Source organism: Neisseria sp. 20925_1_37 (assembly GCF_041433255.1).
Taxonomy (GTDB): domain Bacteria; phylum Pseudomonadota; class Gammaproteobacteria; order Burkholderiales; family Neisseriaceae; genus Neisseria; species Neisseria flavescens_D.
Genome location: NZ_JAPWBC010000003.1, coordinates 1 through 230686, shown reverse-complemented (window position 1 = coordinate 230686; position 230686 = coordinate 1). Strand labels below are relative to the sequence as shown.

At 49.0% G+C, this 230686-nt stretch carries 222 protein-coding genes, 7 tRNA genes, 1 other RNA gene, 1 pseudogene and 2 riboswitches (1 of these 233 cut by a window edge); of the genes and pseudogenes, 102 read left to right on the top strand and 129 right to left on the bottom strand.

All coding sequences use genetic code 11. From position 1 onward, the window contains the following. From ccsB to rarD, 3 genes are all read left to right on the top strand, one after another. Positions 1-316 carry the final stretch of a c-type cytochrome biogenesis protein CcsB gene (gene ccsB, locus O3661_RS03945; RefSeq protein WP_371492360.1) on the top strand. The gene continues 872 nt to the left of window position 1, outside the view, so the window shows 316 of its 1188 coding nt (coding positions 873-1188); the start codon falls outside the window, past its left edge; it ends in the stop codon at positions 314-316. A 99-nt stretch (positions 317-415) separates the two neighbouring features. Beyond that, positions 416-1486, top strand: coding sequence for a tRNA (adenosine(37)-N6)-threonylcarbamoyltransferase complex transferase subunit TsaD (gene tsaD, locus O3661_RS03940; protein ID WP_371492358.1), 1071 nt, complete (start codon positions 416-418; stop codon positions 1484-1486). Between the two features lie 176 nt (positions 1487-1662). Beyond that, on the top strand, positions 1663-2565 hold the full coding sequence (gene rarD / locus O3661_RS03935) for an EamA family transporter RarD (RefSeq protein ID WP_371492357.1): 903 nt from the start codon (positions 1663-1665) through the stop codon (positions 2563-2565). Between the two features lie 93 nt (positions 2566-2658). On the opposite strand, the gene murU is transcribed toward rarD, so the two are convergent. The 29 genes from murU to O3661_RS03790 all read right to left on the bottom strand — a co-directional run bounded on the left by murU (position 2659) and on the right by O3661_RS03790 (position 31694). Then, positions 2659-3354, bottom strand: coding sequence for an N-acetylmuramate alpha-1-phosphate uridylyltransferase MurU (gene murU, locus O3661_RS03930; RefSeq protein WP_371492356.1), 696 nt, complete (start codon positions 3352-3354; stop codon positions 2659-2661). Positions 3355-3440: 86 nt separating this feature from the next. Next, the gene (gene hpaC, locus O3661_RS03925) at positions 3441-3941 is read right to left on the bottom strand and encodes a 4-hydroxyphenylacetate 3-monooxygenase, reductase component (protein ID WP_049322621.1); all 501 of its coding nucleotides are present in this window, start codon (positions 3939-3941) and stop codon (positions 3441-3443) included. A 10-nt stretch (positions 3942-3951) separates the two neighbouring features. After that, positions 3952-4389 (bottom strand): homoprotocatechuate degradation operon regulator HpaR, encoded by a 438-nt coding sequence (gene hpaR, locus O3661_RS03920; RefSeq protein ID WP_004520883.1) that lies wholly within the window; start codon positions 4387-4389, stop codon positions 3952-3954. 338 nt (positions 4390-4727) lie between these two features. Next, a complete protein-coding gene (locus O3661_RS03915; RefSeq protein ID WP_371492355.1) occupies positions 4728-5237 on the bottom strand; it encodes a protein disulfide oxidoreductase in 510 nt (169 codons plus the stop codon). 84 nt (positions 5238-5321) lie between these two features. Beyond that, complete coding sequence (rpsI, locus tag O3661_RS03910; protein WP_003681515.1) at positions 5322-5714, bottom strand: 30S ribosomal protein S9; 393 nt, start codon at positions 5712-5714, stop codon at positions 5322-5324. Between the two features lie 12 nt (positions 5715-5726). Continuing rightward, positions 5727-6158, bottom strand: a complete 432-nt coding sequence (gene rplM, locus O3661_RS03905) for a 50S ribosomal protein L13 (protein ID WP_003684605.1) — start codon at positions 6156-6158, stop codon at positions 5727-5729. Positions 6159-6336: 178 nt separating this feature from the next. After that, positions 6337-6517, bottom strand: a non-coding RNA gene (gene ssrS, locus O3661_RS03900) — 6S RNA. Positions 6518-6525: 8 nt separating this feature from the next. After that, positions 6526-6828, bottom strand: a complete 303-nt coding sequence (locus O3661_RS03895; RefSeq protein WP_188213433.1) for a cell division protein ZapA — start codon at positions 6826-6828, stop codon at positions 6526-6528. A gap of 11 nt (positions 6829-6839) precedes the next feature. Beyond that, positions 6840-7163: a hypothetical protein gene (locus tag O3661_RS03890; RefSeq protein ID WP_036494022.1), complete on the bottom strand. Its 324-nt coding sequence runs from the start codon at positions 7161-7163 to the stop codon at positions 6840-6842. A 74-nt stretch (positions 7164-7237) separates the two neighbouring features. Next, complete coding sequence (locus O3661_RS03885; RefSeq protein WP_107810433.1) at positions 7238-8227, bottom strand: NAD(P)H-dependent glycerol-3-phosphate dehydrogenase; 990 nt, start codon at positions 8225-8227, stop codon at positions 7238-7240. Between the two features lie 135 nt (positions 8228-8362). Further along, on the bottom strand, positions 8363-10522 hold the full coding sequence (locus O3661_RS03880; protein WP_371492354.1) for a polysaccharide biosynthesis tyrosine autokinase: 2160 nt from the start codon (positions 10520-10522) through the stop codon (positions 8363-8365). A 26-nt stretch (positions 10523-10548) separates the two neighbouring features. Beyond that, a complete protein-coding gene (locus tag O3661_RS03875; protein WP_107724022.1) occupies positions 10549-10998 on the bottom strand; it encodes a low molecular weight protein-tyrosine-phosphatase in 450 nt (149 codons plus the stop codon). Positions 10999-11168: 170 nt separating this feature from the next. Then, positions 11169-12296, bottom strand: coding sequence for a polysaccharide export protein (locus tag O3661_RS03870; protein WP_107724023.1), 1128 nt, complete (start codon positions 12294-12296; stop codon positions 11169-11171). Between the two features lie 43 nt (positions 12297-12339). Continuing rightward, a complete protein-coding gene (locus O3661_RS03865; protein ID WP_107724024.1) occupies positions 12340-14241 on the bottom strand; it encodes a nucleoside-diphosphate sugar epimerase/dehydratase in 1902 nt (633 codons plus the stop codon). A gap of 111 nt (positions 14242-14352) precedes the next feature. Next, a complete protein-coding gene (locus O3661_RS03860; RefSeq protein ID WP_107724025.1) occupies positions 14353-15528 on the bottom strand; it encodes a DegT/DnrJ/EryC1/StrS aminotransferase family protein in 1176 nt (391 codons plus the stop codon). Further along, positions 15521-16300, bottom strand: coding sequence for a methionyl-tRNA formyltransferase (locus tag O3661_RS03855; protein WP_371492352.1), 780 nt, complete (start codon positions 16298-16300; stop codon positions 15521-15523). The genes O3661_RS03860 and O3661_RS03855 overlap by 8 nt, the downstream gene beginning before the upstream one ends. 13 nt (positions 16301-16313) lie before the next feature. Next, entirely contained in the window at positions 16314-17006 is a 693-nt protein-coding gene (locus O3661_RS03850; protein ID WP_371492351.1) for an HAD family hydrolase, read from the bottom strand. Next, positions 16999-17973 (bottom strand): ATP-grasp domain-containing protein, encoded by a 975-nt coding sequence (locus O3661_RS03845; protein WP_371492350.1) that lies wholly within the window; start codon positions 17971-17973, stop codon positions 16999-17001. The genes O3661_RS03850 and O3661_RS03845 overlap by 8 nt, the downstream gene beginning before the upstream one ends. After that, positions 17960-18577, bottom strand: coding sequence for a sugar transferase (locus tag O3661_RS03840; RefSeq protein WP_049333552.1), 618 nt, complete (start codon positions 18575-18577; stop codon positions 17960-17962). Before O3661_RS03840 ends, O3661_RS03845 begins: the two co-directional genes overlap by 14 nt. Continuing rightward, positions 18570-19742: a glycosyltransferase gene (locus tag O3661_RS03835; RefSeq protein WP_371492348.1), complete on the bottom strand. Its 1173-nt coding sequence runs from the start codon at positions 19740-19742 to the stop codon at positions 18570-18572. Before O3661_RS03835 ends, O3661_RS03840 begins: the two co-directional genes overlap by 8 nt. Positions 19743-19755: 13 nt before the next feature. Continuing rightward, positions 19756-20826, bottom strand: a complete 1071-nt coding sequence (locus O3661_RS03830) for a glycosyltransferase family 4 protein (protein WP_254347044.1) — start codon at positions 20824-20826, stop codon at positions 19756-19758. Continuing rightward, entirely contained in the window at positions 20823-22133 is a 1311-nt protein-coding gene (locus O3661_RS03825) for an O-antigen ligase (RefSeq protein WP_293199123.1), read from the bottom strand. The genes O3661_RS03830 and O3661_RS03825 overlap by 4 nt, the downstream gene beginning before the upstream one ends. A 42-nt stretch (positions 22134-22175) precedes the next feature. Beyond that, on the bottom strand, positions 22176-23603 hold the full coding sequence (locus O3661_RS03820; protein ID WP_371492346.1) for an oligosaccharide flippase family protein: 1428 nt from the start codon (positions 23601-23603) through the stop codon (positions 22176-22178). Positions 23604-23771: 168 nt separating this feature from the next. Beyond that, positions 23772-25079 (bottom strand): nucleotide sugar dehydrogenase, encoded by a 1308-nt coding sequence (locus O3661_RS03815; RefSeq protein ID WP_004520865.1) that lies wholly within the window; start codon positions 25077-25079, stop codon positions 23772-23774. A gap of 574 nt (positions 25080-25653) precedes the next feature. After that, positions 25654-26757, bottom strand: coding sequence for a bifunctional diaminohydroxyphosphoribosylaminopyrimidine deaminase/5-amino-6-(5-phosphoribosylamino)uracil reductase RibD (ribD, locus tag O3661_RS03810; RefSeq protein WP_371492345.1), 1104 nt, complete (start codon positions 26755-26757; stop codon positions 25654-25656). A gap of 14 nt (positions 26758-26771) precedes the next feature. Continuing rightward, positions 26772-27224, bottom strand: coding sequence for a transcriptional regulator NrdR (gene nrdR / locus O3661_RS03805; RefSeq protein WP_003748978.1), 453 nt, complete (start codon positions 27222-27224; stop codon positions 26772-26774). Between the two features lie 198 nt (positions 27225-27422). Beyond that, the gene (locus tag O3661_RS03800) at positions 27423-28265 is read right to left on the bottom strand and encodes a class II glutamine amidotransferase (RefSeq protein ID WP_371492344.1); all 843 of its coding nucleotides are present in this window, start codon (positions 28263-28265) and stop codon (positions 27423-27425) included. Positions 28266-28400: 135 nt separating this feature from the next. Beyond that, positions 28401-29237, bottom strand: a complete 837-nt coding sequence (locus O3661_RS03795; protein ID WP_371492343.1) for a PHP domain-containing protein — start codon at positions 29235-29237, stop codon at positions 28401-28403. Positions 29238-29297: 60 nt separating this feature from the next. Continuing rightward, positions 29298-31694, bottom strand: a complete 2397-nt coding sequence (locus tag O3661_RS03790) for a penicillin-binding protein 1A (protein ID WP_371492373.1) — start codon at positions 31692-31694, stop codon at positions 29298-29300. A gap of 152 nt (positions 31695-31846) precedes the next feature. Between O3661_RS03790 and pilM the strand changes: the two genes are divergently transcribed. From pilM to aroB, 7 genes are all read left to right on the top strand, one after another. Then, the gene (gene pilM, locus O3661_RS03785; protein WP_371492342.1) at positions 31847-32938 is read left to right on the top strand and encodes a type IV pilus assembly protein PilM; all 1092 of its coding nucleotides are present in this window, start codon (positions 31847-31849) and stop codon (positions 32936-32938) included. Positions 32939-32942: 4 nt separating this feature from the next. After that, a complete protein-coding gene (locus O3661_RS03780; protein ID WP_371492340.1) occupies positions 32943-33566 on the top strand; it encodes a PilN domain-containing protein in 624 nt (207 codons plus the stop codon). After that, positions 33566-34237 carry a type 4a pilus biogenesis protein PilO gene (locus O3661_RS03775; protein WP_371492339.1) on the top strand — a complete coding sequence of 224 codons (672 nt, stop codon included), beginning with the start codon at positions 33566-33568 and terminating at the stop codon, positions 34235-34237. Before O3661_RS03780 ends, O3661_RS03775 begins: the two co-directional genes overlap by 1 nt. Positions 34238-34252: 15 nt before the next feature. Beyond that, on the top strand, positions 34253-34795 hold the full coding sequence (locus O3661_RS03770; protein ID WP_371492338.1) for a pilus assembly protein PilP: 543 nt from the start codon (positions 34253-34255) through the stop codon (positions 34793-34795). A gap of 20 nt (positions 34796-34815) precedes the next feature. Next, positions 34816-36948 carry a type IV pilus secretin PilQ gene (gene pilQ, locus O3661_RS03765; protein WP_371492337.1) on the top strand — a complete coding sequence of 711 codons (2133 nt, stop codon included), beginning with the start codon at positions 34816-34818 and terminating at the stop codon, positions 36946-36948. Between the two features lie 123 nt (positions 36949-37071). Further along, positions 37072-37593 carry a shikimate kinase gene (locus O3661_RS03760; RefSeq protein WP_371492335.1) on the top strand — a complete coding sequence of 174 codons (522 nt, stop codon included), beginning with the start codon at positions 37072-37074 and terminating at the stop codon, positions 37591-37593. Positions 37594-37614: 21 nt separating this feature from the next. Continuing rightward, complete coding sequence (aroB, locus tag O3661_RS03755; RefSeq protein ID WP_371492334.1) at positions 37615-38694, top strand: 3-dehydroquinate synthase; 1080 nt, start codon at positions 37615-37617, stop codon at positions 38692-38694. A gap of 129 nt (positions 38695-38823) precedes the next feature. On the opposite strand, the gene O3661_RS03750 is transcribed toward aroB, so the two are convergent. From O3661_RS03750 to O3661_RS03740, 3 genes are all read right to left on the bottom strand, one after another. Then, positions 38824-40137 (bottom strand): sensor histidine kinase, encoded by a 1314-nt coding sequence (locus tag O3661_RS03750; RefSeq protein ID WP_371492372.1) that lies wholly within the window; start codon positions 40135-40137, stop codon positions 38824-38826. Between the two features lie 29 nt (positions 40138-40166). Further along, positions 40167-40844 (bottom strand): response regulator, encoded by a 678-nt coding sequence (locus O3661_RS03745; protein WP_371492333.1) that lies wholly within the window; start codon positions 40842-40844, stop codon positions 40167-40169. A 136-nt stretch (positions 40845-40980) separates the two neighbouring features. Further along, positions 40981-41547: an NADPH-dependent FMN reductase gene (locus O3661_RS03740; RefSeq protein WP_049328898.1), complete on the bottom strand. Its 567-nt coding sequence runs from the start codon at positions 41545-41547 to the stop codon at positions 40981-40983. Between the two features lie 135 nt (positions 41548-41682). Here O3661_RS03740 and O3661_RS03735 point away from each other — a divergent pair, with 135 nt between their 5' ends. Further along, positions 41683-43110 carry an MFS transporter gene (locus O3661_RS03735; RefSeq protein WP_371492332.1) on the top strand — a complete coding sequence of 476 codons (1428 nt, stop codon included), beginning with the start codon at positions 41683-41685 and terminating at the stop codon, positions 43108-43110. Positions 43111-43180: 70 nt separating this feature from the next. Next, entirely contained in the window at positions 43181-44593 is a 1413-nt protein-coding gene (dacB, locus tag O3661_RS03730) for a D-alanyl-D-alanine carboxypeptidase/D-alanyl-D-alanine-endopeptidase (RefSeq protein ID WP_371492331.1), read from the top strand. A gap of 290 nt (positions 44594-44883) precedes the next feature. Here dacB and O3661_RS03725 read toward each other — a convergent pair. The 20 genes and pseudogenes from O3661_RS03725 to O3661_RS03630 form a co-directional block, all read right to left on the bottom strand. Then, a tRNA-Asp gene (locus O3661_RS03725) sits at positions 44884-44960 on the bottom strand. A gap of 32 nt (positions 44961-44992) precedes the next feature. Continuing rightward, a tRNA-Val gene (locus O3661_RS03720) sits at positions 44993-45068 on the bottom strand. 39 nt (positions 45069-45107) lie between these two features. Beyond that, positions 45108-45184 (bottom strand) — tRNA-Asp (locus O3661_RS03715). A gap of 33 nt (positions 45185-45217) precedes the next feature. Next, positions 45218-45293: transfer RNA gene (locus tag O3661_RS03710), tRNA-Val, on the bottom strand. Positions 45294-45362: 69 nt separating this feature from the next. Continuing rightward, the gene (locus O3661_RS03705; protein ID WP_371492330.1) at positions 45363-47345 is read right to left on the bottom strand and encodes a cation:proton antiporter; all 1983 of its coding nucleotides are present in this window, start codon (positions 47343-47345) and stop codon (positions 45363-45365) included. Positions 47346-47613: 268 nt separating this feature from the next. After that, positions 47614-48360: a 3-oxoacyl-ACP reductase FabG gene (gene fabG / locus O3661_RS03700; RefSeq protein ID WP_371492329.1), complete on the bottom strand. Its 747-nt coding sequence runs from the start codon at positions 48358-48360 to the stop codon at positions 47614-47616. 278 nt (positions 48361-48638) lie between these two features. Continuing rightward, positions 48639-49361, bottom strand: coding sequence for a hypothetical protein (locus O3661_RS03695; RefSeq protein ID WP_371492328.1), 723 nt, complete (start codon positions 49359-49361; stop codon positions 48639-48641). A gap of 327 nt (positions 49362-49688) precedes the next feature. After that, positions 49689-50699 carry a hypothetical protein gene (locus tag O3661_RS03690; RefSeq protein WP_371492327.1) on the bottom strand — a complete coding sequence of 337 codons (1011 nt, stop codon included), beginning with the start codon at positions 50697-50699 and terminating at the stop codon, positions 49689-49691. Between the two features lie 214 nt (positions 50700-50913). Beyond that, positions 50914-51254 (bottom strand): annotated as a pseudogene (locus O3661_RS03685) (glycine--tRNA ligase subunit beta); the annotation flags it as partial. Positions 51255-51501: 247 nt separating this feature from the next. Then, complete coding sequence (locus O3661_RS03680) at positions 51502-53007, bottom strand: glycosyltransferase (RefSeq protein ID WP_371492325.1); 1506 nt, start codon at positions 53005-53007, stop codon at positions 51502-51504. Positions 53008-53059: 52 nt separating this feature from the next. Continuing rightward, on the bottom strand, positions 53060-53809 hold the full coding sequence (locus O3661_RS03675; RefSeq protein WP_371492324.1) for a glycosyltransferase: 750 nt from the start codon (positions 53807-53809) through the stop codon (positions 53060-53062). 65 nt (positions 53810-53874) lie between these two features. After that, the gene (locus O3661_RS03670; RefSeq protein ID WP_371492323.1) at positions 53875-54687 is read right to left on the bottom strand and encodes a glycosyltransferase family 2 protein; all 813 of its coding nucleotides are present in this window, start codon (positions 54685-54687) and stop codon (positions 53875-53877) included. Between the two features lie 59 nt (positions 54688-54746). Further along, positions 54747-56597: a lipid A export permease/ATP-binding protein MsbA gene (gene msbA / locus O3661_RS03665; protein ID WP_371492322.1), complete on the bottom strand. Its 1851-nt coding sequence runs from the start codon at positions 56595-56597 to the stop codon at positions 54747-54749. Positions 56598-56897: 300 nt separating this feature from the next. After that, on the bottom strand, positions 56898-57824 hold the full coding sequence (fabD, locus tag O3661_RS03660; protein WP_371492321.1) for an ACP S-malonyltransferase: 927 nt from the start codon (positions 57822-57824) through the stop codon (positions 56898-56900). Between the two features lie 9 nt (positions 57825-57833). Next, the gene (locus O3661_RS03655; RefSeq protein WP_371492320.1) at positions 57834-58181 is read right to left on the bottom strand and encodes a DUF1294 domain-containing protein; all 348 of its coding nucleotides are present in this window, start codon (positions 58179-58181) and stop codon (positions 57834-57836) included. A 51-nt stretch (positions 58182-58232) separates the two neighbouring features. Further along, positions 58233-59195: a beta-ketoacyl-ACP synthase III gene (locus tag O3661_RS03650; protein WP_371492319.1), complete on the bottom strand. Its 963-nt coding sequence runs from the start codon at positions 59193-59195 to the stop codon at positions 58233-58235. A gap of 153 nt (positions 59196-59348) precedes the next feature. Next, complete coding sequence (plsX, locus tag O3661_RS03645) at positions 59349-60419, bottom strand: phosphate acyltransferase PlsX (RefSeq protein WP_371492318.1); 1071 nt, start codon at positions 60417-60419, stop codon at positions 59349-59351. A 122-nt stretch (positions 60420-60541) separates the two neighbouring features. Continuing rightward, positions 60542-61066: a phosphoribosyltransferase gene (locus tag O3661_RS03640; RefSeq protein WP_004520417.1), complete on the bottom strand. Its 525-nt coding sequence runs from the start codon at positions 61064-61066 to the stop codon at positions 60542-60544. A 92-nt stretch (positions 61067-61158) separates the two neighbouring features. Next, positions 61159-61338 (bottom strand): 50S ribosomal protein L32, encoded by a 180-nt coding sequence (rpmF, locus tag O3661_RS03635; RefSeq protein ID WP_002240035.1) that lies wholly within the window; start codon positions 61336-61338, stop codon positions 61159-61161. A 33-nt stretch (positions 61339-61371) separates the two neighbouring features. Continuing rightward, positions 61372-61875, bottom strand: a complete 504-nt coding sequence (locus O3661_RS03630; RefSeq protein ID WP_004520416.1) for a DUF177 domain-containing protein — start codon at positions 61873-61875, stop codon at positions 61372-61374. A 55-nt stretch (positions 61876-61930) separates the two neighbouring features. On the opposite strand from O3661_RS03630, the gene O3661_RS03625 reads away from it, so the two are divergent. Together O3661_RS03625 and O3661_RS03620 are read left to right on the top strand one after the other, a co-directional pair. Beyond that, positions 61931-62521: a nucleoside triphosphate pyrophosphatase gene (locus tag O3661_RS03625; RefSeq protein ID WP_371492317.1), complete on the top strand. Its 591-nt coding sequence runs from the start codon at positions 61931-61933 to the stop codon at positions 62519-62521. A gap of 53 nt (positions 62522-62574) precedes the next feature. Next, complete coding sequence (locus O3661_RS03620; RefSeq protein WP_049328886.1) at positions 62575-63285, top strand: SAM-dependent methyltransferase; 711 nt, start codon at positions 62575-62577, stop codon at positions 63283-63285. 95 nt (positions 63286-63380) lie between these two features. On the opposite strand, the gene yidC is transcribed toward O3661_RS03620, so the two are convergent. From yidC to rpmH, 4 genes are all read right to left on the bottom strand, one after another. Further along, complete coding sequence (gene yidC, locus O3661_RS03615; RefSeq protein ID WP_371492316.1) at positions 63381-65027, bottom strand: membrane protein insertase YidC; 1647 nt, start codon at positions 65025-65027, stop codon at positions 63381-63383. A 118-nt stretch (positions 65028-65145) separates the two neighbouring features. Next, entirely contained in the window at positions 65146-65367 is a 222-nt protein-coding gene (gene yidD, locus O3661_RS03610) for a membrane protein insertion efficiency factor YidD (RefSeq protein WP_063069052.1), read from the bottom strand. Continuing rightward, positions 65364-65705 carry a ribonuclease P protein component gene (rnpA, locus tag O3661_RS03605; protein ID WP_003748912.1) on the bottom strand — a complete coding sequence of 114 codons (342 nt, stop codon included), beginning with the start codon at positions 65703-65705 and terminating at the stop codon, positions 65364-65366. Before rnpA ends, yidD begins: the two co-directional genes overlap by 4 nt. Positions 65706-65707: 2 nt before the next feature. After that, a complete protein-coding gene (rpmH, locus tag O3661_RS03600) occupies positions 65708-65842 on the bottom strand; it encodes a 50S ribosomal protein L34 (RefSeq protein ID WP_002214728.1) in 135 nt (44 codons plus the stop codon). A gap of 319 nt (positions 65843-66161) precedes the next feature. On the opposite strand from rpmH, the gene dnaA reads away from it, so the two are divergent. Further along, positions 66162-67730 (top strand): chromosomal replication initiator protein DnaA, encoded by a 1569-nt coding sequence (dnaA, locus tag O3661_RS03595; protein ID WP_371492315.1) that lies wholly within the window; start codon positions 66162-66164, stop codon positions 67728-67730. Between the two features lie 105 nt (positions 67731-67835). After that, the gene (dnaN, locus tag O3661_RS03590) at positions 67836-68939 is read left to right on the top strand and encodes a DNA polymerase III subunit beta (protein WP_003748908.1); all 1104 of its coding nucleotides are present in this window, start codon (positions 67836-67838) and stop codon (positions 68937-68939) included. Between the two features lie 136 nt (positions 68940-69075). On the opposite strand, the gene O3661_RS03585 is transcribed toward dnaN, so the two are convergent. The 6 genes from O3661_RS03585 to orn all read right to left on the bottom strand — a co-directional run bounded on the left by O3661_RS03585 (position 69076) and on the right by orn (position 73887). Continuing rightward, positions 69076-69438: an adhesin gene (locus O3661_RS03585; RefSeq protein ID WP_371492314.1), complete on the bottom strand. Its 363-nt coding sequence runs from the start codon at positions 69436-69438 to the stop codon at positions 69076-69078. A gap of 297 nt (positions 69439-69735) precedes the next feature. Beyond that, complete coding sequence (locus tag O3661_RS03580; protein WP_371492313.1) at positions 69736-71322, bottom strand: L-lactate permease; 1587 nt, start codon at positions 71320-71322, stop codon at positions 69736-69738. Positions 71323-71654: 332 nt separating this feature from the next. Continuing rightward, positions 71655-72290, bottom strand: coding sequence for a 7-carboxy-7-deazaguanine synthase QueE (locus O3661_RS03575; protein ID WP_371492312.1), 636 nt, complete (start codon positions 72288-72290; stop codon positions 71655-71657). Positions 72291-72398: 108 nt separating this feature from the next. Further along, positions 72399-72770, bottom strand: coding sequence for a DUF1304 domain-containing protein (locus O3661_RS03570; protein ID WP_371492311.1), 372 nt, complete (start codon positions 72768-72770; stop codon positions 72399-72401). A gap of 73 nt (positions 72771-72843) precedes the next feature. Then, positions 72844-73266 carry a 6-carboxytetrahydropterin synthase QueD gene (queD, locus tag O3661_RS03565; protein ID WP_003748900.1) on the bottom strand — a complete coding sequence of 141 codons (423 nt, stop codon included), beginning with the start codon at positions 73264-73266 and terminating at the stop codon, positions 72844-72846. Positions 73267-73329: 63 nt separating this feature from the next. Then, a complete protein-coding gene (gene orn, locus O3661_RS03560; protein ID WP_371492310.1) occupies positions 73330-73887 on the bottom strand; it encodes an oligoribonuclease in 558 nt (185 codons plus the stop codon). A 133-nt stretch (positions 73888-74020) separates the two neighbouring features. On the opposite strand from orn, the gene dxs reads away from it, so the two are divergent. Genes dxs through O3661_RS03545 form a run of 3 tightly spaced genes read left to right on the top strand, consistent with a single transcriptional unit; the run spans position 74021 to position 78393 of the window. Then, positions 74021-75910 carry a 1-deoxy-D-xylulose-5-phosphate synthase gene (gene dxs / locus O3661_RS03555; RefSeq protein WP_371492309.1) on the top strand — a complete coding sequence of 630 codons (1890 nt, stop codon included), beginning with the start codon at positions 74021-74023 and terminating at the stop codon, positions 75908-75910. 36 nt (positions 75911-75946) lie between these two features. Continuing rightward, positions 75947-76957: a glycosyltransferase family 2 protein gene (locus tag O3661_RS03550; protein WP_371492308.1), complete on the top strand. Its 1011-nt coding sequence runs from the start codon at positions 75947-75949 to the stop codon at positions 76955-76957. 35 nt (positions 76958-76992) lie between these two features. Then, positions 76993-78393 (top strand): L-serine ammonia-lyase, encoded by a 1401-nt coding sequence (locus tag O3661_RS03545; protein WP_371492307.1) that lies wholly within the window; start codon positions 76993-76995, stop codon positions 78391-78393. 80 nt (positions 78394-78473) lie between these two features. Here the strand turns inward: O3661_RS03545 and O3661_RS03540 are convergent, their stop codons facing one another. Together O3661_RS03540 and O3661_RS03535 are read right to left on the bottom strand one after the other, a co-directional pair. Next, positions 78474-78695, bottom strand: coding sequence for a hypothetical protein (locus O3661_RS03540; RefSeq protein WP_004519529.1), 222 nt, complete (start codon positions 78693-78695; stop codon positions 78474-78476). An 8-nt stretch (positions 78696-78703) separates the two neighbouring features. Then, complete coding sequence (locus O3661_RS03535; protein ID WP_039862067.1) at positions 78704-79333, bottom strand: C40 family peptidase; 630 nt, start codon at positions 79331-79333, stop codon at positions 78704-78706. A 260-nt stretch (positions 79334-79593) separates the two neighbouring features. Here O3661_RS03535 and hslO point away from each other — a divergent pair, with 260 nt between their 5' ends. Further along, the gene (gene hslO / locus O3661_RS03530; protein ID WP_371492306.1) at positions 79594-80490 is read left to right on the top strand and encodes an Hsp33 family molecular chaperone HslO; all 897 of its coding nucleotides are present in this window, start codon (positions 79594-79596) and stop codon (positions 80488-80490) included. A gap of 172 nt (positions 80491-80662) precedes the next feature. Here hslO and tyrS read toward each other — a convergent pair whose 3' ends face one another. From tyrS to ppc, 4 genes are all read right to left on the bottom strand, one after another. After that, positions 80663-81958 (bottom strand): tyrosine--tRNA ligase, encoded by a 1296-nt coding sequence (tyrS, locus tag O3661_RS03525; RefSeq protein WP_371492305.1) that lies wholly within the window; start codon positions 81956-81958, stop codon positions 80663-80665. A 75-nt stretch (positions 81959-82033) separates the two neighbouring features. Then, positions 82034-83893, bottom strand: a complete 1860-nt coding sequence (locus tag O3661_RS03520; protein WP_371492304.1) for an acyltransferase family protein — start codon at positions 83891-83893, stop codon at positions 82034-82036. 484 nt (positions 83894-84377) lie between these two features. Beyond that, positions 84378-85469: a redox-regulated ATPase YchF gene (gene ychF / locus O3661_RS03515; RefSeq protein ID WP_254347019.1), complete on the bottom strand. Its 1092-nt coding sequence runs from the start codon at positions 85467-85469 to the stop codon at positions 84378-84380. Between the two features lie 140 nt (positions 85470-85609). Next, entirely contained in the window at positions 85610-88312 is a 2703-nt protein-coding gene (gene ppc / locus O3661_RS03510; RefSeq protein WP_371492303.1) for a phosphoenolpyruvate carboxylase, read from the bottom strand. A gap of 187 nt (positions 88313-88499) precedes the next feature. Here ppc and O3661_RS03505 point away from each other — a divergent pair, with 187 nt between their 5' ends. The 6 genes from O3661_RS03505 (at position 88500) to O3661_RS03480 (ending at position 93701) form a co-directional block, all read left to right on the top strand. Continuing rightward, complete coding sequence (locus O3661_RS03505; RefSeq protein ID WP_049336400.1) at positions 88500-88964, top strand: cyclic pyranopterin monophosphate synthase MoaC; 465 nt, start codon at positions 88500-88502, stop codon at positions 88962-88964. A gap of 49 nt (positions 88965-89013) precedes the next feature. Next, positions 89014-89760 carry a ThiF family adenylyltransferase gene (locus O3661_RS03500; RefSeq protein ID WP_371492371.1) on the top strand — a complete coding sequence of 249 codons (747 nt, stop codon included), beginning with the start codon at positions 89014-89016 and terminating at the stop codon, positions 89758-89760. Positions 89761-89943: 183 nt separating this feature from the next. Beyond that, the gene (locus O3661_RS03495) at positions 89944-90288 is read left to right on the top strand and encodes a CidA/LrgA family protein (RefSeq protein WP_049322516.1); all 345 of its coding nucleotides are present in this window, start codon (positions 89944-89946) and stop codon (positions 90286-90288) included. After that, complete coding sequence (locus O3661_RS03490) at positions 90288-90989, top strand: LrgB family protein (protein ID WP_371492302.1); 702 nt, start codon at positions 90288-90290, stop codon at positions 90987-90989. The genes O3661_RS03495 and O3661_RS03490 overlap by 1 nt, the downstream gene beginning before the upstream one ends. Before the next feature lie 43 nt (positions 90990-91032). Then, entirely contained in the window at positions 91033-92253 is a 1221-nt protein-coding gene (gene argJ / locus O3661_RS03485; protein ID WP_371492301.1) for a bifunctional glutamate N-acetyltransferase/amino-acid acetyltransferase ArgJ, read from the top strand. Between the two features lie 77 nt (positions 92254-92330). Then, positions 92331-93701, top strand: coding sequence for a chloride channel protein (locus tag O3661_RS03480; protein WP_371492369.1), 1371 nt, complete (start codon positions 92331-92333; stop codon positions 93699-93701). Between the two features lie 75 nt (positions 93702-93776). Here O3661_RS03480 and ubiB read toward each other — a convergent pair whose 3' ends face one another. Next, a complete protein-coding gene (ubiB, locus tag O3661_RS03475) occupies positions 93777-95288 on the bottom strand; it encodes a ubiquinone biosynthesis regulatory protein kinase UbiB (RefSeq protein ID WP_371492300.1) in 1512 nt (503 codons plus the stop codon). Between the two features lie 206 nt (positions 95289-95494). After that, positions 95495-95592: riboswitch (glycine riboswitch) on the top strand. 210 nt (positions 95593-95802) lie between these two features. Between ubiB and gcvT the strand changes: the two genes are divergently transcribed. The 16 genes from gcvT (at position 95803) to O3661_RS03395 (ending at position 111877) form a co-directional block, all read left to right on the top strand. Next, positions 95803-96903 (top strand): glycine cleavage system aminomethyltransferase GcvT, encoded by a 1101-nt coding sequence (gcvT, locus tag O3661_RS03470; RefSeq protein WP_254323262.1) that lies wholly within the window; start codon positions 95803-95805, stop codon positions 96901-96903. 162 nt (positions 96904-97065) lie between these two features. Then, positions 97066-97452, top strand: coding sequence for a glycine cleavage system protein GcvH (gene gcvH, locus O3661_RS03465; RefSeq protein ID WP_100066423.1), 387 nt, complete (start codon positions 97066-97068; stop codon positions 97450-97452). Between the two features lie 107 nt (positions 97453-97559). Then, positions 97560-98111 (top strand): DNA-3-methyladenine glycosylase I, encoded by a 552-nt coding sequence (locus tag O3661_RS03460; RefSeq protein WP_371492299.1) that lies wholly within the window; start codon positions 97560-97562, stop codon positions 98109-98111. A 79-nt stretch (positions 98112-98190) separates the two neighbouring features. After that, positions 98191-98418 carry a hypothetical protein gene (locus O3661_RS03455; protein WP_371492298.1) on the top strand — a complete coding sequence of 76 codons (228 nt, stop codon included), beginning with the start codon at positions 98191-98193 and terminating at the stop codon, positions 98416-98418. 275 nt (positions 98419-98693) lie between these two features. Further along, positions 98694-101546 carry an aminomethyl-transferring glycine dehydrogenase gene (gcvP, locus tag O3661_RS03450; protein WP_371492297.1) on the top strand — a complete coding sequence of 951 codons (2853 nt, stop codon included), beginning with the start codon at positions 98694-98696 and terminating at the stop codon, positions 101544-101546. Between the two features lie 225 nt (positions 101547-101771). Further along, positions 101772-102581, top strand: coding sequence for a bifunctional hydroxymethylpyrimidine kinase/phosphomethylpyrimidine kinase (gene thiD / locus O3661_RS03445; RefSeq protein WP_371492296.1), 810 nt, complete (start codon positions 101772-101774; stop codon positions 102579-102581). Positions 102582-102692: 111 nt separating this feature from the next. Further along, a complete protein-coding gene (locus O3661_RS03440) occupies positions 102693-103112 on the top strand; it encodes an OsmC family protein (RefSeq protein ID WP_049348121.1) in 420 nt (139 codons plus the stop codon). 260 nt (positions 103113-103372) lie between these two features. Then, positions 103373-104086 carry a GntR family transcriptional regulator gene (locus O3661_RS03435; protein WP_003748847.1) on the top strand — a complete coding sequence of 238 codons (714 nt, stop codon included), beginning with the start codon at positions 103373-103375 and terminating at the stop codon, positions 104084-104086. A gap of 72 nt (positions 104087-104158) precedes the next feature. Continuing rightward, positions 104159-104938: a DeoR/GlpR family DNA-binding transcription regulator gene (locus O3661_RS03430; protein WP_371492295.1), complete on the top strand. Its 780-nt coding sequence runs from the start codon at positions 104159-104161 to the stop codon at positions 104936-104938. A gap of 105 nt (positions 104939-105043) precedes the next feature. Continuing rightward, positions 105044-106732 carry a glutamine--tRNA ligase/YqeY domain fusion protein gene (locus O3661_RS03425; protein ID WP_371492294.1) on the top strand — a complete coding sequence of 563 codons (1689 nt, stop codon included), beginning with the start codon at positions 105044-105046 and terminating at the stop codon, positions 106730-106732. Between the two features lie 82 nt (positions 106733-106814). Beyond that, entirely contained in the window at positions 106815-107717 is a 903-nt protein-coding gene (locus O3661_RS03420; RefSeq protein WP_371492293.1) for a DMT family transporter, read from the top strand. A gap of 244 nt (positions 107718-107961) precedes the next feature. Beyond that, on the top strand, positions 107962-109221 hold the full coding sequence (gene rho, locus O3661_RS03415; RefSeq protein WP_003680905.1) for a transcription termination factor Rho: 1260 nt from the start codon (positions 107962-107964) through the stop codon (positions 109219-109221). Between the two features lie 56 nt (positions 109222-109277). Continuing rightward, entirely contained in the window at positions 109278-110636 is a 1359-nt protein-coding gene (locus tag O3661_RS03410; RefSeq protein ID WP_371492292.1) for a deoxyguanosinetriphosphate triphosphohydrolase, read from the top strand. Between the two features lie 132 nt (positions 110637-110768). Continuing rightward, positions 110769-110845, top strand: a tRNA-Arg gene (locus tag O3661_RS03405). 12 nt (positions 110846-110857) lie between these two features. Continuing rightward, a tRNA-Glu gene (locus tag O3661_RS03400) sits at positions 110858-110932 on the top strand. 393 nt (positions 110933-111325) lie between these two features. Beyond that, entirely contained in the window at positions 111326-111877 is a 552-nt protein-coding gene (locus tag O3661_RS03395; RefSeq protein ID WP_371492291.1) for a hypothetical protein, read from the top strand. Between the two features lie 83 nt (positions 111878-111960). On the opposite strand, the gene O3661_RS03390 is transcribed toward O3661_RS03395, so the two are convergent. The 3 genes from O3661_RS03390 to O3661_RS03380 all read right to left on the bottom strand — a co-directional run bounded on the left by O3661_RS03390 (position 111961) and on the right by O3661_RS03380 (position 115292). Further along, a complete protein-coding gene (locus tag O3661_RS03390; RefSeq protein ID WP_107848901.1) occupies positions 111961-113271 on the bottom strand; it encodes an NCS2 family permease in 1311 nt (436 codons plus the stop codon). A gap of 229 nt (positions 113272-113500) precedes the next feature. After that, the gene (miaB, locus tag O3661_RS03385) at positions 113501-114823 is read right to left on the bottom strand and encodes a tRNA (N6-isopentenyl adenosine(37)-C2)-methylthiotransferase MiaB (protein ID WP_004519557.1); all 1323 of its coding nucleotides are present in this window, start codon (positions 114821-114823) and stop codon (positions 113501-113503) included. A gap of 73 nt (positions 114824-114896) precedes the next feature. Then, positions 114897-115292 (bottom strand): hypothetical protein, encoded by a 396-nt coding sequence (locus O3661_RS03380; protein WP_049333912.1) that lies wholly within the window; start codon positions 115290-115292, stop codon positions 114897-114899. 198 nt (positions 115293-115490) lie between these two features. On the opposite strand from O3661_RS03380, the gene hemL reads away from it, so the two are divergent. After that, complete coding sequence (gene hemL / locus O3661_RS03375) at positions 115491-116774, top strand: glutamate-1-semialdehyde 2,1-aminomutase (protein ID WP_371492290.1); 1284 nt, start codon at positions 115491-115493, stop codon at positions 116772-116774. A gap of 78 nt (positions 116775-116852) precedes the next feature. Here the strand turns inward: hemL and O3661_RS03370 are convergent, their stop codons facing one another. Continuing rightward, complete coding sequence (locus tag O3661_RS03370; RefSeq protein ID WP_049333908.1) at positions 116853-117317, bottom strand: universal stress protein; 465 nt, start codon at positions 117315-117317, stop codon at positions 116853-116855. A gap of 186 nt (positions 117318-117503) precedes the next feature. On the opposite strand from O3661_RS03370, the gene O3661_RS03365 reads away from it, so the two are divergent. The 6 genes from O3661_RS03365 to rpmG all read left to right on the top strand — a co-directional run bounded on the left by O3661_RS03365 (position 117504) and on the right by rpmG (position 121748). Then, positions 117504-118280 (top strand): ThiF family adenylyltransferase, encoded by a 777-nt coding sequence (locus O3661_RS03365; protein ID WP_371492289.1) that lies wholly within the window; start codon positions 117504-117506, stop codon positions 118278-118280. 10 nt (positions 118281-118290) lie between these two features. Then, complete coding sequence (locus O3661_RS03360; RefSeq protein ID WP_371459816.1) at positions 118291-118758, top strand: hypothetical protein; 468 nt, start codon at positions 118291-118293, stop codon at positions 118756-118758. Between the two features lie 92 nt (positions 118759-118850). Then, positions 118851-119753: a ScpA family protein gene (locus O3661_RS03355; RefSeq protein ID WP_371492288.1), complete on the top strand. Its 903-nt coding sequence runs from the start codon at positions 118851-118853 to the stop codon at positions 119751-119753. Then, entirely contained in the window at positions 119750-121078 is a 1329-nt protein-coding gene (gene brnQ, locus O3661_RS03350; protein ID WP_371492287.1) for a branched-chain amino acid transport system II carrier protein, read from the top strand. Before O3661_RS03355 ends, brnQ begins: the two co-directional genes overlap by 4 nt. Before the next feature lie 250 nt (positions 121079-121328). Then, positions 121329-121562 (top strand): 50S ribosomal protein L28, encoded by a 234-nt coding sequence (gene rpmB / locus O3661_RS03345; protein WP_002216391.1) that lies wholly within the window; start codon positions 121329-121331, stop codon positions 121560-121562. A 30-nt stretch (positions 121563-121592) separates the two neighbouring features. Continuing rightward, entirely contained in the window at positions 121593-121748 is a 156-nt protein-coding gene (rpmG, locus tag O3661_RS03340; RefSeq protein WP_003684373.1) for a 50S ribosomal protein L33, read from the top strand. A gap of 231 nt (positions 121749-121979) precedes the next feature. Here rpmG and nqrM read toward each other — a convergent pair whose 3' ends face one another. The 18 genes from nqrM to O3661_RS03250 all read right to left on the bottom strand — a co-directional run bounded on the left by nqrM (position 121980) and on the right by O3661_RS03250 (position 140816). Beyond that, on the bottom strand, positions 121980-122201 hold the full coding sequence (gene nqrM, locus O3661_RS03335) for a (Na+)-NQR maturation NqrM (protein ID WP_371492286.1): 222 nt from the start codon (positions 122199-122201) through the stop codon (positions 121980-121982). Positions 122202-122218: 17 nt separating this feature from the next. Then, a complete protein-coding gene (locus O3661_RS03330; protein ID WP_371492285.1) occupies positions 122219-123286 on the bottom strand; it encodes an FAD:protein FMN transferase in 1068 nt (355 codons plus the stop codon). A gap of 132 nt (positions 123287-123418) precedes the next feature. Beyond that, positions 123419-124636, bottom strand: coding sequence for an NADH:ubiquinone reductase (Na(+)-transporting) subunit F (gene nqrF, locus O3661_RS03325; RefSeq protein ID WP_049352532.1), 1218 nt, complete (start codon positions 124634-124636; stop codon positions 123419-123421). A gap of 13 nt (positions 124637-124649) precedes the next feature. Then, positions 124650-125243 carry an NADH:ubiquinone reductase (Na(+)-transporting) subunit E gene (nqrE, locus tag O3661_RS03320; protein WP_137040100.1) on the bottom strand — a complete coding sequence of 198 codons (594 nt, stop codon included), beginning with the start codon at positions 125241-125243 and terminating at the stop codon, positions 124650-124652. Between the two features lie 3 nt (positions 125244-125246). Further along, complete coding sequence (locus O3661_RS03315; RefSeq protein WP_003684313.1) at positions 125247-125873, bottom strand: NADH:ubiquinone reductase (Na(+)-transporting) subunit D; 627 nt, start codon at positions 125871-125873, stop codon at positions 125247-125249. Continuing rightward, a complete protein-coding gene (locus O3661_RS03310) occupies positions 125873-126649 on the bottom strand; it encodes a Na(+)-translocating NADH-quinone reductase subunit C (protein ID WP_070765262.1) in 777 nt (258 codons plus the stop codon). The genes O3661_RS03315 and O3661_RS03310 overlap by 1 nt, the downstream gene beginning before the upstream one ends. Next, positions 126642-127874, bottom strand: coding sequence for an NADH:ubiquinone reductase (Na(+)-transporting) subunit B (locus O3661_RS03305; protein WP_254323982.1), 1233 nt, complete (start codon positions 127872-127874; stop codon positions 126642-126644). Before O3661_RS03305 ends, O3661_RS03310 begins: the two co-directional genes overlap by 8 nt. 2 nt (positions 127875-127876) lie before the next feature. Beyond that, positions 127877-129220 carry a Na(+)-translocating NADH-quinone reductase subunit A gene (locus O3661_RS03300; RefSeq protein ID WP_371492284.1) on the bottom strand — a complete coding sequence of 448 codons (1344 nt, stop codon included), beginning with the start codon at positions 129218-129220 and terminating at the stop codon, positions 127877-127879. Positions 129221-129558: 338 nt separating this feature from the next. Then, on the bottom strand, positions 129559-130977 hold the full coding sequence (locus O3661_RS03295) for a sodium:proton antiporter (protein WP_371492283.1): 1419 nt from the start codon (positions 130975-130977) through the stop codon (positions 129559-129561). Positions 130978-131420: 443 nt separating this feature from the next. Beyond that, positions 131421-131780: a YbaN family protein gene (locus O3661_RS03290; RefSeq protein WP_371492282.1), complete on the bottom strand. Its 360-nt coding sequence runs from the start codon at positions 131778-131780 to the stop codon at positions 131421-131423. A gap of 14 nt (positions 131781-131794) precedes the next feature. Continuing rightward, positions 131795-132391: a DUF1415 domain-containing protein gene (locus tag O3661_RS03285; RefSeq protein ID WP_049329016.1), complete on the bottom strand. Its 597-nt coding sequence runs from the start codon at positions 132389-132391 to the stop codon at positions 131795-131797. Between the two features lie 117 nt (positions 132392-132508). Continuing rightward, positions 132509-132991, bottom strand: coding sequence for an Lrp/AsnC family transcriptional regulator (locus O3661_RS03280; RefSeq protein WP_003684427.1), 483 nt, complete (start codon positions 132989-132991; stop codon positions 132509-132511). Between the two features lie 404 nt (positions 132992-133395). Beyond that, complete coding sequence (locus O3661_RS03275) at positions 133396-133869, bottom strand: pilin (RefSeq protein ID WP_371492281.1); 474 nt, start codon at positions 133867-133869, stop codon at positions 133396-133398. 106 nt (positions 133870-133975) lie between these two features. After that, positions 133976-134443 (bottom strand): pilin, encoded by a 468-nt coding sequence (locus O3661_RS03270; RefSeq protein ID WP_371492280.1) that lies wholly within the window; start codon positions 134441-134443, stop codon positions 133976-133978. 791 nt (positions 134444-135234) lie between these two features. After that, positions 135235-137793: a [protein-PII] uridylyltransferase gene (gene glnD / locus O3661_RS03265; RefSeq protein ID WP_371492279.1), complete on the bottom strand. Its 2559-nt coding sequence runs from the start codon at positions 137791-137793 to the stop codon at positions 135235-135237. A 19-nt stretch (positions 137794-137812) separates the two neighbouring features. After that, complete coding sequence (locus O3661_RS03260; RefSeq protein WP_371492278.1) at positions 137813-138109, bottom strand: helix-turn-helix domain-containing protein; 297 nt, start codon at positions 138107-138109, stop codon at positions 137813-137815. Between the two features lie 436 nt (positions 138110-138545). Continuing rightward, positions 138546-138986, bottom strand: coding sequence for a TIGR01244 family sulfur transferase (locus O3661_RS03255; protein WP_371492277.1), 441 nt, complete (start codon positions 138984-138986; stop codon positions 138546-138548). Positions 138987-139064: 78 nt separating this feature from the next. Continuing rightward, positions 139065-140816, bottom strand: coding sequence for a M61 family metallopeptidase (locus O3661_RS03250; protein WP_371492276.1), 1752 nt, complete (start codon positions 140814-140816; stop codon positions 139065-139067). A gap of 332 nt (positions 140817-141148) precedes the next feature. On the opposite strand from O3661_RS03250, the gene ccoN reads away from it, so the two are divergent. The 4 genes from ccoN to ccoP are packed head-to-tail and all read left to right on the top strand — an operon-like array spanning position 141149 to position 144766. Continuing rightward, complete coding sequence (gene ccoN, locus O3661_RS03245; protein ID WP_003748780.1) at positions 141149-142582, top strand: cytochrome-c oxidase, cbb3-type subunit I; 1434 nt, start codon at positions 141149-141151, stop codon at positions 142580-142582. A gap of 24 nt (positions 142583-142606) precedes the next feature. Beyond that, on the top strand, positions 142607-143218 hold the full coding sequence (ccoO, locus tag O3661_RS03240) for a cytochrome-c oxidase, cbb3-type subunit II (protein ID WP_003748778.1): 612 nt from the start codon (positions 142607-142609) through the stop codon (positions 143216-143218). A 4-nt stretch (positions 143219-143222) separates the two neighbouring features. Further along, positions 143223-143420 carry a CcoQ/FixQ family Cbb3-type cytochrome c oxidase assembly chaperone gene (locus O3661_RS03235; protein WP_003748776.1) on the top strand — a complete coding sequence of 66 codons (198 nt, stop codon included), beginning with the start codon at positions 143223-143225 and terminating at the stop codon, positions 143418-143420. After that, the gene (gene ccoP, locus O3661_RS03230; RefSeq protein WP_371492275.1) at positions 143420-144766 is read left to right on the top strand and encodes a cytochrome-c oxidase, cbb3-type subunit III; all 1347 of its coding nucleotides are present in this window, start codon (positions 143420-143422) and stop codon (positions 144764-144766) included. The genes O3661_RS03235 and ccoP overlap by 1 nt, the downstream gene beginning before the upstream one ends. A gap of 150 nt (positions 144767-144916) precedes the next feature. On the opposite strand, the gene O3661_RS03225 is transcribed toward ccoP, so the two are convergent. The 10 genes from O3661_RS03225 to O3661_RS03180 all read right to left on the bottom strand — a co-directional run bounded on the left by O3661_RS03225 (position 144917) and on the right by O3661_RS03180 (position 154493). Beyond that, positions 144917-145363, bottom strand: a complete 447-nt coding sequence (locus tag O3661_RS03225; RefSeq protein WP_371492274.1) for an SCP2 domain-containing protein — start codon at positions 145361-145363, stop codon at positions 144917-144919. Next, on the bottom strand, positions 145350-146267 hold the full coding sequence (locus O3661_RS03220; RefSeq protein WP_371492273.1) for a U32 family peptidase: 918 nt from the start codon (positions 146265-146267) through the stop codon (positions 145350-145352). The genes O3661_RS03225 and O3661_RS03220 overlap by 14 nt, the downstream gene beginning before the upstream one ends. 10 nt (positions 146268-146277) lie before the next feature. Continuing rightward, a complete protein-coding gene (locus tag O3661_RS03215; protein ID WP_314592442.1) occupies positions 146278-147285 on the bottom strand; it encodes a peptidase U32 family protein in 1008 nt (335 codons plus the stop codon). Between the two features lie 335 nt (positions 147286-147620). Continuing rightward, a complete protein-coding gene (locus O3661_RS03210; RefSeq protein WP_371492272.1) occupies positions 147621-148241 on the bottom strand; it encodes a DUF2238 domain-containing protein in 621 nt (206 codons plus the stop codon). Positions 148242-148349: 108 nt separating this feature from the next. Beyond that, positions 148350-149339, bottom strand: coding sequence for a phosphatidate cytidylyltransferase (locus O3661_RS03205; RefSeq protein ID WP_371492271.1), 990 nt, complete (start codon positions 149337-149339; stop codon positions 148350-148352). Next, a complete protein-coding gene (locus O3661_RS03200; protein ID WP_371492270.1) occupies positions 149336-150043 on the bottom strand; it encodes a lysophospholipid acyltransferase family protein in 708 nt (235 codons plus the stop codon). The genes O3661_RS03205 and O3661_RS03200 overlap by 4 nt, the downstream gene beginning before the upstream one ends. Positions 150044-150105: 62 nt before the next feature. Then, on the bottom strand, positions 150106-150480 hold the full coding sequence (locus O3661_RS03195) for a hypothetical protein (protein ID WP_371492269.1): 375 nt from the start codon (positions 150478-150480) through the stop codon (positions 150106-150108). A 2-nt stretch (positions 150481-150482) separates the two neighbouring features. Then, on the bottom strand, positions 150483-151769 hold the full coding sequence (locus tag O3661_RS03190; protein WP_371492268.1) for a phosphatase PAP2/dual specificity phosphatase family protein: 1287 nt from the start codon (positions 151767-151769) through the stop codon (positions 150483-150485). 4 nt (positions 151770-151773) lie between these two features. Beyond that, complete coding sequence (locus O3661_RS03185) at positions 151774-152361, bottom strand: hypothetical protein (protein ID WP_063069125.1); 588 nt, start codon at positions 152359-152361, stop codon at positions 151774-151776. A gap of 389 nt (positions 152362-152750) precedes the next feature. Next, a complete protein-coding gene (locus O3661_RS03180; RefSeq protein WP_371492267.1) occupies positions 152751-154493 on the bottom strand; it encodes a bifunctional alpha/beta hydrolase/class I SAM-dependent methyltransferase in 1743 nt (580 codons plus the stop codon). A 442-nt stretch (positions 154494-154935) separates the two neighbouring features. On the opposite strand from O3661_RS03180, the gene O3661_RS03175 reads away from it, so the two are divergent. Then, positions 154936-155220, top strand: a complete 285-nt coding sequence (locus tag O3661_RS03175; RefSeq protein WP_003684382.1) for a PepSY domain-containing protein — start codon at positions 154936-154938, stop codon at positions 155218-155220. Between the two features lie 207 nt (positions 155221-155427). Further along, positions 155428-157248, top strand: a complete 1821-nt coding sequence (locus tag O3661_RS03170; RefSeq protein ID WP_371492368.1) for a Pycsar system effector family protein — start codon at positions 155428-155430, stop codon at positions 157246-157248. 140 nt (positions 157249-157388) lie between these two features. On the opposite strand, the gene O3661_RS03165 is transcribed toward O3661_RS03170, so the two are convergent. Next, positions 157389-157988 carry a CDP-alcohol phosphatidyltransferase family protein gene (locus O3661_RS03165; RefSeq protein ID WP_371492266.1) on the bottom strand — a complete coding sequence of 200 codons (600 nt, stop codon included), beginning with the start codon at positions 157986-157988 and terminating at the stop codon, positions 157389-157391. 71 nt (positions 157989-158059) lie between these two features. After that, positions 158060-158105: riboswitch (PreQ1 riboswitch) on the top strand. A gap of 3 nt (positions 158106-158108) precedes the next feature. Between O3661_RS03165 and queC the strand changes: the two genes are divergently transcribed. Beyond that, positions 158109-158768: a 7-cyano-7-deazaguanine synthase QueC gene (gene queC / locus O3661_RS03160; protein WP_293207047.1), complete on the top strand. Its 660-nt coding sequence runs from the start codon at positions 158109-158111 to the stop codon at positions 158766-158768. A gap of 95 nt (positions 158769-158863) precedes the next feature. On the opposite strand, the gene O3661_RS03155 is transcribed toward queC, so the two are convergent. Beyond that, positions 158864-159925, bottom strand: coding sequence for a L,D-transpeptidase (locus O3661_RS03155; protein ID WP_293207044.1), 1062 nt, complete (start codon positions 159923-159925; stop codon positions 158864-158866). Between the two features lie 139 nt (positions 159926-160064). Between O3661_RS03155 and rlmD the strand changes: the two genes are divergently transcribed. From rlmD to O3661_RS03110, 9 genes are all read left to right on the top strand, one after another. Continuing rightward, positions 160065-161390 (top strand): 23S rRNA (uracil(1939)-C(5))-methyltransferase RlmD, encoded by a 1326-nt coding sequence (gene rlmD, locus O3661_RS03150; protein ID WP_371492265.1) that lies wholly within the window; start codon positions 160065-160067, stop codon positions 161388-161390. A 124-nt stretch (positions 161391-161514) separates the two neighbouring features. Beyond that, entirely contained in the window at positions 161515-162990 is a 1476-nt protein-coding gene (locus tag O3661_RS03145; protein ID WP_371492264.1) for a 23S rRNA methyltransferase, read from the top strand. A gap of 23 nt (positions 162991-163013) precedes the next feature. Continuing rightward, a complete protein-coding gene (locus O3661_RS03140) occupies positions 163014-164117 on the top strand; it encodes a response regulator (protein WP_371492263.1) in 1104 nt (367 codons plus the stop codon). Between the two features lie 10 nt (positions 164118-164127). Next, positions 164128-164664: an ATP/GTP-binding protein gene (locus O3661_RS03135; RefSeq protein ID WP_003748733.1), complete on the top strand. Its 537-nt coding sequence runs from the start codon at positions 164128-164130 to the stop codon at positions 164662-164664. A gap of 1 nt (position 164665) precedes the next feature. Further along, entirely contained in the window at positions 164666-165307 is a 642-nt protein-coding gene (locus O3661_RS03130; protein WP_003679679.1) for a hypothetical protein, read from the top strand. 39 nt (positions 165308-165346) lie between these two features. Further along, the gene (locus O3661_RS03125) at positions 165347-165706 is read left to right on the top strand and encodes a roadblock/LC7 domain-containing protein (protein ID WP_070587466.1); all 360 of its coding nucleotides are present in this window, start codon (positions 165347-165349) and stop codon (positions 165704-165706) included. 98 nt (positions 165707-165804) lie between these two features. Next, positions 165805-165880 (top strand) — tRNA-Asn (locus O3661_RS03120). Between the two features lie 199 nt (positions 165881-166079). After that, the gene (locus O3661_RS03115; protein WP_371492262.1) at positions 166080-166871 is read left to right on the top strand and encodes a fimb protein; all 792 of its coding nucleotides are present in this window, start codon (positions 166080-166082) and stop codon (positions 166869-166871) included. Positions 166872-167133: 262 nt separating this feature from the next. After that, the gene (locus tag O3661_RS03110; protein ID WP_250590611.1) at positions 167134-168693 is read left to right on the top strand and encodes a TerC family protein; all 1560 of its coding nucleotides are present in this window, start codon (positions 167134-167136) and stop codon (positions 168691-168693) included. A 62-nt stretch (positions 168694-168755) separates the two neighbouring features. On the opposite strand, the gene O3661_RS03105 is transcribed toward O3661_RS03110, so the two are convergent. Beyond that, complete coding sequence (locus O3661_RS03105) at positions 168756-169859, bottom strand: anhydro-N-acetylmuramic acid kinase (RefSeq protein ID WP_371492261.1); 1104 nt, start codon at positions 169857-169859, stop codon at positions 168756-168758. 153 nt (positions 169860-170012) lie between these two features. On the opposite strand from O3661_RS03105, the gene O3661_RS03100 reads away from it, so the two are divergent. Next, complete coding sequence (locus tag O3661_RS03100) at positions 170013-171587, top strand: inorganic phosphate transporter (protein WP_070584891.1); 1575 nt, start codon at positions 170013-170015, stop codon at positions 171585-171587. Positions 171588-171933: 346 nt separating this feature from the next. Here the strand turns inward: O3661_RS03100 and O3661_RS03095 are convergent, their stop codons facing one another. The 3 genes from O3661_RS03095 to secA form a co-directional block, all read right to left on the bottom strand. After that, entirely contained in the window at positions 171934-172371 is a 438-nt protein-coding gene (locus O3661_RS03095; RefSeq protein WP_063075611.1) for a ProQ/FINO family protein, read from the bottom strand. 117 nt (positions 172372-172488) lie between these two features. Continuing rightward, the gene (gene aroC, locus O3661_RS03090) at positions 172489-173589 is read right to left on the bottom strand and encodes a chorismate synthase (protein WP_371492260.1); all 1101 of its coding nucleotides are present in this window, start codon (positions 173587-173589) and stop codon (positions 172489-172491) included. Positions 173590-173721: 132 nt separating this feature from the next. Continuing rightward, positions 173722-176475, bottom strand: a complete 2754-nt coding sequence (secA, locus tag O3661_RS03085) for a preprotein translocase subunit SecA (protein ID WP_371492259.1) — start codon at positions 176473-176475, stop codon at positions 173722-173724. Positions 176476-176629: 154 nt separating this feature from the next. Between secA and O3661_RS03080 the strand changes: the two genes are divergently transcribed. From O3661_RS03080 to argF, 8 genes are all read left to right on the top strand, one after another. Further along, entirely contained in the window at positions 176630-177052 is a 423-nt protein-coding gene (locus O3661_RS03080) for a DciA family protein (RefSeq protein WP_371492258.1), read from the top strand. 291 nt (positions 177053-177343) lie between these two features. Then, the gene (gene azu / locus O3661_RS03075; protein ID WP_003748712.1) at positions 177344-177922 is read left to right on the top strand and encodes an azurin; all 579 of its coding nucleotides are present in this window, start codon (positions 177344-177346) and stop codon (positions 177920-177922) included. Positions 177923-178014: 92 nt separating this feature from the next. Further along, positions 178015-178524: a hemerythrin domain-containing protein gene (locus O3661_RS03070; protein WP_371492257.1), complete on the top strand. Its 510-nt coding sequence runs from the start codon at positions 178015-178017 to the stop codon at positions 178522-178524. Positions 178525-178558: 34 nt separating this feature from the next. Beyond that, a complete protein-coding gene (locus O3661_RS03065; RefSeq protein ID WP_049348245.1) occupies positions 178559-179179 on the top strand; it encodes a glucose-6-phosphate 1-dehydrogenase family protein in 621 nt (206 codons plus the stop codon). Between the two features lie 111 nt (positions 179180-179290). Continuing rightward, the gene (gene dapE / locus O3661_RS03060; RefSeq protein ID WP_314460116.1) at positions 179291-180424 is read left to right on the top strand and encodes a succinyl-diaminopimelate desuccinylase; all 1134 of its coding nucleotides are present in this window, start codon (positions 179291-179293) and stop codon (positions 180422-180424) included. A 107-nt stretch (positions 180425-180531) separates the two neighbouring features. Further along, positions 180532-181017: a hypothetical protein gene (locus O3661_RS03055; protein WP_314460114.1), complete on the top strand. Its 486-nt coding sequence runs from the start codon at positions 180532-180534 to the stop codon at positions 181015-181017. Positions 181018-181189: 172 nt separating this feature from the next. After that, complete coding sequence (locus O3661_RS03050; RefSeq protein ID WP_314460210.1) at positions 181190-181945, top strand: methylated-DNA--[protein]-cysteine S-methyltransferase; 756 nt, start codon at positions 181190-181192, stop codon at positions 181943-181945. 128 nt (positions 181946-182073) lie between these two features. Beyond that, positions 182074-183069, top strand: coding sequence for an ornithine carbamoyltransferase (gene argF / locus O3661_RS03045; RefSeq protein WP_371492256.1), 996 nt, complete (start codon positions 182074-182076; stop codon positions 183067-183069). Positions 183070-183167: 98 nt separating this feature from the next. On the opposite strand, the gene O3661_RS03040 is transcribed toward argF, so the two are convergent. The 4 genes from O3661_RS03040 to hemN all read right to left on the bottom strand — a co-directional run bounded on the left by O3661_RS03040 (position 183168) and on the right by hemN (position 186941). Next, positions 183168-184154 (bottom strand): TraB/GumN family protein, encoded by a 987-nt coding sequence (locus tag O3661_RS03040; protein ID WP_371492255.1) that lies wholly within the window; start codon positions 184152-184154, stop codon positions 183168-183170. Between the two features lie 38 nt (positions 184155-184192). Continuing rightward, the gene (locus tag O3661_RS03035) at positions 184193-184438 is read right to left on the bottom strand and encodes a DUF1289 domain-containing protein (RefSeq protein WP_039863519.1); all 246 of its coding nucleotides are present in this window, start codon (positions 184436-184438) and stop codon (positions 184193-184195) included. A 617-nt stretch (positions 184439-185055) separates the two neighbouring features. After that, entirely contained in the window at positions 185056-185388 is a 333-nt protein-coding gene (locus O3661_RS03030; protein ID WP_070646679.1) for a hypothetical protein, read from the bottom strand. Positions 185389-185519: 131 nt separating this feature from the next. Then, entirely contained in the window at positions 185520-186941 is a 1422-nt protein-coding gene (hemN, locus tag O3661_RS03025) for an oxygen-independent coproporphyrinogen III oxidase (protein WP_371492254.1), read from the bottom strand. Between the two features lie 162 nt (positions 186942-187103). On the opposite strand from hemN, the gene fnr reads away from it, so the two are divergent. Beyond that, entirely contained in the window at positions 187104-187838 is a 735-nt protein-coding gene (fnr, locus tag O3661_RS03020) for a fumarate/nitrate reduction transcriptional regulator Fnr (protein WP_308881779.1), read from the top strand. A gap of 86 nt (positions 187839-187924) precedes the next feature. Here fnr and O3661_RS03015 read toward each other — a convergent pair whose 3' ends face one another. After that, entirely contained in the window at positions 187925-188875 is a 951-nt protein-coding gene (locus O3661_RS03015) for a CysB family HTH-type transcriptional regulator (protein WP_371492367.1), read from the bottom strand. Positions 188876-189317: 442 nt separating this feature from the next. On the opposite strand from O3661_RS03015, the gene O3661_RS03010 reads away from it, so the two are divergent. After that, a complete protein-coding gene (locus O3661_RS03010; protein ID WP_070587458.1) occupies positions 189318-190079 on the top strand; it encodes an OmpA family protein in 762 nt (253 codons plus the stop codon). Positions 190080-190218: 139 nt separating this feature from the next. Here the strand turns inward: O3661_RS03010 and O3661_RS03005 are convergent, their stop codons facing one another. Both O3661_RS03005 and greA read right to left on the bottom strand, forming a co-directional pair. Beyond that, positions 190219-190647 carry a DUF4149 domain-containing protein gene (locus tag O3661_RS03005; RefSeq protein ID WP_371492253.1) on the bottom strand — a complete coding sequence of 143 codons (429 nt, stop codon included), beginning with the start codon at positions 190645-190647 and terminating at the stop codon, positions 190219-190221. Positions 190648-190744: 97 nt separating this feature from the next. Beyond that, positions 190745-191221, bottom strand: coding sequence for a transcription elongation factor GreA (gene greA / locus O3661_RS03000; RefSeq protein WP_003684304.1), 477 nt, complete (start codon positions 191219-191221; stop codon positions 190745-190747). A gap of 345 nt (positions 191222-191566) precedes the next feature. Here greA and O3661_RS02995 point away from each other — a divergent pair, with 345 nt between their 5' ends. Next, positions 191567-192976 (top strand): PepSY-associated TM helix domain-containing protein, encoded by a 1410-nt coding sequence (locus O3661_RS02995; RefSeq protein ID WP_371492252.1) that lies wholly within the window; start codon positions 191567-191569, stop codon positions 192974-192976. A gap of 211 nt (positions 192977-193187) precedes the next feature. Here O3661_RS02995 and rplS read toward each other — a convergent pair whose 3' ends face one another. The 9 genes from rplS to O3661_RS02950 all read right to left on the bottom strand — a co-directional run bounded on the left by rplS (position 193188) and on the right by O3661_RS02950 (position 202094). Further along, positions 193188-193553, bottom strand: coding sequence for a 50S ribosomal protein L19 (rplS, locus tag O3661_RS02990; protein ID WP_003679470.1), 366 nt, complete (start codon positions 193551-193553; stop codon positions 193188-193190). Between the two features lie 14 nt (positions 193554-193567). After that, complete coding sequence (gene trmD / locus O3661_RS02985) at positions 193568-194317, bottom strand: tRNA (guanosine(37)-N1)-methyltransferase TrmD (protein ID WP_371492251.1); 750 nt, start codon at positions 194315-194317, stop codon at positions 193568-193570. Further along, positions 194317-194826, bottom strand: coding sequence for a ribosome maturation factor RimM (rimM, locus tag O3661_RS02980; protein WP_371492250.1), 510 nt, complete (start codon positions 194824-194826; stop codon positions 194317-194319). The genes trmD and rimM overlap by 1 nt, the downstream gene beginning before the upstream one ends. 15 nt (positions 194827-194841) lie before the next feature. Then, the gene (gene rpsP / locus O3661_RS02975) at positions 194842-195090 is read right to left on the bottom strand and encodes a 30S ribosomal protein S16 (protein ID WP_003684452.1); all 249 of its coding nucleotides are present in this window, start codon (positions 195088-195090) and stop codon (positions 194842-194844) included. Positions 195091-195165: 75 nt separating this feature from the next. After that, positions 195166-197556 carry a GNAT family N-acetyltransferase gene (locus O3661_RS02970; RefSeq protein WP_371492249.1) on the bottom strand — a complete coding sequence of 797 codons (2391 nt, stop codon included), beginning with the start codon at positions 197554-197556 and terminating at the stop codon, positions 195166-195168. A 55-nt stretch (positions 197557-197611) separates the two neighbouring features. Then, entirely contained in the window at positions 197612-199009 is a 1398-nt protein-coding gene (locus tag O3661_RS02965; protein WP_371492248.1) for an ATP-binding protein, read from the bottom strand. 15 nt (positions 199010-199024) lie between these two features. Beyond that, the gene (misR, locus tag O3661_RS02960; RefSeq protein ID WP_070632537.1) at positions 199025-199702 is read right to left on the bottom strand and encodes a two-component system response regulator MisR; all 678 of its coding nucleotides are present in this window, start codon (positions 199700-199702) and stop codon (positions 199025-199027) included. Positions 199703-199908: 206 nt separating this feature from the next. Next, a complete protein-coding gene (locus O3661_RS02955; RefSeq protein WP_371492247.1) occupies positions 199909-201741 on the bottom strand; it encodes a Wzy polymerase domain-containing protein in 1833 nt (610 codons plus the stop codon). Next, positions 201738-202094: a DUF2069 domain-containing protein gene (locus tag O3661_RS02950; protein WP_070632531.1), complete on the bottom strand. Its 357-nt coding sequence runs from the start codon at positions 202092-202094 to the stop codon at positions 201738-201740. The genes O3661_RS02955 and O3661_RS02950 overlap by 4 nt, the downstream gene beginning before the upstream one ends. 216 nt (positions 202095-202310) lie before the next feature. Here O3661_RS02950 and hisC point away from each other — a divergent pair, with 216 nt between their 5' ends. From hisC to O3661_RS02875, 15 genes are all read left to right on the top strand, one after another. Then, the gene (gene hisC / locus O3661_RS02945) at positions 202311-203396 is read left to right on the top strand and encodes a histidinol-phosphate transaminase (RefSeq protein ID WP_371492246.1); all 1086 of its coding nucleotides are present in this window, start codon (positions 202311-202313) and stop codon (positions 203394-203396) included. 19 nt (positions 203397-203415) lie between these two features. After that, positions 203416-204372 (top strand): imidazoleglycerol-phosphate dehydratase HisB, encoded by a 957-nt coding sequence (gene hisB, locus O3661_RS02940; RefSeq protein ID WP_371492245.1) that lies wholly within the window; start codon positions 203416-203418, stop codon positions 204370-204372. 168 nt (positions 204373-204540) lie between these two features. After that, complete coding sequence (gene hisH, locus O3661_RS02935; protein ID WP_371492244.1) at positions 204541-205185, top strand: imidazole glycerol phosphate synthase subunit HisH; 645 nt, start codon at positions 204541-204543, stop codon at positions 205183-205185. Between the two features lie 73 nt (positions 205186-205258). Then, entirely contained in the window at positions 205259-205996 is a 738-nt protein-coding gene (hisA, locus tag O3661_RS02930) for a 1-(5-phosphoribosyl)-5-[(5-phosphoribosylamino)methylideneamino]imidazole-4-carboxamide isomerase (RefSeq protein WP_371492243.1), read from the top strand. Between the two features lie 164 nt (positions 205997-206160). Then, positions 206161-206478 carry a hypothetical protein gene (locus tag O3661_RS02925; protein ID WP_063069197.1) on the top strand — a complete coding sequence of 106 codons (318 nt, stop codon included), beginning with the start codon at positions 206161-206163 and terminating at the stop codon, positions 206476-206478. A 40-nt stretch (positions 206479-206518) separates the two neighbouring features. Further along, entirely contained in the window at positions 206519-207286 is a 768-nt protein-coding gene (gene hisF, locus O3661_RS02920; protein WP_371492242.1) for an imidazole glycerol phosphate synthase subunit HisF, read from the top strand. Between the two features lie 44 nt (positions 207287-207330). Continuing rightward, on the top strand, positions 207331-207738 hold the full coding sequence (gene hisI, locus O3661_RS02915; protein WP_371492241.1) for a phosphoribosyl-AMP cyclohydrolase: 408 nt from the start codon (positions 207331-207333) through the stop codon (positions 207736-207738). Positions 207739-207770: 32 nt separating this feature from the next. Further along, positions 207771-208094 (top strand): phosphoribosyl-ATP diphosphatase, encoded by a 324-nt coding sequence (locus tag O3661_RS02910; RefSeq protein WP_003679440.1) that lies wholly within the window; start codon positions 207771-207773, stop codon positions 208092-208094. Between the two features lie 117 nt (positions 208095-208211). Continuing rightward, entirely contained in the window at positions 208212-208535 is a 324-nt protein-coding gene (locus O3661_RS02905; protein ID WP_049329536.1) for a histidine triad nucleotide-binding protein, read from the top strand. A gap of 41 nt (positions 208536-208576) precedes the next feature. Further along, complete coding sequence (gene tatA, locus O3661_RS02900) at positions 208577-208780, top strand: Sec-independent protein translocase subunit TatA (RefSeq protein WP_003679438.1); 204 nt, start codon at positions 208577-208579, stop codon at positions 208778-208780. Positions 208781-208783: 3 nt separating this feature from the next. Continuing rightward, positions 208784-209446, top strand: a complete 663-nt coding sequence (tatB, locus tag O3661_RS02895) for a Sec-independent protein translocase protein TatB (protein WP_263337853.1) — start codon at positions 208784-208786, stop codon at positions 209444-209446. 15 nt (positions 209447-209461) lie between these two features. Next, on the top strand, positions 209462-210238 hold the full coding sequence (tatC, locus tag O3661_RS02890) for a twin-arginine translocase subunit TatC (RefSeq protein WP_371492240.1): 777 nt from the start codon (positions 209462-209464) through the stop codon (positions 210236-210238). 72 nt (positions 210239-210310) lie between these two features. Continuing rightward, entirely contained in the window at positions 210311-210964 is a 654-nt protein-coding gene (gene nfsB / locus O3661_RS02885; RefSeq protein WP_371492239.1) for an oxygen-insensitive NAD(P)H nitroreductase, read from the top strand. A gap of 292 nt (positions 210965-211256) precedes the next feature. Continuing rightward, positions 211257-212642, top strand: coding sequence for a GntP family permease (locus O3661_RS02880; protein ID WP_371492238.1), 1386 nt, complete (start codon positions 211257-211259; stop codon positions 212640-212642). Between the two features lie 91 nt (positions 212643-212733). After that, positions 212734-213252 carry a gluconokinase, GntK/IdnK-type gene (locus O3661_RS02875; protein WP_049336727.1) on the top strand — a complete coding sequence of 173 codons (519 nt, stop codon included), beginning with the start codon at positions 212734-212736 and terminating at the stop codon, positions 213250-213252. 60 nt (positions 213253-213312) lie between these two features. Here O3661_RS02875 and dtd read toward each other — a convergent pair whose 3' ends face one another. The 6 genes from dtd to O3661_RS02845 form a co-directional block, all read right to left on the bottom strand. Further along, entirely contained in the window at positions 213313-213774 is a 462-nt protein-coding gene (gene dtd / locus O3661_RS02870) for a D-aminoacyl-tRNA deacylase (RefSeq protein WP_003748635.1), read from the bottom strand. A 97-nt stretch (positions 213775-213871) separates the two neighbouring features. Continuing rightward, entirely contained in the window at positions 213872-214636 is a 765-nt protein-coding gene (locus O3661_RS02865) for a peptidyl-prolyl cis-trans isomerase (RefSeq protein ID WP_371492237.1), read from the bottom strand. A 44-nt stretch (positions 214637-214680) separates the two neighbouring features. Next, positions 214681-215553, bottom strand: a complete 873-nt coding sequence (locus tag O3661_RS02860) for a peptidylprolyl isomerase (protein WP_371492236.1) — start codon at positions 215551-215553, stop codon at positions 214681-214683. 51 nt (positions 215554-215604) lie between these two features. After that, entirely contained in the window at positions 215605-215877 is a 273-nt protein-coding gene (locus O3661_RS02855) for a BolA family protein (protein WP_371492235.1), read from the bottom strand. Next, positions 215874-216164, bottom strand: coding sequence for a YciI family protein (locus O3661_RS02850; RefSeq protein ID WP_004519663.1), 291 nt, complete (start codon positions 216162-216164; stop codon positions 215874-215876). Before O3661_RS02850 ends, O3661_RS02855 begins: the two co-directional genes overlap by 4 nt. After that, positions 216164-216697: a septation protein A gene (locus tag O3661_RS02845; RefSeq protein WP_036493186.1), complete on the bottom strand. Its 534-nt coding sequence runs from the start codon at positions 216695-216697 to the stop codon at positions 216164-216166. Before O3661_RS02845 ends, O3661_RS02850 begins: the two co-directional genes overlap by 1 nt. A gap of 353 nt (positions 216698-217050) precedes the next feature. Here O3661_RS02845 and O3661_RS02840 point away from each other — a divergent pair, with 353 nt between their 5' ends. The 10 genes from O3661_RS02840 to O3661_RS02795 form a co-directional block, all read left to right on the top strand. After that, positions 217051-219018: a FimV/HubP family polar landmark protein gene (locus O3661_RS02840; protein WP_371492234.1), complete on the top strand. Its 1968-nt coding sequence runs from the start codon at positions 217051-217053 to the stop codon at positions 219016-219018. A 226-nt stretch (positions 219019-219244) separates the two neighbouring features. Then, complete coding sequence (truA, locus tag O3661_RS02835; RefSeq protein WP_371492233.1) at positions 219245-220090, top strand: tRNA pseudouridine(38-40) synthase TruA; 846 nt, start codon at positions 219245-219247, stop codon at positions 220088-220090. Positions 220091-220404: 314 nt separating this feature from the next. After that, positions 220405-221478 carry a trimeric porin PorB gene (gene porB / locus O3661_RS02830; protein ID WP_371492232.1) on the top strand — a complete coding sequence of 358 codons (1074 nt, stop codon included), beginning with the start codon at positions 220405-220407 and terminating at the stop codon, positions 221476-221478. A 488-nt stretch (positions 221479-221966) separates the two neighbouring features. Next, entirely contained in the window at positions 221967-224240 is a 2274-nt protein-coding gene (locus O3661_RS02825) for a 4Fe-4S binding protein (RefSeq protein WP_371492231.1), read from the top strand. A gap of 109 nt (positions 224241-224349) precedes the next feature. Continuing rightward, the gene (gene nosZ, locus O3661_RS02820) at positions 224350-226317 is read left to right on the top strand and encodes a TAT-dependent nitrous-oxide reductase (RefSeq protein ID WP_036493194.1); all 1968 of its coding nucleotides are present in this window, start codon (positions 224350-224352) and stop codon (positions 226315-226317) included. 198 nt (positions 226318-226515) lie between these two features. Then, on the top strand, positions 226516-227895 hold the full coding sequence (locus O3661_RS02815; RefSeq protein ID WP_371492230.1) for a nitrous oxide reductase family maturation protein NosD: 1380 nt from the start codon (positions 226516-226518) through the stop codon (positions 227893-227895). A 56-nt stretch (positions 227896-227951) separates the two neighbouring features. Then, complete coding sequence (locus tag O3661_RS02810; RefSeq protein ID WP_371492229.1) at positions 227952-228851, top strand: ABC transporter ATP-binding protein; 900 nt, start codon at positions 227952-227954, stop codon at positions 228849-228851. Next, the gene (locus O3661_RS02805) at positions 228848-229678 is read left to right on the top strand and encodes an ABC transporter permease (protein ID WP_371492228.1); all 831 of its coding nucleotides are present in this window, start codon (positions 228848-228850) and stop codon (positions 229676-229678) included. The genes O3661_RS02810 and O3661_RS02805 overlap by 4 nt, the downstream gene beginning before the upstream one ends. Then, the gene (locus O3661_RS02800; protein ID WP_371492227.1) at positions 229675-230169 is read left to right on the top strand and encodes a nitrous oxide reductase accessory protein NosL; all 495 of its coding nucleotides are present in this window, start codon (positions 229675-229677) and stop codon (positions 230167-230169) included. Before O3661_RS02805 ends, O3661_RS02800 begins: the two co-directional genes overlap by 4 nt. Positions 230170-230287: 118 nt before the next feature. Next, positions 230288-230686: FAD:protein FMN transferase (locus O3661_RS02795; RefSeq protein WP_371492226.1), on the top strand; the 399-nt coding region annotated here is incomplete at its 3' end.

Sequence of the window (230686 nt, the reverse complement as noted above, 5' to 3'; positions counted from 1 at the left end):
GCCGCACTCGCAAGTCATTGAAGAAGTTATGTACAAAGCGATTGCTGTCGGTTTCTTATTCTTCACGATTGCCACTATTCTCGGCGCATTGTGGGCAGCCTCTGCGTGGGGTCGCTATTGGAGCTGGGACCCGAAAGAAACTTGGGCATTCATCGTTTGGCTGAATTACGCTGTTTGGTTGCATTTGCGGCTGGTGGCAGGCTGGCGCGGCAGGGTGTTGGCTTGGTGGGCAGTCATCGGCCTGGTCATTACCGCCTTTGCCTTTATCGGCGTGAATATGTTCTTGAGCGGTCTGCATTCTTACGGCACTTTGTAAACCGCTTATTCCGCACTTTATTTCAGACGGCCTTTTTCCGTTTTTGGAGAAAACGCCGTCTGAATCGTTTTTAATCATTTTTTCAGACGGCCTCAAACCATGTTGGTATTAGGAATTGAATCATCTTGCGACGAAACCGGCGTTGCGCTCTACGATACTGAGCGCGGCCTGTTGGCGCATCATTTGCACACACAAATGGCGATGCACGCCGAATACGGCGGCGTTGTCCCCGAATTGGCCAGCCGCGACCATATCCGCCGTGTCGTGCCGTTGACGCAAGGTTGCTTGAAGGAAGCAAGCGTAGGCTATGCCGACATTGACGCGGTTGCCTTTACGCAAGGCCCGGGCTTGGGCGGTGCATTGCTGGCCGGTTCAGGCTTTGCTAATGCGTTGGCATTTGCCATCGGCAAGCCCGTTATCCCCGTTCACCATCTTGAAGGCCATTTGCTCTCGCCCTTGTTGGCAGACGACAAGCCTGAATTTCCATTTGTTGCTTTGCTGGTGTCGGGCGGACATACGCAATTTATGGCTGTACGCGGTATCGGCGATTACACCTTGCTGGGTGAAAGTGTGGATGATGCGGCAGGCGAGGCATTTGATAAAACGGCCAAGCTCTTGGGCCTGCCTTATCCCGGCGGTGCCAAATTATCCGAGCTGGCCAAACTCGGTACGTCTGATGCCTTCACATTCCCACGTCCTATGCTCCATTCGCACGATTTGCAGATGAGCTTTTCCGGTTTGAAAACAGCCGTTTTGACCGCTGTCGAAAAAGTCCGCGCCGAAACCGGCAGCGATGAAATTCCCGAACAGACGCGTAACGATATTTGCCGCGCTTTCCAAGATGCGGTGGTTGACGTATTGGCGGCCAAAGCCAAAAAAGCGTTGTTGGATACCGGCTTCAGAACTTTGGTGGTTGCCGGCGGCGTGGGTGCAAACTGGAAACTGCGTGATGAATTCTCGCGCTTAACCGTTAAAATGCCGTCTGAAAAAGGCAAACCCAAACCTCAGGAAGAAAAAATCAACGTCTATTTCCCGCCGATGGCATACTGTACCGACAACGGCGCAATGATTGCCTTTGCCGGCGCGATGCGTCTTGCCGAGCGTCAGGCTGTCGGCGCATTCAATGTCAAGCCGCGCTGGCCGCTGTCGGATATTGTGAAGCAGGGCTGATGTATTAGACTGCTTCGATGCAATGAAAGGCCGTCTGAAAACCTGAAGACAGGGTTTTCAGACGGCCTTTAATGAAACGGATGTTTGCGGTAAAACTTCATTCAAAAAGATGAGTAATTTTTTCATCCGTTTTTTCTACAATATTAACTTTGATTGATTGCAAAAGGCCGTCTGAAATGACGAATTTATCCAAAGGTTTGCTGGCCGCGATAGCGTCCAATTTGTTGTTTTCCATGATGTTTCTGTACAGTATGTGGATGCGGCCGATGACGGGGACGGAGGTGTTTGCCTGGCGCATGGTCGCCATGCTGTCGGCTTTGTGCGTGCTGATGACGATGGTCAACGGTTGGCAGGCGGCAACGCGTTTTGCTTATGGCGTCGGCCGGGATTGGAAACGATGGCTGCTGATTGTATTGCCGACGCCGATATTTGCCAGCCAGTTGTGGCTGTTTGTCTGGGGGCCGGTCAATGGGGAAGGGGTAAACATTGCCATGGGTTATTTCCTGTTTCCTTTGGCGATGATGCTGGGTGGACGGATTTGGTTTAAAGAGCGTTTAAACCGATTACAGACGGTTGCCGTTGCGTTGGCATGTGCAGGCGTGGCATGTGAATTGGTGCGGTCGGGCGCGTTTTCGTGGACGACTGTATGGGTGTTCGGTACTTATCCGTTTTATTATCTGCTGCGCCGCAAGCTGGGCGTGCCTTCCTTAATTGGGCTGACCTTTGATTTGTTGATGATTACGCCGTTTGCGTTGGCGTATATTGTGCTGGCAACGGATACGCCGGCGATGATTGCGGCCAAACCGGTTTTAATCTTTTTTATTGTGTTGCTGGGTTTTAATAGTGCAATATCCATGCATTTGAATTTAAAGGCAAATCAGTTGCTGCCGGTGGCGGTGTTCGGTATGTTGAGCTATTTGGAGCCTGTATTGCTTTTTATTGTGTCGATTGTATGGCTGGGCGAGCCGGTGCAAAAAGGCGCATTGATCGGCTACGGACTGATTTGGTCGGGATTGTGCGTGATGATTGTCAATGGCTTGTTGGGAATGAAGAAAGAAAAGAAATTGGCTAAAGCTTGATGATAGATTGAGGCCGTCTGAAAAATGGGTTGACCAATATTTTCAGACGGCCTTTGATATTGAAAGGGACGTATCGGATACGCCTCTTTTGTTTTACCAGCTTTGGGCGATACGGTCGGCTTCTTGCAGGCGTTCGACTGTGCCGACGTCCAACCAAAGGCCGTTGTGGTGTTCGCCGCTGATTTGGTTTTGGCTCATTGCTTGACGCAACAGAGGGGCAAGCTTGGCAGCCTGGTGTGCCGGGGTATCTTTGAAAAGCGCGGGATGATAAACGCCCACGCCGCTGAAAGTCAGGGCTTGGCCGTCTTTTGATGAGGCGGATACCAAGCCGTCTGAAAGCAGGCCGAAGTCGCCTTCGGGATGATGGGGCGGATTGTCCACCAGCCACAAATGGGCGAGAAGGTTGTGTTCCTGTATGCGCTGGGCAGCCAGTCGTGCAGCTTGGAAATCAATGTCGGTCAATACGTCGCCATTGACGACCAAAAACGGCTCGTTGCCCAAAAGAGGCAGGGCAGTGGTAATGCCACCCGCGGTTTCCAGGCCTCCGGTACGTTCGGGAGAATAGGCAATGCGCACGCCGTAGGTTGAACCATCTTTCAAGGTGTCTTCGATTTGCTGGCCAAGCCAGGCATGGTTGATGACGATTTCAGTAAAACCGGCCTGCTGCAGGCGGCGCAAGTGCCAGCCGATAAGCGGTGTACCTGCTACTTCGAGTAAGGGTTTGGGCGTGTGGTCGGTCAGCGGGCGCATGCGTTCGCCGCGACCGGCGGCCAGTATCATTGCTTTCATGGGTGTGCCTATAATGTGTGAAACAGAAAAAGTCTCAGGCTGTCTGAAAAATGAAACCGATGTTTCAGACGGCCTGAGACCTTTATTTATGCCAAAGATTTGAATTGTCGACGGAAATACAGCAATGCCGGCGCTTGCGCGTCGGTATTGCGGATTTCGTTGATCTGAACGAAAAAGACGTAATGCGTGCCGATTTCGCGTTGATCGACAATGCTGCCGTGCAGGTGCGCCAGCGCTCCTTCGACTTCGAGCTGTCCGGTTTGCCCCCTATGCCAAATATGGTATTCGAAGCGTTCTTCAGGTGAGAGGTCGGTCAGTCCGGCAAAGTGTTCGGCAACATCCTGCTGGCTGTCGTTGAGTGTGTTGATGCACAAATCACGGTTGCCTTGCAGAATGGGAATGATGGCGGATTGGCGGTTGATGCACAGCATGACCGTCGGTGGCTCGTCGGTAACGGCAGTTACGGCAGTCATAGTAATGCCATAGCGTCCCGCTTCGCCGTCTGTCGTGATAACGTGCACGCCGGCGGCACAGGAGGCCATGGCATCTCGGAAGGATCTCTTGAGTGTGTGTGTTGAATCTGTCATCCGGCTCGCTTTATTTTAATGCCTGTTCGATTTTTGCCAGCTCTGCCAAGAGTTCTTTGAGTTGTGCCATTTTTTCTTTGGTAAGGACTTTTTCAATTGCGTCATAGCGCTCGTCAACCAATGCGCCGGTGGACTCATAGAGTTTCTCGCCTTCGGGCGTCAGTTTCAGGTAAACACGGCGTTGGTCGTTGGAAGGCTTCAGGCGCACGGCCAAACCTGCTTTTTCCAAGCGGGTCAGAATGCCGGTCAGGCTGGGACGGAGGATGCAGGCCTGATTGGCCAAGTCTTGGAAGTCGAGAGTGCCGTTTTCCGCTAAGAGCCGGATGATACGCCATTGCTGGTCAGTAATATTGGCTTGGTTCAGAATAGGGCGGAATTGGGTCATCAATGCTTCCCGTGCCTGAATTAGACCGATATTGATAGATGCATGTTTAGATTGGTTAGGCATTACTAAGTCTCCGGTGTTATCAAAAATCAAACCGTTGAAGCGTGAGGTAGGTTGATAAAGGCGATATTGCTGTTTTAAGGCTGCCGTCGGCAGCCGAGTCATGGGAACAAAAGCATCACTGCCACAATATTAGATGAAGATCTCTAACAGTTTGTTTTGATAATAATGTTTCCAATTGTTCTTATGGTTATATCTTAGTCTATTTTCTTTATAATCTCAACAAAATCATATGTTATTGGGAAAGAGATAGTTCATTTATTTATGAAATCGAATTGGTTGAATATATTCAGGTGAAATTATTCTTTAGATTCTCTATTTTTAGTGGATTTTCAATGAATTTAGCTGAAGATATTTGCCAAGTAAATTCTGATTTTTAAGCCGATATAACTGGAAAGTCCGGATGTGTGATGAATCATTTTGCCATCTTTTAATATGATAATGGTTGGAGTGACGGCTATGTTCCATTTTTGAGCCATTAGGCCGTCTGAATCATTGAAGTTTGGAAAGGATAGATTGTTTTGTTGCATATGGTGGGCAATGTCCGCGTCACTTCCGGAGCGCAAGGCTATGCCCAGTGTTGGGATATTGTCTTGGTGCAGCTTTTCTATGGTCGGCGATGTGTATGAACAAATACGACACCAGCTACCCCAAAAGTAAACAACAGCAACACGGTTCTGGCTGAAGGATTGAAGGGAAGTGGTTTGCCCATCGGTTAAAGTGATGGTTTGTGCTGCCGACTGCAAGGGTTGCTCAGGCTTGCGCACCCAGTCGACAATCAGGGATAAGAAGATGAAGATAATCACAGCCTGAAGCAATGATTTGGCGTAGTGGAGCAGGGTTTTCATCATATATTGCGGGGGATATTGAATTATCGTTTTATAAATGAAAAAAGCCTTGCAGAGCAAGGCTTTTGATTCGATCCTGGAAACGTATTAACGTTTGGAGAATTGTTTTGCGCGACGTGCTTTGCGCAAACCAGGTTTTTTACGTTCAACTTCACGAGCATCGCGAGTAACGAAGCCTGCTTGAGACAGAGCTGGTTTCAGGGCTGCGTCGAAGTCGATCAGGGCGCGGGTGATGCCGTGACGGATGGCACCGGATTGACCGGTTTCGCCACCACCGGTTACGTTAACTTTAATGTCGAAAGATTCGGCATTTTCAGTCAGAACCAGAGGTTGACGTACAACCATGCGGCTGGTTTCACGTGCGAAGAATTCGTCAACGGGACGGCCGTTTACGATGATTTGGCCGGTACCTTTAGTCAAGAATACACGAGCCACTGAACTTTTGCGGCGGCCTGTGCCGTAGTAGTATTTACCGTTCATGTCGTGTCCTTATTATTTCAGTTCCAAAACTTTAGGTTGTTGTGCAGCGTGGCCGTGTTCGGCGCCGGCGTACACTTTCAGTTTTTTGATCATGGCGTAGCCCAGAGGACCTTTAGGCAACATACCTTTTACGGCTTGTTCCAAAGCGCGGCCTGGGAATTGCTCTTGCATTTCGCGGAAAGTACGCTCGTAGATGCCGCCTGGGAAACCAGAGTGACGGAAGTATTTTTTGTCTTCGAATTTAGCACCGGTCACGCGCAGTTTGTCTGCGTTGATGACGATGATGTAGTCGCCGGTATCAACGTGAGGGGTGTATTCGGGTTTGTGTTTGCCGCGCAGACGGTGTGCGACTTCGGCTGCGACACGACCCAGAACTTTGTCTTCTGCGTCAATGACGAACCATTCGCGCTTCACCTCGTGGGGTTTTGCAGAGAAGGTTTTCATGGTTGGAATCCAGATATATATAGAAAGTTATGGATTTTAAAGAGGAGATTGGTTTTTGTCAATCTTAATCGAACGTGTTTGATGCATGAATATGCGGTTTTTTCAGACGGCCGGAAATCTTTACGAAAGTCTTTACTTAGAAAGGGGAAAGCCACACCTGTCGGTATGGCTTTTTTAGGGAATCCCCACGAGTGCCGTTTAGGCTGAATCCGCTTGAACCTTGCTGACAAGGCGGTCACCTCGGGTAGTTTCGGGTGCGTCCGATAAACGGACGCTCGCGCCCACTACAACTCCCGGCAACCTAAAGCGAACGTATTGGTTCAAAGGAATATATGCCTTCGCGAACACCGCAGGGAAAAGGGGGAAATCAGTTTTGCTCCAAGCGCGCCAGTGCTTTTTGGCACGCGTTGTTCATGTCGGTTATTTTACGCTCAAATTCACCGATTGCCAAATCGTCATTGAGGGTGGTTTTCAAGAGGTCGTGTACGACGTTGAGGGCTGCCATGACGATAATTTTGTCTGTGCCGACGATGCGGCCGCTTTCTTTAATCGCATCGCTTTTCTTGTTGAGCATTTCAACGGCTTGCAGGAGGGTGGCTTTTTCTTCACTCGGTGTGTTGATGGTGAAGTTGACATTCATGATGTCGAGATTGACTTGTTCGATACTCACGGGGCGTCCTTTTATTGTTGTGTTTCTTGGGGCAATCGGGCAATGAGGCTGCGGATTTGGTCTGCACTTTGTGCCAGCGCGTTGCGGTAGTTTTCTTTTTCGGCAGTCAGGTTGTCAATTTTGCTTTGCAGGTCTTCTTTGAGTTTGCCGACTTGAACCAGCAAGGCTTCGCTGAGTTCGTCAATGGCCGCGTCGTGTTGGCGTTTTTGTTGCTCTTGCTCGAGTTTGAGTCTGTCGATTTCTTCGTTGAGACGGCGGTTTTCTGAAACCAGCGTTTCAAATTTTTGGACAAGTTGGTAAACGTTGATTTCCAGATTGTTCAGTGATTGGTTCATGTGTTTCCCTTCAGACGGCCTTATGGCCGTCATGTCGTGCTTCAGGCCGTCTGAATGGCAGACGGCGCGACCGTTTATTCGAAGCGAGCGCTTCGTTCCATCAGGCGTTCAACGACTTGCTGCGGTGTCATTTCTTTGCGGATGAGTTGCAGCAGGGTTTGAGTGATGGGCATATCGATTTGGTATTTAGCGGCGGTGTTGAAGACTTCTTCAATGGTGCTGACGCCTTCGGAAACGTGGCCGATTTCGACAAGCACTTGATGCAACTCTTTGCCTTCTGCGAGGCCGAGGCCGACGCGGCGGTTGCGCGAGAGTGCGCCGGTACAGGTCAGGATAAGGTCGCCGATGCCTGCCAAACCCATCATGGTTTTGGGTTGAGCGCCCATGGCGATGGCAAGGCGGGTGATTTCGGCAAGGCCGCGTGTTACTAAGGCTGCGCGTGCGTTGAGGCCGTATTCGAGGCCGTCTGAAAGGCCGGTGGCAATTGCCATGACGTTTTTAACGGCACCGCCCACTGCGACACCGATGACGTCGGTGCTGCCGTACAGGCGCATTACGTTGGTGTTCAGTTGGGCAGTGGTTTCTTCCACCCAGTCTTTGTTTTCGGAAGCAAGAACGACGGCGCAAGGCAGTTGGGCGGCCAGTTCTTGGGCAAAGCTCGGGCCTGAGAGAACGCCGATTTTTTTATTGTTAGGCAGGACTTCTTTCAGTACTTGGAAAGTCAGGAGGCCGGTATCTTGTTCAAAACCTTTGCAGGCGGCGAGAACGGGAATATCGGCGGCGTTATGCTGTTTGAGCAGTTCGGCGCTGCTTCTGAGGCCGGCTACGGAGGTAACGATCAGGGCAAGTTGGCTGTCTTTCAGCGCTTCGCCCAAATCGGCGTGAACGGTCAGGGACTCAGGGAAAGGGAAGCCGGGCAGGCCGCGTTTGTTTTCGCGATCTGCTTGCAGGGTGCGGATTTGGTCGGGATTGCGTGTCCAAAGGGCAACTTCATTGTTGTGGTGCGCAAAGTGCAACGCGAGAGCTGTACCCCACGAACCTGCGCCGATGACGGTAATTTTCATGTTTCTCTTCCATATGGGAACGGGGCTTACTTTAAAACAAACGGCTTTGGGGTGCAAGGGCGGAGTTTGTGAAAAATATTTTGTGCCGTTTAAAAAGCCTTAGGCCGTCTGAAAGTTCAGACGGCCTGCTTCGGTTTATGATTTATTGTTACCGGAATGGTAGGCATCGTAGGCGTAGTAGTCGTAGCTGTTGTTGGCTTCGCGCTTCATGCCGTTGAGGACGACACCTTTGATGTTGATGTGATTTTGTTTGAGGCGTTCGACGCTGGCCTCAAGCTCTCGTGCACGCGTGTGCGCATAACGGCTGATCATCAGGACGGTGCCTGCATGTTGGCCGATGATGACGGCGTCGGTCACGGCCAATACGGGCGGCGTGTCCAAGATGACGTAATCGTAGCGTTGGCGCGCGTGGGCGAGCAACTCGTTGAAACGGTTGTCCATCAAAAGCTCGGACGGATTGCTAGGATAGCTGCCGTTGCTGATGAGGTGGAGGTTCTCAATGCCGGTCTCTTGTACGGCTTTGGCCGGAGCCGCTTTGCCGTTGAGGATATCAGACAAGCCGAACTCGGGGGTAAGGCCGAAGAGTCGGTCGAGGTAGCCTTTGCGCATATCGGTATCGATGAGCAGAATACGTTTGCCTGACTGCGCCATTACGGTGGCGAGGTTGGCGGAGATAAAGGATTTGCCTGCTTCAGGCGCGGCACCGGTAATCATGAGGACGTTGTTAGGCGCATCCAGCATGGAGAAGTAGATATTGGTGCGCAGGGCGCGGATGGCTTCGACGGCCGTGTCGGCGCGGTCTTCGCTGGCCAGCAGATAGTTGGAACGGCCGCCGGTTTTTTTGAATTTGTTTTTGAAGAAGTCGCGTTTTTGCTGGGTTTTGGAATGCGGAACAAGAGCGACGACTTCCAAATTGAGGTTTTCGATTTCTTCGGATGAAGTAATGCCGTTTTTCATGCGGTTGCGAATCATCAGCCACAAAGCGGTCAATGAACCTGCGGCAAGTGCGCTCAAGAGTGTGATGACGGCTTTACGCGGTGCAACGGGGTTTTCAGGGACATAGGCATAATCGACGATGCGGACATTACCTTGCGCGCTGGCTTTCATGATGTTGAGTTCTTGTTGTTTGCTCAACAGTTGGACGTAGGTAGCCTGGTTGGTTTCTACGTCGCGGGTCAGGCGGATAACTTCTTGTTGGGTATTCGGCAACTCGGCGATTTGTTGGTTGATTTTGTTTTTAGCGCGCTCGAGAACGGAGAGTTTGTCCAATACGGCTTTATAGGAAGGGTGTTCCGGCGTGTACAGCTCGGCCAAGCCTGCTTCTTCGGTTTTGAGCAGGGTAATTTGGGTTTCGATGCCGGTCAGGCTTTCCAATGCGCCTTTGGACTCGAGCGGAATGTCGAGGGAGCCTGATTGTTGGCGGTAGGCATTGAGTTTGTTTTCAGCGTCTTGCAAGGTTTCTTTCAAGCGTGGCAATTCTTCGCTGATGAAGGCCAAACCGCTGGATGCAACTTGGACGTCGCGTTCGCGGTTTTGCGCAACGTAGTTGTCGGCAATGCTGTTGAGGATGACGCTGGTACGTTTAGGGTCGGTGCCGGTAAAGGCAAGGTTGATGATGGGGCTGGTTTTACCTTTGCTGATGACCGCCAGTTTGTTTTGGATGTTTTCGATGGCACTGATGCGGGAGAACTTGGTCAACGCAAATTCTTGACCCGGATTGGCCAGTATTTGATCGATTTTGAGGGTGGTGTGATTGTTGATTTTCAGAGGCACGCCGACCTTGCCTTCGACGACGCGTTTGTCAGGCAGGGTAAGGGTATAGGCTTTGTTGCTCTTGGCGGTCAGCGTGAAGGTTTTGTTGAACCATTCGTCTTGTACGGTAAAGCTGCCGACGGTCAGTTTGGGATCGGGGTCGCCGCTGATGTTGTGCATCAGGCTGCCGATAACGGGTGTGTATTTGGCTTTGACTTCTTGGTCAAGCTGAAGGTCGTCAACGGTTTTACCCAGCACCAGGCGTGATTGAACCAACTCGACTTCTGCTTCAGACGGCGTGGTTTGGTTGTTGAAGATGCTGTTGATTTCAGTCAGGATTTGGTTTTGTCGCGTTTCAATTTCCAGCATGGCGTCGGCACGGTATTGCGGAGTGGATGCCAGGCTGAAGGCTGCGCCAAGAATACCGCCTGCAAGCAGGGCGGCGAGGATTTTGTATTTATTTGTCCAAATTACTCGCAGCTGTTGGCCGAAGTCGATTTCGTCGTTGTCTGCGCTGTAAGGTGTGTAGGTCGTTTTTTTCATTGCTTGCTTTCTTGTTCATGCCGGTTTTATACCGGTTGAGTTTTTCCGTGTAGTTTGGTTTTCCAAGTGTCTGCGGCAGTATTGAGCTGTTCAAAAACGGCTTCAAACATTTCACTGCTTTGTTTGTATGGGTCAGGTACGGTTTTTTTAGGCAACCATTGGGCAAACAGCATGGTTTTGCTGCGTGCCGGCGGATGGATGTCGGCCACCATGTCGATTTGACAGGGCTCCATGACGAGAATCAAATCGGCCTGTTCGCACATTGGGGCGGTCAGTTGGCGTGCCGTATGGCCTGCAACGATAACGCCGTGTTTGAGTGCGGTTTTGATGGCTTGGAAATCGGCATCCTTACCTGCCAGTGCTTTTATGCCGGCGCTGCTGATGCGGCGGCCGGGTAGTTTTTTCTGCATGATCCGCTCTGCGGTGGGGGAGCGGCAGATGTTGCCTAGGCAGACGATGAGTATGTTGTGGTACATGATATTGTTTCGGTTTATGGTCTGAAAAAAGCGTGAGTCAGACTATAAGGTACTACTTTTCCGTTTGTGCGGTGTGTACGGCTTTTATATGCCGTTTATGTAATTTGGTCGGATTGTGCGTGATTTTGTATCCTGCTGTCAAACAAGGGTCTGACAGCAGGAATCACTGCTTATTTAAACGTATTGTCGAGGGTGTTGACGTTGCTGATGGAGTTTGTAATTTGTGACATTACGCGGTTCCAGCGGGTAACCGGGGCGGCGGTAACGTAAACGGTGTCTTCCGAACGCAGTTTGAATTCGCTGCCCAGTGCGTAAGAGGTCGCATCTTTCAGGTTGAGCTGGTAGATGTGGATAGGTTTGGCCGCATCTTCAGGTACGCGGCGGATCACGAATACGCCGGTTGCATCCGCATAGGCTTGGTTCATGCCGCCCACTTCGCCGAGCGCTTGGGTCAGGTTGAGGCCGTGATTGCCGATCGGCAGGGTGGCTTGTTTGCCGACTTCGCCCATGATGTAGATTTTGTTGTTGCTGCTGTTAGGAACGTAAACGATGTCGCCATGGCTGAGGAGATGGTTTTGCGACATATCGCCGTATTGCAGCATGTCTTGCAGGGAAATGGTGCGGTCGACGCCGTTGTGCGTCCATTTGATGTGTTGGGTGTCGGCACTTTGGGTGACACCGCCTGCTTGGTTGATGGCATCCAAAATGGTCATCGGAATATTGGTAATCGGTAGTTGACCTGCTTGGTTGATGGCACCGGATACAGAAATACGTTGCGAACGGAATTCGGTAACGTTGATGGCTACTTGAGGGTTTTTGATGTAGCGTTTCAGAAGGCTGGCCAGGGTATTTTGCAATTCGTCCAAAGTTTTGCCTTTAGCTTGAATTTTGCCTGCCAACGGGTAAGTGATATAACCGCCCTCATCTACCCAGGCGCCGCGGCTGACTTGGTTGGTTTGCGGGTTGCTTTGCTGGATGGGGGAATTAAGGTCGGAGTGCGCCCAAACCATGATATTGAGGACATCGCCACTGCCGATGCGGTAGCGGTAAGCGCTTTTGCTTTGCTCCAAGCCTTGGTTGGCTTGGGAAAGTACGGGTGGCGTACGCATTTTTTCAATCAGGTTGGGCGTGATGGGGTAAACGGCAACACGGCTGTCGAGGTTGGTATCGGCTGCGGTGTCGGTATCGGTGTAAACAATGGTTTTGGTTCTGGTTTTGATGGTTGAACCAGGAATGACTGTTGTGCTGTTGCAGGCAGTCAGTGCGAATAGAGTAAGCAGGGAGAGCGTTTTTTTCATGTAGTAGTCCTTGCGGGATAGTGTCCGGACCGTCTGAAAATGTTCAGACGGCCTTATTGTTTTGTTGCCAAACCAAGTCGCAGATATCGTCTTTAGGTACGAAGCCTGTCGGTGCGCGCAGCAGAAGCTGGCGCAGGCTGTTTTGGTCGCTTTGGAGACAAGCGGTTTGGAGTTCCGACAGTATGTCAGATAATTGCGTCCATGGAAGCATTACTTCACTGGCGGTCATAATACGGGGATGAGTGGTTTTTTGCACCTCGTCGCCGATGAGCAGTTCTTCATAAAGTTTCTCACCCGGGCGCAGGCCGGTAATCTTGATTTCGATGTCGCCGTGCGGGTGTTGCTCGTCTTTGACTTTGAGACCGCTGAGGACAATCATTTGACGGGCAAGGTCGATGATTTTGACAGATTCGCCCATGTCGAGGACGAATACGTCGCCGCCTTTACCCATTGCGCCGGCTTGGATAACCAGTTGCGCCGCTTCGGGAATGGTCATGAAGTAGCGGGTAATGTCTTGGTGGGTCAGGGTAATCGGGCCACCTTCGGCAATTTGTTTTTCAAATACCGGGACAACGGAGCCGGACGAACCCAATACATTGCCGAAACGCACCATGCAGAAGCGTGTTTTTTGTTCTGGCTCGGCGGCAAGCGCTTGCAGGCAGAGTTCGGCCATGCGTTTGCTGGCGCCCATGGTGTTGGTCGGACGGACGGCTTTGTCGGTGGAAATCAAAACAAAGGTGGAAACGCCAGCATCTACGGCAGCCTGCGCGCAGCAGAGTGTGCCGAACACGTTGTTTTGAATGCCTTCGATGGTGTTGAACTCTACCATAGGGACGTGTTTGTAGGCTGCGGCATGGTAGACGGTGTCGACGTGATAGGCTTGCATAATGCTGCTGAGGCGGTCTTTGTTTTGAACCGAACCCAAAAGCGGTACGACTTCGACTTGGCTGCCTTGCGCGGCTTGGGTTTCGCGCAATTCTTTGTCTATGCTGTATAGGGCAAATTCGGATAATTCAAACAACAGCAGTTTGGTCGGACGGCAGTTGAGAATCTGACGGCAAAGTTCGGAGCCGATAGAGCCGCCTGCGCCGGTCACCATCACGACTTTGTCGCTGATGTCGGCACTCATTAATTCAGGGCGCGGTGCCACAGGGGCGCGGCCGAGCAAATCGACCACAGAGATTTTTTTCAATGAGCTGACGTTGATTTTGCCGTCCACCAAATCTTTCATGCCCGGAATGGTCAGGACTTCGCATTTGTATGCTTCGAGGCGGCGGATGATGTCTTTGCGTTCTTCCGGCGTAGAACTTGGAATCGCCAGCAGAATTTTGCGTACGCCGTAGCGGCTGATCAGCATCGGGATTTCGTTGGGGTTGTAGACGGCAAGGTCATAGATGACGGTACGTTGGATTTTCGGGTTGTCATCGACAAAGGCGATGGCCGAGTATTCGTTAACCTGTTTGATGGCTTCCAACAACTGGCGGCCGGATTGGCCTGCACCGTAGATGATGACGGGGGTCATTTGTTTGCGGTGATGATCGGTCAGAATCGCACGCAGGATCATACGCGAGCTGGTCACGCCGACCACCAAGACCAAGAAATAGACGATGGGCAGGGCAAGGTGCAGTTTTTGCTCAAAAACCAGGGTGGTCAGGCAGAACAAGACCGCTGAAATAATGCTGCCGAATGCGGCGGCGGTCAGGACGCGGACGCTGACGAAGCGCGTAACGGCGCGGTAGAGGCCGATACGGATGAAAAGGATGATGGTCAGCAACGCAGTGCTGCCGAAAGCTAGCCAGTTGGCGATACTCAACCATTCGTCGGAGTATTGCACTTTGAGGCTTTGGGCAAACCAAAACGCCACGAATATCATCAAGATATCGTGAATGACGAAGAAGGTTTTTTTTAGATTGCGCGGCAGAGCCAGCAGGGTTTCCAAGTTCATTTTATTTTTTACGTGTGTCTGAGTGTTGTAATGTGGCTTGGTACGGATTGTTTGAAGCAGGCTGTTTTGCTTTTTTCAGACGGCCTGAAGTTGCAGGCCGTCTGAAAATGATTATGCCGTGGCTTCAGTCAATACGGCTTCTATGTTTTCTTTGCAGAACGCAATTTCTTCATCGGTCAGGGTTGGGTGCACCAAGAACATCAGGCTGGTGTCGCCCAACTCGACAGCGTTTTTCAAACGCTCTTTCGGACGCCAAGGCGTGTTGTCAAAGGCTTTTTCCAAATACACTTCGGAGCAACTGCCTTGATAGCATGGCACTTTGCGCGCGTTCAGTTCGTTGACGATGCGGTCGCGTGTCCAGCCTTCTTTCAGGTGTTCGGGTTTGACGAAAACGTAGAACTTGTATTGCGCGTGTTCGATGTAGTCGGCCACTTCAACCAAACGGATGCTGGCAAATTTGCCCAAGCTTTCAGCCAGTTTGGCAGCGTGCGCTTGACGGCGGGCAGTCCATTCAGGCATGCGTTTGAGCTGGATGCGGCCGATGACCGCCTGCATTTCCATCATGCGCCAGTTGGTGCCGAAGCTTTCGTGCAACCAGCGGAAACCGGGTGCGTGTTCGCGGTGGTACACGGCATCGTAGCTTTTGCCGTGGTCTTTGTACGACCACATTTTGCTCCACAGCTCTTTGTCGTTGGTAGTAACCATGCCGCCTTCGCCGCCGGTGGTCATGACTTTGTCTTGGCAGAACGACCAAGCACCGACGTGACCGATAGAGCCGACGGATTTGCCTTTGTATTTCGCACCGTGCGCTTGGGCGCAGTCTTCGATAACCCACAAGTTATGTTCTTTTGCCAAAGCCATGATGTCGTCCATTTCGGCAGGCATACCGGCAAGGTGAACCACGATGATGGCTTTGGTGTTTGGCGTCAAAGCGGCTTTGATGGTTTCGGCGCTGATGTTTTGGCTGTTCAAATCGACATCGGCAAACACCGGATTTGCGCCGGCGGTCACGATGCAGGACGCTGAAGCCAAGAAAGTACGCGAAGTGACAATCACATCATCGCCTTGGCCGATACCCATTGCTTTGAGGGCTACGTCCAAAGCCAACGTACCGTTGGAAAGGGCGACGGCGTATTGCGTGCCGACAAAGGCAGCAAATTCTTTTTCAAATTCGCGACATTCCGTACCTGTCCAGTAGTTGACTTTGTTGGACAGCAGGACTTTGGAAACGGCATCGGCTTCTTCTTGAGTAAAGCTTGGCCATGGGGAGAGTGATGTATTAAGCATTTGTTTTTCCTGCAAAAAGACTGGTTGAGCCTTTAGGGGCGATTTCTTCCAGCAGTTGGCGGTTGATCAGGGTGTATTTTTGACCGTTGATTTCGACGTATGCGCCGTCGTAAGGCGGGAACCAGAAGGCGCGGATTTTCTTCTCGATATTGTCGCCGTCGCGGATTTGCTTCATGGCTTCCATTTCGTCACGGCTGATGTAGCGGCCACCGATGTTTGGCGTGGTCAGCAATTTGGTTTTCGACTCGATGGCGAGGATGATGATGCGTCGTGCGAAATCTTCCAATGCCTGCATGGTTTTGCGTTCGAGCGATTGTGCGGTTTCTGTTTCGGCGTCGATGGGGAAGCGGTCCACTTCGATGATTTCGCCGGTGTCGATGGAGGCATCGACGTAGTGGGCGGTATTGCCCCATTCGTTCAACTCGTCCATGATGGCCAGGTTGTAGCCGCCTGTGCCTTTGTATTCGGGCAACAGCGCAGGGTGGAAGTTGATCGTGCCTAAAGTCGGAATGCTCAGGAATTCATCACGCAGCTTGCGCCAGTAAAGGACGGACAAGCCCAAATCGTATTTCAGACGGCCTTCTCGCATTGCTTCCAAAGCCGTATCGAAGGTGTACAGGGGCAAGCCCAATTCCTGCGCGGCAGCCGTGGTCGGCGAGCCTTGCAGATGGCTGTCGGTCAAGACACCGACGATTTCGATATGGTCTTGTTTGGTCAAAAAACGAAGCAGGTTGGCGGAAACCTGTTTACGACCCATAAATAAGATTTTCATGGAGAAATGTCCCTTATGCATTTGCTTTTTCGGTGGCGGAAGTTGTCAGTGTAGTCAGTTCTTCCAGGGTGTTTATCCAAAGGGTGGGCTGGTATTCACGACCGTATTGCTCGGGCTCGGCTTGATGAATATTGTGCAGCTTAGGCATGATGCCTATGGAGAGCCAACCCAGTTTGTTGGGTGCGACAAAATCTTTTTTGATGTTGTCGCCGATGTAGATGAAACGTTTTGCAGCCGGATATTTGTTTTGCAGGAAGACAAAACGTTTGTCGTCGGGTTTTTCCGATTGCATGGCTTCCGAAATCAAAATGTCGTCAAACAAATCGGTCAAACCCAAGGCCTGTATTTTCAAACGCTGTGTCAGACTGCGGCCGTCTGTAATCAGGGCGCATGCGGCAAAAGGGCGCATCAGCTTCCGTAAAAAAGACGGTTCAACATAGGGTCGGATAACAGGCCTATGTAGTCGATATTGCCACAAAAGTGATTGTTTCTCTAGTTCGTTTAATTTGCAATGATGACACAAATTGGCGAGCCAGTCTTTACTTTTATTGTCTGCAATTTCATTTAGTACGTCGGCATCGTATTGAGGGTAAAGCGACGTAATTATCCCTACAACTGCCTGTATTCCAGAGCATTTGTAGTCGTACTCAGAGTAAAGCGTATCGTCAAGATCGAAGACGATGACGGATTCTTCCGGCTTAATCATGTTCTCTTACCAAAACCTTAGCATCGTAACGAAGCATGATTAAATTGTTTTCCCAGTCGTCGGAGAAAGGGACGTCTTGGCCGCCGATGTATTCTTGAATCAGCCAGCCCGGATAGTTGCCGCCTGCGGCGTAAGTCAACGGGAAACCGCCGCCGAAACGCGGGTTGATTTCTACGCCGTAGGTTGTGCTGTCGGTTTTGCTGACGAAGAATTGCGCGGTAATGCAGCCGCGTGCGCCTTCCAATACGGCTATTTTTTCAACCAGCTCGTTATATAGGGCATTGCGTCGGGTTGCGCCTTTGCTGACTTCGCCGGTGCGCACTTCTAAACGCTCGCGAGGAATGGCGCATTTCAGACGGCCTTGACGGTCGTAATACATATCGACGGTAAACTCGGAGAAAGTATTCTCAATATCGATGTATTGGGCGAACATCATTTTCGGGTCTTCGGTAATGTCGACAGTCAAATCAGCCGGTGTGTTGATTTTTTTCGCACCGATGGCTCGGCTGCCGTCATAAGGCTTGGCAAAACATGGGAAAACCAAGCGGTCACGTTCGTAAATTTCAGGCGAACGGATGCCGTATTGTGCAAACAGGCCTGCGGTCAGGCGCTTGTCGCGGCACAGGGTAATCAGCTTTGCATCAGAAATGACAATATGTATTCCTTCAGCTTCAAAACGGTCACGTGCTTCGGCCAGTTTGAGCAGCTCGGTATCAATGGTTGGCACGATCAGACCGATGTCGTGTTGTTTGGCCAGCTCGAAAATGCTGTCAATGTATTCGGCTGCATCGATGCGCGGCACGCTGAAAGCGCGGTCGGCAACATGGCAGGCAGAAGACATGTGGGGGTTGAGGTCAGTGGCAAAAACGCCGATGCCGTCTGAAAAACGTGCGGCTTCGGTTTGGAAGTCCTGCACCAATTCGACACGGCGACCTGCCGACAGAATCAGTATGTTATTTTTTTTCATCAGTTTTATTACCCGTGAAATAAGGCATGGTGGCTTCTCCTTCGGCTGAGATGCCTTCTTTGACGAAGACTTTTTTAACCGTCAGGAACAAAATTTTGATATCCAGCCAAAAGCTGAAGTTGTCGATGTACCAAACATCGTGGGCGAATTTTTCATCCCATGAAATGGCGTTGCGGCCATTGACTTGCGCCCAACCGGTCACGCCCGGTTTCATTTCGTGACGGCGGTTTTGGAAGTCGTTGTACAACGGCAGGTAGTGCATCAGCAGCGGACGAGGGCCAACTAGACTCATCTCGCCTTTTAAGACATTCCATAATTCAGGAAGTTCGTCCAAACTGGTAGCACGTAATTTTTTGCCGAAATCGGTCAGGCGTTCGCTGTCCGGTAGCGGGTTGCCGTCTTTATCGATTGCATCGCGCATGGAGCGGAATTTAATCATTTTAAACGGCTTGCCATCCTTGCCCGGCCGCTCTTGGATGAAGAACACAGGCGAGCCTAAGTTTTTGCGGATGAGGTACACCAAAATCAAAAACACAGGCGACAGGATAATCAGCCCTGAAGCGGAGGCAACAATGTCAAACAGGCGTTTGAAAAATTTATTCATGAGCTAATCTTTCAATCAGGTTGACGATTTTTTGATAGGCAACGTCGCGCTTGAAGCGGCGGACGATTTCTTCGGACTGAACAGGATCGTCTTTGCGCTTCAAAATATCTTTGGCAGCTTTAACGAAGCTGTCCACATCTCCGGAACGGTAGTTCGCATGCGGCAGCAGGGTAAGGACTTCGGCAACTTCGTCGTTAACCTGGCTGTTCAGAATCGGTTTTTGCAAAGCCATATAGTCGGAAAGTTTGTTGGTAATCGACTGCATGGCGTAAGAGTGGATGGCGTTGACGGAAATGTCGCAGCCTTTGGCGACCGACATCATTTCGGCGTAAGGAATGTAGCCGTAGAACTTGATGCCGTCGCAGGCATATTGTTTGAGCCTGTCCAAATCGGGGCCACCGCCCATGATGTGCAACTCGACGTTTTCGCCGGCATCCAACAGTTTGCGAACGCCTTTGCACACGGTTTCCACGTCATAGCTGTAACTGAGCGTGCCCAAGTAGAAAAAGCGGGTTTTGTCGTCGCCAAAATCTTTGGCAGGCGCGGCATCGAGTTTGGGAAAATCCGCGCCGATATAAACGACTTCGCCAGGTACGTTCGGATTGGCTTCTTTGGCGCGGTTGAGATAAGTCTGCGATACGGCAACCAGTGCGTCGGCGTAGCGGTAGGCTTGATTGGCGCGTGAAGCAAAGGGCAGTAGGTTGTGCGGTACTTTTTTCAAAAACGGTATGACCGAGGAGAAAGACTCCGGCCATACATCCTGCACATCGACAATCAGTTTGTAGCCCAAACGCGCTTTGTGTTTGCCCAACAGTAGGTTGGTGGCAATCAGCGGATAGGCGGAAAAGACGACGTCTTGTTCGCCCGGACGGCAGTTTTCCAACCATTTTTCAAAATGTTTGATGAAGCGGTGATGGCTGGTCACGCGTCCCAAAGACACGTTTTTGCTGTATCCGCTTTCTTCCAATAGCATGACTTTCAGACGGCCTTGTGAGGCGGCCTCGGCATCTTCAGGCCGTCTGAAAGATTTGTCGTAGTGCTTGAAGTTGCTGGTAATCAGCAACACGTCATGCGACTGCGACAACAGCTCGGCAAGATACCAGAAGCGGTTGAAATGCGGCTCGGACGGCAGCGAGCAATAAGGGGCGACGATGGTAATGTTCATGTTTCAGACGGCCTTACATTTCGTACGCAGCCATGGTGGTGCGGTAGATTTCGTCGTCGGAGCATAAGGTCTCAACGTGTTTGTGCAGGGCTTTGCCCATTTGACTGCGCAACTCAGGATGCTTGATGAGTGTATCGACGGCTTCGATAAACGCTTCGTCATCGCCGAAAGGAATGCAGTAGCCGGTTTGGCCGGTGATGACCATTTCGGAAATGCCCGCCATGTTGTAGGTCACGACAGGCGTGTCGTAAAGGCCGGCTTCCAAAATATTGTTGCCGACACCTGCGCCGTGGTCGCCCACGCAATGCGGCGTGTTCACCAAAATATCGACTTCTTTGAAGTAGCCGGTCAAGTCGCGGACACCGCCGAGGAAGGTGACTTTGTCTTCAATGCCCAAACGTTTGGCTTGGGCTTTGAGGTTGTCCATTTCTTCGCCGATACCTGCAACGTTGAGGCGTACAGGCATGCCGCGGTCAACCATTTTCTTCAAAATATCCAACATCAGATGCACGGCGCGGACGGTGTCCAAACGGGAAAGCGTGCCCAGTTGGACATAGTCTTTGACCGTTTTTTCAGGAACGAAATCTGCTTTGTGCAGGGCGTTGTAAGTGTAGGTGATACGGTTGGCAGGGAAACCGTAACGGATGAGTTTTTCGCGTTCGTGTTTGCAGTTGCCGATGATGTACACGCCCAGCTTGTCGAAAAGCTTGGCAATTTTCGGATAAGTTTCCGGATCAAGGCCGCGCGCGTGGTAGAACACTTTGGTTTTCGGCGAAGCGAACTTGGCTGCAATGGCGCAGGCCGGAACGATACGCGCCATTTGACAGTGAATCACATCAGGTTTTTCTTTTTTCAGCAGTTTCATATAGGCAAACATGCCTTTGACGTAACCCAATAATCCGCCTTGGTAAAAATCGATCGGCTGCCAACGGATGCCCAATGCTTGCGCTTCCTGAATCAAAGGGCCGTCTGAAGAGGCTAATACGATATCGTGTCCGCGTTGTTTGAGCAGGCGGCCGAGGCGGAAAGTGGCGTTTTCAGTGCCACCGAGGCCGGACATGGAGGTAGTCAGGATGATTTTCATGATGGTTTCTTCGTATCGTATAGTGTTTCGTTGTATGCGTAAGCGGCCATATCTTTCAGCTTGGGCGCAACAAATACGCTGTAAATAAAAATCAGCAGGCAGGGCAGCCAGATAAACGGCATACGCAAAATGGTGGACGGAATAAAACCGGCCAGCAGGAAAATGCCCAAGGCAACCCAAGCCAAAACGCGCGATTTGCCGGTTACTGCTCGGTTTGAGGCGGTGTAGAGGAAATAACACGCCACAAAAGCAATAAAGCCGAGCAAGGAAATCATGCCGAAACCCAAATACAGCTCGATGATGAAGCTGTGTGGGTTTTCAAAGCCCAAGCTGCCGCTCAAATGGCCGCCGAAATATTCGCGGAAGTTTTTAGGACCGTAGCCGGTCAGCAGCAGGGGCGGATTGTTCCAGAAGTAGTTGTAAATCTCCTGACGGTAGGACACGGAGTTGTCGCTGCCTAAGTCGTACAGGAAGAGGTACACGCGGCTGGAAAAGCGTTCCAAAAACTGGTTGCCGTTGAGCGATAGCAAAAATTCCGCAATCGCGCGTGACGGAATCATCGACAACACCAATGCCAGCAAACCAGCGACGCCGACCGTAATAAAACCGTTTTTGCGATAGGCTGTATAAACCAACAAAATCAATAGATAACAGCCGATGGCGGTACGCGATACGCTGGCGAAAATGGCCATGCCCAACAGCAGGAACAAACCCCAGCCAAGTAGTTTTTCTTTGTGTTTCCGTCCTTGGAGTTGGAAGAAAAACAAAATGGCAGGCGCAAGGCAGACTGCAGTGGCGGCAAGGTTGTTCGGGTTAAAGAACAAGCCTTTGAGCGAGCCTTCATCAATAGCCAACTCATCGCTGGCACTCACAAACTGAATACCGGTGGCCAGTTCTGCAAACGGCGGCACGGCGATAAACAGCGTAAATACGATGAGGAACTTCTGAATCGTTCCCAAAGGGTCGTCGGCGCGCTTCAATACTTGGTAAAACAAGTAGAAGAAAGCCGGAACCGCCATAAAAAATAAAATATCCATGTACTGTGTCGGTGTCAGCGACGTAATGCCCATGTGGATGGCAGGCCAGATGCACATGGCGGTCAGTGCGCAGAGCATGGCAAAAATCTTGCGCGGAATATGCTTGCTTTCCAGAAAAAATACGACAAAACCAAGCAGTACAAATATCAGGGTCAGCGGGTTGTCGATACGCGGTACGCCGACCTTAAAGGACAGCGCAGGCCCCAGCATATAGGCTGCGAGCATGATGTATAGGATGTAAGTGTATAAGTTCAGACGTTTTATTTTCATAGTCGTGCTGTTGTTATCGTAGAGACGTGAATCTCAGGTTGGCTATTTTGCCGAACGGTTTAATTTGGCTTTGATTTTTTCGGTCGCGGCAAATAGTGCGTGTTTGTATTTTAGGAACAGGAAACCCAGTCCGACTGCCCATGCCAGCGCAAACCAAATGTAGTTGTCGCGCGTACCCAGCCAAGTGTAGGCAAGGCAGATTATCAGGCAGAGCGTTGAGTTGGTATAAATCTTCAGGCGCGGCAAAGGCTGCCACAGGTGTGAAGAGAATTCGGTTTTCAAGATGAAAAACAGCCAAAAAGCCGTTGCGCTGGCCATAGCCGCACCTTTTGCACCGAATTTCGGCACCAGCAGATAGAGCAGGGCGGTATTGGCGATAAAGGCAACGATGTTGATGACGGTAATCAGCCAAGTCGAGCGGACGACGTTCAAACCGATGCCGCTGACTTCGGTCAGCGTGTAAAACAGGGGAAAGAGCATACACGAGAGCAGGATAAATTGAACCTGCGTGTATTTTTCCGGCAGTATCCAGGTCGCCATCGGAGAGAAAATCCCGATGAGGCAAATCATTGCGCTAATGAGGACGGTCATGGAAAGCGTGATGTCGCCGATTTTGTCCAGATTGGTTTTTTCTTCTACCCATTTAAACACCAAAGGTGCCCAAATGGTGGAGAACACGCTTTGGAAAATCAGGGCGACGGCGCCAAAGCTGACCGCCATTGAATAAATACCCAACTCGTCCAAGCCCGAGATATTCTTGAGGACAAAACGGTCAATCGAAGTTAAACCCCAATAGGCCAAGTTGCCGAATGCCAGCGGCAGGCCGTAGCGCAGGCCGTCCCGATGCAACTCAGGCGACCATTTCGCATGGGAAACGGCTTGCAGGTCTCGGCGCAGCTGATATATCAATAGCACAACGGTCAGCACTTGGGCGGCAGTGTAGGCAAAAACCAGCGAAGTGGTATTGGCAGGCAAGCCGGAAGCAATCACGGCAAAAACCAACACCAAAATCAAGAATTTCGGCGCAAGCTGGCTGACGGAAAAAGCCAATGCCTGTTCTTTCATCCGCAAAATCAGGGCTAAAAAACGGGTAATCAGCGTGGTGGCCAAGAAAATCAGAAAGAGAATCCCCAAATTTGCACTGGGGATGTCAAAAATGATTTCAGACGGCCATGATGCGTTTATCAGTAACACTAAAACCACAACCGCCACAGTCAGAATCAATGGCGATAAAAAAACGGATTTGAACAGCGCGGCCTTGTCTTTAACGGCGTAATAGTCGCGAATATAGGATTGGTCCAGCCCCAAGCCCAAGAGCAGAATGCTCAGTCCGGCAATGGTCTGCAAGAGTACGATACGGCCGATGTCTTCCGCAGGGAAGTACCATGAGATGAGTGGCAGGGAAAGCAGGCCGAAGGCGGCGCTTCCTACCGGGCCCAATGCGTAGCCGAGGATTTTTTTCGCGTTCATATTATTTGTTTTCAGACGGCCAGAAGTTCGAGCTGAGCGTTTTTCGTAAGAGATGCGTTGTTACCGTTGCCGGTTTGCCAAGGCCGTCTGAAAAACAAATGGCCTTGGGAAACCGGCCGCCGTCCCAGTTGGGGAAACCGGAGGCAGCCGGATGCGTCTGAAGCAAGATTATGCTTTGATGACTTTAGGATTTTTCACTGGGAATTTGCCGCGTGTATCGACAATCAGCTTGGCATGTTCGGTGATCATGTCATAGTCGAATTTGTCGTGATCGGTGGTCAGAACCACGCAATCGTATTGAGCAACAGTTTCAGGAGTCAGCGCTTCGCTCTTCAGGTCGAAGTAGTGGTGGCCGGGGATGTGTGGGAACTCTGGAACGTGTGGGTCAGAGTAGGAAACCACTGCGCCCAGTTTGTGCAGGCGGTCCATAACTTCCACAGACGGGCTTTCACGCATATCGTCCACGTTTTTCTTGTAGGCGATACCCAATACCAAGATTTTGCTGTCTTTGATAGAACGGTTATGGTCATTCAAAGCCAGGCCGACTTTTTCGATAACGTAGTCGGGCATATGGGAGTTTACTTCACCGGCCAATTCGATGAAACGGGTGTTTACACCGTATTCGCGTGCTTTCCAAGTCAGGTAGAACGGGTCGATAGGGATACAGTGGCCGCCCAAGCCTGGACCTGGGTAATAAGCGACGAAGCCGAATGGTTTGGTTGCAGCGGCATTGATGACTTCGTGAATGTCGATGCCCATTTTGTCGGCAACGATTTTCATCTCGTTCACCAAGCCGATGTTTACGGCGCGGTGGATGTTTTCCAGAAGTTTGGTCAGCTCGGCAGCTTTGGTGGAGCTTACTGGAACAACTTTATCGATGGCAGGTTGGTACAGCGCCAGGCCGACTTCCAAACAGGCAGGGGTATGGCCGCCGATGACTTTTGGAATGGTACGAGTTTCAAAGTTAGGGTTACCCGGGTCTTCACGCTCAGGAGAGTAAACCAAGAATACGTCTTGACCGACTTTCAAGCCGCCTTCTTCCATGCGCGGCAGCAACTCTTCTTCGGTAGTGCCGGGGTAGGTAGTAGATTCCAAAGACAGCACTTGACCGGCGCGCAGGTAAGGTTTTACCGCATCGGTAGTGTCAATCACAAAGCTCATGTCCGGCTCGCGGTATTTGTTCAGCGGAGTCGGTACGCACAAAATGACGGCTTCTACTTCGCCGATGCGGGAGAAGTCGGTCGTTGCTTCAAACAGGCTGTTGGAAGCAGCGGCAATTTTGTCGGAAGGGATATGCTCGATGTAGCTTTCGCCTTTGTTGAGCTTGTCGACTTTGTTGGTGTCAATGTCGAAACCCAAAACTTGGTAACCGATATCCACATAGCGCAACATCAGTGGTAAACCGACGTAGCCTAAGCCAACGATGCCGATTTTTGCGGTCTTATCGGCAAATTTTTGTATCGTAATGTTTTTCATGATGTCTTTCGTGTAATGAATGAGTAAATCGGGAGAGTTCGCCCGATGCCTGAGTTGTTTGCTGCAACCGCATAGCCATAGCCGGCTGCCGTATCGTGTGAAGCCTTAAAACCATACTTATAATTACATTAGACAAAATCATAAGCACTTATCTGATTCGTCTCAATCAAAAAAGTTTAACGGTCGTTCAGACGGCCTATAAGGCATGAAAACGGTATTCTTGAATACTTAATTTTCAGAAGTTACGTTCAACTACATGTTTTGATTTTAGATATTGTTTTGTCAAATTTATGGTTCATGAAATGAAACTACCGTTTATGCCGTTTAAAACCCTTCTAGAATAAAAACTTTTAATAAATTTTCGTGGCTTAACTTATCTTAATAATCCATTATTTCGTGATGAAAAAAAGGAAAATTTGTCGACAATCAGCTTGAGGATAGTTAACTTAAGTCAAAGTTTTAAATTGGAATACGCTAAAGTCATTATAATATATTGACGAAAAAATTACATTTATTGCTATGTAAATGATAGATATATTCTATTTGCAATGGTTTAATTATTAAATTGAGGCAATTAGACGGATTTTTTTCGGAGAACCCATTTAATGTCCTGTCCGATGATTTCTACCGATTGACTTTGCCAAGGGCCGTCTGAAAGTAGGGCGGTCGGATTTTCAGGGAGGGAGAATAGAGGTTTGCCTGCGCCCAATAGTTTCGGCGCTTGGTAGAGGACGATTTCATCCACCAAGTCATCCTTCAGGAAGGCTGAGGCAAGTGTTGAGCCGGCTTCTACCAGAACTTCGCCAAAGCCAAGCTCTGCCAGTCGCGGCATGAGGGAAAGAAGATTGATGCGGTCGTTGATGTGTTCAGACGGCCTGATGATGCGGATATGTTCAAATGCACTTAGAGCCTGCAAACGTTGTTCGTCTGAGGAAAGGGTAACGATAACGGTCGGGCTTTCGGTATCGGTCACGAGGTGGCAGTCCAAAGGGATTTGCAGCCGGCTGTCCAAGACGATACGCGCAGGTTGGCGTAGGGTGGGGAAGCTGCGGACGTTGAGTTTCGGGTTGTCGGCAAGTACGGTACCGATACCGGTCAAAACGGCGCAACTTTCGGCACGGAGAATTTGTACGTCTTCGCGTGCTGCTTCGCCGGTAATCCAAAAGCTGCGGCCGTCTGAAAGGGCGGTTTTACCGTCCAAGCTGGCGGCGCATTTGAGGCGGACGAACGGTCTGCCGCGTTCGATACGAGACAGGAAACCGCGGTTGAGTTCGCGCGCCTGAGCTTCCAACAAACCGCTTTCGGTACGGATTCCGGCGGCTTCCAACATAGACAAGCCTTTGCCTGCGACCAACGGGTTAGGGTCGGTCATGGCGGCGACCACGCGCGTTACGCCGGAATGAACCAGCGCTTCGGCGCATGGCGGTGTGCGGCCGTAATGGCTGCAAGGCTCCAGCGTAACATAGGCTGTTGCGCCTTTTGCCGCCGCTCCGGCTTGCCTTAAGGCATGAACTTCAGCGTGCGGCTCGCCTGCTTTGACGTGGAAACCTTGTCCGACGATTTGTGCGCCGTGTGCAATCATGCAACCGACGCGGGGATTGGGGGAAGTAGAAAACCGCCCAAGCTTGGCCAGCTCGAGGGCGGTTTGCATCATTTGGGTATCAAGTGCGGAAAACATGGTTTCAGACGGCCTTATTTGGCTTTACATTCGGCGATGACTTGGGTGAATTCGGAAACGTCTTTAAAGCTTTTATAGACAGACGCGAAGCGGACATAAGCGACTTGGTCGATTTTTGCCAGCTCTTCCATCGCCATTTCGCCGACGATGCGCGAAGCGACTTCTTTTTTGCCCAAACGGTAGAGGCGTTGCTCGATAAGGGCAACGGTTTCATCGATTTGTTCTTGTGTGACAGGACGTTTGTGCAGCGCACGCTCAAGGCTGGTCTGCAGTTTGTGCGGATTGAAGGGAACCCGTGTGCCGTTGGATTTGATGACTTGCGGCATCCGCATTTCAACGGTTTCAAAAGTGCTGAAGCGTTGTCCGCATTCCAAGCATTTGCGACGGCGACGGATGCTGTTGGTGTCTTCCAGCCATCGCGAGTCGGTTACTTGTGTGTTGGGGTGTTGGCAAAACGGGCACTTCATCGGGTTTCCTTGTCATACGCTCGGCAAGGTCGCTAAGCAATTGAATTTATTGTTTGTGAACTATTATTGTAGCGGATTGCGTTATTTTCGTATAGTAAAGGCTTTTCGCTGGATTAAGTATAAAAAGGCCGTCTGAAAGGGCAACTTGAGCGAAGTTGAGCCTTTCAGACGGCCTTGAGTTTTTCAGCCAATCAACCGTTAAACCGATACGCCGACGGCACGGGCGATTTCCAAACCTTCTTCCGCACTCATATAAACCGGATTTTCGGGGCGGTCGCTGCGGACAATGTCGCCGTCTTGAAACATCACCAATTCATTGACTGCCAATTGCGACCAGGTTTCATCTCGCGTCAGGGGCAGGGTGGCGATGACGGAAACTTTATCGTTCGGGGTGGTCACTTCTGAAAAATCGACCATGACATCATCGTCCAGCAAACGCGCTTTGCCAAACGGGGCTTTGCGCACGATGTAGTGCAGTAAGGTGCTGGCGTGGGCAAATAGGCAGTCGCCGTTGGACATCACAAAGTTGAACAAGCCGTAGCGGCGGATTTCATGGGTCAGGCCGGCGATGGCATCAAACAAAACTTCAGGTTCGGGCTTGGTGGCAAAGCGGCTGCGCAGGCGGTTGAGAATAAAGCAGAACGCGCGTTCGGAATCGGTCGTGCCAACGGCATGGTAGTACTCGCCCTGCTCGGGGTAAAAATCAATCAAATGGCCGTTGTGGGCAAACAGCCAATATTCGCCCCACATCTCGCGCATGAAGGGATGAGTGTTCGCCAATGAGGTTTGGCCTTGTGAGGCCTTGCGGATATGGGCGATAACGTTTTCAGATTTGATTTGGTAGGCGCGCACCAAGTCAGCAACGGGCGAGTTGGCGCTGGGTTTGTCGTCGTGAAACAAGCGCACGCCTTTGCCTTCGAAAAAGCCGATACCGAAGCCGTCGGCGTGGTGGTCGGTAATGCCGCCGCGACGGCGGAAGCCTTCAAAAGAAAACATGATGTCTGTGGGCGTGTTGCAATTCATGCCGAGCAGTTGGCACATGGCGTTAACCTTTATTTTTGGGGTATTTATAGGGTTATTATGGTGTATCGGGCAGGCAGTTTCAATATGTAGAGTGTGATATGTTTATAACTGTCTCATACTTGGCGGGCCGTCTGAAAAATTGCTGTCAAAAATTCAGACGGCCTTAAAGTGTTTCCAGACCGGGTGGCATTGTTCGGGTAAGTCGGGGCAGGCGCCGAGTATACCGCCGCTGAAGTCGTTGGGGCGGTGGAAGTCGCTGCCTGCGCTGGCGAGAAAGTCGAAGCGGTCGGCAAGCAGGGCATAGTTGAGGCGGTCGTTTTTGCAGCAGTTGCCGCTGTGTACTTCAATCCCTGCGCCACCGAGATTTTTAAATTCTTGAAACAGGTTTCGTTTGGCGGTGGCAGATAATTCATAGCGCATCGGGTGGGCAATAATGGCCATGCCACCCGCGCCTGTAATCGCGGTTACGCAGTCTTCCAGTGTGGCCCATTCGTGTCTGACGGAACAGGATTTGTCGTCGCCCAGGTATTTGGTAAATGCCTGCTGTTTGTTTTTAACATGGCCTGCGCGGATGAGGAATTCAGCAATGTGGGTGCGGCTGGCCATTTCTTTGTTGGCGGCTAATGCCAGCGCGCCTTCATACGCGCCTGTGATGCCTTTTTTTTCCAGTTTGGCCGCGATGGCTTCCAATCGTTTCAGACGGCCTTTGCGGACTTCGGCAAGAAGGTTTTGCAGGGTTTCGTTGTGTTCGTCAAAGTCCAAGCCGACAATGTGGATGGTGCGGCCGCGCCAAGTGACGGATATTTCTACGCCGTTGACGAAGGGGAGGCCGAGGGTATCGGCTTCGGCACGAGCTTCGGCCAGTCCGCCTGTGTGGTCGTGGTCGGTCAGGGCGAGCAGGGTGCAACCGTTTTGACGGGCGAGTCGGACGACTTCGGTTGGGGACAGCATGCCGTCTGAAACGGTCGAATGGCAGTGTAAATCAATCATGGTTTTGCTTTGAATTTTCTCAAAAAAGGCCGTCTGAACGTTTCAGACGGCCTTGATTTGTTAGAACAGAGAGTCCAGTTGTTGTTTGTTATTGTTGCCGGTATTGCTTGGCAGAACTGGGGTTTCGTCTAATTCTTCACGGGCTGGCGCATTGCCGCTCTCGGTGCGGCGGCGGTTTTCATTCGGAACCGCGCGACGGGCAGGTTGAGCGGGGCGCGGTGCAACGCCGCTGTTGTCCAAGGCCAGGTCGGAGCTGGTGGTCATGCGTTCGCGCATATACACTTCGCCACCATTTGCAACCACGCCTTCAGGCGCTTTCATCGGTTTGACGCTGGTGCCTTTCAGGGCAAAGCGCATGTATTCTACCCATACCGGTACGGCGATTGTACCACCGTAACCTGCACGACCCATGCTGCGCGGTTTATCAAAGCCGATATAGACGGCAGTCACAACGCTAGGGTTGAAGCCGACAAACCATGCGTCTTTGTTGTCGTTGGTGGTACCGGTTTTACCGGCGATGTCGGCGCGGCCGAGTGCGGCTGCACCACGTGCGGTACCGACACGGACAACGTCTTGCATGATTTTGTACATGATGTAGGCGTTGCGTGGGTCAATGGCCTGAGGCGCGTTCTCACCGGCTACCAAAGGTTGCATTTGCGCTCTCAGACGGCCTTGGCTGTCGTAGATTTTGTCGATGACGTGGGCAGATACTTTGTAACCGCCGTTGGCAAAGACGCTGTAACCTTCTGCAATACGCAACGGCGTGGTTTCGCCTGTACCCAAAGCCATAGACAGGCTGGCAGGAATTTCAGACGGCTTGAAGCCGAAGCGTTGGATGTATTGTTGTGCGTAACCGATACCGATAGACATCAGAATGCGGATGGACACCATGTTTTTCGAAGCGGTCAAAGCCTGGCGCAGCGTGATGTAACCGGAATAGCGGCCGTCTGAATTTTTCGGGTTCCACGCTTTGCCGTTTGCACCTTTGCCCGGTAGGGAAATCGGCGCATCGTTAATCATGGTAGAGGCAGTCATGCCTTTTGCCAAAGCGGCAGAATAAACGAACGGTTTGAACGTCGAACCGGGTTGGCGCATGGCTTGAGTTGCGCGGTTGAAGGTTTTGCTGTGGTAGTCATAGCCGCCGACCAATGCACGGACTGCACCGGTTTTTGCATCTAAAGACACCAATGCGCCTTGCAACAAAGGCTCTTGAACGACGGTAAAGGTATCGCCGCTGCCTTTAACACGAATGACGGAGCCGCGGCGGATGCGGTCTTCGCCCATTTTTTCGTTGTTGACTGCACGGGCGGCAAAGCCTAAAGCGTGGCTGTTCAGCGTGACTTTACGGCCGCTCGGCAACTGAATCTGTACACCTTTGCGTGAAGCTTCCAATACAACCGCCGGAATCATTTTATCGACGGTGTAAAGTGTAGAAAGGTATTGGCTGACGGTTTCTTCTACGTTGTCGCTTTTGCTTAGGTCAATGTAGTTTTCTGCACCGCGGTAGCTGCTGCCGCGGTCGAAGTTGCGCAGAACTTTACGCAGGGCTTCGGTGGCCACGCGCTGGTGTGCGGTGTCGACGGTGGTATATACCTTGAAGCCTTGAGTGTAGGCATCTTCGCCGTATTTCTCAAATAGCTCTTGACGTACCATTTCGGCAACGTACAGGGCGCTTTGATCGATGTTTTGTACAAAACGCTCGTAATGCAACTCTTCTTTCAAAGCCTGATCGCGTTGCTGCAGGGTAATCATGCCTTCTTCCAGCATATTGTTCAGAATATAAGCCTGACGCAGTTTGGCACGCTCAGGGTTCACAATCGGATTGTAGGCGGAAGGGGCTTTGGGCAAGCCGGCCAGCATGGCGGCTTCGGCCAATGTTAATTCATTAACATTTTTATTGAAATAAATTTGGGCTGCAGATGCAAAACCATAAGCGCGTTGACCTAAATAGATTTGGTTGAAGTACAGCTCCAAAATCTTGTCTTTGCTCAAAGACTGCTCGATTTTATAGGCCAACAGGGCTTCGTTGAATTTACGGGTGAATGAACGCTCGCTGCTCAGGTAGAAGTTTTTGGCAACCTGTTGCGTAATCGTACTGGCACCGGATTGAACGCCGCCGGCCATGACGTTGCCGATCGCGGCACGCGCTACGCCCCAAACGTCCACACCCCAGTGGTCATAGAAGCGTTTGTCTTCGGCGGCAATCACGGCGTCTTTCAAAATTTTCGGGAAGTCGCCGATTTTGGTAAATTCACGCCGTTGTTCGCCGTAAACGCCAATGACTTGGCCGTCTGAAGAATAAATCGTCAGCGGCATTTTTGGTTTGTAGTGTTGTAAAGTGTCCAAAGACGGCAGCTTCGGATAGGTGACCAAAATTGCAATTGCAATCAGCCCCACACCGAAAAGAGCCAGTCCCAATAAGAGACCCAGGCAGGTCGTTATAATCTTTTTAATCATGACTAAGTAATAATTTGCCATTAATGGCGATAAATAAAGTAAAATGGGAAACGATTTCTATCAGCCACAGTCAATACTGTGTAAAGAATAAGAAGTCCTTTACGGATAACGAAACAGTTACTCACTCCTAAATGATACAGGGAAGTCAAATCATGCGCTTATTTAAAAGCACGAAAGATACCAAAACAGGCAAGGCTTCTAGTGGATTGAACAACCGCTCTGCCATCGGCGTCGACATCAGCCAACATGCCATTAAGATGGTACAACTGACAGGCCGTAGTTTAAACCAAATTCAGCTGGAAAAATACGTTATTACCAAATTGCCTAAAAATATTGTCAAAGGCAACAAAATTCAAGACTACGATCAGCTTGCTACTTACATCCAACATACTTACACACAATTACGCAGTTCTTGCAAAAATATTGTTGCGGCTGTGCCACAAAATTTGGCAACAGTCGAGCAAATTATTTACAACCCGCGTGATACCGATCTGGACTTGGAAGAGTTTGTCGAAGCGGAAGTCGGCCAATTTGCGCCTATTGAAGAAATGAACTACGACTTTCAAGCCGAAGAAGTCGGTTCAGGCCAGCATGTTTTAGCTGTTGCCGCCAAAAAAGACGATGTCGAGCCACGCATTGAAATGTTTGAAAATGCCGGTCTGCCTTTGTCCGCTTTGGACTTGGACTTGCTGGCGCAACGCAATGCCTTCGTCTATTGGATGAATACACATGCTCCCGAAATGGCAGAGGAAAAAGTTGCCGTGTTCGGCATTCATGCGACGCAAATGTATGCCCTGATTCTGCAAAACGGCCGTATTCTTTACAAACAAGAAACGCCGGTCAGCACTGAGCAGCTCAATCAGCTGATTCAGCGGACTTATCAGGTAACGGAAGAAAAAGCCGCGCAAATGATGGCTTCTCAAAACAAGCCTTCCGACTACCAGTCTCAGATTGCCGACCGTTTTAACGTACAGGTTGCACAGGAAGTTCAGCGTGTTTTGCAATTTTACTATACCACGCAAGCCACTGATTCTTTCTCCAATATCAAACACATCCTGCTGACCGGCTTTACCGCGCAGCAGGCAGGTTTGGCGGAAAGCATTTTCTCGCAAACCAATACGGCAACAGAATATCTGCATCCGATTTCATATGTGGAACGCAGTGCAAAAGTAGAATTGCCGCAGCTTCAAATTGATGCGCCGTCACTGACCTTGGCGTTCGGATTGGCATTAAGGGGACTTTGAGAACATGATTGAATTAACCAAAATCAACCTTCTCCCGTATCGGGAAGAGATTAAACAGCGCAAGCAGCAGCAATTCAAAGTATTGATGCTTGGCGCTTTTGCAGTGGGTTTGGGCTTGGTGGCCGCAACCTATCTCGGTATTGACAACGCCATCAGTAATCAAGAAGGACGCAACAACTTCCTGCAAACCGAAATCGACAGACTCGATAGGGAATTGGGCGAAATCGATAAACTTCAGCAAGAAAAAGAAGCCTTCTTGGCTAAAAAGCTGAAAGTGGAAGAATTGCAGGAAAAACGCTATCAAGCGGCCTATATCCTTGATTCTTTGAATACGCTTACGCCCGATAATACTTATTTGACCGCGTTGGAAGCAGAAAGCCCGACCAGCTATAAAATCAGCGGTCGTGCCATCAGCGACAATAAAATCGCCGTTATGATGCGCTCCCTGCCGAGTACAGGTATTTTCTTGCAGCCTGAATTGTTGAGCATTAAAAAAGTAGATAATTACCAAGAATTTACTTTGAAATCTTCAATCAACCAGGTGAATACGCCGGCTCCCGCACCGACTGCCCAAAGCAGTGGTGAAATGGCCGAACCTGTGGCAGAACCTGCTCCGGAGGCTCAATAATGGCATCTAAAAACCTAAAACAATTGGACGTACAAAACCTGTACCTGCTCAATATGCCTTCAAAATTTTTGCTGGCAGGTTTATTGATTGTCGGCATGTTGGCTTTGGGCTATGTCGGCGTCTTTAAAGATCAGATTGAAACCTTGAATACGCAGGAAGCCAAAGAAGATGAGCTGAAGGAAACCTTTACGCGTAAAAGCATTCAGGCGGCAAGCTTGAATAATCTGAAGGCCGAATTGGCTTCGATCCGTTCTGCATTTGACGTTTTGTTGAAACAATTGCCGACCGACGCGGAAATTCCGAACCTGATTCAAGAGCTGCATCAGGCAGGTTCAACCAACGGATTGCGTTTGGACAGCGTTGCACCGCTCCAACCTGAAAACGATGGTCCGATTCAAAAACTGCCGTATCAGATTTCCATTACAGGCAAATACTCACAGATCAGCCAATTTACCCGTGATGTAGGCGATTTGTCGCGCATTATTACTTTAGATTCTTTGAAACTCGTGAACGCAGGCGAGGATAAAGAAGGCAAAGGCAATAAAGGCGAATTGACATTGAGCGCGATTGCGACGACTTATAAAGCACGTCCGGCCGAAGAGATTGCTGCCGAATTGGCTGCGCAACAGGCACAAGAAGAAGGCAAATCTGCCGAGAATGAACAAAAATAAAAGAATAGGGAAATCATGAAAAAAATCATCTTACTCTTAAGTCTTCTTCCCTTGGCAGCCTGTACGCAAAGCTATGAAGATTTGACTCAATGGATGGCGCAAACCCGTCAGGAAGCAAAATCCAAGATTATTCCGTTTGAAGAGCCGACGGTTACATTGCCTAAGCCGTATAGCCCGCCGAACTTTAAAGGCATGAATGCGTTTGATTCGCGCCGTTTGGACACCGCCCCTAAAGGCGGCAATGCGCCGGATGTGAACCGTCCGAAAGAAACATTGGAAGCCTTCAGTTTGGAAAACATGGCCTTTGTCGGAACACTGCAAAGCAGCGGCAAAGTTTCCGGATTTATCAAGGTCAACGACCATGTTTATACCGTTTATCCCGGAAACTACATCGGTCAGAATTACGGCAGAATCCAAAGTATTACCGAAGATAAAATTATCTTGACCGAGCAAGTTGAGGACAGCTACGGCAACTGGGTGTACCGGAAGGCAGAATTGCCATTGAGCAGTAAAGAGGCGGATTCTTCCAATAGCTCAGATAGTTCGAATTCAAATTAATTTAGGGGTCTCACTCAATTATGAAAACCAAGCACATGACAAAATTATTTGCCGGCTTCAGCGTTGCCCTCGCTGTTCAGACGGCCTTTGCAGGCAATATTACCGATATCAACGTTTCCACTTTGCCTGACAACCAAAAAATCATCAAAATCCGTTTTGACAAAGACGTCACTACACCTCATGGTTTTGTAACATCTACTCCGGCGCGTATCGCATTGGATTTTGCCAACACCAATATCCGTTTGCCTCAGCCTGTTTTGGAATATGCCGATCCATTGCTGAATCAAATTACTGCGGCACAAAACAATGACCGCGCACGCGTGGTTTTGGGTTTGAACAAAATCAGCCAATACAATACTGAGATTCGCGGCAACGAAGTTTGGGTATTTGTAAACGAATCTACTGACCAAACCAATGCGGCTGTTGCAAATGAACGTGCGGCTACGCCGTCTACCGCGCGCGCTGCTCAGACTTATCAAGCTGTTTCAGCAGCCAATATCGATTTCCGCAAAGGTACACGCAATTCCGGCATTATTGAATTGTCTGCCCCTGGTTTCAGCGGACAGCCGGACGTTAAACAGCAGCGCGACCGCGTCGTTGTAACCTTGAAAAACCATACGCTGCCGACACAAGCGCAACGCAGTTTGGATGTGGCTGACTTCAATACGCCTGTACAAAACGTTACGCTCAAACGTATCGGCAATTCTACCCAGCTCATTATCCGCAACAATAATGCGAATTGGGACATCAATACCAAAGCCTCTTCCGGCCGGTTTGTATTTGAAGTATCTCCTAAAGCCGCCAATACCGAATCCGGCGGCTTGAACCACAATGCGAACAAATCGTTCAAAGGCCGTAAAATTTCTTTGGATTTCCAAGATGTAGAAGTTCGTACCATCTTGCAGATTTTGGCGAAAGAATCCGGCGTGAATATTGTTGCCAGCGATACCGTCAAAGGCACCATGACTTTGTCCCTGAAAGATGTACCTTGGGATCAGGCTTTGGATTTGGTTATGCAGGCGCGCAATTTGGATATGCGCCGTCAAGGCAACATTATCAATATCGCACCTCGCGATGAATTGTTGGCAAAAGATAAAGCCTTCTTGCAGGCTGAAAAAGAGATTGCCGAATTGGGTCCGCTGTATTCTCAAACCTTCCAGTTGAAATACAAAAACGTGGAAGAATTCCGCAAAATTCTGCGTTTGGAGGAATACGACAGCAATAATTCCAATACTCGCAACACTCTGTTGAGCAACCGAGGCAGTGCCTTAATCGATCCGGCTACCAATACACTGATCGTAACAGACAACCGCGGCGTGATTGAGAAATTCCGCAAACTGATTGATGAATTGGACGTTCCAACCCGTCAAGTGATGGTGGAAGCGCGCATTGTGGAAGCAGAAGATACCTTCTTCCGCAACTTGGGCGTTAAATTCGGTTCCGGTGGTGCGAGTGGCCGTACGGCATGGGGTAGCAACTGGAGCAATGCACAAACCAACTACAATACCAATGCTTCATTTAACCGTGGCGACGTAGGCTACCGCACATGGACTTTGGATCCGAACGTCAGTCTGCCGACCGCAGCCGCAGTCAACAGCATTGCGCTGGTGCGTGCGTTCTCGTCCGGCGCATTGGGCTTGGAAATCAGCGCATCTGAAGAACAAGGTAAGAGCAAAACCATTTCCAATCCGCGCGTGCTGACGCAAGACCGCAAAGAAGCCAAAATTGAATCCGGTACGGAAATTCCTTACCAAGAGGCTTCTTCCAGCGGTGCAACTTCGATTACCTTCAAGAAAGCCGTTTTGGGCTTGACCGTAACGCCGAACATTACGCCTGACGGTCAAATTATCATGACTGTGAAGATTAATCGCGATACGCCGATCGACTGTACCGTGGATTCTCTGACGACCAAGTGTATCAACACCAAACACTTGAATACCCAAGCCATGGTTGAAGATGGCGGCACGCTGATTGTCGGCGGTATTTACGAAGAAGAAAGCACCAATGCAGTGAACAAAGTACCTGTTTTGGGCGATATTCCTGTTGTCGGCAATCTGTTCAAATCACGCGGCAAACGTGAAAACCGCCGTGAGCTGTTGATCTTCATCACACCGCGCATTATGGACAATGTGGGTAACAATCTGCGTTACTAATCTTTAGAATGACAAACAGGCATATCTGCAAAGGTATGCCTGTTTTGGTTTTCAGACGGCCTGAGATGAAAAGGCCGTCTGAAAAACGACGAACTTTTCCACAAAACCACCATATCGTATAAAATGACCCTCATGGAAAAAATCAACGGTAATTTAATCTTAATCGGTCTGATGGGCGCGGGCAAAACCACTTTGGGTAAGCAGCTTGCCCAAATGTTTGAATGCCCGTTTTACGACAGCGACTACGAAATCTGCGCTTCTTCGGGCGTATCCATTCCGACCATTTTTGAGATGGAAGGGGAGGAGGGCTTCCGTAACCGCGAAACCAATGTGCTGAAGAAGCTCGCTTCCCGGCGCAACATCGTTTTATCGACCGGTGGCGGCTCCGTATTGCGCAGTGAAAACAGACAGATTTTGCGCCAAAACGGCACGGTTGTTTATCTGCATGCCAGCCCCGAAACCTTGCTGGAGCGTACCCGTTACGACAGCAACCGGCCGCTGTTGCAAGTTGCCAATCCTTTGGGCAAACTGCAAGAGCTGTATGACCAACGCGATACGCTGTACCGTCATACCGCCCATTTCGTCATCGAATCCGACAGCTGCCACAAAACGCTCAAACGGCTGATTGAAATATTGAGCGAATAACACGCTTTACAAAGGAACACCATGAGCACCCTGACTGTCCAAACCCCGTCCCATCAATACCCCATCTTTATCGGGCATAAACTGATCGAGCAGGCCGATACGCTGCTTCAGCCCTATTTAGGCAAAAAAGCGGCTATCATTACCAACGAAACCGTTGCGCCGCTTTATCTCAAGCAACTTCAGACGGCCTTAGACAGACTGGGTGTGCCGCATTTCAGTATCATCCTTCCCGACGGCGAAGAATATAAAAACTGGCAGACGCTCAACCTGATTTACGATGGCTTGATGCAAAACCGTGCCGAGCGCAAAACCACTTTAATCGCTTTGGGCGGCGGCGTGATAGGCGATATGGTCGGTTTTGCCGCAGCGACTTATCAGCGTGGCGCACCTTTTATCCAAGTACCGACCACATTGCTCAGCCAGGTTGATTCCTCGGTCGGCGGTAAAACCGCCATCAACCATCCGCTCGGTAAAAACATGATTGGCGCGTTTTACCAGCCGCAGGCCGTTTTGGCCGATTTGACCGCCTTGCAAACGCTGCCGCAACGCGAACTTTCCGCAGGCATGGCCGAAGTCATCAAATACGGCGCATTGGGTGATGCCGAATTTTTTGCCTGGTTGGAAGAAAATATGGCCGACCTGATGGCGCAACATCAAGAAAAAATGGCAGAAGCCGTTTACCATTGCTGCAAAATGAAGGCCGATATTGTTGCCCAAGACGAAACCGAGCAGGGCATCCGCGCATGGCTTAATCTCGGCCACACTTTCGGTCATGCCATCGAAGCCGAAATGGGCTACGGCGTATGGCTGCATGGTGAAGCCGTTGCCGCCGGTTGCGTCCTTGCTTCCCGTTTGTCGCAAATTTTGGACAAAACCCAACAAGCCGATACCGACCGCATTGCCGCTTTAATGGAAGCCGCCTCCCTCCCGTCTGTGCCGCCTGTTTTCTCATTTGAAAAATGGATTGAACACATGAGCCACGACAAAAAAGTCAGCAGCGGCATCATGCGTTTTGTCGGCTTGGAATACTTGGGTAAAGCCAATATCACCGAAATTACCGATATGGAAATCCTCCGTCAAACCTTGCAGCCGTATTTGTGAGGAATGAATGAGGGTTGCTTTAAAATATAAAAAGGCCGTCTGAAAGGTATTTTCAGACGGCCTTTGGTTTTAAAACGTTTTCATTTATCGGATTAAAGCTAGATAGACCAATTTGGGCGGGTCGATTATTTAAAGTGTCTTTTTATCCAACTCGGCAATAATCAACAAGCCGCTGTCAAAGCGTTGGCTGTCGGCCAGTTTCAGACGGCCTTGATGGCGTTTGACAATGGTGTTTGCGATGGAAAGCCCCAGGCCGGTGCCTTGTTGTTCGGTGCCGAGAATACGGTAGAAGGGGTCGATAACGCGTTGGCGTTCGCTTGGGGGAATGCCGGGGCCGTCGTCTTCCACCCAGATGTTGAGGTATTCGGCGGTTTCGTCAAAGCCCAAATCGATGCGGCCGCCTTTGGGGGTGTAGCGGATGGCGTTGTCGGTAAAGGTTTTGATGAGGGTGTAGATTTCGGTATCGTCGGCGTGGATTTGGCAGTCGTTTTCAACGGCGACGCCGATGTCTTGACCTTTGGCCAGCGCCAGCGGCATGAGTTCCTGCAAGACGCGGCGGAACTGGTTTTGCAGGCTGATCAGGGTTTTAGGACGTTGGGTTTCGGGTGCTTGGGCGCGTGCGAGGGAAAGGAGTTGCTCGAGCAGGTGGCGGTTGCGCTGTATGCTTTGTTGCAACAGGGCGGACTGCTCGCGCGCTTCGGCGGACAGCTGCATATTGTTGAGCCGCTCTGCCTGAAGGGAAAGGGCGGTCATGGGGCTGCGCAATTCGTGTGCGGCATCGGCGATAAAGCGTTGCTGTTGGCGGACGTTTTCGTCGGTACGCTGCAACAGGTTGTTGATGGCGACGACAAAGCCTTGGATTTCACTGGGAATGTTTTGCGTGTCCATCGGTGAGAGGTCGTTGATTTGGCGCTGTTCTAAATCGTTGGACAGGGTTTTGACGGAACGCATGGCGCGATGGGTAATCCAGACGGTGAGCAGGATAATCAGGGGCAGGGCGAGAAGCATGGGAAGGATGCTCTGTACGGCGGCCATTTCGGCCAGCTCTTCGCGGTAGTCGCTTTCCTGCATGACGGCGATGCGGCCTTGCTTGGTGTCGCGGGTATAAACGCGGTAGTAATCGTCGTCGTCATCGGCCTGAATGGTGTGCAGGCCGTCTGAAATCTTCTCAGGCAGGCTGACAATGGGGTTGGGCGTATTGGGAAATTGAACGGAAATCTTGTTGTCGTTGTCGAGCGAGTGATTCTCGTCATCGGCATCGCTCGGGTCGAGATAGTTCGCAACTTGGCGCAACAGGTCGTCTTGAACCTCTTGGGTTTCGTGATAAGTATCGTAATATGAAAATATGCCTGCAAGAATGGAGAGGGGCAAGAGCATACAGATCAGGGCAAGGCTGATCTTAACTTGCAGGGATTGTTTGATGGTGTGGATAAGGCGTTGCATGGTTTGTGTGTTGATATTGTTGTGGTTTTTCATACGGCCTGGTTGTTTTGTGGAACCAGCCAGCCAACCCCGCGGACGTTTTGAATCGCTTCTTTGCCGAGTTTTTTGCGTAAGGCATGAATCAGGAAGTCAACGGCGTTGCTTTCAACTTCTTCACCCCAGCCGTAGATTTTGTCTTCCAAATCGCTGCGCGACAGAATCATGCCCGGACGCAGCAGCAGGGCTTGGAGGACGGCAAATTCTTTGTTGCTGAGCATGATGGCCTGTTCCTGCCCGACTACTTCTGCCTGATGGGTGGAAGGGTTGAGCGTGATGATGCCGTTGGTTAGTAGCGTTTGCGCCTGTCCGCCGTGTCGGCGCAATACGGCGCGCATACGGGCTTGCAGTTCCGCCATGTCGAAGGGTTTGACGATGTAGTCGTCTGCGCCGCCGTCCAGGCCGTTGAGGCGGCTGTGCAAATCGTCGCGTGCAGTCACGATTAAGACAGGGACGGTACAGCCGCCGCTGCGGATTTGCGCCAATACGTCCAAACCGTCTTTGCCGGGCAAACCCAAATCCAAGAGCAGCAAATCGTATGCTTGCGCCGCCACTGCTGCGGCAACTTCCGAACCGCGGCTGACCCAATCGACAGCGTAGCCGGTGTCTTTCAGGTTGGCACTGACGGCTTGGGCAATCATGGCATCGTCTTCAACCAATAATACGCGCATGGAAGTTCTCCGTGAGGATGGGCGGATAGTGATTATAACCGCACTCAATTAGTAAAAATTTAGGAACTGTCGAAAAACAAAAGATGAGGCCGTCTGAAATTTCGTTTTTCAGACGGCCTGTATGCTTCAATCCCGATTATTTAGGGTTTTTCTCAATCAAGGCAACCAATTGGTCGATATAGCCTTGAACAAAGCCGCGCGCAGATTCGATGAGTTGGCCGTTGTCGTCAAACAGAGTAGGCGAGTTGCCGAGGAACACTTCCGGTTGGCCGGTCAGCGGCATATCGAAATACGAAAGGGCAAGGCGCAGATTTTTTTGCGCGCTATAACCGCCCATTTTGCCGACAGAATGGCTGATGATGCCGGCCGGTGTTTTTTTCCAGGCAACATCGGCATTGGGTTTGGAGCCGATGTCGATGGCGTTTTTCAGGCAGGCAGGGACGGTACGGTTGTTCTCAGAAGTCACGAACAATACGCCGGCAGAGGCTTTGATGGTTTCGCGGAACTCGGTATAGCTGGACGGAGTAGGGAAGTCGGTAACGGCAGGATCGTCGTAGTCGAAGTTGTATAAAGGCAAATGGCCGATTTCGACGATTTGCGCTTCGTAGCCTTCGGGGAACATGGAAATGACGTTTTGTGCGATTTTTCGTGCAAACGAGCCTTTACGCAGACTGCCGACCAAGATGCTGACTTTCTTTGACATGTTTTTCTCCTGTTTAATAATAAAATGAAAACGATTCTAAATTTTAATGTTGTCTGGGGAAGCGGTCAAGGTTTCAGACGGCCTGTCAAAATGGTTTATGCTAAAATAACGGTTTCGCTGATATTTCAAATTATTATGCACGCTTCTGATTCGCAAGAGGACGCAACGGCACACGAATACTATGCCGACAATCCCGACTTTCCAGCTAAAACCATTGTCGCCACCTTATTCATCGGCGCATTTTTCGGCTATCTCAACGACACGCTGCTGAATGTCGCGCTTACGCCGATTATGAAAGATTTTGGTGTCGATAAGACTACGGTTCAATGGCTGACGACGGGCTTTTTGCTGGTCATGGGCGCGTTTACGCCGATTACGGCAGGCGTGATTCAATGGTTTGAAACGCGCAAAATGGTGCTGTTTACGCAGGCAACGTTTTTGGCCGGTTCGATGATTTGCGCGTTTGCGCCGACTTTCGGAATTCTGGTGGTGGGGCGGATGGTGCAGGCAGTGTCTGCCGCATTTTTCGTTCCGCTCCTGTTTAACGGCATTTTGTCGATTTACCCGCCCAATAAGCGCGGAACGGCGATGGGCGTGATTACCATGATGTTCACCGCCGCGCCCGCGATGGGGCCGACGCTGTCGGGCATCATCATCGACCACACGCATTGGCGCGTGCTGTTCGGCTTTACCGCGCCGTTTATGTTGGCGGCGATGCTGTTGGTGGGCAAATATTTGACGGTCAATTTGAGCAACATCAGCCGTCCGAAGATTGATGTGTTGTCGGCCGTTTTGTCGGTCGTGGGTTTCGGCGGGCTGGTGTATGCGAGCAGTAATTTCGCCCATCTGCCGCTGGTGGAATTTATCCTGCTCTTTGCCGCTTCCGTTTTACTGGTGGGTTGGTTTGCGCACCGTCAGTTCCGTTTGGCTACGCCTTTGTTGAACCTTCGGGCGTTTGAATACAAACAGTTCAGATATTGCGTTGTGATTTTGGCTGGTGCGGTATTCCTGTTCTTGGGCTTGGAACTGATGGTGCCGATGTACACGCAGCAAGTGTTGATGCTGACCGGTACGGCAACCGGCTTGATTCTGATGCCTGCCAGTATTGCCCAAGCAGTTGCCGCGCCTTTGTTCGGCAAATTGTTGGACAAAAAGGGCGGCCGCTTTGTTGTCTTGCCGGCCACGGTGATGCTGGTGGTGTCGTTGGCGGTATTGTGGTTGTTTTTGCGGATTGACACGCAAGTGATGATGCTGACGGCAATGTTTACGTTGTTAGCGGTATCCGTGTCTGCCTGCGTAACCGGTGAAACCCATGGTCTGAATTCATTGCCGAAAACGCTCAATCCGCACGGCGCAGCAATTTTGACCACCATCAATCCGATTGCCGGTGCCATCGGCGCGGCGTTTTTCGTCGGTGCAACCAATATCGGTGAGAAGCTCTCCGGTGCAAATATGCCGCAACAGGCAATGCTGGACGGTATCCATTTGGCGATGGGTTGCGCTTTGGTTGTCGGTGTCGGTGTCGTTATGTTTGCTTTGCGTTTGAAAGCGCATCAGAAATAAATAACAGGCCGTCTGAAACGTTCAGACGGCCTCAGTACCTCGTACAGATGTATTAATTTTTTGTAACACAATGAAGTTAAAAGATATTTTATTAATCAGCCTGATGGTGGCGGCGTGTCCGTCATGGGCTTTGGATTTCGGCCGTATTCCTGAAAATGAGATTTCCGTTTATGTGCAGGAACTGGACAGCGGCAAAGTGATTGTGGAACACCGTGCCGATGAGTTGCGCAATCCTGCTTCAACCATGAAGCTGGTAACTGCGTTTACCGCGTTTCGTATGCTGGGCGGCGATTATCGTTGGAAAACCGAGTTTAAAACCAACGGCCCAATCAAAGGCGATACGTTGAAAGGCAATGTGTATTGGGTGGGGAGTGGCGATCCTGTGTTTGACCAGCATGATTTGGTGCAAATGCAGCAACAGATGCGCGATAAGGGCATACGCCATATTGACGGACATCTGATACTCGACCGCAGTCTGTGGGGCGATGTGAAGAATCCGGATGATTTTGCTTCCGATTCTGCCGAAAGCTTTATGACGCCGCCCGATCCTAATATGTTGGCGTATAAAACCGTTGCACTCCGTGCTGAAAAAGAAGAAGACGGAAGCTTGGTCATCCGTACCAATCCGCCGCTGCCGAATCTGAACATTCAAAACAAATTGACGCTTGAGAATAAAGAAGGGAAGTGCAGTGTTTTAAAAAACCACATGAAAACTTCCTATAAAAACAATACGCTGACCGTATCGGGCAAGCTGCCGGAAAGCTGCTTGGGCAAAGAGCTGTATCTGAATATGTACAGCATGAAAGAATTTGTCGGCAAAAGTTTTGTCAACCAATGGCGTCAACAAGACGGTACGGTTTCAGATGGCCTGACGACAGGTGCGGCGCCTCATGATGCGCATGTTTTGGCCAGCCATCTCTCCAAACCGCTTACCGATATTCTCACCGATATGAACAAGCATTCCAATAATCTGATTGCCCGTTCAGTTTTCCTTAAATTTGCCGGAAACATGTCTGATTACAAGCTGGCGCAGACTAAGGCTGCCTCTATCGTAAAAAGCGAGTTGGCGGTTGCCGGTATCAATACGGAAGGATTGGTGTTGGAAAACGGCTCAGGTCTGTCCCGCGTTGAACGGCTCAATGCGCGAATGATGGCGCAAATGTTGGAAAAAGCCTACTTCAGCCCGTTTAAAAACGAGTTTATCAGTACGCTGCCGATTGCCGGTAAAGACGGCACGCTTAAAACACGCTTGAAGCAGCCAGGTGAAAACCTGCGCCTTAAAACCGGTACGCTTAAAGATGTCCGCGCATTGGCAGGGTATTGGTTGGGCGAAAAGCCGTTGCTGGTTGTCGTCATTATTAACAGCCAAAAATCAACCGATTATTTACGCGACTTGGATAAGCTGGTGTCTAAAATTGTTCAGCCCGGTGGCGAACATTGGATTGATGCTAAGGCTTCCTGCATGATTAGGTATCAGGCTTGATAAGCTAAAAAAGGCCGTCTGAAAATGTATTGACATTTTCAGACGGCCTTTGTGTAAGAAGAGGAGGCAAGTATCTATGTCTATTTTGAAAGATGATTTAGGGATTTGATGAATAAGCGTTTGGTGTGAATCAGCTTGAGGCGGATGGTCTTTCAGGATTTAAACCGTATGTCTGCTTTATTGTGCTGTCCTGTTTATACTATCTAAAAAGCTCGATTTTTTATAAAAAGGCATAGTGTACAGACGAAAAAAATACCGGTAAAAACCATTATTTTTAATTTTTAACTTGATGGCGCGGCGGACGGGGCTCGAACCCGCGACCCCCGGCGTGACAGGCCGGTACTCTAACCAACTGAGCTACCACCGCGCATTCATTGTCAGGGACAATGAAAAGGAAAGTGGTGGGTGATGACGGAGTCGAACCGCCGACATTCTGCTTGTAAGGCAGACGCTCTACCAACTGAGCTAATCACCCGAAAAAGGGAAATACTGAAAAATCAGTATTTTTAAATAATGGCGCGGCGGACGGGGCTTGAACCCGCGACCCCCGGCGTGACAGGCCGGTACTCTAACCAACTGAGCTACCACCGCGCATCCACTGTCAAAGACAATGAAAAGGAAACTTGGTGGGTGATGACGGAGTCGAACCGCCGACATTCTGCTTGTAAGGCAGACGCTCTACCAACTGAGCTAATCACCCATGCGCAAAATTGCGAAGACGCTATTAAACCAAAAAATCCTGATGCGCGCAAGATTTATTTGCCGATAATTAGATATCTCCCTGCAAGCACCAGTTTTCAAAGGAAATAATTTCTTCCTGCTTGCCTGCGACAACCAAAATATCGCCGGTTTCTAGAACGAAATCAGGGTCAAGGTCTTGGATTTTTCCGGTATTGCGGCGGATAAACAATAGTTTCAGATAATGCGCTGCTAATGGCAATTCACGGATGGTTTTGCCGATGGCGTGTGCTTCGCCTTGTAATGGGAAGGCATGGCGGCAGACGGCCTTGCTGTCTTCGTCGGAGAAGCTGTCATCATCACTGCCGACAAACAAGTCTTGTAAAGATGCATAGCGGCTGTGACGGATGTGGGTTATGGTTTGATAAACATGGTTGTAGGAGAGGCCGTGGCCCAACATGGCATAGCTTGCCAGAACCAGGCTGGTTTCTTTGGTATCGGAGACGGTTTCTTCCGCACCCATTTCGGTAAAGGTTTTGACGTAATCGTCATTGGTGGCGCGAACATAAACCGGCATACTCGGATGCATGGACATGATGTTGCCGAGAACATGTTGGGTCTCGTGCATATTGTTCAGCGTGATGACCACCATTTTGGCGCGTCCCAAGCCAGCGGCTTCCAATACTTCACGGCGTTTGGCATCGCCAAAGGAAACCGGTTCGCCTGCGTTGCGTGCCACTTGTACGCGGGCAATGTCCAAGTCAAGGGCAAAGTAGGGGATACCTTCTTGCGCCAATACACGGGCAACCGATTGGCCGCCGCGTCCGAAACCGATAATCAGGACGTGTTCGGATTTGCTCATGGTTTCCACCAGCATGGAGTGCAAGTCCAAGGCTTTCATATCCCAGTCGGATTTGACGAAGCGGCTGACGATGGCATCGCTGCTGCCCAAAATGAATGGTGCGGCAATCATGGAGAGCAAGACGGCTGCAGTGGCTGCTTGTTCCAATTCGGGCGAAACCATATTGATTTTGCTGGAAATAGCCAGCATCACGAAACCGAACTCGCCGCCTTGCGCCAAATAAAGCGCACTTTTGAGGCTGTCGCTCGTAGGGTTTTTCATGCGCAAAGCGATGATGAAGACGACCAGTGCTTTCAAAATCAACAGGATTGCCAACAAAATCAGGATTTGCTGCCAGTTGCCGATCAGCGCCTGAATATCGAGTTTCATACCGACGGTAATGAAGAAGAAGCCTAGCAGGATATCGCGGAATGGACGGATGTCGTCTTCCACCTGAATGCGGTATTCGGTTTCGGAAAGCAGCATACCGGCGACGAATGCGCCCAATGCCATAGACAGGCCTTCAAGCTCTGTCAGATAAGCTACGCCCAAAGTAACCAGCAAAACGTTGATCATGAAGAGTTCGGACGATTTGCGTTTGGCAACCAGTCTGAACCAGCGTGACATCACACGGCTGCCGACAACAAACAAAATGCCCAAGGTCAGCAACATTTTCAAACCGGCCAAGCCCAGCTCTACCCATAAGTTGCCTTCGCTGCCGCCAGCAAGTGCCGGAATCAGAATCATCAGCGGTACAACGGCAATATCTTGCATCAGCAAAACGCCCATGGCCATTTGACCATGCGGCTGACCCAGTTCGGTTTTCTCCGACAGAATGCGGCTGACGATGGCTGTGGACGACATGGTCAGTGCGCCCGCAGTGGCAAACGCCCAGTTAAACGGCGTGCCCATTATCATCAAAATGCCCATAATCGAGAGCATGGTAATGATGACTTGCAAACCGCCCAAGCCGAATACGAGGCGGCGCATGGCTTTGAGTTTGGGCAGGGAGAATTCGAGACCGATGCTGAACATCAAGAACACAATGCCGATTTCGCCCAAATAGTCGGTGGCGTGGCTTTGCGGAATCAGTTTGAACATACCCGGACCGGCAATAAAACCGACCAAAAGATAACCGAGCATGGAAGGAATGTTGAATTTGCGACAGCAGATAACCGTAATGACGGAAACCAACAGGACAATGACAATGGGACCGAGGGAGAATTCGTGCATAGAGTGGGCGGCCTTTCGTTAAAAGTAGCTATTGTTATATAGGCCGTCTGAAACACGTCGAAGACCGACAGCAAATCCAAATAAAAACGCACAGAATGAACTTCATTTCTGCGATTTGATTTCCCGTATCATGCTTATTTGGACTTACTGTTTCGAGCGTTATCTAACGGATTATTAAGATTATATCAAGATAGAATGTAAAGTAGTGTTTTGATTGACAAAAAGGGCCGTCTGAAATATTCAGACGGCCTTTAAATAGACAAACGGTTTACGGCATCAACATGCCGCCGTTGACATGAAGTGTCTGACCGGTAATGTATTTTGCCTGATCAGAAGCCAAGAACAAGACTGCATCGGCAATATCTTGCGCTTCACCGAATTTGCCCAAAGAAGTTTGCGCTTCAAAGGTTTTGCGGGTTTCTTCCGGCAGGGCGCGGGTCATATCGGTGTCGATAAAGCCCGGGGCGACGCAGTTGACGGTAATGCCGCGGCTGCCGACTTCACGCGCCATAGATTTGGAGAAGCCGATTAAGCCTGCTTTTGCCGCTGCATAGTTGGTTTGGCCGGCATTGCCCATCACGCCGACAACAGATGTGATGTTGATGATGCGGCCAGTACGCTGTTTCATCATGCCGCGCAATACGGCTTTGGAGGCGCGGAAGACGGATTTGAGGTTAACCTGCATGATGTCGTCCCATTCTTCCTCTTTCATGCGCATTAGGAGGTTGTCGCGGGTAATGCCGGCGTTGTTGACCAGAATATCCAGTTTGCCGAATTCTTTTTCGATGTCGGCAATCAGGTTTTCGATGGTTTCAGGTTCGGCAGAATTCAATGCACGGCCTTCGCCATCCCATTGTGCCAAGCGTTCACCGATTGCAGCGGCGCCGCTCTCACTGGTGGCTGTACCGATAACTTTTGCACCGGCCGCAGCCAAAGTATCGGCAATCGCCGCACCAATACCGCGCGATGCGCCGGTTACCAAAGCGATTTTGCCGCTCAAATCTTGTGTACTCATATTTTGCTTCCTTGTTTTGAAGAATGGAGTCTGTTTATTTCAGACGACCTTATAGCATAAATAGTGTGATGAATCTAATTTTTGAGGTCGTCTGAAATAAAATAAGAAGCCTCCGTATTGTCATTCCCGCGCAGGTGGGAATCCCGATCTTAATCTTTCAGAGATGTTTAGAGATTACCGTAATCTCAAATCTCTGGATTCCCGCCTGCGCGGGAATGACGGTACGGGCATTGCCTATTTTATCTGCTATATCGGCAAATTTCAGACGACCTTTCCGTTTATTCGGGCAGGGTGATTTTTTGATGGGACGGTATGTCCAGAATATAGCGCAACCAGTTGCCGAAGCTGTATTTTTGGTAGATTTCAGGCGGCAGCTCGCGATAGGGTTTGGCGACAAATTCTGCCAAATCGTCCAAACTCTTACCGTCCCAAACGAAGATATTGTTGGGGTGATAAAAATCGTATTTTTTGATTTCGGTGTTGGTGGTAATTAATTTTTTGCGGTAGCCGAGGGCTTCGAAGGGGCGGAGAGAGAGGCCGTTGTGAACGGGCGTTTTGAAATCTATCAGGATTTTTGCCTGTTTGGCGGCTTCGAGGTTGTCTGCGAAACTTCTGACACCGATGAAGATTTTTATGTTTTCCGTAGGATAAAAACGGCGGAGGGTATCGACGTCGGTATTTATACTGCCGATATTGAAGTCAAGTTTCCAGCCCAACGTTTCAGCTGCTTTGCCAAAAGCAGAAATAATCGGGGCGCGGTCAGGTATATGCCAACCGATAAAATAGAAATCGTTGGGTGGGTTTTCGGGCAGGTTGACGTCGTGGTCGAAATAGAAATTGGTGGCTGGCAGGAAAGGATGTTTCGGATTTCGCATATCGGCGGGATCAAAAACGTAAATGCGGTCGAACCGGTCGGCGCAATCCCAAATAGCAGGGAAACGGTCGATGCCGTCCCATTGGTAGTTGATCATATTACCATGACGAGTATGGCGTTTAATCATATCTAAAAATTCAAGTGAAAAAACATCACCTCGAATAAACAAAGCGTAATCTGCTTTACTATGCATTATCAGTTTGTTTTTGACATCTCGCATTAACTGAGTGGATATAAGCTTCTTTTTTGCGTTTTTATCTCTCAGCACTAGTTGCCTGAATTTGACATTCAAACGATCAGAAAGGGAAGGATAGCGGAAATTCAGATTATCCATGATGACGCTGATGACGTTGAAGCCGTGATGATTCAGAGCAGCTTCAATAACACGGTAAATTTGGTTGTCAGCGGGCATGCCCAGGATAATTGTTTTTTGTTCTGTCGGCATAGTATCTGTTTATACTTCGTCTGATATGTCGAGGATTCGACGGACCCAGTTGCCGAAGGCGTATTTGGCTTTTATTTCTTCGGGAAGCGGATGGTAAGGCCGTCTGAAAAAGTCTTTCAATCCGTCAAGGCTTTCTCCGTCCCAAATGAAGATATTGTTGGGATGGTAGAAGTCGCATTCCGCTACTGCCTTATTGGTGGTAATCAGTTTTTTGTCGAAACACAGGGCATCGAATACACGGAAAGACAAGCCGTAATTTTCAAATTGGACAAAATCGACGACTGCCAGGCAGTTTTTGACTTTTTGCAGGTTTTGCTCGAAGCTCAGGATGCTTTGTCTATTCAAATAGGTAATGCCGTTGTTGCCAAAAATTTTGCTTGCACGGTCGTCTTTGCAGTAGATGTAGAAATCCAAAGGCAGCCCCAATCTGCGTGCTTCATCAAGAAAAATGGAGGTTTGATGTTCTCTGCCTGCTTCGTAGCCGCCTAAAAAATAAAGGCCTTCCGTTTTTCCCTCTCCCTCAATCGGAAAATCGAAATAGAAATTGGTGGTCGCTTTGAAACGGTGTTGGGGATATTTCTCCACATCGTTTTTATTGAACACCCGGCAGTGGTCAAAATAGGGCAGATATTCGATGATGTCAGGGAAACGGTCGATACCGTCCCATTGGTAGTTGACACATACTTTGCTGTATTTGCGGATAGAGGAAATAATTTCTTTGGGATAAATATTGGCGCGGATGCAGAGAGCGTAGTCTGCTTTGCCATCTCCCAAGGAAGCCATTTTTTCAGCTATCTGCTTGCAGTAGCGGGAATATTTCAGTTTTTTCTTATAATTGCCATCTTTTTTAATGTATTTATGATACAAACCGAGAATACGGCAGCCTATGTGCGGATAGTATGAGTCCCTGTCGTCGTAACAGAGATTGATGACATTGAAGCCGTGGTAGCGCAGGTTTTTTTCTATGCACTTGTCCAACCCGTACATATAGGGGACAGCAAGGATGATGGTTTTACTCATATGGAAATACTAAATGTGGAAAATTCATAGTCAGGTAAACGGATTATGTCGAAATATTATTTTTTTGGTATGTAGTTAAATGTGTGCCATATGTTTTAACAGGGAATTTTATAGATTCTGGAGTCAAAACGGGATAAAGCATTTAACTACATGATACTGTTTTTATTGATAATAATCGGCTCTCTGCCTCCTTAATATCTGCTATTGCATTCATCTACTCCGCCAAACTGTTCAGTAGGTTTAAGTGTTTTCGTTTTACAGCGGGATCTTCAGCTATTATTATCATGCCGTCGAAGAGGGTATCGACATGCGGTTTGACGGAATAAGGTAGCTAAAAATCGCCTTTAGCAATAGCAGTGGCGATTTTTAGCTACAAACGCTGTTTTTCTTCATCTTGTTGTGACAGGCTTTCATTAACTTCACCCAACTCGGTATCGGCTTTTTTTCAGCAGGTTTTGCACACGTTTGTTAGTGGCGGCGAGCGGCGGCTTTGGTCAGTTGTTTGAACAAGGTGACAGCTTGTAGTTTGGTGGTTAAGTCGTCCAAATGACACGGAGGGGGAGGCGGTGTATTCGGCCGCACCGTCATCAGTTACGCTTCTTCCAAGACTCTTCGGCAACGAAGACAGTGAAGTAGTTGCCGAGATTATCGAGGGTTTTGGGTGGAGTTCTTCGGTGAGTAGTTCGATTAAAAGGGTTTGGGTCATTGTTTGCTTTCTGTTTCGGCTGTTCATCGATGTTAGAACGGCTTTTCGGGGGGATGCCGTCTGAAAAGTAAGTCGGTGGCGAGTTGTCCGGTATTCTCAGGTTTTCGAAGGTTTGGATAATATTCTGAAGTCTTTATAACAGGTTTGGTATGATTCCCGCGTCTGTGTCGGGAAATAACCGTCTACGGATTCGAGTACCTTGATAAACCCGTTCCAACTGTGGCGAGTTTCCAAAATCTCACGACTGTGCTGCCATGAGCTTTTCAATAGTGTTTTATTATGCAGAATGTTTTTTATTTTAAACAGATTTTTTTCAAAAGCGGCATCGTCGGAAAGTAGGGCATTTTGATGAATCAGTTCGCCGATTCCGCCTACATCGTATGAAATCACAGGCAGTCCGTTGGATATAGCTTCAATCAATACATTCGGTAGACCGTCATACTGCGAAGTATAAAGGAAAGCGGCATATTGCTGCTGGGTAGCAACTTGGGCAAAAGAATCATACTTACCAAAATATTTGACATTCGGTAATACCTTCAGTTGTTCCAATTCTTTGCGGCAGGCACGTTCCGATTCGCCGTAAATATGAAATTCTTGTTCAGGCATTGCTTTTGCAATCTGATAAAGCAGTTCAGGACGTTTCTGCTTGGCAATGCGGCTTGCCCATAGTATCGGCGCAGATTTTTTATCGGAAGCGGAGTAGGTGTTCAGCTTACCTAAAAATGGGAAGTAAACGGTTTTCATCAAACTACCCAATCCGGACAGTCGGTTTTGCTCTTCAGGGTACCATCGGGTATCACAAAATACGTTTGTCAAAGAGCGGAATGTCTCCGGCAGATAAGAGGCATAACCAAAGTAAATACCGGGTTCGAATTCATCTTCACAAAATACGCTGGCAAAGATTTTTTTGTTCATGGCTTTCAACTGGTGGCCGTATCGTTTGAATACGTCCCAACCTAAAGAGGAATTGATGTTGTGAATGCTTTGTGCGGGAATTTGCAGTAATACGCGTCCCAATAATTCCGATGCTTTGTATGTATTGAGTTTTTTAGTAAAGAAAGCAATGTCCAAGTGTACGGCCGATTCAGGCAGGCGGTTAATCCATGGGGACTCGGCATTTTCGGTAGTAATCAATAGGATTTTCATGCCTTTTTCGTGTTGGGCATTGATGTGGTGCAATAGCCCTAAGTCAGCTCCGCCACGTTTCAGCCACGGTGCAAGGAACACGACATCGAAATCAAGATTTTTCAGATGACGTAACAACAAACCGTAGGTTTCTCCGTAACTGTTGTTTTCTAGACCGGTTAAAGGATTGTAACTGTGTTGGGAAAGCTGGTTCAGAAAATCTTTGCTCGGTTGCAAAGCAGGTTCGATTGTGCCTAACACCCGCAGTTCTTCAAGTAAGAATGCGTTGAGGTTGTGGGAAAGGGTATTTTTAGGAGGTTTCGGCCACCATTCGCGCCGTTCTATTTTACCGCCCGCTTTCATCAGCCTTTGTTTTAGAGGGCGGTCGGGCAGGGTTTTGACTAAAGGTTTGAATAAGATTTTCCATATTGCCCGTATGATGGATTTAATCATAGATTTGATGGGATTTTTTTTCATTTTTGTCATCTAAATGGTGGTTTAATCGAGAAAATAGGTTGCCGGTGTTATATTACAGACCCAAAGTCAGGAAAAAGTCAGAAGGCGGAATCAATGAGTTAAACTGTAAATGCTCTTGCAGGATGGAATTGTCGCGCCGACGGTAAAACAGATAGGTTTGTGGTACGGGTTCGATGTCGGTACCCGAAGCAATGCAGCGTAAGTTGAAATCCCAGTCCTCAAAAGCAAATTTTGCTTGTCTGCCCACTGTTTCGTTATAGGGATGCCGTCTGAAAATATCGGTTCGGGAAAATGAGGAAGATACCCAGTAATGGGTATTTATCATTTGGGCTTTGGGGATTTCACGGCTGGAAACGATGGGTTGGATACCGATATGCCGCCCGAAACTAACAACATGTTCCGGCATACATAAAGTAGGTGTTTTCGCATTGGTTTGTAATTTAACGGCTTCGTTAACCCAGTTGGCACTGAAAAAATCATCGCCATCAAGAAAGCCTGCAAATTCTGTTTTTACATGGTCGATGCCTATGTTCCGTGATGCTGAAGGAGAACCGTTGCCAGTTTCAATGATTTGATCGGTACTGTTGCCGTGCCGATGCAGGTAGTTTTTGACTGTTTGTGTGGTAAATATTTCGGCACAATCTAAAATGCAAATCAAATTTACGCGATTTCCCTGTGCGGCAGAATATTCTCTGATGCGTTGGAATCCGAGCAGGCTTTTATGTGCGTAAACGCCTTCTCCGTGAAAAGTCATAATGATGGTGGAAGGCGGTAAAGGAGCAAGTGTTTCGACGGTGTTCATTATTCAGTCCCTTGGTTTTGTCTCAGGTTTTCATACGGTAATTGTATCGGCAGAAAGGTCGGTTTTTATTTTTTCAGACGGCCTGTCAGTTTTTTCAGCCAGCCGTTTTTTCGTGCATCGCATTTTTTTCGGTTGGAGACCAAATCGTGGTAGCCTAAGCCGTTTTTGACAAATAGTTCGCTGTGCTTGATATAGACCTGTTGCCAGCTTTGTTTCATAACAAAGCTGTCTTTCAGCAGCCGGTCAGTTAATGAGGACTGGTCGACTCTCTTGCGGTAACGGAAGAGTATTTGGGGAATTTGAACGGCGGAATGGCCATGTTTCAATATCCTAATCCATAAATCCCAATCTTCGTGAGTGGCCAAATTCTCATCGAAGCCCGACAGTTTTTTGAAATCTTCTGCATGATGAATGGCAATGATGGGAATATGGTTGCCTTCCAAAAGTTTCCCCAAACCGCTGAAAGCGGGAAGATGCCATGAGGAAGCGTGTAATCCGAAGAATTCCGCTTGCGGATAAACCAGTTTACAGTCGGAATTGGATTCTAAAATGCTGACTGCTTTTTCAATGTATTCGGGCAGAATTACATCATCTGCATCAAGAAACAGAAAGTATTTGCCGTTTGCCAGCCGTGCCGCACGGTTGCGTGCCGTTGCCACGCCTCGGTTGGTTTGTGTTTCAAGTTTAATGAACGGCTTATCTGAAAGGTATGCTTTCAGATAAGCGGCATGCTCGAAATCCGAACCATCATCAACCACAATGGTTTCAATATTCGGATAGGTTTGTCGTTCGACGGATTCGATGGTTTCGGTAATGTATCCTTTACAGTTGTAGTAAGGAATCATTACGGATACAAGAGGGATATGTTCGGTGGCCATGGTTATCTCTAGGTGTTTTCTGTCGGTTTTTAGACGGCATTACTAATGCCGTCTGGAAATTAGCCTGTGATTTTCGGCATGTTGCGCAGCATGGCGTAGTAGCCGTTTTGGGCCATCAGTTCGCTGTGCGAACCTTGTTCGACGATATGGCCGTCGTCCATGACGATGATGCGGTCGGCTTGTTCGACGGTGGTTAGGCGGTGGGCGACGATGATGCTGGTGCGGTTTTCCATCAGACGTTCGAGGGCTTGTTGGACGAGGCGTTCGGATTCGTTGTCTAGCGCGCTAGTGGCTTCGTCCAACAGCAGGATTGGGGCATCTTTCAAAATAGCGCGTGCAATGGCGACACGCTGCCGCTGTCCGCCGGAGAGCTGGTTGCCGTTTGCACCTATGGGTTGGTGCAGGCCGTGCGGAGAGTTTTCGACCAAGTCTTGCAGATTGGCGGCTTTGAGGGCGGCTGAAACTTCTTCTTCGCTTGCTTCGGGGCGGCTGTAACGTACGTTTGCCAAAAGGGTGTCATCAAATAGGAAGACGTCTTGGGAGACTAGGGCAAATTGCGAACGCAAGTCGGTCAGTTTGACGTCGGCGATATTGATGTTGTCGAGATAGATTGTACCTGCGCTTGGTTCTACGAAGCGCGGTAGTAGGTTGACAACGGTGGATTTGCCGCTACCGGAGCGGCCAACTAGAGCGACACGTTCGCCTTGGCAGATGTCGAGGTTGAATCCGTCCAGGGCTTTTTTACCATCTTCGCGGTAGCGTACGTCAACATTTTCAAATTTCAGACTGCCTGAAACATTTTTCAGGTTTTGGGTGCCTGTATCTTTTTCGGGTTCGGTATCTAAAAACTGACAGACGGCATCTGATGCTAAAAACATGGTTTGCATGGGAATGCTGATATTGGCTAGATTTTTGATAGGACTGAGCATTTGTAGCATGGCAACGATAAAGGCCATAAATTCGCCGATAGTGGTATGCCCCTGCTGACTCTGCCAAAGGGCAATAAAGATAACGACGGCCAAAGCAAACGAAGCAATCAGTTCGCTGAACGGAGAGCGGGCAGCAGTAGCTTGGGTGATTTTTTTACCGAGACGGACGATGGTGTCATTGATAGCGGTGAAGCGTTCGGCAGCCTGACGTTGGCCGCCGAAGAGTTTGACTACACGGTGTCCTTGATGGACTTCGTTGACGACATTGTTCATAGTACCGATACTGAGTTGCGCTCCCGCAATAATGTCTTTCAGACGATTACGGTAATAGCGGGACAACAAAGACAGCAGTGGGAACATCAGGGCGACGACCAAACTGAGTTGCCAGTTTAAATAAAGCAGGACGCAGACCAAACCGATAACAATCATGGTATCGCGAGTCAGGACGATAAATACATTGCTGGCGTTGCTGATGGATTGTTCCGCCATTTGCACCATGTTCATCAAAATCGTTCCGGATGGGGTTTCCTGATGGAATTTAGAAGAGAGTTGCAGCATCTTGGCAAACATATCGCGGCGCAGATGGCTGATTGCCATGACGGAAACCCAAGTCAGCAAATATGTGCTGACATAGCGGCTGATGCCTCGAATGATGACCAAAAAGATAAAAAATACAGGTACAACCCAGACTTTGTTGGGAGTGCCCCAAATCAGGTAGGTAAATTGGTCTTTCCAGTTTTGCAGTGTAGTGACGATGCCGCCTGCGGTATTGAGTTCGGGCGGTGCAGAAGGCGGGGCGAAGCCTTGGTTGACCAGTGGGGAAATGAAGGCGGCAAGATAGCTTTCGGTAGCGGCAACGCCGAAGATAGCAATTAAAGCAAAAATAATGCGGGTCTTATAAGGGCGAATATAAGCCATCAAACGCATGAAGCTGCGCGAGTCTTCTTGGGTAAATAGGCCGAAGGTCAGTTTTTCTATCATTGGCTCGGTATTCCGGTGCTATGTAGATTAAATTTTTAATCTATCGGATTATTAAGGCTTAGTGATTATATCGCAATGAAGATGCTGGTGTGACGAAATTACTGTTTTTGGATAAAAAACGATTTTTCTTTCTGTAAAATTTTTTCAGACGACCTTAAATATTTAAAAAAACTAATGCTAAGTTGAAATAGAAAAAATGTCCTTCTGTTACCATTCACTCCCCTATTTCAACACAACTGAAAGGCATTAAAAACGACCTTTCATTAAGAAAGGTCGTTTGAAACATGAAAGGCTGCAAGCTTACTGGGCTTCGATAAATGTAGCCACTTGATCGGCATTGGTCAATGCGCTGCACGCGGCTTCTTTGTTGATGCGTTTGGCGAGGCCTGCGAGGACTTTGCCGGGGCCGCATTCGGCTGATTCGGTGATGCCTTCGGAAACAAGCGCGTTGACGGTTTCTGTCCAGTGCACCGGGCTGTACAGCTGGCGTACTAAGGCATCTTTGATTTTGTCGGCATCATCGTAAGAGGCAACATCGGCGTTATGGATGACGCGGATTTGCGGTTGTTTGATGGTGATGTCTTTCAATGCTTCGGCAAGTTTTTCCGCTGCAGGCTTCATGAGGCTGCAATGTGAGGGAACAGAAACAGGCAGCGGCAGGGCGCGTTTGGCTCCGGCTTCTTTGGCGGCGGCCATGGCGCGTTCGACCGCGGCGGTATTGCCGGCAATCACAACTTGACCTGGAGAGTTGAAGTTGACGGCTTCAACGGCTTCGCCTTGTGCAGCTTCGGCACAAATGGCTTTTACTTGTTCATCTTCCAAACCCAAAATAGCGGCCATTGCGCCTACGCCTTGCGGTACGGCAGATTGCATGAGTTCGGCGCGCAGGCGGACGAGTTTGACTGCGTCTGCAAAATCCAATGCGCCGGCGGCGACGAGGGCGGTGTATTCGCCGAGACTGTGACCTGCAACGACGGTAGGGATTTTACCGCCGGCTTCCAAATAGGCGCGGTAGGTGGCAATGCCGGCAGCCAGCATGATGGGCTGGGTGTTGACGGTTTGTCCGATTAATTCGGCATCTTCGCCGTTAATCATTGCCCACAGGTCTTGACCCAATACGGCGGAAGCTTCGTCAAATGTGGCTTTAACGATGGCTTGCTCGGCAAAGCCGTTCATCATGCCTAGGCTTTGTGAGCCTTGTCCGGGGAAGAAGAATGCGAAAGACATGGTAATTCCTTATTGGTTTGAATGTTTGAGGGTGTCTGCCAGCAGAAGGAGGGTGGCGACAGTATTGGTTGCGGCACTCAGCCGGAAGGTGCGGACAAATTCATGTTTGCTGGTTTTATGCCGGAATGCGAGACTGCCGCAATAACCGCCCGGCCAGCCGCCAAGCAGGTTGAGCAGGTGCAATTTTGCTTCGGGTATGCGTCTGCCGTGGTTGCGTGCGCGCTGTTTGTCTTGGTAGTAAAGCAAGAAAACGTATGCACTCAGTGCGAGATAGGTGATTGCCAGTTTGGGCAATATTACAGCCGTTATGCTTAAAAACAGGCTGCTGATGCAGAGTGCAAGCGTTAGGGATTTCATGGGTTTTAGCAGAATAGGCCGTCTGAAAGGGATGTTCAGACGGCCCAACCGTTAATATTTTACTAAGACCGCACCCCAGGCAAAACCGCCGCCGATACCTTCGAGCAAGAGGTTTTGTCCGCGTTTGATTTGGCCGTTTTTAATACCGACATCCAGTGCCAGCGGAATGGAGGCGGCGGAAGTATTGCCGTGGTCTTGGACGGTCAAGATCACTTTGTCCATGCTCAAGCCCAAGTGTTTGGCGGTAGAGTCGATAATGCGCTTATTGGCTTGGTGCGGCACAAGCCAATCGATTTGATCAGCGGTGTAACCGGCTTCTTCGATAACGTCATCGGCGATTTTGGACAGCATTTTGACGGCAAACTTGAATACGCCGGGGCCGTCCATGCTGATGTAGGGCGAACCGCAAATCTGGCCGTTGGCGATTTGTCCGGGGACGTTCAAAAGGTTGAGGTAGTTGCCGTCAGCTTTGAGTTTGCCGTGGATGATGCCCGGTTCGTCAGATGCGCTTAAGACAACCGCGCCAGCACCATCACCAAAGAGGACGCAAGTGGTGCGGTCGTTCCAATCGACGATGCGGCTGAAGGTTTCAGCGCCGATAACCAAAGCATTTTTTGCCATGCCGCTTTTGATATAGGCATTGGCAGTGGTCATGGCATACATAAAACCGGCGCACACAGCTTGTACGTCAAAGGCGGGGCAGCCGTTGGCAATGCCTAATTTTTGCTGCACGATGGTTGCCGTAGAAGGGAACTGCATATCGGGAGTGGCTGTGGCAACGATAATCAGATCGATATCGTCAGCCTGCAAATCGGCATCTGCCAAGGCGCGGCGTGCTGACTCGGCGGCCAAGTCGCTGGTTTTTTCGCTGTCGTCTGCAATATGGCGAAATTTGATACCTGTACGCGTGGTAATCCACTCGTCGGAAGTGTCCACTTTTTTGGCAAGGTCGTCATTGCTGACGCGGTTGACAGGAAGGTAGCTGCCTGTACCGGAAATTTTGGCATATTGCATGAGAACGGCCTTTTTAGAGAGTTGATTCAGATAGTCGGGTATTGTAAGCGAAAATGGGGAAATTCCCAATATGAAGCATGAAGTTGGTGTTTCAAAGATAAAAACAGGCCGTCTGAACATTTTGAAGTTTCAGACGGCCTGTGTATATCAGCCTTAAGCTTCCGTTGTTTGAGCAGCGGTTTCTTCCAGTTCGGCTGCTGCTTTGGCGGCTTCCAAAGCGGCCAACTGGGTGGCTACGCCTTGTTCGATTTGTGCGAGTCCGGCGGATTTGGCTTCATGGTAGGCTTCTTCCAAAGCATAACGGAAGCCGACTTCGTCGGTTCCGCCGTGGCTCTTAATCACGATACCGCGTAAACCAAGCAGGATTGCACCGTTAAATTTGCGCGGATCCAGTTTGCCTTTTAAACCTTTGAGCGCAGGCAGGGCAGCAATGGCGGCAAGTTTGTTGAACAGGGTGCTTTGGAATTCACGGCGGATGGCGCCGCTCATGAATTTAACCGCGCCTTCGATGGTTTTGAGCATAACGTTGCCAACAAAACCGTCTGCAACAACGACATCGGCTTCGCCATACAAAATGCTGTTGCTTTCGATATTGCCTATGAAGTTGAGTTTGCTGCTGCTCAACAGTTTAAAGGTTTGTTTGACGGCATCCGTACCTTTGATGTCTTCTGTACCAACGTTCAAGAGGGCGACGCGCGGGCTACCTTTTTTGGGGTGTAGCGCGTGTACCAGCTCGCTGCCGATGATGGCAAATTGAACCAGTTGTTCGGGCGTACAGTCAACGTTAGCTCCCAAATCCAAAGCCAGAGTAACGTGCTCGCTGTCGGAAGGCAGGAATTTGGCGATAGCAGGGCGCTCAATGCCGGGAATGGTTTTGAGGACGAATCGGGCGGTCGCCATCAGTGCGCCGGTATTGCCTGCCGATACGGCGGCTTGTGCATTGCCTTCTTTGACTTGGTTGATGGCGATGCGCATGGATGATTCTTTTTTGTTTTTCAGCGCGGATTGCGGCGCTTCATCCATTTCGACGACTTGCGCTGCATGGCAGACGGTAATGCGGTCCATAGGCGCGCCTGCCGAGCTTAATGCTTGGCGGACTGCTGCTTCATCTCCGACCATAATCAGATGTACGTCGGATTGCTGTTTCAGGAAATCCACTGCACCGGGGACGGTCATCGCAAGGCCTGCATCTCCGCCCATGGCATCTACGGCCAGTGTAATCATGTTGTTCTCCGGTTTGTGTGTTTCAGACGGCCTCAAACAATCGGACAAGCACTCTCATCTGATTTTCAGGAAATTGAATTGAAAATCAGATGAAAAGGCTTGTTGCGACGGTCGTGCCAGATTTATTGGTTTTGCGCGGCCAATTTGTTGTGTTCGTCAATGTCCAGCGCGTCCCAAGGATAGTTGATCCACCAGTCTTCAACGGTAATGCCGCTGAAATAAGGGACACCTTCAGGAATTTTGCCGACTTTGGCTTTGATTTTTTCATGCAATACTGCCACGCCGACGGTGCCGAAATCTTCTTTCAGCAATTCGTTCAGGCAAAATTCCATGGTAACGCGGCTATCGTCCACTTCGTCGACGACCAGTACGTTTTTGCCTTTCAGGACATCTGGAACGGGATCAAGCCATTGGACTTTTTTCACTTCCTCGGTAACTTGACCTTCGTTATCGTTGTCGTAGTAGGCTGTGGTTACGGCGTAAATCGGAATTTCTAAGAAGCAGCGCAACATGCGGGCAGGGATAAAACCGCCGCCGCCAATGGCAATCATGGCATCGTATTTGGTGCCGGAGTTTTGGATTTTTTCCGCCAATCCTTTGATTACGCGGTGGATGTCGTCGTAGGTGTACCAGATTTTACGTTTCATGGTGTGCTTCCGAAGAGGAAAATACAGGGTGCAATGCAAAAAAGCCAGTCATTGCATGGCAATATTCTGGCTTTTTCAGTCAGACGAACGGATTATTCGCCTTTAGCTTTTACCACTTTACGGCCACGGTACATACCGTTTGGAGAAATGTGGTGTGGACGATGTACTTCGCCGGTTGCGCTGTCAACAGACAGAGAAGGCGCAGTCAGAGCGTCGTGTGAACGGTGCATACCGCGTTTAGAAGGGGATTTTTTGTTTTGTTGAACGGCCATTTCAAGCTCCTAGATAAATAAACTGTGTCCTAATTAACTGCTTTTCAAACCTGCTAAAACAGCGAAGGGGTTTGGTTTGTCCCGATTGACTTCATCCAGTGTTCCATTGTTGCCGCAGTCTTCGTGTCGAGGGGAGAAAGGGAGCGACATCAGGATTTGGTCTTCAACCAGAGTCCGCACGTCAAGCTCTTTTTCGAGCAGCATGCCTTCCAATTCTTCATCGGCAAGCATGGCTTCGTCCAAACTCTCTTCATCGGCAAACAGGACGATACGGCTGGTTTCATCGAGCAGAAACGGCATGGGCGTAATGCAACGCTGGCAAATCAGGGGCATGTCGGCTTTGACGTTTAAATCGAGAAACAGACGTTGCAGCCGGTCGCGACCGCCTTGCAGCGTAAACGACACGCGTGTCTGTTTGTCGGCCGGATAATCGTGCGAACTGACTCGTTCATCCAATTCTTCGAGCAGGAAGCTGCCTTGCAGATTCTGCCCTTCGGCGGCGAAAACTTCTGGGTCAATCAAATTAGGGTATGACATAAACGGAGTATGATATAATTTCGGCAGTCTAACGTCAATGTTTTTAAGTAAAAATATGGAAGTAAAACTGCCTTTGGTTTTAGGGTCGAGTTCGGTTTTCCGCTGCGGACAGCTTCGCCGTTTGGGTGTCGATTTTCAGACGGCATCGCCTGATTTTGACGAAACACCTATTGCGGGCGAGCATGCGGGCGAGACGGCGCTGCGTTTGGCTGAAGGCAAAGCCCGTTCATTGGCGGCAACTTTTCCTGCCACGCTGATTATCGGCGCAGACCAAGTCGCATGGTGCGAAGGACGGCAGTTGGGCAAGCCAATGAACGTCGCAAATGCACAACAGATGCTGGAAAACTTAAGCGGAAAACGGATTGAATTTTACAGCGCAATCGTGCTTTTGAATACTGCTACGGGCAAGGTTCAGCATCATGTCGATCATACGGTGGTTGCCATGCGGCAGTTGACGCATGAGCAAATCAGCCGATATTTGGAACGAGAGCCGGATGCGGTTTATTGTGCCGGTGCGGCGAAGAGCGAGGGTTTGGGCGCCGCTTTGTTGGAGCGTATTGAAAGTACGGACCCGAATGCTTTGATCGGCCTTCCGATTTTCCGTCTGATTGATTTTTTGAAAAACGAAGGTGTGGAAGTTTTATAGTTTGAGGCCGTCTGAATGTGTTCAGACGGCCTGAGATTTTTGGAGTTGCAAGAATGAAACCGATTTTGTATTTGATTCCTACCCCTTTGGGTGCGCCTGATACGCCATGCCTGTTGCCGCATGAACAACAGGCGATTGTCGGGCTGACAGATTTTGTCGTGGAAGCGGAAAAAACAGCGCGTGCGCATTTGAAACATTTGGGCGTGACTACGCCTATCCGCGAACTGAATTTGCAAACGTTGAATGAACACACGGATTTGAAGACTTTGCCGGAATTGCTGAAACCTTTGCAAGAGGGACGTAGTATGGGCATTGTCAGCGAGGCGGGTTGCCCGGCTGTGGCCGATCCGGGTGCGAATTTAGTGGCGTTGGCGCATAAACACGGTTTTGAAGTACGGCCTTTGGTCGGCCCGTCCAGCTTGTTGCTGGCGCTGATGGCTTCAGGTGCGAATGGGCAAAACTTTGCGTTTAAGGGTTATCTGCCGTCTGAAAAAAATGAGCGCATTCAGAGTTTGAAGGCTTTGGAGCAACGTTCGCGCCAGCAGAATGAAACGCAGCTGTTTATCGAAACGCCGTATCGCAACGATGCGTTGTTGGCTGATGCGGTGGAAAATCTGCATCCTGAAACGCGCTTGTGCGTGGCTACGGACTTGACCTTGCCGACACAGGAAATCATCAGCCAGACGATTGCGCAGTGGCGAAAAAGAAAAGAAATGCCGAATTTGAAAAAACGCCCGACTATTTTTGTGTTGCATGCCGCGTAAAACTGGATTGGGTTCAATTTCAAACTATATTAGTTTGAGGAAATAAAAAAAGGCCGTCTGAACAACAGACGGCCTTTGTGTTGCCTAAGCCTTTATCAAGAAACGACTTCGCCTTGGGCGCGTTGTTTTTCGATGCTGCGGTTGATGTGCCATTGTTGGGCGATGGTCAAGAGGTTGTTGACTACCCAGTACAGAACCAAACCGGCAGGGAAGAAGAAGAACATGATGGAGAAAATCAAAGGCATGACTTTCATCATTTTCGCCTGCATAGGGTCGGTTGACGGCGGATTCAGATAAGTCTGTGCAAACATGGTTGCCGCCATAATAAAAGGCAGGATGTAGAAAGGATCCGGACGGCTCAAGTCGGTAATCCAACCCAACCAAGGCGCTTGGCGTAATTCTACGGAGGCGAACAATGCCCAGTACAGACCGATGAAGACGGGGATTTGCAACAGCATAGGCAGACAGCCGCCCAGCGGATTGATTTTCTCGTCTTTGTAAAGCTGCATCATGGCTTGTTGTTGCGCCATGCGGTCATCGCCGTATTTCTCTTTGATGGCTTGCAATTTAGGTGCGGCGGCACGCATTTTTGCCATAGAGCGGTAAGAGGCGTTGGTCAATGGATACAGGACGGCTTTGACGATGATGGTCAAAACGATGATTGCCCAGCCCCAGTTGCCGATGATGTTGTGCAGTTGGTTCAAGAGCCAGAAGAGTGGGGAGGCGAACCAGTGTACTTTGCCGTAGTCTTTGGCCAGTTGCAGTTTGTCGGCGATGTTAGCGATAACGGAAGTGGTTTGCGGACCGGCATACAGGTTGATGGCGGTTTCGGCTTTTGCGCCGGCTTGGATGGCGGCTAAAGGCACGCTGACGCTTGCGCTGTACAGGTTGTCGTTGCGGCGTTTGATGTCGATACGGCAGTCGCCTGCAGTGCAAACGCTTTGGCCGTCTTTAGGCTGCAAAATCCAAGTGGACATGAAGTGGTGTTCAATCATGCCGAGCCAGCCGGTCGGGGTTTTGCGGATGTATTCGGCTTCGGATTTGCCGGATTTGGCATCGTCGTCCAAATCAGAGAAGCTGACTTTTTGGAAGCCGCCTTCAGGGGTGTAAACCACCGGGCCGACGTAAGAGCGGGTGAAGTAGCCTTGGCCTTCAGGTTCGCTGTGGTCGCGGACGATGCGGTAGTCTGCGCTCAGGTTGACAGGTTGGCCTTTGCTGTTGGTAATGTCAAAGCGGACGTTAACCAAGTAGCTGCCTTTGGTAAAAGTATAAACTTTGTCGATTTTCAGGCCGTTGGTTTCAGGTGCGCTCAGGCGGACTTCAACTTTGTCGCCTTCCAAGCTGTATTGTTTTTGCGGAGCGGTAAAGCTGATGCCTTTTAGAACGTTGTTGCCTTGTGCGTCCAAAAGCTCGGATTGGGCAACGTAGGTGTATTCCTTGCCGTCGTTAAACAGGACGAAAGGTTTGTGTTCGTCGCCGGTTGCTTTGTATTGCAAGAGGGTCAGCTGACGCAGGTCGCCGCTTTTCTCGTCGATGACGGCTTTAACTGTGTCTGTGGTAACGGTAATAGGAGAAGCCGGGGCAAGCGCGGCTTCGGCAGCGGCTTTTGCCGGAGCGGCGGCCGTTTGCTGTTGCGCGGCTTGTTGCGCCGGATTAGGTTTGGGGCTGGGGAAAAAATGTTCCCAGCCGGCAAAAATTGCCACTGAAATGGCAAAAAACGCCATTAGTCTTTTAAAATCCATAAGAGATTCCTGGAATTGACGGATAGGTAATCGAGATGAAAACTGCTTCAGACGGCATTATATAGAAACCGACGGGAAATTAAAGGAAATCGTGTTCTTTAAATGGTTGACAGCAGCATTATGGAACAGGGTCATGTCCGTGTCCGCCGAAAGGATGGCATCGTGCGATGCGTTTGATTGCCAGCCATCCGCCTTTGAATGCGCCGTATTTTTTGACGGCTTCGACCGCGTATTGTGAACAGGTCGGGGTATAGCGGCAGCGCGGCGGAATGAGGGGGCTGATGCAGTATTGGTAAAAGCGGATGAGTGCGAGGATGAGCTTAGAAAGCAGGGTATTCATCGGCGTTTTTTCATCAGCTGGGCAAGTTGGTTTCGGGCTTCCGGGGCAGTTTCCCGATTAAACGCCTGACGCACGCGCACAACAAAATCATGCGGCGGCAGCTGGTGTTGATTCAGCCTGAACCAGTCGCGGATGACGCGCTTCATATAATTGCGGTCATGGGCGCGTTTGGCGGTCTTTTTGCTGACGACCAAACCAAGGCGCGGATGGCCGAGTGCGTTGTCTGCGGACTGGGAGACTTGCAGCAAATCGCGGCTGCGTCGGTTTTTCAACGCAAAAACGGATGAAAAATCATCCGTTTTTAATAAGCGATACTGCTTCGAGAAGCCGTAATTCAAAATTATACAGCCAGGCGTTTGCGGCCTTTGGCGCGACGGGCAGCCAATACTGCGCGACCACCGCGGGTTTTGGAGCGAACCAAGAAGCCGTGGGTGCGTTTGCGTTTGGTAACGGAAGGTTGATAAGTGCGTTTCATGATGTTTCCTAAAAATTGGTAGATAATTAAACCGTGAATTACACTCCAATTTGCCGCTTTTGTCAATCAATATAAAAACTTTTCGTTTGCTGAAGTGTGACAACGGGTTTTATGCATTGATAGAATTTGTGGATAAAATTTTGCGGCGGTTGTGGATAAAAAAGAGCGGAATGGGTATAATCGCCCAACCTTGCTTTTCTCTGTGTGCAAGGCCGTCTGAAAGCAGCGGGAGTATCGTAAAAATTTGATTTTTATCGGATTGCCTGTCTGCTCTGCCTTCTTGTATTTCCCAAATCTTCCATTTTCCGAGCTTAATCTCATGACGTTAGCTGAATTTTGGCCGCTGTGCCTTTGCCGCCTTCACGAAATGTTGCCTGCCGGGCAGTTTGCGCAATGGATTGCGCCTTTGACCGTGGGCGAAGAAAACGGCGTATGGGTGGTGTATGGTAAAAACCAATTTGCCTGCAATATGCTCAAAAGCCAGTTTGCCGCCAAAATTGACGCCGTGCGTGCCGAATTGGTGCCTCAGCAGGCTGCGTTTGCGTTTAAGCCGGGCGTAGGTACGCATTATGAAATGGCGACTCAGGCTGTTGCGCCGGTGCAAGTGCAAGAAGTCATTGAAGTTGAAGAATTTGTAGAGCCTGTTCAAATGCCTTTGCAAACTGCTGCGGCAGTGGAAGAAGATAGGCCGTCTGAAACGGTTTCCAAGCCTGCAGCTGCCATGACGGCTGCCGAGATTTTGGCGCAACGCATGAAAAACCTGCCGCATGAGCCTCAAGTGCAAACTGCCGCTCCGGCTGAGTCTAAAGCGGTTGCCAAAGCCAAAACCGACGCGCAACACGATGCAGAAGAAGCGCGCTACGAACAGACCAATCTGTCGCGCGACTATACATTTGAAACCTTGGTGGAAGGTAAGGGCAACCGCCTTGCCGCCGCAGCCGCCCAAGCGATTGCTGAAAATCCGGGGCAGGGCTACAACCCGTTTTTCTTATACGGCAGCACGGGTTTGGGTAAAACCCACTTGGTGCAGGCCATCGGTAACGAATTGCTGAAAAACCGCCCCGATGCCAAAGTGCGCTATATGCACTCGGACGACTATATCCGCAGCTTTATGAAGGCGGTGCGCAACAATACTTACGATGTATTCAAGCAACAATATAAACAATATGACCTGCTGATTATCGACGATATCCAGTTCATCAAAGGCAAAGACCGTACGATGGAAGAATTTTTCTATCTGTACAACCATTTCCACAACGAGAAAAAGCAGCTCATCCTGACGTGCGACGTATTGCCTGCCAAAATCGAAGGCATGGACGACCGTCTCAAATCGCGTTTCTCATGGGGTTTGACTTTGGAACTCGAACCGCCTGAATTGGAAATGCGCGTGGCGATTTTGCAGAAAAAGGCAGAAGCCGCCGGTATCAGCATCGAAGACGAAGCCGCTTTGTTTATCGCCAATCTGATCCGCTCTAATGTGCGCGAGTTGGAAGGTGCGTTCAACCGAGTCAGCGCCAGCAGCCGTTTTATGAACCGCCCCGTTATCGACATGGATTTGGCGCGCACGGCTTTGCAGGATATTATTGCCGAGAAACACAAAGTCATTACCGCCGACACCATTATCGATGCGACGGCCAAATATTATCGGATTAAAATCAGCGATATATTGGGCAAAAAACGTACGCGCAACATCGCCCGACCGCGCCAAGTCGCCATGAGCCTGACCAAAGAGCTGACCACGCTCAGTCTGCCTTCTATCGGTGATGCCTTTGGCGGCCGCGACCATACGACTGTGATGCACGGCGTGAAAGCAGTGGCGAAACTGCGCGAAGAAGACCCTGAATTGGCGCAAGACTACGAAAAACTGCTGATTTTGATTCAAAACTGACCCAATGCAATTTCAGACGGCCTGATATCGATATGAGGCCGTCTGAATACAAAAAATATTTTAAAATACCCAAATCAACCGATTTCAAATTCAAAGGAATGGAACATGCTGATTTTACAAGCCGACCGCGACAGTCTGCTCAAGCCGTTGCAAGCCGTTACCGGTATCGTTGAGCGTCGCCATACTCTGCCGATTTTGTCCAATGTGTTGCTGGAAAGCAAAGACGGACAAACCAAACTTTTGGCAACCGACTTGGAAATCCAAATCAATACCGCCGGCCCTGAAAGTCAGGCAGGCGATTTCCGTATTACGACCAACGCTAAAAAATTCCAAGACATCCTGCGCGCCCTGCCCGATAGTGCGCTGGTGTCCTTAGATTGGGCGGACAACCGTTTGACTCTGCGTGCGGGCAAATCCCGTTTTGCCTTGCAAACCCTGCCGGCAGAAGACTTTCCTTTGATGAGTGTCGGCAACGATGTCAGCGCGACTTTCTCGCTGACTCAAGAAACCTTCAAAACCATGCTTTCGCAAGTGCAATACAGCATGGCGGTTCAAGACATCCGCTATTACCTCAACGGCTTACTGATGCAGGTTGAAGGCAACCAACTGCGCCTTGTGGCAACCGACGGCCACCGCCTTGCTTATGCGGCCAGCCAAATTGAAGCGGAACTGCCGAAAACAGAAGTTATCCTGCCGCGTAAAACGGTATTGGAACTCTTCAAGCTGCTGAATAACCCGTCCGAATCCATCACCGTTGAGCTTTTGGACAATCAAGTACGCTTCCAATGCAATGGCACAACCATTGTCAGCAAAGTCATCGACGGCAAGTTCCCTGACTTTAACCGCGTGATTCCTTTGGATAATGACAAGATTTTCCTCGTATCCCGTACTCAGCTTTTGGGTGCGCTCGAACGTGCCGCCATTCTTGCCAATGAAAAATTCCGCGGTGCGCGACTGTTCTTACAGCCAGGTTTGCTGAGTGTCGTATGTAGCAACAACGAGCAGGAAGAAGCGCGCGAAGAGTTGGAAATCGCTTATCAAGGCGGAGAACTCGAAGTCGGTTTCAACATCGGCTACCTGATGGATGTGTTGCGTAATATCCACTCCGACGATATGCAGCTTGCCTTCGGCGATGCTAACCGCTCAACGCTGTTTACTATGCCGAACAATCCGAACTTCAAATACATCGTAATGCCGATGCGTATTTAAGCGGGGGACAAACAAAAAGAGCGTGTACGGTACACGCTCTTTTTTATAGGCTTGAATCAAAAGGCCGTCTGAAAATTGTTTTTCAGTCGGCCTTTTGATTAAACCGGGATGATTCGGTTAAATAGGAAAACTGGGATTAACGTGGACGTGGTTCGCAGTTTTTCACCAGGAATGAGCCGTTAGGGGCGTTCACGCCGACAACTTCAGAAGTAGTGTGGGTGTTTTTGTCGATGAAACCGGCAGACATTACATAGCCTTTACGGTTGGTGAAAGTAGTGCCAGTGCTGTCAGAACGTTTTTTGTCGACAACCAAAGAGGCTTTTTTGCCACCGGCGTTTACGTCGGCAGTAACTGCACGGCCGCTACGGTCAAAGCCGTACATCACGTTCAGTGATTTGCCACCGTCACAATGGTAAGAAACGAAGCCGGCAGGTGCAGCGGCAGCAGAGAAGGAAACAGTAGCCAATGCGGCTGCAGTGATAACAGAAAGTAATTTCATGATCTAAGCTCCATATGAGGGTTGTGTGTTATCTTGCAAAATGAGAAAGGGTTTCCGTTTGCAGATGAAGCGTATTTTAGGCGTTTTGTCGGTAGTGGTAATTAGGTAAATTGCAAAACAGTGTTTACTTATGCTTACCCGATTGTTTATTAATAGAAAGTTGTTTGTAATTTGGTGTTGCAAAGTGGTTATGCGGATTGTTGCGGAATATATACATTAATGATTCTTTAAGAAATATAGCAAAAGAATACAAAAAAGGCCGTCTGAATATTCAGACGGCCTTTGATATGAAGCGGTTTACAAGAAGAAAATTGAAGCGATAGTCACGGCGATGACGCCATAGATGCTCATCGGGATGACAGTTTTCTTGATGATCGCGCCTTCGGCGTTGTTTACGTTTAACACGCTGCATACGGCGATGATGTTGTTGATGCAGACCATGTTACCCATTGCGCCGCCGACAGATTGCAGGGCGAGGATGAGGGTAACGGACAGGCCGGTATCAAGCGCGATTTGTTGTTGAATCGGACCAAAGGTCAAGTTGGATACAGTGTTGGAACCGGAGAAGAATGCACCGATTGCGCCCAAGTATGGGGAGAAGTACACCCAGTGTTCGCCTGCCATCGCGGCAAACTCTTTACCGATGATTTTCACCATGGAGTCATCGCCGCCAACCATCATCAGCTGAACCATAATCAGCGCACCCATCAGGGCAAGCAGAGGTTTTTTGGTTTGGTTGAAGGTTGCAGCGTAGAAAGACCACGCATCTTTGAATTTGGTTTTGTACAGCAGGATGCAAATCCAAACGGTGAAGACAAACGGAATCCAAGCCGGAACGTAGAGGGTTTGGTAGGAAGCGTTTACGCCTTGGCCGAAGATGTTGCCGAAGGTGATGGTCAGGGAGTCGCTGACGGTGATTTTGGACAAATCAAACGGCAGTTGGAAGCTGAACCATTCTTCTTTGCTGGTCAGCAGGCCTTTGATGCCCAACTGTTTGATACGGGTGACCACCAGCATACCGATAAGCATACCTAGAGGGGCAAGTGCTTTGGCAACTTGGGCGAAAGGTACTTTTTCGGCATTCGGGTCTTTCGGATGGTCTTTGCTCAAGCCCCAGCCGTGGTTGGCCGCGAATACAGACACCATCAGACCGATTGCGCCGGCAACCAGAGATGGGAATTCTTCATTGACCATTGCCAACGCGACGTAAGGAAGGGTACAGGAGAATACGGCGATACCGATAAAGCCCAAGTTTTTGCGGATTTCAGCCCAAGGTACGATGAAGCTCAAGCCGATCACAGGGATGATGAAACCAGCAAAGAAGTGCATCACGCCGGTTTGTCTGCCGATAGCCAAGATGTTTTCAGCACTCAAGTTCAACGGTGCGAAGCCGAACCAAGTCGGGGTACCTACTGCACCGAAGGACACGGGTACGGAGTTCATGACCAAAGTGAAGATAGCTACTTTTAACGGGTTAAAGCCCAAGCTCATCAGGATTGGAGCGGCAATGGCGGCAGGCGTACCGAAACCGGATGCGCCTTCAATCATAAAGGCGAAAGACCAGCCGATGATCATCAACTGGGCAATCGGATTCGGGCTGATGGTAGCCAGCCATTTGCGGATGACGTCGATACAGCCGGTGGTTTCCATCATGCGGTTGAACATAATGGCACCGAAAATCACGGTAATCGGGGTCAGGGTAGAGACGAGGCCGGATGCGGCTGTTGCATTGAGCAACATGGCGTTGTCGCCGAAATAAAACAGTTTGATGGCATAAATCAGCGCGGCGGTAATCGGCAGTGCGACGTAGGACGGCATACTGTTTTTCTTAACCATCAGCCAGATCAGCAGCACGATGGGAAAAATACTGAGAAAGAGAGCCATGGGATTATCCTCGGGGCAACAAGCATCATAACCGTCAATCAATGGCGGTTTGATGCGATGTGTTGAGTAATAGATGTTTTTCGAATAAGGATTGCCACCTTTTTAGGTGCAATCAGTTATCAGGTAAATTGGTTTTACCAATTTATGAAAACTGTTGCACACTTTACGTAATCTTATGTAATCGGTCAAGAGTTTTGTAACAAAAAAGGCCGTCTGAAATTGGGTTTTCAGACGGCCTGAGAGCATTGCCAGTAGTGCATTTGGTCGAATATCGAATGGTATTTACATTCAATATTTTGTAAAGGTTTTGTTTTTAATTGATTTCAAACGAATTATTCTATTCCTGCCCATTTATGCGTTTGTACGCTCAGTTGCCAATGAACGGGGGCGTCGGGTCGGCTGTTTAATATGCCGATTTGGCGGATGGTGTCGTAGATATTCATCACACCGTCTTGCTCGCAAGGCGAGAGGTAATAATGTTGGGCGCGGATTTTGCGTTCCATCTCTTGGCAAAACGCAACGACATCGCCGTCGGCAACAATGCGCACTTCGTCGGCTTTCTCGATGCAACTAGATTCATATTTGGCGGCATAGCAGGCTTTAGGACTGGTGGCAACGTAGTCGATTTGCGGCGGCGCGGGGTTGAGGCCGTTGGTTTCGATACACAGAAAATAGCCTTCGGCTTTGAGTGCATTGAGCAGGGTATCCAAATGCGGTTGGATGGTGGGTTCGCCACCGGTAATGATGATGTTGCGCGCCGTATAGGTTTTCAGACGGCCTAAAATATCGGACAGGCTTATCATGCCGAATTTGAGGTAGTCGGTATCGCACCAGCTACACGCGAGATTGCATTTGCCCAAACGGATGAAAACGGCAGGCATGCCTGTATTCCAGCCTTCGCCTTGTAGGCTTTCAAATATTTCGACAATGCGGTATTGGGGATTGTTCGGCGTGATGTGAATGGTCATGAATATTAGGTGTGTGGGATTGAATTGTTGTCGTGAAGCGTTTGAAGAAGTGATGTGAGGCAGCCATTCTTTCTGTCAGTTCAATAGGAAAGAATGGCTGGTGTGTGCTTAAGCGGCAATGACGGCTGCGGCGGCCAAAAATGCCGGCAAGCCTTGTTTGAACAAAATGCCTTTGTTGCCGGATGAAAACGCGCCCCATGCGGCGGCGATGAGGACAAAGCCGAGGAACAGGATGGTCGCGCCGTAAACGGCGTTGTCGGGTGCGGCAAAGCGCGCCCATACCAAGCCGATGGCGAGGAAGCCGTTGTACAGGCCTTGGTTGGAAAATAGGGTTTGTACGCGTTTTTGTTCCATAAATTCGTAAGGCATGTTGAACAGCTCTGCTGCTTTTTCGCTTGGGATTTGCGTCATTTCGAGCCAGGCGATGTAGAAATGTTCGATAGCAACGAAGAGGACGAGGAGGGTGGAGATGAGTTTCATGAAGATTCCTTTTGATGTTTAGTGTATGAGGTATTTATGGGAACAGGCCGTCTGAAAAATAGAGGGCGGCGGTTTATTCCCCTTCATATTCCGCACACGAAGTCGGCGTTTCCCATAATTTCACGCTGCACACTTTGACACCGGCGTTTTTCAGACGGCCATACATTTCTACACTCATGTTTTCGGCGGTGGTACGGCAGGGCAGGCGCAGGGTTTTCATGTTCCAGCCTTCCAAAAGAGCGGCGATTTGGCTTTCGCGTTCGTTGTTGCCGTGATAGATGAAGGCATGGTCGAACGGGTCGGTAATGTGTTGTTTGACGATGGCTTTCAGGTCGGTAAAGTCCATCACCATGCCGTCTTTTGCGCCGCCTTGGATAACGGGCGCGGAGACGGTGATTTCGAGTTTGTAGGTGTGGCCGTGCAGGTTTTGGCACTTGCCGTCATGCCCGTCGAGCATGTGCGAGGAATCGAAGGTAAAGATTTTGGTGATTTTCATGAGATGAAGGAAGCCGATGAGGCCGTCTGAATAGTGTCAAACCGGTTTCAGACGGCCTTGGGATTATTGTTCGGAAGGGAGTTTGAGGAAATGCTCGCGATAATGGCGCATTTCTTCGATGCTTTCGAGGATGTCGTCCAATGCCTTGTGCGAACCGCGTTTGACCACGCTTTTGGCGACGGCCGGATTCCAGCGTTTGGCCAATTCTTTCAGCGTGGATACGTCTAAGTTGCGGTAGTGGAAATAGGCTTCCAAGCGCGGCATGTATTTAACCATGAAGCGGCGGTCTTGATGGATGGAGTTGCCGCACATGGGCGTGGATTTCTCGGGTATCCATGCGGACATGAAGTCCAGCAGGTTTTGCTCGACTTCGGCTTCGGTCAGTTTGGATTCGCGTACGCGTTGGGTCAGGCCGGTGCGGCCGTGGGTGGCGGTGTTCCACTCGTCCATGCTGTCGAGCAATTCGTCGTTTTGATGGATGACGTAAACGTCCGATTGTGCCAGTACGTTCAAATCGGAGTCGGTAATGATCATGGCGACTTCGATAATGCGGTCGTGTTCCGGGTTGAGGCCGGTCATTTCCATATCGAGCCAGCAGAGGTTGTTTGCGTTTTGGGTCATTTCAGACGGCCTTGTGTTTTCAGTTGGCAGTATTATAAAGGATAAAGGTTCGGGCCGTCTGAAAGCATTTGTAACAAGTTGTGCAATCTCTTGATATAATCGTCCGTTACACAAAAAATCACCGCCAAAAATCATGAACCCAAGCCCTTTGCTCGATATTATCGATACGCCTCAGGACTTGCGCCGTCTGGAGAAAAAACAGCTGCCGCAAGTTGCCGCCGAATTGCGCGAATTTCTGTTGGATTCCGTCGGTAAGACGGGCGGCCATTTCGCCAGCAACTTGGGCGCGGTCGAGCTGACGGTGGCGCTGCATTATGTGTACGACACGCCCGAAGACCATTTGGTCTGGGATGTCGGCCATCAAAGCTATCCGCACAAAATCCTCACCGGCCGTAAAAATCAAATGCACACCATGCGCCAATACGGCGGTTTGGCCGGTTTCCCAAAACGCAGTGAGTCGGAATACGACGCGTTCGGCGTGGGGCATTCTTCCACATCCATCGGCGCGGCCTTGGGCATGGCCGTTGCGGACAAACAGTTGGGCAACAACCGCCGCAGCGTCGCCATCATCGGCGACGGCGCCATGACGGCGGGGCAGGCGTTTGAAGCCCTGAACTGTGCAGGCGATATGGATGTTGATTTGCTGGTCATCCTCAACGACAACGAAATGTCGATTTCCCCCAATGTCGGCGCGCTGCCGAAATATCTTGCCAGCAACGTCGTGCGTGATATGCACGGCCTGTTGAGCACCATCAAAGCCCAATCGAGCAAAGTATTGGACAAATTGCCCGGCGCGATGGAGCTTGCCCAAAAAGTCGAAAATAAAATCAAAACCTTGGCAGGCGAAGCGGAACACGCCAAACAGTCGCTGTCTTTGTTTGAAAACTTCGGTTTCCGTTACACCGGCCCGGTGGACGGACACAATGTTGAAAATCTAGTGGACGTATTAAAAGACTTGCGCGGCCGCAAAGGCCCTCAGTTGTTGCACGTCATCACCAAAAAAGGCAACGGCTACAAATTCGCCGAAAACGATCCTGTCAAATATCACGCTGTCGCCAAGCTGCCGAGCGAAGTGCCTGCCCCGGAAGTGAAACCTGCCGCGGCCAAACCGACTTATACGCAAGTGTTCGGCCAATGGCTGTGCGACCAAGCGGCGGCTGACGAGCGTTTGGTTGCCATCACGCCTGCCATGCGCGAGGGCAGCGGCTTGGTTGAGTTTGAACAGCAATTCCCCGACCGCTATTTCGACGTCGGCATCGCCGAGCAACACGCCGTTACCTTTGCCGGCGGTTTGGCGTGCGAAGGCATCAAGCCTGTCGTAGCGATTTACTCCACTTTCCTGCAACGCGCTTACGACCAGTTGGTACATGACGTTGCCTTACAAAACCTGCCTGTTTTGTTCGCCATCGACCGTGCAGGTATTGTCGGTGCAGACGGCCCTACCCATGCCGGTTTATACGACTTGAGCTTTTTGCGTTGCGTTCCGAACATGATTATTGCCGCACCAAGCGACGAAAACGAATGCCGCCTGCTGCTCTCAACCTGCTATCAGGCAAATTCGCCGTCCGCCGTCCGTTATCCGCGCGGTACAGGCACGGGCGCAACTGTTTCAGGTGGCCTGGAAACCGTTGAAATCGGCAAAGGCATCATCCGTCGCGAAGGCGGAAAAATTGCCGTTATCGCCTTTGGCAGCATGGTTGCCCCATCATTGGCCGCCGCCGACAAGCTGAATGCGACCGTTGCCGATATGCGCTTTGTCAAACCGATAGATGAAGAACTGATCGTCCGTCTTGCCCGAAGTCATGATTACATCGTTACTGCTGAAGAAAATGCCGAACAAGGCGGCGCAGGCAGCGCGGTGTTGGAAGTGTTGGCGAAACACGGCATCTGCAAACCGGTGTTGCTGTTGGGTGTAGAAGACAAAGTTACCGAACACGGCGACCCGAAAAAACTGTTGGACGACTTGGGTTTGAGTGCCGAAGCGATTGAAAAACGCATTGCCGGCTGGATTAAGGCCGTCTGAAAAATGATTAAAACCTATCAATACATTGCATAATTTATGGGAAAAAAACTAATCAGCATCAGCATGGTGCGCAACGAAAACGACGTTATCGAATCGTTTGTCCGTCATAATCTCGAGCTGATGGATGAAATGCACATCATCGATCATGGTAGCAGCGATGGCACAAGAGAAATCCTGATTCAATTGAAAGAAGAAGGTTTACCGGTATTTATCTATCAATATCAAGCGCTCAAGTTCAATCATGAGCAATTGGTCAACCAGCTGATGAAGCAGCTTGTAGCAAAAGATGAAGCGATAGATTTCGTTTTTCCGCTGGATGCGGACGAATTTATTTCATGTCCTAGTCGTACCATGCTGGAACAACTCTTGGATGTCATCGGCGAAAACAGGATCGGCATGTACCTTTGGCGCGGCTATTTGCCGACATCGTTGCAATACAACCCCGATTTCACCACACAATTTACCGAGCAACGCCTCGAAACGCTCTTTACCCCCAAAGTCATTATTCCCAGATGGGCTGCCGAATCTTGCAGCGTGATTATCGGCTGCCATTACATGTTGGATAAAGATGGCAACAAGGTTGAATCAACCCTGTTTCATTCGCCGGATTATCGAGGCTTGCATTCCTGGTTTATCGAGCAGTTTGCCGCCCAGTTTGCGGAGACCGATTTGTTGTGGCTGGGGCATTTCCCAATCCGCTCCTTGAACCAGCACATCAAAAAAATCCTCGAAAAGTCCATCTTGATTGCCATTAAAGACGGAAGCAACGATATTGCCTGGGAAAACCAGTTGCGCGAATTGCTGGACAACGGCATGAAGATGGACTTGAACGATTTACGGCTGTTGGCATACAGATACCGCTCCGGTTCTACAAGTTTGGAAGACCCGCATTGTAGAGTCAGCCATTACGAACCCTTGCGTAAAAAACCGCTGATGCTGAAATACACCTCGCCGGAAGCAGGCGATCCTTTGATGACTGTCGGACATCTGGTACTTGCATTGGCAAGCGGCGCACAAGATTCCTCTTTAGGCCTTAAGGCCGTCTGAAAAACACAGCCTGCACACACAATAATAGGAAAATTATGATCAGCATCTTTGATATTTTCAAAATCGGCATCGGCCCGTCCAGCTCGCACACCGTCGGCCCGATGAAGGCTGCGGCCGCTTTTGCCGATTTGCTGCATGCCGAAAACTTGGATACACAAGTGGCGCGCATTGTCATTGAGGTGTACGGCTCACTTGCTTTGACCGGTATCGGACACGGTACATTCGATGCATTATTGCTTGGTTTGGAAGGCAGTTTGCCGCACAATATCCCGCTTGCAGACATCCCCCAACGCTTGGAACGCATCCGCACGCAGCACGTTTTAAAACTCAACGGCCGTGAAATGGCCTTCAATCCCGAAAAAGATTTGGATATCCGCGGCGACAAAGTGTTGCCCAAACATCCGAACGGCCTGAACTTTATTGCCTACCATTCAGACGGCCAGAAGCTGAAAGAGCAGATCTATTATTCGGTCGGCGGCGGTTTTGTCGTTACAGACGAAGGGTTTGCACAAGAGGCGCAGGAAAATGCCGATGTGCCGTATCCATACAAAAACTGCGACGAGTTGTTGGCACAATGCCGTCTGAACCAGTTGAATATTTCCGAAGTTGTGTTGGCCAATGAAGCGGCGTTGGCAGGTTGCGATGAGGCGGAAGTGCGCCGCCGTGTGGCTGCCGTAGCCGATGTGATGGAAAACTGCATCAAGCGCGGCTTGGGTGCGGAAGGGCAGTTGCCGGGTGGCTTGAACGTTCGCCGCCGTGCGCCGCAGTTGGCAGCCAAACTCAAAGTCCTGCGCGAGAGCGAAATCGTCAATACCCAACTTTGGCCGATGGTGTACGCCATGGCGGTCAATGAAGAAAATGCCGCCGGCGGCCGTGTCGTAACCGCACCGACCAACGGCGCGGCAGGCATTATTCCTGCCGTTTTGCACTATTTCCGCAAATTTAATCCGCACGCCAACCAATCGCGTGTCGAAGATTTCCTTCTGACTGCCGGCGCCATCGGTATTTTGTATAAAACCAACGCGTCGATTTCCGGTGCGGACGTCGGCTGCCAAGGCGAAGTTGGCGTGGCATGTTCCATGGCGGCAGGCGCATACGCCGAAGTTATCGGCGGTACACCGAAACAAGTGGAAAACGCCGCCGAAATGGCGATGGAACACCACTTGGGCCTGACTTGCGACCCTGTCGGCGGCTTGGTGCAAATCCCCTGTATCGAGCGCAACGGCATCGCCGCCGAAAAAGCCCTCAAACTCGCCACCCTCGCGCTTTTGGAAGACGGCACAGACAAAAAAGTCTCACTTGATGAAGTGATTCAAACCATGCTGCAAACCGGCCGCGATATGAAGGCAACTTACAAAGAAACCTCACTCGCCGGTCTAGCAATTACCTTGCAGAAAAAAGCCATACCGGTATCCGTGCGCGTTGTGGAATGTTAGCAATAGGGTAAGGGATCGGCACGATAAAAAAAGGCCGTCTGAAAAACTTTCAGACGGCCTTTTTTGTATGGATCGAATAACTAACCGTTTTTTTGATAAGGGTTTTCTAGTCCGGCCATTAAGTCGCGGAAGTATTCGCGCAACTGTTTTTCGGAGCAACCCATCAGCAGCGCGTCTTCAAATGCGTCCTGCGCTATTTGGTACAGTTCGTTTAAGTTTTCGGTCATGACTTTGACTTTTTCGGTGCAGGAAACAATCTGACCGTCGTCGTCATACCATTTGGGCATTTGCGGCATCGCCATAGCTCACCTCAATTCAAGAAACGGGATGGGTCGTTTTTCTTCACGCGGCGGGCAAAGGCGTATTTTCCGTTCCAATATTTGTGGCCGAGGCTGGTAATTTCGATACGTTTGCCCGTTCTCGGCGCGTGAATGAAATTGTTGTTGCCGATGTAAAGGCCGACGTGGGAAATACGGCCGCGACCCATGGTGCGGAAAAAGACCATGTCGCCCGGCTGCAATTCCGAACGGTTCACGGCAACGCCCATTTGCGCCTGTTCGGCAGAGGTGCGCGGCAGGTTTACGCCCATGGCGCGTTTAAAGATGTGTTGCATGAAGCCGCTGCAGTCAAAGCCGGTAGAGGCTGATGTGCCGCCGTAGCGGTAGGCCACGCCAAGCAAGCCCATGGCGCTGCCGATTAACTCATCTGCATTGCCCGAAGGTGCGCGCGTATTGTTGCTTGCGGCAGGATAGGTATTGGTGGGATGGACAGGGGTTGCCTGACGCGTATTGCCGTAAACGTTGGCGTTGTCGTTGAATTGGTTTAAAACACGCTGACGGGTGGTAATCAGGTTTTCCAAATCATCGGCGTAAGAAAAATTGACGCTCGCAAGCATGGCGACCGAAGTCCAAACTGCTGCGAGCCGGAGTAAAAAATTCATTATAAAAACTTCCGTTTCAGAAGGCATTCCCTGCCGATTGCAGGCACACTGCCGGTTTCTGAGATGTTATCCCGTATCATTCTCTTGTTATCTGCTTGATTGTATTCAAAAACCGTCTTTTTGGCAAAAAAACTGCTGTTATTTTGCGTTAAACCCTTGTTTCCAAACAAACTAGAAAAACATCAAACGCGGTTTCGCTTGATTTATCCTTCGCTGCAACCATATAAGCGGCATTCATTGATTTATTTTTAGAGACTGACATGACACAAAATCACAGCGATATCCGTACACGCTTTATCTTCGACGATATGCCTATCCGCGGTATGCACATCCGCCTCGAAAAAGTTTGGCAACACATCGTTAACCAAAAACATTATCCTGTCGCCATCCGTCGCGCATTGGGCGAATTATTGGCCGCCGGTTCTTTATTGTCTGCCAACCTTAAAAACGAAGGCGCGTTGATTGTTCAGGTTCAAGGTCAGGGCCGTCTAAAAATGTTGGTGGTGGAAGCAACTTCTGAAAATACTGTCCGCGCTACCGCGCGTTGGGACGAAACTGCTGAAATCCGTGATGATGAAAGCCTGACTGCGCTGTTGGGCGAAAACAGCGTGTTCGTTTTGACCCATCAGCCTAAAGATGCCGACCCATGGCAAGGTGTTGTCCCTCTGGAAGGCGACAGCATTGCGCAAATGTTGGTCAACTATATGAAACGTTCCGAGCAGCTCGATACCTATATTACGCTTGCCGCCGACGACCAAGCCGCAGGTGCATTATTGCTGCAACGCCTGCCGGAAGAAGAATTGGATGATGCCGCGTGGGAGCATGTGACCACGCTTGCGCAAACGCTTACTCCGCAAGAGTTGACTGGTTTGGATGCGCATCACGCCCTTTACCGCCTTTACCATGAAACCCCGCCCCGCGTTTTTGAACCGGAAGCCATTGAATTTGCCTGCACCTGTTCCCGCGGCAAAGTCAGCGATATGCTGTTGATGCTTGGCGGTCAAGAAGTCGGCGGCGTGGTGGCGGAACAAGGCAGCATTCAAATCGATTGCGATTTCTGCCATAGCAAGTATGTGTTTGATGAAACCGATGTCAACGCTTTGTTTGGCGCGGATGTGGTGAATGCCGTCCGTCAAGAAAATGAGCGTTTGCAGTAATCACGGGATAAAAGTTTCTTAAAGAAATTGGCTCAATAGAAGGGCAGGTGTAATACCTGTCCTTTCTTTTGGGGAAAACTGAATATCATCAATAGAAAATGCCGTCTGAAAAAAGCGTGGGCTGATTTCAGACAGCATGATTGTTTTAAACGATGCGTTTAATGTTTAACGATTATTTCCAAACCAACAAAGCATGGTTGCGTTTGCCGCGGCGGACGATGGTGTATTTGCCGAAACGTTTGTGTTCGTCGGTCAGCATGTAGGCATCGTCAGGTTTTTCAGCGGCATGGTTCGGATTGTTGGCTTCAGCAGGTTTGCCGTTGAGCACAACCGCTTTGCTGTTTACAAAACCGCGTGCTTCTTTGTTGGAAGACGCCAAACCGGTTTTCACCAAAGTCTCAACCACGTTGAGGCTCTCGGAAACTTCAAAAGTCGGAAGGCCGTCGAGTGCCAGCTGCTCGAAGTCGCTTTCGGTGAGATGGCTTTGGTCTTCGGCAAACAGGCTTTCAGAAATACGTTGGGCGGCGGCAAGGGCTTCTTCGCCGTGAATCAGACGGGTCATTTCTTCGGCGAGAATGCGTTGCGCTTCTGGCTTGGTGCCGCTGGCTTTGTCTTTGGCTTCGATGGCATCGATTCCTTCGATAGACAGGAAGGTGAAGTATTTCAAGAATTTATACACATCGGCATCGGCCACTTTCAGCCAGAATTGGTAGAACTGATACGGAGAGGTTTTCTTCGCGTTCAACCATACTGCGCCGCCTTCGGTTTTACCGAATTTGGTGCCGTCTGATTTGGTTACCAAAGGCAGGGTCAGACCGAATACTTGTTTTTGGTGCAGGCGGCGGGTCAAGTCGATACCGGCGGTGATGTTGCCCCATTGGTCGGAGCCGCCGATTTCCAAAACTGCGCCATGACGTTTGTTCAATTCGGCAAAGTCGTAGCCTTGCAGCAGGGAATAGGCGAACTCGGTAAAGGAAATGCCCACATCGTCGCGCTCGATACGCTGTTTGACGGACTCTTTGTTCAGCATGGCGTTGACGGAGAAATGCTTGCCGATGTCGCGCAGGAAGTCGAGGCAGTTCATGCTGCCGAACCAGTCGGCATTGTTGGCCATAATGGCGGCGTTGTCGCCGTTAAAGCTTAAGAAAGGGGTCAGTTGGTTGCGGATGCTTTCTACCCAGCCGGCAACGGTTTCGGCAGAATTCAAGCTGCGTTCTGTGGCTTTAAAGCTTGGGTCCCCAATCATGCCGGTCGCACCGCCCACCAAAGCAATCGGCGTATGGCCGGCTTGTTGGAAACGGCGCAATGCCAATACAGGCAATAAGTGACCGATGTGCAGGCTGTCTGCTGTCGGGTCAAAACCGCAATAGAGGGAAATTTTTTGTTCGTTTAGCAAAGCGTCTAAGGCTTCGATGTCGGTAGTTTGCGCGATTAAGCCACGCGATTGTAGGTCTTTGATGACGCTCATTGTTATCTTCCAAAAAAATTAGCAGTTTTACAAACTGCTAATTGTAACAAATTTCATCGGATGAATGGCTATGGCTTATTGAAGAAGCGTGTGTTTTTCAGAAAAACGCTTGGCCAGTTCTCTGCCGCCGTAAGGGTTGATGTGGTCTCTATCGGAATAAACAGGCAATCCGTTGATTTTGAAGTTCTCCGGAATATAGGCAGTGGCATCGATAATGTGTACATTGGCATATTTTTCTGCCAATTCTTTGATGCGTTCATTTCCTTTTGAAGTGACTGTTTCATCAATGTCAAGATTTTGACTAAATCCCGGTATGCGGTAAGACAGAATATAGGCACGCAAGCCGTTGTATGACAGATTAGGGTTGTCTATCATCAGATAAACCGCTTGTTTTTCCGAAGAAAATTTTTGCAACATGAGGTCGAATTTTTTGAAAAAATCGGCATCGTAAGCAAGGGAGTGGCTGTTTTCAGGCATTTGGCTGCCCCAGCGCATGGCCAAAAGTACTTTTGAGTATTGGGGCAAATGCTCTTTGGCGTACTCATAAATGGCACGGCAGGAAGCGTTTCGCTTGAATACGGGCGCGGCATAATCTTCTACATAGGCACAACTGTCCGCAGAAACCATCGTTGCCGACCATTTTTCTTTTTTGCCGACAGTATCAAAAAACGTTTTATATTGGTCGGCATGCGAATCGCCCAAAATCAGTAATTCCGGCTGTTTGTCGGTATCACCCCAAACACATTGTTTGTCGGTATTGTTGTGACAAGAAGTGTAGGAACGCGCCAATCCCATACGGTCGTACTGCTCCATAAACGGAAGCTTCATGGCAAGAAAAGGCGTAATGGCCAAAACAAGCATGGGGACGGCATAAATCCATGTTACAGATTGGGCAAAAGAGCCTCTCCAGTTTTTAAACGGCTTCTCGACAAAATAATAAGAAAGCAGAGAGAGTGCGAACATTAAGACAATCGCAGCCGCAGTCGAATACGAAGGCAGATTGCTTGAACCGATGTATCTCATAAAAGCCAATACAGGCCAATGCCACAGATACAGTGAATAGGAAATCAAGCCTATGCCGACAGTAATCTTCCATTGGAAAAATTTTTTCAGCCGGTGTTCAAATTGATTGAAATAAATGAATGCGGCGGCGGCCAAACAAGGAATGATGGCGGCAGGCCCCGGGAAATAGGCAGTTTTTTCCGTATAGGTAAACAGGCAGGCAAACAGTACGCATACGGAAAGTAATGCGCCTGTCGCCGCATATTGTTTGCCGGTATCCAGCCCTTGCTGTTGCCGGTATTGCATCCACACTGCCGTCAACGAGCCGATCAACATTTCGCAGGCGCGCAGATGGGGCAGGTAATATTTATCCAGTGCAGTCGGCATAAAAGAAGCCAAAATGCTGAATACGCATAGCGTGATGAGGAAGGCAAACTGGGTGCGCCAGCTTTTGCGGACTACCAGTAACAGCAATATCGGGAAGACGAAATAATATTGTTCTTCGACCGATAAAGACCAAATGTGAAGCAAAGGTTTTTCTTCTTGTATGGGGTCGAAATAGCCCTGACCCTTTGCAAAAAAGATATTGGAGATGAATCCCAAGGTGGACAGGGCTGTCCTCCATAAAAGGGAAAAATCATCTTTGGTGAATAAAAGAAAGCCGCATATCAGTGTTACCGTCAATACGGTAAAAAATGCGGGTAGTATCCGCTTGATACGGCGGATGTAAAACTTTTTGAACGAAAAAATCCCACTGCTCATTTCACGATGGATAATCATCGTGATCAGAAAGCCGGAAATAACAAAAAAGATATCAACACCAAGAAAGCCGCCAGGCAGCCAGTTTTTTTCAATATGGAAAATGACAACGGATAGAACAGCAACGGCACGCAATGTATCAATATCTGGGCGGTAAGATAAAACTTTGCTCATAATATTTTGATTTTAATTGGTTTATTTTAGTGGAATCGTCTGAAAAGTGATTCCTGCCGAGAATGGCGGCATTTCGGAGGTCGGCCATCGTTTGTCAGTACTGGGCAGTTTGTTTGCCTTCTTAGAATGATTGCTGATGATATGCGTTTGAATAGTAGTAGATTAGAGTAGGAATACAGTTGATAGTTTCAACATAATATTTAATATGTTGTTTTTATAATGAATCAATACGATGTGGTATTGTTTAATTATTTATTGTCATATCAGTGGTGTTGTTATTGATGATGTAACCTTGCGCTATTTTTAGGTGAAGCGTCGGTAAGAAATGGGAGATTTTAAGAGAGAAAAATTACGGGCCATGCCCGCATTTATTATGGAGATGATGTCTTGTTTTGTTGATATTTCAAAACATGAGGCCGTCTGAAAATAAATTCAGACGGCCTTAATCTTAGAAAAGGCCGTCTGAAAAAGCGGTACGCTGGGTTTATACGTTAAACAGGAAGTGCATCACATCGCCGTCCTGCACGACATATTCCTTGCCTTCTACGCGCATTTTGCCGGCTTCTTTGGCTTTGGCTTCGCCGCCGAGCGAGACAAAATCGTCGTAGGAAATGACTTGTGCACGGATGAAGCCGCGTTCAAAGTCGGTGTGAATCACGCCGGCGGCTTGTGGCGCAGTGTCACCTTTGTGGATGGTCCAAGCGCGGACTTCTTTGACACCGGCGGTGAAGTAGGTTTGCAGGCCCAAGAGGTCGTAGCCGGCACGAATGAGGCGGTTCAGGCCCGGTTCTTCCAAGCCCATTTCAGCGAGGAATTCGGCTTTTTCGTCGTCTTCCAATTCAGCGATTTCGCTTTCCATTGCAGCGCATACTGCCACAACCGGCGCGTTTTCTTTTGCAGCCAATTCTTTCAGGCGGTCGAGGTGCGGGTTGTTTTCAAAACCGTCTTCGGAAACGTTGCCGACGTACATGGCAGGTTTGGCAGTCAGCAAGAACAGCGGTTTGAGCATGGCGAGTTCTTCGGCGTCCAAACCGAAGGAGCGTACAGGCTTGCCTTCGTCCAGATGAGGCAGCAGTTTTTTGCACAGATCGACCAGTTTTTGTGCGTCTTTATCGCCTGAGCGTGCGCGTTTTTCCTCGCGGACGATGGCTTTTTCGACGCTGGCCAAGTCAGCCAGTGCCAACTCGGTGCCGATGGTTTCGATGTCGGCAATCGGATCGACTTTGCCTGCAACGTGAACGATGTTGTCGTCGTCAAAGCAACGTACAACGTTAACAATCGCGTCAGTCTCGCGGATGTTGGCGAGGAACTGGTTGCCCAAGCCTTCACCTTTGCTTGCACCTGCAACCAAACCGGCGATATCGACGAATTCGACGATGGCAGGCTGCATTTTTTGCGGATTGACGATTTTTGCCAATTCGGCCATACGCGGATCGGGGACTTCAACGATACCGACGTTGGGTTCGATGGTACAGAAAGGATAGTTTGCCGCTTCGATACCCGATTGGGTCAGCGCGTTAAAGAGGGTGGATTTGCCGACGTTGGGCAAACCGACGATGCCGCATTTCAAGCTCATGGTTTTTCCTGAAAAGATAAAAGTTTAACGGCGGATTATAGCATATTGTGGAGGTACTCAAAACAGCTGCAATGCTGGTGTGTTCTTATAATAAAAGGCCGTCTGAAAATTGTTTCAGACGGCCTTTTTTCCGTACTGCCTTAACCGGTATTACGCAAACCTTGCGCCACGCCGTTGATGGTCAAGTGAACCATCAGTAGGGCGTGCGGATTGTCGGGCTCTTTGCGCAGGCGTTTGAGCATGGCGACTTGCAGGCCGTTGAGGGCGTTTAGGTATGGAATCCTCAAGGCAAGCGAACGGGCGAGGCTGCGGTTGTCGCGCAGGAGCTCTTCGGTTTGCAGCAAGTCGAGCAGTGCTTTGCGGCTGCGTTGGTATTCTTCCTTGATCATGCCGAAGATCACTTTTGCTTTATCGGGCGATTCGCTCAAGCCGGCATAGTTTTCCGCCAAGGTGATATCGGTTTTCGCCATCACCTGTTCCATGTTGGAGAGCATGGCTTGGAAGAACGGGTTGTTTTGGGCGTGTTCGCGCAGGGCGGCCAGCGTGTCGGGATTGCCTTCGCACAAGGTTTCCACTGCGCTGCCGAAACCGTACCAAGCCGGCAGCATGAGGCGGTTTTGCATCCATGAGAATACCCACGGAATTGCACGCAAGTCCTGAATCCGCGCCAAGGTTTTGCGGCTGGCGGGACGGCTGCCGAGGTTGAGGGTGGCGATTTCCTGAATCGGGCTGGTTTGCAGGAAGTAGTCGATGAAGTCGGGGTGGGTAATCAGTTCGCGGTAATATTTGAATGATACGTCCGACAAATCCTGCATTAGTTTGGCATCAGGGTCTTTTTTATCCGGCAGGATGCTGGCTTCCAAAGTCGCGGCAACCAAGGTTTCCAAGTTGCGTTGTGCATTGCCGGGGTCGGCGTATTTGGCGGTAATGACTTCGCCTTGCTCGGTAATGCGGATTTGTCCGGCAACACTGCCTGCAGGTTGCGCCAAGATGGCTTGGTAAGATGGGCCGCCGCCGCGACCTACGCTGCCGCCGCGACCGTGGAACAGGCGCATGCGGACATCGTATTTTTTGAAGAGTTCGACCAAGCCCAATTCGGCTTGATACAGACACCATGAGCTGGTAACGTAGCCGCCGTCTTTGTTGGAGTCGGAGTAGCCGAGCATGATTTCTTGGATGTTGCCGCGGCTTTCGAGCAGGGCATCATACCAGTCGAGGCGGAACATGGTTTCCATGACCGGACAGGCGTTTTCGAGCGCTTCGATGGTTTCAAACAGAGGCACGATGTTGATGCGGCTGTGCGGTTTGCCGTTTTCCACCACCAACAGGCCGCTTTCTTTCAGCAGCAATGCCAAGGCGAGCAGGTCGCTGGGTTGTTCGCAGTTGGAAATAATGCTTTGTGTAACGGCATCTTCGCCAAATTCGTCTTTGATTTTGCGCGCTTCGTTGAAAATCGCCAATTCGTGGCGGGTATGGTCGCTGTATGTGATGAACGGGCTGTACAGCGGACGTTGATGGCTCAATTCGCGCAACAGGGCGACTTGTTTTTGCTCTTCGTTCAGGCTGTTGTAGTCTTCCAAGCCTGCGTGTTGGAAAAGTTCGGCAACCACATCGGCGTGTTTGCCTGCGTGTTGGCGCAGGTCGAGCGGCATCATGTGGAAGCCGAACACGGACACGCTGCGGATAATGTCGGACAGACGGCCTTCTGCCAGCAGTTGGCTGCCGTTTTCGTGGAGCGAGCGTTGCAGTTTTTTCAGGTCGTTGAGGAACTCTTCGACCGTGGCATAAGGCTCGAGGAAGCCGAATTTGCAGCCCATGCCCAAACCGAGTGAGCGTGCCTTGCCCATGGCGCGTGCCATGATGTAGGCGATGGCGCGGCGGTAGGGCTCTTCGGTGCGGGCGATTTCTTCGTCAGGCGAGAGGGCGGCCAGTGCCATCACGTCGTCGTTGACTTTGACGCGGCGGATGGAGAGCGGCAATTCGCGGTAAAGTTTGTCGAGTTCGCCGCGATAAAAACGGAACACTGCGTCGGCATGCCGTCTGAACGCAAAATGCAAGGTTTCGGCAGAGACGAACGGGTTGCCGTCGCGGTCGCCGCCGATCCAGCCGCCGATTTTAAGGATATTCGGAACGCGGACGCCGGGATAGGCCGTCTGAAAATCACGTTCCATTGTGCGGTAGAGTTTGGGCAGGGCTTCAAAGAAGCTCATTGGGAAGATGGATACACCGTTGTTGATCTCGTCGTTGACGCTGAGTTTGTGGCGGCGCGTTTCGCTGGTCTGCCACAAGCCCAAAAGCACGGTGTCGATTTCTCGGCGTAACTGAGCCAGCGCATCAGGATTGGTGCAGCGTTCGCGTTGCGGCAGCAGCGCGCGGATGCGGCGGTTGAAGCTCAAGACGGTTTGGCGTTGCACTTCGGTCGGGTGCGCGGTCAAAACGGCGGTAACGACTGTATTGTCCAGTTGTTGTTGCAACGCTTTGCCGTTGACTTTTCCGGCTTTGAGCTTGCGCACGGTTTCCGTCAGGCTGCCTTCTGCTGCGCTGTGGCCGGCATCTTCGTGGATTTGGCGGCGTCGTTCGTGGTGCACGTCTTCGGCGATGTTCAAAATCTGCGCGAACAGGCCGCAGGCCAAGGTTAAATCGTGGGTTTGTTGTTCGTCCAATTGCGGCAACACTTTTTCAATCAAGGCAGCGCTGTCGTCTGAAGTCGATAATAACTTAACGGTTTCGACCACCAAAGGCGACGCTTCCTCATGCAGCAGATTGAAAAGAGACTGTTTTAAAAATTCCGCATCCGCCGCCAGAGCGGCATCTTTGGGATTATTTAAGATATGCAGTTGCATGATTTTTCTCTTGTTTAAATGTTAATTTGGGTTTGTCCCGAATCCATTGTATAGCAAATTTTTGTAAACTGCCAATGCTGCCGTCCGATACATTTCAAACCAGAAAACAGCCGTCCGTATCCGCCGCGTGGTCGCTGTCTGTAAAATGCCGTAAAATATTGTCCATCAAAACAGAGGCGAGAAACCCATGATTGAATTTCCCAACCAGCCCGATTTTCCTGAGCAACACACCGCCGTCGCCGTCGGCACTGTCAACATGAGCCAGCAGGCGATAAGGGTGTTGATAGAGAATGCCACCGAAAAGGCAAGTATCCTGACCATCGCCCGCGTTGCCGCCATTCAGAGCATCAAACAGACCTCCAACCTGATTCCGCTGCACCTGCCCGGCCGCATCATCGGCGTGCAGGTTGATTTCGATATTAACGTTGAGTTGGCCTGCCTGAAGGCCACGCTGACCGTCCAAGCGCACAGCAACGGCAGCATTGCCACCGAAGCCCTGACCGGCCTCAATTTGGCGCTCTTGAGCGTTTACGACATGATGAAAGACGTTGACCGCAATATGATGCTCAGCGGCATCCGCCTCGAATCCGAAACCAGCAGCGAAGGCCGTCCTTTCCTGTTTGACAACGCATACGAAAATATTAATTTCTAAATCACTCAGGCCGTCTGAACGTTGGGTTTCAGACGGCCTTATTGTTATGATGAATGATCAACAACTTTTGCGGTTCAGCCGCCATATCCTGCTGGATGAAATCGGTATCGAAGGCCAAGAAAAACTTTTGGCCGCCCATGCGCTCGTTGTCGGTTGCGGCGGGCTGGGTGCGGCGGCCTTGCCGTATCTTGCCGCCGCCGGTATCGGCCGCCTGACGATTGCCGATGCCGATACCGTCGACGAGACCAACCTTCAACGCCAAATCACGTTTACCGAAGCCGACATCGGCAAAAACAAGGCTTTGGTCATGCAAGGCCGTCTGAAACAGATCAACAGCCAAACACACATTACCGCCATGGCCGAATTTCTCGATGAGGCCAAGCTGGTCGAATTGGCAAACGCCGCCGACATCATCCTTGATTGTTCCGACAACTATCCCACGCGCCAGGCGGTCAACCGCGCCGCCGTTGCCACGCGCACGCCTTTGGTTTCCGCCGCGGCCGTCGGCTTTGACGGACAAATCGCCGTGTACCGTCCCGATTTTCCCGATACGCCCTGCTATGCCTGCCTGTTTGACGGCGAACAAGCCAGCGACGGCGCTTGTGCATTATTCGGCGTTTTTTCGCCATTAGTCGGCGTTATCGGAACGACCCAAGCTGCCGAAGCGCTTAAAGTGCTGATCGGTATCGGTACGCCGTCGTATGGCAAACTTTCTACCTATAACGCGTTGAGCGGACAATGGCGGCAATACGGGGTGAGACGCAATCCCGAATGTCCGGTTTGCGGCGGCCGTTAAAGACAAAAGCAGGGCAAGGGTTTCAATGCTCCGAAGCCAATCCGCCGGAGCAATCATACTTATCATTCATTAAACTTGAAAGAAGGCGTTTCTTCCCTTTTCAGACGGCCTGTGACACGATATGATTCAATGATTAATAAATTTTTTGAGGCCGTCTGAAAAAGATAGGGAGAAACCGGCTTAATGAATATTATTCGTGCCTTATTGGTGGTATTGGGTTGCCTGACTTTGGGCGAGGCGGCCGTTTGGATTTTGGGGTTGAAGCTGCCGGGCAGCATTGTCGGCATGGGTTTGCTGTTTGCCGCGCTTCAGGCCGGTTGGGTCAAATTGTCTTGGGTGGAAGAGCTGGCGGACATTTTGATGGCGAACCTGACTTTGTTTTTGGTGCCGCCTTGCGTGGCCGTCATCAGCTATTTGGATGTGATTGCAAACGACTGGTTTTCGATTTTGACGGCCACCATCGCCAGTACGGTGTGTGTGTTGTTGGTCACGGGCAAAGTACATGAGTGGGTCAGGAGGCTGATGTGATGGGCGATATCGACAATTTGTTGCGTATGCCCGTGCTTATGCTGTTTCTGACTTTGGCCGTGTATGCTTTGGCGGTGCAGATTCGGGTGCGCACGGGAAACGTTTTGTGCAATCCGGTATTGATCAGCACGCTGGTGTTGATGGGGTATTTGAAGGTATTTGCCATCGATTACGAGCTGTATCACGACGCGGCGCAGTTTATCGATTTTTGGTTGAAACCGGCGGTTGTATTGCTGGCCGTGCCGCTTTATCGAAATTGGGACCGTATCCGCAGCCAGTGGTTGCCGGTGGTGTTGTCGCAATTGGCGGGCAGCGTGACGGGCATTGTTACGGGCGTGTATTTTGCCAAATGGCTGGGCGCTTCGCGCGAAGTGATTCTGTCGCTGGCTTCCAAATCCGTGACCAACCCGATTGCGATTGAAATCACGGCATCGGTCGGCGGTATTCCGGCGATTACGGCGGCAACGGTGATTATCGCCGGACTTTTTGGACAGATGGCCGGATATAAAGTGTTGAAAGGGGCGTTGTATATGCCTTCTTCAGTGGGGATGTCTTTAGGGACGGCTTCCCATGCGATGGGGATTGCAGCGTCTTTGGAATACGGCCGCCGTATGGCCGCGTATGCCGGCTTGGGCTTGACGCTCAACGGTGTGTTGACGGCGGTATTGGTGCCTATTTTGATTCCCTTATTGGGCGTATAGCGTTTAGGCCGTCTGAAAACAGTGTAAAACAGGAGAAAATGATATGGCTGTAAATTTGACTGAAAAACGTGCAGACGAATTGTTGGAAATCGACGGCATCCGTCTGTTTACGGGTCGTGCCGGCATCAAGCAACAAAACCGCGACGATTTGACGCTGATGGTGTTGGGCGGCGGACATACGGTGGGTGCGGTGTTTACGCAAAACCGTTTCTGCGCCGCGCCGGTGCATATCGCCAAGTCGCATCTGTTTGACCAAGACGGCGTGTGTGCCTTAGTCATCAATACGGGCAATGCCAATGCGGGTACCGGCGCACAAGGCCGTCTGGACGCGATTAAAGTGTGCGCGGCCGTGGCGGAACAGGTCGGCTGCCAATCCAATCAGGTGATGCCGTTTTCGACCGGCGTGATTTTGGAGCCGCTGCCTGTGGATAAAATCGTGGCCGCTTTGTCGCAAGTGCGCCCTGCATTCTGGTCGGACGCAGCGCGTGCCATCATGACGACGGACACTGTACCGAAAGCCGCTTCGCGCCAAGGCCTGGTCGGCGAAAAACACACAGTCCGCGCCACCGGCATCGCCAAAGGTTCGGGTATGATTCATCCTAATATGGCGACCATGTTGTCGTTTATCGCCACCGATGCCAAAGTGTCCCAGCCGATTTTGCAGCTGATGACGCAAGAAATCGCAGACGAAAGTTTCAATACGATTACCGTGGACGGCGATACCAGCACCAACGACAGCTTCGTCATTATGGCGACAGGCCGTTGCGGTCAGAGCGAAATCGACAATACCGCCGATCCGCGCTATGCCCAGCTTAAAGCCTTGCTCGGTTCGCTGGCATTGGAATTGGCGCAGGCGATTGTCCGTGATGGCGAGGGCGCAACCAAGTTCATCACGATTGAAGTGCAAAACGCGAAAACCCGCGAAGAGGCGCGCAAAGTGGCTTATGCCGTTGCCCATTCGCCTTTGGTGAAAACCGCGTTCTTTGCCTCTGACCCGAACTTGGGCCGTCTGTTGGCCGCCGTCGGCTATGCCGGTATTGAAGACTTGGACGTCGATGCTTTGAAAATGTGGCTGGATGACGTGTTGGTGGCCGAAAACGGCGGCCGCGCGGAAAGCTATACCGAAGAAGCAGGACAAGCGGTGATGAACCGTCCGGAAATCACTGTTCGCATTGATTTGCAACGCGGCGATACGACGGCGGCCGTCTATACCTGCGATTTGTCGCACGAATATGTGTCGATTAACGCGGATTACCGTTCTTAAAAACCTTTATCCTTGTTTTCAGACGGCCTTTGAGAAAAGTATCAAGGCCGTCTGAACACATTGACTGCGTGTTTATGATGAAATTTCCCCAGACTTGGGCGGCGCGCCTCGCCCACAAAATCCGCCAAACCAAACGCCTGTCGAAAAAGAGCATTGCCCTTCTGTTTTTGCTGGCAGGCTCGGCGCTGGTTGCCTTGACGGCTTTGATGTTTGCGTACTTGGCGGATTTGGCTTTGGAATGGAACGCTTTGCTGGTGGGGAAATATCCGTGGTTTGCGTGGGTGGCTTTGCCGCTGGGTTTGCCGCTTTTGGCGTGGTTTACGCGCAGATTTGCGCCGTACACTTCCGGCAGCGGTATTCCGCAGGTCATCGCTTCGTTGTCTTTGCCGTATGGTGCGCAGAAGACCCGTTTGATTCGTCTGGGCGAAACCTTTTTTAAAATTCCGCTGACGTTTTTGGGCATGATTTTGGGGGCGTCGATCGGCAGGGAAGGGCCGTCTGTACAAGTGGGTGCGGCGGTGATGAACGCTTGGGGCGCGTGGTGTAAAAAGCACGGGCTGGCGTTTAGGGGCATGCAGGAAAACGATTTGATTGCCGCAGGCGCGGCTGGCGGTTTGGCGGCGGCGTTTAACGCGCCTTTGGCCGGCGTGGTGTTTGCCATCGAAGAATTGGGACGCGGCGTGATTTTGCGTTGGGAGCGCCAAATCCTGATGGGCGTGTTGGCAGCCGGTTTCATTCAAGTGGCGATACAGGGCAACAACCCATATTTTTCAGGGTTTCAAGGGCATGAGCTGCCAAACATGCTGATGTGGGCCGCGGTGTCGGGCATTGTCTGCGGCGTGGCAGGCGGATTGTTCGGCAGCTTTTTGTATCGCGGCGCGGCAGCATTCGCGCCGGTACGCTGGCGCAGTTTCATCCGCCGTCATTTGTTGGTGGTCGCCTTTGTGATGGGTATCTTGCTGGCACTGCTCGGTACGTTTTATCAAGGCAAAACCTATGGCACGGGCTATCACGAAGCCGCAGCCGCACTCAAAGGCGCGTATGAAGCGCCGTTCGGCTTGGCCGCCGCAAAATGGGCGGCAACCGTGTTCAGCTATTGGGCAGGCATTCCCGGCGGCATCTTCACGCCGTCGTTAACCATCGGCGCGATGATAGGCGAACACATGGCCTCTTTCGCGCAATTGGGCGACGCGTCCAATGTCGCGGTTTTGCTCTGCATGGCCGCATTCCTTGCCGCCGCGACCCAATCGCCGTTGACCGCCGCCGTGGTGGTAATGGAAATGACGGGCGGACAGAATTTGCTGTTTTGGATGCTGCTGACGTGCATCTTCGCTTCGCAAGTCTCGCGCCAATTCTCGCCGCATCCGTTTTACCACGCCGCAGGTTTGCGCTTCAGACGGCATATCGAAGCCGAAAGCGGACATGTTCCGCATGAGAAAAAAGAATAGATAGGCATAAAAAAGGCCGTCTGAAAATCAGATTTCAGACGGCCTTTTATATGTGATTTAAAGCTGTATTGCAGTTTATTTAAACAGCAAAATCAGCAACAAAACAACCGCAATCACACCCAGCCACAGGCTTTGGCGTTGCTGTACTTTGACCAAGTGTACATAGGCATCGCGCATTTCCTGCTGGCGGTTTTCATCGACCAGCGCACTGATTTTGCGCGGCAGTGAAGGGATGATTTGCGCCCAGTCGGGGGCTTCGTTTTTGAGGTTGCGCCAAAGGGCTTTGGGGCCGACCTGTTCGTTCATCCAGCGCACCAAAAACGGTTTGGCGGTTTTCCACAAATCCAAATCGGGATCGAGTTGGCGACCCAAGCCTTCGATGTTAAGCAGCGTTTTTTGCAGCAATACCAGCTGCGGTTGGATTTCGACATTGAAGCGGCGGCTGACTTCAAACAGGCGCATCAGCACCAAGCCGAAGGAAATCTGCGAAATCGGTTTGTTGAACACAGGCTCGCACACGGCGCGGACAGCGGCTTCCAATTCTTCTGCACGCGTATCGGCAGGCACCCAACCCGATTCGATGTGGGCGGTGGCGACGCGGTGGTAATCACGGTTGAAGAAGGCGAGGAAGTTGATGGCGAGATAGCGTTTGTCGTAATCGGTCAGCGTACCGACGATGCCGAAATCGAGGGCGATGTAACGGTTGTCGGCGGCGACCAGAATATTGCCGGGGTGCATATCCGCATGGAAAAAGCCGTCGCGGAAAACTTGCGTGAAGAAGATTTCCACGCCGTAATCGGCAAGTTTGTGCAAATCAATGCCGTCGGCTTTGAGTTTGGCAATATCGGATACCGGAGTGCCGTCCATCCATTCGATGGTCAGCACGTTGCTGGTGCAGTAGTCGTAAAACACTTTAGGCACAATCAGCATATCACTGTTTTGGAAGTTACGTCCGAGCTGGCTGGCATTGGCGGCTTCGCGCATCAAGTCCAATTCGTCGTGCAGGTATTTGTCAAATTCGGCCACCACTTCGCGCGGCTTCAAACGCTTGCCGTCTGAAAACAAACGCTCCACCCAGCCTGCACCAAAGCGCATCAGCGACAAATCCTGTTCGATAACGGGCAAAAGGTTGGGGCGCAAGACTTTCACTGCGACCTGTTCGCCCGAATGTAGGCGGGCTTTGTGTACCTGGGCGATGGACGCGCTGGCGACAGGCTCGGTTTCAAATTCCGCGTATAAAATGTCGATGGATTGGCCCAGCGATTTTTCGATTTGCGAGCGTGAAAGCTGCGCATCAAACGGCGGTACTTTGTCCTGCAACCTTGCCAGTTCGACCGCGTAATCATGCGGAATCAAATCGGGGCGCGTCGATAATACCTGTCCGAATTTGATGAAAATCGGCCCCAGACTTTCCAAAGCCAAACGCAGGCGCACGGCAGGCATCTCGTGTTTAAACTTGGACGACTGCGGCAGCATATTGAGAAAAGTCCGCGCCCAACCCGGACGGACCAGCGAGGCAATCAGCTCGGCAAGGCGGTAGCGGTAGAGCGTGCAGAGGATGGTTTTGATGCGTTTGAGGCGGTTCATGATGGACGCAGATAAATCGAAAAAACAGAATTATATAGGAAAAACGGGTAAGGGCTTCAGACGGCCTGAGACTTTTGCAAAAACATTTGCCGCATAGCTAACAATTTTATAAAGACTCAGGTTTTGTTGCCCTAATAAAAAGATGAATATTCACATCATAAATATTCGTCGGCTACTTGCCCAAACCGCCGATTCAAGACATAATCGGGAAATGTGCAGGAGAGTGTTACACCCAACTACAATGTAACCACCGAAGGCGCAGACACCCTTAAATCGCTCAGGTATCAGGGACTGCACATTGAAACAAACAATCTGGAGAGCGGCGTTAGAATAACGTCCACCGAAGGGGAGAAGGCCGTCTGAACCACCATTCAGACAACCGCGCAAAGCAGTGAGCAGACTGGTTTGCCATCATGCGGATACGGCCGAAAATCTCAGGTTCAAGGACAGATAGGGTCATCCGCGCATAGGTGCGCGGGCGGCATCTGAACAAAAAATCCGGAGAAACTTGAGAATGACTGCTCTGAAAACCACCCCATTTCATCAAGCCCATCAAGATGCAGGCGCGAAGCTGGTAGATTTTGCCGGCTGGGAGCTGCCCATCCATTATGGTTCACAAATCGCCGAACACGAAGCCGTGCGCACCGACGCCGGTATGTTTGACGTATCCCATATGCTCGTTACCGACGTAGCAGGCGCAAATGCCAAAGCCTTTTTCCGCAAATTGATTGCCAACGATGTCGCCAAACTCGCTTTTGTCGGCAAAGCCCTTTATTCCGCTTTGCTCAACGACAACGGCGGCGTGATTGACGACTTGATCGTTTACCGCACCAACGAAGCCGAAACCCAATACCGCATCGTGTCCAACGGCGCAACCCGCGAAAAAGACACGGCACAATTCCACAAAGTCGGACAAGAGTTCGGCGTTGCCTTCAATCCGCGCTACGACCTTGGCATGCTCGCAGTACAAGGCCCGAAAGCCATCGAAAAACTCCTGACCGTCAAACCTGAATGGGCGGACGTGATTCACGGCCTCAAACCGTTCCAAGGTGCAGACTTGGGCAACGACTGGTTTGTCGCCCGTACCGGCTATACCGGCGAAGACGGCGTCGAAGTGATTCTGCCGGGCACTGAAGCCGTCGCATTCTTCAAAGCCCTGCAAGCAGCAGGCGTACAGCCTTGCGGCCTCGGCGCACGCGACACCCTGCGCATGGAAGCCGGTATGAACCTCTATGGCAACGATATGGACGACAATACCAGCCCGCTCGAAGCAGGCATGGGTTGGACCGTTGACTTGAAAGATGAAAGCCGCGACTTCGTCGGTAAAGCCGCCTTGCTGGCATTGAAAGAAAAAGGCGTTGCCGTCAAACAGGTTGGCTTGTTGCTCGACAAAGGCGGCATCCTGCGTGCGCATATGGAAGTGTTGACCGACAAAGGCAAAGGCGAAACCACCAGCGGTGTATTCTCGCCCAGCCTGAAACAATCCATCGCCATCGCGCGCGTACCGAAAGACTTTGACGGCGATACCGCCAAAGTGCTGATGCGCGGCAAAGAAGTGGACGTACGTGTACTGAAGCTGCCGTTTGTCCGCAATGGTCAAAAACAGTTTGATTAATATCGGTTCAGACGGCATTTATTTGTTAAGGGCCGTCTGAAAGCAGGTTTTAATTGTCGTCCGGTACGGACGTTTGTAGAAAGCATTGAACAAGGCATCTGTGGATATTGATTCATGAAGATGCCGTCTGAAAATAACCCCCTATCAATGGAGTATCAAACCATGAGCAACAATATCCCAGCCGAACTGAAATACGTTGCCAGCCACGAATGGCTGCGCCTTGAAGAAGACGGTACCATCACCGTCGGCATTACCCACCACGCGCAAGAGCTGTTGGGCGACATCGTGTTTGTCGAGCTGCCTGAAGTCGGCGCAAACCTGGCTGCCGAAGAACAAGCCGGTGTGGTTGAGTCTGTAAAAGCCGCATCTGACGTATACGCGCCGATTGCAGGCGAAATCGTTGCCGTCAACGAAGATTTGCCAAGTGCTCCGGAAACTGCCAACAGCGATCCTTACGGTGCAGGCTGGTTCTTCAAAATCAAACCTGCCAACCCTGCCGATTACGACGGTCTGCTGACTGCCGAACAATACGCAGGCGAAGTAGCTTGATTTTTGCAAACATCCAAACAGGTTTTGCGCCTGTTTGATATTGCAGGTCTTAGGTCGTCTGAAAAATGCTTTCAGACGGCCTTTGTTTCAATTTTTCCTCAATAAACATGAATTACTGCGAATTTGTCGCCACGTTACCCGACGATACGGACAACCCCAACCAACATTATCACGACACACAATACGGTTTTCCGATTGAGGACGACAATGAATTGTTTGAGCGGCTGGTGTTGGAAATCAATCAGGCAGGATTAAGCTGGACGCTGATGTTGAAGAAGCAGCAGGCATTTCAGACGGCATTTAAAGGTTTTGACATCGATACGGTCGCCGCATTTGACGAAGCTGATATTGAGCGGCTGCTTGCCGATGCAGGCATCGTCCGCAACCGCCTGAAAATCAATGCAGCCATTTATAACGCGCGACAAATCAAACAAATACAGCAAGAGTACGGCTCATTTAAAAACTGGTTGGATACACACCATCCGCTCGACAAGGCTGAATGGGTGAAGCTGTTTAAAAAACATTTCAAATTTGTCGGCGGCGAAATCGTCGGCGAATTTCTGATGAGTACCGGCTACTTGCCCGGCGCGCATGTGGAAACCTGTCCGGTTTATCAAGAAGTTTTAAAATGCCGCCCGAAATGGGCAGAGGCCGTCTGAAAACCGTTTTGGGCAAAATCTGTTTCCAGATGGTCTTTAAAGAAAAAACGTGATACAAATCTTGTATGGCGAGGTATAAGTGTTTAAAGTAAATGTCATTTGTACAGTTTACGAAGAAAGATTATGGAATATTTACCAGCGGAAGATTTCAATCCTTATCGGGCTTAATATGCACGCCAATTTGATATGGGGATTGCCGATGTTTATCATTGATTTGTTGCTGATTTTGTTTCTTTGCCCTGTTCCGGGAACAGATATTTCCATCATGCTGCCTAAAATGGAAAAAAACGAGGTTGAAAAACGCTGATGAAATGGTTGAATGTTTTAGGCATTTGGTTGATGGCCATTCCTGAATTCTGCGTGATTCTTTATGCTGTCGGTCATATTAATGCCTTTCTGAGCCGCAACAGCGGAAGTTGCGGAGTCGGTTGCCTCGGGGATTTGGTTGTTTTTTTTGAGATTGCATTTTTTGGCAGTATTTTAATCAGTTTAATTTGGACGGTAATTTTCCTGCAAAAGGATGATGAACGCCGTAAAAACACCTGCCCAACGGCAGATTCCTACAACACCGAAGGAGTAGAAATGAAACTATCTGAATTGTTCAACCCGAACGAATTTGCCGCGCGCCATTTGAGCTTTGGCGACGAGGCTGCGCTTTTGGAAGCGCTCGGTGAGAAGAGCATGGATGATTTTGTCGGCAATACCGTGCCGCAAAGCATCCGTATGCCGTCCGAACTCGATTTGCCCGAGGCTTTGACCGAGGCGGATGCATTGGCGAAATTGAAAGGCATCGCGTCGAAAAACGTGATCAACAAGTCCTATATTGGTTTGGGCTATTACCCGACCCGCGTGCCGAACGTGATTTTGCGCAACGTATTGGAAAACCCAGGTTGGTATACCGCCTACACGCCGTATCAGGCGGAAATTGCCCAAGGTCGTTTGGAAGCTTTGTTGAACTTCCAACAAGTGTGTATCGATTTGACCGGTTTCCCTGTGGCAGGTGCGTCTTTGTTGGACGAGGCAACTGCCGCGGCTGAAGCGATGGCGATGGCGCACCGCGTGGGCAAAGTGAAATCCGAGCGTTTCTTTGTGGATGCGCGCGTGTATCCGCAAACTTTGGACGTGATGAAAACCCGCGCCAAATATTTCGGCTTTGAGCTGGTGGTCGGCGATTTTGCCCAAGCGGATGAAGGCGAATACTTCGGCGCGCTGTTCCAATACGTCGGCAAAGACGGCGATGTGCAAGACTTGCAGGACGTTATCGGCCGTCTGAAAGCAAAAGGCACAATCGTGGCCGTTGCCGCCGACATCATGAGCTTGGTTTTGCTGAAGTCTCCGGCTGAATTGGGCGCAGATATTGCTTTGGGTAACACCCAACGCTTCGGCGTACCGATGGGCTTCGGCGGTCCGCACGCTGCTTATTTTGCGTTTAAAGACGAGTTCAAACGTTCTGCCCCGGGCCGTATCATCGGCGTATCCAAAGACGCATCGGGCAAACCTGCCTTGCGCATGGCGTTGTCCACCCGCGAGCAACACATCCGCCGCGAAAAAGCGACATCCAATATTTGTACGGCACAAGCATTGCTGGCGAACTTGGCCGGTATGTATGCCGTTTACCACGGTCCTGAAGGCGTGAAATGCATTGCCAACCGTATCCACGCGCTGGCTTCTGCTTTTGCCGATGCGCTGGTTTCAGACGGCCTGAATGTGGTTCACAAGGTCTTCTTCGATACCGTTACCGTTGATTTCGGCAGCAAAGAGAAAGCAGACCAAGTGTTTGCCGCTGCTTTGGAATCAGGTTACAACCTGCGCCGCGTCAACGATACTCAAGTTGCGGCTGCATTCCATGAAACGTCGGCATACGAAGATTTGGTTGATTTGTACCGCGCGTTTACCGGCAAGGATACGTTCACATTTGCCGATGATGTCAAAGGCCGTCTGAACGCCGAATTGCTGCGTCAGGACGACATTCTGCAACATCCTGTGTTCAACAGTTACCACACCGAACACGAAATGTTGCGCTACCTGAAAAAACTCGAAGACCGCGACTTGGCGATGAACCGCAGCATGATTTCATTGGGCAGCTGCACCATGAAGCTCAATGCGACTGCGGAAATGTTGCCGATTACTTGGGCAGAGTTCACCGACATCCACCCCTACGCCCCCAAAAACCAAGCCGCAGGCTACCGCGCGCTTTTGACCGACATGGAAAACAGCCTGAAAGCCATTACCGGCTTTGACGCGATTTCCTTCCAACCCAACTCCGGCGCGCAGGGCGAATACAGCGGCATGCTCTCCATCCGCCGCTATCAAGAAGCCAACGGCGAGGGACACCGCAACATCTGCTTGATTCCCAAATCCGCCCACGGCACCAACCCTGCGACTGCCGCCATGCTGGGTTTGAAAGTCGTCGTCGTCGATACCGACGAGCACGGCAACGTCAACATCGATGATTTGAAAGCCAAAGCCGAACAACACCGCGACGCTTTGTCCGCCATCATGATTACCTACCCGTCCACCCACGGCGTGTACGAAGAAGGCATCCGCGACATCTGCCGCATCATCCATGAAAACGGTGGACAGGTTTACATGGACGGCGCCAACCTCAACGCCCAAATCGGCATCATGCAGCCTGCCGAAGTCGGCGCGGACGTGTTGCACATGAACCTGCACAAAACCTTCTGCATCCCTCACGGCGGCGGCGGCCCGGGTGTCGGCCCTATCGGTTTGAAAGCCCACCTCGCTCCGTTTGCACCGGGACACGCTTTGACCGACACCCACAGCGCCAGTGCCGACCAAACCGCCGTTGCTGCTGCGGCCTTCGGTTCCGCGTCCATCTTGCCGATTACTTGGATGTACCTGACCATGATGGGCAAACAAGGCATGGAACAGGCGACGCGCTGGGCATTGCTCAACGCCAACTATGTCGCCAAACGCCTGAGCGAAGACTATCCGATTCTGTATGCAGGCAAAAACGGCCGCGTTGCGCATGAATGTATCGTTGATTTGCGTCCGCTCAAAGCCGAAAGCGGTATTACCGAAACCGACATCGCCAAACGCCTGATGGACTACGGCTTCCACGCTCCGACCGTCTCCTTCCCCGTTGCCGGCACACTGATGATTGAGCCGACCGAGAGCGAAAGCAAAGCCGAACTCGACCGCTTCATCGCCGCCCTGAAACAAATCAAACAGGAAGTGCTGAAAGTCGAGCGCGGCGAATGGCCGAAAGACGACAACCCGCTGGTCAACGCCCCGCACACCGCCGCCGACGTAACCGGCGAATGGGCGCACCCGTATTCCCGCGAAGAAGCCGTCTTCCCGTTGCCGTTTGTCCGCGAACACAAATTCTGGCCGAGCGTAAAACGTTTGGATGAGGTCTATGGCGACCGCAATCTGGTTTGCTCCTGCTTGCCGATTGATGCATACGAAGAATAAGCCTGAATAGGTTTAACATTGAACAGGCCGTCTGAAAATGAAAATAGTTTTCAGACGGCCTTTTGTTTGTTAAGATATTCCGCCCGAGAACGTACGTTTGTTTTGGGTAAAACAACAAGTAAGGCTTTCGGAAAGATAGACGGCGCATGCCTTTGTTTGCGGATAAAACCAAAACGGCTTTCAACAACGATAAGCAAAAGGCCGTCTGAAAAACAGGAGGACACGATGGACGAACTTTTTATTCAAACGCTGACGATTGCCGGCTCCGATTCCGGCGGCGGCGCAGGCATCCAGGCGGATTTGAAGACGTTTCAAATGCGCGGCGTGTTCGGCACCAGCGTACTGACCGCGGTTACCGCACAAAATACTTTGGGCGTATCGGCAGTGCATCCGATACCGACCGACATGATTGCCGCGCAAATTGCCGCGATTCAGGAAGATTTTCAAATCCGCGCCTATAAAATCGGCATGCTGGGTACGGCGGAAATCATCGAATGCGTAGCGGAACAAACCGCCGAATGCGACTTCGGCAAACGCGTGTTGGATCCGGTCATGATTGCCAAAGGCGGCGCACCGTTATTGGAAAACTCAGCCGTCGAAGCCATGAAACGCCTGCTGCTGCCGCATACGGACGTCTTGACGCCCAATCTGCCCGAAGCGCAGGCATTGACGGGTATTAATATTGAAAACCGCCAAGATGCGGAACGCGCCGCCAAAATTCTTCAGGATTGGGGTGTGAAAAATGTGGTGATTAAAGGCGGCCATATTGCCGACAGCCAAAGCGAATATTGCACCGACTGGCTGTTTACGCCAAACGAAACCATCGAGCTGAACAGCAAACGTTTCCCAACGCCGCATACGCATGGCACAGGCTGCACGTTTTCGGCCTGCATTGCTGCCGAGCTGGCAAAAGGGTTTGGCGTTCCCGAAGCGGTTCAGACGGCAAAAAACTATATCGCCGCCGCTATTTCCCATCCTTTGGGCATCGGGGCAGGGCACGGGCCGGTCAATCATTGGGCGTATCGGGACGAATAATGCGTTTAGGCCAATTGTAATTGATTGTATTTTTCAGACAGCCTGACTAGGTTTATCACTTGAAATTGTTTACAATATCGGATTAATGCTTTTACGGATAAAAAAGACACCATGCAAGTGACTTCAAAATGGATAGACGGAATGTGCTTCGTCGGCACAACGGCAAACGGACACAGCGTCGTAATGGAAGGCGCGGCGGCTGAAGGCGAAGTCAAACGCGGCCCCAGCCCGATGGAAATGCTGCTGTTGGGTGTGGCAGGCTGTTCCAGCATCGATGTGGTGATGATTGCCGAGAAACAACGCCAAAAAATCACCGACTGCCGTGCCGAAGTGACTGCCAAACGCGCCGACACCGCGCCGCGCGTGTTTACCGAAATCCATATCCATTTCAAAGTGTATGGTCGGGATTTGCAAGAAAGCGCGATTGAACGCGCCGTACAGATGTCCGCCGAAAAATATTGCTCCGCATCGATTATGCTGGGCAAAGCGGCAAAAATGAGCCACAGCTTCGAAATTGTCGAAGCAGAATAGGGCGGTTTTCAAGGAAAAAGCCGGAGCGTGAACCGGCTACCCACAAAAAAAGCAGATATATTCACGCATTAACATGAATATATCTGCTTGCTTTTTATTCCTTTTTCTCTCTCTCTATCAGCCTTTATAACTTGGCTTGTTGACCTCATTGTGCAAGTTTCGTTTAACATTGTCAACAATTTTTAATTATATTTTAAACACCCCCGAAAGATGCAGGTTTGTAAACGCTTGCGCCTTAATACGGATACTGGGAAAACATTATGGATTACGAAAATAATACCAACGTTGCGCCTGCAACTTCATCGCTTATTTTGGAAGAGCGTCACGATTCCGAGCTTTTCCGCGTGTACGCATTGATTTTGGACGGGATTACCGACCATCTGCTGCTGCCGGGCAAAAAATTGACCGAGTCTGAGCTGTGCCGGCAAATGGTTTGCTCGCGCAATACCGTGCGTGGCGCATTATCGCTTTTGGCGCACGACAAAATCGTCGATTTGCAGCCCAATCGCGGCGCATTTGTCCATGTGCCGGACTTGAAAGAAATGAAAGACGTGTTCAACACGCGTATCGAAATGGAAAGCATGATTTTGAGCGTCCTCATCGATATGCCTGATTTGGAAACGCGCCTGCAACCGCTTTACGCCATGATTGAGCAAGAGGGTGCAGCCTCCGAAAGCGGCGACCGCGTGGGTTGGAACCGCCTGTCCAATGCCTTCCATGTCGAATTGGCGCGGCTGCTGGACAACGACGTCCTGTTTGAAATCATGAATACCTTGTGCGCACGTTCTTCACTGATTGTGGCCGTTTCCGATCCGCTTCGCAAAGAAAAGCGCACCATTAATTCCAATTCGCACCATGAACACCGCGAAATCCTCGATTTATTGGTGGCCGGCAAGCGCAACCGTGTGACCAAAGTCATGCGCCGCCACTTGAGCGCGTGCATCGAACGCTTGGAACAGAAACTCGAGATGTAATCGGTTTGACAATAAAAAGGCCGTCTGAAATATTCAGACGGCCATTGGTTTATCCCTGCAAAGCAAAACGCCATGAAACCCAAAATCCAAAGACACGAACATATCCTCACCCTTATCCGCGAACATAACTTCATGACGGTGGAAGAGCTGGCGGCGAATTTGGATGTGACGCCGCAAACCATACGCCGCGATGTGCAGGAATTGAGCGAAACCGGACAGCTCAAACGCTATCACGGCGGCGCGTCTTTGGGCGATGTTTCAGTCGTAACGGCAGGGCAGGAGCGGCGCAGCCATCAGCAGCAGGAAAAAAACGCCATTGCCCGTCTGATTGCTTCCACCATTCCCGACAATGCCTCGCTGTTTATTAGCATTGGCACCACCATGGAGGCCGTCGCTGCCGAGTTGGTCAGACAGCGTAAAAACCTGCGGATTATCACCAACAATATCTACGCCGCTTCCATCACTGCGGCGCGTACCGATTACACAGTCATCATCGCTTCTGGCGTGGTCCGCCCCTTGGACGGCGGCATTACGGGCGTAGCAACCGTCGATTTCATCAACCAATTTAAAGTCGACTATGCCATCATGAGTACCCACGGCATAGAAAACGACGGCTCGCTTTTGGATGACGATTACAAGGAAGTCAGCGTCATGCAGGCGATGGTGAACAATGCCCGCGTGCGCTATCTCGGCGTCGACCACAGCAAATTCAACAGCAATGCCCTGGTCAGACTGGGCGATATCGGCGCATTCGATAAGCTGTTTACCGACCGTACACCATCTGCCGCCATGCAGAAAACCCTAAACGAGCGCGGCGTGGCGTGGCAGGTTGCCGACCCTGTATCAAAGTAGCCAAGTCGGGTACAATTGAGCCATCATTCCATTCCTTTCAGACGGCCTGATTGAATGCTCAGGCCGTCTGAAAACAGAAAATCATTTTCCCATCAAAGAAATATTATGTTGAATAAAGACCAATTCGCGGACAACCACTTTATCCGCACCATTATCGAAGAAGACCTCAAAAGCGGTAAACATACAGCCATCCAAACCCGTTTCCCGCCCGAGCCGAACGGTTATTTGCACATCGGCCACGCCAAATCCATCTGCCTGAACTTCGGTTTGGCTTATATTTATGATGGTTTGTGCAACCTGCGTTTTGACGATACCAACCCCGAAAAAGAAAACGACGAATACGTCAATGCCATCAAAGAAGACGTTGAGTGGCTCGGTTTTCATTGGGCGGGCGAGCCGCGTTTTGCTTCCAACTATTTCGACCAGCTTTACGACTACGCCGTCGGTTTAATCAAAGACGGTAAAGCGTATGTTGATGATTTGACGCCCGAAGAAATGCGCGAATACCGCGGTACGCTGACCGAAGCGGGCAAAAACAGCCCTTACCGCGACCGCAGTATTGAAGAAAACCTCGACCTGTTCACGCGCATGAAAAACGGCGAGTTCCCCGACGGCAGCAAAACCCTGCGCCTGAAAATCGACATGGCATCGGGCAACATCAATATGCGCGATCCCGTCATCTACCGCATCCGCCGCGCCCATCACCACAACACCGGCGACAAATGGTGCATCTACCCGATGTACGACTACACGCACTGCATTTCCGATGCCATCGAAGGCATCACGCATTCTTTGTGTACGCTCGAATTTGAAGCACACCGTCCGTTGTACGACTGGGTGTTGGACAACATCCCTGCGCCGCACGCCACGCGTCCACGCCAATACGAGTTTTCCCGTTTGGAGCTTCTGTATTCCATCACCTCCAAACGCAAGCTGAACCAATTGGTTTCAGACGGCCACGTTGCCGGTTGGGATGATCCGCGTATGCCGACCATTTCCGGTATGCGCCGCCGCGGTTACACGCCCGAAGGCCTGCGCCTGTTTGCCAAACGCGCCGGTATTTCCAAATCTGAAAACATCGTCGACATGAGCGTGTTGGAAGGCGCGATTCGCGAAGAGCTGGAAAACTCCGCGCCGCGCCTGATGGCGGTTTTGAACCCGCTCAAAGTGACCCTGACCAACTTTGAAACCGGTAAAACCCAAAGCCGATGTGCTGCATTCCACCCGAACCACGAAGAAATGGGCGATCGCGAGGTACCTATTTCCCAAACCATCTACATCGAAGCCGACGACTTTGCCGAAAATCCGCCTAAAGGCTTCAAACGCCTGATTCCCGGCGGCGAAGTGCGTTTGCGCCACGGCTATGTGATTAAGTGTGATGAAGTAGTCAAAGATGAGGCAGGCAATGTGGTTGAACTCAAATGCAGCATCGACCACGATACCTTGGGTAAAAATCCCGAAGGCAGAAAAGTCAAAGGCGTGATTCACTGGGTGTCTGCCGAACACGCAGCAGAAATCAAAGTCCGCCTGTACGACCGCCTCTTTACCGTCGAGCGTCCCGATGCCGTGCGTGGCGAAGACGGTAACTACCTGCCGTTTACCGATTTCCTCAATCCCGAATCCATTAAGGAAATCACCGCCTACGCCGAACCTGTCGCAAAAGATTTGCCGGCAGAAAGCCGTTGGCAGTTTGAACGCATCGGCTACTTCGTAACCGACCGCAAAGACCACAGCAAAGACACGCCGGTGTTTAACCGCACGGTAACGCTGAAAGATTCTTGGCAGCCTAAGTAATCTGTTTGCAGTCACTAAATTGAAGGCCGTCTGAAAACGTGAAATCCGGTTTTCAGACGGCCTTTGTCGATAAAGGGATGAAATGGAACGTTATTCTGTACATTTGAAACTGCTGGGAATGGCAGTGTTGTGGGGCGCATCCTGGCCGATGGGGCGGATACTGGGGCAGTCGCTGCCGCCGCTGACGGGCGGGGCGGTTCGGTTTGTCTTGGCTTCGGTTTTGTTGTTGGGCTGGTTGTTTGCGCGCAGCAGGTTTGCGACTTTGGCGGCTTTATCGGCACGGCAATGGCTGGGCTTGACTGCGGCCGCTTCCGTCGGCGTGTGCGGCTATGCGGTGTTTTTTATGCTGGGTTTGCAGACTATGCCGGCAGGCAAGGCAGCGGTGGTCGTGGCGATAAATCCCGTGCTGACGTTGCTGTTGGCGACTTGGTTTTTCGGCGAGCGTTTAAATGCGAAGATTTTGGCGGGCATGCTGCTGGCGGTCGGCGGTGCCATTATGGTGGTAACGCAAGGGCAGCTGTTGACGGTATTGTCGGGCGGCATCAAGGCAGGAGAGTGGCTGATTTTCGGCTGCGTGGTCTGTTGGGCGGCTTATACCTTAATCGGTCGCGCGGTTTTGCGCGGGATAGATGCGCTGACGGTAACGACGGCAACGTCGTTCATTGGTGCGCTGATGTTGTCGGTGGTGGCGTTATGGACGGATGGAATGCCGTTTGAGGCGATAGCGGCAATGGATGGGCGCGGCTGGACAGCCTTGGCGTGGCTGGTCATCGGCGCGACGGTATTGGCCTATGCGTGGTATTTTGAAGGCGTGAAGACTTTAGGTGCAGGCAGCGCGGCGGCGTATATTACGCTCGTGCCGATTTTCGGTGTGCTGTCTTCGGCGTGGTTTTTGGGCGAACCGCTGCATATTTCGCTGGTTGCGGGCTGCGCGGCGGCGGTCGGCGGCATGACGCTGATGCGGTATGGGCAAAAGGCCGTCTGAAGTTGGGTAAATACTCGGATTTTTGGCGATAGGGTTGCGATTGCCAAGCTGTTGCCGGCTATAATCTTATTGCAAGGTAAGATTATAGTCTCGGCTCAGTGTTCGATTTAAAAATTTGACACCCTGCCTCCAACTGCCTAAAATTCAACTTTCTCAAAAATCTACCGTATCCTGCGGTACGATTTCATACTTTCAGACGGCCTTTGTGCCATCTCTCTGATACCATTCAAAATATATCAATACTATGCACGTTTCAGAACTCCAAACCCTCCACATTTCCAAACTCTTGGAAATGGCAGAAGAACATGGCATTGAAAACGCCAACCGTTTCCGCAAACAAGACCTCGTTTTTGCCATCGTCCGCCAGATGATGAAGCAAAATGTCAGCTTTACCTGTTCCGGCACACTCGAAATCCTGCCCGACGGCTTCGGTTTCCTGCGCAGCGCAGATACTTCTTACCTTGCCGGCCCTGACGATATTTATGTTTCGCCCACGCAAATCCGCCGCTTCAATCTGCACACCGGCGACACCATCGAAGGCAGCGTGCGCGTACCTAAAGACAACGAGCGCTATTTCGCGCTTGTCCGCCTTGACACCATCAACGGCGATCAGCCCGAAGTCTGCAAACACAAAATCCTCTTTGAAAACCTCACGCCTTTATTCCCAACCGAACAATTTAAACTCGAGCGCGACATCAAAGCCGAAGAGAATCTGACCGGCCGAGCCATCGACTTGGTTTCCCCAATCGGTAAAGGCCAACGTGCATTGTTGGTGGCTCCGCCTAAAACCGGTAAAACCGTGATGTTGCAAAACATTGCCCACGCCATTACCGCCAATTATCCCGATGTCGAGCTGATTGTCCTGTTGATTGACGAACGTCCGGAAGAGGTTACCGAGATGAGCCGTTCTGTACGCGGCGAAGTGGTTTCCTCTACGTTTGACGAACCTGCGCAACGCCATGTACAAGTGGCCGAGATGGTGATTGAAAAAGCCAAACGCATGGTCGAACACAAGAAAGACGTGGTCATCCTGCTGGATTCAATTACCCGTTTGGCGCGTGCCTACAATACCGTCGTGCCGACTTCGGGCAAAATTCTGACCGGCGGTGTTGATGCCAACGCTTTGCACCGTCCGAAACGCTTCTTCGGTGCAGCGCGTAATGTGGAAGAGGGCGGTTCGCTTACCATTATTGCGACAGCGCTTGTCGAAACCGGCAGCCGCATGGACGACGTGATTTACGAAGAGTTCAAAGGTACGGGCAATATGGAATTGCACCTTGACCGCCGCATGGCAGAAAAACGCCTGTTCCCGGCCATCAGCATCAATAAATCCGGTACGCGCCGCGAAGAATTGCTGGTGCCGAACGATCAGTTGCAGCGTATGTGGCTCTTGCGTAAATTCCTGCATCCGATGGATGAAATCGAAGCGACCGAGTTTTTGGTGGGCAAACTCAAAGACTCTAAAAACAATGACGATTTCTTTGAATTGATGCGCGGTAAATAAGCATAAGGCCGTCTGAACATGTTTCAGACGGCCTTTACTTTGCTTGAGGAATCTTTATGACCATCCGAATGAATTGGCAAAACTTATTGTCCACCCAACGCTTCCGTACCAAAAACGGCGAAATCGTACCGACCGTTACCCCTTCGACTCAGGAAGGTGCCGATGCCTTGCGTACGGATTTTCACATCGACTACGACCGAGTCGTTTTTTCCGGAGCCTTCCGCCGCCTTGGCCGTAAAACGCAGGTGCATCCGTTGGCGCAACACGATTTGACGCACAACCGCCTGACGCACAGCGTTGAAGTTGCCAGCGTGGGCAGGAGCTTGGGCAACCGCGTGGGCGTGATGTTGCACAACGGCGGTTTTCTGCCGCAGGGTAATACGCCCAGCGATATTGGTGCTGTGGTGCAGGTTGCCTGTTTGGCACATGATTTGGGCAATCCGCCGTTTGGCCATACCGGCGAAGATGCTTTGCGTGATTGGTTCAGACGGCCTGAACATCAAATTTATCTGAACACATTAAACGAAGCGGAACGCAACGATATTCAAACCTATGAAGGCAATGCGCATAGCCTGCGTATCGTCGCCAGCCTTGAAATGTATCCGGAGGCGGGCGGAATGCGCCTGACTGCGGCAGCCATCGGCGCATTGCTGAAGTATCCGTGGACAACGCAACATCCAAACGGCAGAAAGAAATTCAATATTTATCAAACCGAGTTGCCGTTTATCCGTCAAGTTGCCGACGAATTGGGACTGGTTTCCGCAGGAGCAGACAGCTGGGCGCGCCATCCTTTGTCTTATTTGATGGAGGCCGCCGACGATATTTGCTATGCCTTGCTGGACTTGGAAGATGCCGTTGAATTGGATTTGCTCACGGATACGGAAGTGGAGAGTATCTTGTCCGAGCTGACCTTTGCCGAAAGTGCATGGCACGCCAGTTCCAGCCGTCAGCGTTGCGCCATGTTGCGCGGCATTGCGATTGGCAAGGCGATTGATGATGTTGCGCAAACCTTTATGCTGCATCAGTCTGATTTACTGGATGGAACATTCAAAGGCAAAGACTTGCTTGCTCTGTGCAGCCCGCAAGTGCAAAACACTTTGGCAAAAGCGAAAGAATTGGCGCAAACACGGATTTTCCGCCATCACACCAAGCTCTTGACCGAGATCGCGACGTTCCCATGCTTAGGCTCCATCTTGGATTTGCTCGTCCCCGCCGCTTATGCCCTGATTGCTGAAAAAAAGCTGGCAACGCGTCAGTCTCTAGCGTTGGAATTATTGAAAAAGCACAATCCGATTCTTCCTGAAGACAGTCTGTATCAGGCCTATATGAAAATTTTGGATTTTGTCGGCGGCATGACCGATAACTCCGCCGCCAAAATGGCGCAGGATTTGTCAGGAGTAGGTATTTTACGTTAATTTTATATTGTTTAATTTCAATTAATTAATTAAAAATATAAAAAATATCTGCGAAAAGAGTAGACAGGTTTTAGTAAAACCTATATTATTCGGTCTTCTTGATTCACAACGCACTAGCGAAGTGATGAGGATGCACCCGTAGCTCAGTTGGATAGAGTATCTGGCTACGAACCAGAGGGTCGGGCGTTCGAATCGCTCCGGGTGCGCCACAAGATTTATCTGCGCCCATCGTCTAGCGGTTAGGACATCGCCCTTTCACGGCGGTAACCGGGGTTCGATTCCCCGTGGGCGTGCCAGTTTTCAAAAAAACGCAATCTGTTTAGATTGCGTTTTTTTATTGCATTTACTGTTTGTGTTCTAAGGCCGTCTGAAACGCTCAGTAACTCAAGAGACAGAAGTGTGTAAAATAAATTGCTCAGACTTTTGGTCGTCTCTATGCGCTTTTCAACCTCATTTTACCATTGTCAAACCCCGATTTATTGACAACAGTATTCATCTTAAGAGTTCCTAAACCTGAATTTACATGATTTCATATTTATAATTTATTGATTTTAGAAAATAAAAATATTTATTTGAACTTTTATTAAAAAATTCCGTCTGAGATAAAGACAAGACGGAATATCTCTGTTAATGTGTAAATGTCAGCCGGCGTTTGCCGGTTTTTTATTGAAACCATTTGGGAGTCAATTATGAATATGAATGTTAAATTAATCGTTCCTGCCGTTTTGGCGGCTGTTGCCCTGACTGCATGTAGCAGCGGTTCTAAAGCCAAACCTGAAGCTAAAGCTGCGCCTACTGCGCAACAACAAGCTCAGGCTCAACAAGCTCAAGCTCCAGTGCCTACTACTTTGAAAGTAGACTCTATCGACGGTACTAAAGAAGTTCACTACAAATGCGGTAAAGACGGCAAAGAGCCTCTGAGCGTAATGTACGGCTTCAAAGGCAACGAAGTTGTTGCTGCACAAGTAAAATACAAAGGTCAAGTAACTGAAAACCTGTTCCGTATCACTGACAGCAGCAAAGATGTAAACGCATTCTGGGGCGGTAATGTTGCTTGGGTTGCTGAAGCAGCCACTGCAGCCAACGTAGACAAAGTTGACGGCAATATGCTGACTGTCCGTGGTACTACCGAAGTAAACGGTAAACAAGAAGTGGTTGATCAAATCCTGACCCGCTTCTGCGCATTGGACAAAGGCGCAAAAGCTGCCGCTAAACCAGCTGCTAAAAAAGTGAAAAAATAATCTTTTACCGACAGCTTTAAACGCTGGGTAAAATAAAATAGGCCGTCTGAAAACTTTTCAGACGGCCTGTTCTTTTGAGCGGTTTAACCCAAGAACCAGAATTTCAATGCCCACAACACGGCGACAATCCATACCATAGGCGGTACGTCTTGGGTGCGGTTGCACAAGAGTTTGATAAGTGCGTAGCTGATAAAGCCGAACGCAATACCATCGGCAATCGAGTAGGTAAACGGCATGAAGACGATGGTCAGGAATGCCGGTGCGGCTTCGGTCATGTCGTCCCAATCGATTTCGCGCGCGCTGCGCAACATTTGCGCGCCAACATAGAGCAGAGCGGGTGCGGTAGCGAATGCAGGAATGCTTTGAACCAGCGGGGAGAAAATCAGACAGGCCAGCATCAGTACGCCGACGGTAACGGCAGTCAGGCCGGTGCGGCCGCCGGCAGAAACACCTGCCGCGCTTTCAACGTAAGGGGTAGTGGAAGAAGTACCCAAGGCGGCGCCGGCGACGATGGCGGTTGAGTCGGCAAGCAGGGCGCGTTTCAAACGCGGTAGTTTGCCGTCTTGCAACAGGCCTGCGCGGTGGGAAACGCCGACCAAGGTGCCGGTAGAGTCAAACAGGTCAACCAGGAAGAATACAAAAATCACGCTGACCATGCTGACGGTAAACAAGCCTTTGAAGTCCATCTGCATGAAAGTCGGCGCAATGCTTGGGACTTCGCCGACTACGCCTTTGAACTCGCTCAAGCCCAAGACGGTGGAGATGGCGGTCAGCGTCAGAATGGTAATGATGATGGAGCCTTTGACGCGGAAGTGGCCGAGTGCAACCACCATGACAAAGCCTGCCATCGCCAGCAGGGCGGTAGGCTGGTGGATGTCGCCCAAGCCGACCAATGTGGCAGGATTGGCCACAATCACACCTGCGCCTTTGAGTGCAATCAATGCCAAGAAGAGGCCGATACCTGCGGCAATCGACATTTTCAAGCCCATAGGCAGCGCGTTGACCAGCATTTCACGCACTTTAAAGAAGCTGAACAGGATGAAAATGATGCCGGAAATGAAAACGGCACCCAAAGCCACACGCCAGTCCACGCCCATGCCTTTGACGACGGCAAAGGTAAAGTAGGCGTTCAAGCCCATGCCCGGCGCAAGGGCGATCGGGTAGTTGCCGACAAAGCCCATCACGAAACAGCCGATGGCGGAGGCGATACAGGTGGCCACAAATACTGCGCCCATATCCATGCCGGTTTCGCCCAAAATCAGGGGGTTGACGATGATGATGTAACACATGGCGAGGAAGGTGGTCAAACCGGCCATGATTTCAGTGCGGACGTTGGTCTGATTGGCACTCAGGTTGAACAATCGTTCCAAAACGCTTTGATTTGAAGAACTCATTTAAAAATATTCCTTTTGGGAAAGCCGCTTGCGGGACGGCATCGTCGGATTGGTCTGCAAAAAGTTTGGTTTTTGGCCTTAACTTCTCAACAGATAAGGGAATTTTCGGGCGGTATTATACTGAAAAGCCTTTTGTTCGGGTAATAAAAATACATGAATCAGATAATGCCGTGCCAAACCAAGATAAAGGCCGTCTGAACAGTTTCAGACGGCCTTTGTTTGTGTGTGCTTATACCGGTTTGCCTTTCAGGGAGAAGGTGTAGGCTTCGGTGATTTCCAAATCGATCATTTGGTTGATCATGTCGGGTGTGCCGGTAAAGTTGACCACGCGGTTGTTGGCGGTACGGGCTTGCAGTTGGTCGGGGTCTTTTTTGGAAATGCCTTCGACTAAGCAACGTTGAACCGTGCCGACCATGGTTTGGTTGATGCGCGCGGTTTCGGCTTCGATGACTTCGTTCAAAGCTTCGAGGCGGCGCACTTTTTCTTCGTGCGGTGTGTCGTCGTGCAGGTTGGCAGCGGGCGTACCGGGGCGCGGACTGTAAATAAAGACGAAGCTCAAGTCAAAGGCAATGTCTTTGACCAGTTTCAAGGTTTGCTCGAACTCGCGCTCGGTTTCGCCCGGGAAGCCGACGATAAAGTCGGAGCTGAGGCATAAATCAGGACGGATGGCGCGCAGTTTGCGGATGATGGATTTGTATTCCAAGGCGGTGTAGCCGCGTTTCATCGCACTCAATACGCGGTCGGAACCGCTTTGAATCGGCAGGTGCAGGTGGGAAACCAGCTTGGGCAGGTCGCGGTAGCACTCGATAATCGCGTCGGTAAATTCGCGCGGATGGCTGGTGGTAAAGCGCAGGCGTTCGATGCCCGGAATTTCGTGGACGATGCGCAACAAGGTGGCAAAGTCGCAGATTTCGCCGTTTTCCATTTCGCCGCGATAGGCATTGACGTTTTGGCCTAAGAGGTTGATTTCTTTAACGCCTTGTTGCGCCAAACCGGCAATTTCAGTCAATACGTCGTTGAGCGGGCGGGAGAATTCTTCGCCGCGGGTATAAGGGACGACGCAGTAAGAGCAGTATTTGGAACAGCCTTCCATAATGGAAATGAATGCCGAGCCGCCTTCTACGCGCGCAGGCGGCAGGTGGTCGAATTTCTCGATTTCGGGGAAGGAAATGTCGATTTGAGACAGGCCGGTGGTTTCTTTGTCGACGATGAGTTTGGGCAGGCGGTGTAGTGTTTGCGGGCCGAAAACCACGTCCACATACGGAGCGCGTTTGACGATGTTTTCGCCTTCTTGAGAGGCAACGCAGCCGGCAACGCCGATGATTACGTTTGGGTTTTTCTCTTTGAGCGGGCGGACGCGACCCAAGTCGGAGAAGACTTTTTCTTGCGCTTTTTCACGCACGGAGCAGGTGTTGAACAAGATGATGTCGGCGTCGTCAGGTTGGGTAACCTGCTCAATGCCGCCGTGTTCTTCGGCGAGGACGGACAGCATTTTTTCGCTGTCGTACTCGTTCATTTGGCACCCGAAGGTGCGGATAAATACTTTTTTCATGGTTTGTTTTGATTGATTGGCTTGTTGTAAAAGGGTTCAGACGGCCTGTGAAATACTCGGGCCGTCTGAAAAATTATTCTTCCGCCTTTTTCTGCTTTTTGGCGTGTTCGATGAACCTGTCGGCTTCGGCGTCGGTCAAAATCCAGATTTCGCGGACGAGGCGGCTCTCTTCGTTGTATTTGAACGCAACGGCTTTGCCGGTTTGATTCAGCAGGCGGCCCATAGGGATGAAACGGTCGTTTTCATCGTGGATTTTGGTGAAGCGGGTGATTTGCAGTTTGGCCGCGTTGCCGTCCACAATGCCCAAGGTTAGCAGGCGCGTCCAAGAAAAACCGCCTTTGCTGACTTTCAGATACGGCAAATCGACAGTCTTTAAAACGGCCACGTCCATATCGTCAGGCAGGCTGCGTTGTGCATGGACGAGGGAGGACGCCAAAAGGGCGAGGCTGAGTATGAATCCGCGTAACATGATGCTTTTCTTTTATTGTTTCAATAGGTCGCGGATTATAGCACAAGCAGGAAAAATGTGGATAGAGTGTTTGTTTTTAAAGAATAATTTTGATTTTGCGCCCGATTCTTATTTTGAAGCTTGGGCCGTCTGAAAAGGATTTGGTGTTAAAATGGCACCGATTTGATTTTCAGACGACCTCTTACGAAAGAATTGACCATGAACCGTAATGAAAGCTTGTTCAACCGCGCCAAAGCCATTATTCCCGGCGGCGTGAACTCTCCTGTGCGCGCATTCGGCAGCGTTGGCGGTGTGCCACGCTTTATCAAAAAGGCAGAAGGCGCGTATGTTTGGGACGAAAACGGCACGCGTTATACCGACTATGTCGGTTCTTGGGGCCCTGCGATTGTCGGCCACGCCCATCCTGAAGTCATTGAAGCCGTGCGCAAAGCAGCATTGGGCGGTTTGTCGTTTGGTGCGCCAACTGAAGGTGAAATTGTCATTGCCGAAGAAATCGCCAAAATCATGCCGTCCGTCGAGCAGCTGCGCCTTGTCAGCTCCGGCACGGAAGCAACGATGACCGCCATTCGTTTGGCACGCGGTTTTACCGGCCGCGACAAAATCATCAAGTTTGAAGGCTGCTACCACGGCCATTCCGACAGCCTGTTGGTAAAAGCAGGTAGCGGTCTGCTGACGTTTGGCAATCCTTCTTCCGCCGGTGTGCCTGCCGACTTTACCAAACACACTTTGGTACTCGAGTACAACAATATCGCCCAACTGGAAGAAGCCTTTGCACAAAGCGGCAATGACATTGCCTGCGTGATTTTGGAGCCATTTGTCGGCAATATGAATCTGGTTAGGCCGTCTGAAGCCTTTGTCAAAGCCTTGCGCGAATTGACTGAAAAACACGGTGCCGTGTTGATTTACGACGAAGTGATGACCGGCTTCCGCGTGGCGCTGGGCGGTGCGCAATCTTTGCACGGCATCAAACCCGATTTGACCACTATGGGCAAAGTGATCGGCGGCGGCATGCCTTTGGCGGCGTTCGGCGGCCGTAAAGACATTATGGAATGCATTTCCCCGTTGGGCGGCGTGTATCAGGCAGGTACATTGTCCGGCAATCCGATTGCGGTTGCGGCCGGTTTGAAAACGCTGGAAATTATTCAGCGCGAAGGCTTCTATGAAAACCTGACTGCCCTGACCCAACGCCTTGCCAACGGTATGGCCGACGCGGCTAAAGCGCACGGCGTTGAATTTACGGCGGACAGCGTGGGCGGCATGTTCGGCTTGTATTTTGCCAACCATGCACCGCAAAACTACGCCGATATGGCGCATTCCAATATTGAAGATTTCAAACATTTCTTCCACGGTATGCTCGACCGCAATGTTGCATTCGGTCCGTCCGCTTATGAAGCCGGCTTTGTTTCCGCCGCGCATACGCCCGAGCTGATTGACGAAACCATTGCTGCGGCACACGAAGTGTTCAAAGAAATGGCGAAATAAAAGCTGAAGCTGTTATGTGAAAAAAGGCCGTCTGAAAAATATTCAGACGGCCTTTCGCTATTTTAAATCAATGCTTGATTATGCTTCTTCTGCTTTGCTGCGGATAATCAGCAGAGGCAGGTGGCTTTGGCGCATTACGGTTTCGGCGAAGCTGCCCATCAGCAGGTGCATCAGGCCGGTGCGGCCGTGTGTGCCGAGTACCAGCAGGTCTGCGCCGTTGTTGTCGGCGTAGTCAACCAAGTCTTGAGCCATTTCGCGCGCGCCTTTGTTGGCGACCAACAGATGTTTCACGATGTTTTCAACGCCGTTTTCACGCGCTGTTTTTTCTGCGAAATCCAAAACTTCGTTACCTTGGGCCACTGCGGCGGCTTCGTAGCTTTCGTGTTGCAGGAATTCAGGAGCCAAAGCCATGTATTCGGCAGGGTTGGCAACGTGAACCAAAGTCAGTTGGGCTTTGTTGAGGCTTGCCAGTTCGGCGGCGTGTTTCAATGCATTGAGGGAGGTCTCGCTACCGTCAACGGCTACAACCAGATGTTTGTACATATTTATTCTCCTTTTGCGCCGAGTAGCGGCACTTTCGTTTAATATGAAATCAGAACTTGTCTGAATGTGAAACGATTATAAACTCTTTCGGGCGGGTACAACAGCCCATCTGCTTTCAAGTATAATGTCTATCCGAATCGCCTGTGGCGTTTTTCATTAATTTATTGATATATCACAAGGTTACTTATGCAGGACGCCGCTTTTCTTTCTTCGCGCCGCTTTGGCGGCATTGCCAGACTTTACGGAGACGAAGCACTGGCGCGCTTTTCGCGTGCGCATGTGTGCGTGGTAGGTGTCGGCGGTGTCGGCTCGTGGGCAGTGGAGGCTTTGGCGAGGAGCGGTATCGGTCGTTTAACGCTGATTGATTTGGACAACGTTGCCGAGTCCAATGTCAACCGCCAGTTGCACGCTTTGACCGATGATTTCGGTAAGGCAAAAGTTACCGCTTTGCGCGAACGCATTGCCCAAATCAATCCGCAATGCGAAGTGACGGAAATCGAAGATTTTGTGACCGAAGACAATCTGGACGAGCTTTTCAGACGGCCTTTTGATTTTGTCATCGACGCCATTGATCAAATCCGTGTCAAAGCGGCGATGGCGGCATATTTCGTGCAACATAAACAACCGTTTATTATCAGCGGCGGCGCGGGCGGACAGAAAAATCCGTCTTTGATCCAAACCGCCGATTTGAGCCGCGTTACCCATGACCCGCTGCTTTCCAATTTGCGCTATACCTTGCGCAAACGCTACGGCTTCAGCCGCGATACCAAAGAAAAAATGCGCGTGCCTTGCGTTTATTCAACCGAGAATATTACGCCGCCGCAATCCGGCGAAGCATGTTCGACCGATGCCGCGCCACAAGGTTTGTCCTGCGCGGGCTACGGTGCGAGTATGCTGGTGACGGCTTCGTTTGGATTGTATTGTGCGCAGGCGGCGGTGGAGCATATCGCGGGGCGGAAGTGAGGGGTAGGAAATGGGTAAGAACCGATTTTTTAAAGCCTACTTTATCGCCAGCCTGATTTATGCGGTATGGTTCGGTGTGTTGATGTATGCCGTCGATCCGATGTTTCTCGATGTGATGGAATGCAATACGTTACCCAGCGATTATTTGTGTGTGCAAAGCGGTTATAACCGCCCATTCACCACTTTTCTTTATCCGTTTCTGTCCATCGTGATCTTCAGCCTTTTGCACGCCGGTATCATGAAATGGCGCAAACGCCGTTCGGTTAAAATGATTTGGTTTTTGGTCGGCTGCGAAAGTTTGCTGCTGTTGGCTTTGATGGTGGCGATGCTTGCGAGGGATGGTTTTGTGTTGTCCCGAGATATCGGCTCGGTACTGACGGGTACGGTTTTCGCCAGCCTGCCGCTGTTGGGTATGGCCTTGGCTCAGACATTTGCCGTCGCCATTGTTTCTTTGCAAATCAATCGTAAAAAACGCTGATTTTTATATTAAAAACGGGTCGTCCTTGTTTCAGACGGCCTGTTGTTGATGAAACTTCTTACTAAACTTAAAAAGAAAAAGACCCTTTAACCATGTCTTCAGAACACCTTATTTCTTCTACTGCCGCAACGCCGTCTGAACATACCGTTGCGTGGGTGTTCGGTCAGCCTGTTACCGATGTGCCGCAGGATTTGTTTATTCCGCCTGATGCGTTGAAGGTGGTATTGAGCAGCTTCCAAGGGCCGTTGGATTTGCTGCTGTACCTTATCCGCAAGCAAAATATCGATGTCCTCGATATTCCGATGGTGAAGATTACCGAGCAGTATCTGCACTATATTGCCCAAATGGAAGCGTATCAGTTTGATTTGGCGGCAGAATACCTGCTGATGGCGGCGATGTTGATTGAAATTAAATCGCGCCTGCTGTTGCCGCGTCCTGAAGAAGTTGAGGATGAAGAGGCGGATCCGCGTGCCGAGTTGGTGCGCCGTCTGTTGGCTTACGAACAGATGAAGCTGGCGGCTCAGGGCTTGGATGCGTTGCCGCGTGCCGGACGTGATTTTGCTTGGGCGTATTTGCCGCTGGAAATTGCGGTCGAAGCGAAGTTGCCGGAAGTGTACGTTGCCGATTTGACGCAGGCTTGGTTGGGTATTTTGTCGCGTGCCAAGCATACGCGCAGTCATGAAGTGGTGCGGGAAACCATTTCCGTGCGCGCGCAGATGACGGCGATTTTGCGTCGCTTGAACGAAAGCGGCATCAGCAAGTTTAGCGATTTGTTTAAGCCGGAGCAGGGTGCGACATATGTGGTAGTCAATTTTATTGCATTGCTGGAATTGGCTAAAGAAGGCTTGGTGCGTATCGTACAGCCGGAAAATTATGGTGAAATCGAAATCAGCCTGAAAGACGGTTTGGAAACAAATGAAGCCAAAATGCTTTCAGACGGCCTTGAAGCCGATGAAACCGATAATGGGTATTTGGAAAAAGAGAATTTAAGATGAATTCGACGACAAGTCGCAGTAAGGCCTCTTTATGGGCGGTGGGCTTGATGCTGTTTGCGCTGTTTTTTGGCGCGGGTAACTTAATTTACCCTGCTTATTTGGGGCAGCAGGCCGGCGAAAATTGGCTTTCAGCAATGTTCGGCTTTTTGTTGACCGGGGCGGGGTTGCCATTGCTGGGCGTGATTGCCGTCGGCTATTCCGGCTCGCGCGATGTGGAAGCGCTGGCTTCCCGTGTTGCGCCTTGGTACGGCGTGACTTTTGCCGCTGCGCTTTATCTGGCAATCGGCCCCTTGTTTGCCATGCCGCGTACGGCAACGGTGTCTTTTGAAACTGCAATTTCTCCTTTCATTGATGAATCTTGGAAAAATATCGCATTGGCCGTATTCAGCCTGGTGTTTTTCGGCATGACTTATTGGCTGTCGATTTCTCCGGGTAAGCTGGTTGACCGTATCGGTAAAATCCTTACGCCCGTTTTGTTGCTGGCAATTGCAATATTGGTCGGCTATGCCGCTATTAACCCGATGGGTATGCCGCAGGCGGCGCAAGGCGATTTTGCTACTCATCCGTTGGTTAAAGGTATTTTGGAAGGCTACGGCACCATGGACGCGCTGGCTTCGCTGGTGTTTGCCATTATCGTCATCGATGCCGTTCGCGCCATGGGCGTGGACAACCGCGCGGACTTGCTGAAGACAACGACGATTTCGGGCGTGTTGGCGGCTTCTTGTTTGGCAGTGGTTTACCTGTTTATCGGCTATATGGGTGCGACAGGTGTGGCCGGTATCGGCTTGCAGGAAAACGGCGCGTCGGTTTTGTCTAAAACCGCACAGCACTATTTCGGTACGGCCGGTATTGTGTTGCTTGGCGTCATGGTGTTGCTTGCCTGTCTGAGTACGGCTGTTGGCTTGATTACTTCATGCGCCGAATATTTCAACCGTCTTTGCCCGGGTATTTCTTATAAAATCTTTGTGATACTGAATACGGTAGTGTCTATCCTGTTGTCCAACAAAGGTCTGTCAGCGATTTTGCAGTTTTCTATCCCTATGTTGATGCTGTTGTATCCGCTGACTATCGTCATCATTCTGCTGGCCTTGACAGATAAACTGTTTGACGGCGGCCGTATTGTCTATTTCTGTACCATGATGGCGGCCCTTATGGTCGGCTTGCTCGATGCTTATAAGGCCGCGTTTGGATTTGATGCCGAAACCGCGGCTGCCATCGAGCGCGCATTGCCGTTTTACAATATCGGTTTAGGGTGGGTTGTTCCCTCTTTAGCCTGCTTTATACTCGGCTGCATTTTGAATGCGGCGTTGAAGAAAAAAGCATGACAATAAACAGGCCGTCTGAAATGTTCAGACGGCCTGTTTATTTCGCCGACCACGCAAACGACAGATGATTTTTTCAAAGAAATCCGTTATAATTGAAAAATTAAGGCTTTGCGAAATACCGTTTCGCAGATGCAACATATTGAGAAGATTTATTTCCACAAATCCCGTTTTTTCAGTAAATGACTTGAACTGAAGGCGGATTTCGTGGTATAAATCGCGTTTTACTATTTTAGAAGTTTGGAGACTAACCATGGCACGAGTTTGCAAAGTGACCGGTAAGCGCCCGATGTCTGGCAATAACGTATCACACGCCAACAACAAAACCAAACGTCGTTTTTTGCCTAACTTGCAATCACGTCGTTTCTGGGTAGAAAGTGAAAACCGCTGGGTTCGCCTGCGCGTTTCTAACGCTGCATTGCGCACCATCGATAAAGTAGGCATTGATGTCGTATTGGCTGATTTGCGTGCTCGCGGCGAAGCTTAATTTAAACACCATTAATTAAGGATTACTGCAATGCGCGATAAAATCAAACTGGAGTCCAGTGCTGGTACTGGTCACTTCTACACAACTACTAAAAACAAACGTACTATGCCTGGCAAACTGGAAATCAAAAAATTTGACCCAGTAGCCCGTAAACACGTTATTTACAAAGAAACTAAATTGAAATAATCCAGTTTCTTCCAAGAAAAAGCTCCTGTTTTGCAGGAGCTTTTCTTTTTATTTTCTGATTGGTTTTTTTGGGGGGCTTGTTTCAAATGTGTATGCAAGATATTTTTGTATTGCTTTGGAAGAGACAAAATAAAAGAGCGTGTATCCATTAGGATTATGCTCTTTTATTTTTCAGACGGCCTGATAGGGGATAAGCAGCCTTGAATCATGAATAAACATTCAAAAAGCTACTTAATGATCGACCTTGATGCCTTGATTGTCGGAATGTTGTTTTTTATCCAGCTCTTTTTGCAAGGTATCGCATGGCGTGTCGCAATCGCACATTTTCTTCATGCCGAGAGAGGAAATGCCGCCGCAGCTGCCTTTAATGGTGCGTTTGGAGAAGATATAGCCGACTGCCATGCCGAGGATGACAATGATAAAAATGCCGAAAGTCAGAAGAATGGTTTTCATGTGTGTATTCCTGAAGGTTAGTTTAATAATTTCTTGAATGCGCTGGACATTTTAGTATGGTAGCCGCCTTGCGGGGTCCGGATGATAAGGAAAACGGCGAGATTTTCTTGCTCGGCAAGTTTAAGTGCTTCGGTTTCTCCGAGGACGAACAAGCCGGTTGAAAGGCCGTCTGCAAGTGTGGCGTTTTCAGCGACTACGCTGATGGAAGCAAGGTTGTGGCTGATGGGTTGTTTTGTTTTAGGGTTGATGATATGGGAAAGACGGCGGCCTGACTTATCGACATGGAAAATGCGGTAGTCGCCGGACGTGGCCAGTGATTTATTGTCCAATGGAATGGTGATTTGGGTGGCGCCGCCTTGAACGATATTGGGCTGCTCGATGCCGATACGCCAAGGGTTGCCTTGCGCATTGTGGCCTTTGCCATGCAACTCGCCTCCGATTTCTACCAAATAATTGCCGATATTGAGTTTTTCAAGTTCGGCGGCAGTTTTATCTACACCAAAGCCTTTGGCGATGGAGGATAGGTCTAAATAGACTTCGGGATGGGTTTTCGCCAGTGTAGGCTGCTGTCCGTCTTGGGAAAGTTTGAGTTTGTCCGTACCGACCATTTCTGAAGCATGTTGGATTTCTTGTGCAGTCGGTTCGTGCGTGATTTCTTTTTGCGGACCGAATCCCCAAAGGTTGACCAAGGGGCCGACGGTTACGTCCAGTGCGCCGTGCGTCAGTTTGTTTAAACGCAAGGCTTCTCCGGTCACATAGGCAAAGTCTTGGGAAATGGGCATGGCCTGATTGACGGTGCGCAGCTGGTTGAATTGGCTGATTTCGGAATCGGTTTGGTAGGTAGACATTTGCCGATTGACTTCTTTAAGTGTGTCATCAATGCGTTTTTGTATTTCGGCAGGGGGGGGAAGTTTGTCTTGGCCGTCTGAAAGATATTTGACGGTATAGGTCGTGCCCATAGTCTCGCCTTGCAGGGTAATGGTTTGTTGTTTTTCAGGTTGGCAGGCCGAGAGTGTGAGCGCGGAAAGGATGGCAACGGTGTAGCCGATTATCGGACGGTAAAACGAATGGGAAAGAAACGGCATAAGGGATTTGCGGATTATTTTTTGAAGCCTTTATTGTATCGTAAAAGAAAGGTTCAAGCCGTCTGAAAGTATGATTTTCAGACGGCCTGGCAATAAAAAAGGAAGAAACCGAAGTTTCTTCCTTTTTGTCTGTTAGCCGCCGAAATCGTCCAAAAGGATGTTTTCGTCTTCCACGCCCAAGTCTTTGAGCATTTTGATCACGGACTGGTTCATGATTGGAGGGCCGCACATGTAGAATTCGCAGTCTTCCGGTGCTTCGTGGTTTTTCAGGTGGTTTTCGTAAACCACGTTGTGAATGAAGCCTGTGTAACCGTCCCAGTTGTCTTCAGGCAATGGGTCGGACAGAGCGACGTGCCATGTGAAGTTCGGGAATTCTGCTGCGAGTTGGTCGAAGTCTTCGACATAGAACATCTCGCGTTTAGAACGTGCACCATACCAGAAGGTAATCTTACGTTTGGAGTTCAAACGTTTTAGCTGGTCGAAAATGTGGGAACGCATCGGAGCCATACCCGCACCACCGCCGATAAATACCATTTCGGCATCGGTATCTTTGGCGAAGAATTCGCCGAACGGACCGGAAATCGTTACTTTATCACCGGGTTTAAGCGACCAGATGTAAGACGACATTTGTCCCGGAGGCGCATCAGGTACGCGCGGAGGCGGCGTGGCGATACGCACGTTCAGCATGATGATGCCTTTTTCTTCTGGATATGAAGCCATGGAGTAGGCACGCAAAATCGGCTCGTCCACTTTGGAAACGTATTGCCACAGATTGTATTTGTCCCAGTCTTCGTGGTATTCCTTAGGAATGTCGAAGTCTTTATAGGCAACAGTGTGAGGAGGGGCTTCAATTTGAATGTAGCCGCCGGCGCGGAAAGGAACTTCTTCGCCTTCTGGAATGGCAAGCTTGAGTTCTTTAATGAACGTTGCTTTGTTGTCATTGGAGATGACAGTACATTCCCATTTCTTCACGCCGAATACTTCTTCCGGTACTTCGATGTCCATGTCGGTTTTAACGTTGACCTGACAAGACAGACGGCAGCCTTCGCGCGCTTCGCGTTTGCTGATGTGGGACAACTCGGTTGGCAGAATGTCGCCGCCGCCGCTTTTCACGACAACACGGCACTGACCGCATGAGCCGCCGCCACCGCAGGCGGAAGGAACGAAGATACCTTGGCTGGCAAGCGCACCCAGCAGTTTGCCGCCGGCAGGCATCGTCAGCTCTTTTTCGTTATTGACTTTGATGGTGATGTCGCCTTCGCTCACCAACTTGGATTTGGCAAACAGAATCATCAGTGCCAAAACCAAGACGATGACGGTAAACATCACAATACCTAAAATAATCTCCATGCCGATTCCTTTCTTATAACTGGATGCCGGAGAACGACATAAACGCCATTGCCATCAGGCCAGCGGCGATAAAGGTAATGCCCAAGCCTTTGAGGCCTTTAGGGACATCCGAATATTTCATTTTTTCGGTAATGCCCGCCAAAGCGACAATAGCCAAAAGCCAGCCCAAACCTGCGCCGAAACCGTATACAACGGACTCGCTGAAGTTGTATTCGCGTTGCGCCATAAACGATACGGCACCGAAAATCGCACAGTTTACGGTAATCAGGGGCAGGTAGATACCCAATGCGTTGTAGAGGGCAGGGACGAATTTGTCCAAGAACATTTCCAGAATCTGCACCAAAGCAGCAATCACGCCGATGAAGGTGATGAATTTCAGGAAGGTCAAATCCACGCCTTCTACCAGCGCACCGTCTTTCAGCAGCGAGTAAACGAGTTGGTTGGCAGGGACGGACAGGCCGAGTACGAAAGTAACGGCAACGCCCAAACCGAATGCAGTGGATACTTTTTTAGATACCGCCAAAAATGTACACATCCCCAAGAAGAAGGAAAGTGCCATGTTTTCCAGAAAGACGGATTTTACAAAAAGGCTTAAGTAATGTTCCATGTGTTATTTCTCCGCCTGTTCAGGTTTCCAAGTGCGCAGACCCCATACCAAGAAGCCGATGATGAAGAACGCGCTGGGGGCGAGCAGGAACAAGCCGTTGGTTTGATACCAGCCGCCATCTTGTACTGTTTGGAAAATGGTGTAGCCAAAGAGCTTGCCTGAGCCGATCAGTTCGCGGATGGTTGCGATGATGATCAACATCATGCCGTAACCTGCGCCGTTGCCGATACCGTCAACCAAGCTTTCCAGCGGCGGTTCTTTCATGGCGAATGCTTCGGCACGGCCCATCACGATACAGTTGGTAATAATCAGGCCGACGAATACGGACAGCTGCTTGGACAGCTCATAAGCAAAAGCTTGGAGCAGTTGGTCAACCAGCGTTACCAAAGAAGCAACAATTGCCATTTGCACAATAATACGGATGCTGTTGGGGATGTAGTTGCGTACCAAAGAAATGAAGAAGCTGGAAAAACCGGTTACCAAAGCTACGGAAATACCCATTACGATGGCCGTCTGAAGTTTGGTGGTAACCGCCAAAGCCGAACAAATTCCCAAAACCTGCAAGGCAATCGGGTTATTGTCGATAAAGGGTGAAAACATCAAATATTTCAAGCGTTTCATGTCAGCCATTATTGTGCTCCTGCTGATTTTAATTTGTTCAGGTAGGGGATATAGCCGTTTTCGCCGAACCAGTAGGCGAACGAACCTTGCACACCTTTAGATGTCAGCGATGCGCCGGAGAGGGCATCTACGCCGTGTTCTTTGTCCGAACTTGCGCCTTTGCCAACATGCAGGGCGAGTTTGCCTTGTTCGTCAAACAGTTTTTTGCCGACGAATTTTTGTTGCCACAACGGATTGCCGATTTCGCCGCCCAAACCCGGGGTTTCACCTTGGTCGTAGTAGGTGATGCCGTTAATGGTGTTGCCGTCGGGTTGGATGGCGACAAAACCGTACATGACAGACCACAAACCATTGCCGTGCATAGGCAGGATGATTTGGCTGACTTTGCCGTCTTCGCCTTTTACCAAGTAAACCTCAGTGTATTTGGCGCGGCTTTTGATGCCTGCCAAATCGTCTTCGGGTTTGATTTGGATGCTTTGGGCAGGGTCTTTGCCAGCAACGCGTGCGCTGAAGTCTTTAGGCGCATCGGCGACGTATTCGCCAGTTGCCAAGTCCACGACACGTTGCTCGATACGTTCGGCAAAGGTTTTGCTGATGTCGGTGTTTTTATCCATCAAACCGGCTACGCTTAAGATATAGCCTTGTTTGTCTTGGAGTTTTTGTTTCTCTTGGATAGGTTTCAAGCCGACGACCGCACCAGCAACGATGATGGAACAAATCAGGCTGACAACCAATACCACAATCAGCGTGCCGCTGAAGCTGTCTTTATCGAATTTCTTAGCCATTGCTGCGCGCCTTTCTGCGTTTGATGTTCGCTTGTGCGACGAAATAGTCGAAAATCGGGGCAAACAGGTTGGCAAACAGGATCGCCAACATCATGCCTTCGGGGTAAGCAGGGTTGACCACGCGGATCAACACGCACATTACACCGATAAGCGCGCCGTACCACCATTTGCCGACATTGGTAAAGGAAGCGGAAACAGGGTCGGTCGCCATAAACAGCATACCGATGGCGAAGCCGCCGACCACCAAGTGCCAGTACCAAGGCATGGAGAACATGGCGTTGGTGTCCGAACCGATGAAGTTAAACAGTGAAGACATGGCAATCATACCGATCATCACACCGGCAATAATGCGCCAAGAGGCAATACGGGTGAACACGATAAACGCGCCGCCGATTAAGAGCGCCAAAGTGGACACTTCGCCGATTGAGCCGGGCACATTACCGATAAATGCGTCCATCCAAGAAATGTTTTGACCGGTTACAGCGTTTTTCAGGCCGTCTGCACCGTGTGCCGCCCATTGCGCCAAAGCAGTAGCACCAGAATAGCCGTCAACTGCAGTCCAAATGGTATCGCCGGTAATGTTGGCAGGGTAGGCAAAGAACAGGAACGCACGGCCTGCAAGAGCAGGGTTCATGAAGTTTTTACCTGTACCGCCGAATACTTCTTTTGCAACCACAACGCCGAAAGAAATACCCAAAGCCGCTTGCCACAAAGGCAGGGTAGGGGGAACGATCAAAGCAAACAGAATCGAAGTTACGAAGAAACCTTCGTTGATTTCGTGTTTGCGTACAGTGGCGAACAAGACTTCCCAGAAGCCGCCCACAATAAATACAGTCGCGTAAATCGGCAGGAAGAAAATCGCGCCGAACAGCATTTTGCCCAGCACGCCCGCTTCAGACGACATATTGATGCCCAAAGCGTTGGCAAGGGCGTAATGCCAGTCGTTGGCGATATTTTGTTGCAGCAAATCAGGCGTTAACGCACCGAATGCCTGCGCGCCGACGTTGTACATGCCGTAGAACATGGCAGGGAACAAAGCCAGCCACACCAAAATCATCATGCGCTTGGAGTCGAGCGCATCGCGGACGTGGGCCGCTTTGCGCGTTACCGCGCCGGATGTATAGAAAATCGTCGCCGCAGCTTCGTAGAGGGCATACCATTTTTCATGTTTGCCGCCCGGCAGGAAGTGCGGTTCGATTTTTTCAAGAAAATGTTTCAAGCCCATAATCAGCCTTCCTTCTCAATGGTTTCCAGCACCTTGCGCAACAGCGGGCCGTATTCGTATTTGCCCGGGCAGACGAAGCTGCACAAAGCGAGGTCTTCTTCGTCCAATTCCAAGCAACCCAGTGCCTGAGCGCTGTCGGTATCGCCGACGATTAAATCGCGCAAGAGCAGGGTAGGCAGGATGTCCAAGGGCATCACGCGTTCGTAAGTGCCGATCGGTACCATGGCGCGGTCGCCGCCGTTGACGGCTGTGTTGAACTTGAAGAGTTTGTTTTTCAGGAAATGGCCGAGGGTTGTGCGCGTGATGGAGTATTTGTCCGGCTGCGGCGCAACCCAGCCGAACAGCTCTTTGCTGCGGCCTTCTTCGATAACCGAAATCTGATTGTGGTAGCGGCCGAGGTAATCGTGCGCGCCTTGTGCAATCGCGCCGTTCAATACTGAGCCGGAAATCACGCGGTTGTCTGCGTCAACCAATTCGCCCGCAGTAATTTGCGATACTTTCGCACCCAAAACGGTACGCAAGAGGCGCGGTTTGTTGACTTGAGAGCCACCCAAGGCAATCACGCGCTCGGTGTTCAGACGGCCTGTTGTAAACAAACGGCCAATGGCAATCACATCTTGATAATTGACGGTCCAAACAGTTTTATTTGCACCGACTGGCTCGATGAAATGAATGTGCGTGCCGCTCAAACCGGCAGGATGCGGGCCGCCAAATTCATGTGTTTCGATGTTGGCAGCGTTTTCAGACGGCACGTCTGCGCCGGCTGCTTTACACACATGGATTTTACGCTCGGTCAGGCGGCTCAATACCAACAGGCCGCGTTTGAAGTCTTCGGCGGCTTCTTTGATGATGACCGTAGGATCGGCAGCCAGCGGATTGGTGTCCATCGCATTGACGAAGATGGCGAACGGTTCGGCATCAACGGCAGGAATTTTGCTGAACGGACGGGTGCGCAGCGCAGTCCACAAACCGGATTGGATCAGGTTGCGGCGCACTTCTTCGCTGCTCAATTTTGCCAGCGCTTCAGGTGCGTAGCGATCGAACTCGATTTCGTCGTTGCCTTCAACGGCAATCACGACTGACTGAAGTACGCGCTTTTCGCCACGGTGAATAGCGGCGATTTTGCCTGAAGTCGGAGCAGTAAATACTACGCCCGGATTCTTTTTGTCTTCAAACAGCACTTGGCCTTTTTTGACGGCTTCGCCTTCCTTGATTTTCATCGAGGGGCGCATGCCGACATATTCTTCGCCAAGCAACGCGACTTCGGTAATGGCCGGGCCGTCATAAATGACTTGCTCCGGTCTGCCTGCGATAGGCAGGTCTAAGCCTTTTTTTATCTTAATCATAAGGATGCGTTACTTTTTGGTGGGTTGAGATTCGGATGTCGGATTGTTTTTTCAGACGGCATGTAATGCTTTGAAACAAAGGATGGGCCGTCTGAAAAAAATCAGAGGTTTGCTATAAAAACAACGAATAAACGCAAACAACAAAGCTTTAGATTTTATCAGGTATAGGCTGCTTTATGTCAGTTTTACGCTTATTTTTACGGGAAAAGTGGGAAAAAAGTAGGAATGTGTAATCGAGTGTTAAGGGGAATAAATTTTAACTGATTGATATTTAAACGCTATATTTGATGATATAGCTGAAAATAAAAGGCCGTCTGAGTTTCAGACGGCCTCTAAGTTTAAAAGAGCTGCCAAACGAAGAAAATCATCGTATGCAGGGCAAACAGCGGTACCAATACAATCACCGACCATGCCATATAGCCGAAGAAGGAAGGCATCGGTACGCCGCGTTGTTCGGCAATGGCTTTTACCATGAAGTTCGGCGCATTACCGATATAAGTGAGCGCACCCATAAATACGGAACCCATGGATACTGCCAGCAGCGAATGGAACAGATGGCCTGTCATCAAGGCTTGGGCATCGCCACCGGCCATATTGAAGAACACCAAATAAGTCGGCGCGTTATCCAAGAATGCCGACAAAATGCCGCTCATCCAGAAATACATCACATTAATCGGATTGCCTGCCGAGTCGTGAACCAGAGAAACAACGGAAGCCAATGCACCTGTTTCGCCGGCTTTCAAAATTGCCAAGACGGGGGAAATGGTAATGAAAATACCCAAAAACAGTTTGCCCACTTCGGCAATCGGCTCGAAGTTGAACTCATTGCCTGCGCGTACCTGTTTGGGCGTGATAATCCAAGATACGGCGGTCAAAGCCAGCAAAATGCCATCGCGCATCAGGTTTTGCAAAGCGTAATGGCTGCCCAAGATTTCAAAGCCCGGATGATTTGGTTTCCACAAACCGGACAGCAAAACCGCACCGACTACGCCGGCCAGTAACAGGAAATTCCATTTGCCGTAAATTTTGATTTTTTCTTCTTTATCGGAAGGAGCGGGAGCAAGGTGCTCGCTTTGTTCACGGTTGAAGTGTCGGCTGTCAATGATGTAGAAAACGGCCAGCAAAATCACAGAACTAATCAATACAGGTATCAGCATGTGTTTGACCGTCCACATGAAATCTACGCCTTTCAGGAATCCTAAGAACAGCGGAGGATCGCCTAAAGGAGTCAGCCCGCCGCCGATATTTGCTACCAAGAAAATGAAGAAAATCACGATGTGAACGCGGTAGTGGCGTTTATGGTTGGCTTTCAAAAGCGGACGAATCATCAACATCGCCGCGCCTGTTGTCCCCATGATGGAAGACAAAGCCGTGCCGACTGCCAACAGGGTTGTATTCAATTTAGGCGAGCCGTGCAAATCGCCGCTGACAAAAATACCGCCTGAAATGGTATAGAGCGCTAAAAGCAGCAGGATAAAGGGGATATATTCTTCAACCAACGCATGGGCAACGGTATGTACGCCGGCTCCGAAACCAAAGGTTACGATGAATGGAGTTAAAAACAGCAGCGTCCAAAACGCCGTAATTTTGCCGAAGTGGTGGTGCCAAGTATGGGAGAAAAACAGAGGTCCGAGTGCAATGGACAAGAGAATCAGTGCAAACGGCAGACCCCAAAGCAGGCTTGCGGATGAGCCGTCAAAATCGGATGCCGAGGCAGGAAAGGCGGCAAGAAGCAGTAAAAATGAGAGAGAGCGCATAGTATTTCCTTTTTATTCTGTTGCACCGTTAGAAACTTCGTTGAGAAAGCACGGCGGTGAAATATTCAGGCCGTCTGAAAATATCCAGACGAACTGCGCGGTTGTGTCAGGGGAAAGTATAACGCAAAGCAAGTGTTAAGGGACGGTTTAGAGTGTTGGAATCAAAAGAAATGTTGATGCAAATAAAGGAATCAAAATAAATAGAATAGTTGAAGGTAATAAAAAAATTTTTTAAAACAGGGGTTTGAAATCTCAGAAATAATACTATCGAAAAAATACTTTGAATTAATTTTAGCTAAAATTTACATTTAATTGAATAAATGGAGGCCGTCTGAAAAATGAGGTTTGAATAGAGTGTTTTGGTTCTTACTGATTGTTTTAATGGATAAATTAGGTGTGAAAACAAAAAAAACAGGTGAGTGAAAATGTCCACCTGCTTTACTTTATGCCTCCGGCCGTAACCACATCCACACAGCCACGCAGCTACAGAAGATTGATGAAACGGCACCAATCCACCAGCGTTCCGGAAACCGCCAAAACATCAACAGGCAGGAAAAGGTCATCATGCCGATAGCGAAGAACTTTGCCTTGCGCGGCACGGCGCCGTTGTTTTCCCAGTTTTGTATGATGGGGCCGAAATGGCGGTGATGATAGAGCCAATTGTGAAAGCGCGGCGAAGCTTTTGCCCAGCAGGCTGCGGTCAATAAAATGAAAGGCGTAGTCGGCAGTAATGGCAGGAAAATGCCGATAATGCCCAAGACGAGCGACAATGCGCCGCAAAAAATCAACAGATGACGAATCATCTTTCCATCACCAATTATTTGTTTTCAGACGGCTTGTGATGCGGAAATGGACAACGCGGAATGTCTAACTTATCCCAACCTTCATGCCCCATTTTTTCCAGCAGCGCGATATTGCGGTCAAAAATTGCCGAGGCATCGGGAAATGCTTCAGCCGCTTTGGCAATACTGTCTTCACGAATCAGATGCAAGGTCGGGTAGGGCGAGCGGTTGGTGTAGTTGCTGATGTCGTCGGCTTCTGTGCCTTCAAATTGAAAATCGGGATGGAACGGCGCAATTTGGACAATGCCTTCCAATTCGTTTTCAACAACGGCATCATCGGCAATTTCCAGCATTTGGTTGAAGGTTTCAAAATCAGGGAATAGCGTCGGATGAACCAGTAAAGTGGTTTCCAATTCCGAAGCGGGCGTATTGCCCAGAAGCTGCAATTCACGATCCAAGTCCTCAAGGAAACCGTCCAAATGACGGGCTTCGCTGACAACGATGCGAACCAGGTTTTTAACGTGTGGCGCTTTGGCAAACGGGCAAAGATTCAGCCCGATAACGGCTTTTTCCAGCCATTGTTTGGTATGTTCTGAAACAGTATTGGTATCGAGATGGGCGGTGTCAGTCATGGTAAAAGCTTATGTGAATTATTCTTAAAAAGTATACAAGTGCATGGTAGTGAACGCAAACCATAGAAATTTAAAAGGCCGTCTGAACAACAGACGGCCTTCATCAGTTTCAAATCATTAATCCTGAACCAAATGAACCAAAGGCAGAGCGGTCGTGTTTTTAATTTCTTTCAACACAAAACTCGATTGCGCATCTTGCACGCCGTGGTGCGAAAGCAGTGTGTCCAAAACAAAATGGGAAAACGCGTTCATATCGGTAAAAAAGGCATGGAGCAGGTAGTCGGTTTCACCCGTTAACGCAAAGCAGCTCAATACTTCCGGCCAAGCGCGGACAGATTCGGAAAAATCCTCGCGCGCATCTTTTGCCTTGCTAATCGATACACGGATAAAAGCCTGCAAACCCAAGCCCAAAGAGACCGGGGAAAGCTGGGCGGCGTATTTTTGAATAATGCCCGCATCTTCAAGCTGCTTGAGACGGCGCAGGCAGGGAGAAGGGGAGAGCGCCACCTTTTCAGAAAGCTCAACATTGCTCAACCTCCCGTTTTCCTGCAAAACCTGCAGAATCTTTAAATCCGTTTTATCTAAATTCAGATGAGGCATGATGTTTCTCCCAATGTAGGCAATGTATGTTTTAAAAATGAAAAATGCTTAAAAATAAAGACTTGTATGGTTAAATTATATATTGAGTTCAGATGGGCGACAAATTGTCTTATCAGGAGTGTTGCGAATTTGTTTTATGTAGTGGTGAAAAGACGAGGGCCGTCTGAACCAATCAAGTTAAAACTTTTCTGTCGGATCAGGATTAAATATAAAGAGGCCGTCTGAAAATGGATTTCAGACGGCATTTATTCTCGTAATGTGATGATTCAGGCTCTTAATGACCTTGTTTTGGAGAGTTTGGTTTCTTTTGCTTTTGTTCGTTTTCCGCGTTTGTATTTGGCTTTGTTTGGGGTGTTTTCTTCGCAATGTATTTTTGTGTTTTTTGTAGGGTATGAGCTTGGTTGTTATCCGTTTGAATTGTCACGGCACATGGCGGGGATCATCATCGGATCCAGTGTTCCGCCGCATTGCCAGTTAAGCAACCAAGTCGAGTCATTGTTAATTCGATAAGGGGTCAGGGTCAGGACTTTGCCTTTGTTTTGCCCTTTATCGAAAGGAATACTGATTTTGCCTGTATCTGCTTCTACAGTTACGCCACCGTTTTGGATGTATGTGCCGCCGATGCGTTGAGCGGTAACGCCGATTGCGCCTTGTTTGCTGACATCCTCTGCATTGGGCAGGCGGTTATTTACCGCTGAGGCAATGCTGATTTCGGTTTTCAGGTCGTCGGCAAGGTATAGTGCTTCGGAGGCTTGCGCCCTGCCGATATAGTTTTGGTAGGTAGGCACGGCAACAACAACCAGAATACCGAGGATGGCGATAACTATCATCAGCTCAATCAGGGTAAAACCTTTTTGGGCTTGAAATGGGGTATTCATTTGAGCGTATCGTTTTCAAGTTTTTTATTTTTATAAAGCAAATCCCATAATAATCTTATGGGATTTGCTTTTATCTGAAAAATGCTGCTTATGTGAATATTATGGATTACTTCTTAGTAGCAGTTCGGCAGTTAGCAGGCAAATGTTTGTCTTCACCAGCATCTTTAGTACACGTCCACTCGATTGGTGCTTCAATATTAGCTTTTGCATCGGCATCTTTACTAACTTTTGCTTGGCTAGGAGTCAGAGTAAATGCAGGATTTACTGCTGCTCCAGTATCTTTAGTTACAACTTTAATTATGCCCTTATTTTGAACGGCAATGCTTTCAACGTATTTAGTTGCTGCGAATTTATAACCATTGTTCTCAGCGGTAACCGCATCCAGTCCACCAAGTGCAGCAGCAGTTTCAACTACAGCCAATTTTGCGGGAGCCGCGAGGCCCAAGCCTTCAGATACTTTGGCGCGGATGGTGTAGTCTTGGTACGCAGGCAGAGCGATTACGGCCAGAATGCCCAAGATGGCGATGACGATCATCAATTCGATCAGGGTAAAACCTTTTTGGATTGCTTTCATTGATTAAAACTCCAGTTTGAAAGTGTGAATAATTATGTTTAAGTAAAAAGTCCGTAATGTGCTTGGCACTTTGTATTATGAGTAAACCATAAAGTAAGAAGGAATATACAGCTTCCGTCGGGCTTGCTGCTTTGAGGCTTGGGCCTTATCGGACGTGTTGTTTCAAGCAGTCGGTGTGCCAAGTGCGCAAAACTGATTAAAAATTTTATTTTTTATTTTTTGTTTTTTGTTTTTATTGAGTTTATTTTTTAATTTTTAAGTTTTATGAGGTTTTGTTTGAAAGTTTCAGGATTTTAAGGAAATTAGGGGGTTGACGTTTTTTGTCAGTTTTGTGTTTTTTGTGACAGGAAAGGGAGACAAGTTTGGGTGTGTGACGTTTTTTGTCAGAAATTAAGCTTGTTTAATAATATGTTAATTGATTTAGATGGGCGGTATCTTTATGGATTAATCGGTGAGTTTAATATTTTTTTATTTTATTTTTTTGTTTTTTATAGGTTTTATTTTGTATGCGTATTTTGTTTGAATATGGATGAGGAGAAGATTGGGAAGGAAGGATTTTTAAAGAGGGTTTGGTGTAATAGGTGAATGAAAATTTGTTATTGGAATTATATTCATATGGGTTATGATTTTAGAATGTAGTTTTATGTCAGAAGGAAGTTTTGGTTTCGAATTTTAAGGCTTTGGATTTCTTGAGTGTTTTAGAAGGATATATTCAGGATGTTTATAATTTGGATGTGATTAGGGTGAGCAAAAATTGCTCACCCTATGTTTTTAAGATGTTCAGACGGCCTTTATGGGGTCAAGACTTCGATCAATGCTTGTTTTAGGGTGTTTTGGGTTTGCGGGTCTTGCAGGGATGGGCTGTAGGTGATGAAGCTGTCCTCAATGCGCTGATCTAAGGTGGTGATTTTGGCGTAGCGCAGGCTGATGTTGTGAGCGAAGAAGGTCTCGGCGATGTCGGCGAGGAGATGGGGGCGGTTGACGGCGGTGATGTCTATGGTGTGCCAGCCGGGATAATCTTCTTCGGGGGTGATGATTACGGTAGGCGGAATGGGAATGTGGCGGATGCGGCGGCTGATGTGTGGGCGGCCGCTTTGTTTTTGGACGGTGGTATTGCCGTGGATGAAGCTGTTGAGCTCGGCTTCGAGTGCGCTTTGGCGGTCGGGATATTCTTCGGGCGGGAGATTGTCGGGAAGTTGCAGGATAAAGGTGTCGAGGATGTAGTCGTGCTCGGTAATGAAGGCGCGGGCGGCTTGGATGTCGAATCGATGGCTGCTGAAGATGCGGCAGAGGCGTGCGAAGAGGCGGTCGCCATTGGGCATGAATACCATGACTTGAAGGCTGTTGCTTTGGGGAAGGATGCGGCTGCGGACGGCCGGGCTTTGGGTGTCGTAGGCAAGGTTTGCGGTGTGCCAGAGGATTTCCCGAGTCTGATGGCGGACGTAGTATGCACTGCCGAGGATGCGGCGGAGTTTTTGTTGGTTTTTGAGGGGAACGGCCGCGCGTGTGAGCTGATCGGTCGAGGCTTGTTCGCGTCTATTGGGGAGGCGTTCGGGATCGTGGTTTTTGCTGTTTAAAACGGCGGCGGTGCTGTGGTAGAGAGTTTGGAGCAGACTGGCGCGCCATGTGTTCCAAAGTTTGGGGTTGGTGCCGCGGATGTCGGCAATGGTAAGCAGGTAGAGTGCGTCGAGGTATTCGCGTGTGGGAATACGGCGGCAGAAGGCTTGGAGGACGTGCGGGTCTTGGATGTCTTCTTTTTGGGCAACGGTGGACATGAGCAGGTGGTTTTCAACCAGCCATGCGAGGAGATGGCTTTCTTCTTCGGTGTAGTAGTGGTTGGCGGCGAATTGTTGTGCGTCTTTGATGCCTTCTTTTGCGTGATCGCCGCCACGGCCTTTGGCGATGTCGTGCAGCAGGGCGGCGGTGTAGAGGATATGTGGTCGTGGGTAGGCCTGCATGATGGCGCTGGCCTCGGGCATTTCGTGGCTGTGGGTTTCGATGGCGAGACGGCGCATATTGCGGACAACGGTCAGGATGTGGTCGTCTACGGGGTAAATATGGAAGAGGTCGTGTTGGAGCAGGCCGGTGATTTTTTCCCATGCGGGGAGATAGCGGCCGAGTACGCCGTAGAGGTTGAGAAAACGTAGGGTTTGGGTAAGGCCGGTGCCGTGTTTGAAGAATTGGATAAAGCGGCGGCGGTTTTCTGGATTTTGGGTGAAACGGGTGTTGATTTTTCGTGTGGCCGCCCACCATGCGCGCAGGGTTTGCGGCTCGATGGTGGTGATGTTTTGCTCCTGCATGGTTTGGATGATGGTGAAGATGTGTTCGGGATTTCGCTCGAACAGGGCAAGATCGTTGGCGGCGATTTGGTGGCCGATGCGTTTGTAGCGGCTGTCGATGGGGTGGATATGTTGGGGACGGCTGGAGGTTTGATGGTTTTTGAGAACCGGAATGAGGATGCCGTTGAGTTGTTTGATAGCTTTGGTGGCGCGGTAGAAGGTGTGCATCAGGGCTTCGCTTCGGCCGCGGATGTCGGGTTGGGTGTAGCCTAAGCTTTCGGCAACTTGGGACTGGTAGTCGAAAAGCAGCCTGTCTTCGGGGCGGTCGGCGGTAAGGTGGAGGTGAATGCGGATGTTGGCGAGGCGGCGGTAGCCATGAGCCAGCATGCCGGCTTCGGTGCGTGTGAGGACGCCGGCGGTAACGAGGGCAGTGGGGTTGCTGTCTATGCCTTGTGCTTTGGCTGTCCAGATAAGGGTGTGGATGTCGCGCAGGCCGCCGGGGCAGGTTTTGATGTTGGGTTCGAGTTGTGCGCCTGTGCCTTGGGATTTGGTGTGGCGTTGCTCCATTTCGAGGAGTTTGGCTTCGATAAAGGCGGCTGTGTCGCGGCGTGTGTTGAGTTTGTTTAGAAGTTGTACGGTAAGGTCGGCATTGCCTTGTAGGTGGCGTGCCTCAAGAAAGGCGGTTTCGCCGGTAATGTCGTTTTGGGTGCTTTGGAGGATTTCTTCTATGCTGCCGCTTTTGATGGCCGGATTGAGGCGTGCGTCCCAAAGGGTTTGGATAAATTGGGTGGTTTGTTGTTGCAGGTCGTCTGAAAAAGGAGTGGAGGAAATAATCGCTAAGTCCCAGTCAGAATGGGGGTAGAGTTCACAACGTCCGAAGCCGCCGATGGCAATCAGACTGATGTCATTGCTGTTGGGGAAGTGGATTTGCCAGAGGGTTTGCAGCAGGGTTTCGGCAGCGGCGATATGGTCGCGGAAGTAAGCGGTAGGGCGGTTGTTTTGGCGGTAGGCAGTTTCTGCTGCGGCTTTTTGTTGCTGGTAGGTTTGGATGGCTTGTTGGGCGGCGGTCATGATGGTATCTGGTTGTGAATTAGGCTTGGGTATCGGCAGGCTCGGTCATTTGGCGGAGCATTTCTTGCGGCGGAAGGAGGAGTTTGTAAGGGGCGATTTTGAGTGCGGATGCGATTTTTTCGATGTTGGAAAGGGCTATGTTCCAGCGTTTGCGCTCGACGGCGGAGACGTAGGTGCGGTCCAGTCCGCATTGGCGTGCCAGTTCTTCTTGCGACCAGCCGTGATTAATGCGGTAGAGGCGCATGTTGTAGGCGATAACGGCTCGGAGGTCTTGCGGATCGGGCAGGCTTGGAGGGGGAGTGAGTTTGTTGACCATGGTATTTTGGGTTTGTGGTTTGAACGATAAGGGGATTTTATACTATTTTTGTGAGGGGAAAGGAAAGGCCGTCTGAAAGTTTTCAGACGGCCTTAAAGGGGGTAGGTATAAAAAAAGGGGGTGGCTTTCGGCCACACCCAAACACACACACATCAAGAGGAAAGAAAAATCATTTAATAAGAGAGCTGGCTCTTATAGAGGAAAACTGGAGGATTCGGGCTTGGCCCTGAAGCATTGAAAGGCATTATAAATGAAAATAGGGTCAGGGTATTGATACAGGTCAATTCGGGCTTAATTTAGAAAATATATTTTTAGGATAGTGGAAATAAATTAAAAATAAGGTTTGATTGTGAATAAAAGTCATTAGGCCGTCTGAAAAATGGGTTTCAGACGGCCTGATTGGTTTGAAGGCTACTACTTATATATAAATAAAGTATTAAGCCAAACCTTTATCTTTGGCTTCTTGTAGGCGGGTCTCAAAGTTGCTGAGGTTGACGCCAGCCTGTTCGGCTGCGGCAACTACTTCGGCTACGGATGCGCCGTGTTGCACTTGATGATAACCCCAAAGCAGGGAGCAACGTGTGCCGGTACGGCAGAAGGCAAGAATAGGAGCCGGAGATTTTTGCAACAGATTTTGGAAGGCTGCGACATCGGCTGCGTTGATTTGAGGCGCGACGACGGGCTGGTGGGAAAATTGGTTGATGCCGGCCTCTTTAAACCAGTTTTGCACTTCGGCAAAAGCCGGTTGGTTTTCTTCTTCGCCGTCCGGGCGGTTGCAGATGACGGTTTGGATGCCGAGACGTACGGCTTCTTGGACATCGGCTTCGGTCAGTTGGGGGGCGATATAGAGGGTGTCGGTCAGTTTACGGATGGGCATAGTTTTTCCTTTCTTTATGTTAAATGGGTATGTTGATTTCAGACGGCCTGTGAATTAGCAGGCCGTCTGAAGTTTTATTTAATGATTGTACAACCAGTTTTCGAGTTTTTGGCGATCGGTAATGTGCAGCAGGGCAGTATTGGCTTCTGCCGCTTGAACTGTAATACTAGTCTCGCGCAACAGGCCTTGGCGGAAGAAATGGATGGTAGTGCGTGTCCCGATAGGCAGTTTGCTCCATTGCGCTGCAAGGTCGTTGCAGGCATAGCCGCCTAGGGCGATGATTTTGTCTTGCGGGCAGAGTCCGGCATTTTCTACACTGCCGCCATTAAATACATGAGTCAGGACGGCATGGTCGCCGTTTTGTTTGAAACGTGCGCCCAAATCGTTGGCGGGGACAACCGATTGAGGTTCGCTGGCAAATGCTCCGCCATGTTGGCGAGGTAGTGGAATAAAGTCGAGTTTGACACCTACGCTTTGCAGGCATTCTGCGAGCGGAAGGTCTTCGGTGCTGTATAAGGCCGTCTGAAAGAAGGTTTCTAAATCTAAACCGGTCATTTCTTGGCAACGGGATTGCCAGTGTTTTTCGGGTATGCCTTGATGGGTGTTGCACCAGTCGCGATAGTGTTGCTGCATCACGCTGTCGAGGGTGTATTTGCCTTGGCTTTTTTCACGGATGATGAGGTCGAGGCAAAGTGCGGCCAGTGCGCCTTTTTGATAATAGCTGACGATGGCGTTGGGGCTGTTTTCGTCTTGTTTGTAGAACTTGTCCCATGCGCTGAAACTGGATTGGGCAAGTGTTTGTTTCAGACGGCCTTGTGTCTGCTGGACGCGTGTGATGCTTTGTGCAAGCAGGGTAAGGTAGGCTTCGGGGCTGATGGTTTTGCTTCGGGCTAGAAAGAGGTCGTCGTAGTAGGAGGTAATGCCTTCAAATGCCCAAAGTTGCTCGGTGTAGTTTTCTTGGTCGAGGTTATAAGGTGCGAATACGGCCGGTTTGATGGATTTGACGTTCCATGCGTGGAAGTATTCGTGGGAGAAAAGGCCGAGCAATTCGGTATAGGCTTTGTCGGCCTCGTTCATATTATAGGGTGGCAGAGTATGGCGGTCGGCGAGCAGGGCGGTGCTGCTGATGTGTTCCAGCCCGCCGTAGAGGTTGTCGCCCAGATGTAGTAAGAAAAGGTATTTGGTAAACGGGGCAGGGGAGGGGAACATCGCCAACTCGGTTTCGCAGATTTTTTGAATATCGGCGAGGAAGCGGGCGCGGTCAAAATCGGGATAGATGCCGCTTAATGCAATACGGTGGGGAATGCCTTGTGCTTCAAATTCGAGAAATTCGATGATGCCTGTTTCAACCGGGTGGTCGATAAGCTCGGCGTATGAGGCCGTCTGAAAAGTGGTCGCCGAGGTTTGGGGCAGGGTGGTGGCTATCTGCCATGTGTGCGGCAGGGTGGAAAATTCGATTTGATGTGGCCGGTGTTCTTGTCCGTGGACTTTTAAGAATAGACACGCGCCGTCGAAAAAGCCGCGCTCGGTGCTGAGGAACGAGCCGCGAACGGATAAGTCGAATGCGTAAACAGTGTAGTAAATTTCCCACGCTCCACTGAGGGCAGGGGTTTGCCAATGGTTTTTGCTGGTTTGTGTCAGCGGCTGGGCTTTGCCGTTGCAGCGCGCGCTGATGTGCGTGATATGGCGGGCAAAGTCACGGATGAGGTAGCTGCCGGGAACCCAGTTGGGTAAGCTGATTTCTGTTTCTGAATCATTGGTTTGAGTGAATGATAAGGTGATGTGCCATTCATGAGACAGAAAGTTGGGAGTAATTTTGTAATTAATCATGGCTATTGGTTAATTTGCTAAAGTTTATTAAGAATAAGGGGTTTTAAGGGGTGGGCTTAATCTATATCAATAAAACTGTATGAAAAAGGGGGCTTGAAAAAATACCATGTCCGATTTAATGCGTATGTTTTAATAATTTATTGATTATAAAAGAAATGAATTTATGTCTTGCTAAATATTTTATGCAATGTGGAATGTAATTTTGCTTGGCATGTTGTGGTGTCTATGTTAAATTTAGAAAAATTTGAGCCTTGGCCGTATTGCGCTTTTCGTAAATGCAGGGGTTGGGGTGAGATAAAAATTTTTTATACCCATAATTTATGGAGACTTCCATGGACACACAAACTTATAACTACAAAGTGGTGCGCCAGTTCGCCATCATGACTGTAGTTTGGGGTATTGTGGGCATGTTGGTCGGCGTTATCGTCGCTGCCCAGCTTTTTGCTCCGGCCCTCGATTTATCCAATATCGGACCTTGGTTCCACTTCGGCCGCCTGCGTCCTCTGCACACCAATGCGGTTATTTTTGCATTCGGCGGTTGCGGTTTGATCGGTACATCATACTACGTTGTTCAACGTACATGTAATACCCGTCTGTTTGGCGGTTGGCTGCCTGCATTTACCTTCTGGGGTTGGCAGGCCGTTATCGTGGCTGCTGCCATCAGCTTGCCTATGGGTTACACCCAAGGTAAAGAATACGCCGAGTTGGAATGGCCTATCGACATTTTGATTACGCTGGTGTGGGTTGCCTACGCCATCGTATTCTTCGGTACGATTGCCAAACGTAAAATCAAACATATTTACGTTGCCAACTGGTTCTACGGCGGCTTTATTTTGGCCGTTGCTCTGTTGCACATCGTCAATAATATCAGCATCCCTGCCGGTTTGATGAAATCTTATCCGGTTTACGCAGGTGCGATTGATGCGATGGTTCAATGGTGGTACGGCCACAATGCGGTGGGCTTTTTCCTGACAGCAGGCTTCTTGGGTATGATGTACTATTTCGTACCTAAACAAGCGGGCCGTCCGATTTACTCTTACCGCTTGTCCGTCGTCCACTTCTGGGCTTTGATTTTCACTTATATGTGGGCTGGTTCACACCACTTGCACTACACTGCATTGCCTGACTGGACTCAATCTTTGGGTATGGTATTGTCTTTGATCCTGTTTGCGCCTTCTTGGGGCGGTATGATCAACGGTATCATGACTCTGTCTGGCGCATGGGATAAACTGCGTACCGACCCGATTTTGAAATTCTTGATCGTTTCTCTGTCTTTCTACGGTATGTCTACCTTCGAAGGCCCGATGATGTCTATCAAAACCGTTAATGCTCTGAGCCACTACACCGACTGGACTGTTGCACACGTTCACGCCGGCGCATTGGGCTGGGTGGGCTTTGTAACCATCGGTTCCGTTTACTATATGATTCCCCGCTTGTTCGGCAAAAATGAAATGTACAGCACCAAATTGGTTGAGGCGCATTTCTGGATCGCGACCATCGGCGTGGTTCTGTATATCGCTGCAATGTGGATTGCCGGCGTAATGCAAGGTCTGATGTGGGGTTCTTTGAATGACGACGGCACGCTGACTTATTCCTTCGTTGAATCCGTAAAACGTACCATGCCTTACTACATGATTCGTTTTACCGGCGGTCTTCTGTACCTGAGCGGTATGTGCATCATGGCATATAACGTTTACCGTACTGCTATCAGTGGTAAAGCAGTTGATGCTGAGATTCCTGCGGTTTCTCAAACTCAACACCACTAATGACAAGAAAGATAGGCTACCAAAATGAAATTACAACAATTAGCTGAAGAAAAAGTCGGTGTACTGATTGTATTCACCCTGCTTGTAGTCAGCGTCGGCCTTCTGATTGAGGCTGTTCCGCTGTTCTTCACCAAGGCAGTTACCGAACCTGCACCCGGCGTGAAACCATATAACGCCCTGCAAGTGGCCGGTCGCGATATTTATGTGCGCGAAGGCTGCTACAACTGCCATTCTCAAATGATTCGTCCATTCCGTGCAGAAACTGAACGTTACGGTCATTACTCTGTTGCCGGTGAGTCTGTTTATGACCATCCGTTCCAATGGGGTTCTAAACGTACCGGTCCGGATTTGGCTCGTGTTGGCGGCCGTTATTCCGATGAATGGCACCGCATCCACCTGCTGAACCCGCGCGACGTTGTGCCGGAGTCCAATATGCCTGCATTCCCATGGCTCGCACGCAATAAAGTCGATGCCGAGGCAACTGTGGCGCATATGAAAGCCCTGCGTAAAGTGGGTACACCTTACAGCGATGAAGAAATTGCCAAAGCACCTGAAATGCTGGCTAACAAATCAGAGCTGGACGCTGTTATCGCCTATCTGCAAGGCTTGGGCTTGGCATTGAAAAACGTAAGGTAACATCATGGACGCTAACTGGGCTCGCTCGCTCTTTACTGTTTGGGTATTTATCAGCTTTATTTTAGTTCTCTATATTGTGTTCAATAGACGCAATAAGAAAAACTATGACGATGCTGCCAGCAGTATTTTCGATAATGACGAACAAAGGCCGTCTGAAAAGGACGATCAAGCTCAGTCAGTCCGTGATCACGGAGCAAAATAATGAACACAACATCCCAATTTACCAGTAGTTTCTGGAGTATATATATTGCCGTTATCGTCGTGCTCAGCTTCATCGGCCTGGCTTGGCTTCTGCTTTCGCAAAACGTTGTGAAGCGCCCTAAAAAAGGCGAAGAAGTAAAAACCACAGGTCATGAGTGGGACGGCATTTCGGAGTACAACAACCCTCTGCCACATTGGTGGTTTTGGCTTTATGTCTGCACATGGCTGTTTGGCGTCGGCTACCTGATTATGTATCCAGGTATCGGCGATTACAAAGGCCTGTGGGGCTGGAGCAGCCATGGTCAATATGAAGAAGAAGTTGCCAAAGCCAATCAGCAATACGGTAAAGTGTATGCTAAATTTTCCAATATGCCGATTGAGAAAGTGGCTAAAGACCCTGAAGCCCGTGCTATTGCACAAAACCTTTTCAATACCTACTGTATCCAATGTCACGGTTCAGATGCCAAGGGCTCTAAAGGCTTCCCAAATCTGACTGACGATGACTGGTTGTGGGGTGGCGAACCTGAAAAAATTCAGGAAACCATTGAAAAAGGCCGTACTGCCGCCATGCCTGCATGGGGTCCTGCTTTGGGTGAGGAAGGTGTGAAAAACGTAACACAATATGTTATGTCTCTTTCTAAACCTAAAGGTCAATACGACGAAGAACGTGCAGAACGCGGTAAAGCCCTGTTTAGCGGCCCACCTGCCAACTGTTTCACTTGTCACGGCGACAAAGGTCAAGGTATTCAAGGCCTTGGTCCGAACCTGACTGACGATGTATGGTTGTGGGGCGGTACTCAAAAAGCTATTACCGAAACCATTACCAACGGCCGCAGCAGCCAAATGCCTGCTTGGGGTCACTTCCTCGACAAAGACAAGCTGCACATCATGACCGCTTATGTTTGGGGTTTGTCCAACAAAGGCGGTAAAAAAGCTCCTGCTAAAAAAGCCGATCCTGCTCCGGCAGCTCAACCTACCGATGCTTCTGCTCCGGCAGCCGCTTCGGCTCCTGCTGCCGATAAAGCTGCTTCAGATGCTAAAGCTGCTCCGGCTACTGAAGCCAAACCTGCTGAAAAAGCAGAAGCGGCTCCGGTTAAGGTAGACGGCAAAGCTGTTTTTGAAGCCAACTGTAAAACATGTCATGGCGGTATGATTCCGGGCGCACCTGTTGTCGGTAAAAAAGACGACTGGGCTCCTCGAATTAAGCAAGGTAAAGATACTTTGCACAAACACGCGCTTGAAGGTTTTAATTCAATGCCTGCCAAAGGCGGCAACAGCAGCTTGAGTGACGATGAAGTGAAAGCGGCTGTAGACTTTATGGCAAATGAGTCCGGTGCAAAATTCTAATTTTGAGTCGGATTGAAAAAAGCGTACCTAATAAGGTACGCTTTTTTATATTTGATAAAACCAATAAGAGAAGACATATCAAAGAGATGAAATATATAAGGCCGTCTGAAACATTCAGACGGCCTTTGTTCTTGGTTCAACCAAAATTAATCAATCCAAAGTGGACGTACTGCGTTTCAGGAACCATTCGCTGAAAGGCCACTCGACGCTGTCGAGTAAGTTTTTGGTAATTAACCCCAGTTCCGTATCGCCTTCGATTTGCAATTTACGGTTGAAAAATAAGGTATCGGGATCTTCCTCGCGCATCATCATGCGCATGAAGTCTATACCGTTAGCGGCTAGTCTCAGATCGGGAGCACTGCTGAAGTTGTCGTCCAGGAATTTTTCCGTATCGGCACTAAACCGCACTTTGATACCGGCATCCAAAACTTCGATTTCGAATTTTTTTCCGGCAAAAAGTTCCATATCGGCAGGCAGTAAACCTTTTTTCAGCATGGTATTCAATACGGAGACCAAAACAAAGCGCGGAGGTTTGCCGGGAAGTTTGGTACCGATTTTCGCCATCCATTTGGGTAATATGATTTCAGGCAGCGCCATAATATGCCTCCTTCACGGTTTCAATACCGGGCTGACCGCGCCAATAGCCGTCAACCAGTGTTCCGGTAGTCAATCGTTCCAACTCGGTGCGAACATCTTCCCATGTGGCTTTTCTGTCCAATACATCACGGTGAATTTGGATAATTTCAGCCATGCCGTGCATTTGTGGCGACAGTCTGAGCATATTCACGCCGATTTTATTTAAGTCTTCATGGTGGGGCAGTAGGTTTTGGCAACCGTAAGACATGGTTTGGATGCCGTTGATGGTGAGAAACGGCTGGCCTTCTCGCGTATTCATGGCCATACCGTGCTCGTGGTCGAGGCAGCGGAACTCGCAACTGTCTTTATTCAGATTGTAATGGCGGGCGGTAAAGCAACGTGATGAATAGGCGAGCGGCATTTTACCCCAAGCGAAGAGTTCGGTTTCAATGCCGTCTGAAGCCTTGATGATTTCGGCAACCTTATCGCGGCTCAGCTCGGACGGTGCAATCCAGCGGAATGCCCCTAATTTTCGGAATACGTCCAAAGTGGTTTCGTTGTAGATATTCAGGCTTGCACCGGCAACAAACGGGATGCCATGTTCGCGTGCCAATTTGACCGCACCCATGTCGTTGGCTTCAACTTTAAACTTTCCCTGCTCCGTGATTTTGCGCAGGCGTTTCAGATCGGATTCGCTTTCGAGCAGGACTTGTGAGGAAAGAATAATCTCCTTACCGCTTTCTGCCAGGTCCTCAGCCAGTCCGAACCAGTCGGCAAAGCGCATTTTCTGACGGCGTGAGCAGACTACCTCACCCAAATAGACCGTATCCAACGGCGTATCCAGCATGGAAACGTAAAATTCCAGCAGGGCTTCTTTTTGCCAGAAAAATAAAATAGGGCCCAGCGACAATTTCAATGAATTCATTTTTTTCCCCTTATTTCCATGGGCGGTTGTATGCGCCCAAAGTTGTCTGATGACCTTCCGAAACTTTGCTCAAGGCATTGTTCCAGGACGGATTGACTTTGAAATGCGACGGGTCGGCTGCGGCTGCATCCAGTGCTTGGCGCAGGGATTTGGTTACTTGAGCCGTATACATCGGACTGCGTTGGCGTCCCTCGATTTTGATGGCGGACACACCGATTTTGATGAGTTCGGGCAACATTTCCAAAACATTCAGACTGGTCGGCTCTTCCAAAGCATAGTAAGTTTCATCATTGACTTCAAAGCGGCCTTTGCACAAGGTTGGATAACCTGCCGGTTCATTGGGTTTGTATTGGTCTATCAATACCTGGTTTAGACGTACGTTCATGCGGTCGGGCAGTTGTTCCCAGCGGACAGATTTTGCCGGAGAGCAGACACCTTGCATATTGGGCGATTCGCCTGTTGCATAGCTTGACAAGATGCAACGGCCTTCCACCATTACACACAAACTGCCGAAGCCAAAGACTTCAATTTCCACATCAGTATTGTCAATCACATGTTTGACCTGATCGATGGTCAGTACGCGTGGCAAAACGGCACGACGGATGCCGAACAGCTCTTTCATCATATTGATAGCTTCGTAATTGGTGGCCGAACCTTGTACCGACATATGCAGGCGTAAATTCGGATGTTTGTCTGCCGCATACGCCATGATGGCGGGGTCGGCAACAATAATCGCATCGGCACCCAATTCTGCCGCCGTATCCACAGCGGCGTGCCAACGCTCCACTTGGCCGGCTTGTGCAAATGTATTGATGGCCATCAGTACATTGCGTCCGCGCGCATGGGCGTAAGCTACGCCTTCCCGCGCCGATTTCATATCGAAATTCAGTCCCGGAAAGTTTCGTGCATTGGTCGCATCTTTCAAACCCATGTAAACCGTGTCCGCACCGTTGTCCACAGCGGTTTTCAGTGCAGGCAGGTTGCCGGCGGGGCAGACCAATTCTGGAATTTTCTGCATTTTGTGTTCCTCGTCTTGATGATAACCTCTATCGGGTTAATCAATATTTTGTAGAATTCCGGATATTTTATGGATTAATGACACAAGATATGCTGATTTAAATCAAATTGAAAAATTCAGGTTGACGTAGGCATATTGTTTACAAAATCTTAACAGACGTTGTTTTTTATATATTTCATGTGCTTAAAAATTTTGATGACGGATTTTGTTTCAAAATCGGCTTATGTTTTTAACTATCGCATTTATTAATTTTTACAATAATAGCGATAGAAAAATGAAAAAAAGGCCGTCTGAAAATCTGGTTTCAGACGGCCTTTTGCTTTAAAGGGATGTATTTAAGAGAAAACCAAACGTTTATCGGGTCGGGTAAACACAAAAATAAACAACGAGGTTAACGCGCCCAAAGTATCGGCAAGCATGTCTTTTTGCGCGTCCCAAATATCGCCTTGAGAACCCAAGAACTCCAGTCCGGCCTCTCCGCCGTCGATAACGGCATATTGCCATTCGATGATTTCATAGGCGGCAGCCACGCTCATGATAAAGAACAGGGAGAAAAACAAGGCCAGCGGCAGATTACACAGCTTGCGGCGCAGCAGCCATTCGGCCATCGGATAGGCATAAAAGCCGATGATGTAATGGGCAATGCGATCGTAATGATTGCGGTTTTCGCCCAAAATCGGTTCGACAAAGCGGTTGATGGATTCAAACGGTACATCGGCAAAAGTATAGTATGCGCCGATGGAATGCATGATCAGCCAGAAGCTCATGAATAAGTAGGCCAAGTTGCTGAAGCGGAAAATGCGGTAAGTGGCAACCAGAAGGAAAAATACGGAGGCTACGGGGATGATTTCGGCGTACCAAACCGCGCGGTCATGGGGATTGATACCTGACCAAACAATGAGAGCGAAGATAATCGTAGCAAGAAAAATGGGAAAAATTGGAGAGGGTCTATTCATATTGTGTGTATGTAATAACAAGAGTTGCGTATTGTATAACGAATCGGCGGATTGGCGGTTTCGGATATTAAAGGCCGTCTGAAAAATAGTTTTCAGACGGTCTGAAGTTTAGCCGTTCCAGAAATAACGGGTGATGTGGAAAAACACAGGTGCGGCAAAGCAAATCGAATCCACGCGGTCAAGCATGCCGCCGTGGCCGCGTATCATATTGCCCCAGTCTTTGACACCGTAATCGCGTTTGATGGCAGACATAACCAGGCCGCCAAAGAAACCCATCAGGCAGACGATAAAGCCGATAACAGCTGCTTGACCGTGGGAGAACGGCGTAATCGGCGCCATCAACGCGGCAATGGCAGTGGCCGACAAAATACCTCCGACAGTGCCGGAAATGGTTTTTGACGGCGAAAGCGAAGGCATGATTTTTGCACCGCCAATCAGTTTGCCCCAAACGTATTGCAATACATCCGATACTTGAACCACGCCAATCAGAAAAATCAGCAACAGGATATTGTTGCCGTTGTCAAAGCCGTCCAAGTCGAGAAACATCAGCGCCGGAACATGGGACAGGCAGAAGATGCAAATCATCGCCATCCATTGTGTTTTGGCGGCGCGTTCCAAAAAGTGTGCGGTTTGGCCGCTGAGGCTGGCAATAATCGGCAGTATCAAAAAGCCGTAAACCGGAATAAAAATGCTGAACATGCCGTACCAGCCGTCATAGACGAAATAGTATTGCACCGGCAGCAGCAGGTAAAAGCAGACCACCATGCTGTAATAGTCGCTGCGGCGGCGATAGACGAGGGTCATGAATTCGCGCAGTGCGGCAAATGAAATCAGGAAAAACAGTACAACCGTTCCGATTTTGCCGAACCAAAACGCGCCCAGCAACACCAGCGTCATCAGCCACCATGCGTAAATGCGGGCGTTGAGGTTGGCGATGGTGGCATTATCTGCACCGTTTTTGCGCTTGAGCCATTGTCCGATGATGCTGGCAAAACACAATACGGCAAATACGCCGACAAAAATATAGCCGGCTTGCGGAGTCAGATGAGTGGCGGCTTGTTCGACAATGATTTGTTGGGAAGTCGTAGAAAGGCTCATGCTTGTCCTCCTTTGTTTTGATGAACTTCAGATTCATTTTGACGAAGATCGCTGCGGTCGTTTTCAGACGGCCTGAGTGCCAGTAATGCCTCACGGCTGCGTGTCAAAAAGCTGTCTTTGTCTTCGTTTTCCTGCAAGGTAAGCGGTTGTCCGATATGGACTTCACACAAAAGCGGGATAGGCAGGATTTTGCCTTTGGGCAGTACGCGGCTGATGTTGTCGATCCAAATCGGCACAAATTCGGTATTGGGTTTGCTTTTCGCCAGATGATAAATGCCGGACTTAAACGGCAGCAGGATGGTGTTGTCGTCAGTGTTACGCGTGCCTTCAGGGAAAATAATCAAAGAGTCGCCTGCGTTCAGCGCGTCTTTCATCTGTTCGGTAATCGCCTGCGGATTATCGCTATGGCGCGGAATCAGCAAGGCATTGAAAACGTTTTGAATGATGAAGCGTTTGAGTTTGCTCGTCAGCCAATAATCCGAACCGGCGACAGGGCGCGTGGACAAGCGCCAGCGGCGGGGCAGGGAAATCCACACCAGCACAAAATCGCCATGGCTGCCGTGATTGGCGTAATAGACTTTTTGGTGCTGATTGAATGTCAGCTCGCGCGGACTTTTGGGGCGTACGCCCGTAAGAAAAGAGACCGACAGACACAAGGCTTGGTCAGTAAGCCAGGCAAGTTGTTTTTTGAGGAAGTTTTTCATTGTTTCTGCCTTTTGGGGTGAGATACCGCTAAGGATTCGATTTGAGTAAATCAGCAAAATAATCAAATGCTTTGGATAAGCAAAATTAAAAATTGGGCGGCGGTCAGGTATAAGCTTTTGCGCCATAAGGAAAGTGCGCCGTTTATCCGTTGGGTCAAAGTACGGCTGCCTGAAATTTGGCGTAAACCGTTTTGCTGTAAGGTGTGGTCGAAGTCTTCAGGAGAGTAGCGGTTGTCGGCAAAGTCTTGGAACACGCGGCGGTCGAAGTGAATACGGATATGGCAGTACAGCAAAACCGCTGCCAAGACAAGTTGTACCGCAAACCATGCGCCGCCATATTTTACCGATAAGGCGAGCAGCAAGACATTGCAGGCGGCAACATAATGTGCGGTAGAGAGCAGGTGGGCAGTAATACGGCTATCAGTTGCGTTGTCCATCATTATCCTTGTTTTAAATAGTTGGCAGCAGCTTCGACTGCTTGGGCAGTGGCCAGCGATAATACCATTTGCGGCCGAGCCTGTTTGAGTTCAGCCTTCGCTTGCGCCAAGTTTGTGCAACCACCATAAACCAGTAGCCACGTCAGCACCACTGCGGCACTTCTTCCATAGCCCAAAGCGCAACATACCAGCACTTTGCCGTGTTTTTGGCGCAAGGTTTCCAATATCAAGGCCGTCTGAACCAAATCGTTTTCAGACGGCGTTACCATATCCAGTAAAGGCAGAGCGCGATATGCTCCCTGATAGCTACGGCAGGGATATTCGGCGCATACATCCAATACGGCAGGCAAATGGTTTGAAATCCCCAAAACGCTGCCAATCCATACATCATTGCGGACTGGTGCCGTTTTCGCTTTACCGCGTAACCAATACGCCATGTTTAGCCGTACGCCCACCAGATAAGGCAACAGCAAAACCGTCGCTGCCGCCGATAATTTACCGTTAGCCTGTTTTTGGAATACGTTTGCATTTCCAGTCAAATAGGCAAAAGCCACCATCAGCAAAGACACGCTAATCCATATTAACCACAGCCACGCGCCACCCAGCAGCGCAGGCAACGCCGTCAAACACGCGCCAAGCAAATACAGCAACGCAATCTTTCTTGAGCGTACATCACTCGAGCTAAGTTTTAACGGCGAAGTCATCTGACGCGGAAAAGCCCACAACACCAGCCAGCCGAGCAATGCTCCGGTTGGTACGTCAATAAAATGATGTTGATAAGTCGTTAGTACCGACAAGGCAATCAGGCTTTGCCATAAGAAAAGCGGCAGGCGGATTTTAGGAAAGCGCGTCCAATAAAATGCACCCACGATAATTGCCAACGCGATATGCAAAGATGGCGCTTGGTTGTACGGCAAATCAAATGCAGCCAATGAATCAAACAGCCAGCCTGACAGCCCATCGGCAGGCGGTTTAGGCCACCCGAAACGCAGCGGAAACAGCACAAAGCAAGCAGTCGCAATCAGTTGGGCGGCTACGAGGTGCGCTACATATCGGTTTTGTTCATGTGTATCACGGCAAAGAAAAAATGCCGCAGCATACATCAGGTTCAGCGACCAATAAGGCACAATCGTCCATGCCCAAAACGGAATATTGTTCTCCCATGCAAAAGCGATTTCAGGCACATAGTCCAGCGATGCTGTGTAATGATTGGACAAGCCGTAGCTGGTGTAAAACAGGATACCGACTAAAATCAGCTTGAGTAGGGAAGTTTTTAGGGTGGGTTTCATGGACTTATTTTGGACATCTCAATTCATCGCCGTATTGATCGGAGCGAAGGCAGGATAAAGCGTTTTCTTTTGGATGGTAGCGGAATTCTTGCCACGGACCATCTGTTGAAACGGCTCGCCAGTGATGCTGTGAAGATTGGTATTGTTTCAACGTGCCGTGTGCTCCTTTGATACAAAAATTCTGTACCTTGCCTGCTGCCAATATTCCGCGTTGTCTATTGATCGGTGTTGTAAATAAGGCAATAAGCTTAGGCACATCAGCATTTGGGGAAAATTTCATTTTGACGTAGCCGTATCCTTCATTGGATTCGATGGCCAAAGCAGATAAGGGTTGTCCGAAAGCAACAGAATTTTTCAATTCGATAGTTAATACTTCACTTCCTGATGCCGTCTGCTTGTTATGGCTACGGAGAACGGATGTACGGTATTTCGTAGGTAGTCTGTCTATTTCAGACTTTTCATAAGGCAGGGCTTCTAAATCAAAAGCACAATCTCGTTTCATAGATTGCAATAACGGTGTCCAGTCAACCGTAGCAGCATGGCAGATAGCTGAAAATGTGGAAACAAGCAGTAATGTAAGTAACTTTAGCATTATGGGATTTCAACTTATTGAAATTTGAGCAAGCGCTCCCGAAAATTTCTTTGTATATTGGTATATCGTAGATTTTTTCGGAATAGGTAAGATATATGTTCTACTTTAAAAGTGATGTAATGATGGCTCTGGATAGTCTATTCCAAAAATCACTTTTTTTATTTTGTGGAGTAATACCAAATAAAACTCATATTTGGCAGTTATTTCAATAGAAATAACTACACTACTTCTGAAGTCATAGGTATTGACAAAACATAACCACTTCATCATGAAAAACGACGAATCTGTTTACACCAATCTTTCATTCAAAGCGAACGATTTAAGCATCATTGAGGCCGTCTGAAAACTGGAACAAGGTTCAGACGGCCTTCTTTTTGCTATTACCTTTATTATTTCTTCACTGCCAAGCTCACGGTGAAAATACCGTCTTCGTCTATCCATTGATGGATTTTTTCAAAACCGGCTTTTTCAACCAACTGATCCATTTCCTGCTGACTGCGGCGGCGCATTACCCAGTTTGGGCTGCCTGCTTTGTGGCTGGTCAGGGCGCGGGCAATCATTTCCAGTTGCGGATGCCACGGCTGGCCGGTGTAGATCAGGTAGCCGCCGGTTTCAATGGCTTCGCCGAAGCCGTAGAGTGAGTTCAAAATCAAATCGTTGTCGGCAAACAATTCGTGCAGGCCGGAGACGATGCCCAGCGTTGGGCGTGGTTGTAAGTCTTGATAATTGGCGCGGTCGTAGGCATTAACCTCATTGAAGGTTACCGTGTTTTGTAAGCCGCGCTCGGCAATCAGCTTGCGGCCGGCTTCGACATTAATCGGGCTGTAATCGCGCAAGCGTACGGAATCAGGCAATGTGTCGGCAGTCAGGGCATCCAATACATAGCGGCCATGACCGGACGCGATATCCAAAACGTGTACAGGTTTGCCTGCTTCACGCAGTTTGGCTGAGGCCGTCTGAATGGCTTTGCCGATATTGACTTTGCGTTGGCGAATACCGCGCCAGCCGATGGCGTTGAGATAGTATTTGTCCACCCATACACCGAAAGCGTTGCTGCCTTGCGGTTGATTGCGGTAAACGTAATCCAGTGTACTGCCCGAATCAAAACCTGTTTCTTGACCGATTCTCAAGCCTTCACTCCAGCGCGAACCCAGTTTGAGCGAGGAGCGATATGTTGCCCAAAATGCGCCGCGAGGCGTACAAACAGGCAAAGGCGTAGCCAGTTCGTCGGCTTCGCGACGGCTGTCTCCAAACAAGTGCGCTTGAGTCAGATCGACTTGTTGCAAAGGCTGATTGAAACGCTCGCGGATAAAACGGCGCATTTCGACAAACGCGATTTCACGGTCTTGCTCGCCTAACGTATCGTGGTAGAAACCGGGCAGGATATGGCGCTCTTTAATATGGCTGCCTAAGCGGTTGTAGAAATCGTGTTGCGGTTTGTGATGAACAACCCAATCGCTGCCTGAGATCAACAGTTGTACAGGCGTAGTAATCGCTTGTGCATCGGCAACCACACGTTCAGCCGCTTCATATAAACCCAGCAGGATACGAACGGAAATAGCGCGGGCAATAAGTGGATCATTGTCGTAGCTTTTTTGACGTTCGACGTTGTGGGTCAGATAGTGGGCTTTGACGTAGCTGTTGACAAAGAAATTGCCACGCCATTTTTGCATAATTTTCAAACCGGTACGGGCAAACGGAACATAGAGTTTGACTTTGAACGCAGGCGAAGCCAATACGGCGCAACGGATTTTCGGCGCGTAATCGTGTAACCAAGTAGAAACCAATACCGCACCGACACTTTGAGCAATCACGCAGATGTTTTCAGGTTTGATGCCGTATTCGCTTTGGATGTGTCGGATAAAATCATCTACGTCTGAAACCGAAGTGCCGATACTCGGACTATCGCCGCGTTCACCGGGGCTGTAACCATGACCACGCGCGTCCCAAGCAAAATAGGCAAAATCATCAAAACCCAGTTCATCCGCCACAAACATCATCCTGCCGGAGTGCTCATGTCCGCGATGGAACAGCACAATGGCTTTGTCGGAAGAACCATCGGCAGCAGGGCGATAGCGGTAGAAAAGCGAAGTACCGTCTTGGGTAGAAAAGTATTTTTGCTGTTCGGACATGAGAAACTCCTAATAGTCATATTTTTTGAACAGTATCATGACATATCGGATAAATGCAATGATTATCCGATAGATGGACGAATGCAATGATGGAGAGAAATGGTAAAAGATGGTTTCAAATTTCACTTAAAACTGATGACAGTGATTGTTAAAAGGGTTAGATAGAGGGAATTTGGATAACCTTACAAACTACTACCGACATATCATCATAAACTCTTTGTTTCGCAATTAATTTACGAAATACAGTCAGACGGGACTTATCGTTATCATATTGTTGCCAAATTTTTTCTCTTATTTCTTCTTAAGGGGAATCGCTTAGGACGTCTGAACAGTTTTCAGACGGCCTTTACTGCGTTTAACCAAGCACTAATTAACTGCTAATTTTGTCATGTTTTAATACATCCATCGAAACCCGAATACACATTTAAAAAGGAAATCAAACATGAAAAAATTCTTATTGACTGCCATCGTTGCTTTGTCTGCCGCTACTGCCGGTGCCAGTGATTATATCGAACACAAAATCTACAGCGACAAAAACTTCGAGCAAAATCGTGCTAAAGCCGTAAAAATGTTGGAACAACGCGGCTATCAAGTTCACGATGTTGAAGCCGATAGCCGTCGCGGCCAGCCTGTATTGGATATCGAGGCTTTTAAAGATGGCCGTGAGTACGACATTGTTTTGTCTTACCCTGATTTGAAAATTATTAAAGAACGCATCGATTATTAATATTTAGATATAAAGTGGATTGTCGCAGGGCTTTTGGTCCTGCGACAGTTTGCTATTTAGGCATTTAAAGAATGTAAATAGCATGTAAATTATCTAAAATAAATGAACTAAATATGCTTTTTATTTTCCATGTAATTCAAAGTGTTTGATGTTGGGAGTCATGATATGAGTTTGAATGATTGGAAGGAAAATGGTCGGCCGAAGCAGATGGGCGACCAAGAAAAACCTTTAAACGACGGCGCAGCTGCCGAATCCCAACAGGATGTTGATTTTTGGGATCACAATCAAAACGGTGTTGTTGAAAACGAAGTTGAGGCTGTGGCTGACGCGGTAGAAATTCAGGAAACGGTAGAAGGTCAGGAAGTGGTTGAACATCCTGAAATGCCGTCTGAAAAAAACGAGAAGAAAGCCAAACGCAAAAAAGACAAGGCGAAGAAGAAAAAAAATAAAGCCGAGGATTTGAATGCGCCTGATTTGTTGGGTACGAATAAGGGCGTGGAAACCATGTTCCGTAACGCCGTACGCTCGGAGATGGAATTGTTGGCGCTGGCGGCAACCAAAGCGAATATTATGATTTCGCTGAATGGTTTTATTGTTTCTGCTCTGATGATTTCGGGCGCATTTATTTTTTCATCGTCGCCTGAGTTTTTGATTCCGGCGAGTACCTTTATGATTACCGCCGCCGCGTCCATCGTTTTCGCGCTTCTGTCTGCTTCGCCCGAGCGTATCGGCAAAATGCAGGCGGCGCGTACATGGTTTAAGGATTTTATCCGCGGCCGTTCTAAGCTGAAGGATTTGAAAACCCGCCTCAGTAGTACCGAAACGCGCTTTTTTGGCGGCAGCCAACCCAATATTTTGATTTATGAAGACCGTGTGAAACTGCAAAAAGATCAATATTGGGAAATGATGCAGGAGATTATGAGCGACCGTAAACAAATCTATGAAAAGATGAGCGACCATCTTTATTGGCTTGGTTTGTTGGCGGACAAACAGTTCAAATACATCAATTTGTCTTACGCGGTATTCCGCTGGGGCTTGCTGGCTTCGCTGGCGGCATTTATCGGCGTGAAAACATTGCCGTCATTGCTGATGCCTCCGGCCAACAACGCGGCAGAGCTGCGTTCGCTGGGTATCAATATGTTTAACGGCGTATTTGAGCCTTCTGCTGTACAACAGCTTCCGGATGGTAAGTTGCTGATTGCGGAAGACGAACCCAACCATGCATTCAGTATCATCAGTATTGATAAAACCGGCAGGTTTGTGGAAGACGAGGCATTGGATACGCGCGTGATTACCGGTTTCAAGCGCCGTCTCAGCGACTTGGAGGCTTTGGCTCGTGACGATGAAGGCTTTATCTACGCGCTGACTTCACACTCGCGCACCCGTAAAGGCAACCGCTCGCCTGACCGCGAACACCTGATGCGTTTTAAAATCCAAGATGGCAATGTGTTGGGGCTGACCAGCTACGACAATCTGACGCAAGTTTTGGAAACCGATCACAAGCTGCATGATTTGATTCGCGAGCGAACCAAGGCAGAAGTTTCTTTTGAAGAAATCAATATTGAGGGTATGGCGTTTGATCCGGTGAAAAAACGTCTCGTTTTGGGCTTCCGTGATCCTGAGTTTAACAACATGGCTTTGGTTGCGTTTATCAGTAATCCGAAAGATGTGTTTGAGCGCAATGCCAAGCCTGAGTTTGATGAAGTGGCCGTGATTGATATTGATGGCGGCGGTATCCGTTCCCTCAACTATGATCCTGTGTTGAAAACCTACGTGATTGCCAATGAAGTGAAGGATGAGAATGGACAGAAATTCTCACAACTGTGGACTTGGAGCGGTAATCCGACCGATGAACCGCAAAAAATCTCTCTGCCTAATCTGCAACACATTACCAACGTTGAAGCTGTTGATTCGATTACCGTTAACGGCAAGCCGCAAATGATTCTGATGGGCGATGAAGGCAATGCTTCACAGAAAATTACTGCCAAGTATATGTTGGTAGATTACAGTCAACTGGGTAAACAGTAAGTTATCTTGGCTACTGAATAAAAGGCCGTCTGAAACCGATAGTTTATGGTTTCAGACGGCCTTTTTTGTTTTCAGTAAAACGGAGTGATGGGTTTGAATATTCTAATCAACGATGATTAATCCAAGAACGTGGACAAGTTTCAGACGGCCTTCAAGCCATTAATGACACGTTTGTAGCAGGTATAAACCAATGCTGCGCAGGCCAGCCACATAAGGATATAGAAAAGCGAATGGAAGCTGCCGGCGATTGCATACCATACTGCCAATGCGCCGATAAAGAATGCGCGGTCGCTTTTGCCGAATGGCCCGTCATAACGACGGCCGTTGCCGTGGACTTGTCCCAAAACGCCGCAAAACTCAGTCATTGCCGCCAGCCAAATAAACAGGGCAATTTGCACACCGCCGAAGGGTGTGATAAAGGCAAAAGGCAGATACAAAGCAGCATCGGCGACAATATCGGTGATTTCATTCAAATAACCGCCCAATGCCGATTGTTGGCCGAACTCCCGTGCCAACATACCGTCCATTGCATTCAGTGCCATACGGACAAACAACCAGATCGGCAAAAGCCAGAATAATGTGGATACACCTGCAAACAATGCTAAAAGCAAACCGATCAAAATAGAAACGGCGCAGGCAAACAGGGTAACCTGATTGGCAGTAATACCTTTTTGATACAGTCGCTTAACAATGGGGCGCAACAAATTTTGAAATTTTGATTTCAGGGCGTAGATGCTCATAATTATGCTATATAAAAGAAAATGAAGTGCCGTGATTATAGACGAAATCCGTTATAATCCGTCAATCTTCGAATTACGCGGTTCGCAAACCTCCCGCGTTAACAAAACTAGGAATTTACTATGGAAAAACAGCAGGCCCTCGTTATTTTTTCGGGAGGACAGGATTCAACAACCTGTCTGATTCAGGCAATTCAAACATATGGCCGTGAAAATGTGCAGACCATCACTTTTCAATATGGGCAACGCCACGCCATCGAATTGGAGCGCGCGCGTTGGATTGCCCAAGATTTAGGCGTGAAGCAGATCGTACTCGATTTAAGCCTGATGCAACAGATTACGCATAATGCCTTGATGGATGATACGGCATCCATTGAAACAGCTTCAGACGGCCTGCCTAATACATTTGTAGATGGACGCAATGCTTTGTTTTTGCTTTACGCCGCCATTTACGCCAAAGGGCAGGGGATACGCCATATCATTGCCGGCGTGTGCGAAACCGATTTTTCGGGTTATCCCGACTGTCGCGATGTGTTCGTCAAGTCGATGAATGTCACATTGAATCTGGCCATGGATTACGCTTTTCAAATCCACACGCCCTTGATGTATTTAACCAAAGCGCAAACTTGGGCATTGGCGGATGAAATGGGTGTGTTGGATTATATTCGCGAGCATACACATACCTGTTATAACGGCGTGGTCGGTGGTTGTCATGAATGTCCGAGCTGTATTTTGCGCGAGCGCGGTTTGTCGGAATATTTGGAAAGTAAAAAGGCCGTCTGAATTAAGAGGGGCATCTATTTCCAATATTCAGTTGTACGAAAAGGCCGTCTGAAAAATTCATTTCAGACGGCCTTTGGCTATGTATTTTGTTCTGCTTAGAACAGCAAATCTGCCGGTTCGCTGCTTGCCGGAGCATCTTTCACAGGAGCAGAGGCAGGGGTAGTAGCCGGTTCGGAAGCGGTTTTAGGTGCAGAAGCAGGAGCATCGGCCGGAGTGGTTGCCGGTTTGGCAGCAGGTTTTGCCGGTTTCACCGGAATCGGACGAACGCTTTGTTTCGGTTCGGATGCTGCCTTATTTGTATCGTCGGTAGCATCGACTTCGATTTCAGTTCCTTGAGGCAATACTACATCTTTAGCAGGGGCCGGTTTCGGCATGACTTTAGGTTTGCTGTAAGCATCTGTGCCGCTGGTCCATGCCAAAGATTTCAAAGGCGATTTGAGTTTCACGCCTTTGGCGCAGGTCAGGCAGTTTGCCGCGCCGGTGCGTCCTTTCAGGATTGCATCCACACGCGCGGCAGGAATGGTTTTACCGTGCGCTTTTGCCCAGGCGGCAATGCTTTTTTTCAGGGCAGCCGTATCAAGGTTTTTCTTGTCGTATGGGTCACGATAGGCAGCCAGCCATAAGTTTTGGTTGGCATCTTCGTTCAGGCTTGCCATTTGGTAGATAACGGAGGCAGGAGAACCTGTTGCGATGGTTTTGGCAAATTCCAATGCATCAGGCGATTTCATGCGCACGCAACCATGGCTGCGGACGCCGGGTACGCTGGCAGGGGCATTGGTGCCGTGAATGCCAAGGCTCAATTTAGGGTCGCCAAGACGGACAAATACCGGGCCCAGCGGATTGTTTGGGCCGGCCGGTACGCTTTTTACGCCGTCATTGCGTTCTTTTTGAATAGATTTAGGGATGTGCCAAACCGGGTTGTAGGCTTTTGCGCCGATTTTATGTTCGCCCAGGTTGGTTTGGGTCATGGCTTTACCGACAGCAACAGGATAAATTTTGCTCAGTTTGCCATTGTCGTAGAGGAACAAACGCTGTTGCGTAATATTGATAACGACGTGTTGTCCGGAAGAGGCGGGGGAGACGTCTGGAATAAGTGTGTTTGCAGCAGCGGCTGAAGTTAAAAGGGCGGCTGTCAGGCCGAACAGTATTTTTTTCATGTCGTCTTTTTTTGTAGGGTTTGAAATGAAAGTTTTTGGCGCATGATACCTGAAACTCTGTGTTTTTGTGAGAAAATATGCGCTTTCGGTATTAGAAGACAGTCAAACGGTCGGGCAACTGCTGAGTGACGGAAACGGTATGGGTGTGAAAGAACAGTATCAAGAGGCGGAAGTTTTTTCTTTGGATTATGAGAGCAGGGGTGTTGCCAGAGTCGATGGGAAGACTGTATTTATCGGCGGTGCGCTGCCTGGAGAGCGTGTAACGTTTACCATTCATAAAGAGAAAAAGCAGTTTGCAGAAGCTCAGGTCGAAACGGTTTTAAAACCTTCTTCCGAACGTGTCGAGCCGGCGTGTTGCTATTTTGATACATGTGGCGGTTGTTCGCTTCAACATGTTTCTTTTGGAGCGCAAGTTGCGTTAAAGCAACGGATTTTGGAAGAGCAGTTGGAACGGATAGGTAAGGTCAAGCCTGAGATAATTTTACCCCCTTTATATGGTTACTCCTGGTATTATCGCGATAGGGCGCGTTTAAGTGTTTCGGTAGATAAAAAAGGCCGTCTGAAACTCGGTTTTCAGGCCAAAAAAAGCCATGATGTCGTTAATATCCGCCATTGCCATATTTTGCCTAAGCATGTGTCCGATAGATTGCCTGATGTCCGCAATTTGCTGCAAAAGCTGCATGATGATGGTGTAAAAGTGAAATTTGTTGAGTTTTATTGCGGGAAAAATGTGACGGTGCTCAACATTCGTTTCGTAAATCAACCGTTTGGGCAAATATTAAGCGAATTGCGTAATTGGTTTGATAAGATATTGTCAGGTGCTGAAAAGGCATGGCAAATATGGCTGCAGGATCATGCCGAGTCCTTGCCGTTTTACCCTGAGAACGTGCCTTCCCTGAACTATACTTTTGCTCAATTCGATGTGGAAATGCCTTACAAACCCGGTGATTTTACGCAGATTAATGTGCAGCTGAACGAAGTGATGGTAGCAAGGGCTGTCAGACTTTTAAACCCTCAAAAAGGGGAGCGGATTGCCGATCTGTTTTGCGGTTTGGGCAATTTCAGTTTGCCGCTGGCAAAAAGTGGCGCATCGGTTGTCGGTATTGAAGGCGCCGATTATTTGGTCGATAGGGCAAGGGAAAATGCACGCTTGAATCGTTGTGCCGAGAATATGACGTTTTCTGTTGCAGACTTATTCGATACCGATGAAAAGACTGTTGAGTCGTGGGGACAATTTGACAAGATGTTGCTGGATCCGCCGAGAAACGGGGCTTATGCTGTTGTCAAATCGCTACACAAGCCGTTTTTGCCTCAGAAGATAGTGTATGTTTCGTGTAATCCATCAACATTTGCACGAGATGCCGGAGTCTTGGTTGATAAGGGCTATAAGTTTAAGGCGGCGGGAATCATGAATATGTTTGCACAAACCTCGCATGTTGAATCCATCGGTGTGTTTGAGTTGTAAATTGGTATCAAGTCCTTTATGTGAGTAGGGTTTTTAATGTAAAAATGAGTGCATTCATGTTATCATCATTCGTTTGGGGAATGAATAACGTTGAAGTTGCGTGTAAAGCAACAGATGTTAATAAATGCAGTTTGCAGCACAAGACCGGGAGGTGTTCTTGAACTATCAATTTTTAACTATTTTTTTGCTGGTGCTTTTTTTGCTGGTGTTGTTTTTTGTTCGTCATAAACAAAGTAACAATTCAGACAAACAAAGCGCACATGCATCAAAAAGCGGCCGTACATCTGCTGCTCATACAGCCTCCTCTGAGGATGGAAACGACTGGATTGAGAAGGTCAACCAGACAGTTTCCAATGCGGATAATCAAGACTGGGAATGGGGCGGAAGCGGCTCAAACGATGCAACAGCTTCTGTCTCCGCGCAAGAAGTCGATCCGTTGACCGAATATCAGGTTTATAAACAGTTCGGCTATGAGAGCAAAGCAGCAGAGTCTTTGGCCGGTTATCTCAATACGTTGGAGGACGGCGCTCCGGAAAAACTGGTTCATGAATTAATTGGTTTGAATCTGCGAGTCGGCAATATCGACATGCTGGCGGATACGCTTGAGCGTCATAGTGCTTCCCTTTCTGAAGACAGCGTAGCCGAATACCTGAAAGCCGGTCTGGCTTTGGATTCTACTAACCTGCGCCTGCGTGTTTTTGCCGAGCATCATCTCGGTTGGAATATGCAGGAAGTAGATCGTCAGATTGGCGAACAAAGCGGTTTGGAAGTTGCTTCCGACGAGCATATTGCCTTTGAAAACGATTCGGTTGAACGCATTGTCGTTCCGGGTATGGGCAAACGTGCGCCTATCGTATTAGGCAAGAAAGATTTTGGTGAAATCAGCCCTGAAGAGATGGGTGCAGTTATTGGTTTTGCCAAACCGGAACGTAGCGCAAAAATCCTGAAAGACAAGATCAGCTACGAGACTGCTTTGCATCAATACAACAAAGCAATCCAAACTTCTGCGAAGCCTGCTGGTCTCATTATCGATGCCTTGCGTCTGGATTATCAGAATGAAGAAGTTGGGCAGTTTGCCAAGCATCTGTGGAAGCTTTACCACTCTTTGGGTCAATACGGCCGTCAAGTAAAAGAACGTATGCTTGGTTGGGGTTATAGCCTTGGTTATCACGAAATTTTTGATGATTTGGAAAAAGGGCCGTCTGAACAGCAAATTAAAGAGATTGGCTTGAAACGCGGCTATATTCAGCCAAGTTCTTTGCAGATGAAAGCCAAATATCGTGATTTGGTTCAAAAAGACTCTTCAGTCATCAGCGCCAGCTCTTCACCTGCTGATGAAGCTCTGAAAGAAGTGGAATCTTTGTTGGCCTACGGTCAGTTGGATTTGGCCATCGGTACTTTGGAACAGGCTGTTTTGCAGTATCCTCAAGAATCGCAGTTGTACATTATCTTGTTTGATTTGTACGAACGCGTTGAAGATTGGGGACGTTTGGAACAATTTCTGCGCTTGTTGCGTGAGCGTGTTGTCAGCCTGCCTGAAGAGGTTGTCTTGGCAATGAGCCGTCTCTTGCAACGAATGAACCAATATTCAAAAAAATAAGATAATCGTAGAAAGTACGAGTGATGAATAATCATTTACCAAAAATTAAAACCATACGGGTTATGTTACAGGAGATGGGTGAGCAACAGCAGGCGGTATTCCGTATGGCATTTAAAATGCACAATACGACGAATTACGTCATCGTTTCTCCTGATTCTGACGAAAAACCAGATTTGGTATTGGTTGATACCGATACTCCGGCAGGTGTAGAAGCTTGGAAAGAGTCGAAGAAAACTTATCCGGAAGTACCTGTGGCTATGTTTTCTTCCGAGTTGCCGACAGTAACGACTCCTTATTTGGCTAAGCCGGTCAAATTCGATACCTTGTTTCCTGTTTTGCGCAGCCTGGCTCAAGGCGGCAATGTTTTTGAGCCGTCTGAACAACAAGCAGTCGAAGAGAATAAAAGACAATCAAATTCCGATGGCACTAGAAAAGCAACCATTCGCCGATTTAATCCAAATAAAGGCTTGTTGGGCGCGCTGAAATTTGCCAGTCAAGGACACCAAGATATTGCCGTCTTGCATGAAGGCAAGCCGATATTAATCGTGTTTCCTAGTATCCAGCGAGTATTGTTGACAGTCAGTGCCAATGAGTTGGAGAAATTGTGTAAGAACGATAACTTGGCTGTCGTGTGTAAGGCTGTTCCTGATAATCCTCAATGGAAAGAAAAAGCCAAAGTTACCATTATGTCATGCTTGTGGCAAATGGCTATTTGGACTGCATCAGGCCGTCTGATTTATCCGATGACGCCGCAAACTGTCTTTACACTCAAGCGTTGGCCAAACTTAACCCGTTTGGCACATGTTCCGGAATCTATGCGTCTGTCGGCATTTCTGACAAAAACATCTGTTAATCTGAACATCCTCTATAAAGTCATGCCTTTAGAAATGCCTGATATTTTGAACTATTTATCGGCAACATATATGACAGGCTTTTTGGCGACAGATACAGAGTTTGCAACTGATGCGAACAATACGCCTTCGTTGAACGAACAGATTGATGTGAATAGCAAAGACGTACCTGAAACAGCAATGAGCAAAGAGGCTCAAAAAATTGCCGGTCCGTCGAAAGAACAACCTCGCGGCCTGTTGCAACGCCTGATGCGTAAGTTGCTGGGTAAATCGTAAAGGACACGTCATGAAAGAAAATAAAATTATCTTTACCGGTCCTGTTGGCGTAGGTAAAACCACTGCAATTTCGGCTTTATCTGATGAACCACCGGTTCAAACCGATGCATCCGCATCCGATATGACACTTGTCCGCAAGGGGTACACGACTGTAGCGATGGATTACGGTGTCATTCATTTGGATGAGGAAACCAAGGTCCACCTTTATGGTACGCCTGGTCAGGAGCGTTTTAATTTCATGTGGGAAATTCTGAGCCAAGGCAGTATGGGCTTGGTGCTTCTTTTGGATAATACAAGAAGCAATCCATTGAAAGACCTGCAATTCTTCTTGGATGCATTCCGGGAGTTGCTGAAAAAAGCGCCTCTGGTTGTAGGGGTAACGAAGATGGATATCCGATCCTTACCAAGCGTGGATGTTTATCAAAAATATTTAGCACAGAATAATTTTAATGTACCGGTTTTTGAGATTGATGCGCGTCGAGAAGACGATGTAAAACAATTGGTTACTGCCATGTTGTTCTCAATTGACCCCGGATTAGAGGTATAAGATGGAAGCGACACTCTCTTTACAAGCAAATTTATATCCTAAGATTACACCGGCGGGTGCGTATTATGCTGTTTCAAGTGATACGCCCAGTGCCAGCAGAACTTTATTGTATGGTCTGTTGCGTGCAGAGCCGTCTGAAACCATCAGCAGCGAAAAAATCTTGGCGTGGGCGGATACCAGCGACATCAATACCGCTTTGAACCTGCTGTATCGCCTCCAACGCTTGGAATTTTTGTATGGTGATGAAGAAATCAGCACAGACGATATCCATTTGACTGACGAGCAATTGCCTACATTGTTGGAACAGTTGTCTAATTCTGGCAAAGCTTTGCTGGCTGATGAAAACGGTTTGTATTTTGCCAATGCCAATTTCCATCACGAGGCTGCGGAAGAGTTGGGCCTTTTGGCGAGCGAAGTGGCCAAAATGGAAGACAATCACCGTCTTTTGATCCGCAATAACCTGCATATCAATAATAGTGCATGGGGTATTTGTGATCCTTCAGGCCAAAGTGAATTGACCTTTTTCCCGCTGTATATTGGCATGACTAAACTGATTTTGGTAATTGGCGGCATGCCTGATTTAAATAAAGAGGCTTTTGTTACTTTGGTTAAAGTGCTGTACCACCGATATGGCAGCCGTTGATTTTTGCCTGACCAATATTTATTTTAGAATGGAGCGACTATGCAACAACTATTAATCTCTGTATTAAGCGATTTGAACAATACCTCTGCGGATATCACTGCTTCTGCAGTTATTTCTACAGATGGCCTGCCAATCGCAACCATGCTGCCTTCGCATTTGAATGCAGACCGTGTAGGTGCGATGTCGGCAACGCTTTTGGCATTGGGCAATCGTTCCGTACATGAGTTAGCTTGCGGTGAGTTGGATCAGGTAATGGTTAAAGGTAAAAATGGCTATATTCTGTTGAGTCAAGCAGGTGAAAATGCAGTATTGGCATTGATGGCAAAAGAAAGCGGTAAATTGGGCTTGATTTTGTTGGATGCGAAACGTGCGGCCAAACAAATTTCTGAAATCTTATAAAATTTTTATAAATTAAAAAGATATAAAAATATTTTTGTTTTTATATAGATTGTTGCTTGACAAGTTTCTGATATTTTCTATATAATTCCAACTTTAATTCCCCGATAGCTCAGTCGGTAGAGCGACGGACTGTTAATCCGCAGGTCCCTGGTTCGAGCCCAGGTCGGGGAGCCAAATTTAAAAACCACCATATTGCATGGTGGTTTTTATTTTATCTATTTATTAGTATTTTTAACATATTGATAATGTGTGGTGAGATGATTGTACTTAATTCATCAGTTTTTAGACGGCCTTTTCAATATATTTCAATATCGTACTCATTTTTCAAGCTAAATATAATATCTAGCAAAATAATAATATTTTGGTTGCATCGATGGAAAACGCACATAAATTACATTCTTCATCACGCTTTCGGTTTGCATTAAAAAATGCGGCATGGCATTTGTTGATTAGTCTGATTTTGGCAGGATTGGCCGCTTGGTTGGTATTCGGGGTTTGGTATCCTTATCCGTATGCCGAGCTAACGGGTGGATTGGCTTTATATAAACTGGTCATTTCAGTAGATATTGTTTGCGGCCCGTTGTTGACTTTGATTCTTGCCAGTCCGAGCAAAAAACTTAAAGAGAGGATGGTTGATTTTTCCTTAATCGGCATGATTCAGCTGGCTGCTTTAATTTATGGTTTGTACAGCGTCTCTTTGGCGCGGCCGGTGGTTGTCGTATTTGAAGCCGATAGGATGAATGTGGTCACTGCTGCGGAAGTAGATGGCAATGATTTGAGCCATGCTCCGAAGGATTTGCAGAATTTATCTTGGTTTGGCGTACGCCGTGTTGGGTTGCGTGAGGCGACGAGTCCTGACGAGGCCAATCAAAGCCTAGATTTGTCTTTGAAAGGCATTGAACCGAGTATGAGGCCTTCTTGGTGGTTGCCAGATTCGCAGCAGGAGCGTGAGAAAATCCGTAAGGTAATGAAACCGTTGTTTGTTTTGGCAAAAGCCCGTGGTATGAATGAGGACTCAATTTTGGAACAGGCTTCGCTGAGAAATGATGGGAAAGAGTTGTATTTCTTGCCGTTTACCAGTGCGCGAAACAAGGAATGGGTGGTAATCTTGAATGAGCAGGCAGATTTCTTGGGCTATGCGCCGATTGATGGTTTTATCAAGTAAGAAAAGGCCGTCTGAAAGCCGGTAAGACTGATGGTATAGACTGTTTTTAAAAGAAAATATGCTGTCAGACTTTGCCTTTCTTTCGTCAAACTGATAAACTGTTTGCCATTATTTTTGACCGGGGCATAAATTTTTCATGAAAGACGCAGAGCAGAGTAGTTGTTATACCGCTTCTTTCCCTTTATTTATGCCCGAAATTTGGCAGTCTGTCCGTTTTAAGCGGAACGGCTGCCTTTTTGTATTTTAAAGGAACGCAATCATTATGGATTTCAGTTGGTTGGCCGAGCCGCATACTTGGATAGGCTTTGCCACGCTTCTGGTTTTGGAAGTTGTTTTAGGTATTGATAACCTTGTTTTCGTAGCGATTTTGGCAAACAAGGTCAAACCGTCGCAACGGGATAGGGCGCGGATAACGGGCTTGGGTTTGGCTGTCGTTATTCGGATTTTCATGCTGGGCTTTATGGCGCACATCATGACGCTGACGCGCCCTTTGTTTGAGCTGGGCGGCCTGGAGATTTCCGGCAAAGACATGATTATGTTTGCCGGCGGTATTTTCCTGCTTTATAAAGCGACTACCGAGCTGCACGAACGACTTGAAGGCCACAATCAATTTGCTGTTGCTGAAGGGCAGAAGAAGCATTCTGCTTTTTGGGGCGTTGTGGCGCAAATCTTGATTTTGGATGCGGTTTTCTCTATCGATTCTGTTATTACGGCAGTGGCGATGGTGGATCATATTGTGGTGGCAATGGGGGCGGTTGTTGTGGCGATGACTGTGATGATTTCTGCCAGCAAACCGTTGACTGCATTTGTGGACAAGCATCCGACCGTTGTAATGTTGTGTCTGGGTTTCTTGTTGATGATTGGTTTTAGTCTGATTGCGGAAGCCTTCCATTTCCATATTCCGAAAGGCTATTTGTATGCGGCGATCGGTTTCTCGATTTTGATCGAGCTGTTTAATCAGGTTTCGCAAAAGAATGCCCGCAAAAATGACTACATCAGCACTTCTTGGCGTAAGCGTACCGCTGAAAATGTGTTGGGTATGATGGGTATCCGCGAAAGCATTTTGGCAAAAGCAGGCGATAACGGCGGCGATGACGAGCATTTTGAAGAAAACGAAAAATCCATGATTCGTAGCGTGCTGACTTTGGCGGAGCGTCCGATTATGGGCGTGATGATTCCGCGTCGGGAAATTGAGAAATTGGATATTTCCCAAAGTCGGGAAGAACAAAATGCGCAGTTGAAAAATACGCCGTATAGCCGTTTGTTGGTTGTCGGTAAGGCAGGTGTAGATGAGCCTTTGGGCTATATCAGTAAAAAAGATTTGCTGAACCAGCTGCTTGAATCGGGAGAAATCAATATTCAGACGGCCTTGCGCCAGCCATTGATTTTGCCGGACAGTACGACGGCGTTAAATGCGATTGAATTGTTCCGTCAAAGCAGCGCGGATTATGCCTTGGTGGTGGATGAATTTGGCGCGGTGTTGGGTATGGTGACCATGAAAGATTTGTTGGAAACCATTGCAGGTGAGTTCCCCGAAGAGTTTGAGCGTGAGGAAGAAGAGGCTGCTCCAGCCAGTCAGGATGAAACGCTGTCTGTGGATGGTGCATTGGAGTATGTGGAATTGGCTTCTCAATTAAATCTGCCTGCCCAAGAGGAAGACGCTGACTTTCATACCGTTGCCGGCTTAATTATGGAAGAATTGCAAAGTATTCCTGATGTAGGCGATTTCATCGATTATCACGGCTGGCGTTTTGAAGTGGTTGAAAAAGACGGACAACGGATTGCCCGTGTGAAAATCAACCGTTTGCCGGAAGAAGAATAAGTGAAGGCTAATTAGTAGAGGCCGTCTGAAAATGTTCAGACGGCCTTTTTATTGATTCAACTTTAGTTGCCGTAATGTCCTGAGCCTAAAATTCGGTGTGAATGTGCGCCCGTCGCATGGTAGGGATTGCTCGGAACTTGATTGCACCAACAGGCTGCAAGCCAGGCAAAAGCAGCGGCTTCGACCCATTGCGGGTCAAGATGGAGCTTGGCTGTGCTGTACAATTTGGTGTCGGGAGAAAACAGGGTTTCCAAGTCTTGCATCAAAACCGGATTGCGGATGCCGCCGCCGCAGATGTAAAGATTATGAATCGCCGGAGCAGCTTGTTTGGTCGCATCAAAAATGGTTTGTGCGGTATAAAAGACCAATGTGCGTATCACATCTTCCGGCTTTTCATTACCTTTCAGATGGCCTTGAAGCCAGCTTAGGGAAAACAACTCTCGGCCTGTACTTTTGGGATAAGGGCGGCTGAAGTAAGGATGGTCGAGCAGGTTAGCGAGCAGGTCGGGGAGGATTTTGCCTTGTGCGGCTTTTTCCCCGTTTTTGTCGTAAGGCTGCTGCCAGATATGTTGCATCCATGCATCTATCAGCATATTGCCGGGGCCGGTATCGAAGCCGAAAGAAGGGCTGTCGGGCGGGAGGATGCTGATATTGGAAATGCCTCCAATGTTGAGTACGGCTCGGGTTTCATTCACATCTCGAAACAGCGCTTCGTGAAAGGCTGGGACGAGGGGTGCACCTTGACCGTTGCAGGCAAGGTCGCGGCTGCGAAAGTCGCCGACAGTGAAAATGCCGGTCAGTTCAGCTAACAGGGAGAGGTTAACCAGTTGAATGCTGTAACCGTGTTCAGGCGCATGGCGGATGGTTTGTCCGTGGCAGCCGATTGCGGCAATGTCTTTGGCCGACAGGTTTTGTTCTGCCAATAGTTGTTGGACGGTTTGGGCGTATAGGCGGCTGAGTGTTTGCGCTAGGATATTGCTTCTGTGCAATTCATTTTTGCCTATGTCTTGCAGTGCCAACAATTCTTGGCGCAGGCCGTCTGAATAGGGTAGAAAGCTGTGGGCAACGGCTCGTTGCCATTGCTTGCTCTGCATTTGAATCAGTACGGCATCGGCACCGTCCATGCTGGTTCCTGACATGATACCGATATAATATTGGGGTTGCATTTCGGTTACAGAAAGAGAAGGTAAAACGACATTTTAACGCCTTTTGACGTTTTTACGGGAATTTCGGCATTTAATGTAAATAGTTGGTGCAAGAAAGATTACAAAAAGGTTAAAATAACGCGACTCAACATGTTTTCCAAAAGGAAACTTTCCATGGCTCAAACTCAGTCGAGTGCGAACTTGAAGCTGATTAATACGGTTTTTGCCGCTATGCTTGTGAGCATGGTCGGCTATTTTATTTATTGGGGCCTGGGTTATACCCACTACAACCACTCCGGCCTGTTTATCCTTGCTACCTTTTTCGGCGTCTTCATGGCGTTTAATGTGGGTGGCAACGATATTGCCAACTCTTTCGGTACAAGTGTCGGCTCCGGCACTTTGACCATTCCGCAAGCCTTGCTGATTGCGGCAGTATTTGAAGTCAGCGGCGCAGTGATTGCCGGTGGCGAGGTAACAGATACTATCCGTAAGGGTATTGTCGATTTGAATGGCATGCATCTGGATCCGATGCAGTTTGTCTTTATTATGATGTCTGCGCTCTTGGCTGCGGCATTGTGGCTGCTTTTCGCATCACGCAAAGGCCTGCCGGTTTCCACGACACATGCCATTATCGGCGGTATCGTCGGTAGTGCCTTGTGTATGGCGGCATTGAACGGTGTGGATTCCGTTGCGCTGATTCAATGGGACAAGTTGGGCGAAATTGCCTTGTCTTGGATTTTGTCTCCCGTATTGGGTGGCATCGTTTCCTATCTATTGTTTTCACGAATTAAGAAAAACGTTTTGGACTACAACTCTTGGGCCGATAATACGCTCAAAGGCATCAAGTTGGAGAAGAAAGCCTATAAAGAAGAACACCGCCTGTTTTTTGAAGCCTTGAGTGAATCTGAAAAAGTCGAATACGCCACCAAAATGGCGCACGATGCCCAAATTTATGATGAGCCGGACTTTGATCCTGAAGAATTGCAGTCTGAGTATTATCGCGGTCTGCACCGCTTTGACAGCCGTAAGGGCGAAGTAGATTCTTACAAAGCCCTGCATTCCTGGGTGCCGTTTATTGCTTCTGTCGGCGGCATGATGATTGCGGCCATGTTGATTTTCAAAGGTCTGAAAAATCTGCATTTGGGTATGAGCAACGTCAACAGCTTCCTGACCATTTTCATGATCGGCGCGGCTATTTGGATGGGTACGTTTGTATTTGCCAAAAGTTTGAAACGCAAAGATTTGGATAAATCGACTTTCCAAATGTTCTCATGGATGCAGGTATTTACCGCTTGCGGTTTCGCATTCAGCCATGGTGCGAACGATATTGCCAATGCGATTGGTCCGTTTGCCGCGATTATGGATGTGTTGCGTACCAACAGCATTACCGCTCAAAACGCCGTGCCGCCAATTGCCATGTTGACTTTCGGTATCGCTTTGATCGTCGGCTTATGGTTTGTCGGTAAAGAAGTGATTAAAACCGTAGGCACCAGCTTGGCAGAAATGCACCCAGCGTCAGGCTTCTCAGCCGAGCTTTCTGCTGCCGCCGTCGTGATGGCCGCATCATTTATGGGCTTGCCTGTTTCTAGTACCCATATTTTGGTGGGTGCAGTTTTGGGTATCGGCTTGGTTAACCGCAATGCCAACTGGAAATTGATGAAACCGATCGGCCTTGCTTGGGTAATTACCTTGCCTGCTGCTGCCGTTTTGTCTGTTGTCAGCTATTTGGTTTTGCAGGCCGTGTTTTAATTGATTATTTGATTTCAAAAGGCCGTCTGAAAGAGATTTCAGACGGCCTTTACTTATTTTTGTAAGGGATAGCTTTCAGTTTGTTTGAACGATGCACAAATCATGCTGTTTAATGTTTACACTGATACAAGAATAATCAAGGTAATAGAGAAATACCTTATTGGGAATATTTTAGAAAAGATTTTGGTTTCAAAACTTGGCGTAGTGAGGGCAAATAAAGCTATTTTTAATCAGCCTACTATAAGGTTAAGGTAATAAAAAAGCCCCAATTCATCGACGTTAAAGATGTCGTATTGAATTGGGGTCTCTATTTATTTAGTGCAAGCCTTATCAGGCCGTCTGAACATTATTCAGCAGCTTCGTTGGTCTCAGCTTGTACAGGAGCTGTTTCTGCTTCAGCGGTAGCCTTAGCGGCTTGGCGTTCGGCTTGTGCAGCCAATGCCTGTTGAACGGCTGGGTGCTGTTGGGCGATGGTTTGTTCTTCTGCGCTGACTTCGCCTTTGAAGCGGTTGTTCAAGTCAAAACGTTTGCCGCCGCGAGCCAGGGCTTTCAGATAGCGTGGACGGCGGCAGTGGTTGGCCAGTACGCGTGCAATCAGTGCAGGGTCGTATTGGGGCAGGGCGGCAACCAAGTCTTGGTCGATACCGACGGCCAACGGTTTGAATCGTTTGAATACATCATATTTGCCGTAAATGTGGTCGGCAATCATGTCTGTCTGTTTTTTCTTGCTCATGGTTTGGACGGCAGATTTCAGCGCAGCGCCCAAAGCGGTTTCTTGTGCCATTGCGGTTGTATTCCTCTAATATAAATCCGTATTTTCGTCATACGGCAATAAGGTGCTATTGTAGTATAAAGACTGTGATTTGGCTAAATTTTTCTGAGAATATTCAGAAATAAACGGTTATTTTTCCAATTTGGCAATGTCCGGTGTATTAACCTGAACATCGGCATTTTGCGCACGATGGCGTAAGGCGTGATCGATCAAGACCAATGCCAGCATAGCTTCTGCAATCGGAGCGGCGCGTAATCCGACGCAGGGGTCGTGGCGGCCGTGTGTGGCAAGTTCGACAGGGTTGCCTTCTATATCAATGCTGCGGCGCGGTGTGGCGATGGAGCTGGTCGGTTTGATGGCAATATTCACATGAATGTCTTGTCCGGTGCTGATGCCGCCCAAGATGCCGCCTGAGTGGTTGGATAGAAAGCCTTGTGGCGTTAGCTCGTCGCCATGCTCGCTGCCGCGTTGCGTTACGCTATCAAAACCTGCGCCGATTTCTACGCCTTTGACGGCATTGATGCCCATCATGGCATAGGCAATTTCTGCATCGAGGCGGTCAAAAACTGGTTCACCCAAGCCGACGGGGACGTTAACCGCTTCGATATGAAGTTTTGCGCCGACAGAATCCAATGATTTGCGCACGCTGTCCATATAGTTTTCCAAGTCCTCAATTTGGCTTTGGTTTGCGGCAAAAAAAGGATTTTGGGAAATATATTCGTAACCTTCAAACTGGATTTCTTTTTCGCCTACTTGGGTAACATAGGCGGTAATTTCAGTGCCGAATTTTTCTTTCAGCCATTTTTTTGCAACTGCTCCGGCGGCAACGCGGGCAGCGGTTTCGCGGGCGGAACTTCTACCGCCGCCGCGATAGTCGCGTGTACCGTATTTGTGCCAGTAGCTGTAATCGGCGTGACCGGGGCGGAAGCTGGTGGCGATATTGCCATAGTCTTTGCTGCGTTGGTCGGTATTGCGGATCAGGAGGGCGATGGGGGTACCGGTGGTTTTGCCTTCGAATACGCCGGAGAGGATTTCGACTTGGTCGGCTTCGCGGCGTTGTGTAACGTGGCGGCTGGTGCCGGGTTTGCGGCGGTTAAGGTCAAATTGGATATCCGCTTCGCTCAATTCTAATCCGGATGGGCAGCCGTCGATAATGCAGCCCAAGCCTGCGCCGTGGCTTTCGCCGAAAGTGGTAACGGTAAAGATTTGTCCGAAGGTGTTGCCTGCCATAGGGATACTCTTTTGAAATTGGGTTTGGAAATTTTTTGTTTATTTGGATAATTCTCAGGCCGTCTGAACAGATGTGAGAACGGAATCAAAGATTCTCGTTTCACCGTTCAGACGGCCTTTTGAGATGACTGCTTAGTTTAATTTACCGTGGCACTGTTTGTATTTCAGGCCGCTGCCGCAAGGGCAAGGATCGTTGCGGTGAACAATCAGGCCGTTTTGTGCAAGCGCTTCAGGGCTGAAGTCTGTGCCGTCTGGATCGAACGCTTCAGTAACCAAATCGGTTTGCGATTGACCGAGCAATTCTTCCATATCAGGCGCATCGGAGTGGACAGTTTGAACATCGCTGACGCTTTGTGCGGCAGTGTGGTCGTATTCGCTGTTGCGCTCGATTTGAACGGCGGTCAGCAAAGCGGCAATGTTTTGTTTGATACCGCGCCACAGGTTTTCAAACATAGCGAAAGCTTCGCGTTTGTATTCCTGTTTCGGATTTTTCTGAGCATAGCTGCGCAGATGGATACCTTGGCGCAAGTAGTCCATGGCGGCAAGGTGTTCGCGCCATTGGTTGTCGATAACTTGCAGCATAACATTGCGTTCGAAGTCAGACATAGCCTGTTTGCCGACCAATTCGACTTTTTCGGCATACTCGTCTTCGATGCGCTTGATGAGGCGTTCTTTAATGTCTTGGTTGTCCAAAGTGCTGTCTTCTTTCAGCCAGCCTTTAATATCGGCATGGAGGCGGAAATCAGCGGCAAGTTGGTGCTCCAGTGCCGGAATGTCCCATTGCTCTTCCATGCTGTCAGGTGGGATGTGGTAATCAACCAAGTCACTGATAACGTCGGCGCGGATTTCGCGGGTCAAATCGCTGACGTCTTTGCTGGTCAGGATTTCGTTACGTTGATGGTAAATCACTTTACGTTGGTCATTGGCAACGTCATCGTATTCCAAAACCTGTTTACGCATATCGAAGTTGCGGCCTTCGACTTTACGTTGCGCGCCTTCGATTTGACGGGTCAGCAGGCCGTGTTCGATGGCAACGCCGCGCTCAGGTGCCAGGCGGTTGAGGATGGCGGCGGCACGGTCGAGTGCAAAGAGGCGTAGCAATGGGTCTTCAAACGACAGATAGAAACGGCTGGAGCCGGGGTCGCCCTGACGGCCGGCACGACCGCGCAACTGGTTGTCGATACGGCGGCTTTCATGGCGTTCTGTACCGATAATGTGCAAACCGCCTGCGGCCACAACTTGGTCGTGTTCAGCTTGCCAACCGCTTTCAAGGGCGGAAATTTGTGCTTGTTTCTGCTGTTCGCTCAGGGTTTCATCGGCATGGATGGCTTCGATTTGATGTTTGAGGTTGCCACCCAAGACAATATCGGTACCGCGGCCAGCCATGTTGGTGGCAACGGTAATCGCGCCGACTTTACCGGCTTGGGCCACAATCAATGCCTCGCGCTCGTGTTCTTTGGCGTTCAGAACGTTATGAGGCAGACCTGCTTCGTGTAACAAGCGGGAAACCAGTTCGGAGTTTTCGATGCTGGTTGTACCGACCAAAACCGGCTGGCCGTTTTTATGGCATTCGGCGATGTCTTTGACGACGGCTTCAAATTTTTCTTCGGCTGAACGGAAGATTTGGTCGTTGAAGTCTTTACGTTGTACAGGACGGTTGGTCGGGATGATGACGGTTTCGAGGTTGTAAATGCTTTGGAACTCAAAGGCTTCGGTGTCGGCCGTACCGGTCATACCGGACAGTTTGCTGTACAGGCGGAAGTAGTTTTGGAAGGTAATAGATGCAAGCGTTTGGTTTTCGCGTTTGATTTCTACGCCTTCCTTGGCTTCAACGGCTTGGTGCAAGCCTTCGGACCAACGGCGGCCGGCCATCAGACGGCCTGTGAATTCGTCCACAATCACGATTTCGCCGTCTTGAATGACGTAGTGTTGGTCTTTGTGGAACAGGGTGTGCGCACGCAATGCCGCCATGAGGTGGTGCATCAGGGAAATATTGGCGGCAGAGTAGAGCGAGTCGTTTTCCTGCAATAAGCCCATCTGGGTCAGGATTTGCTCGGCGTGTTCGTGACCGGCTTCGCTCAGAATAACTTGGTGTGCTTTTTCATCTACCCAGTAATCGCCTTCGCCTTCTTCGGTTTCTTGGCGGATAAGGTGGGCCGGAACGGCATCTATCACGCGGTAGAGCTGGATGTTGTCATCTGCCTGGCCGGAAATAATCAGCGGCGTACGCGCTTCGTCGATCAAAATGGAGTCCACTTCGTCGACAACGGCAAAGTTCAATTCGCGCTGAACTTTGTCGTATTGGTCGGTCACCATATTGTCGCGCAGGTAGTCGAAGCCGAATTCGTTGTTTGTACCGTAAGTAATGTCGGCACCGTAAGCGGTTTGGCGTTCGAAAGGTTGCAAATCGGCTACGATCACGCCGACGCTCAAGCCTAAGAAATTGTACAACGGCTCCATAATGCCCGCGTCACGGGAGGCGAGGTAGTCGTTGACGGTAACGACGTGTACGCCTTTTCCTGACAATGCATTCAGGTAAACGGCAAGGGTGGCTACCAATGTCTTACCTTCACCGGTACGCATTTCGGCGATTTTGCCATGGTGCAGGACCATACCGCCGATCAGCTGTACATCGAAGTGGCGCATGCCCAATGCGCGGCGGGATGCCTCGCGGCAGACGGCAAAGGCTTCAACCAAAATATCATCTAGCGTTTGTCCGTCAGCGAGGCGTTGTTTGAATTCGGCGGTTTTGGCCTGTAAATCTGCGTCGCTCAACGCTTTCATCTGTTCTTCGAGTGCATTGATTTTAGCAACGGATTTGCGATATTGTTTCAGCAGGCGGTCGTTGCGGCTGCCGAAGATTTTCTTAGCAATGTTTGTTAGCATGAATAATTCCTGCGCCTTGATATAATAGTGGGCGAAATTGGGATTTTAACACAAGCGCTTGTATAACGCGGTAATGCTGTTTGAAATAAAGGTAGTTTTGCTGTATTTCAATTGTAATTGTTTGGTTAATTTACTGAGAGGCCGTCTGAAATATATGGATTTAGCACAATTAGGCAAGCGCGATCATTTATTGGCGGGCTTGTTGCAACAATCGCAACAATGGCGGAAATTGGATGCAAAAATCAAAACGGTTTTGCCGGCCAACCTGCATCCGCATTTTCAGACGGCCTGCGTAGAAGACGGAAGATTGGTTTTGCTGGCCGCCAACAATATGGCTGCTTCGCGTTTAAAAATGATCCTGCCCGCCATGTTACCCAAGTTGCAAGCATTGCATGACGGAATACGGGAAGTGGTGGTCAGGGTGGTCCCCAAACCTTCTCCTCAGCCGAAAACCAACAGTTTGCGATTGAGCGAGGCTGCTTTGGACAGCTTCGATGCGGCTGCGGCCAAATTGGAAGGCAAGCATCCCGAATTGGCAGCAGCATTGGCAGAATTGGTACGCAAGCACAGCCGCTAAAATCATGCCGAATGAGATTATGGTTAATAAATGTTAAAACTTATTTCATTTGACCGATAGCATCTAATACTAAAGAAATACGACCTAAACAGTAACTGTTTTCTTTTAGGTAAACTGATGTAAACTTGGCCTGAAATTTTGATTTCGTGTGAAGTTTGTAGCAAAATAACGCCTGAATTTCTTATCACTCTGCGTGAATAAGTTTAAGTTTGACATTTGCCTTTGTTAATATATTCGCGCGGGTTCTATTAATAGAACTTAACAAGACTCTCATCATTAGGAGATACATCAATGAAAGCTTATCTGGCTCTGATTTCCGCTGCCGTTATCGGCTTGGCTGCATGCTCTCAAGAAGCTGCAAAACCTGCTGAAGCACCTGCTGCTTCCGCTGCTTCTGAAGCTGCTCCTGCAGAAACTACTGCACCTGCCGATGCCGCTCCTGCCTCTGAAGCTGCTCCAGCCGATGCTGCCGCCGCTCCTGCTGCCGGCAACTGCGCAACTACTGTTGAAGCCAACGACGCTATGCAGTTCAACACTAAAGAAATCCAAGTAAGCAAAGCTTGTAAAGAATTCACCATCACTTTGAAACACACCGGTACCCAACCTAAAGAAAGCATGGGCCACAACATCGTCATCGGTAAAGCCGAAGACATGGACGGTATTTTCAAAGACGGTGCCGGTGCTGCTGCAACTGACTACGTTAAACCTGACGACGCACGCGTTGTTGCCCACACCAAACTGGTTGGCGGCGGCGAAGAAGCTTCCCTGACTCTGGATCCTGCTAAATTGGCTGGCGGCGAATACAAATTCGCTTGTACCTTCCCAGGTCACGGTGCTTTGATGAACGGTAAAGTTACTTTGGTTGACTAATCCGCTTTAAGCTTAAAAACAGACAGCCTGCCTTGCGCAGGCTGTTTTGTTATAATCTGGAAACATTAATTTAAGAATAAAACCTCAAAACCATGAATCCGTTTGAAACCAAAAGCGTTACTTTTGCCGAACCCATTGAAATGCTGTACGCCTGTCATGGCAAAGTGCGCCGTTTCTGCAGCCAGGTTGCCATGTTGTCGGACTATATTGCCGAAAACGGCTGCAATCAAATCGTTTTGCAAACCATCCGCCAGATTGCCCAATATTTTAATGTTGCCGCGCCGTTGCACCATGAAGACGAAGAAGAAAATTTCTTCCCGCTTCTATTGCAATATGCGCCGCAAGCTCAAGAAAGCGTTGACGAGCTTTTACGCCAACATATCAGCCTGCACAACAACTGGGACGGCGTAGCGGCTGAATTTGCCAAGCTTGAAGCGGACAACGCCTATGTCCCCGATGCGGAAGCATTCAAACGTTTTGTCGCGGGATATGATGTTCATCTGGCGATTGAAGAGCCGCTGTTTGATATGGGCAAAACCTTTATCCCCAAAGAAAAACTGACCGAAATCGGCGAAATTATGGCCGCACGCCGCCGCAAATAAGGCCGTCTGAAACAATCGTCTCAAGGAATACACTATGCTGACCCCAAAAAGTTGCGATTTGTTCAATATTCCCTTTTTCCAATTTTCCCAGCTTAAAAAATACCAGCCTGAAAGTATTCCGCAAATTAAGGCCGACTATAAAGAAAACTGGCAGGTATGGCAGCAGCTGATCCAGCAGGTTGCCACCGAATTGGGTGCACCGTTTGCGCCGCCGCATATCGAACGCTGGTGTAACGGCTGGCAGGTCCGCGCCCATTTCTTTGCCTATTTCAAATACGAACAATATAAAAATTCCGCAGCAATTTTATCGATTTTGCTCAACCGCCGCCGTTTGAGCGTCAGCTTGGATTGGCACTGCTATAAAGCCGATGTTTCCCCCATTGCGCTGCCTGATTACAACCGCTGGCTGGATAATTTTGATACCGAAAAATACGCTTCCTTCGATATGTGGCACGGTGCGGAAAGCGAATATGACGACTACCGTACCGTCGCCCAACAAAGCGACGGCGATAGAAAGCTTCGAGACGATAAAGATTTCTTCTGTATCGGCAAACACATCGAACGTGATGATTTGGGCAAGCAGGATGTTGCGAAATGGATAGTGGAAACAGTGGAAGACTTACTGCCGCTGTATGAAGCTTGCCATGGAAAATAACTCAGGACGCAGAAAGACAAACCGCCCATTCAGTATCTTCAAATAAACTCAAGGCCGTCTGAAAATTATATTCAGACTGTTTCAGACGGCCTGTTTTTCAAAGTAAACACAATGACCGAAACCCAATCCCTAGAGCTTGCCAAAGCGCTGATTTCTCGCCCGTCCGTTACACCGGATGACCAAAACTGCCAACGACTGCTGGCCGAACGCCTGCAAAAAATCGGTTTTGCCGTAGAAGAGCTTCATTTCGGCGACACCAAAAATGTTTGGTTGCGCCGCGGTACACAGGCTCCGGTGTTCTGTTTTGCCGGGCACACCGACGTTGTGCCGACAGGCCCTGTTGAAAAATGGGATTCGCCACCGTTTGAACCGACCGAGCGTGAAGGCCGTCTGTATGGCCGCGGCGCGGCGGACATGAAAACCAGCATTGCCTGTTTCGTTACCGCCTGTGAGCGTTTCGTTGCCGAGCATCCCGACCACCAAGGCAGCATTGCGCTCCTGATTACTTCGGACGAAGAGGGTGATGCGCTGGACGGCACGACCAAAGTCGTCGATGTGTTGAAAGCGCGCGGCGAGTTGATTGATTACTGTATCGTCGGTGAACCGACTGCCGTGGATAAATTGGGCGATATGTTAAAAAACGGCCGACGCGGCTCGCTGTCGGGCAACCTGACCGTCAAAGGCAAGCAAGGCCATATTGCCTATCCGCATTTGGCCATCAATCCCGTGCATACTTTTGCCCCGGCCTTGCTGGAGCTGACGCAGGAAGTCTGGGACGAGGGTAACGAATACTTCCCGCCGACCAGTTTCCAAATTTCCAATATCAACGGCGGCACAGGCGCGACCAATGTGATTCCGAGCGAGCTGAACGTCAAATTCAATTTCCGCTTTTCTACCGAGTCCACCGAAGAAGGGCTGAAACAACGCGTCCACGCCATTTTGGACAAACACGGTGTGCAATACGATTTGCAATGGTCTTGTTCAGGCCAACCTTTCCTAACCCACGCGGGCAAACTGACCGACGTGGCACGCGAAGCCATTGCCGAGATTTGTGGCGTTGAGGCCGAATTGTCCACCACCGGCGGCACTTCGGACGGACGCTTCATCAAGGCCATTGCCAAAGAACTCATCGAATTAGGCCCGTCCAACGCGACCATCCACCAAATCAACGAAAACGTACGTTTGGAAGATATTCCGAAGCTGTCGGCAGTGTATGAAGGTATGTTGAAGCGCTTGTTGAAGTGAAAAAGGCCGTCTGAAAACGACAGAAAGAGTATTGCCTCATCAAAATTGGCATGCATTGTGGTAATGCCTTGATTGTCATTAATCGATTTATTCACTAAAGGTTTCCTATGCAGAAATTTATCTCAGCTCTTGTTGTATTGGGATTGTCATTATCTTTGACAGGTTGTCTTGAGTCCGAGCCAAAGCCTCAAGCAGTTTCAATTAATCAAGGAAAAATTTTAGAAAAAAATGCACTGGTGGGATTGTGGCATATTGACGAGTTGCCCATGGATAAGCCACAAAACGCATATTATCTCAGTCGGGTAGAAACAACCGGCTCTGACAATCACATTTATGGAAAGCACATTGAGTTTGATAAAGATGGCAGGTTTAGCAGCGGTTATTCAGCAGAATGCGGTAATGATTGTTTTCCGTATTCAGAAGGTCTTTATCGATTTGTAAATGATGATGAAGTGATTTTGCAAGCGACCAAGGTTGAGCAAAGAGGCTATTGTGGGGAAAACGGAGAGTTTAACAAGAGCGGCGAGTGGGTCTTGGGAAAATTTAAAATAGAAAAAGACAAAGAATTTGTTGTTTTAAAGAAAATTCTATAATTTCAACTTTTTGATTTTATAATTTTTTTGGGAGAGTTTCATTGATAGGGTAGGTGGAAACTTACAGTCAACCTGCACATAAGTGGTTTAAAGCCGCCGTACCGGATGGTGGAACTTATCATTCATCGAATAATTGGTTGTGGTGTTTGTTGATTATCGGGAGTAAATGCAGATGATTACTCTGCCTTCTTTAAACGAGCTTCCATCAAAGTGGAATGAAATCCGCGAGCGGCTGGAAACCGATTTTTCCACAGACCTCGAAGCCTTGCTGCACGAGCGGTTTACGGAACACGAAGCCAAGCAGTTTGAGCAGGATTTTATTGACTGTATTGGTTGCGCGCCTGAGGAATATGTCCGTATCCGCCGAGCCATCCGTCTGTTGGAAGCGCGTTATCCTGATAGTCCGAACGAACTGACTGCGGCCGCGGTTGCCACGCCGTTGGGCGAGATGTTGGCGGTGTTCGGCAGTAAGGGTTTGTGTCTGCTGGAATTTGTCGGGCAGAAACATATGGAGCAGGAAATCATGGCTGTCCAAAAAGCTTTGTGTGGGCAGTTTATTTTCCAAGAAAATGAGCAAACGCAACTTTTACGCCAAGAATTGGATTTATACTTTCAAGGCCGTCTGAAAGTTTTTGCAACACCTTTGGAAACGATAGGCACGGCCTTTCAGCAGCAGGTGTGGAATGCACTGCTGACCATTCCTTACGGTGAAACGCGCAGCTACAAGGAGCAGGCGCAGCAGTTGGGTAATCCTAAAGCCGTCCGCGCCGTTGCCGCTGCCAACGGGCAGAACAAGGTGTCTATCCTGATTCCCTGCCACCGTGTTATCGGTAGTGACGGCAAACTGACCGGCTACGCAGGCGGTTTGAACCGCAAACAATCGTTGCTTGCCTTAGAGAGAGGCGAGGTTCAGACGGCCTTGTTTTGAGAGGATCTGCATTAGGGGCAGGCTTCGCACGCTGAAAAATTGAGTAGCAGAAGGTCGGGGAAGCCCGGAAAAATCTGCATGGAGAAAAATGTTGGGCAATGCCCACGCTAGAAAAAGAGAAATAAGACATGAGCCTGAAAAACCGCCATTTTTTAAAACTTTTGGATTTTACGCCGGAAGAAATTACCACCTATCTCGACCTTGCCGCCGAATTGAAGGCTGCTAAAAAAGCAGGGCGCGAGGTACAGCGGATGAAGGGGAAAAACATTGCCCTGATTTTCGAGAAAACATCAACCCGCACCCGTTGCGCGTTTGAAGTGGCCGCGCGCGATCAAGGGGCAGGGGTAACTTATCTGGAGCCGTCTGCCAGCCAAATCGGGCATAAGGAAAGCATTAAGGATACGGCGCGGGTTTTGGGGCGGATGTTTGACGGTATCGAATATCGCGGTTTTGGACAGGATGTGGTGGAAGAGCTGGCCAAGTATGCAGGCGTGCCTGTGTTCAATGGTTTGACCAACGAGTTTCATCCGACTCAAATGCTTGCTGATGCGCTGACGATGCGCGAGCATAGCGACAAGCCTTTGAACCAAATTGCGTTTGCCTACGTCGGTGATGCGCGTTACAACATGGCCAATTCGTTGCTGGTGTTGGCTGCGAAACTGGGCATGGATGTGCGTATCGGTGCGCCGAAAAGTTTGTGGCCGTCTGAAAACATTATCGAGACGGTGCAGGCTGTTGCCAAAGAGACCGGCGGACAGATTCTGTTGACGGAGAATGTGCAGGAAGCCGTAAAAGGCGTGGATTTTATCCATACTGATGTGTGGGTCAGCATGGGCGAGCCTAAAGAGGCTTGGCAGGAACGTATCGATTTGCTGAAAGATTACCGAGTTACTCCTGAATTGATGGCGGCGGCGGAAAATCCGCAAGTCAAGTTTATGCATTGCCTGCCTGCTTTCCATAATCGTGAAACCAAAGTCGGTGAATGGATTTATGAGACATTCGGTCTGAATGGTGTGGAAGTAACGGAAGAAGTTTTCGAAAGCGAAGCCAGCATTGTGTTTGATCAGGCAGAAAACCGGATGCACACGATTAAAGCGGTGATGGTAGCTGCATTGGGCGATTGATTGTTACGCTCAACATTGCTTACAGCTTCATTTAATAGAGATTAAATAAAGGCCGTCTGAAAGAAAGACTTTCAGACGGCCTTGTTGTTTGATTGGGTTTATTGCCAAATCAGGACTTTGGGTTCGGGCGTTACTTGATAGCCTTCTTGACGCAATAGTTCGATTAGGCCTTTTTCGCTGGGTAAATGGGCAATGCCGACAGCAAAGAGGGTGCTTTGTTTGGCCGATTGCTTGCGGATTTCAGACAGCCATGCCAAGTTGCGGCGGATCAGGAGGTCGTTTTTCAGCCAATCGGACATGGCTTTGGCGTACTTGGTATCAACAAGTTTGAGGGTGCGCTGTTCGGTTTCTTCCAAAAGTGGAATGAGTTCTTCAAAGCGGCCGTCTGAATAGGCTTGATGGAGTTTTTTGACATCTTCGGTTTCTTCTTTATTGGTTTTAATGCTGGCCTTCAGAAAGTTGAGCATGGTTTCTTCAGGCTGTGCTTTGAAGATCGCGGTAACATCGTCCAAGCTTTCTAATGAACCACGCGGTTTGTTGATATTGACTGCCGCATTGGTCAGCAACATATCTGCACCGGTTTCTGCGCTATATCCTTGGGGAAATGCGCTGCCGGCAAAAACCAATGCTGCCCACGGATGGAGTTTGTCGGCAATTTGGGCAATGGGTCGGCTTTCTTCATTTTTTGAATAGATTTCTTGTAAAAGACGGAAATCTGTTTTGCCAAGCTTGCGGCTAAGCGGTTCGGTACTCATGACTTCTTTGAAGTATTTTTGATACATTCTTTTTGTTTCCGGACTGCTGTCCGGCAATGCGTCAACTTCTGTGGTCAGTTGGTCGGTGGATTGCAACAGTTTGAGGGCATCGGGAGACAAGGTTTGATTGGTTTGCCCCATGTGGATGGTGCCGAGCAGATAGGAGTCTGGTTGGCCTTCTTTGCTGATTTTCCAGACATTGCTGGTCAGTTTAGGCTGCTGCCAGTTAAGTTCGGCAGGTTTGCTTTCGGGTGAGGTCGCGGCGGGTTTACAGGCGCCCAGGGCGAGGGCAGTCAATGGCACAAGCAGGCAGGCAAGCAGTTTTTTCATGTTTTTCCTTATTGTGGTGTGCGGTAGGCAAGGGCAATTTAGAAATCGAGTAGGTTTTGAACTGGATGTTCGCCCGTTTCGGTTTTTTCCAGTTTGCGGTTGCGGATTTTGGCCTTCCTGAGGGACAGAAGGTGCATGACTTGATGCTTTTGGCTGTCGGTCATCTGGAGCCAGTACAAGCGCTCTTCCCGGCTGCGCAGGCAGCCTTTGCAATAACCTTTGGCATTGGCTTCGCAGACACCTATACAGGGACTGGGGATGGGGAAAAAATCGGGTTGTTCCATATTTTAAAAGTATTTAAGACAAGGGACCGGACAAACCAAAATTGCAGACTGCATTCGTATTTGTCTAAACACGATCGGTGTATCCATCAGGGTTCCTACCAACTATCCAATTGAGTTGATCATTTCAATAAGTTTATATCTGCCACCCTAGGCATAAAAAACCTAAGAGAAACCATAAATATATCGCAGAAGAAGTCAGTATCTTCCCTATTTTCAGATTTCTCCAATAAAACCCAAGTAAGAACATTATAAAAATTAAAGGAATTCCAATATAAATATAATATTTAAGCGAACCTAATTCACTGAACACGTTTATAACAGAATAGAGACCGATAAATCCACCTGACCAAAAAACAATTATTGCCGGCCCTAAAAAAATAGCCGTTATTAAATGAGGGAGCAGTATGATTTTTATCCATTCTTTATATTTGTTGTTCATTTCAATCTCAATCACTGCAATGGTATCGTATCGATTCAAATGGGGGGAGCAAAGTGTACAGTAACATCTCCAAGAACAATTACGGTATGTTTGGCAGAATCATGTTTTAATACATATTTGGAGTTCCGCTATATTTTGATTTTCAGACGACCTATGTGTAGCCCCAACTATCTGCATTTTATGACTTAATCAGTTTGCGCAAAGACTGGTTGTTGTATTTGATATCGGCAATCATTCGGTCGTATTGGTGCATTCTACGGAGCGAGCGGGTAATCAGATAGACCGAGAAAAAAATCAAACTGATGTTCATCAGACTGACCAGTACGAGCAAAGGCCAAACATCAACGGCCTCATACCATTTCGATGTCGCAATCAGCGCACTGAAAATAGACAAAGGGAGTGCGAAAACGGCAATACCCGTACGCATGATAGCAAGTGCCGTGCGTTTTTCAGCAAGGAGAAGCTGTACTTGATTGATGCTGAGGATATCGTTTTGCTGTTCGGTAACCATAGGATACGCGCCTATACAAATTAACTTTGAATTCTGATAAAGCGGAAAATATGGTTTTATGTTACCCGAAAGTATTGAAAATAAAAACAAAGGTCGTCTGAAAATTTTCAGACGACCTTTTCCATTTCTGTTTATACGGTTTGCGAGTATTTGGCTTTGGTTTCTTTATGGCGCAAATGGTAGTCGAACACCATGGCGATGTTGCGGATCAAGAAACGGCCCTTCGGCGTAACGGTCAGGCCGTGCGGTTTGAGGCGGATCAGACCGAGGGTTTCCAGTTGCTTCATATCCTCCAGTTCGACCGCGAAATAACGGCTAAACGGAATGCCGAACACGCTTTCGTAAATCCGATAATCGAGTGAGAAACGGCACATCAAATCCTGAATGATGTTGCGGCGCAGGATGTCGTCTTGATTGAGCTGGTAGCCGCGCATGATGGGCAGGTGTCCGGCGTCGAGTGCGGCGTAATAGGCATCGATATCGCGCTCGTTTTGGGAGTAGGTGCTGCCGATTTTGCCGATAGAGGAGACGCCGATCGCCACCAAGTCACAGTCGGCATAGGTGGAATAACCTTGGAAATTTCGTTGCAGGAAACCTTCTTTGAGGGCGATGGAGAGCTCGTCGTCAGGTTTGGCAAAGTGGTCCATGCCGATGAAAACGTAGCCTCGCTCAGTCAGGGTTTGGACGCAATATTGCAGCATATCGAGTTTTTCTTCGCTGCCGGGAACGACATTGGTGTCGATACGGCGTTGCGGTTTGAAGATATGCGGCAAGTGAGCGTAGTGGTAGAGGGCGAGGCGGTCGGGACTGAGGGACAAGACCGTGTCGATGGTGGTTTTGATGCTTTCAGTGTTTTGGTGCGGCAGGCCGTAAATCAAATCAACGCTGACGGATTTGAACCCTGCTTCGCGGGCGGCATCGATGACTTCTTTGGTTTCTTCGTAACTTTGGATACGATTGACGGCTGCCTGCACTTTAGGGTCGAAGTCTTGAATGCCGACACTCATGCGGTTGAAACCGAGTTTGCCCAGTTTGAGGACGGTTTCGCGGCTGACTTTGCGCGGGTCGATTTCGATGGAGTATTCGCCGTTTGGAATCAGCTGGAAGTATTTGCGGATCATGTCGAAGACGCGTTCGAGTTGGTCGTCGCTCAGGAATGTCGGCGTACCGCCGCCGAAGTGGAGTTGCGCAAGCTGGTGTCTTCCGCCCAAATGTGGTGCCAGCAATTCCATTTCTTTTTCCAGATACTGGATATAGGCATCGGCACGGCTTTTGTCTTTGGTAATGATTTTGTTGCAGCCGCAGTAATAGCAGATGGTATTGCAGAAGGGGATGTGGATGTAGAGCGAAAGGGGTTTGTTGAGCGCGCCCATGTTGCGCAGGCTTAAAGCTTGGATATATTCGGCTTCTTTAAAGCCTTCATGGAAGCGGTCGGCGGTCGGATAGGATGTATAACGTGGGCCGCTTGATGGCAAACTGGCAATCAATTCGCGGTCGAATTCCGGTAATTCATTGTTTGTGTTGGTGTTATTTGAGATGGGGATGATTTTCATGGTCGGGGCTTGTAGTATGAAGTAGGGAAATTAGGGAAAATTTTAGTCAAAATTTCGATAGTTTGGTAGAATGCCTCATAATGATATGCCGACTTTGACTTGGGTCAATAGTTATTCGGCTTCATCAGGGATTTATAGAACTATGCAGATTAAGGGTGCGTTATGGCCACACACAATGCAACACATCAAATGAAAACCTTGTGTTCCACATGTTCTTTACGCGAGCTGTGTTTGCCTGTCGGACTGATGCCTAACGAATTTTCACAATTAGACGCGGTTATTCGTCAAAGCCGCCGTCTGAAAAAAGGTGAATACCTGTTCCGTGCCGGCGAGCCGTTTACCTCTTTGTTTGCCATCCGTGCGGGCTTCTTTAAGACAACAGTCGCCAGCCAAGATGGACGAGATCAGGTAACCGGCTTTTTTATGTCGGGCGAGCTGATCGGTATGGATGGGATTTGTTCCCATATTCACAGCTGTGATGCTGTGGCTTTGGAAGACAGCGAGGTATGCGAGCTTCCGTTTACGCACATTGAAGAACTCGGTCAGGATATTCCCAGCCTCCGTTCTCACTTTTTCCGCTTGATGAGCCGTGAAATTGTCCGAGATCAGGGCGTTATGTTGCTTTTGGGCAATATGCGCGCTGAAGAGCGATTGGCGGCATTCTTGCTCAACCTGTCCCAGCGTCTCTATTCACGAGGTTTTGCCGCCAATGATTTTATCTTGCGGATGTCGCGTGAGGAAATCGGCAGCTATTTGGGGCTGAAGCTGGAAACAGTCAGCCGCACCTTGTCTAAATTCCATCATGAAGGCTTGATTTCGGTTGAACACAAACACATCAAAATCTTAGATGCGACAGCCTTGAAGAAAATGGTTTCCGGTTGTTCGCACGCTATCTGAATCTTAGGCCGTCTGAAATATTTCAGACGGCCTTTTTAACAAGAATTAAAGAATAATTGTTAAGTTACGAAAGTGATAGTCAGATTTTAAATTGAAAAATCTTCAATAACCGGCGTGTACAGAATGCGGTCGACTACTTCTCTGGTCAGTTTTGGTGCAAACATCTGGATAAAGTCATACGCGTAACCGCGCAGGTAAGTATCCGAGCGTAAGGCTATCCAAGTGGGCGACGGTTCAAATAAGTGCGCCGCATCAATCAGCTGTAAATCTTGATCGACCGCAGGATCGTACGCCATTTTGGCCATCAAACCAACGCCCAAGCCTAAGCGGACATACGTCTTCAATACATCCGTATCGGCAGCCGATAAGGCAACATCAGGTTGCTCAATATGCGCTTTATTAAATGTACGCGCAATGCTGCTGCCGGAATTAAAAGCAAATTCGTAAGTAACCAGCGGAAAAGAAGCCAAATCTTCAAGGCTTAAAGGATTGCGGCAGTCCAAAAGAGGGTGGTCATGCGGAACAATGACGGCATGGTTCCATTCATAGCAGGGCAGTTTGCCCAACTCAGGATGATCATCAATCTGTTCGGTAATAATTGCCAAATCAGCTTCGCCGCTGCTGACCATTTGCGCAATGGCAGAAGGGCTGCCTTGTTTGATGGTCAAATTGACCTTGGGGTAGTTTTTGACAAATTCCGCAACGATTTTGGGCAAAGCATAGCGCGCCTGGGTATGCGTTGTCGCAATGGTCAGGGAACCGCTGTCGTGATCGGTAAACTCGCTGCCGATATTTTTAATGTTCTGTACATCGCGCAAAATCCGTTCTGAAATCTCTAATACGGCTTTGCCCGGTTGCGAAACGGAAACCACACGCTTGCCGCTGCGGATAAAAATTTGGATACCCAATTCTTCTTCAAGCAGGCGGATTTGTTTGGAAATGCCGGGCTGGGATGTAAAAAGCGCATCGGCGGCTTCAGAGACATTCAGATTGTGTCGGTAAACCTCAAGGGCATAACGTAATTGTTGCAGTTTCATGGTAGCAGTACCGAATACGTTGTTATTGTGGATTTTGTGCGACAAACAGTCTGTAATTTAACATATTTTGCCCGGTTTTGCCCCGAGTTTTGAAAATGGTTGTTTTTAATGAAAATATCTTTTAATGATATGAAAACAGGAAATGCAGGAAAGAAGAGGGAAAGGGGTTTTGTTGTTTTTGTACAACTTTAGGTAGGTGAATTGTCTGATTTTGCCCTAAATTAATGACACAAGATTGATTTTTCGGCATGATTAACTACTAGGAAGCAGGCACTTCATGATTGTTTGAAGGCATCGAGTATTGACAGTTTGCCTTGCGCTTCTTTATAGTGCAACCTGATATATCCGATTTGCCGCTGTTTTGATACTGCGGCCTGTATATTGGTACTTTGCAGCGGTTGCTTTCCTAGTCCGCCGCATAACAATTTGATGAGGGAATAAAATGACCAAACAGCTGAAATTAAGCGCATTGTTCGTTGCCTTGGTTGCCTCTGGCACCGCTATGGCCAGCGAAGCGCACACCAAACACGGTTACACCGTAAGCAGCCAATCTCAAGAAATCGTCCGTAACAACTACGGCGAATGCTGGAAAAACAGCTACTTCGACAAAGCTACCGAAGGCCGTGTTGAATGTGGTGACCGCGAAGCAGTTGCTCCTGTACAACAAGCTCCTGAGTATGTTGATGAAACTGTTTCCCTGTCTTCTAAAACTCTGTTCGGCTTCGACAAAGACAACCTGCGTCCTGAAGCTCAAGAGAACCTGAACGCTTTGGCTCAACGCCTGAGCAACGAAAGCGTACAAACTGTACGTGTTGAAGGTCACACTGACTTCATGGGTTCTGAGCAATACAACCAAGCTCTGTCTGAGCGTCGTGCCAACGTAGTTGCTAACTACTTGGTAGGTCGTGGCGTTGCTTCTAGCAAAATCTCTGCAGTAGGTCTGGGCGAATCTCAAGCTCAAATGACTGCTACTTGTGAAGCTGAAGTTGCTAAACTGGGCAAAAAAGTTTCTAAAGCTAAGAAACGTGCTGCTCTTATCGCTTGTATCGAACCTGACCGTCGCGTTGATGTTAAAATCCGCAGCGTTGTTACTCGTCAAGTTGCTCCAGGCCAAACTATCGAAGGTCAAGGCGAATTGCCTGCTACTGATGAAGGTTGGATCCCAGCTCCTTACAATGGCGTTCACGGTTACGCTAAACCTTAATCGGTTTGTGAAAAATGCTCTGCAATATGCAGGGCATTTTTTTATGGCTTGTATTTGAGTAATCAAGATAATTCGTGATTTCAAAATAAGAAGGGCCGTCTGAAAGACTTATTTCCAGACGGCCTTTTATTAAAACAGTTTAGTTTGGCCTGGGCCATTTCCATACGCAAACAGCGGCGAGTATTGTACAAATCAAAAAGATGATACTGGATAAGCCGTGCCAAACGCCGAATGTTCCACCTACTAGAGACAAGAGCCAGTTATCCAGTCCGTACTTGTGTGCCTCGATAACCGGCGTAACCAAAAGATGATTACAGGCTAAGAGTAGCCAAAGTACCAAGATCCACCAAGAAAGTGAGGCCAGCTGTTTTCTGAAAAAGGCATAGGCTGCGCCAAAAATAACTAAGCCACATATCGCTGTAATGGCAAACAAAATACCGGCAATTTCTCCTGCCTGCATTTTAGGCAGAAGGCGGAATAGGATCGGGGCGGTAACATAGCCTGCTGTCAGCTGCATACCGAGCCACATGGCGGCAGCGGTTTGGATAATTTTGTACAGTAGATTCATTATGCTTCTCCTGGGAAGATTTCACTTTTTCTATTATGGTGTTTTTAGGTACAACAAAAGGCCGTCTGAAAATGTTTTCAGACGGCCTTTTGTTTATTTAAATATATTGCACGGCAATGATGTCATATTCACGTACGCCGCCGGGTGCTTGAACTTCTGCAACGTCGCCTTCTTCTTTGCCGATCAGGGCGCGGGCAATGGGGGAGCCAACGTAGATTTTGCGTTCTTTGATGTCTGCTTCATCTTCACCGACGATTTGGTAGGTAACTTGTTCTTCGGTTTCTAAATCTTCCAGTGTCACAGTTGTGCCAAACACGATTTTGCCTTCGGCATGGATTTCGGCAGGGTTGATGATATGCGCCATAGAGAGTTTATGTTCCAACTCGGCGATGCGGCCTTCGATAAAGCCTTGACGCTCTTTGGCGGCTTCGTATTCTGCGTTTTCAGACAAGTCGCCGTGCGAACGTGCTTCGGCGATGGCTTCGATGACTTCTGGGCGTGCCACGCTTTTGAGGTGTTGAAGTTCTTGTTTCAACAATTCTGCACCACGGACGGTCAAAGGGATTTTTTGCATTGAGTTCTCCATGAAAGCATGATGATGCTTTTAAAATTTTATCCGGCCACGCGCGGTAGCCGGATTGGAAATAAAAATACAAGCCGCCAAAGCTTGGCGGCTTGATGAATAAATAAGTAATACCTGTATTCTACCAAATTCTGCCGAAACCGCAATAATTAAAACGGATTTTCAGTAAAGTGTTGTTTTCTGTTCTATTTTGTTTTTTCAGACGGCCTGAAAACTAAATATTGAAGTATTTCAAAGCTGCATCGGAAAAACGGTTTCTTAAATGAATGTTTTTGATTAAAATGCCTGATACTAATTCGTAATAATTAGTCTGCTTTAACTATATAAAGAGAATATATGGAAACAAAATCAACTTCCCAAAATGAACAACAGGCTAACCGCCGTTATTTGACTGTTTGGCGATGGCATTTTTATGCCGGACTTTTGGTTGCGCCGTTTTTAACCCTGCTGGCTGTTACAGGGTTGGGAATGCTGCTATTTGCCAATATTACCGGTAAAGAAGGCGAACGCATACATGTTACGCCGCAGGCAGTGGTTCAGCCTTTGTCGGCTCAGGCTGAAGCTGCCAGACAGTTTGTGAATCCGGAAACTTCCTCTGTGGTGCAGTATATTGCGCCGCGCACAGATGATATGGTTGCCGTATTCCGCGTGAACAATGACGATAAAGCCACTATGGTTGCTGTTGATCCCTATACGGCAAAAGTCGTGAACACGATGCCGCGCGGTCAAGGCTGGTATCACACGATGGATGAAATCCACGGCGATATTATGATTGGGGCGACAGGGGGCTACCTGTTGGAAACCGCTGCGTCGCTAACCATCATCATGATTGTGACCGGTATTTATTTGTGGTGGGTAAAACAGCGTAGTCTGAAGGCTGTTTTTTTACCTAAAGCAGGCAAAGGTCGTTCTTGGTGGCGCAACCTGCACGGTGCATTTGGCTCTTGGGTTTCTTTGATTTTATTGCTGTTCTGTCTGTCGGGCGTTGCTTGGGCAGGTATTTGGGGTGGTAAAGTGGTTCAAGCGTGGAGTCAATTTCCTACGGGTAAATGGGGCGTGGAGCCTAATCCTGTATCTTCCGTACCAACCCATGGTGATGTGCTGAACGACGGTAAATCCAAAGAAGTGCCGTGGATTTTGGAGCTGACGCCTATGCCGGTTTCCGGTACGACAATGGGCGAAAACGGCATTAATCCGAGTGAGCCGATGACGTTGGAGACGGTTGACCGCTTTGCGCGCGAAATTGGCTTTAAAGGTCGCTATCAGCTTAATTTGCCTAATGGTGAGACCGGTGTATGGACGCTGTCGCAAGACTCAATGAGCTACGATATGATTAGTCCGACTGCGGATCGTACGGTACACATTGATCAATACAGTGGCAAAATCCTGGCTGATATTCATTTCGATGATTACAACTGGTTTGGTAAATTCATGGCGGCAAGCATTGCTTTGCATATGGGTACGCTGGGCTGGTGGAGCGTATTGGCAAATGTCTTGTTCTGCCTGGCGATTATCTTTATCTGTGTCAGCGGTTGTGTAATGTGGTGGAAACGCCGTCCTTCGGAAGCGCGAGGTTTAGTTCCTCCTGCACAGAAAATTAAATTGCCGGTATGGTGGGCAATGGCTGTGCCACTTCTGATTTTGGCTGTGATTTTTCCAACGGCCATTGCTGCAATCGCTGTTATTTGGATTTTGGATACACTGTTGTTGTCGCGTATCCCAGCATTGGCAAGATGGTTTAAATAACCGTCCGATGTGATTAAAGGCCGTCTGCATCTTTTGTTTCAGACGGCCTTTGTTATAAAGGTTAAAAGAAGCAGGGGGAGTTATAATTCTGTTTAAGTTTATGCGTGAGATGGGAATTGTGATTGGCTTACAGGATTGTGTAAGAAAGACAAGGCGTTCTTGTATAAAAACAAAAAACCCACTTCATTGAAGTGGGTTTTTGATGAAGGCTTTAACCTTTGCGAGCAGGCAATTTTTCTTTAATGCGAGCTGCTTTACCGGTCAGGCCACGCAAGTAGTACAGTTTGGCGCGACGTACGTCACCACGGCGTTTAACTTCGATTTTTTCTACGGTAGGAGAGTACAGTTGGAAAGTACGTTCTACACCTTCGCCGCTAGAGATTTTGCGAACGATGAAGTTGCTGTTTAGGCCACGGTTGCGGCGAGCGATAACAACACCTTCGTATGCTTGCAGACGGCTGCGAGAACCCTCAACCACGCGTACAGATACGACAACGGTGTCGCCTGGAGCGAATTCAGGGATTTCTTTGTTCAAGCGAGCGATTTCTTCTTGCTCTAATTGTTGAATCAAGTTCATTTGTTTTTCCTAAGTTATGATTGGATTTCCTGTTGCTCTTGCAAGATTTCTTTTAAGAGGCAGGATTCCTTTGGGATTAAACTGCGCTTTTCCAATAAATCAGGTCGGCGCTCTAAAGTGCGTCGCAGCGATTGTTTCAATCGCCACTCGGCAATCAAGCCATGATTTCCTGAGCGTAAGACATCAGGAACCATCATGCCTTGGAATTCTACGGGTTTGGTGTAATGAGGACAGTCTAAAAGGCCGTCTGAAAACGAGTCTTGTTCGGCTGACTGTATATCGCCCAATACGCCCGGAACCAATCTTAAGACAGCATCCATCAACATCATGGCAGGTAATTCGCCACCTGAGACGACAAAGTCGCCAATGCTGATTTCTTCGTCCACACTGCTTTGCAGTAGTCTTTCATCTATGCCTTCATAGCGTCCGCATAGAAGAATAAGATGGGGCAGTTCGGCAAGTTCTGCAGCTTTTTTATGTGTCAGCGGCTGACCTTGCGGACTGAGATAAATTACTTTGGCAGGTTTTTGCGAGTTTGCTTTGGCTTCTTCGATTGCCGCTTGAAGCGGTGGAGCCATCATAATCATTCCCGGGCCGCCTCCGAAGGGGCGATCATCAATATAGCCAAGTTTGTTGTCGGCAAATTTTCGGGGATTGATGGCTTGAAACTGCCAAAGATTTTGTTTTCTTGCTCTGCCTATAACGCCATATTCGACAATGCTGTCGAACATCTCTGGAAAAATGGTGATGGCTTGAATCAGCATCAGTAGTCCAAACCCCAGTCGGCGATAATGGTTTTGCTGTCGGTATCGACAGATTCGATATAGTTGGAGACAAAGGGAATCAGGATTTGTCCGTGTTCGCCTTTAATCATCAAAACATCATTGGCACCGGTTTCCATTAGGTTGTTGACTTTGCCGAGGACGATGTTTTCTTTGTTGATGACGGTCATGCCGACTAAATCTGCCCAGTAGTATTCGTCTTCCTCAGTAGGGGCGAATGACTCTCTGGGGATTTCGATGGTATAGCCACGCAAGGCAAATGCTTGATCGCGATCGTCTATACCTTCAAATTTGACCTGAAGTTCGCCATTGACAATTTTACCTGCCTCAAGCACAACATTCAGGGTTTTGCCATCCTTGCACAACTGCCACTCGGGGTAGTCCAGCAGGCTGTCGGTATATTCGGTATTGGCGGCAATTTTAAGCCAGCCTTTAATGCCTAATACGCCTTTAATGTAGCCCATGGCTACCCGTTTTTGAGTGTCTGTCATGGTCGTTTTGGCTGATTAAGCAGCGATTTTTTGCTCTTTAATCAGTTTGGCAACTGCGTCGCTAACTTTCGCGCCTTGAGCAACCCAGTGGTTGATGCGGTCTGCGTCGAAACGTACGCGTTCTTGTTTTTCGTTGGCAACGGGGTTGTAGAAACCTACGCGCTCGATGAAGCGGCCGTCACGACGGTTGCGAGAGTCAGTTACGACTACGTTGAAGAAAGGGCGGTGTTTTGAGCCGCCTCGAGCCAAACGGATAACTACCATTTTGAGTCCTTTTGAAAAATGCGGATATATAGAAACCGCTAATTTTAGGATATTTCACACGGGTTATGCAAGTTTTTATTTGTTTTTGTTGCTGTTTTGCCATTCGTTCAAATCGAGGCTTGCTTGATACAGGCCGCGGTCGGTTTCCGATGGAGTGACGGTAAATCCTGATTTTTCAGCGAGTTTGAGCATCGGTGTGTTTTCTTTGAGGATTTCCGCATTCATGATTTGATAACCTTGCTGTGTGGCAGTTTGGATAATGAGGCTCATCATTTTGCCGGCCAAGCCGGTTTTGCGTGTTTCAGGTGCTAAAGTAATGCCGAACTCGCACTCATTACGATTGATGCGGCTGTAACGGCTAACTGCGACGATACGGCCGTCTGAAGCGAAGGCTGCCCACGCGCATTCGGCATGGAAATCGAGACGGGTCAGCCGTGCGAGTGTCGGCAGCGGCAACTCGTTGGTATGGGTCATGAAGCGAGTATAGCGGTCGGCCGCGGGTAATTGGCGGACAAATTTTTGTTTGGCTTCGGCATCTTCAGGTTCTAGTGCGCGGATGTGCAGTGTGTCGCCGTCGGGCAGGGTAAAGGTATCGGTTTGGCTCGGGTAGGGTGCGAGTACATTTTGTATTTCGGGCGTTTCGGTTTTAGGGTGCAGCAGTTCGGATGCAGCTTCGCCGGTGTTGCGTAGGAATTCGGCTGCGACCGGATTTTTTTGTTGAAGGTAGGCGGCGGCACTTTGCATTTTAGCGGCGGCCTGTTCTAAGGTTTGGACGGCTTTTTTGGGGATTTTGGTTGTCGGCGCGGCTGGTTTTTCCACAATTTCGGGAATGATGGTGCTGCTGTATTGGCTGCCGTTGTAGTTGAGGATAATGTCGCCGATATGCTGGTTGTTGCGGATAAGCGTGTTTAGGGAATGCAGGAATTGATTGAGAACGGAAGTGTTGTCAAGTTCTGCAAACTGGCTTAAACGCTGGATATCGAGTGTGGTAAAAGGAGGTAATGCGGCTTCGGTTTTGCCGTTGTAATGGGCGGTAAGGATATTGCCGTAAATGGCATGGCGGTTGAATCGGAATTGGACGGCATTGTGTTTTTGGGTTTGGCACGGAGGCAGGTATAGGGCTTCCGCCATCAGTTCGGTTTGGCCGGAAGCAATGGCTTTATCGATACTTTTGCTTTTGGGTGTTTTTAGACGACCTGTTTTGGCTGGCGCAGGGGTATTTTGTACTTGTTGCAAATAGGCTGTTTGATTGCGGAAATAAAGTGTCAGCAAGGCTTCTTCCGGCGTGTTAAACCGAGTCAGGCCGTCTGAAAAACGATAGCTGACGAGAATGGGCTTGCTGGTTTTTTGTGCCAAATTATCCAGAGTTTGATGAATACTGTATGCGTCTGGCGTATCTGGCGAAATAATGCCAAGCAGGGCTTGAGTATGCGGATTTTGTAATTGTTCGAGCGCCAGACGGTGGATGCGTGCAGGCGTAGGGTTGCTGCCGATGCAGCCTTGTCGGACGGATGGTACATCGGTTGGGAGGTCGAGGGTCAATTCGCAGGCATTGGCGGTAGTGCGCAGCCATTCTATCGGCGTATCGGACAATATGGTGGGGTTGGTAATGACGGGAATGCCGGAAAGGTGGGCTTTTAGGGCTGCTTCCAGTTCGGCGTTATTGAATACCGGTTGGAAATTGCAATGGCGGCTGAGGCTGCGCAGGATGGCTTTGTCTGTGTCGTCGGTGTAGTGTGTAGACAATAGGATAAGCGGAGTGTGGCGTGTAAAGTGGCGGATGGCACTGAACAGCTCGCGTTGGTTTTCGGCCGGATTGTAGTGGATCACGGCAACTTTAGTATGGCGGTTGTGGCCGAAGCGGTTGAGCCAGTCGGCCGATGTAGTAGGGCTTAGATCATAGTTGAGGCTGATGTGGCGCGATACGCCTTGATGCAGCGTGTTCAGCAGGTGGTTGATGTTGCGGCTGACGGTGCTGTGGCCGGTGAGTAATGCGATATGGCCGGCCGGATAGTCGGTTTGGGTGCTGATGTTGAGGTTGAGTGAGGGAAGTTGGATGCCTGCGCTGTTGCATACGGTGATGTTCAATTCATCGCCGTGATGTTTTTGAATAATGGAACGGGAGTTTTTGCAGGATTCGGGCGGTAGGTTTTCCCAATCTTGAATCAGAATAATGTGGTGCAGGTCTTTTTTACGGCAGGCTTTGAACAGCGAGTCGTAATGGTCGGGCGGGATAACGGCAACAACCAAATCGGCTTGTCCCGGGATTTTGCTGAGGCTGGAGTAGGAGGGAATGCCTGCTACACTGCTGTGTCGAAGATTGACGGGGGTGATTTTGCCTTGATATGAGGAACCGAGCAGGTGGCTGAAAATGCGTTCGCCAAGGCTGTGCGGACGTTCGCTGGCGCCGACGAGGATGATGTGTTCAGGCATGAAGAAGTAGCCGGTTTGGGCAGTTGCACTCATGATGGTTCCTTATTTGTGTTTTTGGCCGTCTGAAAAGTTTCAGACGGCCTTATTTTTAGACTTCTTTTTTGTCTCCGGCTTTCTTTTTGGGAAGGATAAAACACATCCTTAGGCCGTTGGGTTTGACATTTTCAGCAATGATTTTACCGCAGTGCTGTTCCATAATGTGCTGCGTCAAGGCAAGCCCTAAACCTGTACCGGGTTTGTGCGCGCTGGAGTCGGCGCGATAAAAGGCAGTGAAAATATGCGGAAGCTGCATTTCATCTACGCCAGGTCCGTTGTCGGTAACATCGATAATCCAGTTTTTACTGTCTTGTCCGATATGGGTTTGAATGGTGCTGCCTTCCGGACTGTAATTGATGGCATTGCGGATAACGTTGTCAAAGGCGCGGTACAGATAGCCTTCGTTGGCGCTGACCACGGCATTTTCAGGGATTTTGGGATCAATGCTCAGGGTAACGCTTTGATTGTTTTGGTGGGCAATGCTTTGGTTGTCCTCAATCAAGTTGGTCAGGAAAGGAACGAGTTTGAGGTTTTCTTTTTCCAAAGGAATATTAGAAGTTTCCAAGCGGGAGAGGGTCAACAATTCGCCGACCAGAGTATCCATGCGTACCAGTTCGCCTTCGAGCCGCTTGAGGTATTGTTCTTGTTTTTGCGGTTGAGATTGAATCAGGCCGACAATTGCCTGCATGCGCGCCAGCGGCGAACGCATTTCATGAGAAACGTGGTGGAGCAAATGACGCTCTTTGGCAACAAGTTTTTCCAGTTTCTCGGCCATTTTGTCGAACTGCACGGCAAGGTGGGACAATTCGTCGTCACGGTCGTCAACTTGCTGGGAAATGCGGGTTTCGAGTTCGCCGTTGGCTACCCTGTCCATGCCGCCGCCAAGAATTTTAATGGGCTTGGTGATGTTGTTGGCAAGGATATATGCCATCAAGAGGCCGACGATGATGATGAAAGACAGAATGATAAATTCGTGCCAAATCGGCGAGAGCGGCAGGCCGGGAATGAAAAGCGGGCTGGGCAGACGTTGGGCTTGATGGTTGTCCCAGCCTTTAATGAAGAAGAGGTATTCTTCGCCGAAACGGTCGTATTCGATGTGGGCTAAATCGGATTCGGGGTTGTTAATGGCAAAGATGCGGGCACGTTCGATGGACAGGCTGTCGATGTTGCGGCCTAAAATATCTTTTTTATCGTCGCCGGTAATCACATAAACGGCATTGGAAACCGGATTGTTTTTCCATTCCGAAAGAATTTCGCGCGCACCGCTGTCTCCGCGCGAGTTAAACGCGGAGATGATGCTGCTCATCAATGTGGTTTCGATGGTGCGGCGTTGGTTGAATTGGTTTTCGGCGAGGGTGTTTTGTACCAGCCAAAATGAAAAACTCGCCACAAAGATTGCGCAGACGATGACTGCGCAAAATGTGGCGAAGATGCGTTGAAACAGTTTCATTGATCTGTTTAATCTTTAGTTCTTAACAAACAGGTAGCCTAAGCCGCGTACAGTTTGAATCAGGGAAGCATCGCCCAATTTGTGGCGGATGCTGGAGATGTGTACGTCGATGCTGCGGTCAAATTTAGCCAGTTTGCGGTCGAGTGCTTCGATAGACAGGGTCTCTTTGCTGACGACTTGTCCGGCGTGGCGCATCAAAACTTCGAGCAGGTTGAATTCGGTGCTGGTCAATTCAAGCGGAGTGTCTTTGATGCTGGCTTGGCGTTTGGCCGGGTACAAAACGACGTCGCTGACAGAAATGCTGTTAGGCGCGTTGTTTTGTTCGTTGCTGTGTTGCGCACGGCGCAAGATGGCGTTGATACGCGCCAAGAGTTCGCGCGGTGTGCATGGTTTCGGTACGTAATCGTCCGCACCCATTTCCAGACCGATAATGCGGTCGATGTCGTCGCCTTTCGCGGTCAGCATGATGATGGGCACGGTGCTTTGGGTACGTACGTTTTTCAGTACGTCCAAACCGTTCATTTTAGGCATCATGGAGTCTAATACGATGACATCGTATTGTCCGGTCAGAATTTCTTGAACGCCGGCTTCGCCGTCGGGAACGCTATGAACGTTGAGGCCTTCGGCAGTCAGGTATTCGGTCAGCAATTCGGTCAAGAGAGCATCGTCATCTACGAGTAATACGCGACTCATGGAATTTCCTTTTCGTGATTGTATGCGCTGCGGTACTAAATGGCAGTACGGCGCTTAAAATAGAGTTGTGTTCAATCTTAACATGCAATCTGCTTTTGTTGATAGCGTAATTTTCTGTGCTTTTGCGCTTTTTTGCATAGAAACTCGCTGCTCTTTACATTTTCAGACGGCCTGTAAGGACAAACTGACAATTGGGCGTGTTTTGTTCAGGGTTTGTCGCATGATTGGGCGATTTGGTGTTTCGGTGCATTGATGAAATCTTTGCAATCGGACAAAAGTTTGGGCAGCAAGGGAGCGAATGCCGGGTGACTGCGTATTTTGTCAGCGTAGAAATACATCATATAAGGATAATAATATTGCATTGCCTGCATCCATTGCGCACCTTCTTCTTTTTTGCCTTGTCGGTAGAGGTAAAGGCCGACTTGGTAGGCGCTGGAGTAGGGGCGGTAGGTCAGGGCTTTGAGTGCGGCTTCTTCCGCCCACGGACGGATATAGGCATCGGTCGGGTCGGCACGTTTGCTCAAGCTCAAATCGGCGTAATAGGCAAGCATGGGGCTTTCTTTGGAAAGTCGTTGCAAGCCGTCGATTTTGTTTTGAACCGTTTGCTGATCATCGGTTTTCCCTACACGGCTATATTGGGTTAGATTTTGATATTCCCAGCTGAGGTTTGCCATACCGATTAAAATCGATAAAGCAGCTATACCGCCTGTCCATTGTCTGATTCGGGTAGATAAAAGGCCGTCTGAAACATCTTTCGGATAAGAGGGTGTCAACGACAGAATCAGGCTAAATACGGTGAGGAAGTAGATATACCAAAGTGGATATTCAAGCATGCTGTGGCAGAGGCTGACGGCGGCGGCAGTCAGTAAAAACAGCGAGGCCGGTTTTTGGTTGCGTCCCAACAGTCGCCATACGGCTGCCAGCAGAGTTAAGGTTGCGAGCAAGGTGCCGGCAATGCCCATTTCGGATAATAACTGCATGACGATATTGTGCGAATGGGTAAACAGTACGCCGAGGATATTGTTGGGGAAGTATTGTTGCTGGGCATTGATCAGAAAGGTTTGCTGGGCAAAGCTGTTCCAGCCATGGCCGAACCAAGGTGCGGATTGAAAGGCAATCCATGCTTTGCTCCATTCGATTTGGCGCATGGAACCTTCAAAACCGCTGGTGCCTGCGCGTTCGACAGCGGTTTCGTATTTGATGTTGCCAAACAAATCCAACAGGCTGCCCATGCCAAATTGGAAAGCGGCGGCCAGGATGGCGGTCAGAAGGAAAATACACAGTGCGCGTTTGTGTTGGAAACGGGTACGCCAAAACCATAACGGCGTAATTAGGAATAGGGCGGCAATGTAGCCTAAGATGGTGCGCGAGTTGACAAGGCCGAGGGTCGCAGTCAAAGCCAACACGAACAGAAAACCTGCTGCATTAGACATTTTGCGCGCCGTCCATAAATAGGATGCCGCCAAAATGCCCCACATTAAATAATGTCCCAAATGGTTTCGTTGGCCGAGTTGGCCGTTTACGGTGCCGTTGCTTCGGGCAATGATGCCGTTCAACCACTCTACATTGGACCAGCCTTTAAATTGCAGCCAGACGATGGCAGCCTGTATGGTTGCACCTATCAATAAAGACCAAGCAAAGATACTGACGACACGTTCCTGTCCGTAAGCTGCTATCCAGCCACGCACCGACCATGCGCCCAGTGCCAAAATGACAAATGTCCAGGCAGTGATGTCGCTCATGCCGGGGTAGGTGGAATGCATGAGGCGCGCTTGGAGCGACCAGAATGCTGCCATGGCAAACAAGCCGATACTGAGTGCAGGAAGGCGGATATTCAGCAGGCCTTTGTGTGCGCTAATCAATGTCAGTACCAATGAGCCACTCAGTGAGATGGCTTCCAAATAAAAGCTGGGCAGTGGGCCGACTCGGTAGAGTGAGAGAAAAGGGACGGCGCAAATCCAAAGAAAACTGAGCCATAAAGGCCAAAAGGTTTTCACTGAAGACTCAGTCAGGCCGTCTGAAAGTGTGTGGTAGGTCATTTTGATGTGTGTTTTTGTTGTTTGATAAATGCAAGGCATCCGAGGAAAAAGGCAATGCACAATAATACGGAAACGGCGGCGCAAATACGGCTGGCGACGGTTGTGTCAGCCAGGCGCATACAGGCTTCGGCAAAGTAAATCAGAATCAGCATGGAGCTGTATTGATAAGTGTAGATGCGTTTTTTCAAAATGCCGGTCAACGGCAGGCACAGCGGCAGGGCTTTCAGTGCCAGCCATGAGCCGCCTTCGCGCAATGGCGCGATCCACAATTCCCATGACAAGGAAAGCAGAATCAGCAGGATAAGGCTTATGGAAGTTGCAAGATAAGGTAATGGGGAGCGTGTATTGTTCACAATATTGAGGGCGTAAAGCCGTACTGGAAAACTTAAAATTATACCGCTAAAAAGGCGGGATAAGCCAAGAATATTGCTTAAAGGTACTGAAGAAAGGATTTATTGTTTTTTTCAAACGAATGAAACTTTATCTTGTTTTATAGTCTTATTAATATATGTATTTAATAAAGATTGTGCTACTATTATAAATACTTTATCTCAGGAGGATAGAAAACCATGAATCGCGTTGCTGATGTTATCCGTGATGATATTAAAGTAATGACAGCCTATCAGGTTGCTGATTTACCGGAAGGTTTTATTAAGTTGGACGCCATGGAGTGTCCGCATCATCCTTTCGCCGGGTATGAATCTTTATTGTCGGAATGGGCGGATTTGGCAAAGCAGGCACCGATTCATTTGTATCCCCATACTGCCAAGAGCGGTATTTATGAAGAATTGAGGGAGGTTTTCGGTATTCCCGATAAGGCGGAAATCGCGTTGGGTAACGGCTCTGACGAGCTTATCCAGTTTTTGACTATGCTGGTTGCCAAACCAAATGCGCGTGTATTGGGTGTCGAGCCAAGTTTCGTTATGTATCGTCATAATGCCGCGCTTTATGGCATGGAATATGTCGGCGTTCCCTTAAATCCGGATTTCTCTTTAAATCTTCCTGCCGTTTTGTCTGCGATTGAGCAACGTCAACCGTCATTAATTTTTATTGCCTATCCCAATAACCCTACCGGCGTGTGCTTTAAACGAGAAGAAGTAGAGGCGGTTGTTCGCGCGGCAACCGGCATTGTGGTTGTTGATGAGGCATATGGTGCGTTTCATCATGACAGCTTCCTTCCGTGGGCGGGTGAAGTCGAAAATCTGGTTGTAATGCGCACCATCAGTAAAATCGGCTTTGCAGGCTTGCGGATGGGATATGCGGCGGCAAGTCCAAGTATTATGGGTGAACTGGCCAAAATCCTGCCTCCTTACAATATGAATCAATTAAGCTTGGCGGCGGCGAAATTCTCATTGAAACATCATCAAATCATTCAGCAAAACATTGATACATTAAAAAACGAGCGTTCGCGTGTGATGAATGAATTGTTGAAATTAAACCGTTTGGAAGTTTTTCCAAGCGAAGCCAACTTTATTACCGTTCGTGTTTCTGATGCGAACGAGCTGTTTGAAACATTGAAGCAAAACCGCATACTGATTAAAAAACTGCATGGCAGCCATCCGCTTTTGGATCAGTGTGTCCGCATAACCATAGGCTCGGCAGCGCAAAATGATGCCGTCTTGGCCGTTATTAAAAACCTTTACCCTAATCTTTGATTTCAAGGAAACTACCATCATGAACAAAGCTCAACTGCATTTGACCAATTTTCTGTTACTGGTTGAAGAAGCCGGCTCATTGACCAAACTCGCACGCGCATGCGGTTATGAAAACTCCGCCTCTTTGTCTCAGCTCAAACGCCGTTTGGAACAACAAGCAGGCGATGAGTCTGCACGCGGCATTCGTCCGAGCCTGGCTGCGAAGTTGGAATCCGGCATGCACAAACGCAAAGGCTGGCTGAACCGTGATCACAGCAAAGACCAAGAAAAAGCAGCAGCGGTTGAAGCGGCGCGTTTGGAAAAACAAACCGCCGAAGCGGCAGATGCCGGTGTTTCAACCGAGGGCCGTTTTGTTACCGTTACCCGCAATACCAGCGAAACCCAAATCACCGTCAGCCTCAATCTTGACGGTTCCGGCAAATACCGCTTTGACATCGGCGTTCCTTTCCTTGAGCATATGCTTGCCCAAGTAGCGCGTCACGGTTTGATTGACTTGGATATTACCTGCAAAGGCGATTTGCACATTGACGACCATCACACGGTTGAAGACATCGGTATCGTGGTGGGTCAGGCACTGAAACAGGCGCTTGGCAATAAAGCCGGCATTACCCGTTACGGCCATGCTTATGTTCCTCTGGATGAAGCATTGAGCCGTGTGGTTATCGACCTTTCCGGCCGTCCTGGCTTGGTGTACAACATCGACTTTACCCGCGCCCTGATTGGCCGTTTTGATGTCGATTTGTTTGAAGAATTTTTCCACGGCCTTGTGAACCACAGCATGATGACCTTGCACATCGATAACTTGAGCGGCCGTAATGCGCATCATCAAGCCGAGACCGTTTTCAAAGCCTTCGGCCGCGCTCTGCGCATGGCAGTCGAATACGATCCGCGCATGATGGGTCAAACGCCTTCTACCAAAGGCACGCTGAGCGAAGAATCTGTTCAAGAAGAAGCGGAAGCCGCATCAGAAGAATAAGGCAGCGTTTGAATGAATAAAGGCCGTCTGAAACCGATTGGGATTTCAGACGGCCTTTTATTATTCGTTTTGTATAGTGGCAATATTTTGTTTTAAACCATCTTTTGCTACAATCATTCTTATTATTATATTAATCATTAAATGGTTCAGACGGCCTGAGGAGATGCAATGAAAGTAGCGATTGTCGATTATGGAATGGGGAACCTGCATTCAGTGTTGAAATCCGTTCAGGCGGCGCAGGTCTTGTCCAAGCAAAATGCCGAGGTTTATCTGACTTCGCGGCCCGAAGAAGTGATGGCGGCGGATAAGGTTATCTTTCCGGGGCAGGGCGCCATGCCGGACTGTATGTCTGCGCTGAAGGCCAGTGGTTTGGGCGAGGCGGTTTCAGACGGCCTGAAAAACAAGCCGTTTTTTGGAATTTGCGTAGGTGCGCAATTATTGTTTGAACACAGCGAAGAAGGCGATACAGATGGTTTGGGTTGGTTTGAAGGCCAAGTCAAACGGTTTTTGCCCAATCAGACCGATGCGCAAGGAGGCCGTCTGAAAGTGCCGCATATGGGCTGGAATACGGTACGTCAAACCCGCCCGCATCCTTTGTTTCAAGACATTGGGCAGGACGAGTATTTTTATTTTGTTCACAGCTATTATTTTGCGCCGAAAAATGAAGAGATTGTTTTAGGCGTCAGCGAATATCCGAATGAATTTGCCTGCATTGTCGGTCAAGACAATGTGTTTGCCACACAGTTTCACACGGAAAAAAGCCATCAGGCAGGATTGCTGCTGCTGCGTAATTTTTTAAATTGGCAGATTTGAGATTTTTAACATAAATCTGCTAAAAATCGCTAATTTGTGTAAAATATACTGAAATTGAATAGAGGAGAAAAAAATGCTGTTGATACCTGCCATTGATTTGAAAGAAGGACGCTGTGTTCGCTTAAAACAAGGTTTGATGGAGCAGGCGACGGTGTTTTCCAATTCGCCGGCAGAGATGGCGTTGCATTGGCGCAATCAAGGCGCACGCCGTTTGCATTTGGTTGATTTGAACGGCGCATTCGCAGGCGTTCCTCAAAATTTTCCGGCGATTAAAGAAATTTTGGCCGCTGTAGCCAAAGATATTCCGGTACAGCTTGGCGGCGGTATCCGTGATTTGGGCACTATTGAAAAGTATTTGGATTTGGGGCTGACCGATGTGATTATCGGTACGGCCGCGGTAAAAAATCCTGAATTTGTGCGTGAAGCATGTAAGGCATTTCCGGGTCAGATTATCGTCGGCTTGGATGCCAAAGACGGTATGGTGGCGATAGACGGTTGGGCAACGGTAACGGAGCATCATGTCGTCGATTTGGCCAAGCGTTTTGAAGACGATGGCGTCAACAGCATTATTTATACCGATATCGGTCGCGACGGCATGATGAGCGGCGTGAATATCGAGGCTACCGTCAAATTGGCCCAATCAGTGAATATCCCGATTATCGCTTCCGGCGGCTTGACGAATTTGGATGATATCCGCGCATTGTGTGCCGTCGAAAAAGAAGGTGTGAGCGGTGCGATTACCGGCCGCGCAATTTATGAGGGAAGTATTGATTTCGCACAGGCACAAAAACTGGCCGATTCTTTGGCTTAAGTGTGTCGGATTATGCGGATAAGACCTTTCAGGCCATTAAAACGCAGCGGCTGACGCAGCACACAAAAATGCATTCAAAGGGATTGCCTGTATAGGTCATAGGTTTATATCTGTTTGAAATAATTATAAAAACAACCCAATCGATATTTTATTAAGGGATTAGTATGCTTGAAGCGTTTGTTTTGGGTTTTTGGATTATCTGGTCATCCGACCGCGAAGTGTATCCGCTAAGCGAAAGTTTGTGGTTTACACTGATTGCAGTGATATTGCGGCAGCTGACGGCGTTTGATTTGCCGATTATCGATACCTATTGGATGATTTTCAACGGGATAATATGGGCATTTGCCGGTTTGATTTTTTCCATAGTCGGCCGCATCGACAGCAATTTCATTATTTCCTGTGTTTTGGCGATGATGGCCGGCATTGGTTATTTTCAGCTGTTGCAACATTTGCCGGATTGGTTGGGCAAATTTTTGGCCTGACGGTTTCAGACGGCCTGATAACGGATAAGAGGTATTGAGTATGGCATTGGCAAAACGAATTATTCCTTGTCTGGATGTAAAAGACGGTCGCGTGGTAAAAGGTGTCAACTTTTTGGGCTTACGCGATGCGGGCAATCCGGTTGACGTTGCCAAACGCTACAACGATGAAGGCGCGGATGAGTTGACCTTTTTGGACATCACTGCCTCCAGCGACAATCGCGACACTATTTTGCACGTTATTGAGGCAGTCGCATCACAAGTTTTTATTCCATTAACCGTCGGCGGCGGTGTGCGCACGGTTGCCGATATCCGTCGTCTGCTTAATGCCGGTGCCGATAAGGCCAGCATCAATACGGCCGTTGTAACCAATCCTGATTTGGTAAATGAAGCGGCCGGTTTTTTTGGTTCGCAAGCGATTGTCGTTGCCGTGGATGCCAAAGCGGTCAACCCTGAAAACACCCGTTGGGAAATCTTTACCCACGGAGGACGTAATCCGACCGGTTTGGACGCGGTGGAATGGGCTGTCGAAATGCAGCGGCGCGGTGCGGGCGAGATTTTGCTGACCAGTATGGACCGGGACGGTACCAAGCAAGGTTTCAACCTGCCTTTGACACGCGCGGTCAGCGAAGCGGTCGATATTCCGGTCATTGCTTCCGGCGGAGTCGGTTCGGTTCAGCATTTGGTGGACGGTATTAAAGAAGGAAAAGCAGATGCGGTATTGGCCGCAAGTATTTTCCACTTTGGCGAAGCGAGTATCCGCGAAGCGAAACTGGCCATGCGTGAAGCAGGGATTGAAGTGCGTTTGTGATTGCTACCCAAAGGCCGTCTGAAAAATATGGAAGAAAGACGCACATGTCGAATATAAACGAAACGCTGCTGAATGCCGTAAAATTTGATGAAAAAGGTTTGGTTTGCGCGATTGCCCAAGATTGGCAGACACGCCGCGTGCTGATGGTTGCCTGGATGAACGCAGAAGCCCTGCAAAAAACCGTAGAAACCGGTTTTGCCCACTATTACAGCCGTTCCCGCCAAAAACAATGGATGAAGGGCGAAGAGTCCGGGCATACGCAAAAAGTATACGAATTGCGCCTGGATTGCGATGGCGATGCAGTGGTTATGTTGATTGAACAAAACGGCGGCATTGCCTGTCATACTGGGCGCGAAAGCTGTTTTTACAAAGTTTGGCAAGACGGCGCATGGCAGACAGTCGATGCCGTGTTGAAAGATGAAGAAGCGATTTACGGACATAAACATCCTTAAGGCCGTCTGAAAGAAAATAAGAGAAAACGATCATGACCGATACTATCCTTACCCAAATTCAAAACGTCATCGATTCGCGCAAAGGCGGCGATCCCGATGCTTCTTATGTCGCCCAACTGCTGCATAAAGGCGAAGACAAGATTCTGAAAAAAGTCATTGAGGAAGCGGGTGAAACCTTGATGGCTTCTAAAGATGGCGGTGGCGAACATTTGGTTTACGAAGTGGCGGATTTGTGGTTTCATACCATGGTTTTATTGGCGCATCACGGATTGCGCGCCGAAGATGTAGTAAACGAGCTTGCGCGCCGTCAAGGTTTGTCGGGATTAGTGGAAAAAGCTTCTCGCAAAGAATCTTGAATTTATATTACAATCTCGTATTTGACCTGTTTCAGAATCCGTCTCTTGGGGTAAAACGATTTCCCTTTTTTGGTTGAAACCCGTTACGCCCGTTTTCAGACGGCCATTGGAGCCATTATGGATAATTGTATTTTCTGCAAAATCGCAACCAAAGATATTCCGGCACAAACTGTTTACGAAGACGATGAGATGCTTTGTTTCAAAGACATCCGTCCTGCTGCGCCGGTGCATCTGCTGCTGATTCCGAAAGTGCACTTCGATTCACTGGCACACGCCACTGCCGAACATCAAACCCTATTGGGCAAAATGATGTTGAAAGTTCCTCAAATCGCCCATGAGGCAGGTTTGACCGACGGTTTCAAAACCCTGATCAACACAGGCAAAGGCGGCGGACAAGAAGTCTTCCACCTGCATATCCATATCATGGGTACGCCCGCATAATTATTATCTCTTTTTAAATTAAACAAATTCAAGGATTTATCATGGGTAGCTTCTCTCTTTGGCACTGGATTATCGTACTGATTATCGTCGTTTTGGTATTCGGTACCAAAAAATTGCGCAACGTCGGCAAAGACCTCGGCGGTGCAGTGCATGACTTCAAACAAGGCCTGAATGAAGGTACAGACGGCAAAGATGCCAAAAAAGACGAAGTCATCGAACACAAAAAAGACGAAGACAAAGCATAATCCATGTTTGATTTCGGTTTGGGCGAATTGCTGCTGGTCGGCGTTGTCGCCCTGATAGTGCTTGGCCCCGAACGTTTGCCGCAAGCCGCGCGCACGGCCGGGCGTTTGGTCGGTAAATTGCAAGGCTTCGTCAACAACGTCAAGCAGGAGCTCAACACTCAGGCTGAGTTGGACGAATTGCGCAAGGTGAAGCAGGAATTTGAAACCGCCGCATCTGAGTTTCGCGACGGTATCAAAGACTTGGGCAATGATGCACAAAAAAATCTGAATGATATTTCAGACGGCCTCAAGCCGTGGGAACGCCTGCCTGAGCAGAAAACGCCTGCCGATTTTGGTGTAGATGAGTTGGGCAATCCTTTGCCTGATCTGGCTTCAAACAGCACTGAGAATGAAAGCGCAATCCAAGCTTCTGAGCAGGGTGGGGCAGTGCAAACCCAAGAGCTTGTCGAAGCTGAAAATGCCGAATCCGAGCAAGACCGCGCTTGGCGTGAGTATTTGACCGCATCGGTTTCGCCTGCCCCTGCGGTAGAAGTCAGCTATATCGAATCTCCTGTTGCTGATGTTCCTCCGCTGCATACGACTTCTTTGCGTAAGCAGGCGATGAGCCGCAAACGCGATATGCGCCCGAAATTCCACGCCAAACCCAAACTGCGCGTCCGTAAGTAAAAAGTGAGTCAACCGGTGTCCGAACCTCAACACGAACAACCCGTCCAACCGCTTATCGAGCATCTTCTCGAGCTGCGCCGCCGCATGATGTGGATCGTCATCGGCATCGTCGTCTGCTTCTTGGGCATGATGCCGTTTGCCCAGCAGCTCTATACTTTTGTTGCCGAACCATTGATGGCCAATCTGCCTAAAGATACCAGCATGATTGCGACCGATGTGATCGCGCCGTTTTTTGTGCCGGTCAAGGTTACCTTGATGGCGGCGTTTCTGCTGTCCTTGCCGCACACGCTGTATCAAGTCTGGGCGTTTGTCGCCCCGGCCTTATACCAAAACGAAAAGCGTTTGATTACGCCGCTGGTGTTATCCAGCGTAACGCTTTTCTTCGTCGGTATGGCGTTTGCCTATTTTCTGGTGTTTCCCGTTATTTTCAAATTCTTGGCCGGTGTAACCCCTGTCGGCGTCAATATGGCGACCGATATCGACAAATACCTGTCCTTTATTTTGGGCATGTTTGTCGCATTCGGTACGACGTTTGAAGTTCCTGTTGTTGTGGTGTTGCTTGCAAAAATGGGCATTGTTTCGACCGCTCAGCTTAAGAACGCCCGTCCGTATGTTATCGTGGGTGCGTTTATCGTGGCCGCAATCATCACGCCGCCTGACGTAATTTCTCAAACCCTGCTTGCCGTTCCGCTGATTCTGCTCTACGAAGCAGGTATTTGGTTCAGCCGTTTTGCCAAGGCCAAAATGCAACAGGAAGATGAGGATAAACCGCAACCGCCGGCGAAAATTTGAGAATAAAGGCCGTCTGAAGGATTTTTCAGACGGCCTTTGTGTTTATGACAGTTTTAAATTTTAAGGAGCAACATGATGAATGTTCAGGATATCGTACAAAAACGTTACAGCACCAAATCTTTTGATGCCTCCAAAAAAATTTCAGCCGAAGATTTTGCCCAAATCGAAGCGGCACTGCGCTACAGTCCTTCCAGCGTCAATATCCAACCTTGGCATTTTGTGATTACGGATAATGAAGCAGGTAAGGCACGGGTAGCCAAATCTGCAGAAAATTTTCCGTACAACCTGCCCAAAATCATCAACGCTTCACATGTAATCGTATTTGCGGCGCGGGTGCATGCCGATGAGGACTATTTGGCAGGCGTGTTGGAACAGGAAGATAAAGACGGACGTTTTGCTACGGCTGAAAATAAGCAAATGGGCGATAATGCGCGCCGTACTTTCTTGGGTATCCACCGCAATCAAATGCAAGACGAAACCCAATGGTTGTCGAGACAAGTTCATATTAATTTGGGCTTTACCCTGTTTGCCGCTGCGGCCTTGGGGGTGGATGCCGTTCCGTTGGAAGGGGTGGATATGACTGTTTTGGATCAAGAATTTGGTTTGGCTGAAAAAGGTTATCGTGCTGTTGCCGTTGTTGCATTGGGCTATCGCGCCGAAGATGATTTTAATGCCAAATTGCCGAAATCACGTTTGGAAAACGAGGTAATTTTTACTAAGGTATAACCGAGGGGCTTGGTTTCAGATCATTGAAAAAAGCCATCTGTTTCTATCTTATTGAGAAGCGTAATGTCAGGCCGTCTGAAAATAAACTACTTTTCAGACGGCCTTTTTATTGTTCTTGTTTTTCTTTGTCCTCCTTATTTTCAAGCATCTTACAAAAAGGGTTTGGAAAAATAGGTGTTTATATTTTGGCCGGATTCAGCCGTACGATTTCATGGGTAAATGTGTTATCGTATTCATATATGTTAAAAAACATTAATAAATTTGTATTTTTCTTACAGAGAAAGGCTTCAAAATGGATGGTTGGACTCAAACGCTGAGTGCCGGCACTTTGCTCGGTATTGCGGCGGCGGCAATTTTGCTGATTTTGATTTTAATTGTGAAACTGCGTGTTCATGCTTTGCTGACGTTGGTATTGGTCAGCCTGCTGACTGCTATCGTAACAGGCCTGCCTATGGGCAGTATCGTCAATGATGTGTTGGTCAAAAACTTTGGCGGCACGCTCGGCAGCGTAGCGTTGCTAGTCGGTTTGGGTGCAATGCTCGGCCGTTTGGTGGAGACTTCCGGCGGTGCCCAGTCTTTGGCGGATGCGCTGATTCGGATTTTTGGTGAAAAACGTGCGCCATTTGCCTTAGGCGTGGCTTCTTTGATTTTCGGTTTTCCGATTTTCTTTGATGCCGGCTTGGTGGTGATGTTGCCGATTGTGTTTGCAACGGCACGCCGTATGAAGCAAACTGTTTTGCCCTATGCGTTGGCATCTATTGGCGCATTTTCCGTCATGCACGTCTTCCTGCCGCCTCATCCCGGCCCGATTGCCGCTTCTGAATTTTATGGCGCAAATATTGGTCAACTGCTGATTTTGGGTTTGCCGGTTACCTTGATTACTTGGTATTTCAGCGGCTATTTATTGGGTAAAGTTTTGGGTCGCAGCATTCATGTGCCCGTTCCTGATCTGATCAGTGGTGGTACACAAGATAACGACCAACCGAAAGCGCCTGCAAAAGCATCTACAGTCATCGGCATTATGCTGATTCCTATGTTTTTGATTTTCTTGAATACTGGTTTATCTACTTTGATCAGCGAGAAAATGGTCAGTGCGGATGAAGGCTGGGTGCAGTTTGCACGAATGCTCGGTTCGACACCGATTGCTTTGCTGATTTCTGTTTTGGTAGCCCTGTATGTATTGGGCAGCAAACGTGGCGAAAAAGCCAGTGCTTTGGAGAAAACCATTGATGGCGCATTGGGCCCGGTTTGCTCGGTCATTTTGATTACCGGTGCAGGCGGTATGTTCGGCGGCGTATTGCGTGCTTCCGGTATCGGTAAGGCTTTGGCTGACAGCATGGCGGACTTGGGTATTCCTGTTTTACTGGGCTGTTTCTTGGTGGCTTTGGCTTTACGTATTGCGCAAGGTTCTGCGACTGTTGCCCTGACTACCGCTGCCGCGTTGATGGCACCGGCCGTTGCGGCGGCAGGTTTCAGCGATTGGCAGATTACTTGCGTGGTATTGGCGACGGCGGCAGGTTCCGTCGGTTGCAGCCACTTTAACGACTCAGGCTTTTGGCTTGTCGGCCGTCTGTTGGATATGGATGTACCGACGACCTTGAAGACATGGACGGTCAACCAAACACTTATCGCACTCATCGGTTTTGCTTTATCGTCAGTGTTGTTTATCTTGGTTTAATCGAAAATGGCCGGCGGATAGTGTTTTTGAGATAACACAATCCGCCCGTTTTTAAATACCGTTAAAATCCAGATAAACAAGGAGTAGAAAAATGACGACACATTTTGTCATGATGGGCGTGTGCGGTTGCGGTAAAACCACTGCAGCATTGTCTCTGCAGAAACATCTCAACCAATGCCCGTATGCCGAAGGCGATGATTTCCATACCCAAGCCAACCGCGACAAAATGGGTGCCGGTATTCCGCTGACGGATGAAGACCGCTATCCTTGGCTGGGCAATTTGCGTGACTGGATGACGGAGCAGGCAAAAAACGGGGAAAAATATTCCATCGTTACTTGTTCCGCACTCAAGCATCACTATCGCGATATTCTGCGTGGTGCTGAAGGAAAGGTGGCTTTTATCCATCTGACTCCGCCTCAAGCAATCAATCTCGAGCGTATGCTGTCGCGTCAGGGGCATTATATGAAAGCCGGAATGCTGGATTCGCAGCTGGAGATTTTGGAAGAGCTGGGTGCGGATGAGTACGGCGTTAAAATTGACAATCCGGGTTCGCCTGAAGCCGTTGAGGCAGATATTGTGAACTGGGTAAAAGCGCAAGGCTTGATTTAGTGATGAACAGAAATGAAAAGGCCGTCTGAAATCTTTCAGACGGCCTTTTTTTGATGAAATTTAGAATGTTTTTTGCGAATCAAGCAATAAGGTAACCGGCCCGTCATTACAAAGGGAAACCTGCATATGGGTTTGGAATCTGCCGGTTTCGACAGTCAGTCCATGTTCGCGTAGAAGTTGTGCGGTATATTGATAGAGTTTATCCGCTTGTTCGGCAGGGGCAGCATTGGAGAAGGACGGACGGCGGCCGCTGCGCGCATCGGCGTAAAGGGTAAATTGGGAAACCAATAATATCGAGCCGCCGACATCTTTGAGCGATAAATTTAATTTGCCGTTTTCGTCTTCAAAGATACGCAGGTTGGCGGTTTTATCCGCAATGTATTTGGCGTCTGCTTCCGTGTCGGCGTGGGTAACGCCGAGCAATATCATAAATCCGTTGTCGATTTTTCCGCAGGTTTCGCGGGAGTTTTCGGACAAAACGTCAACTTTGGCTTGGGTAACTTTTTGAATAACGGCACGCATAATGTTTTTGAATAAAAAAGTTTGTAAAAAAGGGCGTAAAAGACACGCCCTTTGGGTTTGAGTATGGTTTCAGACGGCCTGAAACCATTGAATTAATTTACGGATTAATGCCGTTATCTTTCAAGATACGTTCGATCTGATTCTCGACTTTTTGTCGTTTGACAGCTTGGGCAAGCTGATTACGCACCAGTTCGAAAGGTTTGGCTTTAGGATCGCGTTCTACTGCACTGAGTTTAAACAGGTAAAAACGGTTTCCTATTACAACCGGTTCATGCGTTACATCGCCTCGGTTCATGTCGGCAAAAGCAACGGCCAGTTGGGGAGGGAGCTGTTGCGGAGAAATGAAGCCGTCAAATTCTTGTTCTGGGTTAGGATAGCGCTTCATCAGCTCTTCGAATGACAAGCCTTTGAGCAGCAGTTCTTGCGCGGCGCGTACTTCGTCGGCTGAGGCAAAGCTGACTTGTTGCAGCTTGATAATGCGTGTTTGCTGGTCGTAGAAACGGCGCAACTCGGCATCGTCAACTGCAGTTTGACGTTCTAGATAAGCGGCGTATTGGTTGGCATAGAACTCAGCTTCAACGTTTTTGAATTGATTCTGCACTTCCGCATCTTTGTCCAAACCAGCTTTAAAGGCTTCATTTTTCAAGATTTCCAAAGTCTGCAAGCGTGTAACCACATCTTTGCGGATTGCCTGACCATCGGGTTTGGCAGTCTGGTTGGGATGCTGGTCGGCCTGTCTCAATACTTCGGCAACCATGCTGTCGATGCGGGCAGGATCGATTTCAGGTGCTTTGGCAGTTGCCAAGCCGATGGTTGATAGGGCGAGGATAGCCAAAACGGCAGTTTTGGGCTTGATGTTCATGTGAGTTCCTTATTGCCCGCCGTTATCACGGCGGGCACGTTATATTATTTGTTGACTTTGATGCTGGCTTTTTTCAGCAATGATTGAATGGCCGCATCAACACGGGCTGCCTGTAAGTCGCTGCCAATCTCGTTTTTAGAGGCTTCGTAAGAAGGTACGGTAACGTTACGGCGGTCATTGACGTAGAAAACGGCGTACAAATTACCGTTTTGCAGCGGCGTTTTAGTGTGCGCACCTTTTTTCAGGTCTTTGACAGCTGCGTAAAGCGGAGGCGCTGATTCTTGCAAATCTTTAAGCGGAACATAAGCTTTAGGGATACCGCCGGCTTTTTTGGCCACTTCGTCAATTGAGTATTGGTTCAATACCGAAACAAAGCTTTTTTTCGCATCCAAATCGGCAATGGCTTTTTGGGCGTTGCTGCTGCTGTCAGTCACGATTTCGCCCAGTTGGACTTCCTGAGTACCTTTATAGAAGTTGCTGAAGTCGTTGTAAGCGGCTTTGACATCTTTTTCTTGGACAGGATATTGACGGACGATATGCGCCGCGAAAGCTTGGCCTAACAAATCATTTTCGAAAACTGCCCATTCGGTTTTGAATGTGGCTTTTTTATCTGCGCCTTGCTTGGCGGCATCGGCACGCGCCTGTTCCAATGCTGTTTTGAATTCAGCGCTTTGATCCAGTTTTAATTTTTTGGCTTCTTGGGTAACCACAGTGCTGATAACTTGGCGTTCAGTCAGCATTTGACGCAATTCAGGAGTATCTTGAACGTTGGGGTTGCTGGCGCGTACGGAAGCAATTTGGTCATCGATAACGCTGCTGTCGATGGCTTGGCCGTTGACGGTAACCAAAGTTTGGGCAAACAGGGTGCCGGAAGTCAGGGCAAGCATCAAGGCTGAAGCAAAGTAGGTTTTTTTCATCGTATTTCTCTTTTAAATTAATGATTGGAAATCCAAGTTTGGGTAGTAATCTTAATGGAAGTATTCGTCCGGCGTGGCTGCTTTGATACTGAGTGCATGAATCAGGCCGTCTGAAAACAAGTCCTGCAAAAGCTGCTTAATCATACGTTGCCGCTGGAGACGGCCAATGTTCTCAAATGCGTTGCTGACCACCACTATGGCGTAATGCCCGCCGCCTTTATTACCGGCATGCCCGGCATGTAGATGGCTTTCATCTTCAAAATCAAAGAACTCAGGCTCAAGCGTCTGCAGGCGTTCCTCGATAATTTGACGCATATTGCTCATTTGAATACGGCTTTAAAAGGTTTAATCAATACTTCTGCGTATACGCCGGCATCGACGTAAGGGTCTTGTTCAGCCCATTCTTGTGCTGCGTCCAAAGATTCAAATTGAGCCACAATCAGGCTGCCAGAAACTCGTTCCGGATTGTCTGGTAGAGGATTGGGGCCGGCAGTCAGCAGACGGCCTTGCGCTTTCAATTCTTCCAAGCGTGCCAAATGAGCAGGGCGGGCTGCCATGCGTGCTTCGTGGACATCTTCGGCATCAGTGGCTAAAAGCATGAAATATTCCATTATTGATCCTCCTTAGGCTGAAAACGCATCAGATACATACCCTGTGCGATAGAAAAAATGATTGTAAAACCCAATGTGCCGAACAGTTTGTAATTGACCCATTGGTCTGGAAAATACGTAAAGACAAAGAGATTGGCAGCCCCCATAAAAATCAGGAAGCCAATCCATGCATAAGTCAGGCGCGTCCATACAAAATCAGGGAGTTGCATTTCTTTACCCATCACGGCTTTAAGCCCGTTTTTACCGGCAAGATGGCTAAACAGCATGACGATTGCGCCGATCCAAAACAGAACGGTCGGTTTCCACATGATAAAGCGGTTGTCTTTCAGCAGAATCGTTGCACCGCCAAAAAAGACAATCAAAATCAGGCTGATCCATTGCATGGTGTCCAGCTTGCGGTGTTTCCAAAAGGTCAGCGCAGCTTGGGCTATGCCGACTACAACCGCAACAGCCGTTGCGGCAATCATGTCTTTGGTGATGATGTATGTAATGAAAAATAAGAATACGGCGAATAAGTCGCTCAAAACCTTCATATGTTAATGATGAAACTAATTGAGTAAATGCTAATCATACAGGGAGATGTGTTTTTTTGCACCTTTCCCTATGACTTTAATATCACATATATCTATATGAAATATTTGTTTTGGGTTGGCGAAATTTGTAAAAAAGAAACACAAGCATGCAAAAGTAATAGATTGGCTAAGGAATTTTAGGCTGAATAGCCTCTATTGCTTGGCAGGAATTGGTTAAAAATATATCATGACGTAATATCTAGTAAATATATGGTTAAATGCGCGCACATTGGTCAGTACCATAATTTCCGAACAGGGGATCAGTTTTGAAAAAACATCACAATATTAAATTAATTACAGCTTCTATCGCTTTAATGACATCGCTCAGTGCCTCTGCAGGTTTGGGCGGCTTGAATGTTCAATCTCATTTGGGTGAGCCTTTTACAGGCAGTATTACTGTGACTGGCGAGGAAGCTCAGGCTCTGCTTAATGGCGGTAAGGCCACTATTTCAAATGGCAATTTGCGCGCGGCGGTACGCAAATCAGGCGATAAGGCAGTCGTTACTATCCGCTCTTCTAAAGCCATCAAAGATCCTGTTTTGGTTTTCCAAGTAGGTGTTGGCGCGCAATCGCGTGAATACACTGCTATTATCGATCCGGCCGGATATGATTCTAAAGATGCTGCATCTGTTCGTACTCGTCCGGTCGCTGAATCTCAATCCTCCGAGCCGACACGCAATGCCCAACAGCCTGCAACGAAAAACAATAAAGCAGTAGGTAATCAGGCAGCTCAAGCGCGTAAGGATGTGCAGCGTAAGGCTGAGAAAAAACAAGTTCAGACGGCCCCTGCTAAAAACGACACAGCTGCACGTTCAGGTAGACAGCATTTGGTGCGTACGGGTGAAACCCTGATTGCCATTGCGTCCAGTATCCGTCCGCAAGGCATGACCTTGGATCAAACCATTCAGGCTTTGGTAAATGCCAATCCGGATGTGTTTATTGATAACAATGCCAACCGCATGTTGGCAGGTAAAGTGCTGAATATTCCAAACCGTAGTGAATTGCAACGCTTGGCTGCTTCTGCTCCTGTTAAAACCAATACAGCGGCAGAGAAAGGCAATGAAACCGTCAATGTAACAGAAGCTAAAATAGAAAAACCTGTTGTTCAGCCTGAGGCTCAAACGGAAGCTCAGGTTAAAGATGATGGTGTAAATACACAGCAACAGGAAGAAGTGAAACAAGCTTCAGCAGAGCAAGCAGCATCTGCAACGGTTAATGAAAATGCTGTATCGACTGTTCCTGCGTCCGATATTCAAGAAGCTATGGCTTCTGATGCTCAAGAGAATGTAGTGGCTTCTGAGCCTGTTGCAACCACTGATTCTGTTGCGGAGCAAACAGAAAGCGAATCAGACGGCAATTTATGGAAATGGTTGTTGGCAGGCGGTGCAGCCCTTATTGCTGTTTGGTTGTTGTTGAAAGCTGCCGGTAAACGTAAAGACGAGCCGGAAGCGGCACCTGTAAGCCGTAAGGATAAAGAGGAGGCTGTACAGAAAAATGTTGCTGCTGCGGTTGCTGCAACTAAAGTAACGCCGTCTGAAAAAACTCAAGATGGCCTGCTTATTGAAGATGATTTTGAAGATGATGTGGTAATCAATGAAGTAGAAGAGTCTTCCAATGTTGATGATGTCAAACTTGATTTGGGCAAGATTGACAATAGTCAGGCAGGTATTCTTTCAGGTGCAGTAACGCATGATATTGAGACAGAACAACGTCGCCATGCTGATTGGGACAATATCGAATCAACAGAAAGCGTGTACGAGCCTGAACCAGAAAATCCGTATCAGCCAGTATCTGTTGTTATGCCTGAACGTAAAGAAGAGCAGGCAAATACATTTGCTGAGTTTGATTTGGCGGCAGAGAAAAAAGTCTCCGAGTCAAGAAATGAAGAGCCACTCGAGTTTACGGTAGAAACCCCTGAAGCTTCAGATGGTCATGCGTTACCATTCGAGGTCAAGCAAGATCAAGACTTGCAAATTCAAGAAACCAAAGAAGAAGTAGAGAAAGAAGAAGCTGCTTCTGAGTTTGTGATTGAAGAAGGTGCATTGGAATGGGGAGCTGAAGATGTTTCAGTAGCCGCCGATAAAAGCAATAGTGAAAGAGGCTTTGTTTCAGAATCAGTTGGCATGACTGCACCGCTTGAAGCCAAATATGATTTGGCTAAGATGTATATCGAAATCGGTGATCCTGAAGCGGCTCGAGAAACATTGCAAGGGCTGATTGAAGAGGCTGAAGGCGATATTCTGCATAAAGCCCAAAAACTGATGAAAGAACTTGGCGCATAAGTGCCAGTCAAATAAAGATGCCGTTTCAGACGGCATCTTTATTTATGGTAAATTAAAAAGCAAGATTTTGTCTGAGTCTATTATTGGTTGAGTAAGATTTCAGCTTTATATGATGGTTGAAGATGAAGGCCGTCTGAAATACATGAGAGGCGTGTGTTAATCACGCCTTTTTAATATTTGTTGCTTGAGCGTAGGCAACAATATCAATTTACAAGAAGTATAAGAAATGACTGAACAAGGAAATATAACAGGGCATCTGGTGCAGCGCTGGGCTTTGACCCTCTCTTATGATGGAAGCCGTTTTTATGGTTGGCAAAAACAGGCTGGAGATTTGCCGACTGTTCAGACGGCCTTAGAGCAGGCGTTGTCTTCAATAGCAGAGGAACAAATTAATACCGTCGTTGCGGGAAGAACGGATACGGGTGTGCATGCGACAGCTCAGGTCGTACACTTTGATACATCTGTAGGCCGTCCGGAGCAGGCGTGGGTGCGTGGTGTCAATGCGCATTTGCCTGATGGTGTGGCTGTATTGCTTGCACAAAAAGTTGCACCGCATTTCAATGCCCGATTTGATGCTTATGGTCGGCATTACCGTTATTTGCTGGAATCATCTCCGGTCCGTTCTCCATTATTGGTTGGCAGAGTAGGGTGGACGCATTTGAAATTAGATTTAAATCTAATGAGGCAGGCTGCTGCTTTATTGGAGGGTGAGCATGACTTCTCTAGCTTTCGTGCGGCTGAGTGCCAGGCAAAATCTCCTATAAAAACGCTGTATAGGGCAAGTATTAGTGGGAATCCTCGTTATTTGTGCCTTGATTTGCATGGAAATGCATTCTTGCATCATATGGTGCGCAATATCATGGGCGCATTGGTATATGTAGGAAGTGGCAGAATCAGTGTGGATGAATTTCAGTCAATCTTTCATGCAAGAAGCAGATTGAAAGCGCCTCCGACTTTTATGTCTGACGGCCTGTATTTGACAGGCGTTGATTATCCTGATGAGTTTGGGGTGGTAAAACTGCCTCTGCCTGAGTGGATGAATGTTTCGGGTAACGTTTTTCAGACGGCCTAATTGGCGGATTGTTGGTATAAAAGCAACAAAATAGCTGGATTGATGTGTAAATTAATAAAGTGTTGTAAAAATGCACAATTGGTTTTAAAAGAAATTTATCATTGATTTTAAATAATAAATTTCATTTTTTTAGGCTGTGGTTGCCTTTGCTGGGTTTCAAGGGTGGTGGGGGTGGATTGAATAAAGTTTGTTTTTTTAGAGAGGAGCAATTATAGTAACAGTCATGGAATCGCTGATTCCAGCGATAATGTAAGCCTAAGCGGATTGTCCGGTCTGCTTAAGTTATTTCTTCACAATAGAAAAGGAATACAGCAATGAAAAAATCTCTGATTGCTCTGACTTTGGCAGCTCTGCCTGTTGCAGCTATGGCTGATGTGACTCTGTACGGTCAAATCAAAGCTGGTGTAGAAATTTCTCGAACTAAAGAGAAAGCTGCAGGTCAAACTATTAAATCTAAAACTGCTACTGAGATTGCTGACTACGGTTCTCGTATCGGTTTCAAAGGTCACGAACACTTGGGTAACAACCTGAATGCTATCTGGCAAGTTGAACAAAAAACTTCTATCGCCGGTGGTGATTCTGGTTTTGCTAACCGTGAATCTTTCTTGGGCTTGGAAGGCGGTTTCGGTAAAGTTCGTGCCGGTAACTTGAATACTGCTCTGAACGACAGCAGTGACAGCTTTGACCCTTGGGAGTCTAGTAATGCTAATGCAGACGCTCTGCAACTGGGTAAAATCAAACGTGTAGATGGTCGCAAAGTATCTGTACGTTACGATACTCCTGTATTGGGTGGTTTCAGCGCAAGCGTTCAATACCAACCTCGCGACAATGCTAGACCTGACGACAAAGGTGTACATGCTGTGAAAAGCCGTGCGTCTTACGATTTGGGTCTGAACTACGAAAACTCTGGCTTCTTTGGTCGCTATGCTGGTTCTTTCGCTAAACATGCTGACTTGACTGATGGTTACCTGGAGACATTCAATAGAAACACTACCTTGAATGCTGGTGCTTACAAAGACCACCAAGCACACCGTTTGACTGCTGGTTACGATGCTAACAACCTGATGGTTGCTGTTGTGGGTCAATACGAAGGCTTCAAAAAAGATGTTGCTAACGCTAAGAAAAACGAACGTGTTGAAGTTGGTGCAACTGCTGCTTACCGCTTCGGTAACGTGACTCCTCGTGTTTCTTACGCTCACGGTTTCAAAGCTAAAGAAGACGGCGTGAAACAAAAGAACAGCGTTTACAACCAAGTTATCGTTGGTGCTGACTACGACTTCTCTAAACGTACTTCTGCCCTGTTGTCTGCCGGTTGGTTGAGAGAAGGCAAAGGCGACAACAAATACGAGAAAACTGCTGGTACTGTTGGCCTGCGTCACAAATTCTAATCTAGCTTAAGATTAGTCTGAAAAAGAGCCTGTTTTATACAGGCTCTTTTTGCTTTTGTAAGAAATGTATTTTGTCATTGCAGGGGCAGGTTAAATTATTTTCGATATTCGTTTTCAGACGGCCTATGGAAATTTAAGTCAGGTTCTATTCTATTTAATATATGCTAAATGAAATTTCAGAAATTGTTTTGAGTATTATTATAAATAAGTTAATAATATGGGGATGATTCTTGGATTGAGTTGATTTTCCTATGTTTCATGCCTAATAATAAAAGGTTCATCTAATGTAGTTCTAAAGTATTATTAGTATGTAGAATCTGGTTTTAAGATTTGTAAACTTGATTTTAATCAAATTATTGCTGATAGATGATTCATATAATATAAGTGTTTAGAGTATCGATATATCGGGAATAGCCATGTCCTGTCTTGAAATGAAGTGCTTAAGTGGCATTTGGAAACGAATCCTTGTGCTGTTTGCTGTATTTTCTATGATGATAGTAAGCCTGCCTGCTTACGCCGAGCGCTTGCCTGATTTCTTGGCAAAAGTTCAGCCGTCTGAAATTTTCCCAGGTGCTGACCGCTACGGTAAGCCTGAAGGTAAGCCCTTAGTTGCTCGCGTGTACAAGGGTGAAGAGCAGCTTGGCTTGGTTTATATCACAACTGACGTGGTCAATACGCGCGGTTATTCGAGTAAACCGATCGATACGATGGTTGCATTGGCCAATGATGGCACTATTGCCGGCGCAAAATTGGTTGAGCACCATGAGCCGATTATGTTGATCGGTATCCCGCAATCCCGTGTCGATAAATTCATTGACAAATATATCGGCTTAAATTTTATTAAAAACCCGCCTAAACCAGGTGTTGCACCAGGGGATATTATTAGTGGTGCGACTGTGACCCTGATGGTCATCAATGACAGTATTCAGCGCTCTGTTAAAGCAGTAATCCATCAATATCATTTGGGTACAGATAAAGCAGTTCAAGCCGGTACAGCAGCTGCTTCCGGCGAACAGTCTGCCGAACCTGCCGTTCAAACTCGTCCGCGTCGTGTTGCCAATCAAGACAAACAAGATATCCTGTCATGGAATGCGCTTTTGGAACAAAAAGCCGTCGGTCATCTGCATATTTCTATCGACGAAATCAATAAACTGTTTGAGAAAAGCGGTAAAGCAGGTGTGGCAGATCATGCGGAGCAGGGTGATGGTAATGATACATTTATTGATCTGTATGTTGCCTTGGTCAGCCAACCTTCCATCGGTAAAAGCCTTTTAGGTGAAGCAGGTTGGAACAACCTGCAAAAACGTTTGAAACCTGGCCAAGAAGCCGTGATGGTGGCCGGCGAGGGTCGCTATTCTTGGAAAGGTTCGGGTTATGTCCGCGGCGGTATCTTCGACCGTATCGAAATGATTCAGGGCGATACCAGCTTCCGTTTTACCGATGCACAACATGAGCGTGTGGTTGCTTTGGCAGCGGAAGGTGCGCCTGCATTTAAAGAGGTTTCTTGGTTTACCATTCCTGAAGGTGTGGAATTTGATGGTGCTGAGCCATGGCGTTTGCAATTGATGATTCAACGCGTATTGAGCGTAAATGATAAGGCATTTGTAACTGTCGATTTGGATTATGAGTTGCCAAAAGGCTATTACGTTGACGATCCTAAAGCACCGCCGGTTGAAATTAGTGCACCGGTTGAGCCGGTAGCTGCGGCAGCCTCTGCTCCGGAAGAAAGTACAGGTATTGCAGAAGATGCAACGGCTGAGGAAGGCGTATCCAACCAACTCTGGAAACAGGTTTGGAAAGCCAAACAAGGTCAAATCGTGGTTGTCGGTATTGCTTTGACAATTCTTCTGTTGGTATTCCTGTTCCAAGATTGGATTGTCCGTTACGAAAAATGGTATGACCGATTCCGTCTCTGTTTCCTGACCTTTACGCTGTTTTATATCGGCTGGTATGCTCAGGCACAATTATCGGTAGTGAATACTTTGACGTTGTTCTCAGCTGTTTTGACTGAGTTCCACTGGGAATTCTTCCTGATGGATCCGCTGGTATTCATTCTGTGGCTCTTTACAGCGGCGACCATGCTGTTGTGGAACCGCGGTACATTCTGTGGATGGCTGTGTCCTTTCGGTGCATTGCAAGAGTTAACCAACCGTATCGCTAAAAAATTGGGTATGAAACAAATTACAGTGCCACACTTGTTGCATACCCGTCTGAGTGCGATTAAATATGTAATTTTCTTCGCTTTGCTGGCAATTTCCCTGTACGATTTGGGTACGGCTGAAAAATTTGCTGAAATTGAGCCTTTCAAAACTGCAATTATTTTGAAATTCATGCGTGAATGGTGGTTTGTTCTGTTCGCCGCCGCTTTGCTGATTGCAGGCTTGTTCATCGAACGTTTCTTCTGCCGTTATCTGTGTCCTTTGGGTGCAGGTATTGCATTGCCGGGTCGCTTCCGTGTGTTTGATTGGCTGCGCCGTTATAAAATGTGCGGTAACCCATGCCAGATTTGTACACACGAATGCCCAGTACAGGCAATCGCACCTGAAGGCGACATTCATCCGAACGAATGTATCCAATGTCTGCATTGTCAGGTAATGTATCATCACGATACGCGTTGTCCTCAAGTAGTGGCAACGAATAAGAAAAAACAAAAACAAGCGGCGGCAAAAGCTGAACAGCATGATGCGGCAGCGACGCAAAATGCTCAAGAACAAGTCGTCCAGTTTGTTAAAAAAGAATCGGCAATCAGTGTCGACAAGTAGTAATTTATCAATAAAAAAAGAGGGCTGTATCGGCAGCCCGACTTAGAAAATTTTTCATCGGCAGGCCGTCTGAAAAATCGGCCGCCAGATTTTATCCAAGGAGTGTCGTATGTCAGACGAAAAATTAGAACAAAACGGCTTAAGCCGTCGTTCATTCTTAGGTACTGCCGCTGCTTCCGGTGCAGGTATTGCCGGTGCCGGTTTGTTGGGCTTGGCCGGTTGCTCTAACGGCGAGGGTGATAAAGCTGCTGCTTCCGGTGCTGCACCTGCCGAAAAAGCCGCTGCTCATTCTGCCGAACCGGGCAAACAAACTTCCGAAGTCGGTCCAGGCGAACTTGACCAATACTACGGTTTCTTGTCAGGCGGTCAATCAGGCGAAATGCGCTTGATCGGCGTACCTTCTATGCGTGAGTTGATGCGTATCCCTGTATTCAATATGGACAGCGCTACCGGTTGGGGTCGTACCAACGAGAGTCTGCGTATTTTGAATGAAAAAATTACGCCGGAAACCCGTAAATTCCTGCAAGACAGCGGTCTGCGCTGCTACCCTAACGGCGACTTGCACCACCCGCACTTGTCTTTTACTGATCAAACTTACGACGGCCGCTATGCATATGCCAACGATAAAGCAAACAACCGCGTTTGCCGTATCCGCTTGGATGTGATGAAAACTGATAAAATCGTTGAAATTCCAAACGTTTCAGGTGTTCACGGTCTGCGTCCTCAACGCTATCCGAAAACTGGCTACGTATTTGCCAACGGCGAGCATATCGTTCCTGTTGACGGCGTAGGCAAATGGGATGATCCTAAAACTTGGAATGCCGTTTATACTGCAGTTGACGGCGAAACCATGGACATCGCATGGCAAGTATTGGTAGACGGTAACTTGGATAATGGCGATGCCGACTACCAAGGTAAATACTCTTTCTCTACCTGCTATAACTCTGAGCGCGCTCTGACTGTACAAGGTGCATCTTCTAACGAACAAGACTGGTGTGTGGTATTTAACCTGGCCGCCATCGAAGAAGGCATCAAAAAAGGCGACTTCAAAGAAGTTAATGGCGTGAAAATGTTGGACGGTCGTGCGGAAGCCAACTCTCCATACACTCGTTACATCCCGGTTCCTAACTCTCCTCACGGCTGTAATGCAAGCCCTGACGGCAAATACATTATGCTCAACGGTAAACTGTCTCCAACCGTTACCGTATTGGATGTCAGCAAACTGGATGACTTGTTTGCAGGTAAAATCAAAGAGCGCGATGTTGTCGTAGCCGAGCCTCAACTGGGTCTTGGCCCATTACACACTGCATTTGACGGTCGCGGCAATGCCTATACTACATTGTTTATCGACAGCCAAATGGTGAAATGGAACATCGACGATGCGATTAAAGCCTACAAAGGCGAGAAAATCGATCCGATCAAACAAAAACTCGACGTTCACTATCAACCTGGCCACAACCACACTACCATGGGCGAAACCAAAGAAGCCGACGGTAAATGGTTGGTATCTTTGAACAAGTTCTCTAAAGACCGCTTCTTGAATGCTGGTCCTTTGAAACCTGAATGTGACCAATTGATCGATATCTCCGGCGACGAAATGCGTCTGGTGCATGACAATCCGACTTTTGCCGAACCACACGACTTGTGCTTGGTTGCCGCGTCTAAAGTGAACCCAAGCAAAACTTGGGACCGCAAAGACCCATGGTTCTGGCAAGAAGCTTTGGAACAAGCTCAAAAAGACGGTGTTGAGTTGGAAAAAGCTGCCAAAGTCGTACGTGAAGGCAACAAAGTACGCGTGTACATGACTGCCGTTGCGCCTGCTTACAGCGTTCCTCAATTTGAAGTGAACCAAGGCGACGAAGTTACCGTATATGTAACCAACGTTGAGACCATTGAAGACTTGACTCACGGCTTTACTTTGGAAGGTTATGGCATTGCTATGGAGATTGGCCCGCAAGCTACATCTTCTGTAACCTTCAAGGCTGTCCGTCCAGGCGTACACTGGTACTACTGCCAATGGTTCTGCCACGCATTGCACATGGAAATGTCTGGCCAAATGATTGTTAAACCAAAATAATTTCGGTTTGATGATTTAATTCTTCAGGCCGTCTGAAAAAACATTCTTTCAGACGGCCTTTATAGCAAAGTTGTTTGTCGGCCGATATGGTCACAAAATGAAAGCCATCATCAGACAGCTTTGCTATAACACCAAAATACCTGTTTCCGCATCGGTTTATCATGCGGCAAGCAGGCCGTCTGAAACAGAGATATGATTATGACGCACACACAAATCCATCGTTCCAAATGGCAACGTGCCGCACTCGTATTGCTGCTTGGCAGCATGGTTCAGACGGCCTTTGCCGCAGTCATCAACGTATCCGCACAAGACAATCTCAATGATGCTTTGGCGCGCGCCCAAGCCGGCGATACGCTCAAGCTTGCCTCTGGTACATACAAAACCAAACTCTATATCGACAAACCCATTACCATCGAAGGCCCTGCCGACCGTTCCGCCAAGATTGTCGGCGACCGGAGCGGGAGGACGGTTGCCGTTCATGCGCCTGATGTAACTTTGCGCAATCTGACTGTTTCCCATTCCGGCATGAGTTTGCCGGCAATGGATGCCGGTATCTATTTAGAAGAGACGGCAACGCGCGCGCTGGTGGAGCATAACAACATCATCGACAATTCTGTCGGCGTGTATATTCACGGTGCGACAGAATCCATGGTGCGGGAAAATAAAATCATCGGCGATGCAACCCTGCGCGTCAACGAACGCGGCAACGGCGTAACCGTCTGGAATGCGCCCGGTGCGCAAGTGATTGATAACGATATTTCCAAAGGCCGTGACGGTATTTTTTCAAATACCAGTACACATAATACCTACAAAGGCAACCGCTTTAGCGACTTGCGCTTTGCCGTCCATTATATGTACACCAATGACAGCGAAGTCAGCAACAATATCTCCGTCGGCAACAACATGGGTTATGTGCTGATGTTTTCCGAACGCCTGAAAGTGTATGGCAACATTGCCGTTGGCAGCCGCGACCAAGGCATTATGCTCAACTACGTCAATTATTCCGAAATTCACGATAATGTGATCAACAAGGCAGGCAAATGTGTGTTTGCCTACAATGCCAACTACAATAAAATTTTCGACAACCATTTTGAAAACTGTCAAATCGGTATTCACTTTACCGCGGCCATTGAAGGCACAAGCCTGTTCAATAATTCGTTTATCAACAACGAAAGCCAAGTCAAATACGTCAGCACCCGTTTCCTTGATTGGGGCGAGGGTGGTCGCGGCAACTATTGGAGCGATAACAGCGCCTTTGACCTTGATGGCGACGGCTTCGGCGACAGTGCCTACCGTCCCAACGGGATTATCGACCAAATCATCTGGCGTGCACCCGTCGCCCGGTTATTGATGAACAGCCCTGCCATCAGCATTGTCAAATGGGCGCAATCGCAATTTCCCGCCATCCTGCCTGGCGGCGTAATTGACAGCAAGCCTTTGATGAACCCTGTCCGCAATAAAACGACAACCAAATACGAAGCCATGAAGGACGAATTGCTGCATGAAGCAAAAACGCACCAATCCGAATGGGGTAATGCCGAAAACGGTGCGCTGACAGGCGGAAATGCCAATATGTAACCTTTCAGACGGCCCAATATCAAAGGCCGTCTGAAACATTCACTAGAGGAATATCCATGAGCAGTACCAACCACGTTGAATTAAGAAACGTGACCAAGCAGTTTGGCAGCCAAAAGGCCGTCAACCAAGTCGATCTGGTTCTCAAGGCTGGCGAGAGCGTCGGCATGGCAGGACACAACGGTGCAGGCAAATCTACCATTATGAAGCTAATACTTGGTCTGATTACGCCGACCGAGGGCGAAGTGATGCTTTTGGGAGAGCCGACCGGCAGTAAAGCAGGGGCGCAGCGTCGCAGCCAAATCGGTTACCTGCCTGAAACGGTTGCATTGCACCCTTCATTGACCGGTATCGAAACCATGGATTTCTATGCCAAACTTAAAAAACAGCCCCTGAGTAAAAACCGCGAATTGCTCGAGCGTGTCGGCATTTCCCAGGCTGCACGCCGCCGTGTCGGTACTTACTCTAAAGGTATGCGTCAACGCCTCGCTTTGGCACAAGCCTTGTTGGGCGAACCTAAAGTCTTACTGTTTGATGAGCCGACTACCGGCCTTGATCCGGCTTCGCGTCAAATGTTTTACGAAGTTGTGCGCGAACTCAATGGGCGCGGCGCAACCGTATTGCTCAGCACCCACGCACTGGCCGAGCTTGACGGCCACGCCGACCGCATCATCGTCATGAAAAACGGCGTGAAAGTTGCCGACGGCAGCATGGATGAGTTGCATGTTCAAAGCGGTCTGCCGTTGACCGTCAACGTCCGCTTGAAAGAAGCGCGCCCGTTGAGCGAGCATTGGCATCCGCTTTCAGACGGCCTGTCATACCAAGCACAATGTAAAGCAGAAGAGCGCATGGCTCTTTTGAGCGAATTGGGTGACTTGGGCAACCTTGCCTATATCGATATCCATACCCCGACACTTGACGATATGTACGCACAATTCTTAAAAAGGGAAGACGTATGAACCCCGTTTGGATTATTACCGGCAAAGAAGTCCGCGACAGCCTGCGCAACCGTTGGGTACTCGCCGCCGCGCTCCTGCTTGCCGCATTGGCACTGTCATTAGGCTTTCTCGGCAGCTCGCCTACCGGTTCGGTCAAGGTTGATCCCTTGACGGTAACCGTAGTCAGCCTGTCCAGCCTGTCTATTTTCCTGATTCCGCTGATTGCGATGTTGCTCTCTTATGATGCACTGATCGGCGAAATCGAGCACGGTACAATGGCGTTGCTGCTAAGTTACCCCATCTCGCGCAACCAAATCCTTGCCGGTAAATTTATCGGCCACCTCATCATTCTTGCCCTTGCTACCACGGCAGGCTACGGATTGGCAGGTATTACCCTTCAGCTTGCCAACGGCGGTTTTGATATTGCCGCATGGCAGCCTTTCGCCCTTTTGATTGCTGCCAGCGTGATTCTTGGCGCAGCCTTTTTGTCCATGGGCTATTTGATCAGCGCAAAAGTTAAAGAACGCGGTACCGCCGCCGGTATCGCCATCGGCGTATGGCTGTTTTTTGTCGTTATTTTCGATATGGCGCTTTTAGGTGTTTTGGTTGCCGATACCGAACAAGTCATTACTGCGCCTGTAGTGGAAACCGTTCTTTTGTTCAACCCCGCAGACATTTATCGCCTGCTGAACCTGACGGGTTACGAAAATACAGCCATGTATGCCGGCATGGCAGGTTTGAGCGAACAAATCAGCCTGAGTATGCCTGTTTTGCTGACGGCTCAGGTATTATGGGTTATCATTCCTTTGATTTTAGCCGCCTGGATTTTCGGAAAGCGACAAATATGAGAAAAATATTATTGACAACCTTCACACTCATCGCATTGGCAGCCTGCAGCAAGCAGGACAACAGCCCTCCGCCTGCGCCCCAACAAATCAGCGACAGCGCAGTGGGTCATTACTGCAGCATGAATTTGACTGAACACAACGGCCCTAAAGCGCAAATCTTCTTGAACGGCAAACCTGACAAACCGGTTTGGTTTTCCACCATCAAGCAGATGTTCGGCTACACCAAGCTGCCTGAAGAGCCGAAAGGCATTCATATCATCTATGTTACCGATATGGGTAAAGTCAAAGATTGGGAAAAACCCAATGCCGATACTGAATGGATAGATGCGAAAAAGGCCTATTACGTTATCGAAAGCAGCTTTATCGGCGGCATGGGTGCGGAAGATGCGCTTCCGTTTGCCGACAAGGCTCAGGCTGAAAAATTCGCCAAAGAAAAAGGCGGCAGAGTTGTCGGTTTCGCAGAGATGCCCGACGAATATATTTTCAAATAAAACAACCAATAAAGGCCGTCTGAAACAGTTTCAGACGGCCTTTGTGTTGGAAGCTGCCGATTGCTGATTTAATGAATGCGGCTTTCAATATAAAGATAAAAAATCTAAGGAATACTTTATGTCCACCCCTTTAACGCGCCGCCGTTTCATTGCTATCGCCGCCACACTTGCCGCCGGTGTCGGCATTCCTTTTGCCATCAGCCGCAAAACCAATCAACCGACTCATCCGACCAGTCTGAATCAAGAAGAGCAGCCAGTTATTTGGAGAGGCATTGCATTGGGTTCGGGCGCAGAATTGCGGTTGTTCGGCGTTGGGCGCAGGCAGGCGGAGATACTGATCAACAAAGTATTGGCAGAAGTTTCACGGTTGGAAAAAATCTTCAGCCTGTATCGGGACGACAGCTTGATTAGCCGTTTAAACCGAGAAGGCCGTCTGAAAAATCCGCCATCCGATTTTTTGCAGCTGCTCAGCACCAGCCGAGATATCCATCAGCTGACGCAGGGTGCGTTTGATCCC

Coding starts and splice junctions, on each gene's coding strand:
- tsaD (WP_371492358.1), top strand. CDS start 416: ATGTTGGTATTAGGAATTGAATCATCTTGCGACGAAACCGGCGTTGCG.
- rarD (WP_371492357.1), top strand. CDS start 1,663: ATGACGAATTTATCCAAAGGTTTGCTGGCCGCGATAGCGTCCAATTTG.
- murU (WP_371492356.1), bottom strand. CDS start 3,354: ATGAAAGCAATGATACTGGCCGCCGGTCGCGGCGAACGCATGCGCCCG.
- hpaC (WP_049322621.1), bottom strand. CDS start 3,941: ATGACAGATTCAACACACACACTCAAGAGATCCTTCCGAGATGCCATG.
- hpaR (WP_004520883.1), bottom strand. CDS start 4,389: ATGCCTAACCAATCTAAACATGCATCTATCAATATCGGTCTAATTCAG.
- O3661_RS03915 (WP_371492355.1), bottom strand. CDS start 5,237: ATGATGAAAACCCTGCTCCACTACGCCAAATCATTGCTTCAGGCTGTG.
- rpsI (WP_003681515.1), bottom strand. CDS start 5,714: ATGAACGGTAAATACTACTACGGCACAGGCCGCCGCAAAAGTTCAGTG.
- rplM (WP_003684605.1), bottom strand. CDS start 6,158: ATGAAAACCTTCTCTGCAAAACCCCACGAGGTGAAGCGCGAATGGTTC.
- O3661_RS03890 (WP_036494022.1), bottom strand. CDS start 7,163: ATGAACCAATCACTGAACAATCTGGAAATCAACGTTTACCAACTTGTC.
- O3661_RS03885 (WP_107810433.1), bottom strand. CDS start 8,227: ATGAAAATTACCGTCATCGGCGCAGGTTCGTGGGGTACAGCTCTCGCG.
- O3661_RS03880 (WP_371492354.1), bottom strand. CDS start 10,522: ATGAAAAAAACGACCTACACACCTTACAGCGCAGACAACGACGAAATC.
- O3661_RS03875 (WP_107724022.1), bottom strand. CDS start 10,998: ATGTACCACAACATACTCATCGTCTGCCTAGGCAACATCTGCCGCTCC.
- O3661_RS03870 (WP_107724023.1), bottom strand. CDS start 12,296: ATGAAAAAAACGCTCTCCCTGCTTACTCTATTCGCACTGACTGCCTGC.
- O3661_RS03865 (WP_107724024.1), bottom strand. CDS start 14,241: ATGAACTTGGAAACCCTGCTGGCTCTGCCGCGCAATCTAAAAAAAACC.
- O3661_RS03860 (WP_107724025.1), bottom strand. CDS start 15,528: ATGCTTAATACATCACTCTCCCCATGGCCAAGCTTTACTCAAGAAGAA.
- O3661_RS03855 (WP_371492352.1), bottom strand. CDS start 16,300: ATGAAAATCTTATTTATGGGTCGTAAACAGGTTTCCGCCAACCTGCTT.
- O3661_RS03850 (WP_371492351.1), bottom strand. CDS start 17,006: ATGATTAAGCCGGAAGAATCCGTCATCGTCTTCGATCTTGACGATACG.
- O3661_RS03845 (WP_371492350.1), bottom strand. CDS start 17,973: ATGAAAAAAAATAACATACTGATTCTGTCGGCAGGTCGCCGTGTCGAA.
- O3661_RS03840 (WP_049333552.1), bottom strand. CDS start 18,577: ATGAATAAATTTTTCAAACGCCTGTTTGACATTGTTGCCTCCGCTTCA.
- O3661_RS03835 (WP_371492348.1), bottom strand. CDS start 19,742: ATGAACATTACCATCGTCGCCCCTTATTGCTCGCTGCCGTCCGAGCCG.
- O3661_RS03830 (WP_254347044.1), bottom strand. CDS start 20,826: ATGAAAATCATCCTGACTACCTCCATGTCCGGCCTCGGTGGCACTGAA.
- O3661_RS03825 (WP_293199123.1), bottom strand. CDS start 22,133: ATGAAAATAAAACGTCTGAACTTATACACTTACATCCTATACATCATG.
- O3661_RS03820 (WP_371492346.1), bottom strand. CDS start 23,603: ATGAACGCGAAAAAAATCCTCGGCTACGCATTGGGCCCGGTAGGAAGC.
- O3661_RS03815 (WP_004520865.1), bottom strand. CDS start 25,079: ATGAAAAACATTACGATACAAAAATTTGCCGATAAGACCGCAAAAATC.
- ribD (WP_371492345.1), bottom strand. CDS start 26,757: ATGTTTTCCGCACTTGATACCCAAATGATGCAAACCGCCCTCGAGCTG.
- nrdR (WP_003748978.1), bottom strand. CDS start 27,224: ATGAAGTGCCCGTTTTGCCAACACCCCAACACACAAGTAACCGACTCG.
- O3661_RS03800 (WP_371492344.1), bottom strand. CDS start 28,265: ATGTGCCAACTGCTCGGCATGAATTGCAACACGCCCACAGACATCATG.
- O3661_RS03795 (WP_371492343.1), bottom strand. CDS start 29,237: ATGATTGATTTACACTGCCATTCGACCGTTTCAGACGGCATGCTGTCC.
- O3661_RS03790 (WP_371492373.1), bottom strand. CDS start 31,694: ATGATTAAAAAGATTATAACGACCTGCCTGGGTCTCTTATTGGGACTG.
- pilM (WP_371492342.1), top strand. CDS start 31,847: ATGCGCTTATTTAAAAGCACGAAAGATACCAAAACAGGCAAGGCTTCT.
- O3661_RS03780 (WP_371492340.1), top strand. CDS start 32,943: ATGATTGAATTAACCAAAATCAACCTTCTCCCGTATCGGGAAGAGATT.
- O3661_RS03775 (WP_371492339.1), top strand. CDS start 33,566: ATGGCATCTAAAAACCTAAAACAATTGGACGTACAAAACCTGTACCTG.
- O3661_RS03770 (WP_371492338.1), top strand. CDS start 34,253: ATGAAAAAAATCATCTTACTCTTAAGTCTTCTTCCCTTGGCAGCCTGT.
- pilQ (WP_371492337.1), top strand. CDS start 34,816: ATGAAAACCAAGCACATGACAAAATTATTTGCCGGCTTCAGCGTTGCC.
- O3661_RS03760 (WP_371492335.1), top strand. CDS start 37,072: ATGACCCTCATGGAAAAAATCAACGGTAATTTAATCTTAATCGGTCTG.
- aroB (WP_371492334.1), top strand. CDS start 37,615: ATGAGCACCCTGACTGTCCAAACCCCGTCCCATCAATACCCCATCTTT.
- O3661_RS03750 (WP_371492372.1), bottom strand. CDS start 40,137: ATGCAACGCCTTATCCACACCATCAAACAATCCCTGCAAGTTAAGATC.
- O3661_RS03745 (WP_371492333.1), bottom strand. CDS start 40,844: ATGCGCGTATTATTGGTTGAAGACGATGCCATGATTGCCCAAGCCGTC.
- O3661_RS03740 (WP_049328898.1), bottom strand. CDS start 41,547: ATGTCAAAGAAAGTCAGCATCTTGGTCGGCAGTCTGCGTAAAGGCTCG.
- O3661_RS03735 (WP_371492332.1), top strand. CDS start 41,683: ATGCACGCTTCTGATTCGCAAGAGGACGCAACGGCACACGAATACTAT.
- dacB (WP_371492331.1), top strand. CDS start 43,181: ATGAAGTTAAAAGATATTTTATTAATCAGCCTGATGGTGGCGGCGTGT.
- O3661_RS03705 (WP_371492330.1), bottom strand. CDS start 47,345: ATGCACGAATTCTCCCTCGGTCCCATTGTCATTGTCCTGTTGGTTTCC.
- fabG (WP_371492329.1), bottom strand. CDS start 48,360: ATGAGTACACAAGATTTGAGCGGCAAAATCGCTTTGGTAACCGGCGCA.
- O3661_RS03695 (WP_371492328.1), bottom strand. CDS start 49,361: ATGATTAAACGCCATACTCGTCATGGTAATATGATCAACTACCAATGG.
- O3661_RS03690 (WP_371492327.1), bottom strand. CDS start 50,699: ATGAGTAAAACCATCATCCTTGCTGTCCCCTATATGTACGGGTTGGAC.
- O3661_RS03680 (WP_371492325.1), bottom strand. CDS start 53,007: ATGAAAAAAAATCCCATCAAATCTATGATTAAATCCATCATACGGGCA.
- O3661_RS03675 (WP_371492324.1), bottom strand. CDS start 53,809: ATGAACACCGTCGAAACACTTGCTCCTTTACCGCCTTCCACCATCATT.
- O3661_RS03670 (WP_371492323.1), bottom strand. CDS start 54,687: ATGGCCACCGAACATATCCCTCTTGTATCCGTAATGATTCCTTACTAC.
- msbA (WP_371492322.1), bottom strand. CDS start 56,597: ATGATAGAAAAACTGACCTTCGGCCTATTTACCCAAGAAGACTCGCGC.
- fabD (WP_371492321.1), bottom strand. CDS start 57,824: ATGTCTTTCGCATTCTTCTTCCCCGGACAAGGCTCACAAAGCCTAGGC.
- O3661_RS03655 (WP_371492320.1), bottom strand. CDS start 58,181: ATGAAATCCCTAACGCTTGCACTCTGCATCAGCAGCCTGTTTTTAAGC.
- O3661_RS03650 (WP_371492319.1), bottom strand. CDS start 59,195: ATGCAATATGCCAAAATTTCCGGTACAGGCAGCTACCTTCCTGTCAAC.
- plsX (WP_371492318.1), bottom strand. CDS start 60,419: ATGATTACACTGGCCGTAGATGCCATGGGCGGAGATGCAGGCCTTGCG.
- O3661_RS03640 (WP_004520417.1), bottom strand. CDS start 61,066: ATGAAACGTAAAATCTGGTACACCTACGACGACATCCACCGCGTAATC.
- rpmF (WP_002240035.1), bottom strand. CDS start 61,338: ATGGCCGTTCAACAAAACAAAAAATCCCCTTCTAAACGCGGTATGCAC.
- O3661_RS03630 (WP_004520416.1), bottom strand. CDS start 61,875: ATGTCATACCCTAATTTGATTGACCCAGAAGTTTTCGCCGCCGAAGGG.
- O3661_RS03625 (WP_371492317.1), top strand. CDS start 61,931: ATGGAAGTAAAACTGCCTTTGGTTTTAGGGTCGAGTTCGGTTTTCCGC.
- O3661_RS03620 (WP_049328886.1), top strand. CDS start 62,575: ATGAAACCGATTTTGTATTTGATTCCTACCCCTTTGGGTGCGCCTGAT.
- yidC (WP_371492316.1), bottom strand. CDS start 65,027: ATGGATTTTAAAAGACTAATGGCGTTTTTTGCCATTTCAGTGGCAATT.
- yidD (WP_063069052.1), bottom strand. CDS start 65,367: ATGAATACCCTGCTTTCTAAGCTCATCCTCGCACTCATCCGCTTTTAC.
- rpmH (WP_002214728.1), bottom strand. CDS start 65,842: ATGAAACGCACTTATCAACCTTCCGTTACCAAACGCAAACGCACCCAC.
- dnaA (WP_371492315.1), top strand. CDS start 66,162: ATGACGTTAGCTGAATTTTGGCCGCTGTGCCTTTGCCGCCTTCACGAA.
- dnaN (WP_003748908.1), top strand. CDS start 67,836: ATGCTGATTTTACAAGCCGACCGCGACAGTCTGCTCAAGCCGTTGCAA.
- O3661_RS03585 (WP_371492314.1), bottom strand. CDS start 69,438: ATGAAATTACTTTCTGTTATCACTGCAGCCGCATTGGCTACTGTTTCC.
- O3661_RS03580 (WP_371492313.1), bottom strand. CDS start 71,322: ATGGCTCTCTTTCTCAGTATTTTTCCCATCGTGCTGCTGATCTGGCTG.
- O3661_RS03575 (WP_371492312.1), bottom strand. CDS start 72,290: ATGACCATTCACATCACGCCGAACAATCCCCAATACCGCATTGTCGAA.
- O3661_RS03570 (WP_371492311.1), bottom strand. CDS start 72,770: ATGAAACTCATCTCCACCCTCCTCGTCCTCTTCGTTGCTATCGAACAT.
- queD (WP_003748900.1), bottom strand. CDS start 73,266: ATGAAAATCACCAAAATCTTTACCTTCGATTCCTCGCACATGCTCGAC.
- orn (WP_371492310.1), bottom strand. CDS start 73,887: ATGACCCAAAACGCAAACAACCTCTGCTGGCTCGATATGGAAATGACC.
- dxs (WP_371492309.1), top strand. CDS start 74,021: ATGAACCCAAGCCCTTTGCTCGATATTATCGATACGCCTCAGGACTTG.
- O3661_RS03550 (WP_371492308.1), top strand. CDS start 75,947: ATGGGAAAAAAACTAATCAGCATCAGCATGGTGCGCAACGAAAACGAC.
- O3661_RS03545 (WP_371492307.1), top strand. CDS start 76,993: ATGATCAGCATCTTTGATATTTTCAAAATCGGCATCGGCCCGTCCAGC.
- O3661_RS03540 (WP_004519529.1), bottom strand. CDS start 78,695: ATGGCGATGCCGCAAATGCCCAAATGGTATGACGACGACGGTCAGATT.
- O3661_RS03535 (WP_039862067.1), bottom strand. CDS start 79,333: ATGAATTTTTTACTCCGGCTCGCAGCAGTTTGGACTTCGGTCGCCATG.
- hslO (WP_371492306.1), top strand. CDS start 79,594: ATGACACAAAATCACAGCGATATCCGTACACGCTTTATCTTCGACGAT.
- tyrS (WP_371492305.1), bottom strand. CDS start 81,958: ATGAGCGTCATCAAAGACCTACAATCGCGTGGCTTAATCGCGCAAACT.
- O3661_RS03520 (WP_371492304.1), bottom strand. CDS start 83,893: ATGAGCAAAGTTTTATCTTACCGCCCAGATATTGATACATTGCGTGCC.
- ychF (WP_254347019.1), bottom strand. CDS start 85,469: ATGAGCTTGAAATGCGGCATCGTCGGTTTGCCCAACGTCGGCAAATCC.
- ppc (WP_371492303.1), bottom strand. CDS start 88,312: ATGCAACTGCATATCTTAAATAATCCCAAAGATGCCGCTCTGGCGGCG.
- O3661_RS03505 (WP_049336400.1), top strand. CDS start 88,500: ATGATTGAATTTCCCAACCAGCCCGATTTTCCTGAGCAACACACCGCC.
- O3661_RS03500 (WP_371492371.1), top strand. CDS start 89,014: ATGAATGATCAACAACTTTTGCGGTTCAGCCGCCATATCCTGCTGGAT.
- O3661_RS03495 (WP_049322516.1), top strand. CDS start 89,944: ATGAATATTATTCGTGCCTTATTGGTGGTATTGGGTTGCCTGACTTTG.
- O3661_RS03490 (WP_371492302.1), top strand. CDS start 90,288: ATGGGCGATATCGACAATTTGTTGCGTATGCCCGTGCTTATGCTGTTT.
- argJ (WP_371492301.1), top strand. CDS start 91,033: ATGGCTGTAAATTTGACTGAAAAACGTGCAGACGAATTGTTGGAAATC.
- O3661_RS03480 (WP_371492369.1), top strand. CDS start 92,331: ATGAAATTTCCCCAGACTTGGGCGGCGCGCCTCGCCCACAAAATCCGC.
- ubiB (WP_371492300.1), bottom strand. CDS start 95,288: ATGAACCGCCTCAAACGCATCAAAACCATCCTCTGCACGCTCTACCGC.
- gcvT (WP_254323262.1), top strand. CDS start 95,803: ATGACTGCTCTGAAAACCACCCCATTTCATCAAGCCCATCAAGATGCA.
- gcvH (WP_100066423.1), top strand. CDS start 97,066: ATGAGCAACAATATCCCAGCCGAACTGAAATACGTTGCCAGCCACGAA.
- O3661_RS03460 (WP_371492299.1), top strand. CDS start 97,560: ATGAATTACTGCGAATTTGTCGCCACGTTACCCGACGATACGGACAAC.
- gcvP (WP_371492297.1), top strand. CDS start 98,694: ATGAAACTATCTGAATTGTTCAACCCGAACGAATTTGCCGCGCGCCAT.
- thiD (WP_371492296.1), top strand. CDS start 101,772: ATGGACGAACTTTTTATTCAAACGCTGACGATTGCCGGCTCCGATTCC.
- O3661_RS03440 (WP_049348121.1), top strand. CDS start 102,693: ATGCAAGTGACTTCAAAATGGATAGACGGAATGTGCTTCGTCGGCACA.
- O3661_RS03435 (WP_003748847.1), top strand. CDS start 103,373: ATGGATTACGAAAATAATACCAACGTTGCGCCTGCAACTTCATCGCTT.
- O3661_RS03430 (WP_371492295.1), top strand. CDS start 104,159: ATGAAACCCAAAATCCAAAGACACGAACATATCCTCACCCTTATCCGC.
- O3661_RS03425 (WP_371492294.1), top strand. CDS start 105,044: ATGTTGAATAAAGACCAATTCGCGGACAACCACTTTATCCGCACCATT.
- O3661_RS03420 (WP_371492293.1), top strand. CDS start 106,815: ATGGAACGTTATTCTGTACATTTGAAACTGCTGGGAATGGCAGTGTTG.
- rho (WP_003680905.1), top strand. CDS start 107,962: ATGCACGTTTCAGAACTCCAAACCCTCCACATTTCCAAACTCTTGGAA.
- O3661_RS03410 (WP_371492292.1), top strand. CDS start 109,278: ATGACCATCCGAATGAATTGGCAAAACTTATTGTCCACCCAACGCTTC.
- O3661_RS03395 (WP_371492291.1), top strand. CDS start 111,326: ATGAATATGAATGTTAAATTAATCGTTCCTGCCGTTTTGGCGGCTGTT.
- O3661_RS03390 (WP_107848901.1), bottom strand. CDS start 113,271: ATGAGTTCTTCAAATCAAAGCGTTTTGGAACGATTGTTCAACCTGAGT.
- miaB (WP_004519557.1), bottom strand. CDS start 114,823: ATGAAAAAAGTATTTATCCGCACCTTCGGGTGCCAAATGAACGAGTAC.
- O3661_RS03380 (WP_049333912.1), bottom strand. CDS start 115,292: ATGTTACGCGGATTCATACTCAGCCTCGCCCTTTTGGCGTCCTCCCTC.
- hemL (WP_371492290.1), top strand. CDS start 115,491: ATGAACCGTAATGAAAGCTTGTTCAACCGCGCCAAAGCCATTATTCCC.
- O3661_RS03370 (WP_049333908.1), bottom strand. CDS start 117,317: ATGTACAAACATCTGGTTGTAGCCGTTGACGGTAGCGAGACCTCCCTC.
- O3661_RS03365 (WP_371492289.1), top strand. CDS start 117,504: ATGCAGGACGCCGCTTTTCTTTCTTCGCGCCGCTTTGGCGGCATTGCC.
- O3661_RS03360 (WP_371459816.1), top strand. CDS start 118,291: ATGGGTAAGAACCGATTTTTTAAAGCCTACTTTATCGCCAGCCTGATT.
- O3661_RS03355 (WP_371492288.1), top strand. CDS start 118,851: ATGTCTTCAGAACACCTTATTTCTTCTACTGCCGCAACGCCGTCTGAA.
- brnQ (WP_371492287.1), top strand. CDS start 119,750: ATGAATTCGACGACAAGTCGCAGTAAGGCCTCTTTATGGGCGGTGGGC.
- rpmB (WP_002216391.1), top strand. CDS start 121,329: ATGGCACGAGTTTGCAAAGTGACCGGTAAGCGCCCGATGTCTGGCAAT.
- rpmG (WP_003684373.1), top strand. CDS start 121,593: ATGCGCGATAAAATCAAACTGGAGTCCAGTGCTGGTACTGGTCACTTC.
- nqrM (WP_371492286.1), bottom strand. CDS start 122,201: ATGAAAACCATTCTTCTGACTTTCGGCATTTTTATCATTGTCATCCTC.
- O3661_RS03330 (WP_371492285.1), bottom strand. CDS start 123,286: ATGCCGTTTCTTTCCCATTCGTTTTACCGTCCGATAATCGGCTACACC.
- nqrF (WP_049352532.1), bottom strand. CDS start 124,636: ATGGAGATTATTTTAGGTATTGTGATGTTTACCGTCATCGTCTTGGTT.
- nqrE (WP_137040100.1), bottom strand. CDS start 125,243: ATGGAACATTACTTAAGCCTTTTTGTAAAATCCGTCTTTCTGGAAAAC.
- O3661_RS03315 (WP_003684313.1), bottom strand. CDS start 125,873: ATGGCTGACATGAAACGCTTGAAATATTTGATGTTTTCACCCTTTATC.
- O3661_RS03310 (WP_070765262.1), bottom strand. CDS start 126,649: ATGGCTAAGAAATTCGATAAAGACAGCTTCAGCGGCACGCTGATTGTG.
- O3661_RS03305 (WP_254323982.1), bottom strand. CDS start 127,874: ATGGGCTTGAAACATTTTCTTGAAAAAATCGAACCGCACTTCCTGCCG.
- O3661_RS03300 (WP_371492284.1), bottom strand. CDS start 129,220: ATGATTAAGATAAAAAAAGGCTTAGACCTGCCTATCGCAGGCAGACCG.
- O3661_RS03295 (WP_371492283.1), bottom strand. CDS start 130,977: ATGCGCTCTCTCTCATTTTTACTGCTTCTTGCCGCCTTTCCTGCCTCG.
- O3661_RS03290 (WP_371492282.1), bottom strand. CDS start 131,780: ATGATTCGTCATCTGTTGATTTTTTGCGGCGCATTGTCGCTCGTCTTG.
- O3661_RS03285 (WP_049329016.1), bottom strand. CDS start 132,391: ATGACTGACACCGCCCATCTCGATACCAATACTGTTTCAGAACATACC.
- O3661_RS03280 (WP_003684427.1), bottom strand. CDS start 132,991: ATGCCTCATCTGAATTTAGATAAAACGGATTTAAAGATTCTGCAGGTT.
- O3661_RS03275 (WP_371492281.1), bottom strand. CDS start 133,869: ATGAATACCCCATTTCAAGCCCAAAAAGGTTTTACCCTGATTGAGCTG.
- O3661_RS03270 (WP_371492280.1), bottom strand. CDS start 134,443: ATGAAAGCAATCCAAAAAGGTTTTACCCTGATCGAATTGATGATCGTC.
- glnD (WP_371492279.1), bottom strand. CDS start 137,793: ATGACCGCCGCCCAACAAGCCATCCAAACCTACCAGCAACAAAAAGCC.
- O3661_RS03260 (WP_371492278.1), bottom strand. CDS start 138,109: ATGGTCAACAAACTCACTCCCCCTCCAAGCCTGCCCGATCCGCAAGAC.
- O3661_RS03255 (WP_371492277.1), bottom strand. CDS start 138,986: ATGCCCATCCGTAAACTGACCGACACCCTCTATATCGCCCCCCAACTG.
- O3661_RS03250 (WP_371492276.1), bottom strand. CDS start 140,816: ATGATTAATTACAAAATTACTCCCAACTTTCTGTCTCATGAATGGCAC.
- ccoN (WP_003748780.1), top strand. CDS start 141,149: ATGGACACACAAACTTATAACTACAAAGTGGTGCGCCAGTTCGCCATC.
- ccoO (WP_003748778.1), top strand. CDS start 142,607: ATGAAATTACAACAATTAGCTGAAGAAAAAGTCGGTGTACTGATTGTA.
- O3661_RS03235 (WP_003748776.1), top strand. CDS start 143,223: ATGGACGCTAACTGGGCTCGCTCGCTCTTTACTGTTTGGGTATTTATC.
- ccoP (WP_371492275.1), top strand. CDS start 143,420: ATGAACACAACATCCCAATTTACCAGTAGTTTCTGGAGTATATATATT.
- O3661_RS03225 (WP_371492274.1), bottom strand. CDS start 145,363: ATGGCGCTGCCTGAAATCATATTACCCAAATGGATGGCGAAAATCGGT.
- O3661_RS03220 (WP_371492273.1), bottom strand. CDS start 146,267: ATGAATTCATTGAAATTGTCGCTGGGCCCTATTTTATTTTTCTGGCAA.
- O3661_RS03215 (WP_314592442.1), bottom strand. CDS start 147,285: ATGCAGAAAATTCCAGAATTGGTCTGCCCCGCCGGCAACCTGCCTGCA.
- O3661_RS03210 (WP_371492272.1), bottom strand. CDS start 148,241: ATGAATAGACCCTCTCCAATTTTTCCCATTTTTCTTGCTACGATTATC.
- O3661_RS03205 (WP_371492271.1), bottom strand. CDS start 149,339: ATGAGCCTTTCTACGACTTCCCAACAAATCATTGTCGAACAAGCCGCC.
- O3661_RS03200 (WP_371492270.1), bottom strand. CDS start 150,043: ATGAAAAACTTCCTCAAAAAACAACTTGCCTGGCTTACTGACCAAGCC.
- O3661_RS03195 (WP_371492269.1), bottom strand. CDS start 150,480: ATGGACAACGCAACTGATAGCCGTATTACTGCCCACCTGCTCTCTACC.
- O3661_RS03190 (WP_371492268.1), bottom strand. CDS start 151,769: ATGAAACCCACCCTAAAAACTTCCCTACTCAAGCTGATTTTAGTCGGT.
- O3661_RS03185 (WP_063069125.1), bottom strand. CDS start 152,361: ATGCTAAAGTTACTTACATTACTGCTTGTTTCCACATTTTCAGCTATC.
- O3661_RS03180 (WP_371492267.1), bottom strand. CDS start 154,493: ATGTCCGAACAGCAAAAATACTTTTCTACCCAAGACGGTACTTCGCTT.
- O3661_RS03175 (WP_003684382.1), top strand. CDS start 154,936: ATGAAAAAATTCTTATTGACTGCCATCGTTGCTTTGTCTGCCGCTACT.
- O3661_RS03170 (WP_371492368.1), top strand. CDS start 155,428: ATGGGCGACCAAGAAAAACCTTTAAACGACGGCGCAGCTGCCGAATCC.
- O3661_RS03165 (WP_371492266.1), bottom strand. CDS start 157,988: ATGAGCATCTACGCCCTGAAATCAAAATTTCAAAATTTGTTGCGCCCC.
- queC (WP_293207047.1), top strand. CDS start 158,109: ATGGAAAAACAGCAGGCCCTCGTTATTTTTTCGGGAGGACAGGATTCA.
- O3661_RS03155 (WP_293207044.1), bottom strand. CDS start 159,925: ATGAAAAAAATACTGTTCGGCCTGACAGCCGCCCTTTTAACTTCAGCC.
- rlmD (WP_371492265.1), top strand. CDS start 160,065: ATGGGTGTGAAAGAACAGTATCAAGAGGCGGAAGTTTTTTCTTTGGAT.
- O3661_RS03145 (WP_371492264.1), top strand. CDS start 161,515: ATGCAGTTTGCAGCACAAGACCGGGAGGTGTTCTTGAACTATCAATTT.
- O3661_RS03140 (WP_371492263.1), top strand. CDS start 163,014: ATGAATAATCATTTACCAAAAATTAAAACCATACGGGTTATGTTACAG.
- O3661_RS03135 (WP_003748733.1), top strand. CDS start 164,128: ATGAAAGAAAATAAAATTATCTTTACCGGTCCTGTTGGCGTAGGTAAA.
- O3661_RS03130 (WP_003679679.1), top strand. CDS start 164,666: ATGGAAGCGACACTCTCTTTACAAGCAAATTTATATCCTAAGATTACA.
- O3661_RS03125 (WP_070587466.1), top strand. CDS start 165,347: ATGCAACAACTATTAATCTCTGTATTAAGCGATTTGAACAATACCTCT.
- O3661_RS03115 (WP_371492262.1), top strand. CDS start 166,080: ATGGAAAACGCACATAAATTACATTCTTCATCACGCTTTCGGTTTGCA.
- O3661_RS03110 (WP_250590611.1), top strand. CDS start 167,134: ATGGATTTCAGTTGGTTGGCCGAGCCGCATACTTGGATAGGCTTTGCC.
- O3661_RS03105 (WP_371492261.1), bottom strand. CDS start 169,859: ATGCAACCCCAATATTATATCGGTATCATGTCAGGAACCAGCATGGAC.
- O3661_RS03100 (WP_070584891.1), top strand. CDS start 170,013: ATGGCTCAAACTCAGTCGAGTGCGAACTTGAAGCTGATTAATACGGTT.
- O3661_RS03095 (WP_063075611.1), bottom strand. CDS start 172,371: ATGGCACAAGAAACCGCTTTGGGCGCTGCGCTGAAATCTGCCGTCCAA.
- aroC (WP_371492260.1), bottom strand. CDS start 173,589: ATGGCAGGCAACACCTTCGGACAAATCTTTACCGTTACCACTTTCGGC.
- secA (WP_371492259.1), bottom strand. CDS start 176,475: ATGCTAACAAACATTGCTAAGAAAATCTTCGGCAGCCGCAACGACCGC.
- O3661_RS03080 (WP_371492258.1), top strand. CDS start 176,630: ATGGATTTAGCACAATTAGGCAAGCGCGATCATTTATTGGCGGGCTTG.
- azu (WP_003748712.1), top strand. CDS start 177,344: ATGAAAGCTTATCTGGCTCTGATTTCCGCTGCCGTTATCGGCTTGGCT.
- O3661_RS03070 (WP_371492257.1), top strand. CDS start 178,015: ATGAATCCGTTTGAAACCAAAAGCGTTACTTTTGCCGAACCCATTGAA.
- O3661_RS03065 (WP_049348245.1), top strand. CDS start 178,559: ATGCTGACCCCAAAAAGTTGCGATTTGTTCAATATTCCCTTTTTCCAA.
- dapE (WP_314460116.1), top strand. CDS start 179,291: ATGACCGAAACCCAATCCCTAGAGCTTGCCAAAGCGCTGATTTCTCGC.
- O3661_RS03055 (WP_314460114.1), top strand. CDS start 180,532: ATGCAGAAATTTATCTCAGCTCTTGTTGTATTGGGATTGTCATTATCT.
- O3661_RS03050 (WP_314460210.1), top strand. CDS start 181,190: ATGATTACTCTGCCTTCTTTAAACGAGCTTCCATCAAAGTGGAATGAA.
- argF (WP_371492256.1), top strand. CDS start 182,074: ATGAGCCTGAAAAACCGCCATTTTTTAAAACTTTTGGATTTTACGCCG.
- O3661_RS03040 (WP_371492255.1), bottom strand. CDS start 184,154: ATGAAAAAACTGCTTGCCTGCCTGCTTGTGCCATTGACTGCCCTCGCC.
- O3661_RS03035 (WP_039863519.1), bottom strand. CDS start 184,438: ATGGAACAACCCGATTTTTTCCCCATCCCCAGTCCCTGTATAGGTGTC.
- O3661_RS03030 (WP_070646679.1), bottom strand. CDS start 185,388: ATGGTTACCGAACAGCAAAACGATATCCTCAGCATCAATCAAGTACAG.
- hemN (WP_371492254.1), bottom strand. CDS start 186,941: ATGAAAATCATCCCCATCTCAAATAACACCAACACAAACAATGAATTA.
- fnr (WP_308881779.1), top strand. CDS start 187,104: ATGGCCACACACAATGCAACACATCAAATGAAAACCTTGTGTTCCACA.
- O3661_RS03015 (WP_371492367.1), bottom strand. CDS start 188,875: ATGAAACTGCAACAATTACGTTATGCCCTTGAGGTTTACCGACACAAT.
- O3661_RS03010 (WP_070587458.1), top strand. CDS start 189,318: ATGACCAAACAGCTGAAATTAAGCGCATTGTTCGTTGCCTTGGTTGCC.
- O3661_RS03005 (WP_371492253.1), bottom strand. CDS start 190,647: ATGAATCTACTGTACAAAATTATCCAAACCGCTGCCGCCATGTGGCTC.
- greA (WP_003684304.1), bottom strand. CDS start 191,221: ATGCAAAAAATCCCTTTGACCGTCCGTGGTGCAGAATTGTTGAAACAA.
- O3661_RS02995 (WP_371492252.1), top strand. CDS start 191,567: ATGGAAACAAAATCAACTTCCCAAAATGAACAACAGGCTAACCGCCGT.
- rplS (WP_003679470.1), bottom strand. CDS start 193,553: ATGAACTTGATTCAACAATTAGAGCAAGAAGAAATCGCTCGCTTGAAC.
- trmD (WP_371492251.1), bottom strand. CDS start 194,317: ATGCTGATTCAAGCCATCACCATTTTTCCAGAGATGTTCGACAGCATT.
- rimM (WP_371492250.1), bottom strand. CDS start 194,826: ATGACAGACACTCAAAAACGGGTAGCCATGGGCTACATTAAAGGCGTA.
- rpsP (WP_003684452.1), bottom strand. CDS start 195,090: ATGGTAGTTATCCGTTTGGCTCGAGGCGGCTCAAAACACCGCCCTTTC.
- O3661_RS02970 (WP_371492249.1), bottom strand. CDS start 197,556: ATGAGTGCAACTGCCCAAACCGGCTACTTCTTCATGCCTGAACACATC.
- O3661_RS02965 (WP_371492248.1), bottom strand. CDS start 199,009: ATGAAACTGTTTCAACGCATCTTCGCCACATTTTGCGCAGTCATCGTC.
- misR (WP_070632537.1), bottom strand. CDS start 199,702: ATGAGTCGCGTATTACTCGTAGATGACGATGCTCTCTTGACCGAATTG.
- O3661_RS02955 (WP_371492247.1), bottom strand. CDS start 201,741: ATGACCTACCACACACTTTCAGACGGCCTGACTGAGTCTTCAGTGAAA.
- hisC (WP_371492246.1), top strand. CDS start 202,311: ATGAATCGCGTTGCTGATGTTATCCGTGATGATATTAAAGTAATGACA.
- hisB (WP_371492245.1), top strand. CDS start 203,416: ATGAACAAAGCTCAACTGCATTTGACCAATTTTCTGTTACTGGTTGAA.
- hisH (WP_371492244.1), top strand. CDS start 204,541: ATGAAAGTAGCGATTGTCGATTATGGAATGGGGAACCTGCATTCAGTG.
- hisA (WP_371492243.1), top strand. CDS start 205,259: ATGCTGTTGATACCTGCCATTGATTTGAAAGAAGGACGCTGTGTTCGC.
- O3661_RS02925 (WP_063069197.1), top strand. CDS start 206,161: ATGCTTGAAGCGTTTGTTTTGGGTTTTTGGATTATCTGGTCATCCGAC.
- hisF (WP_371492242.1), top strand. CDS start 206,519: ATGGCATTGGCAAAACGAATTATTCCTTGTCTGGATGTAAAAGACGGT.
- hisI (WP_371492241.1), top strand. CDS start 207,331: ATGTCGAATATAAACGAAACGCTGCTGAATGCCGTAAAATTTGATGAA.
- O3661_RS02910 (WP_003679440.1), top strand. CDS start 207,771: ATGACCGATACTATCCTTACCCAAATTCAAAACGTCATCGATTCGCGC.
- O3661_RS02905 (WP_049329536.1), top strand. CDS start 208,212: ATGGATAATTGTATTTTCTGCAAAATCGCAACCAAAGATATTCCGGCA.
- tatA (WP_003679438.1), top strand. CDS start 208,577: ATGGGTAGCTTCTCTCTTTGGCACTGGATTATCGTACTGATTATCGTC.
- tatB (WP_263337853.1), top strand. CDS start 208,784: ATGTTTGATTTCGGTTTGGGCGAATTGCTGCTGGTCGGCGTTGTCGCC.
- nfsB (WP_371492239.1), top strand. CDS start 210,311: ATGATGAATGTTCAGGATATCGTACAAAAACGTTACAGCACCAAATCT.
- O3661_RS02880 (WP_371492238.1), top strand. CDS start 211,257: ATGGATGGTTGGACTCAAACGCTGAGTGCCGGCACTTTGCTCGGTATT.
- O3661_RS02875 (WP_049336727.1), top strand. CDS start 212,734: ATGACGACACATTTTGTCATGATGGGCGTGTGCGGTTGCGGTAAAACC.
- dtd (WP_003748635.1), bottom strand. CDS start 213,774: ATGCGTGCCGTTATTCAAAAAGTTACCCAAGCCAAAGTTGACGTTTTG.
- O3661_RS02865 (WP_371492237.1), bottom strand. CDS start 214,636: ATGAACATCAAGCCCAAAACTGCCGTTTTGGCTATCCTCGCCCTATCA.
- O3661_RS02860 (WP_371492236.1), bottom strand. CDS start 215,553: ATGAAAAAAACCTACTTTGCTTCAGCCTTGATGCTTGCCCTGACTTCC.
- O3661_RS02855 (WP_371492235.1), bottom strand. CDS start 215,877: ATGAGCAATATGCGTCAAATTATCGAGGAACGCCTGCAGACGCTTGAG.
- O3661_RS02850 (WP_004519663.1), bottom strand. CDS start 216,164: ATGGAATATTTCATGCTTTTAGCCACTGATGCCGAAGATGTCCACGAA.
- O3661_RS02845 (WP_036493186.1), bottom strand. CDS start 216,697: ATGAAGGTTTTGAGCGACTTATTCGCCGTATTCTTATTTTTCATTACA.
- O3661_RS02840 (WP_371492234.1), top strand. CDS start 217,051: ATGACATCGCTCAGTGCCTCTGCAGGTTTGGGCGGCTTGAATGTTCAA.
- truA (WP_371492233.1), top strand. CDS start 219,245: ATGACTGAACAAGGAAATATAACAGGGCATCTGGTGCAGCGCTGGGCT.
- porB (WP_371492232.1), top strand. CDS start 220,405: ATGAAAAAATCTCTGATTGCTCTGACTTTGGCAGCTCTGCCTGTTGCA.
- O3661_RS02825 (WP_371492231.1), top strand. CDS start 221,967: ATGATGATAGTAAGCCTGCCTGCTTACGCCGAGCGCTTGCCTGATTTC.
- nosZ (WP_036493194.1), top strand. CDS start 224,350: ATGTCAGACGAAAAATTAGAACAAAACGGCTTAAGCCGTCGTTCATTC.
- O3661_RS02815 (WP_371492230.1), top strand. CDS start 226,516: ATGACGCACACACAAATCCATCGTTCCAAATGGCAACGTGCCGCACTC.
- O3661_RS02810 (WP_371492229.1), top strand. CDS start 227,952: ATGAGCAGTACCAACCACGTTGAATTAAGAAACGTGACCAAGCAGTTT.
- O3661_RS02805 (WP_371492228.1), top strand. CDS start 228,848: ATGAACCCCGTTTGGATTATTACCGGCAAAGAAGTCCGCGACAGCCTG.
- O3661_RS02800 (WP_371492227.1), top strand. CDS start 229,675: ATGAGAAAAATATTATTGACAACCTTCACACTCATCGCATTGGCAGCC.